Annotated in this window: 233 protein-coding genes, 2 tRNA genes, 4 pseudogenes and 2 riboswitches (1 of these 241 only partly in view); of the genes and pseudogenes, 144 read left to right on the forward strand and 95 right to left on the reverse strand. The window is 65.5% G+C overall.

Going from position 1 to position 220041, the window contains the following annotated elements:
* Nucleotides 1-175: 175 nt before the first annotated feature.
* Nucleotides 176-427 (reverse strand): annotated as a pseudogene (locus ACFFF7_RS13425) (hypothetical protein); the annotation flags it as partial.
* Nucleotides 428-948: 521 nt separating this feature from the next.
* Between ACFFF7_RS13425 and ACFFF7_RS13430 the strand changes: the two are divergent.
* From ACFFF7_RS13430 to ACFFF7_RS13440, 3 genes are read left to right on the forward strand one after another with little or no spacing between them, the layout of a single operon-like run.
* Entirely contained in the window at nucleotides 949-1281 is a 333-nt protein-coding gene (locus tag ACFFF7_RS13430) for a DUF3489 domain-containing protein (protein WP_379481872.1), read from the forward strand.
* Entirely contained in the window at nucleotides 1281-1712 is a 432-nt protein-coding gene (locus tag ACFFF7_RS13435) for a DUF2924 domain-containing protein (protein WP_379481873.1), read from the forward strand. Before ACFFF7_RS13430 ends, ACFFF7_RS13435 begins: the two co-directional genes overlap by 1 nt.
* A complete protein-coding gene (locus tag ACFFF7_RS13440) occupies nucleotides 1709-3349 on the forward strand; it encodes a recombinase family protein (RefSeq protein ID WP_379481874.1) in 1641 nt (546 codons plus the stop codon). The genes ACFFF7_RS13435 and ACFFF7_RS13440 overlap by 4 nt, the downstream gene beginning before the upstream one ends.
* Before the next feature lie 200 nt (nucleotides 3350-3549).
* Here ACFFF7_RS13440 and ACFFF7_RS13445 read toward each other — a convergent pair.
* The 3 genes and pseudogenes from ACFFF7_RS13445 to ACFFF7_RS13455 form a co-directional block, all read right to left on the reverse strand.
* Nucleotides 3550-3636: transfer RNA gene (locus ACFFF7_RS13445), tRNA-Leu, on the reverse strand.
* 114 nt (nucleotides 3637-3750) lie between these two features.
* On the reverse strand, nucleotides 3751-4440 hold the full coding sequence (locus tag ACFFF7_RS13450; RefSeq protein WP_379482379.1) for a thioredoxin: 690 nt from the start codon (nucleotides 4438-4440) through the stop codon (nucleotides 3751-3753).
* A gap of 156 nt (nucleotides 4441-4596) precedes the next feature.
* A pseudogene (locus tag ACFFF7_RS13455) lies at nucleotides 4597-4719 on the reverse strand (MJ0042-type zinc finger domain-containing protein); the annotation flags it as partial.
* A 72-nt stretch (nucleotides 4720-4791) separates the two neighbouring features.
* On the opposite strand from ACFFF7_RS13455, the gene ftsE reads away from it, so the two are divergent.
* Genes ftsE through ACFFF7_RS13480 form a run of 5 tightly spaced genes read left to right on the forward strand, consistent with a single transcriptional unit; the run spans nucleotide 4792 to nucleotide 8951 of the window.
* Complete coding sequence (gene ftsE / locus ACFFF7_RS13460) at nucleotides 4792-5529, forward strand: cell division ATP-binding protein FtsE (protein ID WP_379481875.1); 738 nt, start codon at nucleotides 4792-4794, stop codon at nucleotides 5527-5529.
* A gap of 4 nt (nucleotides 5530-5533) precedes the next feature.
* Entirely contained in the window at nucleotides 5534-6460 is a 927-nt protein-coding gene (locus ACFFF7_RS13465; RefSeq protein WP_379481876.1) for a cell division protein FtsX, read from the forward strand.
* A gap of 15 nt (nucleotides 6461-6475) precedes the next feature.
* Nucleotides 6476-7009 (forward strand): YdcF family protein, encoded by a 534-nt coding sequence (locus ACFFF7_RS13470; protein ID WP_379481877.1) that lies wholly within the window; start codon nucleotides 6476-6478, stop codon nucleotides 7007-7009.
* Between the two features lie 2 nt (nucleotides 7010-7011).
* Nucleotides 7012-7698, forward strand: a complete 687-nt coding sequence (locus tag ACFFF7_RS13475; protein ID WP_379481878.1) for a lysophospholipid acyltransferase family protein — start codon at nucleotides 7012-7014, stop codon at nucleotides 7696-7698.
* Nucleotides 7695-8951: an NRAMP family divalent metal transporter gene (locus ACFFF7_RS13480; RefSeq protein WP_379481879.1), complete on the forward strand. Its 1257-nt coding sequence runs from the start codon at nucleotides 7695-7697 to the stop codon at nucleotides 8949-8951. The genes ACFFF7_RS13475 and ACFFF7_RS13480 overlap by 4 nt, the downstream gene beginning before the upstream one ends.
* Here the strand turns inward: ACFFF7_RS13480 and ACFFF7_RS13485 are convergent.
* From ACFFF7_RS13485 to ACFFF7_RS13495, 3 genes are read right to left on the reverse strand one after another with little or no spacing between them, the layout of a single operon-like run.
* Nucleotides 8944-9741 carry a transglutaminase-like domain-containing protein gene (locus ACFFF7_RS13485; protein ID WP_379481880.1) on the reverse strand — a complete coding sequence of 266 codons (798 nt, stop codon included), beginning with the start codon at nucleotides 9739-9741 and terminating at the stop codon, nucleotides 8944-8946. The genes ACFFF7_RS13480 and ACFFF7_RS13485 overlap by 8 nt on opposite strands.
* Nucleotides 9738-10649, reverse strand: coding sequence for a prephenate/arogenate dehydrogenase family protein (locus ACFFF7_RS13490; RefSeq protein ID WP_379482356.1), 912 nt, complete (start codon nucleotides 10647-10649; stop codon nucleotides 9738-9740). The genes ACFFF7_RS13485 and ACFFF7_RS13490 overlap by 4 nt, the downstream gene beginning before the upstream one ends.
* Entirely contained in the window at nucleotides 10649-11746 is a 1098-nt protein-coding gene (locus ACFFF7_RS13495; protein ID WP_379481881.1) for a pyridoxal phosphate-dependent aminotransferase, read from the reverse strand. Before ACFFF7_RS13495 ends, ACFFF7_RS13490 begins: the two co-directional genes overlap by 1 nt.
* A gap of 66 nt (nucleotides 11747-11812) precedes the next feature.
* Between ACFFF7_RS13495 and metX the strand changes: the two genes are divergently transcribed.
* Nucleotides 11813-12919, forward strand: coding sequence for a homoserine O-acetyltransferase MetX (gene metX, locus ACFFF7_RS13500; RefSeq protein WP_379481882.1), 1107 nt, complete (start codon nucleotides 11813-11815; stop codon nucleotides 12917-12919).
* On the forward strand, nucleotides 12916-13506 hold the full coding sequence (gene metW, locus ACFFF7_RS13505; protein WP_379481883.1) for a methionine biosynthesis protein MetW: 591 nt from the start codon (nucleotides 12916-12918) through the stop codon (nucleotides 13504-13506). The genes metX and metW overlap by 4 nt, the downstream gene beginning before the upstream one ends.
* On the opposite strand, the gene fdhD is transcribed toward metW, so the two are convergent.
* Both fdhD and ACFFF7_RS13515 read right to left on the reverse strand, forming a co-directional pair.
* Nucleotides 13498-14211, reverse strand: coding sequence for a formate dehydrogenase accessory sulfurtransferase FdhD (gene fdhD / locus ACFFF7_RS13510; protein ID WP_379481884.1), 714 nt, complete (start codon nucleotides 14209-14211; stop codon nucleotides 13498-13500). The genes metW and fdhD overlap by 9 nt on opposite strands.
* A 62-nt stretch (nucleotides 14212-14273) precedes the next feature.
* Nucleotides 14274-14651, reverse strand: a complete 378-nt coding sequence (locus ACFFF7_RS13515) for a VOC family protein (protein ID WP_379481885.1) — start codon at nucleotides 14649-14651, stop codon at nucleotides 14274-14276.
* 125 nt (nucleotides 14652-14776) lie between these two features.
* Between ACFFF7_RS13515 and ACFFF7_RS13520 the strand changes: the two genes are divergently transcribed.
* The 4 genes from ACFFF7_RS13520 to ACFFF7_RS13535 all read left to right on the forward strand — a co-directional run bounded on the left by ACFFF7_RS13520 (nucleotide 14777) and on the right by ACFFF7_RS13535 (nucleotide 18075).
* Complete coding sequence (locus tag ACFFF7_RS13520) at nucleotides 14777-15169, forward strand: hypothetical protein (protein ID WP_379481886.1); 393 nt, start codon at nucleotides 14777-14779, stop codon at nucleotides 15167-15169.
* Nucleotides 15170-15276: 107 nt separating this feature from the next.
* Nucleotides 15277-15795 (forward strand): hypothetical protein, encoded by a 519-nt coding sequence (locus ACFFF7_RS13525; RefSeq protein WP_379481887.1) that lies wholly within the window; start codon nucleotides 15277-15279, stop codon nucleotides 15793-15795.
* 49 nt (nucleotides 15796-15844) lie between these two features.
* Nucleotides 15845-17311 (forward strand): Ppx/GppA family phosphatase, encoded by a 1467-nt coding sequence (locus ACFFF7_RS13530; RefSeq protein WP_379481888.1) that lies wholly within the window; start codon nucleotides 15845-15847, stop codon nucleotides 17309-17311.
* Nucleotides 17312-17403: 92 nt separating this feature from the next.
* Nucleotides 17404-18075: a glutathione S-transferase family protein gene (locus ACFFF7_RS13535; RefSeq protein WP_379481889.1), complete on the forward strand. Its 672-nt coding sequence runs from the start codon at nucleotides 17404-17406 to the stop codon at nucleotides 18073-18075.
* A gap of 12 nt (nucleotides 18076-18087) precedes the next feature.
* On the opposite strand, the gene ACFFF7_RS13540 is transcribed toward ACFFF7_RS13535, so the two are convergent.
* A complete protein-coding gene (locus ACFFF7_RS13540) occupies nucleotides 18088-19044 on the reverse strand; it encodes a complex I NDUFA9 subunit family protein (protein WP_379482357.1) in 957 nt (318 codons plus the stop codon).
* A gap of 212 nt (nucleotides 19045-19256) precedes the next feature.
* Between ACFFF7_RS13540 and ACFFF7_RS13545 the strand changes: the two genes are divergently transcribed.
* Both ACFFF7_RS13545 and ACFFF7_RS13550 read left to right on the forward strand, forming a co-directional pair.
* Nucleotides 19257-19343, forward strand: a tRNA-Leu gene (locus ACFFF7_RS13545).
* Nucleotides 19344-19455: 112 nt separating this feature from the next.
* On the forward strand, nucleotides 19456-20139 hold the full coding sequence (locus tag ACFFF7_RS13550) for a Crp/Fnr family transcriptional regulator (protein WP_379481890.1): 684 nt from the start codon (nucleotides 19456-19458) through the stop codon (nucleotides 20137-20139).
* Here the strand turns inward: ACFFF7_RS13550 and ACFFF7_RS13555 are convergent.
* From ACFFF7_RS13555 to ACFFF7_RS13565, 3 genes are read right to left on the reverse strand one after another with little or no spacing between them, the layout of a single operon-like run.
* Nucleotides 20133-21740, reverse strand: coding sequence for a tetratricopeptide repeat-containing protein (locus ACFFF7_RS13555; RefSeq protein WP_379481891.1), 1608 nt, complete (start codon nucleotides 21738-21740; stop codon nucleotides 20133-20135). The genes ACFFF7_RS13550 and ACFFF7_RS13555 overlap by 7 nt on opposite strands.
* Nucleotides 21740-22246, reverse strand: a complete 507-nt coding sequence (locus ACFFF7_RS13560) for a hypothetical protein (protein WP_379481892.1) — start codon at nucleotides 22244-22246, stop codon at nucleotides 21740-21742. Before ACFFF7_RS13560 ends, ACFFF7_RS13555 begins: the two co-directional genes overlap by 1 nt.
* 10 nt (nucleotides 22247-22256) lie before the next feature.
* Complete coding sequence (locus tag ACFFF7_RS13565) at nucleotides 22257-23807, reverse strand: toll/interleukin-1 receptor domain-containing protein (protein ID WP_379481893.1); 1551 nt, start codon at nucleotides 23805-23807, stop codon at nucleotides 22257-22259.
* Between the two features lie 277 nt (nucleotides 23808-24084).
* On the opposite strand from ACFFF7_RS13565, the gene ACFFF7_RS13570 reads away from it, so the two are divergent.
* Nucleotides 24085-27045, forward strand: a complete 2961-nt coding sequence (locus ACFFF7_RS13570; protein ID WP_379481894.1) for a TonB-dependent receptor — start codon at nucleotides 24085-24087, stop codon at nucleotides 27043-27045.
* Between the two features lie 102 nt (nucleotides 27046-27147).
* Complete coding sequence (locus tag ACFFF7_RS13575; RefSeq protein ID WP_379481895.1) at nucleotides 27148-27633, forward strand: hypothetical protein; 486 nt, start codon at nucleotides 27148-27150, stop codon at nucleotides 27631-27633.
* Nucleotides 27634-27736: 103 nt separating this feature from the next.
* Here the strand turns inward: ACFFF7_RS13575 and ACFFF7_RS13580 are convergent, their stop codons facing one another.
* The 5 genes and pseudogenes from ACFFF7_RS13580 to ACFFF7_RS13600 all read right to left on the reverse strand — a co-directional run.
* Entirely contained in the window at nucleotides 27737-28339 is a 603-nt protein-coding gene (locus ACFFF7_RS13580) for a response regulator transcription factor (protein ID WP_379481896.1), read from the reverse strand.
* A 166-nt stretch (nucleotides 28340-28505) separates the two neighbouring features.
* Complete coding sequence (locus tag ACFFF7_RS13585) at nucleotides 28506-28667, reverse strand: hypothetical protein (RefSeq protein WP_379481897.1); 162 nt, start codon at nucleotides 28665-28667, stop codon at nucleotides 28506-28508.
* 124 nt (nucleotides 28668-28791) lie between these two features.
* On the reverse strand, nucleotides 28792-31080 hold the full coding sequence (locus ACFFF7_RS13590) for an Ig-like domain-containing protein (RefSeq protein ID WP_379481898.1): 2289 nt from the start codon (nucleotides 31078-31080) through the stop codon (nucleotides 28792-28794).
* 236 nt (nucleotides 31081-31316) lie between these two features.
* Nucleotides 31317-32161 (reverse strand): annotated as a pseudogene (locus tag ACFFF7_RS13595) (flagellar motor protein MotB).
* 3 nt (nucleotides 32162-32164) lie between these two features.
* A pseudogene (locus ACFFF7_RS13600) lies at nucleotides 32165-32290 on the reverse strand (flagellar motor stator protein MotA); the annotation flags it as partial.
* Between ACFFF7_RS13600 and ACFFF7_RS13605 the strand changes: the two are divergent.
* The 4 genes from ACFFF7_RS13605 to ACFFF7_RS13620 all read left to right on the forward strand — a co-directional run bounded on the left by ACFFF7_RS13605 (nucleotide 32267) and on the right by ACFFF7_RS13620 (nucleotide 35538).
* Nucleotides 32267-32710, forward strand: a complete 444-nt coding sequence (locus ACFFF7_RS13605) for a sigma-70 family RNA polymerase sigma factor (protein ID WP_379482358.1) — start codon at nucleotides 32267-32269, stop codon at nucleotides 32708-32710. The pseudogene ACFFF7_RS13600 and the gene ACFFF7_RS13605 overlap by 24 nt on opposite strands.
* Before the next feature lie 247 nt (nucleotides 32711-32957).
* On the forward strand, nucleotides 32958-33176 hold the full coding sequence (locus ACFFF7_RS13610) for a hypothetical protein (RefSeq protein WP_379481899.1): 219 nt from the start codon (nucleotides 32958-32960) through the stop codon (nucleotides 33174-33176).
* 89 nt (nucleotides 33177-33265) lie between these two features.
* Nucleotides 33266-34021, forward strand: coding sequence for an SDR family NAD(P)-dependent oxidoreductase (locus ACFFF7_RS13615; protein ID WP_379481900.1), 756 nt, complete (start codon nucleotides 33266-33268; stop codon nucleotides 34019-34021).
* Nucleotides 34022-34026: 5 nt separating this feature from the next.
* Nucleotides 34027-35538: an acetyl-CoA acetyltransferase gene (locus tag ACFFF7_RS13620; RefSeq protein WP_379481901.1), complete on the forward strand. Its 1512-nt coding sequence runs from the start codon at nucleotides 34027-34029 to the stop codon at nucleotides 35536-35538.
* Here the strand turns inward: ACFFF7_RS13620 and ACFFF7_RS13625 are convergent.
* Nucleotides 35531-37516: a protein-disulfide reductase DsbD family protein gene (locus tag ACFFF7_RS13625; protein ID WP_379481902.1), complete on the reverse strand. Its 1986-nt coding sequence runs from the start codon at nucleotides 37514-37516 to the stop codon at nucleotides 35531-35533. The two genes, ACFFF7_RS13620 and ACFFF7_RS13625, sit on opposite strands and share 8 nt — an antisense overlap.
* Nucleotides 37517-37678: 162 nt before the next feature.
* Here ACFFF7_RS13625 and ACFFF7_RS13630 point away from each other — a divergent pair, with 162 nt between their 5' ends.
* Both ACFFF7_RS13630 and ACFFF7_RS13635 read left to right on the forward strand, forming a co-directional pair.
* The gene (locus ACFFF7_RS13630) at nucleotides 37679-39373 is read left to right on the forward strand and encodes an alkaline phosphatase family protein (protein WP_379481903.1); all 1695 of its coding nucleotides are present in this window, start codon (nucleotides 37679-37681) and stop codon (nucleotides 39371-39373) included.
* On the forward strand, nucleotides 39370-40584 hold the full coding sequence (locus ACFFF7_RS13635) for an FAD-dependent monooxygenase (protein ID WP_379481904.1): 1215 nt from the start codon (nucleotides 39370-39372) through the stop codon (nucleotides 40582-40584). Before ACFFF7_RS13630 ends, ACFFF7_RS13635 begins: the two co-directional genes overlap by 4 nt.
* On the opposite strand, the gene ACFFF7_RS13640 is transcribed toward ACFFF7_RS13635, so the two are convergent.
* From ACFFF7_RS13640 to hemC, 3 genes are read right to left on the reverse strand one after another with little or no spacing between them, the layout of a single operon-like run.
* Entirely contained in the window at nucleotides 40581-41507 is a 927-nt protein-coding gene (locus ACFFF7_RS13640; protein WP_379481905.1) for a hypothetical protein, read from the reverse strand. The genes ACFFF7_RS13635 and ACFFF7_RS13640 overlap by 4 nt on opposite strands.
* Nucleotides 41508-41528: 21 nt before the next feature.
* Entirely contained in the window at nucleotides 41529-42230 is a 702-nt protein-coding gene (locus ACFFF7_RS13645; protein WP_379481906.1) for a uroporphyrinogen-III synthase, read from the reverse strand.
* Nucleotides 42231-42233: 3 nt separating this feature from the next.
* Nucleotides 42234-43160 (reverse strand): hydroxymethylbilane synthase, encoded by a 927-nt coding sequence (gene hemC / locus ACFFF7_RS13650; protein WP_379481907.1) that lies wholly within the window; start codon nucleotides 43158-43160, stop codon nucleotides 42234-42236.
* Nucleotides 43161-43203: 43 nt separating this feature from the next.
* On the opposite strand from hemC, the gene tsaD reads away from it, so the two are divergent.
* The 6 genes from tsaD (at nucleotide 43204) to ACFFF7_RS13680 (ending at nucleotide 49540) form a co-directional block, all read left to right on the forward strand.
* The gene (tsaD, locus tag ACFFF7_RS13655; RefSeq protein WP_379481908.1) at nucleotides 43204-44244 is read left to right on the forward strand and encodes a tRNA (adenosine(37)-N6)-threonylcarbamoyltransferase complex transferase subunit TsaD; all 1041 of its coding nucleotides are present in this window, start codon (nucleotides 43204-43206) and stop codon (nucleotides 44242-44244) included.
* Nucleotides 44241-45239 carry an NAD(P)H-dependent glycerol-3-phosphate dehydrogenase gene (locus tag ACFFF7_RS13660; protein WP_379481909.1) on the forward strand — a complete coding sequence of 333 codons (999 nt, stop codon included), beginning with the start codon at nucleotides 44241-44243 and terminating at the stop codon, nucleotides 45237-45239. Before tsaD ends, ACFFF7_RS13660 begins: the two co-directional genes overlap by 4 nt.
* Nucleotides 45236-46726, forward strand: a complete 1491-nt coding sequence (locus tag ACFFF7_RS13665) for a lipopolysaccharide biosynthesis protein (protein ID WP_379481910.1) — start codon at nucleotides 45236-45238, stop codon at nucleotides 46724-46726. Before ACFFF7_RS13660 ends, ACFFF7_RS13665 begins: the two co-directional genes overlap by 4 nt.
* A gap of 21 nt (nucleotides 46727-46747) precedes the next feature.
* The gene (locus ACFFF7_RS13670) at nucleotides 46748-47287 is read left to right on the forward strand and encodes a helix-hairpin-helix domain-containing protein (RefSeq protein ID WP_379481911.1); all 540 of its coding nucleotides are present in this window, start codon (nucleotides 46748-46750) and stop codon (nucleotides 47285-47287) included.
* Between the two features lie 230 nt (nucleotides 47288-47517).
* Complete coding sequence (locus tag ACFFF7_RS13675) at nucleotides 47518-48429, forward strand: glutathione S-transferase family protein (RefSeq protein WP_379481912.1); 912 nt, start codon at nucleotides 47518-47520, stop codon at nucleotides 48427-48429.
* Nucleotides 48430-48841: 412 nt separating this feature from the next.
* Entirely contained in the window at nucleotides 48842-49540 is a 699-nt protein-coding gene (locus tag ACFFF7_RS13680; RefSeq protein ID WP_379481913.1) for a Crp/Fnr family transcriptional regulator, read from the forward strand.
* Nucleotides 49541-49569: 29 nt separating this feature from the next.
* Here the strand turns inward: ACFFF7_RS13680 and ACFFF7_RS13685 are convergent, their stop codons facing one another.
* On the reverse strand, nucleotides 49570-50247 hold the full coding sequence (locus ACFFF7_RS13685; RefSeq protein WP_379481914.1) for an OmpW/AlkL family protein: 678 nt from the start codon (nucleotides 50245-50247) through the stop codon (nucleotides 49570-49572).
* Between the two features lie 251 nt (nucleotides 50248-50498).
* Between ACFFF7_RS13685 and ccoN the strand changes: the two genes are divergently transcribed.
* The 10 genes from ccoN to hemN all read left to right on the forward strand — a co-directional run bounded on the left by ccoN (nucleotide 50499) and on the right by hemN (nucleotide 59807).
* Nucleotides 50499-52160 (forward strand): cytochrome-c oxidase, cbb3-type subunit I, encoded by a 1662-nt coding sequence (ccoN, locus tag ACFFF7_RS13690; RefSeq protein ID WP_379481915.1) that lies wholly within the window; start codon nucleotides 50499-50501, stop codon nucleotides 52158-52160.
* A 13-nt stretch (nucleotides 52161-52173) separates the two neighbouring features.
* Nucleotides 52174-52953, forward strand: a complete 780-nt coding sequence (gene ccoO / locus ACFFF7_RS13695) for a cytochrome-c oxidase, cbb3-type subunit II (RefSeq protein WP_379481916.1) — start codon at nucleotides 52174-52176, stop codon at nucleotides 52951-52953.
* Nucleotides 52950-53123 carry a cbb3-type cytochrome c oxidase subunit 3 gene (locus tag ACFFF7_RS13700; RefSeq protein WP_379481917.1) on the forward strand — a complete coding sequence of 58 codons (174 nt, stop codon included), beginning with the start codon at nucleotides 52950-52952 and terminating at the stop codon, nucleotides 53121-53123. The genes ccoO and ACFFF7_RS13700 overlap by 4 nt, the downstream gene beginning before the upstream one ends.
* The gene (gene ccoP / locus ACFFF7_RS13705; protein WP_379481918.1) at nucleotides 53113-54039 is read left to right on the forward strand and encodes a cytochrome-c oxidase, cbb3-type subunit III; all 927 of its coding nucleotides are present in this window, start codon (nucleotides 53113-53115) and stop codon (nucleotides 54037-54039) included. Before ACFFF7_RS13700 ends, ccoP begins: the two co-directional genes overlap by 11 nt.
* Nucleotides 54026-55498 carry a cytochrome c oxidase accessory protein CcoG gene (ccoG, locus tag ACFFF7_RS13710; protein ID WP_379481919.1) on the forward strand — a complete coding sequence of 491 codons (1473 nt, stop codon included), beginning with the start codon at nucleotides 54026-54028 and terminating at the stop codon, nucleotides 55496-55498. Before ccoP ends, ccoG begins: the two co-directional genes overlap by 14 nt.
* Nucleotides 55495-55953, forward strand: a complete 459-nt coding sequence (locus tag ACFFF7_RS13715; RefSeq protein ID WP_379481920.1) for a FixH family protein — start codon at nucleotides 55495-55497, stop codon at nucleotides 55951-55953. The genes ccoG and ACFFF7_RS13715 overlap by 4 nt, the downstream gene beginning before the upstream one ends.
* 62 nt (nucleotides 55954-56015) lie before the next feature.
* Nucleotides 56016-58073 (forward strand): heavy metal translocating P-type ATPase, encoded by a 2058-nt coding sequence (locus ACFFF7_RS13720; RefSeq protein ID WP_379482359.1) that lies wholly within the window; start codon nucleotides 56016-56018, stop codon nucleotides 58071-58073.
* Nucleotides 58070-58225 carry a cbb3-type cytochrome oxidase assembly protein CcoS gene (gene ccoS, locus ACFFF7_RS13725; RefSeq protein WP_379481921.1) on the forward strand — a complete coding sequence of 52 codons (156 nt, stop codon included), beginning with the start codon at nucleotides 58070-58072 and terminating at the stop codon, nucleotides 58223-58225. The genes ACFFF7_RS13720 and ccoS overlap by 4 nt, the downstream gene beginning before the upstream one ends.
* Nucleotides 58222-58461: a hypothetical protein gene (locus ACFFF7_RS13730; RefSeq protein ID WP_379481922.1), complete on the forward strand. Its 240-nt coding sequence runs from the start codon at nucleotides 58222-58224 to the stop codon at nucleotides 58459-58461. The genes ccoS and ACFFF7_RS13730 overlap by 4 nt, the downstream gene beginning before the upstream one ends.
* A 32-nt stretch (nucleotides 58462-58493) precedes the next feature.
* Nucleotides 58494-59807 (forward strand): oxygen-independent coproporphyrinogen III oxidase, encoded by a 1314-nt coding sequence (gene hemN / locus ACFFF7_RS13735; protein ID WP_379482360.1) that lies wholly within the window; start codon nucleotides 58494-58496, stop codon nucleotides 59805-59807.
* A 205-nt stretch (nucleotides 59808-60012) separates the two neighbouring features.
* Here the strand turns inward: hemN and galK are convergent, their stop codons facing one another.
* The 3 genes from galK to ACFFF7_RS13750 form a co-directional block, all read right to left on the reverse strand.
* The gene (gene galK / locus ACFFF7_RS13740) at nucleotides 60013-61170 is read right to left on the reverse strand and encodes a galactokinase (protein WP_379481923.1); all 1158 of its coding nucleotides are present in this window, start codon (nucleotides 61168-61170) and stop codon (nucleotides 60013-60015) included.
* Nucleotides 61167-62183 carry a UDP-glucose--hexose-1-phosphate uridylyltransferase gene (locus ACFFF7_RS13745; RefSeq protein ID WP_379481924.1) on the reverse strand — a complete coding sequence of 339 codons (1017 nt, stop codon included), beginning with the start codon at nucleotides 62181-62183 and terminating at the stop codon, nucleotides 61167-61169. Before ACFFF7_RS13745 ends, galK begins: the two co-directional genes overlap by 4 nt.
* Nucleotides 62184-62317: 134 nt before the next feature.
* Nucleotides 62318-64852 carry a TonB-dependent receptor gene (locus ACFFF7_RS13750; protein WP_379481925.1) on the reverse strand — a complete coding sequence of 845 codons (2535 nt, stop codon included), beginning with the start codon at nucleotides 64850-64852 and terminating at the stop codon, nucleotides 62318-62320.
* A 118-nt stretch (nucleotides 64853-64970) separates the two neighbouring features.
* Between ACFFF7_RS13750 and ACFFF7_RS13755 the strand changes: the two genes are divergently transcribed.
* From ACFFF7_RS13755 to msrA, 8 genes are all read left to right on the forward strand, one after another.
* Nucleotides 64971-65642, forward strand: coding sequence for a GntR family transcriptional regulator (locus ACFFF7_RS13755; protein ID WP_379481926.1), 672 nt, complete (start codon nucleotides 64971-64973; stop codon nucleotides 65640-65642).
* Entirely contained in the window at nucleotides 65639-66556 is a 918-nt protein-coding gene (locus ACFFF7_RS13760) for a hydroxymethylglutaryl-CoA lyase (protein ID WP_379481927.1), read from the forward strand. Before ACFFF7_RS13755 ends, ACFFF7_RS13760 begins: the two co-directional genes overlap by 4 nt.
* A 12-nt stretch (nucleotides 66557-66568) precedes the next feature.
* On the forward strand, nucleotides 66569-68617 hold the full coding sequence (locus ACFFF7_RS13765; protein ID WP_379481928.1) for a hydantoinase/oxoprolinase family protein: 2049 nt from the start codon (nucleotides 66569-66571) through the stop codon (nucleotides 68615-68617).
* Nucleotides 68618-68633: 16 nt separating this feature from the next.
* Complete coding sequence (locus tag ACFFF7_RS13770) at nucleotides 68634-70520, forward strand: hydantoinase B/oxoprolinase family protein (RefSeq protein WP_379481929.1); 1887 nt, start codon at nucleotides 68634-68636, stop codon at nucleotides 70518-70520.
* A gap of 3 nt (nucleotides 70521-70523) precedes the next feature.
* Nucleotides 70524-71714, forward strand: a complete 1191-nt coding sequence (locus tag ACFFF7_RS13775) for a CaiB/BaiF CoA transferase family protein (RefSeq protein ID WP_379481930.1) — start codon at nucleotides 70524-70526, stop codon at nucleotides 71712-71714.
* A gap of 2 nt (nucleotides 71715-71716) precedes the next feature.
* Nucleotides 71717-72355, forward strand: coding sequence for an isochorismatase family protein (locus tag ACFFF7_RS13780; RefSeq protein WP_379481931.1), 639 nt, complete (start codon nucleotides 71717-71719; stop codon nucleotides 72353-72355).
* 131 nt (nucleotides 72356-72486) lie between these two features.
* Complete coding sequence (msrB, locus tag ACFFF7_RS13785) at nucleotides 72487-72984, forward strand: peptide-methionine (R)-S-oxide reductase MsrB (protein WP_379481932.1); 498 nt, start codon at nucleotides 72487-72489, stop codon at nucleotides 72982-72984.
* The gene (gene msrA / locus ACFFF7_RS13790; RefSeq protein WP_379481933.1) at nucleotides 72984-73652 is read left to right on the forward strand and encodes a peptide-methionine (S)-S-oxide reductase MsrA; all 669 of its coding nucleotides are present in this window, start codon (nucleotides 72984-72986) and stop codon (nucleotides 73650-73652) included. Before msrB ends, msrA begins: the two co-directional genes overlap by 1 nt.
* Here msrA and ACFFF7_RS13795 read toward each other — a convergent pair.
* On the reverse strand, nucleotides 73649-74176 hold the full coding sequence (locus ACFFF7_RS13795; RefSeq protein WP_379481934.1) for a TlpA family protein disulfide reductase: 528 nt from the start codon (nucleotides 74174-74176) through the stop codon (nucleotides 73649-73651). The two genes, msrA and ACFFF7_RS13795, sit on opposite strands and share 4 nt — an antisense overlap.
* A 70-nt stretch (nucleotides 74177-74246) precedes the next feature.
* On the opposite strand from ACFFF7_RS13795, the gene argH reads away from it, so the two are divergent.
* The 4 genes from argH to ACFFF7_RS13815 are packed head-to-tail and all read left to right on the forward strand — an operon-like array spanning nucleotide 74247 to nucleotide 77912.
* A complete protein-coding gene (gene argH / locus ACFFF7_RS13800; RefSeq protein ID WP_379482361.1) occupies nucleotides 74247-75620 on the forward strand; it encodes an argininosuccinate lyase in 1374 nt (457 codons plus the stop codon).
* Nucleotides 75621-75627: 7 nt separating this feature from the next.
* Nucleotides 75628-75873, forward strand: coding sequence for a hypothetical protein (locus ACFFF7_RS13805; protein ID WP_379481935.1), 246 nt, complete (start codon nucleotides 75628-75630; stop codon nucleotides 75871-75873).
* Between the two features lie 12 nt (nucleotides 75874-75885).
* Complete coding sequence (gene lysA / locus ACFFF7_RS13810) at nucleotides 75886-77151, forward strand: diaminopimelate decarboxylase (protein ID WP_379481936.1); 1266 nt, start codon at nucleotides 75886-75888, stop codon at nucleotides 77149-77151.
* Between the two features lie 5 nt (nucleotides 77152-77156).
* Complete coding sequence (locus tag ACFFF7_RS13815) at nucleotides 77157-77912, forward strand: precorrin-2 dehydrogenase/sirohydrochlorin ferrochelatase family protein (RefSeq protein ID WP_379481937.1); 756 nt, start codon at nucleotides 77157-77159, stop codon at nucleotides 77910-77912.
* Here ACFFF7_RS13815 and ACFFF7_RS13820 read toward each other — a convergent pair.
* Both ACFFF7_RS13820 and ACFFF7_RS13825 read right to left on the reverse strand, forming a co-directional pair.
* Nucleotides 77893-78306, reverse strand: a complete 414-nt coding sequence (locus ACFFF7_RS13820; protein ID WP_379481938.1) for a PaaI family thioesterase — start codon at nucleotides 78304-78306, stop codon at nucleotides 77893-77895. The two genes, ACFFF7_RS13815 and ACFFF7_RS13820, sit on opposite strands and share 20 nt — an antisense overlap.
* Nucleotides 78303-78779, reverse strand: coding sequence for a PaaI family thioesterase (locus tag ACFFF7_RS13825; protein ID WP_379481939.1), 477 nt, complete (start codon nucleotides 78777-78779; stop codon nucleotides 78303-78305). Before ACFFF7_RS13825 ends, ACFFF7_RS13820 begins: the two co-directional genes overlap by 4 nt.
* 119 nt (nucleotides 78780-78898) lie before the next feature.
* Between ACFFF7_RS13825 and ACFFF7_RS13830 the strand changes: the two genes are divergently transcribed.
* The 3 genes from ACFFF7_RS13830 to ACFFF7_RS13840 are packed head-to-tail and all read left to right on the forward strand — an operon-like array spanning nucleotide 78899 to nucleotide 80935.
* Nucleotides 78899-79051, forward strand: coding sequence for a hypothetical protein (locus ACFFF7_RS13830; protein ID WP_379481940.1), 153 nt, complete (start codon nucleotides 78899-78901; stop codon nucleotides 79049-79051).
* Between the two features lie 16 nt (nucleotides 79052-79067).
* Nucleotides 79068-80045, forward strand: coding sequence for a hypothetical protein (locus ACFFF7_RS13835; RefSeq protein ID WP_379481941.1), 978 nt, complete (start codon nucleotides 79068-79070; stop codon nucleotides 80043-80045).
* A complete protein-coding gene (locus ACFFF7_RS13840) occupies nucleotides 80033-80935 on the forward strand; it encodes a transposase (protein WP_379481942.1) in 903 nt (300 codons plus the stop codon). The genes ACFFF7_RS13835 and ACFFF7_RS13840 overlap by 13 nt, the downstream gene beginning before the upstream one ends.
* Here the strand turns inward: ACFFF7_RS13840 and ruvX are convergent.
* From ruvX to pyrE, 8 genes are all read right to left on the reverse strand, one after another.
* Entirely contained in the window at nucleotides 80932-81411 is a 480-nt protein-coding gene (gene ruvX / locus ACFFF7_RS13845; protein WP_379481943.1) for a Holliday junction resolvase RuvX, read from the reverse strand. The two genes, ACFFF7_RS13840 and ruvX, sit on opposite strands and share 4 nt — an antisense overlap.
* Nucleotides 81399-82412 carry a DUF3089 domain-containing protein gene (locus ACFFF7_RS13850; RefSeq protein WP_379481944.1) on the reverse strand — a complete coding sequence of 338 codons (1014 nt, stop codon included), beginning with the start codon at nucleotides 82410-82412 and terminating at the stop codon, nucleotides 81399-81401. Before ACFFF7_RS13850 ends, ruvX begins: the two co-directional genes overlap by 13 nt.
* A gap of 98 nt (nucleotides 82413-82510) precedes the next feature.
* On the reverse strand, nucleotides 82511-83617 hold the full coding sequence (locus tag ACFFF7_RS13855) for an AI-2E family transporter (protein ID WP_379481945.1): 1107 nt from the start codon (nucleotides 83615-83617) through the stop codon (nucleotides 82511-82513).
* Nucleotides 83617-84516, reverse strand: coding sequence for a signal peptidase I (lepB, locus tag ACFFF7_RS13860; protein WP_379481946.1), 900 nt, complete (start codon nucleotides 84514-84516; stop codon nucleotides 83617-83619). The genes ACFFF7_RS13855 and lepB overlap by 1 nt, the downstream gene beginning before the upstream one ends.
* Nucleotides 84513-84914 (reverse strand): holo-ACP synthase, encoded by a 402-nt coding sequence (gene acpS / locus ACFFF7_RS13865; protein WP_379481947.1) that lies wholly within the window; start codon nucleotides 84912-84914, stop codon nucleotides 84513-84515. The genes lepB and acpS overlap by 4 nt, the downstream gene beginning before the upstream one ends.
* Nucleotides 84911-85642: a pyridoxine 5'-phosphate synthase gene (locus ACFFF7_RS13870; protein ID WP_379481948.1), complete on the reverse strand. Its 732-nt coding sequence runs from the start codon at nucleotides 85640-85642 to the stop codon at nucleotides 84911-84913. The genes acpS and ACFFF7_RS13870 overlap by 4 nt, the downstream gene beginning before the upstream one ends.
* Nucleotides 85639-86826 (reverse strand): serine hydrolase domain-containing protein, encoded by a 1188-nt coding sequence (locus ACFFF7_RS13875; RefSeq protein WP_379481949.1) that lies wholly within the window; start codon nucleotides 86824-86826, stop codon nucleotides 85639-85641. The genes ACFFF7_RS13870 and ACFFF7_RS13875 overlap by 4 nt, the downstream gene beginning before the upstream one ends.
* Nucleotides 86823-87407 carry an orotate phosphoribosyltransferase gene (gene pyrE, locus ACFFF7_RS13880; RefSeq protein ID WP_379481950.1) on the reverse strand — a complete coding sequence of 195 codons (585 nt, stop codon included), beginning with the start codon at nucleotides 87405-87407 and terminating at the stop codon, nucleotides 86823-86825. The genes ACFFF7_RS13875 and pyrE overlap by 4 nt, the downstream gene beginning before the upstream one ends.
* A gap of 180 nt (nucleotides 87408-87587) precedes the next feature.
* Here pyrE and coxB point away from each other — a divergent pair, with 180 nt between their 5' ends.
* From coxB to ACFFF7_RS13960, 16 genes are all read left to right on the forward strand, one after another.
* A complete protein-coding gene (gene coxB / locus ACFFF7_RS13885) occupies nucleotides 87588-88673 on the forward strand; it encodes a cytochrome c oxidase subunit II (protein WP_379481951.1) in 1086 nt (361 codons plus the stop codon).
* Between the two features lie 30 nt (nucleotides 88674-88703).
* On the forward strand, nucleotides 88704-90395 hold the full coding sequence (gene ctaD, locus ACFFF7_RS13890; protein WP_379481952.1) for a cytochrome c oxidase subunit I: 1692 nt from the start codon (nucleotides 88704-88706) through the stop codon (nucleotides 90393-90395).
* Between the two features lie 73 nt (nucleotides 90396-90468).
* On the forward strand, nucleotides 90469-91428 hold the full coding sequence (locus tag ACFFF7_RS13895; protein ID WP_379481953.1) for an alpha/beta fold hydrolase: 960 nt from the start codon (nucleotides 90469-90471) through the stop codon (nucleotides 91426-91428).
* Nucleotides 91429-91453: 25 nt separating this feature from the next.
* Nucleotides 91454-92365, forward strand: a complete 912-nt coding sequence (locus ACFFF7_RS13900; RefSeq protein WP_379481954.1) for a heme o synthase — start codon at nucleotides 91454-91456, stop codon at nucleotides 92363-92365.
* 5 nt (nucleotides 92366-92370) lie between these two features.
* Nucleotides 92371-92502, forward strand: a complete 132-nt coding sequence (locus ACFFF7_RS13905; protein WP_379481955.1) for a cytochrome c oxidase system small membrane protein — start codon at nucleotides 92371-92373, stop codon at nucleotides 92500-92502.
* Between the two features lie 4 nt (nucleotides 92503-92506).
* On the forward strand, nucleotides 92507-93097 hold the full coding sequence (locus tag ACFFF7_RS13910; protein WP_379481956.1) for a cytochrome c oxidase assembly protein: 591 nt from the start codon (nucleotides 92507-92509) through the stop codon (nucleotides 93095-93097).
* A gap of 68 nt (nucleotides 93098-93165) precedes the next feature.
* Complete coding sequence (locus ACFFF7_RS13915; RefSeq protein ID WP_379481957.1) at nucleotides 93166-93987, forward strand: cytochrome c oxidase subunit 3; 822 nt, start codon at nucleotides 93166-93168, stop codon at nucleotides 93985-93987.
* Between the two features lie 2 nt (nucleotides 93988-93989).
* Nucleotides 93990-94385: a DUF983 domain-containing protein gene (locus tag ACFFF7_RS13920; protein ID WP_379481958.1), complete on the forward strand. Its 396-nt coding sequence runs from the start codon at nucleotides 93990-93992 to the stop codon at nucleotides 94383-94385.
* On the forward strand, nucleotides 94382-94981 hold the full coding sequence (locus tag ACFFF7_RS13925; RefSeq protein WP_379481959.1) for an SURF1 family protein: 600 nt from the start codon (nucleotides 94382-94384) through the stop codon (nucleotides 94979-94981). The genes ACFFF7_RS13920 and ACFFF7_RS13925 overlap by 4 nt, the downstream gene beginning before the upstream one ends.
* 12 nt (nucleotides 94982-94993) lie before the next feature.
* The gene (gene thrC, locus ACFFF7_RS13930) at nucleotides 94994-96394 is read left to right on the forward strand and encodes a threonine synthase (RefSeq protein WP_379481960.1); all 1401 of its coding nucleotides are present in this window, start codon (nucleotides 94994-94996) and stop codon (nucleotides 96392-96394) included.
* A 22-nt stretch (nucleotides 96395-96416) separates the two neighbouring features.
* Nucleotides 96417-97277, forward strand: coding sequence for a class I SAM-dependent methyltransferase (locus ACFFF7_RS13935; RefSeq protein ID WP_379482362.1), 861 nt, complete (start codon nucleotides 96417-96419; stop codon nucleotides 97275-97277).
* Between the two features lie 10 nt (nucleotides 97278-97287).
* Entirely contained in the window at nucleotides 97288-97659 is a 372-nt protein-coding gene (locus ACFFF7_RS13940; RefSeq protein WP_379481961.1) for a dihydroneopterin aldolase, read from the forward strand.
* Nucleotides 97659-97988, forward strand: coding sequence for a Rossmann fold domain-containing protein (locus ACFFF7_RS13945; protein ID WP_379481962.1), 330 nt, complete (start codon nucleotides 97659-97661; stop codon nucleotides 97986-97988). The genes ACFFF7_RS13940 and ACFFF7_RS13945 overlap by 1 nt, the downstream gene beginning before the upstream one ends.
* Entirely contained in the window at nucleotides 97985-98977 is a 993-nt protein-coding gene (gene moaA / locus ACFFF7_RS13950; protein ID WP_379481963.1) for a GTP 3',8-cyclase MoaA, read from the forward strand. The genes ACFFF7_RS13945 and moaA overlap by 4 nt, the downstream gene beginning before the upstream one ends.
* Before the next feature lie 3 nt (nucleotides 98978-98980).
* Entirely contained in the window at nucleotides 98981-99217 is a 237-nt protein-coding gene (locus ACFFF7_RS13955) for a MoaD/ThiS family protein (RefSeq protein ID WP_379481964.1), read from the forward strand.
* A 5-nt stretch (nucleotides 99218-99222) separates the two neighbouring features.
* Nucleotides 99223-99666, forward strand: coding sequence for a molybdenum cofactor biosynthesis protein MoaE (locus tag ACFFF7_RS13960; RefSeq protein ID WP_379481965.1), 444 nt, complete (start codon nucleotides 99223-99225; stop codon nucleotides 99664-99666).
* Here ACFFF7_RS13960 and ACFFF7_RS13965 read toward each other — a convergent pair.
* Nucleotides 99663-100160, reverse strand: a complete 498-nt coding sequence (locus ACFFF7_RS13965; protein ID WP_379481966.1) for a hypothetical protein — start codon at nucleotides 100158-100160, stop codon at nucleotides 99663-99665. The genes ACFFF7_RS13960 and ACFFF7_RS13965 overlap by 4 nt on opposite strands.
* Before the next feature lie 188 nt (nucleotides 100161-100348).
* On the opposite strand from ACFFF7_RS13965, the gene rplU reads away from it, so the two are divergent.
* The 3 genes from rplU to ACFFF7_RS13980 all read left to right on the forward strand — a co-directional run bounded on the left by rplU (nucleotide 100349) and on the right by ACFFF7_RS13980 (nucleotide 101852).
* On the forward strand, nucleotides 100349-100765 hold the full coding sequence (gene rplU, locus ACFFF7_RS13970) for a 50S ribosomal protein L21 (RefSeq protein ID WP_379481967.1): 417 nt from the start codon (nucleotides 100349-100351) through the stop codon (nucleotides 100763-100765).
* A gap of 19 nt (nucleotides 100766-100784) precedes the next feature.
* On the forward strand, nucleotides 100785-101051 hold the full coding sequence (gene rpmA, locus ACFFF7_RS13975; protein ID WP_379481968.1) for a 50S ribosomal protein L27: 267 nt from the start codon (nucleotides 100785-100787) through the stop codon (nucleotides 101049-101051).
* A 225-nt stretch (nucleotides 101052-101276) separates the two neighbouring features.
* The gene (locus ACFFF7_RS13980) at nucleotides 101277-101852 is read left to right on the forward strand and encodes a GNAT family N-acetyltransferase (protein ID WP_379481969.1); all 576 of its coding nucleotides are present in this window, start codon (nucleotides 101277-101279) and stop codon (nucleotides 101850-101852) included.
* 167 nt (nucleotides 101853-102019) lie between these two features.
* On the opposite strand, the gene ACFFF7_RS13985 is transcribed toward ACFFF7_RS13980, so the two are convergent.
* Nucleotides 102020-102919, reverse strand: a complete 900-nt coding sequence (locus ACFFF7_RS13985) for a metal-dependent hydrolase (RefSeq protein WP_379481970.1) — start codon at nucleotides 102917-102919, stop codon at nucleotides 102020-102022.
* 28 nt (nucleotides 102920-102947) lie between these two features.
* Here ACFFF7_RS13985 and ACFFF7_RS13990 point away from each other — a divergent pair, with 28 nt between their 5' ends.
* Nucleotides 102948-103535, forward strand: coding sequence for a TetR/AcrR family transcriptional regulator (locus tag ACFFF7_RS13990; RefSeq protein ID WP_379481971.1), 588 nt, complete (start codon nucleotides 102948-102950; stop codon nucleotides 103533-103535).
* Nucleotides 103536-103922: 387 nt separating this feature from the next.
* Here the strand turns inward: ACFFF7_RS13990 and ygfZ are convergent, their stop codons facing one another.
* A complete protein-coding gene (gene ygfZ / locus ACFFF7_RS13995; protein WP_379481972.1) occupies nucleotides 103923-104639 on the reverse strand; it encodes a CAF17-like 4Fe-4S cluster assembly/insertion protein YgfZ in 717 nt (238 codons plus the stop codon).
* A 38-nt stretch (nucleotides 104640-104677) separates the two neighbouring features.
* Between ygfZ and pyrC the strand changes: the two genes are divergently transcribed.
* The gene (gene pyrC, locus ACFFF7_RS14000) at nucleotides 104678-105715 is read left to right on the forward strand and encodes a dihydroorotase (protein ID WP_379481973.1); all 1038 of its coding nucleotides are present in this window, start codon (nucleotides 104678-104680) and stop codon (nucleotides 105713-105715) included.
* Here the strand turns inward: pyrC and rarD are convergent.
* Entirely contained in the window at nucleotides 105692-106603 is a 912-nt protein-coding gene (gene rarD, locus ACFFF7_RS14005) for an EamA family transporter RarD (protein WP_379481974.1), read from the reverse strand. The genes pyrC and rarD overlap by 24 nt on opposite strands.
* Nucleotides 106604-106898: 295 nt before the next feature.
* On the opposite strand from rarD, the gene ACFFF7_RS14010 reads away from it, so the two are divergent.
* Complete coding sequence (locus tag ACFFF7_RS14010; protein WP_379481975.1) at nucleotides 106899-107606, forward strand: hypothetical protein; 708 nt, start codon at nucleotides 106899-106901, stop codon at nucleotides 107604-107606.
* A 4-nt stretch (nucleotides 107607-107610) separates the two neighbouring features.
* On the opposite strand, the gene astD is transcribed toward ACFFF7_RS14010, so the two are convergent.
* The gene (astD, locus tag ACFFF7_RS14015; RefSeq protein WP_379481976.1) at nucleotides 107611-109029 is read right to left on the reverse strand and encodes a succinylglutamate-semialdehyde dehydrogenase; all 1419 of its coding nucleotides are present in this window, start codon (nucleotides 109027-109029) and stop codon (nucleotides 107611-107613) included.
* Nucleotides 109030-109085: 56 nt separating this feature from the next.
* The gene (locus tag ACFFF7_RS14020) at nucleotides 109086-110492 is read right to left on the reverse strand and encodes a protein adenylyltransferase SelO family protein (RefSeq protein WP_379481977.1); all 1407 of its coding nucleotides are present in this window, start codon (nucleotides 110490-110492) and stop codon (nucleotides 109086-109088) included.
* A gap of 65 nt (nucleotides 110493-110557) precedes the next feature.
* Here ACFFF7_RS14020 and ACFFF7_RS14025 point away from each other — a divergent pair, with 65 nt between their 5' ends.
* The 5 genes from ACFFF7_RS14025 to ACFFF7_RS14045 all read left to right on the forward strand — a co-directional run bounded on the left by ACFFF7_RS14025 (nucleotide 110558) and on the right by ACFFF7_RS14045 (nucleotide 116236).
* Complete coding sequence (locus ACFFF7_RS14025) at nucleotides 110558-111418, forward strand: alpha/beta fold hydrolase (RefSeq protein ID WP_379481978.1); 861 nt, start codon at nucleotides 110558-110560, stop codon at nucleotides 111416-111418.
* Entirely contained in the window at nucleotides 111415-112563 is a 1149-nt protein-coding gene (locus ACFFF7_RS14030) for a glycosyltransferase family 4 protein (protein ID WP_379481979.1), read from the forward strand. Before ACFFF7_RS14025 ends, ACFFF7_RS14030 begins: the two co-directional genes overlap by 4 nt.
* Before the next feature lie 118 nt (nucleotides 112564-112681).
* Nucleotides 112682-113446, forward strand: coding sequence for a tetratricopeptide repeat protein (locus tag ACFFF7_RS14035; RefSeq protein ID WP_379481980.1), 765 nt, complete (start codon nucleotides 112682-112684; stop codon nucleotides 113444-113446).
* A gap of 43 nt (nucleotides 113447-113489) precedes the next feature.
* The gene (locus tag ACFFF7_RS14040; protein ID WP_379481981.1) at nucleotides 113490-114833 is read left to right on the forward strand and encodes an outer membrane protein assembly factor BamB family protein; all 1344 of its coding nucleotides are present in this window, start codon (nucleotides 113490-113492) and stop codon (nucleotides 114831-114833) included.
* A 41-nt stretch (nucleotides 114834-114874) separates the two neighbouring features.
* Nucleotides 114875-116236 carry a methyltransferase family protein gene (locus ACFFF7_RS14045; RefSeq protein WP_379481982.1) on the forward strand — a complete coding sequence of 454 codons (1362 nt, stop codon included), beginning with the start codon at nucleotides 114875-114877 and terminating at the stop codon, nucleotides 116234-116236.
* A gap of 3 nt (nucleotides 116237-116239) precedes the next feature.
* Here ACFFF7_RS14045 and ACFFF7_RS14050 read toward each other — a convergent pair whose 3' ends face one another.
* Genes ACFFF7_RS14050 through ACFFF7_RS14060 form a run of 3 tightly spaced genes read right to left on the reverse strand, consistent with a single transcriptional unit; the run spans nucleotide 116240 to nucleotide 118709 of the window.
* Entirely contained in the window at nucleotides 116240-116542 is a 303-nt protein-coding gene (locus tag ACFFF7_RS14050) for a putative quinol monooxygenase (RefSeq protein WP_379481983.1), read from the reverse strand.
* On the reverse strand, nucleotides 116542-117912 hold the full coding sequence (locus tag ACFFF7_RS14055; RefSeq protein ID WP_379481984.1) for a glutamate--cysteine ligase: 1371 nt from the start codon (nucleotides 117910-117912) through the stop codon (nucleotides 116542-116544). The genes ACFFF7_RS14050 and ACFFF7_RS14055 overlap by 1 nt, the downstream gene beginning before the upstream one ends.
* A 41-nt stretch (nucleotides 117913-117953) precedes the next feature.
* On the reverse strand, nucleotides 117954-118709 hold the full coding sequence (locus tag ACFFF7_RS14060) for a 16S rRNA (uracil(1498)-N(3))-methyltransferase (protein ID WP_379481985.1): 756 nt from the start codon (nucleotides 118707-118709) through the stop codon (nucleotides 117954-117956).
* 44 nt (nucleotides 118710-118753) lie between these two features.
* Here ACFFF7_RS14060 and ubiA point away from each other — a divergent pair, with 44 nt between their 5' ends.
* From ubiA to ACFFF7_RS14075, 3 genes are read left to right on the forward strand one after another with little or no spacing between them, the layout of a single operon-like run.
* Nucleotides 118754-119656 carry a 4-hydroxybenzoate octaprenyltransferase gene (gene ubiA / locus ACFFF7_RS14065; RefSeq protein WP_379481986.1) on the forward strand — a complete coding sequence of 301 codons (903 nt, stop codon included), beginning with the start codon at nucleotides 118754-118756 and terminating at the stop codon, nucleotides 119654-119656.
* Nucleotides 119649-120170 carry a COG3650 family protein gene (locus ACFFF7_RS14070; protein WP_379481987.1) on the forward strand — a complete coding sequence of 174 codons (522 nt, stop codon included), beginning with the start codon at nucleotides 119649-119651 and terminating at the stop codon, nucleotides 120168-120170. The genes ubiA and ACFFF7_RS14070 overlap by 8 nt, the downstream gene beginning before the upstream one ends.
* The gene (locus ACFFF7_RS14075; protein ID WP_379481988.1) at nucleotides 120170-120796 is read left to right on the forward strand and encodes an SOS response-associated peptidase; all 627 of its coding nucleotides are present in this window, start codon (nucleotides 120170-120172) and stop codon (nucleotides 120794-120796) included. Before ACFFF7_RS14070 ends, ACFFF7_RS14075 begins: the two co-directional genes overlap by 1 nt.
* Here ACFFF7_RS14075 and ACFFF7_RS14080 read toward each other — a convergent pair.
* On the reverse strand, nucleotides 120793-121626 hold the full coding sequence (locus ACFFF7_RS14080) for an arylamine N-acetyltransferase family protein (protein WP_379481989.1): 834 nt from the start codon (nucleotides 121624-121626) through the stop codon (nucleotides 120793-120795). The genes ACFFF7_RS14075 and ACFFF7_RS14080 overlap by 4 nt on opposite strands.
* Nucleotides 121619-121993 carry a VOC family protein gene (locus ACFFF7_RS14085; protein ID WP_379481990.1) on the reverse strand — a complete coding sequence of 125 codons (375 nt, stop codon included), beginning with the start codon at nucleotides 121991-121993 and terminating at the stop codon, nucleotides 121619-121621. Before ACFFF7_RS14085 ends, ACFFF7_RS14080 begins: the two co-directional genes overlap by 8 nt.
* Nucleotides 121994-122099: 106 nt before the next feature.
* Here ACFFF7_RS14085 and soxR point away from each other — a divergent pair, with 106 nt between their 5' ends.
* Together soxR and ACFFF7_RS14095 are read left to right on the forward strand one after the other, a co-directional pair.
* Entirely contained in the window at nucleotides 122100-122540 is a 441-nt protein-coding gene (gene soxR / locus ACFFF7_RS14090; RefSeq protein ID WP_379481991.1) for a redox-sensitive transcriptional activator SoxR, read from the forward strand.
* A gap of 4 nt (nucleotides 122541-122544) precedes the next feature.
* Nucleotides 122545-123141 (forward strand): hypothetical protein, encoded by a 597-nt coding sequence (locus ACFFF7_RS14095; RefSeq protein WP_379481992.1) that lies wholly within the window; start codon nucleotides 122545-122547, stop codon nucleotides 123139-123141.
* On the opposite strand, the gene smc is transcribed toward ACFFF7_RS14095, so the two are convergent.
* The 4 genes from smc to ACFFF7_RS14115 all read right to left on the reverse strand — a co-directional run bounded on the left by smc (nucleotide 123142) and on the right by ACFFF7_RS14115 (nucleotide 128696).
* The gene (smc, locus tag ACFFF7_RS14100) at nucleotides 123142-126582 is read right to left on the reverse strand and encodes a chromosome segregation protein SMC (protein ID WP_379481993.1); all 3441 of its coding nucleotides are present in this window, start codon (nucleotides 126580-126582) and stop codon (nucleotides 123142-123144) included. It abuts the gene before it with no gap.
* Nucleotides 126583-126612: 30 nt separating this feature from the next.
* A complete protein-coding gene (locus ACFFF7_RS14105) occupies nucleotides 126613-127371 on the reverse strand; it encodes a thioredoxin domain-containing protein (RefSeq protein ID WP_379481994.1) in 759 nt (252 codons plus the stop codon).
* 120 nt (nucleotides 127372-127491) lie between these two features.
* A complete protein-coding gene (locus tag ACFFF7_RS14110; RefSeq protein ID WP_379481995.1) occupies nucleotides 127492-128169 on the reverse strand; it encodes a DsbA family protein in 678 nt (225 codons plus the stop codon).
* On the reverse strand, nucleotides 128166-128696 hold the full coding sequence (locus tag ACFFF7_RS14115) for a DUF721 domain-containing protein (RefSeq protein WP_379481996.1): 531 nt from the start codon (nucleotides 128694-128696) through the stop codon (nucleotides 128166-128168). Before ACFFF7_RS14115 ends, ACFFF7_RS14110 begins: the two co-directional genes overlap by 4 nt.
* 29 nt (nucleotides 128697-128725) lie before the next feature.
* On the opposite strand from ACFFF7_RS14115, the gene mutY reads away from it, so the two are divergent.
* The 5 genes from mutY to ACFFF7_RS14140 are packed head-to-tail and all read left to right on the forward strand — an operon-like array spanning nucleotide 128726 to nucleotide 133486.
* Nucleotides 128726-129781: an A/G-specific adenine glycosylase gene (gene mutY, locus ACFFF7_RS14120; protein ID WP_379481997.1), complete on the forward strand. Its 1056-nt coding sequence runs from the start codon at nucleotides 128726-128728 to the stop codon at nucleotides 129779-129781.
* Nucleotides 129782-129826: 45 nt separating this feature from the next.
* Entirely contained in the window at nucleotides 129827-131098 is a 1272-nt protein-coding gene (locus tag ACFFF7_RS14125) for a serine hydrolase domain-containing protein (protein WP_379482363.1), read from the forward strand.
* Nucleotides 131099-131106: 8 nt separating this feature from the next.
* The gene (gene nudC, locus ACFFF7_RS14130) at nucleotides 131107-131979 is read left to right on the forward strand and encodes an NAD(+) diphosphatase (protein WP_379481998.1); all 873 of its coding nucleotides are present in this window, start codon (nucleotides 131107-131109) and stop codon (nucleotides 131977-131979) included.
* Nucleotides 131976-132665 carry a DsbA family oxidoreductase gene (locus ACFFF7_RS14135; RefSeq protein ID WP_379481999.1) on the forward strand — a complete coding sequence of 230 codons (690 nt, stop codon included), beginning with the start codon at nucleotides 131976-131978 and terminating at the stop codon, nucleotides 132663-132665. Before nudC ends, ACFFF7_RS14135 begins: the two co-directional genes overlap by 4 nt.
* Nucleotides 132662-133486, forward strand: a complete 825-nt coding sequence (locus tag ACFFF7_RS14140) for an SDR family NAD(P)-dependent oxidoreductase (RefSeq protein WP_379482000.1) — start codon at nucleotides 132662-132664, stop codon at nucleotides 133484-133486. The genes ACFFF7_RS14135 and ACFFF7_RS14140 overlap by 4 nt, the downstream gene beginning before the upstream one ends.
* A 6-nt stretch (nucleotides 133487-133492) precedes the next feature.
* On the opposite strand, the gene ACFFF7_RS14145 is transcribed toward ACFFF7_RS14140, so the two are convergent.
* The 3 genes from ACFFF7_RS14145 to mgtE form a co-directional block, all read right to left on the reverse strand.
* Nucleotides 133493-134284 carry a sulfite exporter TauE/SafE family protein gene (locus ACFFF7_RS14145; protein WP_379482001.1) on the reverse strand — a complete coding sequence of 264 codons (792 nt, stop codon included), beginning with the start codon at nucleotides 134282-134284 and terminating at the stop codon, nucleotides 133493-133495.
* Nucleotides 134285-134407: 123 nt separating this feature from the next.
* Nucleotides 134408-134821 (reverse strand): DUF1489 family protein, encoded by a 414-nt coding sequence (locus ACFFF7_RS14150; RefSeq protein ID WP_379482002.1) that lies wholly within the window; start codon nucleotides 134819-134821, stop codon nucleotides 134408-134410.
* Nucleotide 134822: 1 nt separating this feature from the next.
* Nucleotides 134823-136253: a magnesium transporter gene (gene mgtE, locus ACFFF7_RS14155; RefSeq protein WP_379482003.1), complete on the reverse strand. Its 1431-nt coding sequence runs from the start codon at nucleotides 136251-136253 to the stop codon at nucleotides 134823-134825.
* A 102-nt stretch (nucleotides 136254-136355) separates the two neighbouring features.
* Between mgtE and ACFFF7_RS14160 the strand changes: the two genes are divergently transcribed.
* Together ACFFF7_RS14160 and ACFFF7_RS14165 are read left to right on the forward strand one after the other, a co-directional pair.
* A complete protein-coding gene (locus tag ACFFF7_RS14160; protein ID WP_379482004.1) occupies nucleotides 136356-136820 on the forward strand; it encodes a peptidylprolyl isomerase in 465 nt (154 codons plus the stop codon).
* Between the two features lie 12 nt (nucleotides 136821-136832).
* A complete protein-coding gene (locus ACFFF7_RS14165) occupies nucleotides 136833-137273 on the forward strand; it encodes a hypothetical protein (protein WP_379482005.1) in 441 nt (146 codons plus the stop codon).
* Here the strand turns inward: ACFFF7_RS14165 and ACFFF7_RS14170 are convergent.
* The 5 genes from ACFFF7_RS14170 to ACFFF7_RS14190 form a co-directional block, all read right to left on the reverse strand.
* The gene (locus tag ACFFF7_RS14170) at nucleotides 137270-137941 is read right to left on the reverse strand and encodes a peptidylprolyl isomerase (protein ID WP_379482006.1); all 672 of its coding nucleotides are present in this window, start codon (nucleotides 137939-137941) and stop codon (nucleotides 137270-137272) included. The genes ACFFF7_RS14165 and ACFFF7_RS14170 overlap by 4 nt on opposite strands.
* Before the next feature lie 29 nt (nucleotides 137942-137970).
* A complete protein-coding gene (locus tag ACFFF7_RS14175; RefSeq protein WP_379482007.1) occupies nucleotides 137971-138855 on the reverse strand; it encodes a LysR substrate-binding domain-containing protein in 885 nt (294 codons plus the stop codon).
* 7 nt (nucleotides 138856-138862) lie between these two features.
* A complete protein-coding gene (locus ACFFF7_RS14180; RefSeq protein WP_379482008.1) occupies nucleotides 138863-139768 on the reverse strand; it encodes a hemolysin family protein in 906 nt (301 codons plus the stop codon).
* A 19-nt stretch (nucleotides 139769-139787) separates the two neighbouring features.
* Nucleotides 139788-140282, reverse strand: coding sequence for an rRNA maturation RNase YbeY (ybeY, locus tag ACFFF7_RS14185; protein ID WP_379482009.1), 495 nt, complete (start codon nucleotides 140280-140282; stop codon nucleotides 139788-139790).
* 86 nt (nucleotides 140283-140368) lie between these two features.
* Nucleotides 140369-141385, reverse strand: a complete 1017-nt coding sequence (locus ACFFF7_RS14190) for a PhoH family protein (RefSeq protein ID WP_379482010.1) — start codon at nucleotides 141383-141385, stop codon at nucleotides 140369-140371.
* A gap of 267 nt (nucleotides 141386-141652) precedes the next feature.
* Between ACFFF7_RS14190 and ACFFF7_RS14195 the strand changes: the two genes are divergently transcribed.
* Complete coding sequence (locus ACFFF7_RS14195) at nucleotides 141653-142129, forward strand: RcnB family protein (RefSeq protein ID WP_379482011.1); 477 nt, start codon at nucleotides 141653-141655, stop codon at nucleotides 142127-142129.
* On the opposite strand, the gene miaB is transcribed toward ACFFF7_RS14195, so the two are convergent.
* From miaB to ACFFF7_RS14240, 9 genes are all read right to left on the reverse strand, one after another.
* Nucleotides 142123-143493, reverse strand: coding sequence for a tRNA (N6-isopentenyl adenosine(37)-C2)-methylthiotransferase MiaB (gene miaB / locus ACFFF7_RS14200; protein ID WP_379482012.1), 1371 nt, complete (start codon nucleotides 143491-143493; stop codon nucleotides 142123-142125). The two genes, ACFFF7_RS14195 and miaB, sit on opposite strands and share 7 nt — an antisense overlap.
* A 33-nt stretch (nucleotides 143494-143526) precedes the next feature.
* On the reverse strand, nucleotides 143527-144402 hold the full coding sequence (locus ACFFF7_RS14205) for a lysophospholipid acyltransferase family protein (RefSeq protein ID WP_379482013.1): 876 nt from the start codon (nucleotides 144400-144402) through the stop codon (nucleotides 143527-143529).
* Between the two features lie 12 nt (nucleotides 144403-144414).
* Nucleotides 144415-145176 carry a lysophospholipid acyltransferase family protein gene (locus ACFFF7_RS14210; RefSeq protein WP_379482014.1) on the reverse strand — a complete coding sequence of 254 codons (762 nt, stop codon included), beginning with the start codon at nucleotides 145174-145176 and terminating at the stop codon, nucleotides 144415-144417.
* A gap of 4 nt (nucleotides 145177-145180) precedes the next feature.
* On the reverse strand, nucleotides 145181-145609 hold the full coding sequence (locus ACFFF7_RS14215) for a Fur family transcriptional regulator (RefSeq protein ID WP_379482015.1): 429 nt from the start codon (nucleotides 145607-145609) through the stop codon (nucleotides 145181-145183).
* Nucleotides 145610-145702: 93 nt separating this feature from the next.
* Entirely contained in the window at nucleotides 145703-146143 is a 441-nt protein-coding gene (locus ACFFF7_RS14220) for a Ros/MucR family transcriptional regulator (protein WP_379482016.1), read from the reverse strand.
* 166 nt (nucleotides 146144-146309) lie between these two features.
* The gene (locus ACFFF7_RS14225) at nucleotides 146310-146738 is read right to left on the reverse strand and encodes a GNAT family N-acetyltransferase (protein WP_379482364.1); all 429 of its coding nucleotides are present in this window, start codon (nucleotides 146736-146738) and stop codon (nucleotides 146310-146312) included.
* Nucleotides 146739-146767: 29 nt separating this feature from the next.
* Nucleotides 146768-147388: a tRNA (adenosine(37)-N6)-threonylcarbamoyltransferase complex dimerization subunit type 1 TsaB gene (tsaB, locus tag ACFFF7_RS14230; protein ID WP_379482017.1), complete on the reverse strand. Its 621-nt coding sequence runs from the start codon at nucleotides 147386-147388 to the stop codon at nucleotides 146768-146770.
* Between the two features lie 18 nt (nucleotides 147389-147406).
* The gene (locus ACFFF7_RS14235) at nucleotides 147407-148000 is read right to left on the reverse strand and encodes a malonic semialdehyde reductase (RefSeq protein ID WP_379482018.1); all 594 of its coding nucleotides are present in this window, start codon (nucleotides 147998-148000) and stop codon (nucleotides 147407-147409) included.
* 40 nt (nucleotides 148001-148040) lie between these two features.
* A complete protein-coding gene (locus ACFFF7_RS14240; protein ID WP_379482019.1) occupies nucleotides 148041-148616 on the reverse strand; it encodes a NifU family protein in 576 nt (191 codons plus the stop codon).
* Nucleotides 148617-148638: 22 nt separating this feature from the next.
* Here ACFFF7_RS14240 and ACFFF7_RS14245 point away from each other — a divergent pair, with 22 nt between their 5' ends.
* The 4 genes from ACFFF7_RS14245 (at nucleotide 148639) to ACFFF7_RS14260 (ending at nucleotide 154391) form a co-directional block, all read left to right on the forward strand.
* Complete coding sequence (locus tag ACFFF7_RS14245) at nucleotides 148639-149232, forward strand: FKBP-type peptidyl-prolyl cis-trans isomerase (protein ID WP_379482020.1); 594 nt, start codon at nucleotides 148639-148641, stop codon at nucleotides 149230-149232.
* A gap of 49 nt (nucleotides 149233-149281) precedes the next feature.
* Nucleotides 149282-152218, forward strand: coding sequence for a M16 family metallopeptidase (locus ACFFF7_RS14250; RefSeq protein ID WP_379482021.1), 2937 nt, complete (start codon nucleotides 149282-149284; stop codon nucleotides 152216-152218).
* Between the two features lie 119 nt (nucleotides 152219-152337).
* On the forward strand, nucleotides 152338-153711 hold the full coding sequence (locus tag ACFFF7_RS14255; protein ID WP_379482022.1) for a class II 3-deoxy-7-phosphoheptulonate synthase: 1374 nt from the start codon (nucleotides 152338-152340) through the stop codon (nucleotides 153709-153711).
* The gene (locus tag ACFFF7_RS14260) at nucleotides 153708-154391 is read left to right on the forward strand and encodes a spermidine synthase (protein ID WP_379482023.1); all 684 of its coding nucleotides are present in this window, start codon (nucleotides 153708-153710) and stop codon (nucleotides 154389-154391) included. The genes ACFFF7_RS14255 and ACFFF7_RS14260 overlap by 4 nt, the downstream gene beginning before the upstream one ends.
* A 102-nt stretch (nucleotides 154392-154493) precedes the next feature.
* Here the strand turns inward: ACFFF7_RS14260 and ACFFF7_RS14265 are convergent, their stop codons facing one another.
* On the reverse strand, nucleotides 154494-154901 hold the full coding sequence (locus ACFFF7_RS14265) for a hypothetical protein (RefSeq protein ID WP_379482024.1): 408 nt from the start codon (nucleotides 154899-154901) through the stop codon (nucleotides 154494-154496).
* 201 nt (nucleotides 154902-155102) lie between these two features.
* A complete protein-coding gene (locus ACFFF7_RS14270) occupies nucleotides 155103-156077 on the reverse strand; it encodes a quinone oxidoreductase family protein (protein WP_379482025.1) in 975 nt (324 codons plus the stop codon).
* A 99-nt stretch (nucleotides 156078-156176) separates the two neighbouring features.
* On the opposite strand from ACFFF7_RS14270, the gene ACFFF7_RS14275 reads away from it, so the two are divergent.
* The 4 genes from ACFFF7_RS14275 (at nucleotide 156177) to ACFFF7_RS14290 (ending at nucleotide 160734) form a co-directional block, all read left to right on the forward strand.
* A complete protein-coding gene (locus ACFFF7_RS14275; RefSeq protein ID WP_379482026.1) occupies nucleotides 156177-158066 on the forward strand; it encodes a CocE/NonD family hydrolase in 1890 nt (629 codons plus the stop codon).
* Nucleotides 158067-158221: 155 nt separating this feature from the next.
* Nucleotides 158222-159823 carry a phosphoenolpyruvate carboxykinase gene (locus tag ACFFF7_RS14280; protein WP_379482027.1) on the forward strand — a complete coding sequence of 534 codons (1602 nt, stop codon included), beginning with the start codon at nucleotides 158222-158224 and terminating at the stop codon, nucleotides 159821-159823.
* A 51-nt stretch (nucleotides 159824-159874) separates the two neighbouring features.
* Entirely contained in the window at nucleotides 159875-160345 is a 471-nt protein-coding gene (locus ACFFF7_RS14285) for a hypothetical protein (protein WP_379482028.1), read from the forward strand.
* A 29-nt stretch (nucleotides 160346-160374) separates the two neighbouring features.
* Complete coding sequence (locus ACFFF7_RS14290; protein ID WP_379482029.1) at nucleotides 160375-160734, forward strand: hypothetical protein; 360 nt, start codon at nucleotides 160375-160377, stop codon at nucleotides 160732-160734.
* 75 nt (nucleotides 160735-160809) lie between these two features.
* Here the strand turns inward: ACFFF7_RS14290 and ACFFF7_RS14295 are convergent, their stop codons facing one another.
* Together ACFFF7_RS14295 and ACFFF7_RS14300 are read right to left on the reverse strand one after the other, a co-directional pair.
* Entirely contained in the window at nucleotides 160810-161187 is a 378-nt protein-coding gene (locus tag ACFFF7_RS14295) for a DUF3597 domain-containing protein (protein ID WP_379482030.1), read from the reverse strand.
* Between the two features lie 96 nt (nucleotides 161188-161283).
* Nucleotides 161284-163122 carry a DUF885 domain-containing protein gene (locus ACFFF7_RS14300; RefSeq protein ID WP_379482031.1) on the reverse strand — a complete coding sequence of 613 codons (1839 nt, stop codon included), beginning with the start codon at nucleotides 163120-163122 and terminating at the stop codon, nucleotides 161284-161286.
* A 203-nt stretch (nucleotides 163123-163325) separates the two neighbouring features.
* On the opposite strand from ACFFF7_RS14300, the gene ACFFF7_RS14305 reads away from it, so the two are divergent.
* Entirely contained in the window at nucleotides 163326-163898 is a 573-nt protein-coding gene (locus ACFFF7_RS14305; RefSeq protein WP_379482032.1) for a DUF937 domain-containing protein, read from the forward strand.
* Between the two features lie 7 nt (nucleotides 163899-163905).
* Nucleotides 163906-164103 carry a hypothetical protein gene (locus ACFFF7_RS14310; protein ID WP_379482033.1) on the forward strand — a complete coding sequence of 66 codons (198 nt, stop codon included), beginning with the start codon at nucleotides 163906-163908 and terminating at the stop codon, nucleotides 164101-164103.
* 4 nt (nucleotides 164104-164107) lie between these two features.
* Here ACFFF7_RS14310 and ACFFF7_RS14315 read toward each other — a convergent pair whose 3' ends face one another.
* Complete coding sequence (locus tag ACFFF7_RS14315) at nucleotides 164108-164764, reverse strand: alpha/beta hydrolase (RefSeq protein WP_379482034.1); 657 nt, start codon at nucleotides 164762-164764, stop codon at nucleotides 164108-164110.
* A 132-nt stretch (nucleotides 164765-164896) separates the two neighbouring features.
* On the opposite strand from ACFFF7_RS14315, the gene ACFFF7_RS14320 reads away from it, so the two are divergent.
* Both ACFFF7_RS14320 and ACFFF7_RS14325 read left to right on the forward strand, forming a co-directional pair.
* Complete coding sequence (locus tag ACFFF7_RS14320) at nucleotides 164897-165988, forward strand: cysteine desulfurase family protein (protein ID WP_379482035.1); 1092 nt, start codon at nucleotides 164897-164899, stop codon at nucleotides 165986-165988.
* Nucleotides 165988-166320 carry a 2Fe-2S iron-sulfur cluster-binding protein gene (locus ACFFF7_RS14325; protein ID WP_379482036.1) on the forward strand — a complete coding sequence of 111 codons (333 nt, stop codon included), beginning with the start codon at nucleotides 165988-165990 and terminating at the stop codon, nucleotides 166318-166320. The genes ACFFF7_RS14320 and ACFFF7_RS14325 overlap by 1 nt, the downstream gene beginning before the upstream one ends.
* Here the strand turns inward: ACFFF7_RS14325 and ACFFF7_RS14330 are convergent.
* Entirely contained in the window at nucleotides 166317-166847 is a 531-nt protein-coding gene (locus ACFFF7_RS14330) for a type 1 glutamine amidotransferase domain-containing protein (protein ID WP_379482037.1), read from the reverse strand. The two genes, ACFFF7_RS14325 and ACFFF7_RS14330, sit on opposite strands and share 4 nt — an antisense overlap.
* 104 nt (nucleotides 166848-166951) lie before the next feature.
* Between ACFFF7_RS14330 and parC the strand changes: the two genes are divergently transcribed.
* Nucleotides 166952-169237, forward strand: coding sequence for a DNA topoisomerase IV subunit A (gene parC, locus ACFFF7_RS14335; protein ID WP_379482038.1), 2286 nt, complete (start codon nucleotides 166952-166954; stop codon nucleotides 169235-169237).
* Here the strand turns inward: parC and ACFFF7_RS14340 are convergent.
* The 6 genes from ACFFF7_RS14340 to ACFFF7_RS14365 are packed head-to-tail and all read right to left on the reverse strand — an operon-like array spanning nucleotide 169234 to nucleotide 173926.
* The gene (locus tag ACFFF7_RS14340) at nucleotides 169234-169902 is read right to left on the reverse strand and encodes a retropepsin-like aspartic protease family protein (RefSeq protein ID WP_379482039.1); all 669 of its coding nucleotides are present in this window, start codon (nucleotides 169900-169902) and stop codon (nucleotides 169234-169236) included. The genes parC and ACFFF7_RS14340 overlap by 4 nt on opposite strands.
* Before the next feature lie 23 nt (nucleotides 169903-169925).
* Nucleotides 169926-171092 carry a CCA tRNA nucleotidyltransferase gene (locus tag ACFFF7_RS14345; protein ID WP_379482040.1) on the reverse strand — a complete coding sequence of 389 codons (1167 nt, stop codon included), beginning with the start codon at nucleotides 171090-171092 and terminating at the stop codon, nucleotides 169926-169928.
* Entirely contained in the window at nucleotides 171086-171670 is a 585-nt protein-coding gene (locus tag ACFFF7_RS14350; protein WP_379482041.1) for a CoA pyrophosphatase, read from the reverse strand. The genes ACFFF7_RS14345 and ACFFF7_RS14350 overlap by 7 nt, the downstream gene beginning before the upstream one ends.
* On the reverse strand, nucleotides 171667-172206 hold the full coding sequence (locus ACFFF7_RS14355) for a DUF1285 domain-containing protein (RefSeq protein ID WP_379482042.1): 540 nt from the start codon (nucleotides 172204-172206) through the stop codon (nucleotides 171667-171669). The genes ACFFF7_RS14350 and ACFFF7_RS14355 overlap by 4 nt, the downstream gene beginning before the upstream one ends.
* A 23-nt stretch (nucleotides 172207-172229) precedes the next feature.
* Nucleotides 172230-172748: a GNAT family N-acetyltransferase gene (locus ACFFF7_RS14360; RefSeq protein WP_379482043.1), complete on the reverse strand. Its 519-nt coding sequence runs from the start codon at nucleotides 172746-172748 to the stop codon at nucleotides 172230-172232.
* A gap of 35 nt (nucleotides 172749-172783) precedes the next feature.
* A complete protein-coding gene (locus ACFFF7_RS14365; protein ID WP_379482044.1) occupies nucleotides 172784-173926 on the reverse strand; it encodes a PQQ-dependent sugar dehydrogenase in 1143 nt (380 codons plus the stop codon).
* Here ACFFF7_RS14365 and rnhB point away from each other — a divergent pair.
* Entirely contained in the window at nucleotides 173925-174566 is a 642-nt protein-coding gene (gene rnhB / locus ACFFF7_RS14370; RefSeq protein ID WP_379482045.1) for a ribonuclease HII, read from the forward strand. The genes ACFFF7_RS14365 and rnhB overlap by 2 nt on opposite strands.
* Nucleotides 174567-174579: 13 nt before the next feature.
* Here the strand turns inward: rnhB and ACFFF7_RS14375 are convergent, their stop codons facing one another.
* Nucleotides 174580-175254: an RBBP9/YdeN family alpha/beta hydrolase gene (locus ACFFF7_RS14375; RefSeq protein WP_379482046.1), complete on the reverse strand. Its 675-nt coding sequence runs from the start codon at nucleotides 175252-175254 to the stop codon at nucleotides 174580-174582.
* Between the two features lie 326 nt (nucleotides 175255-175580).
* Here ACFFF7_RS14375 and ACFFF7_RS14380 point away from each other — a divergent pair, with 326 nt between their 5' ends.
* Entirely contained in the window at nucleotides 175581-176714 is a 1134-nt protein-coding gene (locus tag ACFFF7_RS14380) for a site-specific DNA-methyltransferase (RefSeq protein ID WP_379482047.1), read from the forward strand.
* A complete protein-coding gene (gene folP, locus ACFFF7_RS14385; protein WP_379482365.1) occupies nucleotides 176711-177811 on the forward strand; it encodes a dihydropteroate synthase in 1101 nt (366 codons plus the stop codon). The genes ACFFF7_RS14380 and folP overlap by 4 nt, the downstream gene beginning before the upstream one ends.
* Here the strand turns inward: folP and ACFFF7_RS14390 are convergent.
* Together ACFFF7_RS14390 and ACFFF7_RS14395 are read right to left on the reverse strand one after the other, a co-directional pair.
* The gene (locus ACFFF7_RS14390; RefSeq protein ID WP_379482048.1) at nucleotides 177800-178579 is read right to left on the reverse strand and encodes an SDR family oxidoreductase; all 780 of its coding nucleotides are present in this window, start codon (nucleotides 178577-178579) and stop codon (nucleotides 177800-177802) included. The genes folP and ACFFF7_RS14390 overlap by 12 nt on opposite strands.
* A 127-nt stretch (nucleotides 178580-178706) precedes the next feature.
* The gene (locus ACFFF7_RS14395) at nucleotides 178707-180125 is read right to left on the reverse strand and encodes a sigma-54-dependent transcriptional regulator (RefSeq protein ID WP_379482049.1); all 1419 of its coding nucleotides are present in this window, start codon (nucleotides 180123-180125) and stop codon (nucleotides 178707-178709) included.
* Nucleotides 180126-180291: 166 nt separating this feature from the next.
* Between ACFFF7_RS14395 and ACFFF7_RS14400 the strand changes: the two genes are divergently transcribed.
* The 16 genes from ACFFF7_RS14400 (at nucleotide 180292) to ACFFF7_RS14475 (ending at nucleotide 194573) form a co-directional block, all read left to right on the forward strand.
* Nucleotides 180292-180420: an aa3-type cytochrome c oxidase subunit IV gene (locus tag ACFFF7_RS14400; RefSeq protein ID WP_379482050.1), complete on the forward strand. Its 129-nt coding sequence runs from the start codon at nucleotides 180292-180294 to the stop codon at nucleotides 180418-180420.
* Between the two features lie 11 nt (nucleotides 180421-180431).
* Entirely contained in the window at nucleotides 180432-181559 is a 1128-nt protein-coding gene (locus tag ACFFF7_RS14405) for an NAD(P) transhydrogenase subunit alpha (RefSeq protein WP_379482051.1), read from the forward strand.
* The gene (locus ACFFF7_RS14410) at nucleotides 181559-181843 is read left to right on the forward strand and encodes an NAD(P) transhydrogenase subunit alpha part 2 (protein ID WP_379482052.1); all 285 of its coding nucleotides are present in this window, start codon (nucleotides 181559-181561) and stop codon (nucleotides 181841-181843) included. The genes ACFFF7_RS14405 and ACFFF7_RS14410 overlap by 1 nt, the downstream gene beginning before the upstream one ends.
* Nucleotides 181843-183303, forward strand: a complete 1461-nt coding sequence (locus ACFFF7_RS14415) for an NAD(P)(+) transhydrogenase (Re/Si-specific) subunit beta (protein WP_379482053.1) — start codon at nucleotides 181843-181845, stop codon at nucleotides 183301-183303. The genes ACFFF7_RS14410 and ACFFF7_RS14415 overlap by 1 nt, the downstream gene beginning before the upstream one ends.
* A 9-nt stretch (nucleotides 183304-183312) precedes the next feature.
* Complete coding sequence (locus ACFFF7_RS14420) at nucleotides 183313-184152, forward strand: class I SAM-dependent methyltransferase (RefSeq protein WP_379482054.1); 840 nt, start codon at nucleotides 183313-183315, stop codon at nucleotides 184150-184152.
* Nucleotides 184153-184157: 5 nt separating this feature from the next.
* Nucleotides 184158-184475: a hypothetical protein gene (locus ACFFF7_RS14425; protein WP_379482055.1), complete on the forward strand. Its 318-nt coding sequence runs from the start codon at nucleotides 184158-184160 to the stop codon at nucleotides 184473-184475.
* A 73-nt stretch (nucleotides 184476-184548) separates the two neighbouring features.
* Nucleotides 184549-185760: a parallel beta-helix domain-containing protein gene (locus ACFFF7_RS14430; RefSeq protein WP_379482056.1), complete on the forward strand. Its 1212-nt coding sequence runs from the start codon at nucleotides 184549-184551 to the stop codon at nucleotides 185758-185760.
* On the forward strand, nucleotides 185757-186743 hold the full coding sequence (locus tag ACFFF7_RS14435; RefSeq protein WP_379482057.1) for an SO2930 family diheme c-type cytochrome: 987 nt from the start codon (nucleotides 185757-185759) through the stop codon (nucleotides 186741-186743). The genes ACFFF7_RS14430 and ACFFF7_RS14435 overlap by 4 nt, the downstream gene beginning before the upstream one ends.
* A 73-nt stretch (nucleotides 186744-186816) precedes the next feature.
* The gene (locus ACFFF7_RS14440) at nucleotides 186817-187512 is read left to right on the forward strand and encodes an aspartate/glutamate racemase family protein (protein ID WP_379482058.1); all 696 of its coding nucleotides are present in this window, start codon (nucleotides 186817-186819) and stop codon (nucleotides 187510-187512) included.
* Complete coding sequence (locus ACFFF7_RS14445; RefSeq protein ID WP_379482059.1) at nucleotides 187491-188672, forward strand: deoxyguanosinetriphosphate triphosphohydrolase; 1182 nt, start codon at nucleotides 187491-187493, stop codon at nucleotides 188670-188672. The genes ACFFF7_RS14440 and ACFFF7_RS14445 overlap by 22 nt, the downstream gene beginning before the upstream one ends.
* A complete protein-coding gene (locus ACFFF7_RS14450) occupies nucleotides 188665-189342 on the forward strand; it encodes an NAD(P)H-binding protein (RefSeq protein ID WP_379482060.1) in 678 nt (225 codons plus the stop codon). The genes ACFFF7_RS14445 and ACFFF7_RS14450 overlap by 8 nt, the downstream gene beginning before the upstream one ends.
* A gap of 75 nt (nucleotides 189343-189417) precedes the next feature.
* Nucleotides 189418-189511: riboswitch (glycine riboswitch) on the forward strand.
* A riboswitch (glycine riboswitch) is annotated at nucleotides 189512-189618 on the forward strand. It abuts the riboswitch before it with no gap.
* A gap of 31 nt (nucleotides 189619-189649) precedes the next feature.
* Complete coding sequence (gcvT, locus tag ACFFF7_RS14455; protein ID WP_379482061.1) at nucleotides 189650-190786, forward strand: glycine cleavage system aminomethyltransferase GcvT; 1137 nt, start codon at nucleotides 189650-189652, stop codon at nucleotides 190784-190786.
* 11 nt (nucleotides 190787-190797) lie between these two features.
* Nucleotides 190798-191169, forward strand: a complete 372-nt coding sequence (gene gcvH, locus ACFFF7_RS14460) for a glycine cleavage system protein GcvH (RefSeq protein WP_379482062.1) — start codon at nucleotides 190798-190800, stop codon at nucleotides 191167-191169.
* 5 nt (nucleotides 191170-191174) lie between these two features.
* Nucleotides 191175-192533 carry an aminomethyl-transferring glycine dehydrogenase subunit GcvPA gene (gene gcvPA, locus ACFFF7_RS14465; protein WP_379482063.1) on the forward strand — a complete coding sequence of 453 codons (1359 nt, stop codon included), beginning with the start codon at nucleotides 191175-191177 and terminating at the stop codon, nucleotides 192531-192533.
* Entirely contained in the window at nucleotides 192530-194101 is a 1572-nt protein-coding gene (gcvPB, locus tag ACFFF7_RS14470) for an aminomethyl-transferring glycine dehydrogenase subunit GcvPB (protein ID WP_379482064.1), read from the forward strand. The genes gcvPA and gcvPB overlap by 4 nt, the downstream gene beginning before the upstream one ends.
* A 4-nt stretch (nucleotides 194102-194105) precedes the next feature.
* Nucleotides 194106-194573 (forward strand): ABA4-like family protein, encoded by a 468-nt coding sequence (locus ACFFF7_RS14475; RefSeq protein ID WP_379482065.1) that lies wholly within the window; start codon nucleotides 194106-194108, stop codon nucleotides 194571-194573.
* Between the two features lie 3 nt (nucleotides 194574-194576).
* Here ACFFF7_RS14475 and ACFFF7_RS14480 read toward each other — a convergent pair whose 3' ends face one another.
* Nucleotides 194577-194708, reverse strand: a complete 132-nt coding sequence (locus ACFFF7_RS14480) for an entericidin A/B family lipoprotein (RefSeq protein WP_379482066.1) — start codon at nucleotides 194706-194708, stop codon at nucleotides 194577-194579.
* A gap of 123 nt (nucleotides 194709-194831) precedes the next feature.
* On the reverse strand, nucleotides 194832-195737 hold the full coding sequence (locus ACFFF7_RS14485; protein ID WP_379482067.1) for a DMT family transporter: 906 nt from the start codon (nucleotides 195735-195737) through the stop codon (nucleotides 194832-194834).
* A gap of 22 nt (nucleotides 195738-195759) precedes the next feature.
* On the opposite strand from ACFFF7_RS14485, the gene ACFFF7_RS14490 reads away from it, so the two are divergent.
* Nucleotides 195760-195990 carry a hypothetical protein gene (locus tag ACFFF7_RS14490; protein ID WP_379482068.1) on the forward strand — a complete coding sequence of 77 codons (231 nt, stop codon included), beginning with the start codon at nucleotides 195760-195762 and terminating at the stop codon, nucleotides 195988-195990.
* On the opposite strand, the gene ACFFF7_RS14495 is transcribed toward ACFFF7_RS14490, so the two are convergent.
* Nucleotides 195987-197519 (reverse strand): TadA family conjugal transfer-associated ATPase, encoded by a 1533-nt coding sequence (locus tag ACFFF7_RS14495; RefSeq protein WP_379482069.1) that lies wholly within the window; start codon nucleotides 197517-197519, stop codon nucleotides 195987-195989. The genes ACFFF7_RS14490 and ACFFF7_RS14495 overlap by 4 nt on opposite strands.
* 226 nt (nucleotides 197520-197745) lie before the next feature.
* On the opposite strand from ACFFF7_RS14495, the gene ACFFF7_RS14500 reads away from it, so the two are divergent.
* From ACFFF7_RS14500 to ACFFF7_RS14510, 3 genes are all read left to right on the forward strand, one after another.
* Nucleotides 197746-198189, forward strand: coding sequence for a DUF6265 family protein (locus tag ACFFF7_RS14500; protein ID WP_379482070.1), 444 nt, complete (start codon nucleotides 197746-197748; stop codon nucleotides 198187-198189).
* Between the two features lie 5 nt (nucleotides 198190-198194).
* Complete coding sequence (locus ACFFF7_RS14505; RefSeq protein ID WP_379482071.1) at nucleotides 198195-199037, forward strand: PhzF family protein; 843 nt, start codon at nucleotides 198195-198197, stop codon at nucleotides 199035-199037.
* A 197-nt stretch (nucleotides 199038-199234) separates the two neighbouring features.
* Nucleotides 199235-199372: a hypothetical protein gene (locus ACFFF7_RS14510; RefSeq protein ID WP_379482072.1), complete on the forward strand. Its 138-nt coding sequence runs from the start codon at nucleotides 199235-199237 to the stop codon at nucleotides 199370-199372.
* A gap of 78 nt (nucleotides 199373-199450) precedes the next feature.
* Here ACFFF7_RS14510 and ACFFF7_RS14515 read toward each other — a convergent pair whose 3' ends face one another.
* The 5 genes from ACFFF7_RS14515 to ACFFF7_RS14535 are packed head-to-tail and all read right to left on the reverse strand — an operon-like array spanning nucleotide 199451 to nucleotide 204249.
* Nucleotides 199451-199708 (reverse strand): ATP synthase F1 subunit epsilon, encoded by a 258-nt coding sequence (locus ACFFF7_RS14515; protein WP_379482073.1) that lies wholly within the window; start codon nucleotides 199706-199708, stop codon nucleotides 199451-199453.
* Between the two features lie 5 nt (nucleotides 199709-199713).
* Nucleotides 199714-201201: a F0F1 ATP synthase subunit beta gene (atpD, locus tag ACFFF7_RS14520; protein WP_379482074.1), complete on the reverse strand. Its 1488-nt coding sequence runs from the start codon at nucleotides 201199-201201 to the stop codon at nucleotides 199714-199716.
* A gap of 24 nt (nucleotides 201202-201225) precedes the next feature.
* Nucleotides 201226-202104, reverse strand: a complete 879-nt coding sequence (locus ACFFF7_RS14525; protein WP_379482075.1) for a F0F1 ATP synthase subunit gamma — start codon at nucleotides 202102-202104, stop codon at nucleotides 201226-201228.
* Between the two features lie 22 nt (nucleotides 202105-202126).
* Nucleotides 202127-203656, reverse strand: a complete 1530-nt coding sequence (atpA, locus tag ACFFF7_RS14530; RefSeq protein ID WP_379482366.1) for a F0F1 ATP synthase subunit alpha — start codon at nucleotides 203654-203656, stop codon at nucleotides 202127-202129.
* A 38-nt stretch (nucleotides 203657-203694) separates the two neighbouring features.
* Nucleotides 203695-204249: a F0F1 ATP synthase subunit delta gene (locus ACFFF7_RS14535; RefSeq protein ID WP_379482076.1), complete on the reverse strand. Its 555-nt coding sequence runs from the start codon at nucleotides 204247-204249 to the stop codon at nucleotides 203695-203697.
* Nucleotides 204250-204370: 121 nt separating this feature from the next.
* Here ACFFF7_RS14535 and ACFFF7_RS14540 point away from each other — a divergent pair, with 121 nt between their 5' ends.
* From ACFFF7_RS14540 to ACFFF7_RS14565, 6 genes are all read left to right on the forward strand, one after another.
* Nucleotides 204371-205075, forward strand: coding sequence for a dienelactone hydrolase family protein (locus ACFFF7_RS14540; RefSeq protein WP_379482077.1), 705 nt, complete (start codon nucleotides 204371-204373; stop codon nucleotides 205073-205075).
* Nucleotide 205076: 1 nt separating this feature from the next.
* A complete protein-coding gene (locus tag ACFFF7_RS14545) occupies nucleotides 205077-205802 on the forward strand; it encodes a type 1 glutamine amidotransferase domain-containing protein (protein ID WP_379482078.1) in 726 nt (241 codons plus the stop codon).
* Between the two features lie 70 nt (nucleotides 205803-205872).
* On the forward strand, nucleotides 205873-206349 hold the full coding sequence (locus tag ACFFF7_RS14550; protein ID WP_379482079.1) for a DUF1203 domain-containing protein: 477 nt from the start codon (nucleotides 205873-205875) through the stop codon (nucleotides 206347-206349).
* Nucleotides 206346-207368 (forward strand): bifunctional transcriptional activator/DNA repair enzyme AdaA, encoded by a 1023-nt coding sequence (locus ACFFF7_RS14555; protein WP_379482080.1) that lies wholly within the window; start codon nucleotides 206346-206348, stop codon nucleotides 207366-207368. The genes ACFFF7_RS14550 and ACFFF7_RS14555 overlap by 4 nt, the downstream gene beginning before the upstream one ends.
* Nucleotides 207365-208129, forward strand: a complete 765-nt coding sequence (locus ACFFF7_RS14560) for an isocitrate lyase/PEP mutase family protein (protein ID WP_379482081.1) — start codon at nucleotides 207365-207367, stop codon at nucleotides 208127-208129. Before ACFFF7_RS14555 ends, ACFFF7_RS14560 begins: the two co-directional genes overlap by 4 nt.
* Nucleotides 208130-208248: 119 nt before the next feature.
* On the forward strand, nucleotides 208249-209043 hold the full coding sequence (locus ACFFF7_RS14565; protein WP_379482367.1) for a CPBP family intramembrane glutamic endopeptidase: 795 nt from the start codon (nucleotides 208249-208251) through the stop codon (nucleotides 209041-209043).
* A gap of 1 nt (nucleotide 209044) precedes the next feature.
* On the opposite strand, the gene ACFFF7_RS14570 is transcribed toward ACFFF7_RS14565, so the two are convergent.
* Together ACFFF7_RS14570 and ACFFF7_RS14575 are read right to left on the reverse strand one after the other, a co-directional pair.
* The gene (locus ACFFF7_RS14570) at nucleotides 209045-210604 is read right to left on the reverse strand and encodes a cryptochrome/photolyase family protein (RefSeq protein WP_379482082.1); all 1560 of its coding nucleotides are present in this window, start codon (nucleotides 210602-210604) and stop codon (nucleotides 209045-209047) included.
* A complete protein-coding gene (locus tag ACFFF7_RS14575; protein ID WP_379482083.1) occupies nucleotides 210601-212766 on the reverse strand; it encodes a primosomal protein N' in 2166 nt (721 codons plus the stop codon). Before ACFFF7_RS14575 ends, ACFFF7_RS14570 begins: the two co-directional genes overlap by 4 nt.
* 80 nt (nucleotides 212767-212846) lie before the next feature.
* Here ACFFF7_RS14575 and ACFFF7_RS14580 point away from each other — a divergent pair, with 80 nt between their 5' ends.
* The 7 genes from ACFFF7_RS14580 to ACFFF7_RS14610 all read left to right on the forward strand — a co-directional run bounded on the left by ACFFF7_RS14580 (nucleotide 212847) and on the right by ACFFF7_RS14610 (nucleotide 219690).
* Nucleotides 212847-213530: a DUF4197 domain-containing protein gene (locus tag ACFFF7_RS14580; RefSeq protein ID WP_379482084.1), complete on the forward strand. Its 684-nt coding sequence runs from the start codon at nucleotides 212847-212849 to the stop codon at nucleotides 213528-213530.
* A gap of 85 nt (nucleotides 213531-213615) precedes the next feature.
* Nucleotides 213616-214266 carry a fructose-6-phosphate aldolase gene (fsa, locus tag ACFFF7_RS14585; RefSeq protein WP_379482085.1) on the forward strand — a complete coding sequence of 217 codons (651 nt, stop codon included), beginning with the start codon at nucleotides 213616-213618 and terminating at the stop codon, nucleotides 214264-214266.
* A 13-nt stretch (nucleotides 214267-214279) separates the two neighbouring features.
* Nucleotides 214280-216100, forward strand: coding sequence for a cobaltochelatase subunit CobT (gene cobT, locus ACFFF7_RS14590; RefSeq protein ID WP_379482086.1), 1821 nt, complete (start codon nucleotides 214280-214282; stop codon nucleotides 216098-216100).
* A gap of 31 nt (nucleotides 216101-216131) precedes the next feature.
* Entirely contained in the window at nucleotides 216132-216815 is a 684-nt protein-coding gene (locus ACFFF7_RS14595) for a nitroreductase (RefSeq protein ID WP_379482087.1), read from the forward strand.
* A gap of 33 nt (nucleotides 216816-216848) precedes the next feature.
* Nucleotides 216849-218297: a cysteine--tRNA ligase gene (gene cysS / locus ACFFF7_RS14600; RefSeq protein WP_379482088.1), complete on the forward strand. Its 1449-nt coding sequence runs from the start codon at nucleotides 216849-216851 to the stop codon at nucleotides 218295-218297.
* Nucleotides 218294-218752, forward strand: coding sequence for an RES family NAD+ phosphorylase (locus ACFFF7_RS14605; protein ID WP_379482089.1), 459 nt, complete (start codon nucleotides 218294-218296; stop codon nucleotides 218750-218752). Before cysS ends, ACFFF7_RS14605 begins: the two co-directional genes overlap by 4 nt.
* Nucleotides 218749-219690 carry a D-2-hydroxyacid dehydrogenase gene (locus ACFFF7_RS14610; protein ID WP_379482090.1) on the forward strand — a complete coding sequence of 314 codons (942 nt, stop codon included), beginning with the start codon at nucleotides 218749-218751 and terminating at the stop codon, nucleotides 219688-219690. Before ACFFF7_RS14605 ends, ACFFF7_RS14610 begins: the two co-directional genes overlap by 4 nt.
* Here ACFFF7_RS14610 and ACFFF7_RS14615 read toward each other — a convergent pair.
* On the reverse strand, nucleotides 219687-220041 hold the 3' portion of the coding sequence (locus tag ACFFF7_RS14615; RefSeq protein ID WP_379482091.1) for a hypothetical protein. Its footprint extends 17 nt past the window's final position; 355 of the gene's 372 nt are visible here — the last part of the coding sequence; the start codon falls outside the window, past its right edge — the gene reads right to left on this strand; it ends in the stop codon at nucleotides 219687-219689. The two genes, ACFFF7_RS14610 and ACFFF7_RS14615, sit on opposite strands and share 4 nt — an antisense overlap.

Here is a 220041-nt window from a genome sequence, read left to right on the forward strand (position 1 = left end):
AAGGAGGATTGGGGCTTCATCTTCGTTCCTTCGTCACTACGACGAAGCCCCAATCCTCCTTAAATCACAACCTCAAATCTGCGCCATTGGTGCTGACGGGGGACAGTCTTTGTGCACATGGCTGATAAAGACGTTTTTCATGTCCGACATTCGACCCCCCCGAGATATGTTCGGACTATTTAACGTTGATCGATGAGGGAAGAAAGGCTTTTACGAAAGGGCGCAAGCATTGATTTATCGAAATTGGATCAATTGCCCGCCACCGCGGCGTGGACCGTCGCGGGCTCCTCTTGGCGCGTGAAGAATAGCGACCGGTGCGCCGAGCGGCCGGAGACAGCCGCATACAAGCGCCGCCGCTCAATCCGAACAGCGAAATGCGATCGCTGGGACGATAATTGTGGCACAAGAAGTGGTAGGTTGCGATGACGCGGTCATCGAGCCTTTAGCCCGCCCGAGGCGCGCCCAGCACAAGATAGGTTTTTGAAGTGGCCGAAGGTGGCGATCAGCTGCGGCGCTTTGAAGCGCCAGCGATCGTTGCCGGTCTCGGCGAGATCCCCCGGTGACGGGCGACGCGGTCAAGCAGCGCGGTGGTCGTCTTAGGGCCGCCGAACACAGACGGCCGGGCGGAAGCATCCTTCCCCTGGCATTAGATATCAGCTCTCAGGAAAACATCATGTGGCTGGCTACGACGTAGTTCGGGCGCGAAGCTGCCATGACAGCCACCCGTCCTGAACGTCTGCTATCCAACTGTGCGCTCTTGAAAGCCGCCGTTCCGGATCGTCCGACATACAAGCCGACATTCCATTGGACTTCCTGTGCACGCCAAGCATTGGTGCTGTCACTGAATCGCGGCCCTGGTGAGTGGCCGCAACCCTGACCGGCAAGACCGGCGGGGCCTTGGGTGGTGGAAGCAGCGAATGGCCGCTGCTTCGAACCGGAGTACCACCCATGACCGATTCGAGCGATGCGATTGCCCTGGCTACCAAGCCTCACACCAAACGGCCGCGCAAAATGGCCCGCGAACCGATGGATGCCGCAAGCGGGGGATATGCGGCGGCTGAGGCTACATCCACCCCGACCAAGCGCAAGAGCAAAGCCGACCAGGTGCTGAGCCTGCTCAAGCGCCCCGAAGGCGCGACCATCGACCAGCTGGTCGCAGCCACCGGCTGGCTGCCGCACACCACCCGCGCCGCGCTGACCGGACTCAAGAAGAAGGGACATGCGGTGACCAGCGAGAAGCTGCAAGGCCAGGGCCGGGTCTACCGCTTGAAGTCCGCCTGATGACCCGGCGGACCTACATGAACCTCGGGCGGCTGCTTGATCTGCCGCCCGAGGAACTCAAGGCAGAGTGGGCGCGCCGGTTCGGCGCGCCCACTCCGAGCCTGTCGCCGGACCTGCTGCGGCTGGGGGTCGGCTACAAGCTACAGGAACAGCGGCTCGGCGGGCTGAGTCGGGGCACGCGCTCGATGCTCCGGAAAATTTCAGCGCGGGCAGGGGAGGGCGCTGAGAAGAAGCCCATGCCCCGCAAGCTCACTCCCGGCACCCGGTTAGTTCGTGACTGGCACGGGGTGGGTCATACGGTCACCGTGCTTGCGGATGGCTTCGAGTACGATGGCAAGCACTGGAAGACGCTTACCGCCGTGGCCAAGGCGATCACTGGTGCGCACTGGAATGGCCCGCTGTTCTTCGGCCTTACGGAGCGCAGGAAGTGACAAAGCCGCTGCGCTGCGCGGTCTATACGCGCAAGTCGACCGAAGATGGGCTTGAACAGGAGTTCAACAGCCTCGATGCGCAGCGCGAGGCCTGCGAAGCCTATATCCTGTCCCAGCGTCACGAAGGCTGGGTGCTGGTTCCGGGGCGATATGACGATGGCGGGTTCTCAGGGGGCAACATGGAGCGGCCCGGGCTCAGAGCGATGCTGGCTGAAATCGATGCCGGGCTGGTCGATGTGATCGTGGTCTACAAGGTCGACCGGTTGACCCGCAGCCTCGCCGACTTTGCCAAGATCGTCGAACGGCTCGACGTAAGGCAGGCAAGCTTCGTTTCGGTGACCCAGGCGTTTAACACCACCACTTCCATGGGCCGGCTCACGCTCAACGTGCTGCTCTCCTTCGCCCAGTTCGAGCGCGAGGTCACCGGCGAGCGCATCCGCGACAAGATTGCCGCGTCCAAGAAGAAGGGCATCTGGATGGGCGGTCCGGTGCCGCTCGGCTACCAGGTGATCGAGCGCAAGCTTGTACCAGTGCCCGAGGAAGCCGAGCGGGTGCGCACGATCATGCGACGTTATCTTGAGATCTGGAATGTCCCCAGACTAATCGAGGTTCTCCGCGCCGAAGGCGTGGTCACCAAGGTCCAGCAGCGAGTCAGCGGCCCACACCGCGGCGGCATCCCGTTTGCGCGGGGCAGCCTGTTCCACCTGCTCAAGAACCCGGTGTACCGCGGCAAGATCGTCCATAAGGGCAAAGTCTACGAAGGCGAGCACGAGGCGATCGTAGGTGAGGTCCTGTGGCAGCAAGTGCAGCGGCAGCTCTCCGAGAAGGCACCGCCAAGGAAACGCTCCACCAACGATCCCCAGCAGGCCATGCTGCGCGGGCTGCTGTGCGATCCCCATGGACGGCCGATGGTTCCGACCTACGGCTCGAGCAAGTTCAAGCGCTATGCCTACTACGAGACCCGCAAGGACCTCGCCCGGCCCGGCGATCCGCCAGGCATCCGGTTCCAGCGAGGCATGCTTGAGCAGCACCTCGTCAGCGACATTGAACAGCTGCTCAACGATGAGCACGCCTTGCGGCGCCTGGCCGGGATCGAAGAAGCTGGGGCGCTGCGGACAATGTTCGCCACCGCCCACCTGTTGGCCTTGCAGCTCGGCGAGATTGGCACGTGCGAGCAGGCTTTCCGGAGCCTGATAGGTGGCATCTCCGTTCGCGATGATGGCATCGCAATCGAGATCAAGCCTGCTGCTCTGGGCATCGAACAGGACCGCAACTGGAACTGGACCATTCCGCTTCCCAAGCGGCGTCCCTTCCGTGAAGTGCGGATCACGATAGAAAGCCAAGCCAGCGAGGATGGCCGATCCAATAGTCTGATGAAGCTGGTTGCCGATGCCATGACTGTCCAGCAACTGGTCCTCAGTTCCCCCGATCTAAGCCTTGCGCAGTTGGCCAAGCGGGAAGGGCGATGCCGGACTCAGCTCATGCGTCTTTTTCGCATCTCGTTCCTGAGCCCCAGGATTGCTGAGGCGATAGCCGCTGGTACGCAGCCGAAAGGGCTGACCAGTCGCCTGCTCTTGTCCTGCGACATGCCGATCGACTGGGCAGACCAGGAGCGCCTGTTCGACCTTCCCGCCTGAGCCGAACACCCGCCGCCAAATGACGTGAAGCCGGGTTCTCGCCGACAGAGAATCCGGCATATTTTTGGCGGCAAAGAGGTAGCGCCGAGCGCTCTCTCGCTTCACCCCTGAGAACGGATGCGGGTAAACCCCGCGGAACTGCGCCGTTTTGCAGGCTCAGTGCGCCTACTGGCGAAAATCGGTTCCCTCGAAAGACTGATTGGTGCGGTCGAGAAGACTCGAACTTCCACGGGCTTTCGCCCACAACGACCTCAACGTTGCGCGTCTACCAATTCCGCCACGACCGCTAAATCATCGGGGCGAGCTGGTCGTCCCGGGGGGGTAGGAGCGCGCCCTTAGCAAAGGGGGTGCAGCGCCGCAAGCCGGTTAGGTAAGGAATCGTGGGCGCACCGCCCGCAAGCTCAGGATCCAGGCTTCCAGCCGAATTCCGCCTTGACCGCGGCCTTGGGCACCTGGACCAGTGCCTCGGTGATCGAGGCACTTTCGCCTGGGGCCAAAACCCGCTTGGGGCTTTGCACTTCCGCCGAATAGACGACGCGGCCCCGTGCATCGCGCAGGACGATAAGGACTGGCGGTACGCTGCGCGACTTCTGCGAGATATTGGTGACCGTTCCGCTGGCCTGGAAATACCAGGTACCATCCGGCAGCTGATGACGATCCTGCTGCTTGGCAGGGAAATCCAGCTTCAAGCCAGGCTGCGCCTCGGCAAACAGCGGATGGGCGAAAGGCATCCAGTCGGGCAGGCCCCACCACGCGGTGGCGCCGATCGCACCAAGCGAAACAGCGGCGAACAGCCCTGCCGCGATGGTCCACATCCGCGCTGGGTTACGCCGCGGACGGAACGGTGGTTCGTGCGCGAAAGACGACGCTGCGTATTCGTACCCACCTGGTTCTTCGGGCGCCGCCCAGGCCGGGGCGGCGTTCTCGTCCGCATAGCCGAGCGGCGGCGGCGCTGCCGGGGCGTCTTCGGTCTCGACTTCGGCTAAGGGCGTGGGAACCGGATCGGGCTCGGGTTCCGCAGCGGGCGGTTCGGCGCGTACCGGGGCCGGATCGGAATAAGCGGGCGGCGCTTCGGCTATGGGCTCTGTCACCTGGGCGGGAGACGGAGCCGGTTCCGGCATAGACGGCGGGCTCGGCGGCACGGCCGCAGCAGCCGCAACTGGCTCGTTCCGCGGCGCAAGGGCCGGACCGTCCTGGAACCAGCTGTGCCGACATTTGGCGCAGCGTACGGTGCGGCCGTCGGCACCGATGGCGCTGTCCGGTACGGCATAGCGCGTAGCGCAGGCAGGGCACGCGATGATCATAGCGGCAGGGTTAAACACGCCCCGCCGGTTTTGAGCAATGCCCAGCCTGTGAAAGGACCGGCGCATTGCCCTTTTTTCCACACTGAATGACCGCTATAGCCCCGGTTCCAATCCTGCCGTGGACCTGACCCGCCGATCATGAGCAATGCCCCCGATGCGGAAATCGTCCACTTCGACAACGTCGGGCTGCGCTATGGCACGGATCGCGAGGTGCTGAGCGACGTATCTTTCACGCTGTTTCCGGGCAGTTTCTACTTTCTCACCGGAGCCAGCGGCGCGGGCAAGACCTCGCTGCTGAAGCTGCTCTACCTGGCGCAGCGCCCGTCGCGCGGGATGATCCGGATGTTCGGGACCGACGCGATCACATTGCCGCGTGACCGGCTACCCGGTTTTCGCCGCCGCCTGGGGGTGGTGTTCCAGGACTTCCGCCTGGTCCAGCACCTGTCGGCCTATGACAATGTCGCGCTGCCGCTGCGGATTGCCGGAGTGGCCGAAAAGGATCTGACCAAGCCCGTTGCCGACATGCTTGACTGGGTCGGTCTGGCCGACCGCATGCATGCCCAGCCGGCCCAGCTGTCGGGCGGGGAACAGCAGCGCGTGGCGATTGCCCGGGCGGTGATCGGCCGGCCCGAACTGCTGGTGGCGGACGAACCGACCGGCAACGTCGATCCGGACATGGCGGTCAAGCTGCTGCGCCTGTTCGAAGCGCTCAACCGGCTGGGCACGACGGTGGTTGTCGCCACCCACGATGTCCACCTGCTGCGCAAGGTGCCGGATTCGCTGATCATGCGACTGGACAAGGGGCGGCTATCCGATCCCACCGGCGTGCTGCGCTATCCGCCGCGGCCCGGCGCATTCCAGCGCGGGGTGGAGTAGGGCCATGGCCTTGCCGCTTCCCGCCGCGCTCACCGATCGCCTCAATCGCGGCATGACCGGCGATGCCGAGCTGATCAGGCAGGCGCGGCTGTCGGGGCCGATGCCCTGGGTCATCGCCATCATGGTGGCGCTAACCGTGATTGCCGCCGCCGCCGGTCTTGCCCTGAGCAACACCGCGCGCTCGGCCTCGGACGAGCTGTCGGGCGGTGTGACGGTCCAGGTGGTCGAGGCCAACCCGGTCGCGCGCACGCGCCAGGCCAATGCCGCCGCCGCGCGGTTGCAAGCGACACCCGGCGTCCTCTCGGCACAGGTTGTCTCGCAGGATGAGGTCGAACGGCTGATCGAGCCGTGGCTGGGCGCGCGGGCCGGTGACGACCAGGAAATCCCGATTCCGGCACTGATCGATGTGCGGCTGCGCGATCGGATCGATGGCGAGACTCTGGGCGCGCTACGCCGGCTGGTGCGCGAGTCAGCGCCATCGGCGCGGGTCGATGCCCAGTCGACCTGGTTGAAGCCGGTGTTCGGTGCGATCGATTCGTTGCGCTGGCTGGCCCTGGCCCTGGTCGTGCTGCTGGGCTTTGCCTTGGCTGCGGCGGTGCTGTTGGCGGTGCGCAGCGCCCTGGGGACCAATCGCGACACGATCGAGATCGTGCATTTGCTGGGCGGGACCGACACCCAGGTGGCGCGGATCTTTCAGCGCTCGGTGGGGTTCGATGCGCTGGGCGGCGGCGTGCTCGGGCTGCTGGTCGGGCTGGTCGTGGTGCTGTTTTTCGGCAACCGGTTCTCTGATCTTGGTGCTGGGCTGGTCGGCGGCGGTGCGCTGCAGTGGTATGACTGGGTTACGCTGGCCCTCGTTCCCGCCGCGGGTGTGATGCTGGCAATGATTACGGCACGATACACGGTACTGCGCGCGCTGCAGCGGATGCTCTGATAAGGGCCGCAGGACATGATTCGCCGTTTGCTCTCGATTGCCCTGATTGCCTGGGCGCTTGGCTTTGTCCTGTTCGCCGTGACCCTGCCGCGCCCGGTTGGCAATGCCGGGACCGACGGGGTCGTTGTGCTGACTGGCGGAGCCGGGCGGATCGACCGCGGGCTTGAGGTCCTGCGTCAGGGCTGGGCCAGGCGGTTGCTTGTGTCCGGCGTCGGGCGCGAGGTCAAACCGGGTGAATTCGCTGCCGAATACAAGATTGGCGCCCCGCTGCTGTCGTGCTGTGTAACCCTGGGTTACCGGGCGGTGGACACGCGTTCGAATGGCACTGAAACCGCCGAATGGGTCCGCACCGGCAAGATCGCATCGCTGCGGCTGGTAACCAGCGATTGGCACATGCGCCGCGCCGCGCTGGAACTGCGCCGGTCGCTGCCGGCCAGCATCACCGTGGTTGAGGATGCGGTGCCGACCCAACCCAATCTCTGGATCCTGTTCCTTGAATATCACAAATGGCTGGCGCGCCTGGCCGCGCCGCTGTGGGACAGAAACTGAGCATGCGCGTATTGCGCAGCCTGGCGTTCTATCTGGCATTCTACGGCGCAACGCTGTTCATTGTCCTGGCATGCCTGATCGTGCTGCCGACCGGATCGGCGCGGCTGTTCCGCGCCACAGTGCATAGCTGGTCGGCGTGGCAGCGGATCTGCTGCAAGCATCTTCTGGGCATCACTGTGCGGGTCGAGGGTGCTTTTCCGCCCGGACCGGTGCTGGTCGCGCTGAAGCATGAGGCCGCCTTCGAAGCTATCGACCTGCCTCAGCTGATCGACAACCCGGGTGTTTTTACCAAAGTCGAACTGATGCGCATTCCGCTGTGGGGGCTGGCCGGGCGGCGCTATGGCCTGGTCTCGGTCGAGCGCGACCAGGGTGCCCGTGCGCTGCGTCACATGCTGGGCGAGGCCCGCGCGCTGATTGCACAGGGGCGGCCTCTGGCGATTTTTCCTGAAGGCACGCGCACGCCGCATGGTGAACGGCCGGAACTGAAATCGGGTTTTGCCGGACTCTACAAACTGCTGGGGCTGCCGGTCGTCGCGGTCGCGCTCGATTCCGGTCGGCTGTATCAGCGCTTCGTCAAGCAGCCCGGCGTAATCACCTACAAGCTGTCGGAGCCGATCCCGCCCGGGCTGCCCCGGGAAGAGGCCGAAGCGCGGGTCCACGCCGCGATCAACGCGCTCAATCCATCATGAGCGATGAGGCCGCTCGCCGATCCGCGCTCGACGTGCTGGGGCCGGGGCTAGTCACGGGCGCGGCTGACGACGATCCCAGCGGCATTGGTACCTACAGCCAGGTCGGCGCCCAATTCGGCTATGGCATGGCCTGGACCATGCTGTTTTCGTACCCCTTCCTGGTATCGATCCAGATGATCTGCGCGGAAATCGGCGCGGTCACGGGACACGGCATCGCCAGCAACATCCGCCGCCACTATCCGCGCGCGGTCCTGCTTGTCGCAGTGACGCTGCTGCTGGTTGCCAATACGATCAATCTTGGCGCCGATCTTGGCGCGATGGCGGCGGTGCTCAACCTGCTCCTGCCGGGTCCGATCCTGCTCTATGCCTTCCTGTTCGGCGTGGTTTCGGTGCTGCTTGAGGTGCTGGTCAGCTATGCCCGCTATGCCCGGGTGCTCAAGTGGACCTGCCTGTCGCTGCTCGCCTATATTGCAGTGCCGTTCGTGGCCGGGGTCGATGTCATGGATGTCCTGCGCGGGGTTGCTGTTCCGCGCATCGCTTTCGACAAGGCCACGACTATGGCACTGGTTGCCGTCATGGGTACGACAATCAGCCCATACCTGTTTTTCTGGCAATCGGGTCAAGAGGTTGAAGAGCAACACCGGCTTCACAGTCGGCCACTCGGCCTTACGCCGCGCAAGTCGCGTGCCGGGCTGCAGCGGATCAAGATCGATACGCTGGTCGGCATGGCCGTAACCCACATCACCGCCCTGGCGATCATCATCGCCACCGCCGCGACGCTGCATCGCCACGGCATTACGCAGATTACCTCTGCCGATCAGGCGGCAGAAGCCCTGCGTCCGATTGCCGGGGAGTTCACCTTTGCCTTGTTTGCCTTGGGGATCATCGGCATCGGACTACTGGCGGTGCCGGTGCTGGCCGGATCGGCTGCCTATGGCATCGCCGAAACCTTCGGCTGGAGCGAAGGTCTGGACCACAAGCCGAAAGAGGCGAAGGCCTTTTACGGGGTGATCGCGGTGGCGACGCTCGGCGGGTTCCTGCTCAATCTGCTCAAGATCGATTCGATGACCGCGCTGTACTGGGCGGCGGTAGCCAACGGGCTGCTTGCCCCGCCTCTGATGGTCATCACCATGCTGGTTGCCCGCAATCCGCATGCAATGGGCCGAATGATGATTTCGCGGCGCTTGCAGATCGGCGGCTGGCTGGCAACCTTGCTGATGTCGGCAGTGGGCGTGCTGTTCCTGCTCAGCTGAACCGCTCGACCGTGACGAACTGTTCGACAAAGGTCGCCTGGCCGAAACTGGACAGGAACGGAATGTCGGCTGCATCGCGGCCGACGCCGATCAGGGCGATGTCGGATGCATTGGCCATGCCCGTCGCATCGACCAGGTGCCAGGCGCCGTCGACGAACACTTCGGCCACGGCGTGGAAATCCGGTGGGGTGACATCGGGGGCATAGACGCTGGCATAGCGCGCCGGGATCGATGCGGCGCGAAGCAGCGAAATCAGCAGATGGGCATAATCGCGGCACACCCCCTGGCGCTGGACAAAGGTGTCGGTCGCGCAGGTTCCCGCGTGACTGACGCCCGGAACATAGGTCATGCTGCCCGCCACCCAGTCGCGCAGCGCGGCCACGCAGGCCCCGCCGGACAGATCGGCAAATTCGCTGCTGACGAATTCGACGAAGCGATCGGACGGACAGAATCGCGAAGGCATCAGATAGTCGATGACTTCGCCCGGCAGCAGCCGCGGATCGGTGCCGGGCAGGGCAGCCAGATCGATCGCCGGCCGAGTGATTGCCATTCTGGCCTTGTAATCCAGCGCCATGCGCCCTTCGGTCCGCAACCACACCCGCTCCCCCACTTCGTCGTGACCGGGCACGCGGGTGAAATGGGTTACCGGGGTCAGCCAAAGCTCTGGCGCGTGCGGCACCTGGTCGGCGCGATGCGCTGCCTCGACCTGGACCAGGATATCGGTAGGCTCGGCATAGTCGTAGACCAGATGGCTGTGGATCGACAGCGTGACTGTCGCGGCTGCGGTCATGATCCGTGATCGCTGCGCCCGAAGTCGGGTCGGGCATCGTCCTGCCCTTCCTCGATGATCGAGCGGCGGATGTCGCGCGTGCGGCTGAAGTGTTCGAACAGCTGCGCCCCGTCGCCGACGCGGATCGCGCGCTGCAGCGCAGTCAGGTCCTCGGTGAAGCGCTGCAGCATGTCGAGCACGGCTTCCTTGTTGGCCAGGAACACGTCGCGCCACATCGTCGGATCGCTGGCGGCAATCCGGGTAAAGTCACGGAAACCGCCGGCCGAATACTTGATCACTTCGCTCTGCGTCACGCCTTCCAAGTCGTCGGCGGTGCCGACGATGGTATAGGCGATCAGGTGCGGCAGGTGGCTGGTCACCGCCAGCACCATGTCATGATGGCGCGGATCCATGATCTCGACCCGCGAACCCAGGGCCTCCCAGAATGCAGAGAGCGCCGCAACTTTGGCCGGGTCGGCGTCCTGCGGCGGGGTGATGATGCACCAACGCTGCTGGAACAGGCTGGCAAAACCCGCGTCGGGGCCGGAGCGCTCGGTCCCCGCCACCGGGTGCGCCGGGATCACCGCGTTGTTCGGCAAGGCCGCAGCCAGCGCCGTGGCCACCGATTGCTTCGACGAGCCGACATCGCTGACCAGCGCGCTGGCGGGCAGGGCAGGGGCCAGCGCCTCTGCCGCCGCGCCCATCGCGCCGACCGGCACGCACAGGATCACCAGCTGGGCATCGCGCACCGCATCGGCGGCACTGTCGCAGACCTGGCTGACCAGGCCGCGCTGCGCGGCGCGGACCCGGGCGGCGGGATCGGCATCGAAGCCGGTAGTGACCGCGCCGGGCAAGTGCTCTGCCACTGCCAGCCCGATCGATCCGCCGAGCAGGCCGAGGCCGATGATCGCGATCCGTTCGAACACCATCACGCCGCTTCCGCCAGTTCGCGCAGGATCGCCGCGATCGCGTCCATCTGCTCACGCGTGCCCACGGTGATGCGCAGCGCGTGACCCAGCCCCTGACCGGGCAAGTGGCGGACGATATAACCGCGCGCGGCAAGGCCGTTCAAAGCGGTGACGGCGGATAGCGCCCCTTCGAACAGCACCAGCGCGAAGTTCGCCTCGCTCGGCACCGCGCGCAGGCCGTGATTGCCCAGCGCCTCGATCGCAGCAACGAACCGCGCGCGCTCGGCGGCGTTGTGCAGGCGCGAATGTTCGACAAAGGCCTGGTCGGTCAGTGCGGCGAGCGCGGTGGCCTGGGCCGAATTGCTGACGTTGAAGGCACCGCGGATGCGGTTGAGCACGCCGACCACGGCCTCCGATCCCGTGCCCCAGCCGACCCGCTCACCGGCCAGGCCATAGGCCTTGGAGAAGGTTCGGGTGACCAGCACGTTGGCGTGATGCGCGGCGAGGGCCAGCGATCCGTCGTCCTGTTCCGGAGCGACATATTCGGCATAGGCCTGGTCGAGCACCAGCAGGACATCGCCGGGCAGCCCGGCGTGCAGCCGCGCAATCTCGCTGGCGGGCAAGAAGGTGCCAGTGGGGTTGTTGGGGTTGGCCAGCAGCACCACCCGGGTGCGCGGCGTTACCGCGGCCAGCAGCGCGTCGACATCGTTGGCATAGTCACGCGCCGGCGCTTCGACCGGCTGGGCGCCGCAACGCCGCGCGACGATTTCATAAAGCGAGAAGGCATACTGCGAATAGAGCACCTCGTCGCCCGGACCGGCATAGGCCCCGGTGGCGGTGTGCAGCAGTTCGCCCGAACCGGTACCCATGACTATGCGCGCCGGATCGATCCCGTGCAGCTGCCCGATCGCTTCCCGCAAGGCTGTGCTGTCACCATCAGGGTAAAGCGAGGGCACCTGCGCCGCCGCGCGCGCTGCCAGCGCCTGCGGGCTGGAGCCGAGCGGGTTCTCGTTGGCCGAAAGCTTGACCAGCGGCCGGCCGTCATCGTCCCCGCTTTTGCCGGGGATATAGGCGTGGATCGCGTCGATCCAGGGCTTGGGATTGAGCGTGCTGGCCATTGCGGGCTGCCCTTAGCAGGCCCGCCGGCAATTGACAGCCCGCTTGTCGTCCCCCAATCGCGCAGCATGTCGTCCGCCGCGCTCAATCTGACCAGCCAGGTGCTGGATCTGGCCCAGGCACTGCCGCTTGATGGCGGGCAGCAGCTGGACGGGGTGCAGGTCGCCTATGAGACGGTCGGCCGGCTCAATCCCGACAAGTCCAATGCCATCCTGGTGTTCCATGCCCTGACCATGGACCAGCATATCGTCAGCCCGCATCCCAAGACCGGCAAGCCTGGCTGGTGGGCCAAGTCGGTCGGGCCGGGTAATGTCATCGATACCGACCGGTTCTTCGTGATCTGCGCCAACGTGCTGGGCGGTTGCATGGGGTCGACCGGTCCGGCCAGCCTGGCCAGCGACGGCCAGCCCTATGCCATGCGCTTTCCGGTGATCACCATCCGCGACATGGTCCGCGCGCAGGTGGCGCTGCTCGACGCGCTGGGGATCGATCAACTCCACGCCGTGGTCGGCGGTTCGATGGGCGGGATGCAGGCGCTGAGCTTTGCCGCCAACTGGCCGCAGCGCACCCGCGCCGTGCTGGTCATCGCCAGCACCGCGCGCCATTCGGCGCAGAACATCGCCTTTCACGAGGTTGGCCGCCAGGCGATCATGGCCGATCCCAAGTGGAGCGGCGGCGACTATTACGGCGGCAAGGGGCCGGACAACGGCCTGGCCGTGGCGCGGATGGCGGCGCACATTACCTATCTGTCCGAAGAGGGGATGCACGAAAAGTTCGGACGCAAGCTGCAGGACCGGTCAGCGAAGACTTTTGGCTTCGATGCCGATTTCCAGGTCGAAAGCTATCTGCGCCACCAGGGGCTCAGCTTTACCGACCGCTTCGACGCCAATTCGTACCTCTACATCACCCGGGCGATGGACTATTTCGACCTGGCCGAAGAACACGGCGGGCGCCTTGCCGCAGCCTTTGCCGGATGCACCGCGCGGTTCTGCCTGGTCAGTTTCGATACCGATTGGCTCTATCCCACGCCAGAAAGCCGGACCATCGCCCACGCGCTCAACGCCGCTGGCGCGCCGGTCAGCTTCGTCGAACTTTCGGCCCCGTTCGGGCACGACAGCTTCCTCCTCGATGTCCCCGCGCTCGACCGGGTGATTGCGGGATTCCTGGGGCAATGAGGGCGTTGCGCCCCGACCTGGCGGTGATCGCCGCCAATGTCGCGCCGGGCAGCCGGGTGCTCGACATCGGCTGCGGCGATGGCGCGCTGATGGCCGCCTTGCAGAGCGAGCGCCAGTGTGACGCGCGGGGCATGGAGCTCGATCCCGACAATGTCGCCGAATGCGTCGGCAAGGGCCTGTCGGTTATGCAGGGCGACGCCGACAGCGATCTGGCTGCCTATCCCGACGCGGCGTTCGATTATGCAATTCTCAGCCAGACGCTGCAGACCACCAAGCGCCCCGATCAGGTGCTGGACGAACTGATGCGGGTCGGGCGCAAGGCCTTCGTCAGCTTTCCCAACTTCGCGCACTGGAAAGTGCGGGCCAGCCTGCTGTGGAATGGGCGCATGCCGGTGACCCGCTTGTTGCCGATCGCGTGGTACGAGACGCCGAATATCCACCACGTCACGGTGCGCGATTTCCGCGAATTGGTCGCGGCCAAGGGGCTCAAGGTCGAAGGGGCGTGGTTCCTGTCGGGCGATGCCCGGATCGGCGATGCCGCCGCAGCGTGGCGCGCCGAACACGCGGTGTTCCTGCTGTCACGCTGAAGCGTCGTTGACCAGGGTCACGCTGTCGCCGCGGGCCAGGCACCACAAGCTTAGACCGGCGGCCGCCGCGCGTTCGACTGCCAGCGAAGTGGGCAACGAGACGGTGACCAGCGTGGTCGCCCCGCCGCGCACCGCTTTTTCGACAATCTCGTAACTGCACCGCGCGGTTGACAGGACGAAGCCCCCGGCCAGCGTCTGGCCAGACTTAGCCGCCGCGCCGACCAGTTTGTCCATGGCATTATGTCGACCCACATCCTCGCGCGCCAGAATGATCGTGCCGTCTGCGCTGACCAGCGCAGCGGCATGGGCGGCACCGGTTGCGCGGCCCAGCGGTTGATGTTCGCGTAATTCTGACCGGGCGCGGAAAATTGCCTGAGACGGGATCTGCGCGTGCACCGCGACGGCGGGCAGCGGACGGCTGACCGCGTCGAGGTTCTCGATCCCGCACAGGCCGCAGCTCGATTCGGCAACTCGGGTGCGGACCCGCTCGCTCAGCTTCTCGATGCCGAGACCGGTCAACGCGGTGCGGACTATCCAGCCCTTTTCGGTTTCAGCCACGGCAATGGCGCCGATCTCATTGACATCTTCGGCCAGACCTTCGCAGAGCGCGAAGCCGCGTGCGAAGTCCTCCAGATCGGTGGGTGTGGCCATCATCACGGCATAGGCCAGGCCGTTGTATTCCAGCGCGACCGGCGCCTCGGGCACCCAGCGGCGCGAAGCCGCGCGCCGGGTGCCGTCAGTCCAGATTTCTATCGACAGAGCGATGCCTACATCCGCTTGAGCGCGCAGAGCTTGTTCCCGTCGGGATCGCGCAGATAGGCTAGATAAAGGTCGCCCATTCCGCCCGAACGTACCCCCGGCGGATCTTCGATCGCGGTGCCGCCATTGGCCACGCCCGCCGCATGCCAGGCGTCGGCCTGCTCCGGGGAATCCATGGCGAAACCGATGGTGCAGCCATTGCCCGCCGTTGCCGGCTGGCCGTCGATCGGCGGCGTGACCAGGAAAATTCCGCCGTTGTGCATATAGATCAGGCGGCCCTTGTCGTCCTGGATCGCGGGGTTGCCGCCCAGCGCGGCAAAGGTCGCGTCGTAGAACTTCTTCGATTTCTCGATGTCGTTGCTGCCGACCATGTTGTGGCTATACATCCGCCTCTCCATTTTCCGTTGCGATTTGCTACGATTGCGCGCCGTGCCGCCGCCGTCAATCGTCTTGCGGCGTTGCGGCCGAGAAATGTTGGCTGCGGTTCAGCTTTGCTGCGATAGGGCAGGGCATGATCTGCCGAACCGCGCTCACGCTCTTTGCCCTTGCCGCTTTGCCCGCCAGTGGCCTGGCCCAACCCGCCGCGCCCCTGCCGGCGCTCAATCTTGAACAGGAAACCGCGGTGCGCTGCGGCGCCGCTTTCGCGATCGTTGCCAGCGAGCAGGCCCGCGGAACCCCCGTTGCCGCCAAGTGGCCCGCGCTGGGCACCCGTGGGCGTGAGTTTTTCGTGCGCACCGGGGCGCGGTTGATGGATGACACCGGGGCGACCCGGCCGCAGGTTCAGGCACTGTTTGCCCGCGCGGCGAGCTCGCTGCGCGCGGATCCAGGGGCGCTTCCGGCGCGGCTGGACAGTCTGCGGGTACCCTGCGTGTCGCTGCTCGACCTGGCGATCCCGGCGCGCTGAGCCGGCCCGTTGCGACACCATGTGCGCGGTCTCATTCAGCCGCGCGCAAGCGATCTTGGGCTATTGCCGCTCTCGCCCGAATCAGCGGGCGCTTGGAGTGTGCCGAAATGCCGCAGCCGCGTGTCACCGTTAAGCTGGTCTCCCTGACTGCCCTGGCTGCAGCCATGCTGGCCCCCGTGCCCGCGGCGGCAAGGGAACACGGCCGCGACGCCGAACGTGACCGCGCGCTGAGCGAGATGCAGGGCCGCCTGGGCAATCCTGAAACGCAGCGGGCAATCGGCGATGCCATGGCCGGGATGATGGCGGCGATGCTCGACATGAAGGCCGCGCCCTTCCTCAAGGCGATGGACCGCGTTGGCAAATCGACGGGCGAAGCGCCGCAGCACCGCGAAATTCCGGATAACGCCACGCTGGGCGACCTTGCCGGTCCCGAGGCACGGCGCATGCCTGAAGAAGTGGCGCGCAAGGCGCCGGCAATGATGGGCGCCGCCGGGGCGATGGTGGGTGCGATGGGTGAAATGCTGCCGCAGCTTGAAGAAGCGGGCAAGCGGATGGGCGAACAGATGCGCAAGACCATGGACCACGCCGCCGACCGCGCCGACGATGATCGCGATACCGCCGAATAACTTTGCCGCAGCGCTGGCAACGGCCGACCCGGCGGGCTAGGCCTGCCGGGTGAAAGACACCCAGCGTCATGCCATTGTCGATATCGGATCGAACTCGATTCGTCTGGTCGTTTTCGGCGGCGCGGCGCGTGCCCCTGCTACGCTGTTCAATGAAAAAATCACTGCGGGTCTGGGCCGCGGCGTTGTGCCTGGTGGCAAGCTCGATCCTGTTGCAACTGCCCAGGCGCTTAAAGGCCTGGCGCGCTTTGCCGCCCTGCTGCGCTTGATGGCGCCAGATTCGTTGCGGGTCGTGGCCACGGCGGCCGTGCGGAGCGCAGCGGATGGCCCGGCGTTCCTTTCGGCGGTGAAGGATCTGGGGCTTCCGGCGGAACTGCTCAGCGGCGATGATGAGGCGGTGGCATCCGGCTTTGGGGTGATTGCCGCCAATCCTTCGGCTTGCGGAATCGTCGCCGACATGGGCGGCGGCAGTCTTGAACTGGTGCGCATCGCGGGTGGGGCCGTGCACGAGCGCGTGTCGCTGCCTTTTGGCGTAATGCCTGTTGGCGCAATCCGCGCGGGCGGGCCGGGCCTGCTGCGCAAGGCCCTGCGCAAGGCAGTCAAGCCGCTCGCCTGGTTGAGGCCGGACAATGGCCAGGCCCTTTTCGTGGTTGGTGGTGGCTGGCGCGCCCTGGCCCGTTACCACATGCTCGAATGCGATTGGCCGCTGCCGGTGCTGGGCAGCTACAGTTTTCCCCCCGAGGATGCACGCTGGCTCAAGGAGAAAGTCCGCATCGCCGGGGCTGCAAACCTCGCAGCGCTGCCCGGGATCAGCACGACCCGCGCCGCGCAACTGGACGATGCCGCAGCGCTGCTTGTGGCATTGGTGCGTGAGCTTGAGCCGTCCCGGATCGAGGTCTCTACCTATGGCCTGCGCGAAGGTCTGCTGTTCCAGCGGCTGTCACCAAAGGTGCGCGCGCTCGACCCTCTGATCGAGGACGTCCGCCATACCGTTGGCGGGCAATTGCAGGTCGCCGACTATCCCGACGCCCTGCTTGCGTGGAGCGACGGCGCCTTTCCCGACGAGCCGGGCCACCTGCGCCGCCTGCGCCACGCTGCCTGCATGATTGCCGCGACGGGCTGGGCGGCGAACCCCGATTTCCGGGCAATTGCTGGCGAAGACATGGCGCTGCACGGGCACTGGATCGGCATCGACGCGGCAGGCCGGGCGATCATGGCGATGGCTTTGCACGTCGGCCTGGGCGGGGATCCCGATGCACCGCCTGCCTTGCTTGCACGGCTGGCGTCGCCGCAGGAGCTGGATCGCGCCCGAGCCTGGGGGCTGGCTTTTCGTCTTGCCCAGCGCATCGGCGGCGGGTCGTCGCAGGCGCTGGAAGAAGTGCCGATTGCCGTGGCGCCGGACGGCGATCTGGTCCTGCGCGTCCCACGATCGGATGCGGCGCTGATCGATTCGGTCTGCGAACGGCGCCTGACCCGTCTGGCACTGGCACTTGACCGCGCCGCCCGGATCGCGGTGTGATCGCAGTAAATCCGGTTTTCCACCTGAAATGCCGCTAATGCCGCCATGGCAAGGGTGGACGCGCGAATCGCGGCGGGCCATGACAGCAGGCCATGTGGCAACTCTACCAATATCCCCTGTGCCCCTTCAGCCGCAAGGTCCGCCTGCTCCTTAGCGAGAAGGGCATCGGCTATGAGCTGTGGCGCGAAAACCCGTGGGAAGGGCGCGACGATTTTCTTGCCCTCAACCCCGCCGGGCGCACGCCGGTGCTCCACGACCCGGCCAAGGCACTCACCCTGGTCGATAGCCGGGCGATCTGCGAATATTTCGAAGAAACGTCGGACAAGAACCCGATGATCAATGGCACCGCAGCGGGCCGGGCGGAAATCCGTCGGCTGGTGGCGCTGTTCGACGAGAATTTCTTTGCCGACGTGACCGAACCCCTGCTGCATGAACGGATGAAAAAGCGCCTGATCTATCGCCAGTCCCCCGACAGCCGGGCCCTGCGCGAAGCGATGAAGCTGGCGCACGAGCATCTCTATTACATCGATCACCTGATCGATCACCGGCCGTGGCTGGCCGGGGCGACGATGAGCCTGGCCGATCTTGCCGCAGCGGCGCAGATTTCCGTCGCGGACTATCTTGGCGGTCTCGACTGGACCGGCCACGATCAGGCGCGCGACTGGTATGCGGTGTTTAAAAGCCGCCCAAGCTTTCGGCCCTTGCTGGCCGAACGGATGGAAGTGATCCAGCCGCCCAGCCACTATGCCGACGTGAACGCCTGACGCGGCTGCCGCTTATGCCGCGGCACGGTCCGCAAAGCGGCCGTGCTTGCGAAAGCGTACCAGCCAGCGGTCCAGGAACAGTCCCATCGGGCGCGGCGTCACGCCCAGCGCCTCGATGCCCGGCAAGGTTCCCGAGACGACATTTCCGGCCTTGAGCAACGTCCACTGATCGGACGTGATCGGCGCACCCGGCAGCCAGCCGGTTGCTTTGGCGATAAAGCCGGACAGCGCATCGGGAAGCGGCAGGAGCACGGTCGATCGACCCGCCGCCGCGGCGATCCGCTGGTTGAGGGTCAGCATGGTCACTGCTTCAGGACCGGCCAGCTCGAAAGTCTTGCCGCCATGCGCTGCAGGATCGGCCAGCGCGGCGACGATCGCCTTGGCGCAGTCATCGACGAACAGCGGCTGCAGCTTGGCCGTGGGCGCAAAAACGGGCAGGGCGGGCAGCAGGGAAATCAGCCCGGCGAACCGGTTGATAAAGGTATCGTCGGCCCCGAACAGGATCGACGGGCGCAGGATCGTCGCCGTCGGAAACGCCGCCAGCACCGCCGCTTCGCCCGCGGCCTTGGCCCGGGCATAGCCCGTCGCGCCTTCGGCATCGGCGCCGATTGCCGACACGTGGACAAAGGATTGTACGCCGGCGGCCCGGGCCGCTGCGGCCAGGCGGCCCGCTCCGCTGCCCATCACCGCATCAAGATCGCCGGCGAAGGTGCCCGCCAGGTTGACCACCGCATCGGCACCGGCCGCCGCGCGGTCCAGACTGTCCGGCTTGGTCAGGTCGGCCCGCACCAACTGAACCTGGCCCAGGTTGCCTAGCGGCTTGATCGCGAAGGCACGTTCGACACTCCGGCTCGCAACGCGCAGCCGCGCCCCGCGGGCCAACAGCTCCTGCGCCACGTGTCGGCCAAGGAAGCCGGCTCCGCCGATCAGAACTACAAGTTTGCCACTCAGATCCTGCGCCATTGTCATCATGCCTCAAGCAAATCTCAGGCCGCGGGCCTTGGCATAGAATCCGGCCAACCCGCAACGGCCATTGTGTCCAAACGCCGCCAACGTTGCGCGCGGTTGCCTGGCTTGAAAAAAAGCCGTGCCTGCCCGCAACCATCGGTTGACAACCCCCAAGCCCCCCCGCTAGTGGCGCGCTCCTACCCCGCAGCAGGCACCTCGTTCTGCTGCACCGTGCCCAGATGGCGGAATTGGTAGACGCACCGTCTTCAGGTGGCGGCGCTGGAAACGGCGTGGAGGTTCGAGTCCTCTTCTGGGCACCATTTCTCTCCTGTAAACTCTGTTGTTTGGCGCGCGGCAGAGCGGGTCTTTGCCTGAACCGCCCATATGCAGCGTGCCCTTTTGCATGGTGCTGCAAGCTGTTATTCGGTTCCCATGATTTCGGGGGGCACCAAGGCTGCGGCTTCGGGCGGCGCGCAGGCGGCGATTGCAGAGGCGTTTGCCTGCGACGAGAGCCTGGCTGCAACGATTACGGCGCTTGCGCGTGAAGCGTCCCTGCCCAGGGGTGCCGTGCTGTGGCCTCTGCCCGATCGGGACGAGACAACCGTGATCGTGGCAGGACAGGCGCAGGAAGTTGCCTATGGTCAGGACGGCAGCATCCTGCAGCTTTCGGTCCTGGGCCGCGGCGATCTTTATGGCGCACTGATGAGCGGCAGCGATGGCGGTGTTGCCCAGACCGAAAGCCTGGTCGATGGCCGCGGTGCACACTTTGCCACGCCTGCGCTAGTCCGCCTGATGGACAGCTATGGTCCGGTGGCACGGGCAATCAATCGTCAGCTATCCGCGCGGCTCGAAGCGCTGCGCCGCCGGATGGTCGAGGCAACGCTGCTGTCGGTCGGCGGACGCATCTGTGCCGAGCTGCTGCGCCGGGTGGCTGTCAGCAACGACCGCACCATTCGTCCGATGCCGGTGATGTCGGAACTGGCGGTTAGCGTGCGATCGACCCGCGAGACCGTATCGCGGACAATCTCGCAGCTCGAGCGTCGCGGACTCGTGAAGCGGGTGGAGGGCGGGCTGTTGATCGTCGCGCCGCACCGGCTGGAAGAGCAGGTTTACTGAGATCCGGGCAGCAGGACGTGGACCGGACCGGCGCTGTCGTCATCGCCCGTATGATACAACTCGCTGCGCAGTCCTGACACGCGCCGCGCAGCCATCGTTACCGCCAGGGCATCGGTGATCAGTATCGTGCCGGACGGAGCCATTGCCATGAGCCGCCGTGCCAAGGTCATCCCCGGACCATAAGGCACCAGTGCGCCGCTGGCCGCATCGGAAACGAGGCTGGCGATGGCGATATGCGCACCGATTGCGGGCTGGGGCATGCCAGCGGCACGGCAATTGGCCTGGACGTCGAGCAGGGTCGCCAAACCTTCCGGTACATCGTCAAGAACGAGATCCCAGCGCCCGGGTGCCGCGCGTACACGGTGCGGAGACATGCGCGCCAGTGCGCGGGAGATCGGCAACACTTGCCGTTCGATAGACTGCGGATCGGATGGCACCTGGTGGGACAGCCCATCGAGTTCGATTGCGACGTGCACGGCAAGGGCGCGGTACGGATCGCTCCGCTCCGGCGGAAACAGAGCCTCGATCGCCGCGTCACGCGCGACCGTCAGATGGTGTTGCGGGCCCGCGCCGGCAGGCCACATTGCGGCCTGGCGGGCCGTGTTGCGGCCTCCGCCATCGGCGTCGGTGACTATCAACTGGCAACACGTCGAGGCAAGTTCGGACGCGTTGAGCAAGGTTGCCCCGATGGCCAGCTCGCCCGCGTGGGCCGTCGCGATCGGATCATGGACCGCGCCAGCGTCGGCGGCGGCGAGGCGCAGCGAGTTCGCCCTGGCCAGAACCGAGCGATAGCGGGCGCTCCATTGCTGACCGGCGGGGTGGACCGACTGACCTTCGAACGTGTCCGGCGCGCAAGGGAGAACCAGGTGCAGTTCGACCCCCGCGGCAAGCAGGCGTTCGGCTATGATGATGTCGGCGCCGGCGGCAAGTGCCCCCCAGGCAAAGCCGATCCGCTCGGCAGCGATAAGTGCGTCGACCTGCCGTGCCAGCTGCGCTTCCAGGTTTCCGCCGCTGGCAAGCCCCATGTGTCCGGCGAAATGAAGGCTGGCAGGCGGCGCAAAGCGGATCAGCCAGGTGGCATCATCGCCGCGCACCGCAGTGATTTCGCGTAGCTGCGCAATTGTTGTTGCACGGTCACGCCAGCCATCGGGATCGTGTGTCGCCGCCTGGTCCATTGCCGCTTCGGCGGCGTTCTGGTCACCCAGCAACAGAGCCGCCTCGGCCCGGGTGGCCGCCAGGTAATAAGGCGTGTCGGCAAGATTGCTGCCGCTGTCGAGCATCGCGATGACCTGGCGGGCACCCGTGCGCGCGGCGCTATCGTCCTGCGCCAGCAGAGACAGGGTCGCGGCATTGATCGCCAGATATGGCGCGGGATCGATCACGTTCGCTGCCGAATAGGCCCGCGCCGCTTCGGCAAACAGCTGCGCCTGCTCGCGCCCCTGTGTCAGCCGTGCCCGGGCCTTGAACAGGCGGCCGCGCACAGCCTCTGTCGCGGCATCGCCGCGCCGGTCAGCATGGCCTTCACCGACAAACAATTCCCAGGCGCGCTCCACGGCGCCAGCGCGAACCATCGCGGCGATTGCAGGTAGCGTTACGCGCATCAGGGGTCGCGCGGCGGATTGTTGGTGCCGGGATCGATGCGCAGCGCGATCGGGGTGCCGCTGTCCTGATCGAACAGGACGTAGATGTTGAAAAAGTCGCGCGCCATGCCCGTCGGCATATGTGGCCGGGCTTTTGCATAGATTTCCAGCCGTGTCGGCGAAACCCAAACGACCCGGTACAGCGGCGCATCGCCCCGTTTGAATGTGATCGGTTCGCCAACCGTGTTGGCGTTGCGATCGAATTGCCAACGCCAATTGGGACTGAGTTCGAAATCGAAGATCCGGTCCTGGCCGCGTTCGACCACGAGATAGGTATTGCCGTCCGTGTCCTTCATCACGGCGCGGCCATTGCTGCCCGGGGGCCACGGCGTCGTGTCGATCATCTTGAAGTTCAACGTGCCTCCGCGCGGTTCGAATTCGAACCGAACGCTGACCCGGTCCGGACTTTCCAGATCGCAGTCCAGTCCCGGCAGATATTCTATCGTGACGACTTCAGTAGTTTCCATTCCGGCCCCCTTAAGTGCTCAATTTCATCAGTTTCCTGCGCCAGTTGCTCCAGGATTTGTTGCTGGGATCACGGCGCTCCAGATCGTTCGCGAGAAGCAAGCCTTCCTTGGCCACTGTTGCAGCCTCATCGGCCTGTCCGATCGCGGCATAGGTCTGGGCCAGGCCCAGCATGACCTGCAAGTTGGCCTGCAGAGCCCGGGCGTCGCCAGGAAAACGGCCGGGAAGTTTACGCGCGATATCCCGCTGCTGCAGGCGGATCGTCAAGGCCTCCTGTCCGCGACCGGATTTCAGGGCCGCGTCGGCTTCCCAGCCCAGGGCATTGAGATAGTCGAACTGCGACTGAACCTTGTCGGGCTCGAATGCAGCGATAGCCTTGTTGGCGGTGACTGCGGCTGAGCAATGTTGTTTCGCACTATCGGGCTGAATGGGCTCAGCAAGGGCAAGGGCGCAGAGGTTGTTTTCGGCATAGCCCAGCTCGCGTTGCCAATCGATCTTTGCCGGCTCGATTGCAACCAGGCGCTGGGCAAGGGCCAGATAGGCTTGCCAGTGCTTCTGGGTAGCGGGCTTGTCCTGAATTTCGAACGAGACCGAGCCGACCCAATATTCGCTTTGCGCATGGTTGAAGATGCGATCGGTATTGCCGGGATCGCGCTTCAACAAGTCATCCGTTACGCGGTAGGCGGCCTGGAATTTCTCGAGTGCGGCGTCGCGCTTGCCCTGCTCCATGTCGTCTTCGCCCATGGCTGTCAGCAGGCGTGCGCGGCGTTGCAGCATGTCGTCGGGAAGGTCGCGCACATTATTGTCGGCCCGGTAATGCTCCATCGCCTTGCGGTTGACCGAATCCATGATCTCAAGCCGGCCAACGCCTTTCAGACGGTCGCGCAGGTCGGTCAGCATAAACTCCACCATTCCTTCGGCATCCGCGCGCTGGCGCTGGGCCTCGGCCCGTTCGCGCAGCGCGACGAACAGCATCGCCGCCAGGACTAGGCTCAGAACGACTGCTCCGGCTGTGATGACCATCACGCGGCGCTGCCGTGCGATCGCGTCGCGTTGTACCAACCGGTCCAGCGGCAAGGCCGTCAATCCGGCGATGACCTTGAGCAATCCCAGCCGGCGACCGTCGCCTTGCTTGCGAAAATCGGCGGCAAGCGGTTCGATTACCATGCCGGCATGGTGGGTCAGCGGCGCGGGGAAGGCGTCCGCAGGTTCTCCGGCAAGCAAGGCTGCCAGGATCGGTCGGTCCGGATGTAGTTGACGGAACAGTTCAATTTCCAGCGCAACCCAGCGGCTTTGCGCTGCCGCCGGACTGCAAACCACGATCAGCGCCGCCGATGCATCCAGCGCTGCTCTGACCTGTTGTGACAAATCGGTCCCGGCGGCCAATTCAGCCCGATCCAGGAAAATTGGCGAAAGCCGCTCTGCCGCCGTCTCAGGTCCGCGCGGCAAGACGTACCGCTCCAGCCTGCGATGCAGCCAGTGGGCAAAACCGTCATTGGCATGACTGTAGCTTATGAATGCGCGATAGCGCGGTGCGTCCGGCTCTGCCCCTGGCCGTCCCATATGTTCCCCGGCGAGTTACTCTGACATCGAAGGTGGCCGATTTTCAGAGATATGGCAATCGCCGCACTTGGCGCAGCGGCCTGGTTGCGAAATCCGGTGTCAGCCAGACGGTCTTTTCGAATGCCACGGGGAAACCGGCGGAGTGTGGCAGTTTTGCTGCGCCTGGGGACAGTTCTAACCGTTCGATTAAAACTTGTTGTCAAGCCGGTCAGAGAGTGATTTACTCCTCCTCGCAACCGCCCGGATAAGGGTCGGGCATAAAAAGGAGAGAGGGCTGATGAGGGGTAAACTGACTCTGCTTGCGGGCGTATGCGCCGGAGCAATTGCATTTCCTGCCTACGCACAGCAGGCCGACGATCAACCTGTTCCCGGCGAAATCGTCGTCACTGCACAGCGAACTGCGGAACGGCTGCAGGATGTCCCGATTGCGGTATCCGCATTCTCCAATGAATCTCTCGAGCAGCAGCAGATCAGCAATCCTCTGGAATTGCAGCTTGCTTTGCCCAACACGACACTGACTTACGGCAACTTTTCCGGCACGAACATCACCATTCGCGGAATCGGCTCGCCGGTTGTAGCGGCATCGGGCGATCAGGGCGTGGCGATCCACCTGAACGACATGCCGCTGATTGCCAGCCGCATTTTCGATTCAGAGTTCTATGACCTCGAACGGCTTGAGGTTCTGCGCGGTCCGCAAGGGACGCTGTTCGGTCGCAACGCCACGGCCGGCGTGTTCAACATAATCACCGCCAAGCCGGATCTTTCGGGATTCAAGGCTTCGGGAGAGGCCTCTTACGGCAATTACAACGCCCGCCAGATACAAGGCATGGTCAACGTGCCGATCGGCGAAACGCTCGGTGTCCGCCTCGCCGGTATCTACCTGAAGCGCGACGGCTACACCCGCAATCTCAACACGGGCAATCGTATTGATGGCCGCGACTACTATTCGCTGCGTGGATCGCTGAAGTTCGAGCCGACCGACTCAACGCGCCTGACCGTGACCGGCCAATACTTTCAGGAAGATAGCAACCGTTCGCGCGGACAAAAGCAGCTCTGCGCCAAGGACCTTACCGGGATCCTGGGTTGTCGTCCGGATCAAGAAGGGTTCGATGCCATCAATGGCGACGCCACAGCCACAGGGGTTTTGGCAAGCCAGGAGTTTCTGGCCATCGCGTTTGGCGGTCTGGGCCTGGGCGAGCTTGCCCAGTTCGGCCTCGGCAGCGTTTATGCCGATGACGGTGACAACTATAGCGGGGCTGTCGTTCCGAATGACGTACGCACCGTTGCTATCGACTTCGAACCGCTGTGGAAGTCCAAACAGACCACGATCCAGGCCGAACTGAAGCAGGATCTTGGCCCCAATATGACGCTGACCTTGAACGGCGGCTATTCGCACAGCAAATACAGTTCCAGCATCGACTATAACCTGACAACGACCCGCAGCATTCTGAACAATCCGGGGCTGGTCAACCTGCGCGACGCGGCTGCGGGGCTGGGGGTATACAGCCCGACTGCCCGCCTCTTCGCCACCAGGATGCTGGCTTCGGGCGCATTCCGGCCCGGCAGCAACCAGATTTGCACCTCGGCCTACGATCCGCTTCATGCGGGTTCGATCGGAGGACGCATCCAGGGCTGCACCGACAACTCGAACGAATTTGACTATTCGGCCGGCGAAAACACTCAATGGTCGCTTGAAGGTCGCATTGCGACGAACTTCGACGGGCCGGTCAATTTCCTGCTCGGTGGTCTTTATCTGGAGAATAAGGGCAAGAACATCACATACTCTGTGATAGCTTCGGGCTTTGACTACATGGCCGCGTTCCTTGGCATTCTCAATTCAGGATTCGGTGCCAGCACCTTGGGCCCACCGTTCTTCGACAGCGAGACGGCACGGGCCGAGCTCAAGACCTACGGCGTGTTCGGTGAAGTCTATTTCAAGATTGCCGATAACTTGAAACTGACCGGTGGCCTGCGCTATTCGAACGACAAGAAGTACATCGCCGCACGTCAGCCATTCCTGAACGCGCTTGTTCCAAATGGAACAACGAATGTGAACGCGGTGCTCAACACCCTCGACAACGACGCATCGATCGCCGGACAGCAGGCCTATGCGATCCAGTCGGGTACGTTCGATGCCGTGACCGGGCGCGTGGTGCTCGATTGGAAGCCCGAGCTCAGCTTCACGCAGGACACGCTGGTCTATGCCAGCTATACCAGAGGCAACAAGCCGGGTGGCTTCAACCCGCCTTACGATCCGAACCTGTTCCCGCCGATCCCGCTGACCTTCAAGGGCGAAACCATCGACGCCTTCGAAATCGGCACGAAAAACTCGTTCCTGGGTGGCGCACTGCAGCTTAACCTCACGGGATTCTATTATAAATACAAGGATTTCCAGGTCAGCCGTATCATCAACCGGACCTCGTTCAATGACAACACCAACGCGAACATCTATGGTGTCGAACTTGAATCGATCATTCGGCCAGAGCGCAATTTCACCATCAACGCCTCGCTTTCCTACCTTAAGACCAAGATCCTCAATTTCTCGGCAATTGACACCCGTGACCCATCCAATGGGCGGTCTGATGTCGTGATCATCAAGGATCTGCAAAGCGCCGCGAACTGCGTCGTTGCGCCAACGGTTCAAGGGAGCGTTCCGATTGCCACGACTCTGGCACTGGTTGATGGCTTCAACGCCGCTGCCGGCGGCGGGCTGATCCGTCCCGCAGTCCCGGTCCCAGGCACCAATTCACTCGGTGCCTACTCGCTGTGCGGTGCGCTGGGCAGCTTCTTGCAGTCCGCCGTGCCTGCCGGAACGTACCTGTTCGATGCCGGGGCAGGCGGCGGCCTGTTCCTGCCAGGCGGTGTTGCGCGCAACATCTCAGGCAACGAACTGGCGAACTCGCCGAACTGGAAGTTCTCGGTTGGTGCCCAGTACGACGCCAAGGTAGGCGGCGACTGGACGTTGTCGCCACGCGTTGACTTGCACATGACGGGCAATTCGTGGGGCAGCAACTTCAACACTGCCCGTGACAAGATTTCGGCATATGAAATCGTCAATGCGCAAATTATCCTTAGCGGCCCGGATAGCAAGTTCAGTGCTCGCGCCTTCGTATCCAATGTATTTGATTCACAGGCGATCACTGGCAAGTACATCACCGATCCGTCGTCGGCCCTGTTCACCAACATCTATACGCTCGATCCGCGGACCTACGGTGTCGCGGTAGGCTTCAAGTTCTGAGGTAACGAAAAAGCACTCCTGGGAGGGAATGCTGACGGGGTCCGGGCGCAAGTCCGGGCCCCGTTCTCGTGCGTCTTGCCCTGCCGCGGTACACGCGCGCGATTGACAGAAGACCTGCACCACGGGCAGGCTTGCGCGATTATGGACGAGCCGGGCGACAACCAGCGCGAGCAGCAGGCGGCGTTCCGCGATGCCCTGGCGGACCTTGCCTTTGGCTGCGCCTATGCCACGCCTGACGGTGGCTGCGACCAGATCGATGCGCTCGCCGCGCTGGTGCAGGCCCATCCGCACTGGAGCGCTATTTTTGACACGTCCGTTGTGACGCGGCTGGTTCAGACCGGCGCCGATGCCTCCGCTGCGCTGGCGCTGGTTGAGCAAGTCGGCGGGTACATGCTGTCACGCGCGCCGGGCGGGCGGCACCTGGCAACGGTCGTCCTCGCCGGGCAATCGCAAGAGGTCCATGCCGAAGGGGCAAGTGCTGCTCTGGCCCTGATCGGCGCACTGGCGACCGCACTGGCCGCTCCGGCCTCTGCCGCTTCGCCGCATGAGGGATCGCACAAATCTGGTCCCGAACTGCGTCTCAATTGAGCGGGCCGCAGAAAAGGGCCGGTCTTCGCGCCATGTTTGACGCAACGGCCGGCCAGCGCCCGGCCGGGAATTGGTCGCTCGGAAAGCCGGGCTCGGGATCGGCTCAGCTGACCAGCGCGGCCTCGATCGCGATGCGGATCGCTTCGGAGGTGTGGTTCGCGCCCATCTTGTTGAGCATGTTGGCGCGGTGAATTTCGACCGTGCGCGGACTGATCGCCAGGCGCTCGCCAATCAGCCGGTTGGACAGGCCGTCAGCCACGCCAACCAGAACTTCGCGTTCGCGCGGAGTAAGGCGCTGGATCCGGCTGCGGGCCATGCCTTCGCGCAGGCGGGCATTGCCCATGGCATCATGGCTTTCCTCTGCCACAGCCAGTGCCGCCCGCACCTCGGTTTCGCCGAAGGGCCATTCAAGATAGTCGATCGCCCCGTTCAGCACCGCCTGGACGACGCGGTTCGTGCCGGGCTCCACGCCGAACGCGATCAGCGGCAACCAGTTGGCGTCCTTGGTCATCCGGCCGATAAGGGTTGGCACGGCATGGCCATCGTCATGCGCCAGAATGACCCCGTTACGCGGCCAGCGCTGTACCAGTTCGGTCATGCTTTCGAACGGTTCGACATGGATGCCGCTGCTGGCCAGAAAATGGGAGATCGCCGCCCGGCGCCGGCCGTCGGCGTCGATCAGGATCAGGATGTCGGTATGCCGCATCGTCGCTTAACCCCCTACTGATTACTGCCTAGGCACTATCGCGGCGTGCGGCCACGCGCCCGCCGGGGTGCGACGAAAATGGACGTTCCACACAGGTTCCGGACGGTTGCGGCTTGGTTTTCGCGAAAAAATAAATCCATTTTCGAGCAATGAACGGCACAATGATTCATCCTCTGCCGAGGGCCTTGGCGATTTCGGCGAAGTCGCGGCGCAGGACGGCGATCTCTGCCGGATCAAAGGCCGGGACGCTGGCGAGCAGCGCGGCGCGCGCGGCGCGGTATAGCTGTGTCAGTGCGGGGGCCATCGCTGCGGCTGGGTCAATCCCCATCTGCAGCCGCAGAACGTGCTGTCGCTGCTGCGCTAAGCGCAACGGTCCACCGCCTGCCCCCTGCAGGCATGGCCCGGCGGTCTTGATGACCGCCGGGCCTTACCACTTCCGCGACCCGGATCGGTCAGGCGGCGAACAGGAACTGATGGTTCGCGTAAGCCAGATCGAAGGTGCTGTCATAGACACTGATGTCGGCCACCGGCACGACCGTGCCGAAGCTGGCAAGCGGTCCGATCGTGGTGCTGTCGCTGGCCACTTCGATGTCATAGCCGATTTCAACTGTCAGCAGTTCGATCAGCACGCCGACATTGAAGCCAAGGTCGGTGTTATTGTGCAGGGTCGAATCCGGCGCCAGGGTGAACGTGAAATCGACATGCCCGTCATTGTTGCCCGCGGCATCGATTGCCGACGCGTGCTCGATCTGCAGCGAGTCGCCAAATGTGAAGGCCTGCGACGAACCGTCTTCGAATTGCAGCACGCCCTCGACATTGCCCATCGACATTTCGAACTGTTGCAGGAAGTTGAGCCCGGCCGACAGTACGACGTTCAGCAGGTCGGCATCGGCATAGACCGGGCCGAAATCGATCCGCGGCGGATCGAGCGGGTTGGCTCCGCCGAACAGCAGTTGCGCCACCAGCTGATCGAGATCGAGATTGAGCTGGAGGAAGTTGTTGCTGGCCCCGCTGCTGTCGATGATGCTGCCACCCGCGGCACTGGTCGTCAGGTGCGGCCAGGCGAAATCGAGGCTGAAAGCATCGAGCGGTGGCGGCAATGTGACCGTTCCGCCCAGATCCTGACTGTTGATGTCGAGGATCGGAATGCTGCCCGGGCCGAATGACAGGTTGAGCAGATCGGCCTGCCCGCCAACGCTGCCCAGCGCACCCAGATCGATATCGACCCCGGCATAGGCGTGAAGTGCGACGTCATAGAGGAAAGCAAGCAGGTATGAACCTTCCGGACCGACCGTGCTGAACTGCGTTCCGGTCAGCAGCGCCGTGGTATCGATCAGCAGGGTGTCGACGGTCTTGTTGAAATTGGTTTCAACCGTCAGGTCATAGCCGGCCGTGGCGTCGATTTCGCCGCCGTTGAAGTGCAGCGTCGATTGCAGGCCCAGCTGGATGTGCCCGTCGACCCCGGCATAGAACGTGCTGCCGATGCTCTGGTTGAAATTGCCGGTATCGACCCCGATGAAGCGGTCATCGGTGAAGGTGAAGGCGGCGCCGCTCGACCAAATATTCTGATCGGTGGCGTCGAACACCGTGCTGGCGGTCGTCGAATTGTATTCGTAGACGATCGGCACGGTGTAGGTCGCCGTTTCGGTATCGCCGTTCGAAGTTTCCTGCGATTCTGCCGTGAAGGTCAGGTTGAAATTGGTGTCCTGATCGATCGGCAGGGTCAGCAGGAAGTCCTGGGCGATGTGATCCGGCTGACCGCCCGGGGCAACGCTGACCGGCGAGATCGTCACGCCAGCGGGCAGCGTGCTGGACAGGATGTGGGTCAGGTATTCCGAGCTGTCGGCGTCGGCCTGGTCGGCGGTGACGTGGAGCAGCACCTGGTTGACCACCCCGGTCGCCTCGGTCGTGACGTTGATAATCGGGCGGTCGGCGACCGCCTCGATGTTGAGCGTGACCATGGCATGGTCCTGCCCGCCGTGGCCGTCGGAAATGCAGTATTCGAAGCTGACCTGCCCGGCATAGTCGAGTTCGGGGGTGTAGATGATCGTCTTGCCGTCGGCGGCGATTGCCACGGTGCCGTGCAGCGGCTGTTCGTGGATAGAGGTGATGGTCAGCGGATCGCCGTCGCCATCGGTATCGTTGGCCAGGACGTTGAGGACCACGGTGTGCGGGGTCTTCGACGGATCGTTGAGGCCTGCGGCGCCGTCTTCGAACATCGCGATGGTATCGTCGCGTGCATCGGGGGCGGCAGGCGCAATGGTCATCAGCTTGGTCGCGCCGCCGTCGCGCGGGCCGGTGCCGCCGCCGACACCGTCGATCCGCACGCCGAAGCGCATGTGCGCGATATCGTCGAGAGTCAGGGAATGGTTCGCGTTGTCGAGCAGGAAGGTGCCTTCGCTGACCGCTTCACGGCCGCGCCCGGCAGTGCCGAAGCTGACCCCGACGTCGAAGCCGTCCTTGGTCTTGCCCTGCATGTTATTGCCGTTGCCCAGGTCGAGCACGCCATTGGTCCGCACCTGCGATCCCGAAACGCCGTCCTCGTTGGTGACGGTCACGCCGGCGGTCTTGTCGCCGCCCAGGTCGAAGAACAGGCCACGCAAGTCGGGGATCTTGTTGGTCGTGCCGTCAGCGACGACGTGGAATTCGATCGCGCCGTTCACTTCGGTCGCAGTGACCGTGACACCGGGGCTTCCGGGAATGGTGAAGGTGATCTGTCGCGGGCAAAATGGATCAGGCATGCTCTTCCTCCTTGGCAGGAGGTCCGGTCGATATAACCGGGCCCCAGGGATTGGTGCGACCCAAGGAGCGACCCTGATTATGCTTTGGCGTAGCGCGGCGAACGATTGCAAGCCGACTCGGTCTATGCTGACCGGGCCATTGTGTAAGAGCAAGGCTGCACTTTTGCTACAGAAATAAGTAATTAGAAATTAAGTATAAAGTTCTTCGGTTTAGCTAACCATCGGCGCACCGGTTCTTAGCGCATCAGCAGCAGCGAAATGCGCCGATTGCGGGGATCGGCGGGGTCGCTCTGGATCAGCGGTTCGCGGTCGGCAACGCCTTCGATCCGTCGAAAGCGGCCATCGACGATCCCCTGGCGGATCAGCGCCTGGCGAGTCGCTTCGGCGCGCCCGGCCGAAAGCGACCAGTTGTTTGCCCCGATGCCCCCGTTCCATGGCAGCGCATCGGTATGGCCGCGGATCGACAGCGCGCCGACTTCCCCCCGAGCATTGTGCCGATCGCATCGAGCAGCCTGCTGGCATCAGCGGTGAGCACGGTCGTGCCGAGCTGGAACATCGAGAAATCGGCATCATCGACTAGGTCGATGCGGATCCCCTCGGTGGTGTCGATCATCCGTACCTGCTTGGCCAGTCGGGCGATTTTCGGATCGGTGCGCAGCTTCGCCGATAGCCGTTGCTGCATCGCCTGCATCCGCTTGATCCGCTCGGCCCCTTCCTTGGGCCCGCCGGTTGTGTCGCGCGGGATGGTCATCGCCTTGGTTCCGGTCTGGCCGGCCCGGTTGGGATAGTTGTCGACATCGGTGATCGAGTTGCCGCCGAGCAGCCCGTTCGATCCGGCACTGCCCTCGCGCATTTTGACCAGCGTGGGCGTGAAGTAGTCGGCGATGCCCTTGCGCTGCTTCTCGGTGGTCGCGCCAAGCAGCCACAGTAGCAGGAAGAAGGCCATCATCGCGGTGACAAAGTCGGCATAGGCGACCTTCCACGCGCCGCCGTGATGTCCACCGGCAACCACGGTGACCTTCTTGACGATGATCGGCGGCAGGGGCTCGTTCTTGCCCTTTTTTGCCGGTGCGCTGGCCATGGCCTAGCGCCCGCGCAGGGCGTCGAGCAGTTCCGACAGGCCGGGGCGGAAATCGTGGCCCAGACCCGAGCGCGCGCTTTCGACCACCAGCGGCTGGGGCCAGCCGTGCAGGGAGGCGATGAGCAGCTGGCCTCTGCGGAAGGCACGCTGCGCCTGGAACTGGGCCGCGAACCCGGCGCCGAGGAACTGGCCGCCGCGCTTGGCATCGGGGCAGAGGAACTGGCACAGCTGCGCAGCAATGCCGCACCGCTGCAGTTCGAACCGATCGATGAGGCCTATAGCGACAGCGACATTGCCTTTGCCGACGAGCGGCCCGACAGCTTTACCCTGCTGGCCGATGCCGAACTGCGCGCACACCTGGCGGCCGCGATTGCCGAATTGCCCGAGCGGCTGCAAATAATCATGCAGCTCTATTTCGTCGAAGAGTTCAACCTGACCGAGATTGCCGCAGCGCTACAAGTTTCCGTACCAAGGATCCACCAACTCAAGGCCCAGGCGCTCGAGCGGTTGCGCGCGGCGCTGGGTGATTTTGTCATGCTGTTACCGTGAAATAAGATCGACGTAATTTTGTAACAATCCTATTGCTTGCAGGATTTTTGGATCTCGCTGAATGTATAAAAACAGTGCACAAGTGTGAATAGACGCAAATGTGCAACATTATTCATCGAGCAAATTTGTTCCGACATATTCAAAAAAATGTGCTATGGATGAAATCACAGTCCGAAAATCACGGCAAGTGGGCAACAGGGAACTGATCGAAACAACGGTCGACCCGCCACTTGATTGGAGCAAAGTCATGGCAAGATATCGAATTTTTCCCGCCTCTCCCGCCCTGACGCACCGGGAAATCGCCGCGGACAGCGCTGCCAATGTCATGGCGATTGTCGGGCGACTCGATTGCCGCGAAGCCGATGTGCTCGACGGTAACGACTACAGCTTTTCGCTGCGGCTGGAAGAAAGCGGCACCTGGTGCATCTTTCACCGCGCCGAGGTCCAATTGCTGGCCTGCGCCTGACGCGCCGCCACGCCTATCGCTGCCCTAAGCCTTGACCCTGAACGAGCCACGCTGTTAATCGCCTGATTAAAGGTGCGGAGAACAGGGTGATGAGCGGCAGACTCGAAGGGCGGATTGCACTAATTACCGGGGCGTCGTCCGGCTTCGGCGCGCATTTCGCGCGGCTTCTGGTGAACGAAGGCGCGCGCGTCGTGATCGGCGCGCGCCGGACTGACCGGATCGCCGCACTCGCGGCCGAACTTGGTGCGAGCGTGCATGCCGTGGCCATGGACGTCACCGACGAAGCGTCGATCATTGCCGCCTATGACGCGGCAGAGGAGCGGTTCGGAACGGTTGACTCGGTCATCGCCAATGCCGGTATCGCTGTGGCGGGACGCTCGGTCGATCTTCCGCTGGCCGATATCGCCAGCGTGGTGAACACCAATTTCGTCGGGCTCTACCTGACGGCGCGCGAGGGCGCGCGGCGGATGATCGCTGCCGGGTTCAAGGCCCACGGGCGCGGGCGGGTGGTGTTGATCGGCTCGATCACGGCCGAAATGACCGGGCAGGGCGATTCCGCTTATGCCGCCACCAAGGCCGGCGTAGCGCATTTGGGGCGGCAATTCGCGCGCGAGTGGGTCCGTCAGGGGATCAACGTCAACACGATCCAGCCTGGCTATATCCAGACCGAAGTGGCCGGTGACTGGTTCCAGACCGAAGGTGGCAAGGCGCAGATCGCAGCGTTCCATCGCAAGCGGATGTGCCCGATCGAAGCACTGGACGAACCGCTGCTGCTGTTCACGTCCGATGCCTCGGCGCATATCACCGGCTCCACGTTGACCGTTGACGACGGACAGGTGCTGTGATGGCGGTGTCTGACAGCACCCCGGTCATCATCGGTGTCGGGCAGGTGTCCGAGCGGGTCGGCGAGGCCGATTACGCCGAGCGTAGCCCGATGGATCTGGCGGGCGATGCCTTGAAGGCGGCGTTTGCCGATGCGCAGGCCAAGCGCAAGCTTGGACTTGCGCTGGACACGATTGCGGCGATCCGCCAGTTCGAGATTTCGGCAACGCGTTATTCCGCGCCGTTCGGCAATTCGAACAACACTCCGCGCTCGATCGCCAGGCGCGCCGGGGCCAATCCTGCCCGCGCGATCCTGGAAGTTGTCGGCGGGCAGGGGCCGCAGCGGCTGGTCGGCGAACTGGCGGCAGAGATCGCGGCGGGCCGTTCGAACATGGCGGCGATTGTCGGATCGGAAGCGATTTCGACAATGCGCGCATTGCTGGCGCGCGGCGAGAAGCGTGACTGGTCGGAACGGCGGCGCGGCACGCTGGAGGACCGCGGCACCGGCTATGACGGCGTGCTTGACAAGACGGCGCTGCGCCACGGCGTGGCTGCGCCGATCGCGGCCTACCCGCTGGCCGAGAATGTCCGGCGCGAGCGGCTGGGCCTGTCACTGAATGACTATCGCACCGAGATCGGCAAGCTGTTTGCGCCATTCACCGAGGTCGCCGCGCGCAATCCGCACAGCGCCGCGCCGACGATGCGCAGCGTGGAGGAACTGGCGACGCTGACCGAGCGCAACCGCCTGGTCGCCGAACCTTATGGCCGGCTGGTCGTGGCGCGCGATCAGGTCAACCAGGGCGCGGCGATCGTGCTGGCCAGCGTGGCCGAAGCACGGCGGCTCGGCGTGCCCGAGGACCGCTGGGTCTACATCCACGGCGTGGCCGATTGCGCCGAACCATCGATGCTGTCGCGCGCCGACCTGGAGAAGAGTCCGGCTGCCGTTGCTGCAATCTCAACTGCGCTTGAGGTTGCGGCATGCGACTGGGAAAAGCTAAGCCATATCGACTTTTATTCTTGCTTTGCGATCCCGGTTTTCAACTTGCTTGACGCCTTCGGTCTCGACCGCGAAGACCCGCGCGGCTGGACCTTGACCGGGGGGCTACCGTTCTTTGGCGGTGCCGGGAACAACTATTCTTCGCATGCCATTGCCGAGGCTGTTATGCGCTGTCGCGCCGCGCCTGGCAGCATCGCACTGGTCGGCGCCAACGGCGGCAACATGAGCAAATATGCGGCCGCGGTCTATTCCACCACGCCGGCGCAATGGTCAGAAAGTCGCTGGAAAAGCCTGCCCAAGATCAAGCCGGCCTTGACCGTGCTCGACAGCTACGACGGCGAGGCCGTGGCCGAGAGCTTCACCATCCAGCCGACCAAACAGGGCGAAGTCGCGACGCTGGTCGCGCGGGTCGGGGACTCGCGTGTGCTGGGCAACTCCAGCGATCCCGGCGTCATCGCCGCGCTGCGGCAAGGACCGGTCACCGGCCGCACCGCGCGGATCGAAAGCGACTTCGACGGCACCAATCGCTTCTGGTTTACCTGACCAGATCCGTCAGTGTTCCCACACTCAGCACTTGCGGCAATTGCTGCGGTGCGCCGCCTTCGGCTGGATACCACATATACAGCGGCACACCGGCCGCACCCTGCGTCGCCAGATAGCGGGTGATCGCAGGATCGCGCCGGGTCCAGTCGCCGCGCAGCACCACCACCCCTGCCTTTGTGAAGGCGGCCCGCGTCTCTTCGCGCTCGATCGCGGCGGCTTCGTTGACTTTGCAGGTCAGGCACCAGTCGGCGGTGAAGTAGAGGAACACCGGTTTGCCCTGCTCGCGCGCCTGGGCCAGTGCAGCTTCGCTGTAGGGCTGGCTGGACAGGATGCCCTGGGCTTCGCCAGCAGGAGCGCGGACCATGCCAGGCAGGCCAAGCGCGGCAAAGCCAAGCACTATTGCGACAACCAGCCACCAGCGCGCCCCTGCGCCAAGGCCGTGGCGCTGGCGCCGCCCGAGCAGCACCAGCGCCGCCAGCACGATCAGCGCGGTCAGAACGGCGGCAAGTGCAAAGGCGTTGCCGGCCACACGGCTGGCCAGCCAGACCAGCGCCAGTGCGGTCAGTCCCATCGGAACTGCCATCGCTTTGCGGAATCGCTCCATCCACGCCCCCGGGCGCGGCAAGGCGCGGCGCAGCACAGGGATGAAGGCCAGAGCCAGGAAGGGCAAGGCAAGGCCAAGACCCAGCGCAGCAAAGAGCGCAAGGGCTTGCGGCACAGGCAGAAGCAGCGCTGCCCCCATCGCCGCAGCCATGAACGGGCCGGTGCACGGCGTGGCAACGAAGGCGGCAAGCAGGCCGGTTGCGAAGGCCCCTTGGGGTGATCCGGACCGGGCAAATCCCGGTACGGCGAATTCGAACAGACCGGCCAGATTGGCCGTGATCGTCACGGCAACCAGCAATAGCGCCGCGACCACCAGCGGTTCCTGCAACTGGAACGCCCAGCCGACCTGCTCACCCGCGGCGCGCAAGGCGAGCAGCAGCACCCCCAGCGCCACGCAGGCCAGCACTACCCCTGCCGAATAGGCCAGCCCTTCGCTGCGGGCCTGGGCCGCGCTTTCGCCTGAGCGGACCAGGCTGAGCGCCTTGAGGCTGAGGATCGGGAAAACACAGGGCATCACGTTGAGCAGCAAGCCGCCAAGCAGGGCAGACAGCAGCAGGCTCCACAGCGGCGCCCCCGGCGCGCCGGCTTGCAGTGGCATGCCTCCGCTCGGAACATGTCCCGGGCTCGCCGTGATCGCCAGGCCGTCGCCCTGCGGGTTCATTCGCAAGACCGCGTTGATTGTGGTCGGAACCAATGGATCGAACTTGGCGCGGGGCAGTTCGATCAGCAGCAGGTCGCCCGCCCGGGAAAAAGTCTGCACCGCGGCATAGTCCACGCTGCGCTCGGTCGCGACGAACACGTGCGGATCGTCCAGTCTGACGCTCTGCGGCAGCGGGATGGCAAGGCGCAACCGGTCACTGCCAAGGGCAAACCGCGCCGGGCTGCCCAGCGGGGCCGGCTGCGCCGCGCGCCAGGCATCGAACCGCGGATCGCGCACGCCGGTTGCGCCGACTGTTACCGTGGTGGCCAGATCGCCGCTTTCGGGGACGCAGATCTTGTCGGTGCAGGCCAGCCAGCGGGCCTTGCCCTTGATCGGCAGCACCGTTCCGGGCCGCGCCGCTGCCGGAACAGTCAGATCCACCAGCACGGCATAGTCGTGTTCGAACACGTGGTTCATCAGCCCGGCGATCAGCAGCGTGTCGGGCACCGGATAGCGCAGCGCCCCGGCTTTGACGCCCGGTGGCAGGGACCAGTCGATTTCCATGCCAAGCCCGGCATCGCCCGGGTTCGCCCAATAGCCATGCCAGCCAGGTTCGGGCCGCATCAGCACGGCGATGGTCACGCTTTTGCCCGGCTCGACCGCGGATTCGGCAACGACTTCCGCGGCGATGTGATTGGGCGCGGCGCGGGCAATTGCCGGAGCCGATGCCAGCATCCCCGAAAGTGCCCAGAGCAGGGCCAGGACAAGGCAAAATTTGCCCTGCGCCCGCTTGCGGGACCGATGGGCGGGGGGCATAAGAGCGATCATCTAAGCCACGCCTATTGCCCACCCCTGGCCCATCCCGCAAGCGGGAGGGCGACGAGGACCGCACTTTCCATGCATCCCTTCTTCAAGCGCCACTTCGCCGCCCCCGTTGTCCTTGCCCTGATGGCCGCTTTGGCGGCCTGTGCGTCTGGCAGCGATTCCCCGCGCAGTGTGGGCATGGATCCGGCTCCCAAGGGGCCGCCCAAGCTGATCGTGGCGATCTCGGTCGATCAATTCTCTGCCGATCTGTTCGCGCAGTACCGGCCCCGTTTCACCGGCGGCCTGGCGCGGCTGGAGCAAGGCGCGGTTTTCCCCTCTGGCTTTCAGTCGCACGCCGCGACCGAAACCTGTCCCGGACACTCCACCTTGCTGACCGGCGTCCACCCGGCGCGCAGCGGGATTATCGCCAACAACTGGTTCGATCTTTCGACCCCCCGCGCCGAAAAGAAGATCTATTGCGCCGAAGATGAAAGCGACCCGGCCAGCAGCAGCCGCGAGCCGGTGGTTTCCGCCGTGCACCTCAAGGTTCCGACCCTTGGCGACCTGATGAAGGCGGCGAATCCCGCATCGCGCAACGTCGCCGTCTCGGCCAAGGACCGCGCCGTGATGATGATGGGCGGGCACAAGATCGACGCGGCCTATTGGTACCTGAAGGGCCAGTTCGTCACTTTGAAGGGCCGGGATATTTCCCCGGCCGCGGTTGCCCAGAACGCCGAACTGGCCGCGCTGATCAAGAAGGGCGCACCGGCGCTGGCGGCACCCGCCTGGTGCGCAGCCGCCGACCGCGCCGTGCCGGTGGGCAAGGGCCAAGTCGGCACCGGGCGCTTCGCGCTCGAGGCCGGAAAGCCCGATTCGCTGCGGATTTCGCCGCGCATGGATGCAGCCACGGTCGCGCTGGCGAACCGCCTGGTCGATGAACTTGACCTGGGCAAGGGCGCGGCGGCCGATGTGCTGTCGGTCAGCCTGTCGGCCACCGACTATGTCGGTCACGCGACCGGCACCGAAGGCATGGAAATGTGCATCCAGATGGCCGCGCTCGATCAGGCGATCGGTCAATTGCTGACCCATCTCGACGCCCGCGGGATCGACTATGCGGTGGTGCTTAGTGCCGATCACGGCGGGCTCGACATGCCCGAGCGCCAGCGCGAACAGGCGCTGCCCCGCGCCGTCCGTGCTGACGTCAACCTCTCGCCCCAGGCACTAGGCAAGGCGATTTCGGCGCGCACCGGGATTACGGCCGGCGACGGGCCGCTGCTCTATGCCGACGGACCGTTCGGCGATTTTTATGTCAGTCGCTCTGTGTCACCGGCGCAAAAGGGGCAGGTCGTCCAGGCGCTGGTCTCCCTTGCCCGCTCACACCCCCAGGTTGCCGCTGCCTTCACGGCGGAGGAGCTGGCGAAGACCCCGCCACCTTCGGGCAATCCGCAGGACTGGTCGCTGAAGGACCGGGCTCGCGCCTCGTTCGATCCGAACCGTTCGGGTGACGTGGTGATCCTGCTCGACCGTGCCGTCACTCCGATCCCGGAAGCTATTCCGGGGATGTATGTCGCCACCCACGGCAGCGCGTTCGACTATGACCGGCGGGTGCCGATGCTGTTCTGGCGGCGCGGTCTGCGCGGCTTCGAACAGCCGGCTCCGGTCGAAACCGTCGACATCGCTCCCAGCCTGGCCGCGCTTATCGGCCTGGCCGTGCCCGAAGGGACATTTGACGGGCGCTGCCTCGATCTGGATGGTGGCAGCGGCAACACCTGCGAGGCGCTGAAGTGAACGATACGCGCGATCTGATCATTCTGGGCGGCGGCCTCGTCGGGATGACCCTGGCGCTGGCGGCGGCACGGCAAGGGATCAGCAGCCACGTGGTCGACAAGGCCACGCCCCAACAGCTTACGGCGGAGGGCATGGATGCCCGCGCCTCGGCCATTTCCACGGCGAGCTGGAACCTGCTGTGCAACATCGGCCTGCACGAGCGGCTGGAGCCCTTGGGATGCCCGATCGAAGCGATTGCCGTTACCGACGGGATGAAGCCGGGGCGGATCGATTTCCAGCCGAAGCCCGATGAAGGTACGCTGGGCCGGATGTTCGCCAACCGCGACATCCGCATCGCGCTGTTCGAAGCGGCCCGGGCCGAACCGCTGATCGCCTGGCACAGCGGCAGCGAACCGGTCACGCGTGAACGCGGCGTGCATGGTGTAGCGGTTACGCTGAACGACAGCCGCACACTGCACGGCAACCTGCTGATCGGTGCGGAAGGACGGCAGTCGCCGACCCGTGCCGAAGCTGGCCTGGTCTCAGCCAAATGGGATTACAGCCATCGCGCGATCGTCACCGCGATTACCCACGAAAAGCCGCATGACGGGGTGGCCTGGGAAGTGTTCTATCCGGCAGGGCCGCTGGCGCTGCTGCCGCTGCTTGATCTGCCCGATGGCCGCCACCGCAGCGCCGTGGTCTGGACCTTCGACGAGAAGGACGCGAACGGCGTGATGGCGCTGCCCGATGCGGTTTTCACCGGCGAAATGGCGCAACGCCTGAAGGGTATTTTTGGCGCGATCGAACTGATTGCGCCGCGAATGGGCTATCCGCTGAACTTCCACCATGCCGGGCGGATTGTCGAACATCGTCTGGCCCTGGTCGGCGATGCGGCGCACGGAATGCATCCGATCGCCGGGCAGGGGCTCAATCTGGGCCTGCGCGATGTCGGGGTGCTGGTTGAATGCCTGGCCGAAGGCATGCGGCTGGGGCTTGAGCCGGGTGACGCCCAGGTGCTGGCTCGTTACGAACGCTGGCGCAGCGTCGACAGCCTGACGGTCATGGCGACGACCGACGCGATCGTCCGGCTGTTCGGCTTGCCCGGCAAGCTGCCCAGTGCCGTTCGGCGCGTGGGCATGGCTGCCGTGCAGCGCAGCGGCTGGCTGAAGAAGTTTTTCATGGACGAAGCCCGCGGCATGTCGGGCGACCTACCGGCCTTGCTGCGCGCCTAGAAGCTGGCTTCAGGTACTGGCAGCGGATTGGGGCCGGCGGGGCTTGGTTGCTGGACGCTTTGTCCGCTGGCTGTCTTGAGCTTGTCGGGATCGAGCAGCGCAGTGGTTTCGATCAGATCAAGCGCCTTCTGCGCTCCGGCATAGCGCCGGGCAAGACCGATCCAGTCATTTGCCTGGGCTGCACCGGGCAGGCGCGCCACTTCATCGGCAGCGGCATCGACCTGGCCCGTCCGCAGCATCAGCCGCGCCCGGTCCAGCCGGCTTTGCGGATTCGCCGATGGGGCATCATCGTGGCGGACCACGAACAGGCCCGACAATTCGCGGCGCAAGCGCTGCCAGCCGCCTTCTTCCTTTGGCGCGTTGGTCAGTTCGGCAGTCATTGCATCAAGCTGTCCGGCAAGCTGATCAAGCGTGACCGGCTGGGCCGCCGCATTAATCACCGTCTGGACGGCAGCGGGCTGGGCCGCGGAAAAGCGCAGCTTGAGCTGGTCGGCAAGATAGCCGAGCGGCGCCCCGCGCTCGACCGCGCGGCGCGCGGCAAAGGCGATCAGCAGGCCTTCAGCGCGGGCGGCATTGCCTTCGGCGGCGGCGGCCTGAAGATCGAGCCGGGCCAGGCGTTGCTCCAACGTTGCGATCCGCTGGTCGGCAGCGCCGGCGGGCAGGGCGGGAGCTGCCGTTGGTACTGAAGAAGGTGCGGCACTGGGAGAAGGTATCAGCGGGGCGGGACTGGCGCTGGGGCTGGGATCAGCGGACATGATGGCGAATCCATCGTCCTTGATCGTCACCTTGCCGTCCCATAGCAGATAACCGACCAGCGCGGCACCGCCGGCGAAAGCGAGGATTGTTGTGGCCAGCATGGCGCGCAGTGACGGGCCGCGACGCGGCGCAAGGGCAGGCTTTGTCGAATAGTAGTCTTCAGGCATGCGGGTGTCCGGCAGTTTCTGTCAGTCGCGACCTTTGGGGCCGGGGTCTTGGCACATCTGCAGGGCCAAGGCCAGCAGGGCCTTGTCGTTGGGCAGGGTGGTCACGGCCACTTCACCCCAGCCTTCTCCGGCCGCGCTGGCGATGCGCTGGCTCAGCGCGATAAGCCGCAGCAACGATCGGCGGATGCCGTGCGTGACGCATTGCGCCGCGACGTGGCGTGCCGCTTCGGCTGAGTGCAGCGCGATCATCGCCGGCTGGCGTAGCAGGGCCACCAAGTCCGGCGGCATCGGCCGTGGTACGTTGGCATAGACCACGCGCTCCTCCATGCTCACACCGCGCGGCAGGTTCAGCGGCACCCGCTCATCCCCGGCAATCCGCAGCAGGCGGCGGTGGTCTGCGTGCAGTTCGGCAAGCAGGCCCTGCATTCCGCCGTTGCCGATGGCGGCGATGGCAAAGCCGGCGTCGCGCGCGGCATGGGCAGTAGTCTCGCCCACGGCATAGACCGGCAATTCGCGCAGCGGCGCAAGCGCTCTGCCGCCGTGACGAAACGCATTGCCGCTGCCGCCCAGGATGGCGTCGAACTGGCCGGGCAGGGGGGCTTCCCAGCTTTTCGCGACAATTTCGAACAAGGGAAAGCCATGTGCCTCAAGCCGGACGGCGCGCGCCGCGGCCAGGCTGGCAGCGCAGCCGGGCTCGGGGCGGATCACGACCAGTGGCACCATCGTTCAGCCTCCTTCGGGCCCGGCGAAATGAAGACGGATCGCGGCGGACGCGCGGTTCAGCAGGTCCGCAGCCAGCGCGGCGGGTGCCGCGTGATCATCAGCGGCAAAGCGCAAGGTACCCTCGACCCGGTCGCGTCCATCCGGACTGTAGAGCGCGGCGCGCATTGTCAGGTCGCTGCCGTGGCGCTGGGTCAGCACGGCAATCGGGCTGTGGCAATTGCCCCCCAGCGCTGCCAGCAATGCCCGCTCGGCCATGACCGCCTGATGACTGGCGCAATCGTCGATCGCGGCCAGTACGGCGCGGGTCGCGGCATCATCGCGCCGGCATTCGATCGCAATCGCACCTTGGCCCGGCGCGGGCAGCCAGATGACGGGATCAAGCGGCGTGCCAACTGCCGACTGTCCCAGCCGGTTGAGTCCGGCCATCGCCAGCAGGGTGGCATCGGCCTCACCCGCGGCAAGCTTCGCCAGCCGGGTCTGGACATTGCCGCGAAAGGTCACGACCTCGCAATCGGGGCGGGCGTGCAATGCCTGCGCGGCGCGGCGCGGGGCGCTGGTGCCGATCCGCGCGCCTGGCGGCAGGTCTGCCAGCGAGGCGGCCCCGACCAGCACGTCCCGCACGTCCTCGCGTGGGAGGACAGCGGCGATGACGATCTCTTCGGGCCGATGGGTTTCAACGTCCTTGAGTGAATGGACAGCAAAGTCGATCTGCCCGTCCAGCAGCCAGGCATCAAGCTCCTTGGTCCACAATGCCTTGCCGCCGATCTCGGCCAGCGGACGGTCCAGCACCTTGTCGCCGCTGGCGGTGACCGGGACGATTTCTACCTTTGTACCGGGATGTGCCGTGATCAGCCGGTCGCGGGCCTCCTGAGCTTGGGCCATGGCAAGCGGGGAGCGGCGGGTGCCAAGCTTTAGGGGACGGTCGGTCATGCCAGCTTGTGCTAGCCCGCAATGGCACTAAGGAAAAGACACCATGGGGCTGGTTTTAGGCATTGAATCGTCCTGCGACGAAACGGCGGCGGCGCTGGTCGACGGTGACCGGCGTATCATTGCCCAGCGCATCGCCTCGCAGGACGATGCGCACCGACCCTATGGCGGGGTTGTTCCAGAAATCGCGGCGCGCGCCCATTCCGAACGGTTGACCCCGCTGATCGCTGCGACTCTGGCCGATGCCGGCCTGGCCTTGCGCGATGTCGATGCCGTGGCGGCAACTGCCGGACCGGGCCTGATCGGCGGGGTGATGGTCGGCCTGGTCACGGCCAAGGCACTGGCCATGGCCGCCGACAAGCCGCTGATCGCGATCAATCACCTGGAAGGCCACGCGCTTTCCCCGCGGTTGGCCGATCCGACATTGCGTTTTCCCTATCTGCTGCTGCTGGTGTCGGGGGGGCATTGCCAGATCTTGCGGGTCGACGGGGTCGGACGCTATCGCCGCCTGGCCACGACGATCGACGATGCCCTGGGCGAGGCCTTCGACAAGACGGCAAAGATCCTGGGTCTGGGCTTTCCTGGGGGCCCGGCGGTGGAACGGATTGCCGCCACCGGCGATGCCGCGAAGTTGAAGCTGCCCCGCCCGCTGCTGGGCAGCGCCGAGCCGCATTTTTCTTTCGCCGGCCTGAAAAGCGCCGTGCTGCGGGCCCACGACGCCAATATCCATGCGCCTGCCGATATTGCCGCATCCTTCCAGCAGGCCGCGATCGATTGCGTGATCGATCGTACCCACCGCGCGCTGGCAGATGCTGATGGCGTAATGGCACTGGTCGTGGCCGGCGGCGTTGCCGCAAACCGTTCGGTGCGGGCGGCGCTTGAAGCGCTGGCGGCACAGCACGGCTTGCCTTTCGTCGCCCCGCCGCTGGCGCTGTGCACCGATAACGCCGCGATGATCGCCTGGGCCGGGATCGAGCGGCTGGCATTGCCCGGTTTCGTTCCCGATCCGCTCGACCTTGCGGCGCGTCCGCGCTGGCCGCTCGATCCCGCTGCGGCTCCGGTGCGCGGCGCTGGGGTCAAGGCATGACAGGCCGCACGATTGGCGTGATCGGAGCCGGGGCCTGGGGCACGGCGCTGGCGCAAAGTCTGGCCAGCGACGGCACGGATCTCGTGCTGTGGGCGCGCGAGGCGGAGCTGGTCGAAGAGATCAATGCGCAGCGCACCAACGGCCTGTTCCTGCCCGGCGCAATTCTTGCCCCGACCATTCGCGCGACCGCCACGCTCGCCGATCTGGCCGAGCTGCCGGTCCTGCTGGTGGTCACTCCGGCGCAACACTTGGCCCGCGTCCTGGCCGACCTGCCCCCCGGTCAGCGCGATCTGGTGCTCTGCGCCAAAGGGATCGAGGCCGGGACCGGGCGACTGATGGCCGACGTCGCGGCTCAGGCCGCACCTGGCGCGAAGATCGCAGTACTTTCGGGACCAACCTTCGCGCATGAAGTCGCCGCGGGCCTTCCAACCGCGGTGACCCTGGCCTGCAGCGACGGCGAAACCCAGTGGGCGCGCCTCGCCCCGGCAATTTCCCGACCCGCGCTGCGCCCGTACTATTCCGACGACGTCATCGGTGCCGAAATCGGCGGCGCGGTGAAGAACGTCCTCGCTATCGCCTGCGGGGTAGTCGAGGGGCTGAGGCTGGGGCAGAACGCTCGCGCTGCCCTGATCGCGCGTGGTTTCGCAGAAATGACCCGGTTTGGCCTGGCCCGCGGAGCGCAGGCGGAAACTTTGGCGGGTCTGTGCGGTTTGGGTGATCTCGTGCTGACCTGCTCTTCCACTTCAAGCCGCAACTTCTCGCTGGGCAAGGCGCTGGGCGAAGGGATGAGTGCAGCCGAAGCACTGGCCGGGAAGAATAGCGTGGCCGAAGGCGCGCATACCGCCCCCGTCCTCGATGCCCTCGCGCATCGCGAAGGCGTCGCCATGCCGATTGTCGCCGCAGTGTGCCGCCTGCTAAAAGGTGAGGCGCCGGCGCAGGCCGTGGTCGCGCAGCTGCTGTCGCGGCCGCTCAAGGCCGAAGGGGAGGCGGTTTGAGCGAGGATCCCACCGCCACCGAACGCCAGCAGCAGGACATCCAGGCGCTGGCAAAGGGCGGCCGGACCAACTTCCTCGGCTTTCTGCTGCGGCTGGCGGCGCGGCTGCCGTTCCTGTTCATCGCGGGACGGCTCTATGGCGCGGAATCGCTGGGGCGTTTTGCCCTGGCGCTGGTGGTGGTCGAACTTTCTGCGCAGTTGTGCACACTGGGGCAGAAGCGCGGGCTGGCGATGCGGCTCAGCCAGGAGCGCGAACATCCGGCCAATGCCGTCGCCGATGCCATGCTGCTGGGCGGATCGCTGGCCGCGCTGGTCAGCGTGGTCATTTACCTGTTCCCCGACGTCATGTTCAACGGCGCCTATACCCAGGCCGAACGGCTGGTCGTGCTGTCGATCGTGCCGCTGACACTGACCGAAATCGCACTGGCCGCACAGGCTTACCGGTTCGACATCGCCACCTCGGTCCGGGCCCGCGCACTGGTTGAGCCGTGGACCCTGTCGATCATGTCGGGGTTGCTGTTTTTCGTCTATCGCCAGGCCGGTCTGCTGATTGCCTACAACCTGTCGGTGATCGCGGCGTCTGTCACGGCGCTGTGGCCAATGGTCCGAACCTATGGTCTGCCGCATCAGTGGAAACCGCGGCCGCTGCAGATCGGTCAGCTGGCGATTGCCAACCTGCCGCTGGCAGCCGCCGATGCGATCGAATGGGGGACGCGGCGTTTCGACATCTACATCCTGGGCTTCTTCGCCGGCGACAAGGCGGTGGGCGTTTACTACGTCGCCCAGCAGATCGCCTCGCTCCCGCAGAAGCTCAAGACCAGCTTTGAACCGATCCTCGGGCCGGTGATTACCCGCAACCTCAAGGAAAACAACTACGCCGCGATCGCCAGCCAGGTCTGTCAGGTGGGCTTCTGGATCACTGCCGCGCAGGCCGGGGTGGCGCTGGCGCTGGGCATCCCGGGCGAGGGCGTAATGGGTCTGGTCGGGCCGCTGTTCGTTGGCGGCACCGGGGCGCTGTGCTTCCTGCTGGCCGCAGAAGTTTCGGCGGCGACCGCGGTGGTCAGCGAAGCGGTGCTGATCTATGTCGCGCGGCTGCAAAATCTGTGGGTTTCGCTGGCCACGCTGGCGCTGCAGGCGGCGGCGACGATCGGGCTGATCAAGCTGGTCGAGGCCTTCGGGCTGAACGACAATTTCAAGGCGGCGATGGCCGGCGCCGGTCTGATGGTCGCGCTGGCGATGGCCAGCTGGGTCAAGTCGCGACTGCTGGCGCGGATACTGCAGCAGTCGGTCAACAACTGGCGCTGGCCGCTGGTCTGGGCCGCTGCCCCGGCCGTGGTGATCGGCTGGCTCGCCACCGAATTTCTGCCCGAATGGGCCGAGCTGGGCTTTGGCATCCCGGCGATCCTCTTGGCTTATGGCTGGGTCATCTGGCACAAGGGCTTTGGCCCCGAAGACCGCGTGCTGTTCCGCCGCAATGTCGGGGCGTGACGAACAAGTGGAGAGCACACGATGCTTGAGGTGATCCAAGCCAACTGGATGGTTCTGGCCGCGGTCCTGGTTGCAGCGCTGCTGATTGCCTGGTGGCTGTTCGGCCGCGCGACAAGTGCGCCGGCGCGGCGCGACCACAAGCCCGACGTGCTCGACGAAGGCGTGGGTCCGGCCCAGCGAAACCAGGCGCTGATCGACGCGCCCCCGGCAGCGCAGATCATCACGCCGCTGCCCGGCGCAGGGATCCTTGGCGGGATCGGCGAGGCTGTTGCCGTCGGCGCGCAGGACGTGGTCGAGGAGGCAGCGGCAGCGCAGGCGGTAGAAGTTGACGACCTCTCGCGGATCAAGGGCCTGGGGCCGAAGCTTCAGGCACTGCTTCCGACGCTGGGCATTACCACTTTCGCCCAGATCGCAGCGCTGGATGAGGCAGACCTGGCGGCGCTGGACGGCAAGTTGGGACCGTTTGCCGGGCGTCCTGCAAAGGACAACTGGGTTGAGCAGGCGCGCTTTCTGGCCGCGGGTGATGTAGCGGGCTTTGAAAGGCGATTCGGGAAAGTGTGAGGGCCTGCTTGCCCAACCACTTTGTGTCGTAGTCATGCCGATCGGGCTCGATGCTGTGTCGACGGTTGCAATCCATTTGGCTTCGCGCTCGTCGTGTATCGAGCGGGTTGGCAACTCTTTGCACGTCAAGTTGGTCAGGTGGACTGCTTTGCGTTGATGCCCTAGACCGCCCGATGCTGCCGTGCCGCACGTTTTGATCCGCCAGAACAACCAACAGGAGCCCGCATTCGATGCCAGAGGTCATTCTCCATCAGTATGATACCTCGCCGTTTTCCGAGAAGGTGCGGATATGCCTGGGCGTCAAGGACCTTGCCTGGAGTGCGGTCGACCAACCGGTCATCATGCCAAAGCCCGATCTGGTGCCGCTCACCGGCGGATATCGCCGAATTCCGGTGATGCAGATCGGTGCCGATATCTATTGCGATAGCCAGCTGATCGTCCGTGAGCTTGAGCGGCGCTATCCGCAGGGACCGCTCTACCCGGCAGGTAGCGAAGGCCTGGCTGCCGCGGTTGAGCAGTGGAGCGACAAAGTGCTGTTCCCGTCGACCGTGATGGCGATTTTCGGTTCGATTGGCGACAGTGTCGATCCGGCATTCATCAAGGACCGGGAAGCCTTGAGCGACCAGCAATTCAATGTCGCGGGGATGAAGGCCATGGCGCCGTTTGCCATTGCCCAGATCAAAGCGCATGCCGCCCTGCTGGCGCAGCAATTTGCCGATGGCCGCGCGTTTCTTGCTGGTGCTGAGCCGTGCCTTGCCGATGCTGCGGCCTATTACAATTTCTGGTTCGTGCGCAATTTTGCGCCCGGTCTGTCGGACCGCTTCGACGACCTGGCCGGTTTTGACGCCTGGTATGACCGCGTCACAGCGATAGGGCACGGCAGGCGGGAAGCGCTGACCCCGGTAGAAGCGCTTGAAATAGCGGCGAGCGCGCAACCTCAGGAAGTGGACACGCTCCCTGCCGATGCCGAGTTGCAAGGCAAGACCATCAGCCTGGCAGCAACCGATTACGGCCGCGATCCGATCACCGGAACCTTCGCCGGCTCGACCCAGTATAGCCTGACTGTCGCCCGTAATGTGCCAGAATTGGGCTTGGTCAACGTCCACGTCCCGCGGCTGGGATATTCGATTGCGTCGCTCTAGAATTTGCATCGCAACGACAGAAAGACCTCGCAGTGTTACTTTTGCTCATTCGGCATTCTCGAATGCCCACACTGACGGCGAAGGGTTCTGCTGCAGCATTGAAATGCGCCACGGTTCCTTAATCCCGTAAGCAGATTGGCTTCTGCCTATGCGGGATCGCAAGGGCTGTTTGACAGTTCTCAGGCAATTGAACCGTAAGCGGCCTGCATCGAACCGCAGGGCAATTTCCCAAAGGTGGTGGGCGGCTGGGCTCTGTCCCCGCCACCGCAACGCTGCCGGACTTGCGCCAGTGCTTGGGCGGCTCCCTGTTCGCGCGGATCCACCGAAGCCACCTGCCGGGCATTAGGACGGTCTGCTCGAATCCGGCATGGAGCCGTTTGCCCGGCGGCAGTTGCAGTGCTAGGACGTATGTGTGAGCGCCTGTGATACCTGCGTCGTGCGCAATCGCGCAATTTGTTCCGCTCTCGATTCGGAAGAGCTGGCGGCGCTGAATGCGATCGGCCGCCGGCGCAATCTTGAAGCGGGTGAATCGCTGATGTGGGAGGGTGAGGATTCGGTCCTTGTCGCCAATGTCGTCGAAGGCGTGCTCAAGCTGTCGACGGGCACCGAGGACGGGCGCGAGCAGATTGTCGGCGTGGTCTATCCGTCGGACTTCATCGGCCGCCCCTTTGGATCGACCACTGGCCACGGGGTTACCGCGCTGACCGACGCGCGGGTCTGCGTCTTTTCGCGCCGCGATTTCGATGCTTTTGCCCGCCAGCATCCTGCCCTTGAACACAAGCTGCTGCAGCGCACCCTGGCGGAACTTGACCGAACCCGTAACTGGATGCTGCTGCTGGGGCGTAAATCCGCTGGCGAAAAGGTCGCCAGCTTCCTGATCGACATGTCGCAGCGACTGGTCCAGCCCGGCTGCGCCACCCCGGAGGGTGATGCCGTTCAGCGCTTTACACTGCCCTTTTCCCGCCAGCAGATCGCCGATGTCCTGGGCTTGACGATCGAGACGGTCAGTCGCCAGTTCACGCGGCTCAAGTCCGACGGAACGATCGACCTGCCCTCGCGCCGCGAGGTTATCATCGTCAACCGTCAGGCGCTTGCCGCCGAAGCCGGCTGACCGGCCCCGGCGGCGCTCCCCTCCAGGAACTAGAAGCGGTAGGCGACCCCGCCGCTGATCACCCAGGGATCAAGCTTGTGCTTTGATTCAAGCACGTTGACCCCGGCGACATAGAATTTCGCTGTGGTTGAAATCCAGTATTTCTTGGCGTCGAGGCTGATCCCGAAGCCGCTGTCGCCCAGGGGCACGTCGACCCCGGCCTGAACCACTGCGCCGACGTTCGAGCTCATGTCGACATCGTCGACATTGAATGGCGCACCGGCGACGGTGGCGCCGGGCTTGGCATCAAGCATGATGAACATGGCGGGGCCGGCACCAACATAGGGTTTGATGGCGCCAAGCGGCAGGTGATATTTCAGAGTCAGCGTCGCGGGGATCAGCAGCACGTCGTTAACCAGATTGGCGCCGGACAGTGTGCCGGTACCGTTGACATGGTGCTTGGTAGTGCAGCAGATCGTTTCGACCGAGACGTTCGGCGTAAAGAAGTACTCCACTGCCAGAGTCGGGACGATGTTGTCGCTGACCACGGTGTCGGCACCGACGGTCAGGTCAAGAGGATCGTTATTCACTGCGGTGACCTTGCCATCAGGCAGCACGCCGGTGGCCAGCAGCTTGATCTGCAGCTTGCCGTCCTTGTCGCCGGCCTGCGCGGGCGTGGCGATCAGCGTTGCAGCGGCCAGGGCGGCCGCGATCGTCAGCGTTTTCATGGGTTCCCTCATCGTGCGCTGCAGTGGTCGCACCGTGCGGCCCAGGTATTTGCAGCGTCGCCATCGTGTCTTCCGCGTTTTGCAGTTGCGAACATTGATCACGCGCAAAATTGCGGATTTTTTGGCCTGGCATGCTGCAATGCGGCCGAATTGATCGACATCAATGTCGCCGTCCGTCCCGCCGTCCAGAAGGTGCCCGATCGGCAGGACTCTGCCTGCCGGTGTAACCCGAGCACGAGGGGTAGGGGCTGATGGAATCCTTGGTTGGACGCGCTGGCTTATGGCTGGTGGCGCTCTTCACCGCCGTTATCTTTTTTGCGAACGCAGTCGACACTGGGTTTGCAATTCATATGGCGATCTTTGCCCTGGCGGCGCTGGCAGGCCTGGTCCTGGCGCTGACCAAAAGCGATTACCTGTCGCTGGCGACAGGGGTCAAACTGGCCGCGGATACGTCCCGCTACGATGACGATCTGGTCCGCGCCGGGGTGATCCTGACCACCTTCTGGGGCTGCGTCGGCTTTCTGGCCGGGCTGTACATCGCCTTGCAGCTGGCCTTCCCGGTGCTCAACCTGGGGATCGAGTACACCACCTTCGGACGGCTGCGGCCGCTCCACACCTCGGCGGTGATTTTCGCTTTTGGCGGCACCGCGCTGATTTCGACCAGCTTCTACATCGTCCAGCGCACCTGCCGCACCCGTCTGGCACTGCCCGGACTGGCCCGCTTCGTGTTCTGGGGTTACCAGCTGTTCATCGTCCTGGCGGCGACCGGCTACCTGATGGGAATCACCCAGGGCAAGGAATATGCCGAGCCGGAATGGTACGTCGACCTGTGGCTGACCGTGGTCTGGGTGGCCTATCTTGCGGTCTTCGTCGCCACGCTGATGCAGCGGCGCGAACCGCACATCTATGTCGCCAACTGGTTCTATCTGTCATTCATCATCACCGTGGCGCTGCTCCACCTGGTCAACAATGCGAACCTGCCGATCTCGATCTTCGGCAGCCGCAGCTATCCGCTGTGGGCCGGGGTCCAGGGCGCGCTGGTGCAGTGGTGGTACGGCCACAACGCGGTCGGCTTTTTCCTGACCGCCGGCTTCCTGGCGATGATGTACTACTTCGTGCCCAAGCAGGCCGAACGCCCGATCTTCAGCTATCGGTTGTCGATCATCCACTTCTGGTCGCTGATCTTCCTCTACATCTGGGCCGGGCCGCACCACCTGCATTACACCGCGCTGCCCGACTGGGCGCAGACCCTGGGCATGGTGTTCTCGCTGATGCTGTGGATGCCCAGCTGGGGCGGTATGATCAACGGCCTGATGACCCTGAACGGTGCCTGGGACAAGGTCCGCACCGATCCGATCATCCGCCTGATGGTGTTCAGCCTGGCGTTCTACGGGATGAGCACCTTCGAAGGGCCGGTGATGTCGATCAAGTCGGTCAACAGCCTGTCGCACTATACCGACTGGACCATCGGCCACGTCCATTCCGGCGCGCTGGGCTGGAACGGGATGATCACCTTCGCCGCGATCTATTACCTCGCGCCGCGCCTGTGGAACCGTGAGCGGATGTATTCGCTGCGGATGATCAACTGGCACTTCTGGCTCGCGACCATCGGCATCGTCTTCTACGCCTCGTCGATGTGGGTGGCGGGAATCACCCAGGGGCTGATGTGGCGCGAATACGGCGCCGACGGCTATCTGGTGAACAGCTTTGCCGAGACCGTCGCGGCGCTGCACCCGATGTTCCTGCTGCGTGCCTTCGGCGGGGTGCTTTACCTATCGGGTGCGCTGATCATGGCCTTCAACGTCTGGCAGACCATCGCCGGCAAGCAGCGCCAGGAAGAACCCCTGCGCCAGCCCGCCTATGACCCTGCTGCCGACCGCCCGCTGCCCGCCGCCGCCGTTCCGGCCGAATGAGGGATCCCAGACAATGACTTCCGAAACCACCATTCCCCACGCCGGCAAGGAACCCTGGGCCCGGCACAAGAAACTGGAACGCAACGTCGCGCTGCTGGGCATTGGCGCCTTCTTCGCGGTGATCGTCGGCGGCGTGGTCGAGATCGCCCCGCTGTTCTGGATCGACAACACGATTGAAAAGGTCGACGGCGTGCGCCCCTATACCCCGCTGGAGCAGGCCGGGCGCGACATCTACATCCGCGAAGGCTGCTATACCTGCCACAGCCAGATGATCCGCCCGTTCCGCGACGAGGTCGAACGCTATGGCCATTACAGTCTGGCGGCGGAATCGATGTACGATCATCCGTTCCAGTGGGGCTCGAAGCGGACCGGGCCGGACCTGGCCCGGGTCGGCGGCAAGTATTCCGACGAATGGCACGTCCAGCACCTCAGGGATCCGCGTTCGGTGGTGCCGGAATCGGTCATGCCGCCCTATGCCTTCCTGGCCGCAAATGACCTTGATAGCGGGGACATGAAGGCCGAACTGACGGCGCTGTACCGGGTCGGCGTGCCCTATTCGAAGACCGACGTCGAAAAGGCCAACGAAGACCTGAAGAACCAGGCCGATCCCGCTGCCGACAACGCCGATCTGGTCAAGCGCTATCCCAAGGCCCAGGCCCGCGATTTCGACGGCGATCCCGCCCGCCTGACCGAGATGGACGCGCTGATCGCCTATCTGCAGGTGCTGGGCACCATGGTCGACGTCAACGGTGCCAAGGCGCAGGAAGTGCTGAACAAGGAGAAGGGCCGGTGAACGGGACTTCGACTTACGACGCGCTGCGGCATTTTGCCGACAGCTGGGGCCTGGCGGCGATGATGGTCGTCTTCGTGGTGCTGGTCGCCTGGCCGTTCCGGCCCGGTGCGAAGCGAATCAACGACCAGGCCGCGAACATGATCTTCAGGGGTGACGACGATGGCGAATAAGAAGATCGACGACGCGACCGGGATCGAAACGGTCGGTCACGAATGGGACGGGATCGAGGAACTCAACAACCCCCTGCCGCGCTGGTGGGTGATCGTGTTCGCGCTGACCGTGGTGTTCTCGCTGGGCTATGTCGTGGTCTATCCCGCGATCCCGCTGGCCAATGCCGGCACGCAGGGGATCTGGGGCTGGACCAGCCGCGGCCAGCTGGATGCCGAGATGGCGGCCGCCAAGGCCTCGCGCGCCGCCAGTGATGCACAGATTGCCGCACTGCCGCTGGACCAGATCGCCGCCAACAAGGACCTGCTGGGCAAGGCGCTGGCCGGCGGCCATGCCGCGTTCCAGCAGAACTGCGTCCAGTGCCACGGCACCGGGGCGGCGGGCAGCCTGGGCTATCCCAATCTCAACGACGACGACTGGTTGTGGGGCGGCAACCTGGCCGAAATCCACCAGACACTGCTGCACGGCATCCGTCAGCCCGGCGACGGTGAAACCCGCACCAGCCTGATGCCGTCCTTCGGCAAGGATGCGATCCTGACCCCGGCGCAGGTCGGCAATGTTGCCGACTATGTCCTGACCCTGTCGGGCTCGGGGCCGGTCAATAGTTCCAGCCAGGCCGGCGCTGCGCTGTTCGCGGCCAACTGCGTCGCGTGCCACGGCCCCGCGGGCAAGGGGATGCGCCAGTTCGGTGCGCCCAACCTGACCGACAAGATCTGGCTCTATGGCGGGTCCAAGACGCAGGTCGCTGCCAGCGTGACCAATGCCCATGCCGGGGTCATGCCGGCCTGGGGCGGGCGGCTCGATCCGGTGACGGTCAAGATGCTGGCGCTCTATGTCCACTCACTTGGCGGCGGCGAGGATTTCGCCGCGACGCCGGCTGCGCCTGCCGCAGCGGAAAGCGGAAATGCGCAACCCTGAACCGGTCCCGCCACGGACCAGCCTCTACGAAAAGCGCCAGGTCGTCTATCCCAAGGCGGTCGACGGCAAGTTCCGCCGGTTCAAGTGGCTGGTCATGGCGGTCACCCTGGCGATCTATTACGTGACGCCGTGGCTGCGCTGGGACCGGGGGCCTTATGCCCCGGACCAGGCGGTGCTGGTCGATATGGCCCACCGCCGCTTCTACATGTTCAGTATCGAGATCTGGCCGCAGGAATTCTACTTCGTCGCCGGCTTGCTGATCATGGCCGGGATCGGCCTGTTCCTTGTGACCAGCGCGGTCGGCCGGGCATGGTGCGGCTATGCCTGCCCGCAGACCGTCTGGACCGACCTGTTCCAGCACGTCGACCGGCTGATCGACGGCGATCGCAATGCGCAGATGCGGCTTGCCGCGGCGCCGTGGGGCCCGGCCAAGATCGCCCGGCGCGGTTTCAAGTGGACGATCTACCTGTTCATCAGCTTCTGGACCGGCGGCGCCTGGATCATGTATTTCGCCGATGCGCCGACATTGACCCGCGACTTCTGGAGCGGCTCGGCCGCCCCGGTCGCCTATGCCACGGTGGCGATCCTGACCGCGACAACCTTCGTGCTCGGCGGGTTCTTTCGCGAACAGATCTGCATCTACATGTGCCCGTGGCCGCGCATCCAGACTGCGATGCTCGATGAAAAGAGCTTGATCGTCACCTACAAGGACTGGCGCGGCGAACCGCGCGGCAGCGTCAAGCAAGCGCTCAAGAACCCCGGCGAAGTGGGCGATTGCATCGATTGCAACGGCTGCGTCAATGTCTGCCCGACCGGTTACGATATCCGCAATGGCCCGGACGTGCGTTGCATCACCTGCGCGTTGTGCATCGACGAATGCGACAAGGTCATGGCCCAGATCGGGCGGCCGCGCGGGCTGATCGATTATGCCACGCTGGAAGACTGCGCCAACGAACGCGCCGGGGGTCAGCCGCGGCCGATCATCAAGTCGCTGCTGCACGTCCGCACGCTGGTCTACCTGGGCGTGTGGGGTGCGCTCGGGGCCGGCCTGCTGTTCGCGCTCGGTACGCGCCAGCACATCGATATCGCGGTGCAGAAGGACCGCAACCCGCCGTTCATGCGGCTGTCGAGCGGCGAAATCCGCAACGCCTACACGGTCAAGCTGCGCAACATGGAATCGCGCCCGCGGCCGATGGAAGTGACGCTGAGCGGATTGCCCGGCGGGGTGATGTGGACTGACGATAGCGCACGCAGTAGTGCCGCGCGGGTCTTGCGCCGCACCGTCGATGCCGATCAGGTCAAGCCGCTGCGGATCTATGTTGTCGCCCCTGATGGCACCGCGCCGCAGCACTTCAGCTTCGCCTTGCGCGCGATCGACAAGGAAGGCGGCAGCGATGTCAGCGAAGTGCGCTTCGATGCACCGGAAGCCGAGCATGACAACGAAGGAGACGAGCATTGAAGGCGCTCACTACGGGGCCGTTCACGGGCCGCCACGCCGCCGCGCTGCTAGTTGCTTTCTTTGCGGTGGTGATCGCGGTCAATGTGATCATGGCCCGCGATGCGATCGGCACCTTTGGCGGCGTCGTCGTCGAAAACAGCTATGTCGCCAGTCAGGAATACAATGGTTGGCTGCGCGAAGCCGCGAAAGAGCGCGCGCTGGGCTGGTCGGCCAAGGCCTCGCGGCGTAGCGACGGGCGGCTGGTCGTCATGCTTGCCGGTGCTCCGAAGGATGCCGTGCTGAGCGGCGACGCCTGGCATCCGCTGGGCCGACTGCCCGATCGCACCCTCAGCTTTACCCGCCAGGCCGATGGTCGGTTCGTATCCGACCAGGTGCTCCCGGCCGGCCGCTGGATCGCGCGGTTCGAGGCCAGATCGGGCAGCCAGCGTTGGCGCGGTCAGCAGGACGTGCTGTGACCGCCGCCGTCCGTCAGGTGGATCGGGTCCAGACGGAGACGACCGTGCTGGTCGTCCCGGCGATGCACTGCGCCGGATGCATGGCCAAGGTCGAACGCGGATTGACCGCGCTTCCCGGTGTCACGGCGGCGCGGGTCAACCTGACCGCGCGGCAAGTGCGGGTCGAGCACACCGATGCCGTGACGACCCCGGTTCTTGTCGAGGCGCTAAGCGCAGCCGGATTTGCCAGCCAGCCGCGCGGCGAGGAACTGGCGCCGCCGCCATCGGCGGTGCGCCCGCTGCTGGCGCCGCTGGCCGTCGCCGGCTTCGCTTGCATGAACGTCATGCTGCTGTCGGTCAGCGTGTGGTCGGGGGCCGACGGGGCGACCCGCGACCTGTTCCACTGGCTGTCTGCGGCCATCGGCGTGCCCGCGATCGTCTTTGCCGGGCAACCGTTCTTCCGTTCGGCGTGGAGCGCGCTGAAGCGCGGCAGCACCAACATGGACGTGCCGATCTCGATCGGGGTGACTCTCGCGACCGGCCTCAGCCTGTACGAAACCGCACGGCGCGGCCCCGAAGCCTGGTTCGACGGCACGCTGATGCTGCTGCTGTTCCTGCTCGCCGGACGCGCTCTCGATGCCGCGATGCGCGACCGTGCCCGCGCCGGGGTCGATGCCTTGCTTCGCCAGGCGGCGCCCGGCGCGATGGTGGTGGCGCGCGATGGCAGCATGGCCTGGCTGGCGGCGCAGGACCTGGTCGCCGGCATGATCATGCGGATCGCCGCGGGCGAACGTTTGGCCGCTGACGGCGAAATCGTGCGCGGCGAAAGCCGTTTCGACCAGTCGCTGCTGACCGGGGAAAGCGCACCGGTCGACTCCGGTATCGGCGATGCCGTCCTCGCCGGGACGCTCAATCTCGAAAGTCCGGTCGATGTGCGGGTCAGCGCCGCCGGCCAGGGCACCACCCTGGCCGAAATCGCGCGGCTGATGGAGGCGGATGGGCAAAGCCGTTCGGCCTATGTGCGCGTGGCCGATCGCGCCTCGCGGCTTTATGCACCGGCGGTCCACACGCTTGCCGCGCTGACTTTCGCCGGCTGGTTGCTGGCCGGGGCCGGGATCCATCAGTCGCTGGTCTATGCCATCGCCGTGCTGATCATCACCTGCCCCTGTGCGCTCGGCCTCGCGGTCCCGGTGGCACAGGTAATTGCTTCGGGCGCGCTGATGCGGCGCGGGATCATGGTCAAGGACGGGTCGGCGCTGGAACGCATGGCCACGATCGACCGGGTGCTGCTCGACAAGACCGGCACGCTGACGCTGGGCCGGCCGCTGCCCGATCCGGTCGTGCTCGATGCGCTGCCAGCCGATGCAGCGGGGGTCGCTCTGGCGCTTGCCTCGCACAGCCGGCATCCGCTGTCGCGCGCCTTGTCCGAAGCGCTGGGCGGGCGTGGCTTGCCGCTGGCTGAACTTGAACAGGTGCGCGAAGAAGCCGGGCGCGGGGTTTCCGCGATGTGGCAGGGCAGGTCGGTCGCGCTGCACCGGCCCGAGGCGGCCAGCGGCGTTTCGACCGCACTTGATATCGCCGGACAAGCGACATGGCTGATTCCCTTTGCCGATCGCCTGCGCCCCGATGCCACGGCTGCTCTGGCCGATCTTGCCGCGATGGAACTGGATCCCGCGATCCTGTCAGGCGACAATGCCGGTGCCGTGGCTGAAGTCAGCCGCGCTACCGGTCTGGCCGGTCAGGCGGCGGCCAGTCCGCAGGCCAAGCAGGCGGCGATTGCCGCGCTGCAGGCGCAGGGTCACAGGGTGTTGATGGTTGGCGACGGTTTGAACGACGGCCCGGCACTGGCCGCGGCCGATGCCTCGATCGCGCCGGGAACGGCCAGCGATGTCGGCCGGCAGACCGCAGACATGGTGTTTCTTGGCGATGACCTGGCCGCAGTCCCCCGCGCGATCCGTGCGGCGCGGCGGACCATGGCGGTGGTGCGGCAGAACTTTGTCCTGGCAATCGGCTACAATGTCCTGGCGGTTCCGCTCGCCATGGCCGGATATGTCACCCCGCTGATCGCGGCGGCGGCCATGTCGTCCAGCTCGCTGATCGTCATCGGCAACTCGCTCCGGCTGGTTAGGGCCGCCCGGTGACCGGGGTCGCGCTCCTGCTGCCCTTGGCGCTGATCATGGGCCTGGTCGGTCTTGGCGCGTTCTTCTGGGCGCTGAAGCGCGGGCAGTTCGAGGATCTGGACGGTGCCGCCGCACGGATCCTGATCGACGATGAAGAAGGGGATGCGCATTGAAGCCCGGCAAGGTGCTGGCCCTGATTGCGCTGCTACCAGCGGCGCTGAACGTCACGGCAGCAAGCGCAGCGCCGATGATCGCACTGTGCACCGGGGATGGACAGGTCCATCTGGTCCCCTTGCCGGTCGGCAAGTCGCGCTTGCCCGGCGGCGACGATGGCGTTTGCTGCATGAAGGGCTGTCATTCGGGCACATCCCGCAAAAAAGGTTTGCGGGAAATTGAGCCGTCGCAATGAACTGCGACGTGATATTGGACCATAAGCACCGCATGTGGCCTTACTATCCCGATCTGCTGGCAACTCCGGTGCCGCGCTACACCAGCTTTCCGACCGCTGCGGAGTTTTCGCCTGCGGTCGGCCCGGCGGATGCCGATGCCGCGCTGCGCGGCGCGCACGGCGATGTCTCGCTCTACGTCCATATCCCGTTTTGCGAGAAGATCTGCTGGTACTGCGGCTGCAACACCGGCGCGGCCAACAAGACGCGGCGGTTGCAATCCTATCTCGATGCCTTGCACCGCGAGATCGCGCTGGTCGGGGTACGCCTGCCGGGCGATGCCGCGGTGCGCCGGGTGGCCTTCGGCGGCGGCAGTCCGAACGCGCTGTCGCCGACCGATTTCGTCCGCCTGCTCGATGCCCTGACGCTGCATTTCCCGCTCGACCGGCCCGAATGGTCAATCGAACTCGATCCGCGCACCCTTACCGACGAATGGGGCGAAGTGCTGGGCTGGATCGGGCTGCGCTATGCCAGCCTGGGGGTGCAGACCTTCGATCCCGCACTGCAGGCGGCAATCGGGCGGATCCAGCCTGATGCGGCGATCGCCGCGGCCACCGCCCTGCTGCGCCGCGCCGGGGTCAGTTCGCTCAATTTCGATCTGATGTACGGCCTGCCCGGCCAGACCCTCGACCAGCTTGAAGCCACACTTGAGCGGACCGTTACCCTGGGTGCCGACCGGATCGCCCTGTTCGGCTATGCCCATGTGCCCCATATGCTGCCGCGCCAGCGCCGCATCGATGCCAGCGCCTTGCCCGATCAGGCCGCGCGCTTTGCCATGGCCGATTTCGGCTACCGCTATCTGACCGCTGCCGGTTACGTCCCGGTCGGCTTCGATCACTTTGCCTTGCCGCACGATCCGATGGCCATGGCAGCGCTGGACGGAACCCTGCGCCGCAACTTCCAGGGATTCACCGACGACCGTGCCGTCAACCTGATCGGCTTGGGGGCATCGTCGATCAGCTGTTTCGAATACGTGCTGGTCCAGAACGAAAAGAACCCGGGCCGCTACCGGATGCTGATCTCGCAGGATCGTCTGCCCGCCGTTGGCGGCGTACAGCGCAGTGCCGATGACCGGACGCGCGGCGCAATCATCACCGCGCTGCTGTGCCACGGCAGTGCGGCCGTCGATTCCGCCTTGGCCAGTGAAGTCGAAGTCCGCTTGCGCCCGTTTATCGACCGGGGACTGGCCCAGCTGGATCGCGGCAGGTTGACCGTAGAGCCCGGCGGCTTGCCCTATGCCCGCACCATTGCGGCACTGTTCGATCCCTATCGCCAGCAATCGGCACGGCGCTTCAGCGCGGCCGTCTGACCCCATAAAAAGAGAGCGGCCTCCATTTGGAACGGCCGCCCGAGTTGGGGAGAATCAATCGCTCGGATCGAACGAGCAGGGCACCGCCCTGTTGAACGCACTCTGCGCGGCAGGCAGCGTGCTTGCCTTGATCGAGATCAAGCTGGGCTGTTGAAATTGCAGCACCGATTGCCCTGTGGGGCGACTGCGCTGTCCGGATTCGGCGCTATGCGTCGATAAGGTGCGCGCCCGCTGCGGGGACTTCGATCATTGTCTGCGGCGGCTCTCCTCGCGGAGTGCGATAGTCACGCGATACCTGCCGGGCAAGTTCGGCAATTGCGCTCTGGCGGCCCACGGCAATCACTGCGCCGCCGAACCCGCCGCCGGTCATTCGCGCGCCGCCCCGGCCCTGCAAGGCCGCGCCCATCTTTGCGGCGAGGGCGTCGATTTCCGGCGTGGTAATGGCGAAATCGTCGCGCATCGAAGCGTGGGAAGCCGCCATCAGATCGCCCAGCGTCGCCAGGTCGTCACGCTGCAAGGCCTCGGCAGCGGCCAGAGTTCGCGCGTTCTCGGTCACGACATGCCGCGCCCGGCGGAAGACGGTGTCGTCCAGAGCGCCGCGGTCCGCCTCAAGCCTTTCCAGATCGACATCGCGCAGCGCGGCATCGCTGAAATGGCGCGCGGCAATCTCGCACTGGCTGCGCCGGGTGTTGTATTCGCCGTCGACCAGGCCGCGACTGATGCCCGAATGGACGATCAGCACCGCGCAATCCTGCGGCATGGGCACGGCACGGCAGGCCAGGCTGCGGCAGTCGATCAGCACGGCATGGCCGGCCTCGGCACGGGCCGAGACCAGCTGGTCCATGATCCCGCAATTGCACCCGGCATAGTCATGCTCGGCCCGCTGTCCGGCCAGGGCCAGGGCCGTGCGATCGTGACCGGGATGGCCCGCCAATGCTGCCAGAGCCAGCCCCGTTGCCACTTCGAGCGAGGCCGAGGAGGACAGACCGGCACCTTGCGGAACCGCGCCGGTCACTGCCAGATCGGCACCGCCAAGAGCGATTCCCTGGGCGATCAGCGCCGCAGCGACACCGCGCGGATAATTGCTCCAGTCTCCTGGCGGCGCATGGGCGATCGGCGTTGCAATCGCGAAACTGGCGGTCTGGGCCAGATCCAGCGCGGCGATGTTGACCATGCCGTCGCTACGTGGCCGCGCGGCAACAATCGTGCCGACTCCGATCGCCATCGGCAGAACCCAGCCATCATTGTAGTCGGTGTGCTCGCCGATCAGGTTGACCCTGCCCGGAGCGGCAGCGAACATGCTGGGCGCCTGGCCAAAAGCCTGTTCGAACCCGGCGCGGACGCGGTCCTGCAGTGCCTTCATGGCGCTACCGCCCGCAGCCGCTGGGCGGCCTGTTCGGGGGTCAGGTCGCGCTGGGCCTCGGCCAGCATTTCGTATCCGACCATGAACTTGCGCACTTCGGCCGAGCGCAGCAGCGGCGGGTAGAAATGGGCGTGGAGCTGCCATTCGGGATGGTCCTCGCCATCGAAGGGTGCGCCGTGCCAGCCCATTGAATAGGGGAAGCTGACGTCGAACAGCGCGTCGTAGGCGCGGGTCACGCGGCCCACCGCTTCGGCCAGATCGCTGCGCTGGGCTGTATCCAGATCGGGCAGGCGCTGCACGGCAAAGCGCGGCAGCAGCAGCACTTCGAACGGCCATTTCGCCCAGTAGGGGACGATCCCCAGCCAGTCGCGCGTTTCGACCACGCAGCGCGGGCCGCCAGCCTCGCGCGCAGCCAGTTCCAGCAGCATCGGCTGGCCATGCTCCTGCAGCCAGGCCGTCTGGGTGTGGCACTCGGTTGCGGGCAATTGCGGGATCTGGTCGGTCGCCCAGATCTGCCCGTGGGGATGCGGGTTGGAACAACCCATCATCGCGCCCTTGTTCTCGAACACCTGGACCCAGCGCCAGCGCGCGCCAAGCTCAGCGGCCTGATCGCACCAGCCATCGACGACGGCGGCCAGCCCGGTCTGGTCGAGATCGGGCAAGGTCTTGGAATGGTCGGGCGAGAAGCACATCACCCGCGCTTCGCCGGTGGCGCGCGCCGTTCGGAACAGCGCATCGCCGCTCTCCGCCTGCTCCGGCACATCGGCCTGGAGCGCCGGGAAATCGTTGGCGAAGACATAGGGCCCGGCATAGTCGGGATTGCGCTCGCCCCCGACCCGCGCGTTGCCGGGGCATAGGTAGCACGCCGGATCGTGCGCGGGCTGCTCTACGCGGGGGGCATCGTCGCGCTCACCCAGCCACGGCCGCTGTGTGCGCTGGGGCGAAACGAGGATCCATTCATCGCCCAGCGGATCGAAACGGCGATGCGAATGGCGGTCTGGATCGAAGGTCATGGCACGTCCGGCGCTGGAGCGGTCGAAAGGCCGGTCGCAAGGACCGGCCATCAGCGCTTATTCGCCTGCAAAGCGCCAGGCAATGGTTCCAAGCCGGAACCATTGCCTGAATAGGTTTGCTATTGTCCGCGACCTCAGAACCGGGCCGAGGCTTCCACCCCGAACACCCGCCGCGCGCCCGGCGAGATGAACGATCCGCCGAACTCGATCGCCGGGATCACTTCGGCCAGATAGCGCCGGTCGAGCATGTTGTTGGCAAAGGCCGCGATCGAGAAGCGCTCGGTCTGGATCCCGGCGCGCAGGTTGAGCACGCCGAAGGCCTCGCGCTTGGCCTTGCAATAGCTGGCATCGCCGGTCGATGCGGGCAGGAAGCTGAGCGACGAGATCGGGATCAGCCCGGTGAACAGGGTCGGCCGGGTCTGACACTGCACCGAACTGAACCAGGTCGGGCCGGTGATGCGATAGTCGGCACGGACCAGCAGCTTGGTGCTGTCGCCGATCGGCGCGGCGATTTCCGTTCCCAGGTTGATCGTATAGTCGGCCGTGTAGGGAGACTTGTTGCCGACGGTATAGGGGCGCGCGCTGTTCTTCTTGATTTCGCTGTCGGTGACATTGCCCGAGGCGAAGAAGCGCCAGCCGTCGATCACCCGGACCCCGACATTGAGCTCGGCGCCCTTGATGTCGACCCTGTCGATGTTCGAAACCACCCGCAGCAGGCCGAAGCCGCCGACGAAGAATTCGAAGAACTGCATGTCGGTGACCTGGGTGTAATAACCGGCCAGATCGAAGGTAACCCGGTCATCGAGCAGGCTGCCCTTCATCCCCACTTCGAAGGCGCTCGACTTTTCCTTGCGGTACTGGTCGCTGATGTTGACCCCGGCGTTGATCGTGCCGGGGGTGACGCCATCGTTGAAATTCTGGTTAATCAGCGCCGAAGAGCCCTGATTGTTGAACCCGCCCGATTTGAACCCGATGCCCCAGTCGGCATAGAGGTTGAACCGGCTGGTCGGGTGCCAGCTGAGCGATACCTTGGGCTCAAGCTGGTTGAAGGTCTTGGCTTGCGGCAACAGCGGACCGAAGGCCTGGCCGGGATTGATCGGCCCGCCGGTGAACGGGTCGGTCGCGGTCGGGACCAGCGAGGCCGAGGTCCGGTGCTCGCTGTCATAACGCAGCGCCAGCCCCAGACTGACCTGGTCGGTCGGCTTCCAGTCGAGCGAACCGAAGGCCGCATAGACGTTGGTCTTGAACTTGTCCGCCAGCAGCAGCGAGGTCGGGTTGGTGGTGTTCGGGGCATTGTAGAGCTGCTTGATCACGCCCAGCCCTTCGTCGCCGCCCAGGCTGACCCCGACGGTACGGTCGATGTGCAGATAGTAAGCGCCCAGCTGCCAGCCGAGCGGCCCGTCGCCGGTCGAGGCGAGGCGCACTTCGCCGCTGTAATCGCGCTGGTTGCGGACCTGGTACTGGATCCCGTCGCAGGTCGTCGGGCTGTAGGGTCCGAAGGTCGATCCGGTCGTCGGTGCGAACAGGAAGGGTATCGGGGTCGGGCCGACGAAGCCGGGCTGGTTGACCGGGAATCCGGTGTTGGCCGCGGTCGTGGCGAAGCACGCGTCCACTGCCGGCTGTGCTGCCGGGTTGGCGGCGGAAATGTAGCGCCCGAAATCGGCGGAAGTGCCGTCGGCGACCAGATCCTGCTTGATGTCCGAATAGAGCGCCCAGGCGGTCAGCTTGACGCTGCCGAAGTCGTGCTCGAGCTTGGCCGAAACGTCGAAGCTGGTCTGGTCGTTCGTCGGGCGGACATTGCTGTAGAAATTGAATGGGTGTCGATTGACGTCTTCGTAGAAGGCCGGGTTGAACGGCGCGAAATTGGGCAGGGCGAAAGCGGCATTGAACGGCAGCGAAGCGCCGTGGAACTCGGCATAGCGGGCCTTGAGATCCACCGTGGTGTCGCTGTTCATGCCGAACATGACCCGGCCATCGACCGACCACGAGCGATGATCGTCAACCACGCTGCGGTTGTTCAGGAAGATGTTCTTGTAGAACCCATCGCTGCGCTCATAGCCGCCAGACAGGACGAAACCGGCGCCATCGCCGATCGGCCCGGCAATATGCGCAGCAGTGCTCCAGGTGTTGTGTTCGCCGTAAGAGCCCTTGATCCCGCCGGTCAGCGTCTCGGTCGGCTTGAGCGTCTGGATCACGATCGCCCCGGCGGCGGCGTTGCGGCCATAGATCGCGCCTTGCGGGCCCTTGAGGATTTCGACCTGCTGCAGCGTGCCCTGGTCCTGGTTGAGCTGGGCGGTGTTGGTCTTGAGGATTCCGTCGACGACCAGCGCGACCGAGCTTTCCGCGTCGCGCGCGCCGTTCATCCCGCGAATGTTGATCTGGGTGTCGCCGGCTTCGGCCGTGCCGGTGACGATGGTCACCCCGGGGGTCAGCTGGACGAAATCGTCTGCGGTGGTCGCCCCGGTGCGTTCCAGCGCGGCGGCGGTCAGCACCGCGACCGATGCGGGCACGTCCTGCAGGCGCTCGTTCTGGCGCCGCGCGGTGACGATGATCGCGCCTTCGTCTTCATCCGCCGTGGGAGCCGTTGCGGCGTCCTGGGCCAGGGCCGGGGTGGAAGCGAGTGCAAGACCGGCAATCGAGGCTGAAAGCAGCCAGTGGGTGACACGCATTGGAAGACTCCCTGTTTTGGCCGCCGCGAAAAAATCGTGCCCTCACAGCTATCGCGGCTTGCTAGGAGTGAAGCTTATTGTATACAAATGCACTTGGTCAAGCAGTTTGGGAGTTTTCATGTCGCGCGCCAGTGATCGCGCCTATGCCGGGATCCGCAGCATGATCCTGTCGGGCGAACTGCCCGCGGGATCGCAGCTGGGCGAGGAAGCCCTGGCCGAACGCTGCGGCGTGTCACGTACCCCGGTGCGCGATGCCCTCCGTCGGTTGGAAAGCGAGTTGCTGGTCAAGCGCAACGAAGCGCAACGCAGCTTCGTTGCCGACTGGTCGCTGGGCGATGTCGCCGACGCGTTCGAGCTGCGCGCGATGCTGGAAAGCCACGCTGCCCGCCGCGCGGCCGAGCGTATGGACGACGTCACGCTGCAGCAGCTTCGCCTCTGCAATCAGGCGATCCTGCGCGCGGTCCAGCAGGATCCGCCCGATGTGAACGGCTTTCTGGAGGCCAACCGCGACTTCCACGCGCTTATCCTTGAATCGGCGCAGTCGCGGCGCTTGGCTTCGCTGCTGGCGACACTGATTGAGCAGCCGGTGGTGTGGCGTACCGCGCACCAGTATGGCCGCGACGCGCTGCGTCGTTCGCACGGTGAGCATGAGGAATTGCTCGCGGCCTTCGCGCGGCGCGACGGCGCCTGGGCCGAAGCGGTGATGGCGGCGCATATCCGCCGCGCCTTCCACGCCTATGCCGATGCCCACCAGGGGCTGACGACCATCGACGCGGCACGTACGGCATGACGGCTTTGTATACAGATCGCATCGAAATGGTCGAAGTCGCACCACGCGACGGCTTGCAGAACGTGGCAGAGAGCGTGTCAACCCAGACCAAGCTGGGTCTGATCGAACGCGCCATCGCGGCGGGATCGCGGCGGATCGAGGTGACCAGCTTCGTCAACCCGCGCGCGGTGCCGCAGATGGCCGATGCCGAGGCGGTGTGCGAGGGCCTGCCCGAACGCGGCGACGTCACCTACATCGGCCTGGTGATGAACCTGCGCGGCGCCGAACGAGCGCTGGCAACGGGACGGATCGACCAGCTTGGCGCGGTGGCGGTGGCGACCGATACTTTCGCCATGGCCAACCAGGGCCAGACCAGCGACGGCTCGGTCGAAGCGAGCAAGGCGATTATCTCTGCTGCCCGCGCCGCCGGACGCACTGGCCAGGCGACCATCGCCGCCAGCTTCGGCTGTCCGTTCGAAGGCGAGGTATCCGAGGACCGGGTGGTCGCGATGGCGGTTGCGATTGCCGCGGCCGGCCCGGTCGAGATCGCGCTCGCTGACACCATCGGCGTCGGCAATCCGGCGCAGGTTGCGCGGCTGGTGGCGCGCGTGCGCGAAGCGATCGCCCCGCTGCCGGTGCGGGTCCATTTCCACAACACCCGCGGCACGGGTCTCGCCAATGTCTGGGCGGCAATCGGGGCGGGGGCCAGCGTGGTCGATGCTTCGATCGGCGGTCTGGGCGGCTGCCCCTTCGCTCCCGGCGCGGCGGGCAACGTCGCGACCGAGGACGTCACCTACATGCTGGAGCGCGCCGGGATCGCCACCGGGCTCGATCTGGCCGCATTGATCGAAACCAACCACTGGCTTGCCAGTGAAATGCAACGCACACTGCCCGGAATGGTCGCGCACACGCCGCCGTTTCCCAAGGTCGCTTAGGAGAACATAAGCATGGGTTATCGCCTTGGCGTCGATGTCGGCGGCACCTTTACCGATCTGTTGCTGCTCGATGGCAGCAGCGGCGCGTTCTGGCGGCACAAGACCCCGTCGACCCCGCACGACAGTTCCGAAGGGATCCTGACCGGGGTCACCGCGATCTGCGCCGCGGCGGGAATCGCGCCGAGTGCGATCGAGACCTTTCTCCACGGCACCACCGTGGCGACCAATGCCGTGCTCGAAGGCAAGGGCGCGCGGGTCGGGCTGGTGACGACCGAGGGTTATCGCCACATCATGCAGATCGCGCGCAGCTTCGTCCCCGGCGGGCTGGCGGCGTGGATCATCTGGCCCAAACCGACGCCGCTGGCGGCGCTGGAAGATACGGTTACGATCAAGGGCCGGATCAATTCGGACGGCAACGAAGTCCGCCCGCTCGATGAAAACGACGTGCGCGCCCAGCTCGGTCTCCTCAAGGCCCAGGGGGTAGAGGCGGTGACCGTCAGCCTGATCAACGCCTATGCCAGCGGCGCGCACGAAGCGCGGGTCGGCCAGGTCGCGGCCGAAGTGCTGCCCGGGGTGCCGGTCTCGCTCAGCCACGAAGTCCTGCCCGAAATGCAGGAGTACGAGCGCACGCTGACCACCGTCGCCAACGCCGCGGTGCGCCCGGTGGTTGGCAAGTACGTGTCCAACTTGCGCGCACGGCTGGCTGACGCGGGAATGGCCGGCAAGCTCTCCCTGCTGCGCAGCGACGGCGGGCTGATGAGCGCGCTCAAGGCCGAAGAGCACCCGGTCAGCATCCTGATGTCCGGCCCGGCAGGCGGTGTTACGGGTGCGCTGTGGGTCGGCAGGAACGCCGGCATCCGCAACATCCTGACGCTCGACGTCGGCGGGACCAGCACCGACGTGGCGCTGATCGAGAATCTCGAGCCGCGGCGCCAGCGCACCACCGAGGTCGGCCACCTGTCGGTCCGAGCATCGGCGCTTGACGTCAAGACGGTCGGCGCGGGGGGCGGCTCGATCGCCTATGTCCCCGACCTGACAAGGGCGCTGCGGGTGGGGCCGCAATCGGCCGGCGCGGTGCCGGGCCCAGTCGCCTATGGCAAGGGCGGCGAGGCGCCGACCGTTACCGATGCCAACGTGGTACTGGGCTACCTGCCCGAAAACCTGCTCGGCGGCAGTTTCAAGCTTGACCGTGAAGGCGCCAAGAAGGCGGTCCAGACCATCGCGGACGCGCTGGGGATCGATCTGATGGCGGCGGCGCGCGGGATCATCGACATCGTCAACGAGAACATGTTCGGCGCGCTGCGGATGATCTCGGTCCAGCAGGGCTATGACCCGCGCCACTTTGCACTGATGGGCTTTGGCGGGGCCGGGCCGCTCCACGTCAATGCGGTGGCGCGGCTGATGGGATCGTGGCCGGCGGTCAGCCCGGTCAGCCCCGGCGTGCTCTGCGCGCTGGGTGATGCGACTACGCGGATGCGAACCGAAACCGCGCGCAGCTTCTCGCGGCTGGCGACGCAGACCGGAGCGGAGGAGCTGATCGCCATCCTCGACGAGATGGCGGCGCAGACCCGCGCCGAGCTGGCTTCCGACGGGGTGCCTGAGAGCGAGATCACCAGCGAGTTCGAAGTCGATGTCCGCTATGCCGGGCAAGCCTTTGAAGTTCCCCTGACAATCACCGCCGACGTACTGCGCGCCGACGGGGTGGACGGCATCCTCAAGCGCTTCGACGAGGAGCACCACCGCCTGTTCACCTTCAACATGGACACCCCGCATGAAATCGTGAACCTGCGCGCGGTCGCGCTGGGCCGGGCGCTCGATCTGCCTGCGGCAGAGCTGCCCAAGGGCGATGGCAATCCGGCTGCCGCCAAGATGCGCGACCACACGCTGTGGATGGACGGGCGCGAGCAGGCGGCGGTGATCTATGACCGGTCGAAGCTGCGACAGGGCGATGTCATCCCCGGACCGGCGATCGTGGTCGAAATGGATTCGACCACGCTGATCGAAAGCGGCTGCATCGCCACGGTCGACGCGGTCGGCAACATCCTGATCAATCTGGCCTGAGGGGGAGACGAACACCATGCCCGCCACCATCGTCGAAACCAACCCGACTCCCTTTGCCAAGGTCGCGATCGATCCGGTCACGCTGGACATCATCGAGAACGCACTGCGCAACGCGCGGATCGAGATGGACGCCACCCTGGTCCGCACCGCGATGTCGCCCGGCATTCGCGAACAGGGCGATGCCTTTCCGCTGATTGCCGATCACACCGGCAAGATGATCGTCGGCCAGTTCGGCAGCTTCATCGGCGGCTTCCTGCAAAGCTTCAATGGCACGCTCGAAGACGGCGACATGATCTTCCTGTCCGATCCCTATTCCTGCGAAGGCGCGATCAGCCATTCCAACGACTGGCTGGTGCTGCTGCCGGTGTTCAAGGATGGGCGGCTGCTGGCCTATACCGCAATGTTCGGCCACCAGAGCGACATCGGCGGCAAGGTCGTCGGATCGATGCCGATCAACGCCCGCTCGATCTTCGAGGAAGGGGTGCGCATTCCCCCGGTCAAGATCTGGAAAAAGGGCGAATACAACGCCGACCTGATGAAGCTGGTGATGCACCAGACCCGCAAGCCCGACTGGTGCCAGGCCGATCTCAACGCGCTGATCGCTTCGTGCCGGGTCGCGGCGCGCCGGGTGGTTGAAATGGCCGACCGGTTCGGCGACGACGTCTACGTCTCGGCCACGCAGGAGCTGCTGGCGCGCAACCACCGCGCCATGGCGGCGCTGATCGGACTGGCCATTGCCGAGGAACCGGTCAGCTTCGAGGATTACATCTGCGACGACGGCGTCGGTTACGGCCCTTACAAGATCCGCTGCACGATGTGGCGGGAGCAGGGCAAGGTCGTGCTCGACTTCGCCGGGACCGACCCGCAAAGCGCCGCATCGATCAATTTCTATCTCAACGAGAACATGTTCAAGATGTTCTTCGGCATCTACATGATCATGGTCTTCGATCCGCAGATCCTGTTCAACGACGGGTTCTATGACCTGATCGACGTGCGTATCCCCGAAGGCAGCCTGCTCAAGCCGAAGTTCCCCGCCGCGCTGTCGGGGCGCACGCATGCGCTGGGACGGATCTTCGATATCTTGGGCGGCCTGCTTGGCCAGAAGACCCCCGAGTTTCTCAACGCTGCCGGGTTCAGTTCCAGCCCACACCTGTTCTATTCGGGCAATGATACGCGCCCCGGCAAGGGCGGGGAATGGTTCCAGCTGTTCCAGATCGGCTTTGGTGGAATTCCGGGGCGGCCACTTGGCGATGGACCGGACGGGCACTCGCTGTGGCCGGGCTTCACCAATGTCCCCAACGAGTTTCTCGAACGCTATTTCCCGATGCTGATCGAACGTTATGAGACCGAGCCGGACAGTGGCGGGGCGGGACTGCACCGTGGCGGCAATGGCATTCACATGACCTATCGCTTCCTCGCCCCGGGCACGATCTCGATCCACGACGATCGCTGGTTCGTGCCGCCGTGGGGGGTCAACGGCGGAATGCCCGGTCAGCGCGCCCGCAAGATTCTGGAAAAAGCCGATGGTACGCAGATAATTGTCGGCAACAAGGTCGAGGACGTCGACGTGGAAGTCGATGACCAGTTGCACTTCATCACTTGGGGCGGGGGCGGCTGGGGCGATCCACTTGAGCGCGATCCGGCGCTGGTCGGCAAGGAAATCACCCAGGGGCTGGTCACGCCGATGGGCGCGCTGGCCTATGGCGTCGTTGCCAACGAGCGCGGTGAAATCGATGCGTCGGCAACCCGCGCTCTGCGCACGCAGCAGCGTAACGCCCGCGGTGAGCTCAAGCTGTTCGACTATGGCCCGGGGATCGACGCCTTGCGCGCGCGCAGCATGGCGGAGACCGGCCTGCCCGCGCCGATCCAGCCGGTCTGGACCCTGGCCGAGGCGGCGGAGTAGCCGATGCAAAACGCCGGGGCACTTGCGGGAATCCGTGTGGTCGAGCTGGGCCAGCTGCTGGCCGGGCCGTTTTGCGGCCAGCTGCTGGGCGACATGGGCGCCGACGTGATCAAGGTCGAACCGCCGGGCGCGGGCGACCCGATGCGCGAATGGGGCCAGGGCGCGGTCAAGGTCCAGTGGGAAGTGATCGCGCGCAACAAGCGCTCGGTTTCAGCCAACATGCGCGTGCCCGAGGGCCAGGCGCTGGTCCGCGAACTGATCCGCCATGCCGACGTGCTGGTGGAGAACTTCAAGCCCGGCACGATGGAGAAATGGGGGCTCGACCCGGCGCGCTTGCTGGCAGAGCAGCCCGGACTGATCGTGGCGCGGATGAGCGGCTATGGCCAGACCGGCCCCTATGCCAGCCGCGCCGGCTTCGGCGGGATCGGCGAGGCGATGGGCGGCTGGCGCTATATCGTGGGTGAGCCCGACCGCGCACCAAGCCGTATGGGGGTGTCGATCGGTGATACGCTTACGGCGACCTATGGCTGCATGGGGGTGCTGGCCGCACTGCATTACCGTGACTGCACCGGGCAGGGCCAGGTGATCGACGCCGCACTCTATGAAAGCGTGCTGCAGGTGATGGAGGGGCTGGTCCCCGAATATGACTACAACGGCACGATCCGCGAACGTTCGGGCTCGATCCTGCCGGGCATCGCCCCGTCCAACGTCTATCGCTGCAAGGACGGCGAATACATGATCGGGGCCAACAAGGATTCGCTGTGGAAGCGGCTGGCTGAGGCGATGGGCCGACCCGAACTGGGCGACGATCCACGCTATGCCACGCATCTGGCGCGCGGTGAGAACCAGCTGGAACTTGACGACCTGATCAATGCCTGGACTGCCGGACTGACGGTCGAGCAGGTCGACGCACTTATGATCGAATATTCGATCCCCGCCGGAAAGGTCTATCGCGCGCCCGAAATGCTCGCCGATCCGCACTTCCAGGCGCGTCAGGCGATAATCGAGGTAGAAACCGAGCGCTTCGGGCCGCTCAAGATGCAGGGCGCGTTCCCGCGCCTGTCTGCCACGCCGAGCACCGTGCGACGCCCGGCGCCGGCCCGCGTCGGCCAGCACAATGCCGAGGTCTATGGAGAACTGCTTGGGCTGGATCAGGCCGCACTCGACCAGCTGGCGGCAGCGGGCACGATCTGACCATGGCGGACGATCTCGCCGCCAATTACCTTGGGGCCTTCGATGGCTCCCTGCCCATGCCGCGACGCCCGGCATTGCTGATCGTCGACGTGGTCATGGCCTATCTCGATCCGGCATCCCCGCTCTTCGGCGGGTTTGAAGCCGCGCTGGCAAGCTGCGAACGGCTGGTCAGTGCTGCGCGCGAGGCCGGCGTGCCGGTGGTTTTCACCAACGTCGAATACGAACCCGGCGGTGCCGACGGCGGGGTATTCTACCGCAAGGTGCCTGCGCTCAAGGCGTTCGACCGCGGCTCGCCGCTCGGCGCCTTCCCGCCAAGCTTGCAGCCGCAACCTGGCGAGCTGGTCGTTACCAAGCAGTATGCTTCGGCCTTTTTCGGCACCGGCCTGGCCGATGCCTTGCACGCTCAGAATATCGACGGTGTGCTGATCGGCGGTTTCTCGACGTCGGGATGCGTGCGGGCCACTGCGCTCGACGCTTGCCAGAACCGGTTCATTCCCGTCGTGGTTAGCGATGCTTGCGGCGATCGCCATCCCGGTCCGCATGCGGCCAACCTGTTCGATCTCCAGGCCAAATATGCCGAGGTTGTGGGCGAACCGAAGGCGCTGGAAGTGCTGCGCGCCGCGTCCCCTAGGCAACTGTAACCGGACACCCCATTTGTGCGAACAGGGCGATGTGCTCTGTCCAATGGTGAAGTGACGCTTCGCGCGCGCTTCATGCTGGGCTAATCTGCACTACGGCAGGGACGCTGCCTGCCATCAGAGAGGTTACGCCGATGCAGAACGCCGTTTCAACCCGTCGCTGGATCATCGGGGCCGCCCTGGGCGGTGTCGGCGCATTGGCATTGTCGCAGCACCTGACCGCCGGACGGCCCAGCGCACCGTTCAAACTGACCGACGCACAGTGGCGCAAGAAGCTCTCGCCGGCCGCCTACAAGGTGCTGCGCCAGGCCGATACCGAATATCCCGGGACCAGCCCCTTGCTGAAGGAACATCGCCCCGGCCGGTTCAACTGCGCCGGCTGCGACTGGCCGCTCTATGATGCCAAGACCAAGTACGACAGCGGCACCGGCTGGCCCAGCTTCTGGCAGCCGCTGCCCAATGCCATTGCAACCTCGACCGATCTGGAGACCGGCTACCCGCGCACCGAAGTGCATTGCAAGAACTGCGGTGGGCATCTGGGCCATGTTTTCAACGACGGGCCCAAGCCGACTGGCAAGCGCTATTGCATGAACGGACTGGCATTGACGTTCCATCCGGCGGGGAAGGCGTGATGCGCGCGGCCCCCTGGATTGTCGTCGGCGGCGCACTGGCGCTGGGCACTGCACTGTTCGCCGCACGGCCCGCGCCAGCGCCGATCGCCGCCGTACGGATTGCCCCGCCTGCCGCCCCGGCCGAGAAGGGTCCGCAGGTCGCCGTGTTTGCCGGTGGCTGCTTCTGGGGCATGGAAGGCGTGTTCGAACATGTGAAGGGCGTGACCGGGGTGGTCAGCGGCTTTGCCGGCGGCAGCCGCGATACCGCGACCTATGACCAGGTTTCGACCGAGCGTACCGGCCATGCCGAAGCAATCCGCGTCACCTACGATCCGGCGCGGATCAGCTATAGCCAGCTGCTGCAAATCTACTTCTACGCGGCGCACGATCCGACCCAGGTCAACGGGCAGTACCCCGACAGCGGCCCCAGCTATCGCTCGGCGCTGTTCCCGCAAAACCCGCAGCAGCGTGCGTTGGCCGCCGCCTATATCGCCGCGCTGAACAAGGCCCGCGCCTTCGGCAAGCCGCTGGCGACAAGGATCGAGACGGGCGCGTTCTATCCCGCCGAGCGCTATCACCAGGACTTCATGCGCCGGAACCCGAACCACCCCTATATCCAGGCCTGGGACGTGGAGCGGGTCGCTAAGCTGAAGGCGGCGTTTCCAGGGATCTACGCAGCGACCTACTAAACCGTCTCCACCAGCAGCGCTGCGGCCTTGGCGTTGTCCCATTCGCGCGGGCCGATATAGCGCCACACCTCGCGCCCTTGGGCGTCGTAATAGATCGATGTCGGCAGGATCGTGGTGTCGAAGAAAGTGGTCAGCTCGCCCTCGGGATCGAGCCAGGGCTGCAGCCGCGGAGCCTTGCCCGCCAGGAACGGCGCGACCGTTTCCAGCTTGGCCATGTCCTGGCTGACGGTGACGATCTGCAGCGCGCCGCCGCGCTGTTCGGCCAGCCGGTTGAGCGCGGGCAGCTCGGCCACGCAGGGCGCACACCAGGTCGCCCAGAGGTTGATCAGCACCGGCTTGCCCTTGAGGCTGGACAGCTTCAGCTCCTTGCCGGCGGCATCCTTGATCAGGAAATCGGGCATTGCGCTGCCGCGGTGGGCGCGGTTGACCACCCCGTCGAGCGACGCGGCATCGGCACTTGCGGACGCTTGCGGTTGCGCCTCCCCACCGCTTTGCCTATCGCACCCGGCGACGAGCAGGGCCAAGCCAAGGATTGTAGCAGTGAGCGAGCGGGACGAGACCAAGAGCGGCTCCAATGCCCAAGCGGGCAACAAGATGTGGGGCGGACGCTTTGCCGAGGGGCCCAGCGCGATCATGCGCGAGATAAACGCCTCGATCCCCTTCGACAAGGCGCTGTGGCGTCAGGACGTGCGCGCCAGCAAGGCCCACGTCGCGATGCTGGCGGCGCAGGGGATCGTTTCGGCTGACGATGCGGCGGCGATTTCGGGCGGGCTCGATCAGGTCGCGGCGGAATACGAGGCCAGTGGCGTCCCCGAAAACTGGGATCTTGAAGACATCCACATGACCACCGAAAGCCGGCTGGCCGAACTGATCGGCCCGGCGGCGGGGCGGCTCCACACAGCGCGCAGCCGCAACGACCAGGTCGCGACCGATTTCAAGCTGTGGGTGCGCGAGGCCTGCCAGCATGCCGATGCCGCGCTGGGCGCGCTGCAGGTTGCACTGGTCACCCGCGCCGCCGAACATGCCGAGAGCATCATGCCCGGCTTCACCCATCTGCAGACCGCGCAGCCGGTGACGCTGGGCCACCACCTGATGGCCTATTACGAGATGATCGCCCGTGATCGCTCGCGCTTTGTCGATGCGCACCGCCGCGCCAGCCAGTGCCCGCTGGGCAGCGCCGCGCTGGCCGGAACCGGTTTTCCGATCAACCGCGACGCGACCGCGGCGGCGCTGGGTTTTGCCATGCCGACGAAGAACAGCCTCGATGCCGTATCCGACCGAGATTTCGCGCTCGATTATCTGATGGCCGCCACCCAGTGCGCGCTGCACCTGTCGCGGTTGGCCGAGGAGATGATCATCTGGGCCAGCCAGCCGTTCGGCTTCATCGTCCTGCCCGACAGCCTCTCGACCGGCAGCTCGATCATGCCGCAGAAGAAGAACCCCGACGCGGCCGAGCTGGTGCGCGGCCATTCGGGCCGCATTGCCGGGTACCTGACCGGGCTGATGATGACGATGAAGGGCCTGCCGCTGGCTTATTCGAAGGACATGCAGGACGACAAGCCGCCGGTGTTCGAAGCCGCCGGGCTGCTCACCCTGTGCCTTGCCGCGATGACCGGCATGGTCGATGGCGCAACATTCCGGACCGAGCGGATGCGCAGCGCGGCCGAGCTGGGCTATGCAACCGCGACCGATCTGGCGGACTGGCTGGTGCGCCAGGCGGATATCCCGTTCCGCGAGGCGCACCACATTACCGGCGCCGCAGTCAAGCTGGCCGAGAGCCGGGGCGTGGCGCTCGATGCCTTGCCGCTGACAGACCTGCAGGCGATCGACGCGCGCATCGACCAACGGGTCTTCGCCGCACTGTCGGTCGATGCCTCGGTCGCCTCGCGCGCCAGCTATGGCGGAACCGCGCCCGAACAGGTAAGGGCTCGAATCGCCGAGGCCCGCCGTGACCTTGGCCTGGAGTGATCGCTCGATGCGCCGTGCCGTAACCCTTGCCCTGGCCCTTTCGCTTGCCGCTTGCGGGCAGAACGCGCCATTGAAGCCGGCTGCGGGCAAGACCCTGCCGGTCGCGGCCTATGGCGCCGATGCCCAGGCCGATGCCGAAGCGTTGCTCAAAACCACCCCCCAGGCTGCGCCGGAACGCAGTGTCGAGCTTCGAAAACGGTCCGAGGACCGTGCCGAAGATCCGTTCGATCTGCCCCCTCCGGAAGACAAGTAAGAGCCTGCACCCATGAACCATTTCGAATACCGCGACGGCGTGCTTCACGCCGAGGACCTGCCGCTGAGCGTGATTGCCGATGCTGTCGGCACCCCGGTCTATGTCTATTCGCGCGCCACGCTGGAGCGCCACGCCCGCGTTTTCCGCGATGCCCTGGCGATCCTGCCGCGGGTCCACATCGCCTTCGCGATCAAGGCCAATCCCAACCTGGCCGTGCTGAATGTCATGCAGCGCGAAGGGCTGGGCGCCGACGTGGTTTCGGGCGGCGAGCTGGCCCGCGCGCTGGCGGCGGGAATGCCGGCGCAGGACATCGTCTTTTCAGGCGTGGGCAAGCAGCACCACGAGATGATCCTCGGCCTCGACGCCGGGATCGGCCAGTTCAACCTCGAGAGCGAGGAAGAGGGGATCGAGCTTGCCGCGCTGGCGGCCGCGCGCGGGCTGACCGCCAACTGTGCGCTGCGGGTCAATCCCGATGTCGATGCCCGCACCCACGCCAAGATCTCCACCGGCAAGGCCGAGAACAAGTTCGGCGTGCCGATCGATCGCGGCTGCGCGATCTATGCCAACCTGGCCAGGCTGTCCGGGCTCAACATGCGCGGAGTCGCGGTCCACATCGGCAGCCAGCTGAGCGAGCTGGAACCGTTCGAGGAAGCCTTTGCCAAGGTTGGCGCGCTGATCGCTGAGCTGCGCAGTGCCGGGCAAAGCGTAACCCATGCCGATCTCGGCGGCGGGCTGGGCGTGCCTTACCGTGCGGGCGAGGTATTCCCGACGCCGGAAGCCTATGCGGCGATGGTTGCGCGGGTCACTGCCGATTGGGACGTCACCCTGATGTTCGAACCCGGCCGGGTGATCTGCGGCAATGCCGGGGTGCTGCTGACCAGAGTGATCCGGGTTAAGCGCAGTTCCAACCAGACCCCGTTCCTGGTGGTCGACGCGGCGATGAACGATCTCGCCCGCCCCGCCATGTACGGCGCGTGGCACGATTTCGATGCGGTCGAGCCCAGCGGCGAGCGGATGACCGCGCATATCGTCGGGCCGATCTGCGAAACCGGCGATACCTTTGCCATGGACCGCGAAATCGACGCGCTCGAAGCCGGTGACCTTGCCGTGTTCCGCACCGCTGGGGCTTACGGCGCGACGATGGCCAGTTCGTACAACAGCCGCGGTTTCGTGGCTGAAGTAATGGTCGATGGCGACAAGTGGGCCGTAGTGGCCGACCGCATCGTCCCCGAGGCGATCAGCGCGGCGGAACGTGTCCCCGATTTTCTGAAGGACTAGGCGCGATGCACAGCCTGCCCTTGTTCCATCGCATCGCCGGCCAGCCGGTGATCGTTCTGGGCGAGGGTGAGATGGCTGCGGCCAAGGCACGGCTGGTCGAACGTGCCGGTGGCAGAGTAGTTGGCGCCGATGACATTGAGGCGCGATTGGCCTTAATCGCGCTCGACGCACCAGAGGATGCCGCTGCTGCACTCAAGGCCCGCGGCGTTCTCGTCAATGTCGCCGACCGGCCCGAGTTGTGCGATTTCACCCTGCCGTCGCTGCTTGACCGTGATCCGGTGCTGATCGCAGTGAGCACTGGCGGGGCGTCGGCCGGCCTCGCCAAGGTCCTGCGGTTACGACTGGAGCAGTTTCTTCCGGCCTCACTGGGCGCCCTGGCCACTGGGCTGGCGGCGGCGCGGGCGACAATGCGCGCGCGCTGGCCCGATGGTGCCGAGCGCCGCCATGCGCTCGATGCCGCGCTGGCGGCGGGTGGGGCGCTCGATCCGCTCGACGAGGCATCGCCGGACCGGATCGCAAAATGGCTCGAAAAAGGCGCGGCAGTCGATTCGCAAATCGTCGAAATTGTCCTTGCCAGCGACGATCCCGATGACCTGACCTTGCGTCAGGCGCGCTGGCTGGGCAGTGCCGATGCGGTATTGCACGATGCCGCGATTGCCCCCGCCATCCTCGCCCGCAGCCGCGCCGATGCAGTGCGTTTGCCGCGCGACGCCGCGCCGCCCGCGGGCGCGCGGCTGACCGTCATTCTGCGGCGGGGCTGAGCAGGATCTTCATCTGCGCCAGGGCGATCGGCTTGGTCCGGTCGTCCTGCCAGCATTCGGCATTGACCAGCGCAACCCGCCGACCGGCGCGGGTGACCGTGCCCATGGCATAGGTGCGCTGCTCGGTTCCGCCGCGCATGAATTCGACCTGGACGTTGACCGGCTTCAGCTTCATCGCCTCGCCGCGGCGCTCAAGCTCGGCGCGCAGCGCGGCGATCGCCGCCATCTCCATCAACCCACTCATCGCCCCGCCATGCAGGAAGCCGGGCCGGCCGAGGATCCGGTCGGAAAAGTCGACCGAAAGTACTGGCAAGCCATCCTCGTCGTGGTCGATGGCGATGCCCAGCGCGCGGGCATAGGGGGGCAGGTCGGCGCCACTCACAGGTCCGGTCACAGGTAGGGTCCGTGGGTGGCCATGAAGGTGCCGATGACGTGGGCGACCGGATCTTCGGGATCGCCGTCATGGGCAATGCCGCGGATGAAAGCGATGGTCCGGGTCAGCTTGTAGCATTCGCCGTGGCCGATCACGCTGCGCCCCGGCACCGCCGCGCGCATGTAATCGACCCGCAGGTCGAGCGTGGCGTGGGGGACGAATTTGCCGGTCAGGGTCCACACCGACATCGACGTGGCATTGTCCATCAGGCTGATGATCGGGCCGGAGGCGAGCACCCCGGTTTCCGCCACCCCGACCAGCTCCTCGCGCCAGGGCAGTTCCAGTTCGAACCAGCCTTGGCCGTGGCCGTGGTAAGTCAGGCCAAGCCAGCCGCCATGGCCGTGCCGCGTCATCATTTTCGCCGCGCGCGCCGGATCGAAGACGAAATCGGGCGGCGTATCGTAAAGGGTCCGGGGCTCGTCGGGCATGGTCATTGCAGTGCTGATGTGCTGGTTGGCTGGGCCGATTACAATCTTTTAATTTCAGCCTGGGCCGCCTTGGCGCGATCACTTCCGGGCGGGGCGCTGGGCCCCGTCAATAAAAGGGATACGCCATGAACCTGCCCAAGATCGATCTTTCCGCCTTGCCCGACCTCGATACGCTGACCGGCGTGTTCGGCAGCCTGGCGCGGCCGGCCCAGGCCTTGGCTCAGGATGATTCGATCATCCTGGCGATGGTCTTCGTTTTCGAATGCACGCACCCCTGATCCGGGACCGGTCGGCGTGCTGATCCGCCCCGAACTTGCGGCGCTGCGCAGCGATGATGCTCCGCAGCGCCGCGCCCAGGCCGCTATGGGCGCAGCACTGGAGCACTGGCAAGGTTCGGCGCCCGTGGTCAGTCTGGCTGACGAATTGGGCCGGTGGGACACGGGTGCGGCAATCGACGGACTGCCATTGCTGGCTGCGCTGTTTACCGCCGGCGATGACACGGCGCAGCACTTCTGCGCCGAGGTCATGGCAGTTTTCCTGCGCGAACTGCAGCGCGAACCGCTGGGTCAGACGCCGCTTCGTCATTACCTCGACGATACGGTGGCTTCACTCACCTTGCTGCGCCGGGGCATGACGGTCCTGTCGCTGCAGATGATCGACGGCACCGCCCTCTCGCGTTTGCCACCTGCCGAGACCGCACGGTTCGTGCCATGCGAAACCTGGGACCATATCCTTGCCGGAACCGCGCAAGGTGACCGCGTGCGCATAGCCGGCACAGTGCCGGAGGGGGTCTGTCTGGCGCGCGCGGCGGTCATGCTCGGCCCCGGTGATGTGCAGCACCGGCTCGGCTGCGAAGCGGCACTGTGCCTGAGCAAGGTCGATGGCGCCCTGGTCACCTTGCGCTTGCAGCGCCGCGCCGGATGCAATGATGTAACCCGCGAATATGCGCTGTCCGATGGCAGCCTGTTGCACCAGGCCGCAGGCAGCCCGCGCGACAGCCGGCTGGAACTGACCGCAGCCCTGCTTGGCCGGATGGGGCGGCGCGATGCGTCACCCCTGCTGGGAGCCATGGCGGAAGAGCAGGGAGCAAGCGGACTGCGCTGGCAGGTTCTGCGCGAATGTCTGGCGCTCGACACGGCACAGGGCTTTTCCACGCTAGCCCGGATCGCAGTGAATGCTGCCGATCCGCTGGCTGCGTCCGCCGGTGCCCTGCACGCGCAGCTGATCGAAACATACCCGCAACTGAACGGAATTGCCCCATGCCCCGCGTGATCGCGATCGAAGACAGCCAGTACGTCGGGCTGGACGATTGCACCGCCGCTATCGCCGCAGCAGGGTTCGATCCGCGTGATGAGGATAGCCTGGTCCATGCCGCGCTGTGGCTCCGCCGCCTGGGCAACAACCACACCTTTCTGGGCGATCTGTTGATCGAGGAACTGGCCTCGCGCCACCGCCAGGACGTGCTCGGCAGCGCCTATGGTCCACAAGTCATCATGCTCGCGCCACCAAATGGCCAGTTCTTCATTCGCGCCAACCTGTGGCCCTCGCTCGACGAGCATATGGTCCGCGCCTCGGGCGGTGCGTCGTTCGTCTATGGCCTGCCGCACGATCACAACTTCGACTTCCTGACCCTGGGCTATTTCGGGCCGGGTTACTGGAGCGACTATTATGAAGTCGACTACACGGCGATAACCGGCTGGCGGGGCGAGCCGGTGCCATCGCTGCGCTTTATCGAGCGCAGCCGGCTGGAACTAGGCAAGATCCTGCATTACCGCGCCCATCTTGACGTCCACGCCCAGCATCCGGCCGACAGCCTGTCGGTCTCGCTCAACGTGATGCACACCAGCGGCGCGCAGGGCTGGCTCGATCAGTATCGCTACGATGTCGATCGCGGAGAATTAGGAGCGATCCTGACGCCCGGGCCGACCGAGGCCTTCCTCAAGGTCGCGATCGGGCTGGGCAGCGATGAAGCGCTCGATCTCGGTCACCGCTTCGCCCTGCGCCACCCCAGCGACCGCCTGCGGCTGAACGCCTGGGATGCGCTGGCTGCGCGCGAGACCGATGTTGCCGCCAAGGACGCGCTGTGGCGCGAGGCCGAGGGCTGCGGAAGCCGGCTGGTTGAAGTGGAAGCGCGGACAAGGCGCGCGGAACTGGTCGGCTAATCGAACCCGCCAACCAGCGCATCGATCGCGGCCTGCAGGATCACCGCGGCGGCGTGCGAATCGATCCGTTCCGCACGCTTGGCGCGGCTCATGTCCTGGGCGATCAGCGCGCCTTCCGCGCTGGCGGTGGACCAGCGCTCGTCCCACAGCAGGACCGGCAGCGTCAGCGCGACCGAGAGGTTGCGGGCATAGGCCCGGCTCGACTGGCAGCGCGGTCCCTCGCTGCCGTCCATGTTGATTGGCAGGCCGATGACCAGTCCGGTTACGCCGCGTTCGGCCACCAGTGCGGCAAGCGCCACGCGATCCGCACCGAACTTGCCGCGTTTCAGCGTCTTGCCGGGCGAGGCGAAGCGCCAGCCGGCGTCGCAGAACGCAGTGCCAATGGTCTGAGTACCGAGATCGAGCCCGAGCAGCGCGCCGCCGCCCGGCAGCGCGGCGCGGAACGCCGCGGCTTCGGTGGTGATCAAGGCTTCCATGCGCTGGCCCGGCGGCGGAAATCAGCCCGCAGGTTGTTCCAGAACAGCAGGTAGTCATAGACGTGATAGTTGCCGCCCGGCAGCACGTAAGGCCCCATGTCCGGACCCTTGCCGATGCGCAGCGTGCCGTCGGCCGCGCAGGCCGCGCCCACCAGGCCTGGGGTCAGCCTGGCCTTGGTCATCTGCTGATCGGGCACTGCCGCGCCAAGGTTGGCGCTGGCCGGCGCCGATCCGCCCACACCGCCGGTCAAGGGGTTGGAGCACAGCACGCCGGCCGCATCGCTCTTGTCAGCGGCCACTCCGGAAAGCCGTGCATAGGCGCGCCGCATCATCGCGGTGTCGGCATCGTCGGCAAAGCTGAGATAGCTGATCACGCAGCCGGTCTGGTCGGGCTTCTCGCAGGCGGGCAGGCCCATCGCCGGCAGATCGCGGGCCGGATCGACAATCCAGCCGATGGCGTAGACCGCGAGGACTTGCCGGGCGAGGGGCGTGTCCTTGATCCGCTCGGCCATCAGGCGCTTGATGTGATAGCTGCCCTGGCTATGCCCGGCGATCACGAAGGGCTGTCCGGGCTGGAGCTGCGCGGCGAAATGCGCGAAGGCTTCGGCAACGTCGCCAAAGGCCAGATCGACCGCCTGGCGTGCCTCGCCCTGATCGGTGACAAAGGCACCGGCCGTCGCCTGGCGATAGCGCGGCGCCCAGATCGCGGTCGACCGGTTGAACACGCTGGCCTCGCCGCGGACCATCGTTTCGGCAATTTGGCGCGATTGGGCATCGTCCAGCGGGGCGTTCCAGTGGGCCTTGTTGATATAACTGGTCGGGTGGACGAAGAACACCGGAACGGTCAGTGCGTCACCGTCCTCGGTCAACCCGTCGGGCACCCATTGCGCCGGGTTGGAACCGGTCATCCCAGGGCGCGCAATCCACATTCCGGGATCGTCATAGGCGCTGGCGGCAAGAACGGGCTGCGGCTCGAACCGGATCGAAGGGGTAAAGCTCATCCGGCTGAGCTGTTCCGGATAGAACTGCAGTGCGACGCGTCCACCGAAGTATACGACGATACAGAAAGCAAATAAATACAGGAATTTGCGAACCACAGCTAAGCCGAGGCCTCTGCTTCATTGCGAGCCGAGCGGTGTTCAAGCAGGATCTTGATCATCGCCACCAGCGGATCGGCCAGGGCCAGGCCCAGGATTCCGAACAGCGCGCCCATGATCAGCTGCGCCCCCAGCACCAGCGCCGGGGCCAGGTCGGCGGTCTTTTTGGCGATCATCGGGACGATGATGTTGCCGTCGACCGTCTGCACCACGAAATAGACCACGATACAGTAGATACCCATGCTGGTTCCGCCGGAAAAGCCGACCATGACCATCAGCAGTCCTGATATCGGCGCGCCGATATTGGGCAGGAAGGCCAGCAGTCCGGTCAGCAGGCCGAGCAGCGCCGCCATCGGCACGCCATAGGCCGCCAGCATGATCCAGGTCGCCACGCCTTCGACCGCCATGCCGAGCAGGCGTCCGGCCAGCAGGCGGCGCAGGGTCTTGCCCATGGTCTGGGCGATGTGGGCAAAGCGCCCGCGTTCCGCCGCCGGCAGTAGCCACGATACGCCGCGGCGATAGAGGTCGGGCTCCAGCGCGAAGTAGATGCCCAGCACAGCGATGAGGAAGGCCGTCGTGAATCCGCCAAGCACGCCGCCCAGCGCCGAGGTCAGCTGGCCGATGCCGCCAAAGGCCTTCTCGATCAGTCCCTGGACCGAATTGACGTCCAGGGTAAAGCCATGCACCGCCAGCCATTCGAGCGCGCGGGCGGCCTGATCCTTGATCACCGCGGGCAATTGCGCCGCCTGGGCGGCGATCTGCGATCCGGCGAACAGCGCGAGCCAGACGAAGAAGGCCACTGTCAGCAGCAGTACCATGCCGACCCGGTAGCCGCGCGGGATCTTGAGCACCCGGCCGAGCAGCCGCGCACCGCCGTCGATCATCGCGGCAAAGACGATCCCGCCGAAGATCACCAGCAAGGCCTGGGCCTGATAGATGCACAAGCCGACCAGCGCGATCATCCCGATCCACACCGCGGCGCGCTTTACTTCCTGGCGAACGAACGGATCGGAAATGTCCGCAGGGCTGGCACTTTGCGGCTCAGCCTCTGCCAAAGCGGGAGCCTTTCGCGTGCGGCGGCGCGGGCGGGTCGGTGCGGTGTCGGCCATTATCTGCCCCCAGGAACGTGAACCGGGCGCAGGCTGGTCCAACTCCGCCCGGGGCGCAAGGCCGACCAGAAGCTAAACGGGTTCCAGGTCTGGCTGCCATCGAGAGAAAAGGTGACGAATTCCGCGCGCCCGCCGACATCGGACAACGGCACCGGTCCGCCCAGTCCGTCGCGCCAGGCGGCAACCCGGCTGTCGGCCGAATGGTTGCGGTTGTCGCCCATCAGGAAGACGTGGCCGGCCGGGACGATCTGCTCGGCCACCTCGTCGACCTCAGGGTCATAGGCATCCTTGATCACCAGATAGCTGGCGCCGCCCGGCATGGTTTCTTGCAGTGTCGGCAGTTCGATCACATCCCGGCCCGAAGGCAGGCGGACGCGGAACTTGTCGAAGTCCTGATAGCAGTAATAGGGCACCGACCGGTCGGTGCACATCAGCTGCTGATCGGCAGCCAGCTGCACCGGCGGTACCGCCAGCTGCGGCACTGGCTTGCCGTTGAGCACGATCTGGCCATGGACCACTGCGATCCGGTCACCGGGCAGGGCGACCACGCGCTTGATCAGGTCGTCGGTGCGACCCTTCGGCACAACGATGACGATATCGCCGTACTTGGGCGTGCCGGGCAGGAGGCGTTTGTCGCTGCGCGGAAAGACATGAAAGCTGGCCGAGGCCCAGTTCCAGCCATAGGGAAATTTGGACACCACCAGCCGGTCGCCGACCAGCAGATTGGGCATCATCGAAATCGACGGGATGTAGAACGGCTTGGCGACCAGGCTGTGGAAAGCCAGCACCGCCAGCAGCATCCAGGCCAGGCCGCGAATCTCGGCGAACCAGTCGACCTTGCTCTTCGCTTCGGAAACATCGGCCGCGGTGCTGTCCGGCGGCGTCACGGTATCGGTCATAACGGCCTTGCTTCGATGACGACAAAGGCCTGGGCCCAGGGATGGTCGTCGGTCAGGGTAAGATGGACCACGGCCTGGTGACCGGCCGGGATCAGTGATTGAAGACGCACCGCCGCCCCGCCGGTCAGCGCCAGGGTCGGCGCGCCGGAGCGGGCATTGACCACGCCGATATCCTTCATGAACACGCCGGCCTTGAACCCTGTTCCGACCGCCTTGGAAAACGCCTCTTTGGCGGCAAAGCGCTTGGCCAGCGTTCCGGCCTTGGTGAACGGGCGCCGCGCCGCCTTGGCGCGTTCGACCTCGGTAAACACGCGTTGCTCGAAGCGTTCACCGAACCGATCCAGAGAGTTCTGGATTCGCTCGATATTGCAAAGGTCGGAACCGATGGCGAGGATCACCGCGCCGCATCCATCAGTTCGCGCATGCGCAGCACCGCCGGCTCCAGCCCGGTGAAGATCGCCTCGCCGATCAGATAATGTCCGATGTTGAGCTCGGCCAGCTGCGGGATCGCGGCAATCGGCTGGACATTGTCATAGGTCAGGCCGTGCCCGGCATGGGGTTCGATCCCGTTCTTGGCGGCGAGCGCGGCCATGTCGGTCAGGCGGCGCAGTTCCGCTGCCACCTGTTCACCCTGGGCATGGGCATATTCCCCGGTGTGCAGCTCGACAACCGGCGCGCCGAGCCGCATCGCCGCCTCGATCTGGCGCTCCTCTGGCGCGATGAACAGGCTGACACGGATCCCCGCATCGGACAGGCGCGCCACGATCGGTGCCAGGCGGTTGTGCTGCCCGGCAGCGTCGAGCCCGCCTTCGGTGGTGCGTTCCTCGCGCCGTTCGGGGACGATGCAGGCGGCGTGCGGCTTGTGGCGCAAGGCGATGGCGAGCATTTCCTCGGTCGCGGCCATTTCCAGATTGAGCGGCAGACTGGTCGCCGCCTGGATACGGGCAAGATCCTCATCGCGAATATGGCGGCGGTCTTCGCGCAGATGCGCGGTGATCCCGTCGCCGCCGCAGGCCGCCACGATCTCTGCGGCACGGACCGGATCGGGATGATCCCCGCCGCGCGCGTTGCGGATCGTCGCGACGTGATCGATATTGACGCCAAGACGCAGTCGGGACGGGGTCATTTGCTCTCCTGCGGACAGGCAGCGAGGCTGAGCATGTCGTAGGACAGGCCCTTGCCTTGCCAGATTTCGCCGAAGTCGAAGTCGCCGTTGTCGGAAAACAGGGCCACGGCAACCTCTTGGTCGGGCAATATGAAGTTGCGCACCTGAACCCCGCCAATCGCACCGCGACGCTCCACCACGCGGACCGGCGCCGCGCAGCCCTTGAGCGGCGCTTCGAACACCCACTGTCCCAGCGCAATAAAGCCAAGGTCGGCCTGCCCGTCCCACAGCTGGGCCCGCCGCTGCCGATCGAGCAACTTGCCGTTTGCCAAGGCGAGATCGAATTTGAGCATGTCCGACATCGAGCCGAAAAGGGATGCCGCCGCGCCATAGCGGGCCAGGTCGCGCGGTGCTTCAGGCTTGCCCTCGTTCACCCCGGACTGTGTAGGCAGGCCGGTAGGGTAGGCGGCTAGCGTGGAAAGCGCGAGCGGCACGGCAATCCGATCGGCAACCAGCTTCTGCCAGGTCTTGCCGGTTACTTTCTCAAGCAACGCTCCTGCGACGATGTAATCGCAGTTGTTATAGTCCCATTTGCCGCCCGGGTTGCCCTTGGGCGGTCCGGCGCAATAGGCAAGTGGTTCGCCAGCGGCGGTCTGATAGAAAGATGGAACGCCATCGGGTCCGGGCATGCTGTCGTCGGGATTGGGCAGGCCGCTCTGGTGGCGCAGTAACTGGCGTACGGTGATCTTGGCCGCATTGGGCGCGGCAAAATCCGGCAGGTAGCGCGTGATCGGCTGATCGAGAGCCATCTTTCCGGCCTGAACTTCCTGCAGCACCAGCACGGCAACAACCTGCTTTGTGACGGAGGCCCAGCGCCATAGTCCGTTTGCCTTGCGCGACGTGCCGTCGGCGTTCTGCGCTGCAACGGCGAGCGCCGGGGTGGCCGGTGCCGCTGTTCGTTGAGACATGTAAGCCATGCCGAACTCACCGCTAAAGCCGGCGGCCTTTGCGGTCTCGCGAGAGCTGGCCATGAACGCGGCGAAACGCTCACCGCCCTGGCGGCTACGTTCGATCTTGGCCTTGGCCTCTGCACTTACCGGCGGAGCCTTGGCAGCGGCCGGAGGCGGCGGGGCGGCGGGCTGCGCGGCGGCGCCTGTCGCCGCGGCCAGCATCGCTGGTACGCTCAGGATCGCCCGCAGAGTCACGACTTGGCGCGGCTCCCCGGCTTGACCGCTTCGCTGGCAGCCAGTTCGGGTGGCACTTCATCCGCCGCATAAGTGGGAAAATTGAGTGCGATCAGCGGGAAGAAGGGAACGCCAAGGTCGATGCTGCCACCCGACCGGTCGACCAGTGCGGCGGCGGCGATGACTTCGCCCCCGGCGTCATTGATTGCAGCAATCGCCTCGCGGCTGGATAGTCCGGTGGTGACAACGTCTTCAACCATCAGCACCTTGTCACCGGGTTCCAGCGCAAAGCCGCGGCGTAGTTCGAAGGTGCCGGTCGGACGCTCGACGAACATCGCCTCGACTCCAAGCGCCCGGCCCATTTCGTGACCGATGATGACCCCGCCCATGGCTGGGGAAACCACCTTGGCGATGTCCTTGCGCAGATCTCGCGGCAGCTTCGCGGCAAGCGCCGCGGCAAGCCGGGACGCGCGCATCGGATCCATCAGCACGCGGGCACATTGCAGGTAATGCGCGCTGTGACGACCCGAACTGAGCAGAAAATGGCCTTCCAGCAATGCCTTGCTGGCGCGGAACTCGGCCAGGACCTCTTCATCCTGCATGGTATGGTGACCCTTGATTGCATTGTTCGCCGGGGTCTTTCCGGCTCTGTCAAATTTTCCCCTAGAGGCGCTTGAGGTGCCCTGCAAGCGCGCGTATAGGCCCAGTCAAATTGTCACCCATGGGGGCGGGTCAAGACAAGCTGGTCTGTGCCCGCGTTGAAAGTGAAAGCACGAGGAACGATGAATTTCGGCCACTTTACCCGCGTTGCGGGTCACGCGATCAAGGGACTGGGACTCGCACTGGCATTGTGCGCCGCTCCGCACGTCGCAAGCGCCGCGGCGCCCGCCGCTGCCGCATCTGCCGCCCCCGTAACGGCGGCTCCGGCTGAAAAGGCTGCCGTGCCTGCCGCCGATGCCAAGGCTGCTGCTGCGCCGGCCGTTGCTGCGGCTCCCGCGATCGATCCCAACGATCCGCACTTCAAGGTGGCACCGGGCGGCTATACCCCGATGAAGCCGACCGAGGGCAAGGGCATGCCGATTCCCGGCGCGATCAACATCCAGAAGCAGTATTCGCCCAACGGCAATGTCGCCGTTGGCCTGCACGACTGGCTGGTGATCGTCATGGCGGTGATCACGGTGTTCGTCCTTGCGCTGCTGCTGATCGTCATCCTGCGTTTCAACAAGCGTGCCAATCCGCAGCCGTCCAAGACCAGCCACAACACCATGCTTGAAGTGGCCTGGACCGCGATCCCGGTGCTGATCCTGGTGGTCATCGCAGTGCCCTCGCTGCGCCTGCTGGCCAAGCAGTACACCCCGGCGCCGGACAAGGCTGTTACCGTCAAGGCCACCGGCAACCAGTGGTTCTGGACCTATTCCTATCCCGACAACGGCGGGATCGAGGTTATATCGAACATGCTGCCCGATGCCGACGCGATCAAGAACGGCGAACCGCCGCAGCTGGCCGCCGACAACCGCATGGTCGTGCCGGTGGGTGAACCGATCCGCCTGCAGGCGACCGGGGCCGACGTGATCCACTCGTTCGCGGTGCCCTCGCTGTGGTTCAAGATCGACGCCGTTCCCGGCCGGATCAACGAACGCGTGATGGTGATCAACGAACCGGGCGTATACTACGGCCAGTGTTCGGAGCTGTGCGGCGCGCGCCACGGCTACATGCCGATCGTGGTCGAAGCCCTGCCGCGCGACAAGTTCAACGCCTGGGTGATCGCCCAGGGCGGCAAGATCGACGGTGCGCCTGAAGCGCCCGCCGCTCCGGCTGCACCCGCAGCTGCCGCCGCCGCGGCGCCCGCCGCCAAGCCGGCTGCCTGAGCCAGATTTCAGAAGGATTAGGGTTCCACCATGGCTACCACCGCCGAACACTTCCAGGCTCATGACGATCATGGCCACGCGCATCACGATGCGGATCACAAGCCGGCGTTCTTCGCCCGCTGGTTCATGTCGACCAACCACAAGGACATCGGGACGCTGTACCTGATCTTCGCGATTTTCGCCGGCATCGTCGGCGGCGCGATCTCGGGGATCATGCGGCTCGAGCTGGCCCATCCGGGAATCCAGTACCTCAGCGCGATCGCCACGTGGATGGACGGCAAGCCTGCCGAGATGAACGATGCGCTGCACCTGTGGAACGTGCTCATCACCGCCCACGGGCTGATCATGGTGTTCTTCATGGTCATGCCGGCGATCATCGGCGGGTTCGGCAACTGGTTCGTGCCGCTGATGATCGGCGCGCCGGACATGGCCTTCCCGCGGATGAACAACGTTTCGTTCTGGCTGACCGTGGCGGGCTTCTGCAGCCTGATGACCTCGGCCTTCGTGCCCGGCGATGCCACCGGCAATGGCGCCGGGATCGGCTGGACCGCCTATGCCCCGCTGTCGACCTATGGTTCGAACGGGCCGGCGACCGACTTCGCGATCTTTTCGCTCCACCTGGCCGGCGCAGGCTCGATCATGGGGGCGATCAACTTCATCACCACCATCTTCAACATGCGCGCGCCGGGGATGACCCTGCACAAGATGCCACTGTTCGTGTGGTCGGTGCTGGTCACCGCCTTCCTGCTGCTGCTGGCGCTGCCGGTGCTCGCCGCGGCGATCACCATGCTGCTGACCGACCGTAACTTCGGTACCACCTTCTTCGACCCTTCGGGCGGCGGCGATCCGGTGCTGTACCAGCACTTGTTCTGGTTCTTCGGCCACCCCGAAGTCTATATCATGATTCTGCCGGCCTTCGGCATCGTCAGCCAGATCGTCTCGACCTTCTCGAAGAAGCCGGTGTTCGGCTATCTCGGCATGGCCTATGCCATGGTCGCGATCGGTGTGGTCGGGTTCATCGTGTGGGCGCACCACATGTACACCACCGGCCTCAGCCTCAACACCAAGATGTACTTCACCGCGGCGACAATGGTGATCGCGGTGCCGACCGGCATCAAGATCTTCAGCTGGATCGCGACGATGTGGGGCGGCTCGATCGAGTTCAAGAGCCCGATGGTCTGGGCGATCGGCTTCATCTTCCTGTTCGTGGTCGGCGGCGTGACCGGCGTCTATCTGGCCAACGGCGGAATCGACGACGTGGTCCACGACACCTACTTCGTGGTGGCGCACTTCCACTACGTGCTGTCGCTGGGCGCGGTGACGGGCCTGTTCGCCGGCTTCTACTACTGGTTCCCGAAGATGAGCGGGAAGATGCATTCGGAATTCCTCGCCCACGTGCACTTCTGGATCTTCTTCGTCGGCGTGAACCTGATCTTCTTCCCGCAGCACTTCCTGGGCCTGCAGGGCATGCCGCGCCGCTATCCGGACTATGCCCCGGCCTATGAATACTGGAACAGCCTGTCGACGCTGGGCTACAAGATCATGGCGGCGTCGATGATCGTGTTCTTCGTCAACATCATCTACGCTTTCGTCGCCGGCAAGAAGGCGCCTGACAACTATTGGGGCGAAGGTGCGACGACGCTGGAATGGACCCTGTCCAGCCCGCCGCCGTTCCATCAGTTCGAAACCCTGCCGGTGATCGACGACAAGGATCATCACTGATCCACCGCCGTCCAGACTGGACAGAACGCGCCCCGGCCTTCACGGTCGGGGCGTTTTCGTTGGGAGAGAGACAATGCCCGATTTCCGCCTGATCGACACCGGAGAGGTTACGCTGCGCTGCGCGATCGAAGGCAGCGGCCCGCTGGCGATCATGGTCCACGGCTTTCCTGAAAGCTGGTACTCGTGGCGCCACCAGATTGGCCCCGTTGCCGCAGCCGGGTTCACCGCCTGCGCGATCGACGTGCGCGGCTATGGCGGCTCGGACAAGCCGCCTCGCGTTGAAGACTACACGCTGGAAAAGATCGCCGCCGACCTGGTCGGCCTGGGTGAGGCGCTGGCGCCGGGCGAGCAGGTGGTGCTGATCGGGCACGACTGGGGCGCGCCGATCGTGTGGAACACCGCCTTCACCCGGCCCGACCGAATTCGCGCCGTGGCGGGGCTCTCGGTGCCGTTCGCCGGCGCGCCCATGCGGCCCTTTACCGAGGTGTTCCGCGAACATTTCACCAGCCAGGGCCGGTTCTTCTACCAGGAATACTTCCAGCAGCCCGGCGTGGCCGAGGCCGAGGCCGAGGCGAACCCCCGCGATTTCGTGGCGCGGATGATGTATTCGATTTCGGGCGACGTGCCGCCGGGTGACTATTGGACCAAGCCCGCTGGCGCGACCTTCCTCGAAGGCCTGCCCGATCCTAAGCCGGTGCCGTGGCTGAGCGAGGCCGACCTCAATTACTACGAGGGCGAGTTCACCGCCTCGGGCTTTCGCGGGCCGCTCAACCGCTATCGCAATCACGAGGCCGACTATGCCTGGCTCAAGGCCTGGCAGGGCAAGCAGCTGGAGCAGCCATGCCTGTTCATCGGCGGCGACCGCGATCCGGCGACCACGCTGTTCGGCGCGGTGGCCGATCCTGTGGCGATGATGCGGATGTTCGCGCCGAAGGTCGAAGGCCACGTCCTGCCCGGCGTCGGCCACTGGACCCAGCAGGAGCGACCCGAAGAAGTGAACGCCTTGCTGATCGATTGGTTGAAGCGACTCTAAGGCGCGCCTATAGGCCCCCAGACTCATGACCGCTTCAGCCACCCCTGCCGTCCCGCTGCCTGCCGATTGGCGCGATTTCCTGTCGCTGACCAAGCCGCGGGTGATGAGCCTGGTGATCTTCACCGGGCTGTGCGGCTTGCTGGCCGCGCCGGTGCAAATCGATCCGATCCTGGGCTTTACCGCGATCCTGTGCATTGCCGTGGGGGCGGGCGGATCGGCCGCGCTCAACCAGTGGTGGGAAACCGACCTCGACGCCAAGATGAAGCGCACTGCGCAGCGCCCGCTGCCGGCGGGGCGGATGGACCGTACCGTGGCGCGCGACTTCGGCATCGGCCTTTCAGTCGCATCGGTGCTGGTGATGGGGCTGGCGATCGGCTGGCTGGCGGCGGCGATCCTGGCGATTTCGATCGTCTACTATGCCGTGGTCTATACCATCTGGCTCAAGCCGCGGACCCCGCAAAACATCGTCATTGGCGGCGGCGCCGGAGCCTTCCCGCCGATGATCGGGTGGATCGCGGCGACCGGCGAAGTCAGCCTGATGCCGGTGCTGCTGTTCGCGATCATCTTCTTCTGGACCCCGCCGCACTTCTGGGCGCTCGCCCTGTTTGTCGAGACCGACTATGCCAAGGCCGGGATTCCGATGATGCCGGTGGTTGCCGGCCATACCAGCACGCGCCGCCAGATCCTGGCCTATGCCGTGCTGCTGCTGCCGCTCAGCCTGGCGCCGTTCTGGCTGCATGTCGCGGGCTGGCTCTACGGTGCCAGCGCGCTGATCCTGTCGGCGCTGTTCCTGCTGTTGTCGCTGCGCGTCGCAGTGTTCCGCGGCAGCGCCGCGGATGGCGACATGCGCCCGGAGAAGCGCCTGTTCGGCTATTCGGTGTTCTACCTTTTTGCCCTTTTCGCCATGCTGGTGGCGGACCGTTTCCTGCTAGGATAAGCGCCATGGAACTGCCCCCGACCCCCGAACAGGAACGCAAGCGGATCATCGCCGGGCGCAATCGTGTGCTCGCCCTGGTGCTGGTCGCCTTTGCGGTGCTGTTCTTCTTCATCACCATCGCCAAGATGCAGCACTGATCCGATGACCGCCGCCGCCCCCGCCAGCAACCGCAACCTGCGCACCGCCCTGATCATGGCCGCCGTGGCTGCCGCGATGCTGGGGCTGGGTTTCGCCGCCGTGCCGCTCTACCGGATCTTCTGCCAGGTTACCGGCTTTGGCGGGACAACCATGCGGGTGAGCGAGGCCAAGGCCGCGCAGGTCAAGGTCGCCGACGGGCACATTTCGGTGCGCTTCGATGCCAATGTCGACCGCGGCATGGGCTGGCAGTTCAAGCCGCAGCAGGTCACCCAGGACATGCGCATCGGCCAGCGCAAGCAAGCGTTCTACTGGGCAGAAAACACCAGTTCCGAACCGATCACCGGGGTCGCCAGCTTCAACGTCGAGCCGGAGATGGCGGGCAAGTATTTCAACAAGATTCAGTGCTTCTGCTTCAACCAGCAGACCCTGCAGCCGGGGCAGAAGGTCGACATGCCGGTGATCTATTACGTCGATCCGGCGATTGCCCAGGATCCGGAAACCAAAGACATCACCCAGATCACCCTCAGCTACACTTTCCACAGGGCCGCGAATGGCGGCGCAAAGACACTGGACCGGGCCGATCCGGCGCGATAAGGGCGTCTGGCATTGACCGGCGGACCCATGCCGCCGGAACCATGGATTCACACGGGGACTGCAGCATCATGGCTGGTACGAAGAACCACGATTACCACATCCTTCCGCCCGACATCGTCCCGCTGCTGACCACGCTTGGCGCGCTGACTTTCACCAGCGGCATGGTGCTGTTCATGCACGAACTGCCCGGCGGCAAGTTCGTGCCGTGGATGGGCATGGCGCTGCTGCTCGCCTCGATGTTCGCCTGGTTCGGCAAGATCGTGAACGAAGCCCACGCCGGCGATCACACCCCGGTGGTGCAGCTGCACCAGCGGTACGGGATGATCCTGTTCATCGCGTCCGAAGTGATGTTCTTCGTGGGGTGGTTCTGGGCGTTCTTCGACTTCTCGCTGTTCCCTTCGACGATTGCCGAAGCGGTTGGCGGGCAGTGGCCGCCCAAGGCGATCGAAGCGGTGATGGATCCCTTCAACCTGCCGCTGCTCAACACGCTGATCCTGCTGTGCAGCGGCACCACAGTGACCTGGGCGCACCACAGCCTGATCCATGGCGATCGTGACGGCCTGAAGAAGGGCCTGTGGGCGACGATCCTGCTCGGCCTGGTCTTCACGAGCATCCAGGCCTACGAATACATGCACGCGCCGTTCGGTTTCGGCGGCAACACCTATGGCTCGGCCTTCTACATGGCGACGGGCTTTCACGGCTTCCACGTCATCGTCGGCACGATCATGCTGATCGTCTGCCTTGTCCGCGCCTATCGCGGCCATTTCACCCCGCGCCAGCACTTCGGCTTCGAAGCGGCGGCCTGGTATTGGCATTTCGTCGACGTGGTCTGGCTGTTCCTGTTCGTCGCCATCTATATCTGGGGTGGATGGGGCTATCCCGTTCACTGATCATGGCTGACGACAGCGTCACTTCGAAGGGGCAGCCCGGCCTAGGCCAGGCTGCCCTTTTCGGTCTGTGCCCCCAGTGCGGGGGCAAGACCCTGTTCGACGGCGTGGCGCGCTTTGCCCCGCGCTGCCGCGCCTGCGGGCTCGATTTCGCGGCGTTCAACGTCGGCGACGGCCCGGCGGCGTTCCTGACCATGGTGATCGGGGCGATCGTGGTGGTGCTGGCCGTGGTGGTCGAATTCACCTTCGATCCGCCGTGGTGGGTCCATGTGGTGCTGTGGGCACCGCTGATCACCGGGGCGACACTGTGGGGCCTGCGCGTGACCAAGGCCGCGCTGCTGGTCACCGAATACCAGCGCAAGGCACGCGAGGCGACCGGCCAGGACGTGCGGGAGCCATGACGTTGCGGCGCATCCCGATCCTGCCGACGCTGATGGTGCTGATCGTGGTAGGGATGATGATCCGGCTGGGCTTCTGGCAGCTTGACCGCCTGCACCAGAAGGAAGCGCTGACCGAGCTGTACACGCGCAATGCCGCGATGTCGTCGGAAGTGGCTCTGGCCGCCAGCAAGGATGCACGCGAGAAAACCTGGTTCCGTCACACCACCTTCGAATGCCGGGCCGATGGCGATACCAGGCCGATGGCGGGACACAACCTGAAGGGCGACACCGGCTGGGCGCAGTGGGGGCAATGCCTTTCGGCCGAGGGGCGACCAGTCGCGGAAGTCAACCTGGGCTGGAGCCAAGCCCCTTCGGCATTCCACTTTGCCGGCGGGACGATCAGCGGGGTGATCGCGCCCGACGGGACGATTGGCGCGCGGGTGGTTGCCGCCCAGCCGCTGGCGGGACTGGAGCCCAGCGCCCCGCCCGATCCGGGCACCATCCCCAACAACCACCTGTCCTATGCGGTGCAGTGGTTCCTGTTCGCCGCGACCGCGCTGGTGATCTACGCGCTGGCGCTGCGCAAGCGGCTTGCGGCGGGGGCTTCCGGGGGCTAACGGCCCCGCTTGATGGAATACGTTTCGACCCGTGGCAGCGCTCCGGCGCTCGATTTCGCAGGGGCCACGCTGGCCGGCCTCGCCAGCGACGGCGGGCTTTACGTGCCGCGCGAATGGCCGCGCTTCTCGGCAGATGAAATCGCCGCCATGGCGGGCTTGCCCTATGCCGAACTGGCCGCGCGGATCATGCAGCCGTTTGTCGGGGACAGCTTGACCCCGCAGCGGCTGCTGGAACTGACCACTCAGGCCTATGGCCGCTTCGCCCACAAAGCGGTGACCCCGCTGCGCCAGCTCGACCAGCAGCAGTGGCTGCTCGAACTGTTCCATGGTCCGACCCTGGCGTTCAAGGATGTCGCGCTGCAGCTGCTTGGCCTGCTGTTCGAAGAATTTCTCGGTCGCGGCGGCGATCCCCTGACCATTGTCGGTGCAACCAGCGGCGACACCGGATCGGCGGCGATCGATGCCGTGGCCGGCCGCGCCCGGGTCGACATCTTCATGCTTCATCCCAAAGGCCGGGTCAGCGATGTCCAGCGCCGCCAGATGACCACGGTGCTGGCGCCCAACGTCCACAACGTGGCCATCGAGGGCACCTTCGACGATGCCCAGGCGATGGTGAAGCGGATGTTCAACGATCCGGCGATGACCGGGCGCTTTGCCATCGGTGCGGTCAATTCGATCAACTGGGCACGGCTGATGGCGCAGGTGGTCTATTACTTCGCCGCCGCGCTGCAGCTGGGCGCGCCGCAGCGCAAGGTCGCCTTTGCGGTGCCGACCGGCAATTTCGGCGACGTCTTTGCCGGTTATGTCGCGGCGCAGATGGGCCTGCCGGTGGAGCGGCTGATCGTCGCCACCAATGTCAACGACATCCTCCACCGCGCGCTGACCAGCGGCGACTATTCGCAAGGGACCGTCACGCCCACGGCGGCACCGTCGATGGACATCCAGGTCTCGTCCAATTTCGAACGGCTGCTGTTCGACCTCAATGGCCGCGACGGCGCGGCGCTGGCAGCGCAGATGGCCGGGTTCGAGAAGACCAGGGCGATGCAGCTGACCAATGCCCAGCGCGAAGGCGCTGCCGCGCTGTTCAGCAGCGCCCGGGTCGAGCCCGAGGAGATGGCCCAGGCGATCCGCTGGGCCTTCGACGCCAGCGGCGAACTGCTCGATCCGCATACCGCGATCGGCCTTCACGCCGCGCGCGGCGCCGGGATCGACCCGGCAGTGCCGGTGGTCACGCTAGCCACCGCGCATCCGGCCAAGTTCCGCGACGCGGTCGAGCGCGCCACCGGGCAGCGCCCGAGCCTGCCGGCGCGGATCGGCGACCTGTTCGAACGCGAGGAACGGATGATCGAGTTGCCGGGCGACTATGACGCTATCGCCCACTACGTCGCCAAGCACGCGGTGCCGCGTGGCTGAACTGATCGTCCCGCCGGTCGTCATGGCTGGCGCGGCCTGGGCCGATTACGGGCTGATCGATTCGGGCGACGGGCGCAAGCTGGAGCGCTATGGCCCGCACCGCTTCATCCGCCCCGATACCCAGGCGCTGTGGCATCCCAAGCTGGAACGCTGGGCCTCTGACGGCGAATTCGTCCCCGGTTCGGACGAGGACGGCGGCGGGCGCTGGCAGTTCGCCAATCCGGTGCCGCAGGACGGCTGGCCGCTGCACTGGAACGACGTGCGCTTCACCGCGCAGTGCACCCCGTTCCGCCACCTTGGCTTCTTCCCCGACATGGCTCCGGTGTGGGACTGGATGGGGGAACAGCTGGCCGGGCGCAGCGACGCCGCGACAATGAACCTGTTCGGCTATACCGGGGTCGGCACGCTGGCTCTGTCGCACTACGGCCCGGTCACCCATGTCGACGCCAGCAAGAAGTCGGTTGCCCAGGCCCGCGCCAATGCCGAACTGGCCGGGATGGCCGATCGCCCGCTGCGTTGGATCGTCGACGATGCCGCAAAGTTCACCGCCCGCGAGGTGCGCCGGGGCAAGCGCTATGACGGCATCATCCTCGATCCGCCCAAGTTCGGCCGCGGGCCGGAGGGTGAGGTATGGCGATTGGAAGAGCACCTGCCCGGCCTGATCGAGGATTGCCGCGCACTGCTCGACGCGGAAAGCCGCTTCCTGTTCCTGACCGTATATGCCGTGCGGATGAGCAGCCTGGCGCTGGCCGGCCTGCTCGACGATGTCTTCGCCGACCTGCCCGGCACGATCGAGCACGGCGACCTGGCGATGCGCGAGGAGCAGGAGGGCGGGCGCCTGCTCCCCACCGCGATCTTCGCGCGCTGGTCGAATCCGGGCTAAAGGCGCGTTCATGGCCGATTCGCTGATCCTCGAAGTTGCCGATTTCGAACACGATGTCCTGACCGGCATCTATTCGGAGGAAACCGGCCGTCCCCAACCGCTGCGGATCACGATCCAGGTGCAGCTGAAGCCGATCGACCGATACGAGCCGGATACCCCGCTGGCGGCCAGCAAGAACTACATGGACCTCAAGTTCGCGGCGTCCGACGCGCTGCCGCAGGGGGTCCATTTCAAGCTGATCGAGGCAGTCGCCGACCACATCTGCGAAACGCTGTTCCTGCAGGACGCGCGGGTAACCGCAGTCACGGTCAAGATCGTCAAACTGGCAATCAGCGAGAACGGCGAAAAGATCGGCATGACCCTGACGCGCGAGCGGCGCTGATGGACCGACTGGACATCACCGGCCTCCCCGAAGATCCGCTGGCTGCGGCGGCTCATTTCTACAGCAAGGTGATGCCAGGGATCGGCGCGGAGGGTGACTTGACGCTGGTCTTCCCCGCTGCCGACCATACCCACCGGGCCTGGCGGCTGGCCGCAATCGAAGGATTGGCGCGCGCGCGGGTGCCGGGGCGGATCAATGCGGTCAGCGGCGGCAATTCTGCAACTATCGCGGCGGCGCTGGCCTATCTGGCCGCGGCGCCGGGGGTTACCGGGCAATACCTGCCTTTGGATGACAGCGGGGCAGGCGGCGTGATACCCTCCTCGCCATGACCCTTGTCGACCAGTTCCAGCGGCGGATCAGCTATCTACGGCTGTCGGTCACCGACCGTTGCGATCTGCGCTGCACCTATTGCATGCCAGAGCGGCAGACCTTCCTGCCGCGCAGCGAAGTGCTGAGCCTGGAGGAGCTGCACCAACTCGCCTTGGGCTTCATCGCGCGGGGGATTACCCGGATCCGCCTGACCGGGGGCGAGCCGCTGGTCCGCCGCGACATGATCGAGCTGGTCCGGGCGCTGGGCCGCAAGCTGGGGGACGGGCTGGACGAGCTGACCATGACCACCAATGGCATGGCCCTGGCGCGGTTCGCGGACGATCTGGCTGCGGCCGGGGTGCGGCGGATCAACGTCTCGCTCGACACGCTCGACCGGGATCGCTTCACGGCGCTGGCCCGGCGCGACGGGCTGGCGCAGGTGATCGAAGGAATCGCCGCGGCGCGTGCGGCCGGGCTGACGGTCAAGCTCAACACCGTCGCGCTCAAGGGCGTCAACCAGGACGAAATTCCCGCGCTGATGGAATGGGCGCATGGTCAGGCCATGGACCTGACCCTGATCGAGGTGATGCCGCTGGGCGAGGTCGAGGCCGACCGCTTCGACCAGTACCTCCCGCTGACCGCGGTGCGCGCGGATCTGGACGCGCGTTACACCCTGACCCCAAGCGATCACCGCACCGGCGGCCCGGCGCGCTATTTCGACGTTGCCGAAACCGGTGGACGACTCGGTCTGATCACCCCGCTGACCGGCAATTTCTGCGATGGCTGCAACCGGGTGCGGGTGACCACCACCGGGCAGCTTCACCCCTGTCTGGGCGGGCACGAGATGGTCGACCTGCGCGCCGCGCTGCGCTCGGCCGATCCCGATACCGCGCTTTCGTCCGCGCTGGACCGGGCCATGGCGATCAAGCCGCTGCGCCATCACTTCGCGATTGGCGCCGAGGGCGAGGTGCCGGTGCTGGCCCGGCATATGTCGGTCACCGGGGGCTAGGCATTGGCCACGCTGGTGTTTCTGGGCCGGCTGGCCGACGTCGCCGGCGCGACGCAGCTGGAGGCCGCGCCCGGGCTGCTTGCCAACGTGCTGGCGCGACTGCCGGGCGAACTGGCGATTGCCCTGCTCGATGAACGGGTGCGCATCGCTCACAACGGCGTGCTGGTCAGCGAATCCGAAGCGCTGATCGTCGCAGCGGGAGACGAAGTGGCCTTCCTGCCCCCGGTCAGCGGAGGATAGGCGGCGTGATCGACGTGCGCCTGCTGACCCAGCCGTTCAATCCCGGCCAGTTCGTCGGGCCGTTCACTAATGCGCATCCCGGGCTGGGGGGCGTCTGCACGTTCGTTGGCGAAGTGCGCGGCGGCGACGGCGTGGAAGCTCTGGAGCTGAGCCACTACGAGCCGCTGACCCTGCCGGGGATGACTGCCCTTGCAGAACGCGCTGTCGCCCGGTTCGCCCTGTTGGGCGTCATGATCCTGCACCGCAGCGGGGTGATGCTGCCGGGTGAGCCGATCGTCTGCGTCTCCGCCGCGGCAAGCCATCGCCGCGCCGCCTTCGACGCGGTCGATTTCGCCATGGATCACCTCAAGAGCGATTCGTGGTTCTGGAAGCGCGAGAAAAAGGCAGGGGTGTGGAGCTGGATCGAACCGCGCGTGAGCGATCACACCGACCTGGCCCGCTGGGACTAGCTGCGCATCCGGCCCTTGAGGGCGTTGAGCGAATCGTCCTCACCAGCGACGATCGCGATCACCTGATCGCGTGCTGCAGCGATCGCGGTGGTGTCAGACTGCTTGATCCCTTCCGCAGCGTACAGCGCATCGAGATCGGCCAGGGCAATCATCGCCTGGCTGCGCTGCGATTCGAGATCGGCCAGCGCCACCGTCGCAACCGACCACGATTCGCTGGCCACCGCCGCCCCCGCCGCTGCCCCGACCAGGGCCTGCGCGCGCGGCAGGGCGGCGCGGAATTTCGCATCGGCGGCGCGGGCCTTGGCGACCAGTCCGTCAAGCTGTCCGGTCACTTCGGCGGGCGGCTGGGGCGCTTCGGGCGGCGGGGTGACGACCGGCGCCGTCCCGCTGATCCGTTCGGCGGGGCGCCGGGCCAGGGAGGGATATTCACCCTGGTCCCTGGCGCAGGCGGAAAGGGCCAGTGAAGCGGCGGCAAGCGGTAGTAGGAAGCGCATGGCAATGCCATAGCATGGTGCGCGGCGCTTGCCAGTGGCTGTCATTTTCAGCCAAACCACCGTTGACAGACAGGGGCCGTTCGACTAGGCGCGGCGCTTCTTATCGGACCCCTTCCTTCAGGTGGGGGCCGGTACGCTGTCGGCACTGTGGCTGGGCAGTTGTGGAAAAACGAACGGATAATAGCACCATGTTCGCAGTTGTGCGCACGGGCGGCAAGCAATACCGGGTTGCCGCCGGAGACAAGATCGCGGTTGAAAAGCTGGCTGGTGAAGCCGGTGACAAGATCACCCTGGGTGACGTCCTGCTGGCCGGTGACGGCGGCGAGATCAAGGACGCTGCCGGCGTGCTCGTCTCGGCGGAAATCATCGCCCAGGCGAAGTCGGAAAAGGTGATCGTTTTCAAGAAGCGTCGCCGCCACAACTATCGCCGCCGCAACGGCCATCGCCAGCAGATGACCCTGCTGCGCATCCTGGCCGTCGGTGGCGAGGAAAAGAAGGCTGCCAAGAAGGACGCCGCGCCCAAGGCTGAAAAGCTCGAAGCCGCTGAAGCGCCCGCCAAGAAGGCACCGGCCAAGAAGGCCGCCGCTGCCAAGACCGCTGAATAAGAATCCGGAGTAGTTCGAGATGGCACACAAGAAAGCAGGCGGTTCGTCGCGTAACGGTCGTGATTCGGCCGGTCGTCGCCTTGGCGTGAAGAAGTTCGGCGGTCAGGAAGTGATCGGCGGCAACATCATCATCCGTCAGCGCGGGACCAAGGTGTACCCGGGTGCCAACGTCGGCATTGGCAAGGATCACACCCTGTTCGCCCTGACCGGTGGCCGCGTGCGATTCCACGATGGCAAGCTCGGCCGCAAGTACGTCTCGGTCGATATGGCAGTCGCCGCCGAATAACCGGATGACCAATAAAGGGTCATCCTGACAGGATGGCCCCCCGCCGGACTCAAGCAGTCCGGCAAAACGAGGGAGAGGGGCCAACCCGTCTCCCTCTTTTCGTCTCTCCCTCAGAACGGTTTCGCGGATGCATCCCGTGGCGGGCCCATCCGGACGCAAGCCGTAATGGCATTGTCACGCATCGTGCCTAGATCGCGAGCGGGGCGAAGATTGGGAGTACGAAGCGTGTTCATTCGCAGCGAAAGGCTGTTCCTCCGGCCCGGCTGGCCCGAGGACTGGCAGGAACTTCTCAGCCGGATCGCCGATGAATCGGTGGTCCGCAACCTGGCCAAGGCGCCGTGGCCCTATACGGCCGACGATGCACGCTGGTTCGCCAGCCAGCCGCAGGACGCGCGCCTGCCGCACTTCTTCGTGACCTTGCCGACCAGCGCGGCCCCGGCCGAGCTGATCGGCTGTGTCGGGCTGGGCGAGGTCGATGGCGAGGTCGAGCTGGGTTACTGGTTTGCGCGTCCGCACTGGAACAAGGGCTATGCCACCGAGGCCGCGCGCGCGGTTCTGCGGCTGGCCAAGGTGCTTGGTCACCGCAAGCTCGTTGCCGGCCACTTCATCGACAATCCGGCATCGGGGGCCGTGCTGCGCAAGGTGGGCTTCGTCCCGACCGGGCGCGTGCGCCAGCGTTATAGCCTGGCGCGCGGGTACGAGACGCAGTCGATCGAACACCGCATCGACCTGGGCCGCTCAAGCGACTGCGATGGCGGCGACGATGGCGGTACCCCGGTACCCGCGATGCGCGCGGCGTAATCGTAAGCAGATCCTCTCCATTTTTGGCGAATGCCACAAATGGGGAGGTGGCATTTGCGCCAGCAAATGACGGAGGGGCTCTGCCCTCGTGTCATTACCCCTCCGTCAGCCCTGCGGGCTGCCACCTCCCCAGATGTGCTGCGCAAATCTGGAGAGGATCAGGACGGTTACGCCATCACCGCGTCGGGAAATTCGCTTTCGGCCTTGCCGATCAGCGCGCGGTCATCGTGGTTCCAGGGGTGGAAGCCGGGCAGGAAGTAGGCGCACCAGCTCGGGAAGATCCGGCGCAGGATGCCGGGATTGCCCAGCAGATACCAGGCCAGCTGCAGCTTGACCTTGGGCCCGGTGATGCCGTCCTGGGCGAGCAGGTCGAGCGTGTCGTTCCAGCGGTTGGCGATGAAGTTCTTGGTGACGATCGCCATCATGATCGACTTGAGCTTCCAGCGCTTCCACCGGCTCCAGTGCCGCGTGGCGAAGCGGTAGGTGTCATAGGCGACGCCCTTGTGTTCGATTTCCTCCATCGCGTGCCAGCGCCACATCGCTGCCGTTTCCGGCTCGGCATGGGCAAAGTGCTTCGGATTGGCGAGGAAATCGTTGGCCATCATCGCGGTGTAGTGTTCCAGCGCAATGGTCACCGCCAGGTTGATGATCGCCGGGCGGTCCTTGGTCAGGGCAAGGTTTTCTTCCAGCCGGCGGTCGATCTTGTCGAGATCATAGCCCGCGTCGACCGCAGCCTTGTTGAACACCAGATGCTCGCGCGTGTGGTTGATTTCTTGCTTCACGAAGGCGCGGATCTCGGCCTCAAGCTTGGGTGGTACGCCGTCCCGGTGGGCCTTCACCGCCTCGATGAACATCGCCTCGCCGCGCGGGAAGGTCGCGGACAGGGCGTTGTGCCAGGCGGTGGCGATGGGATCACCAGCCAGCCACCAGCGACCGGGCTTCTGCGTGCGGCCAAAGCGGCGGTCGCGGATCACGATGTCGAGGTCGGCCGGGGTCGGAACCGCTGCCAGCTTGCCTGCAAGCGCGGTCGGTTCTACGTCGAAGGGGAATGTGGTTGGCGCGTTCATGCCACCCTAGATAGAGTAACTGACACTGATGTCAATAAGGAAGCGCCTCAGCCAGGAAGAAAGCCGCACCGTCGCGCTGGAAGCGGCGCGTTCGCTGCTGATCGAGCTCGGTCCGCAGGCGGTGACGCTGAAAGCCGTGGCGGCGCGAATCGGGCGGACCCATGCCAACCTGCTGCATCACTTCGGCTCGGCCGCGGGGCTGCAAAAGGCGCTCGCCCGGCATCTGGCTGAAACGATCTGCGCCTCGATCGAGGACGCGGTGCTGGCCAGCCGCGCCGGTTCGGGCAGTCCGCGCGACGTGGTCGACCTGACCTTCGACGCCTTTGACAAGGAAGGCGGCGGCGCGCTTGCCACCTGGATGCTGGCCAGCGGCAACGACGACGCGCTCGATCCGATCATCGACGTGATCCACGATCTGGTCGACGATCTTGATGGGATCGCCTCGGGCAAGATGCATTCGGTCACCCACGCGCTGGTGCTGATGGCGCTGGGCGATGCGCTGATGGGCGGGCCCTTGGCCCAGTCGCTGCAACTGCCCCGAACCAGCGCGCGTGATCTGGCGGAGACGATGCTGATCGATGCCGCGCTGAAGGCGGGGCTGGTGGGGTCGGTTTAGTCCTGATGGTTGCGGCGCGGACTTGGGCACGGATTGGTGTTGTACTTTCAGCTCTTGTGGGATTGCCGCTTTACTGGGCGCTCAATCCGCCGCTGGTTGCAATCGGCCTCGCGAACGGAACCTATAGCAATCCCTGCTGTGAAGCGATGACGCTCCATAATGGTGAGATGCGATTTTCCGGAACGAACCGCGCCGAGTATCGTGTCGAGGAAGACAAATGGGGTCCTTATCTTATCACGAAGCGATATTTGGCAGTGTCAGGGGGCAAGGTCTTTGCCGATGGGATGCGCGGAGGTTTGATGACTCGGCTCGATATCAACGGCACCTGCAAAGTCTTACACCTGACCAGGGGCAGCGGAACAATCCCGTTTTCTACCTGCCAGGTATCTAGTCTGCCCCCGCAGTCATCCAGCTAGGCTTCATTTCCGCCCCAATATCCTCCACCCGCCGGTGATCCACCGCCAGTCCCAACGCCGGATAGGCCGCCCGCTGCCGCGCCGGGTCGCTCTGGGCCAGCGGCACCACCACCAGGCGGCGGTTGACCTTGGCACGCCAGTTCATCCGCGCGGTGTTTTCCTGGCCGACGTAGCAGCCCTTGGTGAAGCTCACCCCGTTCAGCTCGGCGGCGTTGCATTCCAGCCAGAGCAGGTCGTGCAGTTCGGCCTGGCCTTCACAGACGCCGCGCGCAAGGCGGTGAGCAAGCCATTGATCGTCGGCGCTTTGATCGCCCATCCTTTCGAGCCAGCGCTGGCCCAGCGCAGCCAGACGCGGGTCGGGCGAGGGGCCGTCGCCGGCCCGCCAGTGCACGCTCAGCGCCGCGTCACGGGCGATGCCGATCTTGCGGCGGAGGCGGTACATCGACAGCCGCTTGACCAGCGCGTCGGCCTGCTCGGCCTCGCAATCGAGCAACAGATCGCTGCCGTCTGCCCAGACCAGGAAATCGAACAGCACCTTGCCTTGCGGGGTCAGCAGCGCGGCCCAGACCGGCAGCGACCCGGTGACATCGTTGGTCACCAGTCCTTGCAGGAACGCGGCGACATCTTCACCGGGCTCGAGCGGGGAGAGGCGGATTACGGCGCGGCTTGCCAGCTGTGTTGCAGTCATGGGTGACAGATAGGGTGGACCATGACTAAGGGGAAGCCATGGTCGATTCCATAACCATCCGCCGCCCCGATGACTGGCACGTCCACCTGCGCGACGGCGAAGTGCTGAAAGGCGTGTTGCCCTTTACCGCGCGGCAGTTCGCCCGGGCGATCGTCATGCCCAATCTTGCGCCGCCGATCAGCACGGTCGCGGCGGGGGCGGCCTATCGCGAGCGGATTTTGGCGGCATTGCCGGCGGGAATGGACTTCGCCCCGCTGATGGTCGCCTATCTGACCGATCATATCGATCCCGAGGAATTGGCCCGCGGCCACGAACAGGGCGTGTTCACCGCGGCCAAGCTCTATCCCGCCCACGCCACCACCGGATCGGCCCACGGGGTGACCGACGTGGCCAATATCCGCTCGGCGCTGGAGCGGATGGCGCAGATCGGCATGCCATTACTGGTCCACGGCGAGGTAACCGACCACGATGTCGATGTGTTCGACCGCGAGGCGGTGTTCATCGAGCGCGTGCTGGCGCCGCTGGTCCGCGACCTGCCCGAGCTGAAAGTGGTGTTCGAGCACATCACCACCGAAGAGGCCGCGCAGTTCGTGGCTGGGAGCGGGCCCAATGTGGCCGCGACGATCACCCCGCAGCACCTCCACATAAACCGCAACGCCATGCTGGTCGGGGGGATCCGTCCTCATGCCTATTGCCTGCCCGTCGCCAAGCGCGAGAAGCACCGGCTGGCGCTGCGCAAGGCGGCAACGTCTGGCTCGGCCAAGTTCTTCCTCGGCACCGATACCGCGCCGCACGCCAAGCACCTGAAGGAAGCCGCTTGCGGCTGCGCCGGGATCTTCAACGCGCCCTATGCGCTGGAAAGCTATCTGACAGTGTTCGAGGAAGAGGCCGCGCTGGACCACTTCGAAGGCTTTGCCAGCCTGCACGGCCCGGCGTTTTACGGCCTGCCGGTCAATGACGCCACGGTGACGCTGGAGCGCGCGGAAACCACCGTGCCCGAGGTGATCGACGCCAATGGCACGGCCATCGTGCCGTTCCATGCCGGTGAGACGCTAGGCTGGCGCTTTGCCGGATAAGCGCCGGCGCTGGGCCAGTAGGTCCCAGACAAACAGGGCGATCGCGGTCCAGATCACCACGAAGCAGGTCAGCTGCACCGGGCGCAGCGGCTCGTGGAACACGGTCAGGCCGATGACGAAGCTGATCGTCGGAGACATGAACTGGATCATTCCCAGCATCGAATAGTCCATTCGCTTGGCCGCGCCTGAAAACAGCAGCAGCGGCGTGCCGGTCAGGACACCGCCCAGCGCAACCAGCAAAGACAACTGCGGCGACTGCGCCATGCCCGACCCGCCAGGACCAGTCGCATACCATGCCGTGACGGCCATAGCCGGAAGGAGCAGCAACAGCGATTCGATCGTCAGTCCGGGCAACGGGCCGACCGGGGTCAGCTTGCGCACCAGGCCATAGGCGCTGAAGCTGACCGCCAGGGTCAGGCTGATGTAGAGCATGTCGAGCGCCCCAAAAGCGAGCAGCGACACACCCAGCGCGGCGAGGATCACTGCGGTCCATTGTCGGCGATTCAGCTTCTCGCCCAGGAACAGGGTGCCGAAGAAGACATTGACCAGCGGGTTGATGTAATAACCCAGGCTGGCGGCAAACAGATGATCGTGCTGTACCGCCAGCGTGAAGACGACCCAGTTCACGCCTATCAAACCGGCGCTGAATGCCAGGCGACGCAAAATTGCCCAGTCGGCCAGTGCGCCGCGCAGCTCGCTCCAGTTCCGCCGCACCGCGAAGACGGCCAGGCAGAATGGCAGCGTCCAGATGATCCGCCAGGCGACAAATTCCAGCGCCGGCACGGCGCGGACGAATAGCAGATAGAGCGGCAACAGTCCCCAGATCAGATAGGCACCGATCGCCATCGGGACGCCGCCAGGCTGCGTGCGGGGAAGGGGGGAATGCATGACGCCCTGCCGCTAGACGGCGCGCTAGGGCGGCGCAAGCCAAGCCTTCATTAACCTTACAACATCGTTGCGGGCCATTCAGATCGCTGCTGCTAGTCGCGCGCCAACACCGGTTCCGGGTCCGGCAGCGCCGCTCTGGCCTGCCATCCATGTGTCGAGGGGTGACCTCTGCATGGACGACCCAACCGAACCGCAGCCGCGGGTCGCACTCGGTGCGCTGCGGGAAACGCCCTCGGCTTTCGGGCCGGGGGCGTTTCTTTACGTGGCGCAAACTTCCCGGCATTAGGAAGGCATCATGCGACGTGCCTTGCTGCCTTGCCTGCTCCTGCTTTCGGCCTGCGATGCACAAAGCGGCGATGCTCCTGATACGGACGATCGCGATCCCGTTGCGGCGGCGGCGGTGAACGATCCGCTGATGTCCGACCCCGATCTGGCCGGACAGAACCAGGGCGGTGCCGCGCTGATCGGGGGCGGCCCGGCCAGTGCCGAGATCCCGCCCGACAAGTCATCCAAGGACGAGATCGACGCGGCCAAGGCCGCCGCCCTGCAGATTGCCGGCGGATCGCTGGCTGCTGCACCTTTGCCCGAGGCGAGCAGTGGGACTTCGCCGCTCGACACAGCGGTCACCGCGCCGGCGATTGCCACGGCGTTGAAGATCGGCAGCCCGGCCTGCGCCGCGCAGCTCGATTACACGGCGCTTTGGGCGGCAAAGCTCTCCGCTCCGTTCGAAGTCTATCCGCGCGGCCATGTCGGCCAGTCGGCCGGCAGCGACGCGAAGGGCTGCCGTCTGCGCGTGATCGGTTTCGTCACCCCGGTTGCGGTGGAGGACGTGATCGCCTTTTACGCCGCGCGCGGCAAGGCTGCGGGCTTTACCGCTATGCGCAGCAAGGCCGGCGACGACGATCTGTTGCAGGGCACCAGGGGCGCGGCAAGCTATGCCGTGGCGGCGCGGCTGCGCGATGACAGGATGAGTGAAGTCACGCTGGCAACCAGCGGAATTTGAACGCTTATTTCTCTTCGCGCAGGCCCACGCCGAACATTGCCCTGGGCTGTTCCATCTCGGTCGAGGCGACCGGATAGGCGCAATAATCGGCGGCGTAATAGGCGCTGGGGCGGTGGTTGCCCGACAAGCCGACGCCGCCGAACGGCGCGGCGGACGAGGCGCCATTGGTCGGGCGGTTCCAGTTGATCACCCCGGCGCGGATATTGGCCCAGAAGCGGTTGTATTCCGCCGGCGTCCCGCCAACCAGCGAAGCCGACAGGCCGAAGCGGGTGTTGTTGGCCTCGGCAATGGCCTCGTCGAAATCGTCGACCTTGATGACCTGCAGCAGCGGCCCGAACAGCTCGACATCGGGGCGGTCCTTGACCCCAGTGACGTCGATGATCGCCGGCGAGAGGAACGGCAGGTCGTCACGCGGGCGGGTCATGTGCTTGATCGCCTTGCCGCCATGGCTGAGCAGGTAGAGGAAGCTCTCGGTAAGGCCGTCTGCCGCCTGGTTGTCGATAACCGGCCCCATGAACGGCGCGGGTTCGTCAAACGGGGCGCCAACGATCATCCGGTCGGCCAGGCGCTTCACTTCGGCGATAACGGCATCGTACATCGACGCCTTAATGATCAGGCGCCGTCCGGCGGTGCAGCGCTGTCCGGCGCTGGTGAAGGCCGACTGGATGACAAGCGCCGCGGCATCGGTGGTCTTTGGAGTATCCCACAGCACGATCGGGTTGTTGCCGCCCATCTCCAGCGCCAGGATCTTGTCGGGCCGCGCTGCCAGCTTGCGATTGATCGCGATCCCGGCATTGGCCGATCCGGTGAACAGGACCCCGTCGATCCCTTCGTGCGCGACCAGCGCCTGGCCTTCCTCGGGTCCGCCGATGACCAGCTGCACCAGCGCCGCCGAAATGCCGGCACGGTGAAAGCACTGGACCAGCGCTTCACCCACCGCGGGGGTCTTTTCGCTGGGCTTGAAGACGATCGCATTGCCCGCGATCAGGGCCGGAACGATGTGGCCGTTGGGCAGGTGCGCGGGGAAATTGTACGGCCCCAGCACGGCCATGATCCCGTGCGGCTTGTGGCGCAGCGACGCCGTGCCTTGCATGGCGTTGTCCAGCTTGCGTTGAGAGGTCCGCTCGGCATAGGCGCGGATCGAAATTTCCACCTTGTTGACGACGCTTTCAACCTCGGTGCGGGCTTCCCACATCGGCTTGCCGGTTTCGCGTGCAATCAGGGTCGCGAGCTTTTCCGCGTCCTTGCGGACTTCGTTGGCAAAGCGGCGGACCATTTCCATGCGGGTCGACAGTGGCTGCGCGGCCCAGGCCGGCCAGGCGCGGCGCGCCCGCGCGACGACTTCGTCGACGTTGCTACGTCGCCCGCGCCACAGCTCTTCCCCAGTCGCCGGTTCGTAGGAAATGATTTGCGAAGTGCTCAATGAACTGCCCCGTCCCCGTTTCGGCGCCGGATGTGACCCGGCGTATTTACAGTGCCTTAACCGCCGTGGTCCGGATTTGGAAGCCTTGGCGGCGGGCCTAGCGCAGCACCGAGCCGCCGGATGTTCGCCACGGTCGCGTCAAGCCCGGTCCAGTCGTCGCGCCCGGCGATATCGGACCAGATCGCCTCGACGTGTTCGATCAGCAGCGACGGCGGGGCGTCTTCGTCCCAGATGCCGCCTGCCGCGCCTTCCGGCTCGTATGCCGCGGCCGCTTCGGCCAGCACGCCGTCCAGCGCGCGGCCGTGATGATGGCGGTGGAAGAACAGGTCCGGACTCTCGCCGCTTTCGGCCATGGCCCGTTCGGCGGCGGCGACCAGCGCGGCGTCGCTGTCGAAGCCGCGCGATCGCAGGCCCAGCCGCCAGACGAACTGACGGGCCAGCGCCTGCTGATACAGCGGCCCGAACCGTTCCAGCGCGGCGATCAGCGGTTCGGCTTCAACCAGCGTTCGCAGCGCCACGGCCAGTTGTCCGCAGTTCCAGTGCAGCGCCTCGGCCTGGCGGCCGAAGGCATAGAGTCCGTTCTGATCGAAATAGGCCGCGGTGAAGGCCGGGTCCCAACGCGGCAGCCAGCGCCACGGGCCATAGTCGAAACTCTCGCCCGATATGTTCATGTTGTCGGTGTTGAGCACGCCGTGGACGAACCCGGCGACTGCCCACTGCGCGGCCAGCCCGGCCAGCCGCTCGACCACCTGGTGCAGCAGGATCACCGCCGGTTCGTCCCGTACGGGCGCCTCGGCAGGCGGCGCATCGCCGGGAAACTGGGCCAGGCAATAGTCGATCAGCGCGGCCATGTGCTCACGCTCTTCCAGGTAGGCCAGCCGCTGGAACGTGCCGATGCGGATGTGGCCGTGGCTGAGCCGGACCATCACTGCGCCGCGCGCTGGCGACGGTTCATCCTGGCGGAACAGCTCCTCGCCGGTTTCGATTACCGAGAAGGTCTTGCTGGTGTTTACCCCCAGGGCTTCGAGCATTTCTGTGGCAAGAATTTCGCGCACGGCGCCTTTCAGCGTCAGTCGCCCGTCGGCGCTGCGGCTCCACGGGGTCTGGCCGGACCCCTTGGTGCCCAGATCAAGCAGGCGGCCGGCCCCGTCGCGCAGCTGCGCGAACAGAAAACCGCGCCCGTCGCCCAGGTCGGGGTTGTAAACCCGGAACTGATGCCCGTGATAGCGCAGCGCCAGGGGCTGGGGCAGATTGCCGGGCAAAGGCTCGAATCGTGCAAAGTGGCGGACCCAGTCGGCATCGCTCAACCCCTCCAGTCCAACCGCGCCCTGCCAGCGGGAATTGCGGAAGCGCAGCGTGGTCTGCGGGAAGCCCGCCGGCACGACCGGGTCGGCCAGCCATGGCGCCATGGACAGGATCGGGACATCGGCCCGATAGGCGGCAGCTTGCGGTTCGGCGCGCATCGGGCAATAGTGGAGACGAACACATGGTCGCACAAGCCGCAGCCCACAGGACTTTTCCCCAACCGATGACCGCCTTTGCCGATCGCTTCTGGACAAGCCGCGACGGGCTGAAACTGCACTTCCGCGACTATGCCGGGCGCAGTGACCGCCCGCCGGTGCTGTGCCTGCCCGGCCTGACCCGCAATGCGCGTGATTTCTCGGATCTCGCTGCGCGGCTGGCGGGCGACTGGCGCGTCCTCTGCGTCGATCTGCGCGGGCGCGGGGAAAGCGCCTATGCGCGCGATGCCGCCAGCTACAACCCGATGCAATATGCCGATGATCTGGCCGCTCTGTTTGAGCAGGAAGGGCTTGAGCGGGCAGTTTTTGTCGGCACCTCGCTGGGCGGGCTGATCACCATGATCACCGCAATGATGGCGCCGCAGCGTATGGCCGGGGTGCTGCTCAACGACGTCGGGCCGGAGATTGACCCCGCCGGGCTTGAACGGATCCGCACCTATGTCGGGCAGGGGCGCAGCTTCGCCACCTGGATGCACGCGGCGCGCGCCCTGGAAGAGGCGCAGGGCGACGTTTTCCCGGACTATGACCTGCCCAAGTGGCTGGCCATGGCCAAGCGTTGCATGGCGGTAGGCGGCAATGGCCGGATCCACTTCGATTATGACATGAAGATCGCCGAGCCGATCGTCGATGCCCCGCTCGATCAGCCTGCCGTCGACATGTGGCCGGCGATTGCCGCACTGAAGGACGTGCCGACCTTGCTGCTTCGCGGGGAGCGGTCGGATGTGCTGGCACCGTCGGTGCATCAGCGCATGGCCGGCCTGCTCGATCGCGGCGAAGCCGTGACCGTGCCTGGGGTCGGCCATGCCCCGATGCTGGAAGAACCCGAGGCCATGGCGGCGATCGACCGCCTGCTCGCGCGGGTGCAATGACTGAAAAGTCCCAACGGTTGCGCCTGCTCCACCTTCACTCCAGCTTTGCGGCGGGGGGCAAGGAACTGCGCGCTGCCAAGCTGATGAACGCCTTCGACCCGCGCATCGATCACACCGTGATCTCTGCCGTGCCAGGCGAGATCGGCGCCGCAGCTGCGGTCGATCGCGGCATTGCCGTGTCCTATCCCGACGATTTTCCGGCGCTTTCGGGGCGTCCCTTCCCCCGTCGCTTGCTGGGGGTGGCCAGGGCCATGCTGGGGCACGACCTGGTGCTGACGTACAACTGGGGGGCAATGGACGCGGTCATGGCGCACACCCTGTTCGCCGAGGCGCTGAGCCTGCCGCCGCTGATCCATCACGAAGACGGGTTCAACCAGGACGAGGCGCACAAGCTGAAGGCCTCGCGCAACGTGTATCGCCGGCTTGCCCTGGCGCGCGCCCAGGGGCTGGTTGTGCCATCGCAGCGGCTTGAGGAAATTGCCCGGACCGAATGGCATCAGCCGCGCCGCATGGTCCACCGCGTTGCCAATGGCATTCCGGTTTCTGCCTATGGCGGCAAGCCGCGCCCCGATGCCTTGCCGCGCCTGATCAAGCGCGATGGCGAAGCCTGGCTGGGCACGCTGGCCGGGCTGCGCGCTATCAAGAACCTGCCGCGACTGGTCCGCGCCTTTGCCGGCCTGCCAACGCACTGGCAGCTGGTCATCCTGGGCGAAGGGCCCGAACGCGACGCGATCCGGGCGGAGGCGGACCGGCTGGGCGTGGCAGACAGAGTCCACTTGCCCGGATTCGTCGGCGATCCGGCCAAGGCGCTGGGGCTGTTCGACCTGTTCGCGCTGTCGTCCGACAGCGAGCAATTTCCGATCTCGGTGGTCGAAGCCATGGCGTCGCGGCTGGCCGTGGTCAGTCCCCGCGTTGGCGATGTCGCCGCGATGGTTGCCGCCGAAAACGCGCCCTTCATTACCCCAGCGGGGGATGAGACTGCGCTGGCCGATGCGCTGAGCCGGCTGGCCGCGGATCCGGCCGCGCGACAGGCCATCGGCAAGGCCAACCGCGCCCGGGCCGAAGCCGAATATGACGAAGCCGCCATGGTTGCGGCCTATCGCCGGATCTATGGCGGAGCGCTGGGCCGCGCGACTTTCCCCTGATTGCAGCCGTTCACCCTGGCTTCACCGGGGAATACGCAGAGATCAGGCGTTGAAAAGGCGCGCTCATCCGCTAAACAGCCCGGCAACGCATTAACCAGCCAGTGAAGGCACGAAAAACTTGGCCCTGCCTCCCGACAGTCCGAAGAAGTCCCCGCTCGATGACCGCCTCGCCGCCCAGCAGGACGGTTTCCTGCGCGAAGTCGACGAAGCGCTGCGCGAAGACCAGATGGTCGGCGCGTTCAAGCGCTATGGCCGCACCGTCGGTACCGCGATTGCGGTGGGTTTGCTTGGCCTTGCCGGTTATCTCTATTGGGATCACAGCCAGAAGCAGGCCGCGGCAGAACGTAGCGAACGGATGATCCTGGCCCTCGAAAAGGCCCAGGCCGGGCCATCGTCGGCGCAGGCTGCGCTGGGTGATTTCGATGCCCTGGCCAAGGACGGAAGCACCGGCAGCAAGGCCGCGGCAGCGCTGACTGCCGCCGCAATCCGCCAACAGCAGGGCAAAACCGATGAAGCGGCCAAGGCCTATGCTGCGATTGCCGCCGATAACAGCGCGCCGCAGCCCTATCGCGATCTGGCCACGCTGCGCGACGTGGCCATGCGCTTTGACGCGATGCCGCCGCAGCAGGTGGTCGACCGGCTCAAGGCGCTGGCCGTTCCTGGCAATGCCTGGTTCGGCAGCGCCGGCGAACTGTCGGGTCTCGCCTATCTGAAGCTGAACAAGCCCGACCAGGCCGGCCCGCTGTTCGCGGCGATCGCCAAGGACAAGACCGTCCCGCAATCGCTGCGCGCCCGCGCCAGCCTGCTGGCCGGTCAGCTGGGCTTCGAAGCGCCTGAAGCACCCACTCCGGCGGCGGCAAGTGCCGCGCCCCAAGCCAATTAGGACGGTGTTCGCGCCGACCACGCAAACCAAGGATTTCTGCCCGATGCCCGCTTCGCCCATGCCCCTGAAGATCGCCGCCCCGCTTGCCCTAGCCCTGGTCCTGGGCCTGTCCGGCTGCGGCGTGTTTGGCGGCAAGGGCAAGCCTTCGACGCCGACCGTGGGCAACCGCGTGGCGATCCTCAGCCGGGTCGAATCCGGGGCCAAGGTCGATCCCGCCCTAGCCGACGTCGCGGTTATCGTGCCGCCTGCCGCGGCCAACGCTGACTGGCCCCAGGCTGGCGGCAATGCCGGGAAGAGCTATGGCAACCTGGCGCTGGCCGCAGCACCCGCGCGGTCGTGGACCGGGGCGATTGCCGGATCGGGCAAGAAGCAGCGCCTGGCGGCATCGCCGGTGGTCGGCGGCGGGCAGCTGTTCGCGATGGGCACCGACGGCCTGGTCAGCGCCTTCGACGCGGCAACCGGGGGCAAGCGCTGGAGCCAGAGCTTCTCGGTCAAGGGGGATGCTTCGAACAGCGTCTATGGCGGCGGCGTCAGCTTTGCCGACGACAAGGTCTATGTCACCACCGGGGTCGGCGAAGTCGCCGCGCTCGATGCCAAGGACGGCAAGCAGCTTTGGAAGGTCAAGCCGGCCGGCCCGCTGCGCGGATCGCCGACCATCGCTTTCGGGTCGGTCTATGTCATGACCATCGACAACCAGATCCTCTCGCTCAATGCCGCCGACGGGACCCAGCAGTGGAACGAGGTTGCCGCCACCGGGCAGACCGGGGTGTTCGGCGTTGCCGCCCCGGCCGCCGGCCAGGGCACGGTCATCGCCGGCTATTCGACCGGCGAGCTGGTCGCCTACCGCTATGAAAACGGCCGTCAGCTGTGGGCCGATGCGCTGGCGCGGACCTCGCTGTCGACCTCGGTCGGGGTGCTGACCGACATCGACGCCGATCCGATCATCGACCGCGGCCGCGTCTTCGCGCTGGGCCAGGGCGGGCGCATGGCGGCCTATGAGCTCGTATCCGGGCAGCGCATCTGGGAACTCAACCTGGCGGGGATTTCGACCCCGGCGATCGCCGGCGACTGGATTTTCACGCTGACCGACGATGCCAAGCTGCTGTGCATCGCGCGCAGCAATGGCAAGGTCCGCTGGGTCACCCAGCTGACTCGCTTCCATAACCCGGAAAAGAAGTCGGGCCCGGTCTATTGGACCGGTCCGGTGCTTGCCGGGGACCGGCTGTGGTTCGCCAATTCTGATGGCGAAGTGCAATCGGCGTCGGTGGCCGATGGGGTGGCCACGCCGTTCACAAAGCTGGGTGCACCGATCACCCTCTCGCCGATCGTGGCGGGCAGCACACTCTATGTGCTGGATGATGGCGGCAAGATCACCGCGTTTCGGTGATGTTACCCGCGCCTTAACCCTTTTCAGTTAGGGCGGGCGCGATGAACGCGCGTGCTTCCATCGGCCCGAACCGGCCGTCCAGCGACGTTTCGGCGGCCGTGGGGCTGTCCGGGATCGCCGGGTTGACGCTGTGGATCGTGGTCTGTCACTTCTGGCCGCAGATTGGCGCGGTGCTTGACCTGCCCGGGCCGCGCGAGCGCCTAACCGGGCCCTATGCCGCGCTTGCCGGGCTGCTGTTCGCGGCGCTGCCGATGGTGCTGTGGTCGCTAATCGTCGACAAGGTCCACCGCCGTGCCTCGACCGGGATCGACTGGAGTAAGCCGCGCGGGCCGGCCGACGTGGCCGAAGTGTCGGTCACCAAGCTGGCCGGTCTGTGGGCGACCTGGGCAATCATCGCCGCGCTGTTCTGCCTGGGGAGGTGGTACTGGCAGGGCCAGTACCTGATCGCGATGCAGGTGCTGGGCAGCCTGGCGGTGCCGCTGTTCCTGCTGTCGATCCCTTATGTCCTGTGGCTCGACCGCGTGCTGGTCCAGCCGCGCGATGCCTGCTGGCATTTCGGCGCGCTGCTGATCGGGCGCGAACCGCACGACGCCGAGCAGGTTCGCATTCATTTGCGTGCCTGGGCGGTGAAGGGCTTCTTCACCGCCTTCATGATCTCGATCGTCCCCGGTGGGTTCGCCAACCTGGTCGCGCCCGACTGGTCGGCGATGCTGGCCACCCCGGTCGGGCTGGCCGGCCTGCTGATCACGCTGATGTTCGTGCTCGACGAGCAGATCGGCACGGTCGGCTATGTCCTGACGATGAAGCCACTCGACGCGCAGATCCGTTCGGCCAATCCGTACCTCGCCGGGTGGCTGGCGGCGCTGCTGTGCTATCCGCCGTTCCAGATGATGGGCCAGGACCGGCCGATCTGGTACCTGGCCGGGACCGACGGCGACAACAACTGGATGCGCGTGCTGAGCGGGCATGACGTGCTGATGTGGGTTTGGGCTGCGTTGCTGGTGTTCCTGACCGGGATCTATGCCTGGGCTACGGTTGCCTTCGGTATCCGCTTTTCCAACCTGACCTATCGGGGCGTTCTGACCAACGGCCCTTATGCCTTCAGCCGCCACCCGGCCTACCTGTCGAAGAACCTGTTCTGGTGGTGCGCATCGATGCCGTTCTTCGTTACCAACGATTCACTGACTGATATGGTGCGCAACACGTTCTTTCTCGGCTGCGTCAGCGCGATCTATTTCTGGCGGGCGAAGACCGAGGAACGGCACCTGCTGGCCGAAGACCCCAAGTACGCCGCCTATTGGCAGTGGATGGAGCAGCACGGGCTGGTAACCGCGGCCTTCGCGCGGCTGGGCCGGGCTCTCAAGGCGCGGCGGCCGCAGGTGCAGGCGCAGCCGGCGGAGTAGCCGTCAGAGCGTTTCGGCAGCGCCCAGTTCGTAAGCGGCGATGACCCGATCGGTCATGCCCAGAGCGGCGCGCTCTTCCTGCCAGCGCGCCATGTGCGGCGCCGTGAAATGCGCGGCAAGGTGCGCGCGGCTGGCCCACATTTCGCTGACCCGGATCAGGCCGGGATCGAGCATGTCTTCGGCGTAGCTATAGGCCAGGCACCCGTCTTCGGCGCGGGTCGCTTCGACCACGCGGGCCATGGCCGCACGGGCTTCGTCGATCCGCTCCGGCGGTAACCGGAATTGGCCGATCACCGCCACCGGCATCAGAAGCTCATCTCATAGACGCGCGAAATATCGCCGCCCCATTCGCCGTGGAACTTGTCGAGCAGCTTTTGCGCCGGAACCTTGCCGGTGCGGACGATCTCGTCGAGCGGATTGAGGAACCCGGCCTCGGTATCACCCATCGAATTCAGCCGGTTGCGGGCGTTCAAGCCGGCGCGGCTGATCGCCAGCACCTCAGCCGCGATGTCCCGCAGAGTGCCGCCGCCCGGTATCGGTGCATCGAGTCCCAGCTTCGGCACGGCCGCACGAAGCACCTCGCGCCCGTCCATGTCCCAGTCCTTGACCAGGTCCCACGCCGCATCGAGCGCAGTCTGGTCATAGAGCAGGCCGACCCAGAATGCGGGTAGGGCGCAGATCTTGTTCCACGGCCCGCCATCGGCGCCGCGCATTTCGAGGAAGGACTTGAGCCGCACCTCGGGGAAGGCGGTCGACAGGTGATCGACCCAGTCGCTTTGCGTGGGCAATTCGCCGGGCAGGATCGCCAGCTTGCCCTTGAGGAAATCGCGGAACGACAGCCCGGCAGCATCGAGGTACTTGCCGTCGCGGAAGACGAAATACATCGGCACGTCGAGCATGTATTCGACATAGCGGTCGTAGCCGAAGCCGTCCTCGAACACGAAACCCAGCATCCCGGTGCGGTGCGGATCGGTGTCGGTCCAGATATGGCTTCGGTACGAAAGGAAGCCGTTTGGCTTGCCCTCGGTAAAGGGCGAATTGGCGAACAGTGCGGTGGCCAGTGGCTGCAGCGCCAGGCTGGTGCGGAACTTCTGCACCATGTCGGCCTCGCTCGAATAGTCGAGGTTGACCTGGATCGTGCAGGTCCGCAGCATCATGTCGAGGCCCAGATTGCCGACCCTTGGCATGTGCCGCAGCATGATTGCATAACGGCCCTTGGGCATGATCGGCAATTCGTCGCGACGCTTGTCGGGCCACATCCCCAGGCCGAGGAATCCCTTGCCGGTCTTGCTGCCGATCGCCTTGACCTGGTCGAGATGGCGGCCGGTTTCGGCGCAGGTCTGGTGCAGCGTCTCCAGCGGCGCGCCCGACAGCTCCAGCTGTCCGGCCGGCTCCAGGCTGACCGCACCGTCGCTGCCCGACAGCGCGATGATGTTGCCGCCCTCGATGACCGGTTCCCAGCCATAATCCTGCAGCGCGACGAGCAGGTCGCGGATTCCGCCCTTTTCGTCATAGCTGGGGGCGTGATGATCGGTGGCGCAATAGACCAGCTTCTCGTGCTCGGTGCCGATCCGCCAGCGTTCGCGCGGCTTTTCGCCCTTGATCATCGGGGCAACCAGCTGGTCGCGGCTCTCGATCACCGGATCGTTGCGATCTGAAACCTGTCTTGTGCTCATGGCGGGGAGTTAGTGCCTTGTTTGATGCGGCGCTAGCCCAATTATGTTACAGTCCGCCAATCGCCGCAGGTCCCCATCCATAGCGCCGTGGCGGCGATCACCGCGGTCTCGCCGCGCAGCACGCGCGGGCCCAGCGTGATCGCGTGGGCGGCGGGTAAAGCGCGCACCGCGGCGCGCTCGGCCTCGTCGAAGCCGCCTTCGGGACCGGTCAGCACGGCAGCCGGGCCGGGGGCGGCGGCGAATGTCGCAGCAGCCGGTTCGCCGCCGTTTTCGTCGGCGAAGAACAGCGTGCGGGTGTTGGGCCAGTCCCTAAGCAGCGCATCGAGTTTGACCGGCGCATGAAGCACCGGCAGCGCGGTGCGAGCGCATTGCTCGGCCGCTTCGACCAGGATCACCCGGGCGCGTTCCAGATTGAGCTTGTCGGCCACGCAGCGCCGGGTCAGCACCGGCTGGATCGCCGCCACACCCAGTTCGCAGGCCTTTTCCAGCACCAGATCGAAGCGGTCCTTCTTGAGCAGCGCGGCGCACAGCGTGAAGTCGGGCACCGCCTCGCGCGGACGGAGCAGCGCCTCGGCTGTCAGAACGACGGTACGCTTGCCTGCTTCGGCGACGCGCGCCGCCCATTCGCCGGTCTGGTCATCGCACAGGATCACCGCATCGCCCGCGGCCACGCGCATCACCCGCGACAGGTAGTGCGCCTGCGGTCCGTCCAGGGCAACGATGGCGCCCACGCTCAGCGGTCCGTCGACAAACAGGCGCGGGGCAGATTTCGGCGGCCAGGCAGGCGTGGCGGGCATGGCAAGGCTCTAGCGCATTTCACCCGATTGGCTACAGCGCGAATATGACCGCCGACGTCGTTCCCGATAGTCAGCACCGCGGCCTGGTCGCCGCGCTGCCGCAGCCCTTGCGCGACTATGCGCAGCTGGCGCGGTTCGACCGGCCGATCGGCTGGTGGCTGCTCTACTGGCCCTGCGCCTGGGGGTTGCTACTGGCCGGGGGGCAGGCACGCTGGGACCTGCTTCTATGGCTGCTGCTCGGCGCGATCGCGATGCGCGGGGCGGGGTGCGTCTACAACGACATTGTTGACGCCGATCTTGACCGGCAGGTGGCGCGCACCGCGCTGCGTCCGGTGGCCAGCGGGCGGGTCACTAAGCGGGCGGCGTGGCTCTGGCTGATAGCTCTGTGCCTGGTCGGGCTGACCGTGCTGCTGCAACTGCGCTGGCAAGCGCAGGCGGTGGCGCTGGGCAGCCTGGCGCTGGTCGCGGCCTATCCCTTCATGAAGCGGATCACCGGCTTTCCGCAGGCCTGGCTTGGTCTGGTCTTCACCTGGGGGGTGCCGGTGGGGTGGATCGCCCTGCGCCAAGACGCGCTGCCGGTGATGCTGGCGCTCTACGCCGGGGCCTGGGCTTGGTGCGTCGGTTATGACACGATTTATGCCTGCCAGGACCGCGAGGATGACGCCGCGATCGGCATTGGGTCTTCGGCGCTGACCCTGGGCGGTCATGTCAAAGCCGGGGTATCGCTGTTCTATTTGCTTGCCGCAGCGATGTGGACGCTTGCATTCTGGCTGCTGCGACCCGATTGGGTGGCCTTGCTTGCTCTCGCACCCGCAGCATTGCACCTTGGCTGGCAAGCCCTGACGCTGGAACCCGACGATGCCGACAATGCCCTTGCCCGATTCCGCTCCAACCGCACCGCCGGATTGCTCGTCGCGCTCGCCTGCTGGGTCGTGGGCAATGCGTAGCGCGGCGCTGCTCGGCTTGCTGGCGCTTGCCGGGTGCGGTCAGCCCAAGCCCGATTCAGCCGAGCCGCGGCCGGCGCCCAGCCAGGAGGCGACAGCGACGGCTCCGTCAGCACCGGCCGTGAAGCCCAGCCCGACGCCGACACCGACGCCGACCCCCAAGGTCGTCGCGGCGCCCAAGCCTGCCCCAAGCCCCACGGCAACGCCCGCTGCCAAGCCCAAGCCGGAAAAGCGTCTGCAGGCGATCGGTACCGAACCGTTCTGGTCGGTCGACGTCATGCCCAAGGGGCGGCTGAAATATGTCACGCCGGACATGGTCAACGGGGTGATGGTTTCGGCGATCGAGCGGCGCAAGGGGGAACGGATCACTTTCACCGCGCGGTTCAATGGCAAGCCGTTCACGCTCGATCTGGTTCCGGCAAAGTGCAGCGACGGGATGTCGGACGTGGTCTATCCCTGGACCGTGACCTTCGTCCACAGCGGCCGCACCGATCACGGCTGCGCCCGGATGCGCTGATGTGCAACCTCTACCGCATGACCAAGGGCACCCAGGAAGTCGCCCGGCTGTTCGCGGTAGAGCCTGACCTGGCCGCGAACTATGCCGCCGAGGTCTATCCCGGCTATCCCGGGCTGGTGGTGGCAGAGGGCCGCGCCCGGGCGATGACCTGGGGCTTTCCGCAGGTGCTGAAAGGCAAGCAGGGCCAGCCCTTGAAGCCCAAGCCGGTCACCAACGCGCGCGAGGACAAGCTGACCACGCCGTTCTGGCGCGACAGCCTGGTGCACCGCCGCTGCCTGGTCCCGGTCAGCCAGTGGGCCGAGGCCGAGGGCGCGAAAGGCCGGATGACCCGCACCTGGTACGGCCTGCCGGATGAGGAGGTTCTGGCCGTTGCCGGGCTGTGGCGGCCCAGCGCCGAATGGGGCCACGTCTACACCATGGTCATGGTCGACGGGCACCCGCAGATGGCCGATGTGCACGACCGGATGCCGCTGATCCTCAGCCACGCGGCCCAGCGCTATTGGCTCGACGGCTCGCCCGAAGACGCGCTGGCGCTGTGCGCGACCTGGGACGGGGACCTCACCGTCGAGCGGACGGAGCAGCGCTGGGCCGGAGGCGGGGCGCCCAGCGCCGGCCCGCTGCTCTAGGCCGTTGCGCCGAACAGCGCTGCGTGGCGTTCCTCGATCTTGGGCCACAGCGCCGCAGCCTCGGGCGTGTCGAGTCCGAAGACATCGCGAAGCGTCACGGTCAGGTCGGCGGCGGAAGCCAGTTCGCGGGTGACGGTGCCGCCCGGCGCGGTTTCGGTCAGGACCTTGCCGCGCAGCATCGCGTGGCCCTCGGGGCGGCGCAGCTGCACCGCGAGGTTCTGGACAAAGATCGATTCGGAATCGGTCGCCTGCCAGGCGCACAAATCCTGCAGGCGCTGCTCATCAGCCGGCGCATCGCGGAAGCCGAACGACAGTGGCATCGGCCCATTGACGATTGCCATCCGCCAATAGCCGTCGTCGGTCTGCTCGATCGCCCCGTCCATCGGCGCCGCCTGCCAGCGCCCTTCGGAGAGCGGGAGCGGCTCGAGCTGGGTTGCGCCGAAACCGACATCGGCCAACCACGGCTGTCCGTCGATCACGACCTTGAGCGCGAGATGCGATCCGACGAAGGCCTCTCCGGTGACTTCGCGCATGACCCCGCCGGCCAGCCGCGTCACCGCAAATCCCAGCGTCGCCAGCGCCCGGCCGAACAGGCCGTTCTGTTCATAGCACCAGCCGCCCCGCCGTCCCGCTACCAGCTTGTCGAACACGGCATTGGGCTGCATCGACGGGATTTCGCCGAGCTGGACCGTCAGGTTCTCGAACGGAATGGTCAGCACGTGCGCGCGGTGCAGCGCCCGCAAGGTGGCGAGATCGGGGCCAATCGGGCCGGCATGGCCAATCCGCTGCAGATAGGCGTCGAGCGCCTGCGCTGAAAGTTTCTCAGTCATAGCTCACCATCTCGAATTCGATCCCGTCCCAGTCGAAGAAATAGAACCGTCGTCCGGGCTCATAATCCATGTGGTTGAATGGGACCAGTCCCGCTTCTTCGACGATCCTTTCGGCGGCGTCGAGATCGTCGACGACCAATCCGACGTGGTTGAGCGGTGCGCCCTTGGCGAAGCGCTCTCCGACCGGCGCGCCGGTGGTGTAGACCGCCAGGTAATCGCGCTCATTGCCGACGTGGATGGTCCACCCGCCCAGCTGCGACGGCCCGCGCCAGCGCTCGTGCCAGCCGCACAGCTTTTGAAGCAGGGCAGAGGAACGATCGGGATCGCTGACGGTGATATTGGCGTGTTCAAGAAATCCGGTTGGCATGGTGTTCGTCCTGTTTTCGACTCGTTCTGTCGCAGCGGCGAATCGCCGCGCTTGCTGCTTGTGCAACCTCAAGCTAACTTGAGATCAAGCAAAAAAGGGGGCGGCGATGGACAAGAACGACCTTTTGCCGATCGGCGAACTGGCCAGGCGCACCGGGCTCGCGGTCTCGGCCATCCGCTTCTATGAAGACAAGGGCCTGATCGCCGCCTATCGCACCATGGGCAACCAGCGCCGCTTCCTGCGCAGCGATATCCGCCGGCTGAGCTTCATACTGATCGCGCAGAAACTGGGGCTGGGTCTCGCCGAGATCGAGACCGAACTGTCCAAGCTGCCGATGGGCCGCACCCCATCGCTCAGCGACTGGCAGAAGATCAGCCGCTCGATGCGCACCGCCATCGACGAAAAGATCGCGCTGCTCTCGCTGACCCGGCGCAAGCTCGACGAATGCATCGGCTGCGGCTGCCTCAGCTTGCAACGCTGCCAGCTCTACAACCGCGACGATAGGGCGGGAACGCGCGGGGCCGGGCCGCGGTTCGTGCTGGATTGACTGTGTGGGCTACCAACTTTCAGGCAATCCAGCTGCAAGGCGCCTTAGGATAGCGATTGTCGCAGGTGTCTCTGTCTGCTTTCTCGAGGCAATGAGTCATGGCAACGAATTGGTCTATCCTTTGCCATCCCCTTGGCGCGCCATTCTCTTGCTGATTGGCTTTCTTTCCGGGTTCCCCTTCGCGATGGCAGTCGCAAGACGACCTTTGTCCGACAGGAAATTGGGAAAGTTCGTCGCCGTCGTTTCACTCCCATTCTTGAGTATGGCGATCACGTCATACTATGCCCGCAGAGCAGTAGAGGCTTATGCATTCGCGAACTTTTTGCCCCAGGAGGAGAAGGTCTTCGCTCCGATCGTGAGCATGAATGTAGGGCGTGGGCCGGATAGCGCTACCGTTGTCACGGATGAAGCAGCTCGCGAGATAACGGTCTATGTTTCGGACAAGCTCTTATTACGGATGGACGCATTCCGATACCCGGGCCGAGATTGTCTGATCTTGCCGCAGCAAACTGGTCGGAACGGCATAAAGCGGTTGGTGCTTCCGGGCTATTTCCAGCAAGAGATCGACACAGCCGCCTTCAGGCGCTGCTCGGCAAAGTAATTACTCCGCCGCCAACAGTTCTTCCGCGCCTTCCAGGTCGACGCTCACCAACCGCGAAACCCCGCGTTCGACCATCGTCACGCCGAACAGGCGGTGCATGCGGCTCATCGTCACGGCGTTGTGGGTGACGATCAGGTAGCGGGTGTCGGTTTCGCCCACCATCGCGTCGAGCAGGTCGCAGAAGCGTTCGATATTGGCATCGTCGAGCGGCGCGTCGACTTCGTCGAGCACGCAGATCGGGGCCGGGTTGGTCAGGAACAGCGCGAAGATCAGCGCCACTGCGGTCAGCGCCTGTTCGCCGCCCGAGAGCAGGGTCAGCGATTGCAGCCGCTTGCCCGGCGGCTGGGCATAGATTTCGAGGCCCGCTTCGAGCGGATCATCGCTGTCGACCAGCGCGAGATGGGCCTGGCCGCCTTCGAACAGGCGGGTGAACAGGCGGCGGAAATGCTGGTCGACCGCTTCGAAGGCCGCGCGCAGCCGTTCGCGGCCCTCGCGGTTGAGATTGCCGATCGAGCCGCGCAGGCGGTTGACCGCCTCGCCCAGTTCGGCCTGTTCGGCGATCGATGCGCCGTGGCGCTCTTCGGCGGATGCCAGCTCCTCCGCAGCGACGAGGTTGACCGGGCCGAGCCGCTCGCGGTCGGCCACCAGTTTGTCGTGCTCGGCGCTTTCCTCGCCCGAATGCCCGACGGCGGTGCTGTCGAAAGCGAAACGTTCGGGCAGCAGCGGCGGCGGGCACTGGAAGCGCTCGCCCGAGATACCGGCCATTTCCTGACGGCGCGCTTCCTCGTTCTCGGCCCGGGCGGCGGCCCCGGCGCGGGCTTCGCGGGCCGAGGCCAGCGCCTCGTTGGCCTCGTTGAACTGGCCTTCGATCCGCCGCGCCGCCTCGGTCACTTCGCTCACCCGGGCTTCGGCGGTGGCAAGCTCGGCGGTTATGCGGGTGCGGGTCGCGTCGCCTTCCTCGATCTCGCGCAGCAGTCCGGCGGGCTTGGCGGCGATCACCGCGCGCTCTTCCTCCAGCTCCTCGGCGCGGCGGGCCATCTGCGCCAGGCGCGTGGCGGCGTCACCGGCGCGGGCCTGCCATGACTTGATGTCGGCGCGCAGGGTGTTGGTGCGTTCGCGCGCCACGGCCAGCGCCTGATCGTGCGCGGCGAGCGCGGCGGTGGCAGATTGCAGGCCCTGCCGGGCCTCATCGTGACGGGTCCGCGCTGCGGCAAGCTGGGCGCGGCCGCTTTCGGGATCGGGCAGGGCATTGCGGCGATCTTCTGCAGTCGAACGCTCGGTCTCGGCCTGACGAACCTGCTCGGCCAGATCGGTGGCAGCGGCAGCCAGTTCGCTGCGCCGCGCTTCGAGCCGGGCCTTGGCCGCCTCGGCCTGATCGACGCCGCGCAATGCAGCGCGCTCTGCCTCGCTCGCCTGGGTCACCGCGCGCTCGCTGGCGATCAGCGCGGTTTGCAAGGCTGACAGTTCGGTCTGGACCGCGTTGACGCTTTGCTCGGCGCCCGCAGCAGCAGCGCGCAGTGCCGGCAGTTCGGTCTCCAGCGCCGCAAGCCGGTTCTCCGCCTCGAGCCGGGCGGCCTCTGCGGCGCCTTCGCCGCGCGCGACGAAGCCGTCCCAGCGGCGGATGCGCCCGGATTTGGTCACCAGCCATTCGCCGGGGGCCAGCGCGCGGCCATCGTCGGCATCGGCGACGTGGACCAACGCCAGCCGCGCTGCCAGTTCGTGCGGACACTGGGTGACGTGGGCGGCCAGGCTGTCCGCCACGGCGCGCGGCGGTTCGGCCCCGGTCCAGAAACGGCCGTCCTCGTCCGCCGGAGCCGGCGCAATCGGCGCCTTGGCATCGCGGCCCAGCACAGCGGCGAGGGCGCGTTCGTAGCCCGGGGCGGCGCGAACCTGGTCGAGCGCGGCGGGGCCGTGCTTGCCCGCGCCCTGCCTGGCGCGGGCCTGGCGGTCACGGTCGAGCGCCTGCCATTCGCGCTCGATCCCGGCAAGATCGGCGCGGGCCGATGCCAGCGCCGATCCGGCGGTGTCGCGGGCGGCTTGAAGCTCGGCCTTGCGCGCCTGTCCGGCTTCGAGCGCGGTGCGCGCCTCGCCCAGCGCCGTGGCCGCAGCTTCGCGCGCCGCTTCGGCCTGCGCCAGCGCGGCAGCGGGATCGCCTTCGCGGGCCAGCGCATCGCGCAGATCCTGCTGGCGGCGCGCTTCGCCGTCGAGCCGGGCCAGGCGCTGCTGCGCGGCGGCAAGTTCGGCCTCGGCAACGCGCCATTCGGCCTCGACCCCGGCTTGCTGCGCGGTGGCATTGGCAAGCGCCAGTTCGGCCTGGCGCAGGTTGCGGTCGGCGTCATCGAGCGCGGCGGCGACCAGCGGGCGGCGCTTTTCGTCGAGCGCCAGCGCCTCATCGCCCGCAGCGAGTTCGCGCTCGATCCGGCCCTGCGCCTCGGCCGCATCGCGGGTCAGCCGGTCGGCATCGCCGCGGTCCTCTTCCAGCCGCTGCTGCTGGCGGGCGAGGTCCTTGAGCCGTTCCTCGACCGCTTCGAGCTGGCTGGTCAGCTGGGCCATGCGGTGGCCGTGGGCCGTGGCGTCGTCGCGGCGGTCGGCCAGCTCGTCGCGCGCTTCGGCGAGCGCTTCGGCGCTGGCGTGCTGGGCCTGCTGCGCCGCCTTCATCGCCGTCTGGGCTGCGCTCACGCGCGCATCGGCCGCCTGGGCTTCACCGCGCGCAGCCTCGGCCGCGGCGGCGGCGTCGCGCCAGCGGGCAAAGACCAGCCGCGCCTCGGCCACCCGGATCCGCTCCGACAGCGCCTTGTAGCGTTCGGCAGCGCGGGCCTGGCGGCGCAGGCTGCCGATCTGCTGATCGAGCTGGCTCATCAGGTCTTCGAGCCGGGCGAGGTTGGCCTCGGTCGCGCGCAGCTTCTGCTCGGCGTCCTTGCGCCGCACGTGCAGGCCGGCGATCCCCGCCGCTTCTTCCAGCATCATCCGCCGTTCGGCCGGCTTGGCGGCGATCACCGCGGCGATCTTGCCCTGGCTGACCAGCGCGGGGGAGTGCGCCCCGGTCGCGGCGTCGGCAAAGACCAGCGCGACGTCCTTGGCCCGCACATCGCGGCCATTGACGCGGTAGGCGCTGCCCGCGCCGCGCTCGATCCGGCGGACCACTTCCAGCTCGCTGTCGTTGTCGCCGCCGTGGAGGCCGGCGGCTTCGGCCAGCAGCACGACCTCAGCAAAATCGCGCGGTGGGCGCGTGGTGGTACCGGCGAAGATGACGTCTTCCATCCCGCCGCTGCGCATCGACTTGGGCGAGCTTTCGCCCATCACCCAGCGGATCGCTTCGAGCAGGTTGGACTTGCCGCAGCCGTTGGGGCCGACAACCCCGGTCAGTCCCGGTTCGATGCGCAGTTCAGCCGGCTCGACAAAGCTCTTGAATCCGGTGAGCTTGAGCCGCTTGATGCGCATCGGACCGTGCTTCCCCCCCGTGGTTCCGGCCTAGCGGGCGCCGGCCTTTTCAAGCATCGGCTTGACGTCTTCCCACAGGTTGGTGTCGAGCTTCTTGCCATTGAGCAGGAAGGTCGGGGTGCCGGTGATCTGGTACTGATCCGACTGCTTGGTGACGTTGGCAGCCATCGCCTCGGCCTTGGCGGCGTCGGCCAGGCACATGTTGGCCTGATCCTTGGCAATGCCCCGCGCCGCGAAGAAGTCGGTCAATCCGGTCAGCTGGCCGATTGCCGGGCCACGCTTGGCCGGTTCTTGCTGAAAGGCGGCATCCTGGGCCGGCTTGCCGGCTTTTTCGGCAGCATCGAAGAAGGACTTCTGATTGGCAAAGACCTGGTCGGTCAGGGCAAAGAAGCTTTCCGGACTGCCGCAATGGGTCAGCTGGGTCGCGGTCAGGTCGATCGCGTCGCGGATGAAGTTGCGGAATTCAAAGCTGACACGGCCGCTGGCGACGAAGTTGTCGCGGATTTCCGCGCTGCTCTTCTCGGCAAATTCGGCGCAGTGCGGGCAGGTCAGCGAGCCATATTCGACCAGCTTGATCGGTGCCTGGGGATTGCCCATCATATAGCCGCCTTCGGGCGTGACGGTAACGACGTCGCTCCACGCCTTGCCTGCTGGCGGGGCGATCTTGGCGATCGGCGCGCCGCTGGGCGCGGCGGCATCCGTCGCGTCCTTGTTGCAGGCAGCAAGGCCCAGGGCGAGCGGCGCCAATGCGGCGGCAAAAGCAAGGCGGCGGAATGCGGTGGTGGTCATGGCAAGTCCTGCGTTGGGCTGGCGGGGCAGTCTGCCGAAGCTAGACCACTGCCAGCGGGGTTTCAAAGCGGGTTTGGCGGCGAATCCCGCGATATTCCACAGGAATCCGCTGAAACAGGGTTAAAGTGCGAGGTCGATCTGCGGCTTCAGCACCGACCATTCGTTGGTCCCGGCCAGAAGCGCGCCATTGATCGCGAAGCTGGGGGTGCTTTGCACGCCCAGATCGCTGGCGGCCTGGGCCTGCTTCGAGAGGCGTTCGGCCATGGCCTTGTCGGCCAAACAGCGGTCGACGCTGATGCGGTCATATCCGCGGGTTGCCATCATCTCGTAGAAGTGAAAATCCGCCGCGATTGCCCGGTTGCGCGCGCCCAGATCGCCGCTGGTCCAGCGTGTGCGCTGAGCGCTGCTGGCGGTCATCATCGGCTTGATCCAGGTCGCCTGGCTGCGCATGAACATGCCGTGGTTGAGGAAGAACTTGTCCTTGCTGCCGCAGTTGGTCAGCATCGCGGCGGTCAGGTCGATCGGATCGCGCAGCATGTGCCGCACTTCGACCGAGACCTTGCCCGGACGGACATAGCCCAGGCGCAGCGTGGCATCGGCCTCGCTTTCGAAATGGGCGCAATGGGGGCAGGTATAGCTGACGAATTCGGTCAGCTTGACCTTGGCTGCCGGGTTGCCCAGCACGTGGCTGCCCGTGGGGGTCAGTGCCACGGCGACATTCCAGTTCGCGGCGGGCCCTGCGGCGATCGACAGGGTGGAAGCGGCAGCAATGGCCAGGATCTTGATCAGGCGGTTCACTCTGCTTTGTCCTCTTGCGATTGGCCCAGGTTGCGGGCGAGCGATTCAAGCACGGCGCGCAGTTCGGGATCGCCGATGTCGCGCAGGCTTTCGCCCAGTTCCAGCGGGATCGGCCGCAGCGATGGCGGCGCGGTCGGCGCTTCCTTTGCGCGTGGCGGATTAACCGGGCCTTGCCGCAGCTTGACCCGCGACACGGCGGCATAGCCGAAGAAGCGGTTCACCCGCTCGATGATTTCGGGAATGACGTGGCTGATGATCGGGGCATGGGCCGGAACGACCACCAGCTGCAGGATCCCGTCGCGCTTTTCGCCGGGGGCGAAGCGGATCGATTCGGGGGCGCAGACGCGGGCGTGGCGCTCACCCACGATCTCGGGCCAGCGGGTCACCACGCTGGATTGGACGAAGCCGAACTTGCGGAAGGCAGTGCGGCCCACTTCGGGCATCAGCTCGGCAATCGGGCGCACCCCCATGCCGCGCGGACGCTCATAGCGCTTCGGCCCATTTGGTTTGTTGCGATCCCGTTCCATTGCGCGCCGGGCAATGCCATAGCGCGACCATGGATGCCAGCGCCGAGACGATCCGATCCGCACTGCTGACCTGGTACGACAGCCACGCGCGCAGCCTGCCATGGCGCAGCCCGCCCGGCACGCCGCCGCCGGAGCCGTACCGGGTGTGGCTGTCGGAAGTGATGTTGCAGCAGACCACCACGGTGGCGGTCGCGCCATATTTCGCGCGGTTCCTGGAACGCTGGCCCACCGTCGAGGATCTCGCGGCCGCAGACGACGGCGACGTCATGGCGGCATGGGCCGGGCTCGGTTACTATGCCCGAGCGCGCAATCTGCTGGCCTGCGCCCGCGCGGTGGCCGCGCAGGGCGGAGCCTTTCCCCGGACCGAGGCCGACCTACGCGCCCTGCCCGGGCTGGGTGCCTATACGGCGGCGGCAGTGGCAGCGATTGCCTTCGATCAGTCCGCAACCGTGGTCGATGCCAATGTCGAGCGGGTGGTGGCGCGGCTCTTCGCGATAAATCAGCCGTTGCCTGCCGCGCGCAAGACGATCCGCGCCCACACCGAGGCGCTTACTCCAGTTGAGCGGCCCGGCGATTTCGCCCAGGCGATGATGGACCTGGGGGCAACGATCTGCACCCCGCGCGCCCCGCGCTGCCTGCTGTGTCCGCTGGCCGCAATGTGCGCCGGGCGCCGGGCGGGGCCGGAGCAGTTCCCGGTTAAGGCGGCGAAAAAGGCCAAGCCGGTGCGCCAGGGGCGGGCGTTCTGGATCGAGCGGGACGGCGCGGTGTGGCTGATGACGCGGCCCGGCCAGGGCCTGCTGGGCGGGATGCGCGCCTTGCCCGACGATGCCTGGAACGCGCGCCGCGATGGCGCCGCCGCGCCGCCGCTGCCCGGTCCGTGGCGCTCTGCCGGGACGGTGCGCCACGGCTTCACGCATTTCGATCTCGAATTGCAATTGATGCTTTATTCGGGAAGCGATTGCTCTAGTCTTGACGGTGCAGGCACGTGGTGGCCGCTTGGCCGTATCGACACGGCCGGGCTGCCCACCGTATTTGCCAAGGCTGCCCGGCTGGCGCTGGCGCAGACCGAATATCAGGGAGAATGATGCGTGCTTGAAGTGACCCGCTCGAACTTGTCCCGTCGTGCCCTGATGCAGGTCAGCGCGATGCTTGGTGCAGGCACCGCGTTGCCGCTGGGGATGGGCCGGGCCTTTGCTGCCGATGCCGATGTTGCGGCAAAATGGCCCGCGGTGACGGCCATGCTCGACAAATATGTGGCGGAGCGAAAGGTCGCGGGGATGTCCGCCGCTATCGGCTGGGGTACCCAGGAACCCGGGTTCATCGCGCGGGGCAAGGAAGCGCTGGGTGATCCCGATGCCACCGGGCCCGACAGCTTGTTCCGGATCTATTCGATGACCAAGCCGATCACCGGCATGGCTGCGATGATCCTGATCGATGAAGGCAAACTGGGACTGGACCAGCCATTGTCCGACCTGCTGCCGAAGTTCGCCAAGATGCAGGTCCAGGTGACGCCTGATGGGTCGATTACCGAGCTGCGACCGGCCAAGACACCGATCACGATCCGCCACTTGCTGACGCATACCGCAGGGCTTGCCTATTCGATCATCCAGAAGGGACCGATCAAGGCCGCCTATGAAGCCGCCGGACTGATCCCGGGGCAGGTGACAAAGCTTCCCCTGCCTGGGCTGGACCGCGGCAAGCCAGTGAACAGCCTGAAATTGTTCGCCGACCGTCTGGCCGAAATGCCGCTGGTCTATGAACCCGGCACCCAGTGGTCCTATTCGGTCGCGCTCGACCTGATGGGCCGGGTAATCGAGATTGCGTCGGGCCAGCCGTTCGACGCGTTCCTGCAGGACCGCATTTTCGGCCCCGCCGGCATGACGTCGACCTGGTTCACCGTGCCGAAAAGCGAAGTGCACCGCCTGACCGGCAACTATTCGCCGCAGATGGGGATGCTGATTCCGATCGATCCGGCGCCCAGCTCCGTCTATCTCGACAAGCCGGCCTTCCCGTTTGGCGGGGCCGGGCTGGTCAGCAGTCCGCGCGACTATGACCGCTTTCTGGAAATGCTTGCCGGCTATGGCAAGATCGGCGGCAAGCGCGTGATGAGCGAGCTGGCCGTGCGGGTTGGCACCTCCAACCTCTTGCCCGAGGGCGCCAAGACCGCCGGGACCTTTGCCAATGGCGCGGGATTCGGCGCTGGTGGACGGGTCGGCCTGGGTGGCGATGCGGGCACTTATGGCTGGGGCGGCGCGGCCGGGACCGTGGCGTTCGTCAACCTCAAATACGGCCTGCGCGCATCGCTTTACACCCAGTACATGCCGTCCGAGGCCTACCCGGTACACACCGAATTCCCGCAGGCGGTCCAGACCGATCTGGCCAAAATGCGCGGACAGGGCTGAGCGCCGCAATGCAGATCGCCTTTGCCGGATCGCACCTGGATCGCGCCGATCATATCCGCGCGGATGCTGCGGCGCTGACGGCATTGATGGACTGGCGGGCACGGGTGCTTCTGCTCGACGGGCTCGATCCGGTGATCACGCCCGAAGGCACGCTAAGCTGGGGAACCCTGGCCGATACCCAGGCGGACAGCGAACTGGTGTTCCTGGGTCTGGCCGACGGGCGCGGCCATTTTGCCGAGGTTTCGCCCGCGATGATCGGCTCGGTCGCCCCGGCGAATCCGCGGCTGTGGGCGGCTATGGCCAGCCTCAGCCACGACGAACTGGCGACCTATGGCGCGGCGCGCAGCCTGGTCGATTGGCATGCCCGGCACCGCTTCTGCGCGCGTTGCGGCAGCGCGACGGTGCTGGCCAAAGGCGGGTGGCAGCGCAGCTGCACCAGCGACACCTGCACGGGCGAGCATTTTCCCCGGGTCGATCCCGTGACGATCATGCTGGTCGAGCATCAGGGCAATCTGCTGCTGGGCCGCCAGCCGCGCTTTCCGCCGCGCCGCCTGTCGACCCTGGCCGGGTTCGTCGAGCCGGGTGAAAGCATCGAGGAAGCGGTGGCACGCGAAGTGTTCGAGGAGGTCGGGGTGCGGGTCCATTCCGTGCGCTATGTCGCCAGCCAGCCGTGGCCGTTTCCGTCCAATCTGATGGTTGGCTGTCATGCCATTGCCGAAAGCACCGAACTGACGATCGATCACAACGAGCTGGAAGAGGCCGACTGGTTTACCCGGGCCGAGGTGGAAGCGGCGATGCGCGGTGATGAAGACGCGCGCTTCATCGCCCCGCCGCCCCAGGCGATAGCCCATCATCTGATCAAATGGTGGCTTGAACGATGACCGCGCCCGCCCGCCTGACCATCGACATCTGGTCCGACGTGATGTGCCCGTGGTGCATCATCGGCTACAGCCAGCTGCAAAAGGCGCTGGCCGGGCTGGAGGGTGAGATCGAAGCCGAAGTGCGCTGGCTACCCTTCGAACTCAATCCCGACATGCCGCCCGAAGGCGAAGACAGCGCTGCCCATGTGGCGCGCAAATACGGCCGTACTGCGGACCAGGTCGCCGATGGCCGCAGCCAGATGCAGGCGATCGGGCAGCGTGCCGGCTATTCCTTCGCCTATAGCGGCACGGGCGAAGCGCCGCCGGCGATGATGTGGAACACCTTTGCTGCGCACAAGCTGCTCAAGTGGGCGCTGATCGAGGCCGGGGCAGAGGCGCAGAACCGGCTCAAGCTGGCGCTGTTTGACGCGCATTTCCAGCAGCGCCGCAATGTGTCCGATCCTGACGTGCTGGTCGATATCGCGCAGGGCATCGGTCTCGACCCGGTCGGTGCCCGCGCGGCGCTGGTTGACGCGGCCTTGGGCAGCATCGTCCGCGCCGAAGAGGCGCAGGCCTGGGACATGAACATCAGCGGGGTTCCGGCGATGGTGATCCAGGGCAAGTACCTGATTCCCGGTGCGCAGGAGCCCGAAGCCTATGCCAACGCGCTACGGCGGATCTCGGTGAAAGAGGGTTTGGCGGCGTGACGGTGCTCGCCGTTGGTGCTGCAGTCATTACCGGCGGGGTCAGCGGTATCGGGCTGGCCGTTGCCGGGGAACTTGGCAGACGCGGTGCGAAAGTCCTCCTTGCCGATCTCCCGGGCGAGCGCCTGGAGGCAGCGGTAAGCGCACTGACCGACGAAGGAATCAATGCCTGCGGCCAGGCCTGCGATGTCAGCGATCTGGCTCAGGTAGAAGCCTTGGCCCAGGCCGCCTTCGCGCGCTTCGGCGATGTGGGTCTCGTCTTCAACAACGCCGGTGTCAGCGGCCCGCGCGGCAAGCTGTGGGAAATCGATCCAGCGGCAGCGAAGGCGCACTTCGACATCAATTTCTGGGGTGTATGGAACGGCTGCCGCGCCTTCGCGCCGCGTCTGGCCGCGCAGGCCAGTCCCAGCGCAATCTACAACACGGGATCGGAAAATTCGCTGTTCTGTGCATTACCGCACACGGCGGCCTATATCGCTGCCAAGCATGCGGTGCTGGGCATGACCGAAAGCCTGCGCGGCGATCTGCCATCCCATGTCCACGCCGGGCTGGTGATCCCGGGCTGGGTGCACACCGCCATCGGACCCGATGCCGTGATGCGCAATGGCATGGACGTTGCGCGCTTTGCCGAAATCATCGTGCCGCAGATGCTGGCGCGTCAGCGCTTTGTGGTGGCCCACGCCTATAACGTGGTGCGCATGCACGAGCGGATTGACGCGCTCGATACAGCCTATGCGGCCCATGCACCGCGCTATGACGGCGATGAGGAGTATGACGTGCTGACCACGATTGCCCGGCTGCGGGCGGCGCGGGAAGCCGGCTGACGCAAGTCAGTGCGTCAGCAGCTTGATTCCCGATAGCACCAGTACAAAGGCCAGGGCCGGGCGCAGCAGGCCGTCGGGTGCGCGGCTGGCCAGCAGGCTGCCGACGATCACCCCGGGAATCGAACCCATCAGCAGATTAAGCAGCAGCGTGCTGTCCACCCCGCCGATGATCCAGTGGCCGAACCCGGCGACGAAGGCCAGCGGCACCGCGTGGGCAATATCCGATCCGATCAGCCGCAGCACCGGCAGTCGGCGATAGAGCATCAGCAGCACGGTCATCCCGATCGCTCCCGCCCCGATCGACGACATGGTCACCAGCACGCCCAGCACTGCGCCCAGGACGATCGTCGGGACCAGGGCATGATCGGACAGCACCGGGGGGTGGTGGGTTGCGCCATAGGCCAGCAGGCGGCGCTGGAACAGGATGCCGATCGCGGTCAGGATCAGCATCGCGCCCAGCACGACCATGATCAGGTGGTTGGCATCCTTGCCGACCCTGAGGAAGGTGTTGAGCGCGATCAAGGTGACGACCGCGGCTGGCAGGCTGCCGGTGGCGAGGCGGCGGACGATCTTCCAGTCGACCGTTTCCTTGACCCCGTGAACCGCGCTGCCGACGGTCTTGGTGATCGCGGCATAGAGCAGATCGGTGCCGACCGCCGTGGCCGGGCTGACCCCGAAGACCAGTACTAGCAGCGGGGTCATTAGCGATCCGCCGCCAACCCCGGTCAGCCCCACCAGGAAGCCGACCAGCAGCCCGGCCACGGCATGGGGCAGGTCGAAAGCGGCGACATTCGGCATCTGCGGCGTTTACCCCAATTGCGGCCTTGTGCCGACGATCCGGCCTATCGCATCCTGCGCGCGCCGCGCGAAGAGAGCAATCCCGTCGCTGCCAAAAGCAAATCTACGCCGCCGGCTGGTGGATCAAACAAGCCCCAGCCGCGCCAGGTCGCTGGCGAGGCGCCCGGGCATGGCATCGCCGGCGCTTTCGCCCGCAGCCAGATCGCGCGGGGCGTCGCTGGCGTCCAGGTAACGCCAGCCCTGGTGCGCGCGTTTGGGCACGGGCATGACGTCGATCAGTTTCGCAGCGATGACGATGTTGGTCCTGCCGCCCTCGGCCGCTTCGAAGCGCAGGATCGGGCTGCGCATGACCAGCTGATGCTTGAAGATCCAGAACAGCGAGCCGCCCTCCGACCCACCGGCCGGCACGATCTCCGCGTGGCGCTTCGGCAGGTAGCGGGTGGTCAGGAACGCCTCCTCCCCGCGAGTGGCGAACCAGCTGCGCAGCTCGTCAAGGCTCTGCGCGCCATAGGCAACCTTGGTCAGGTGCAGCGCCACGTCAGGCCAGCCCGGTCAGCACGGCCAGGCCAAGGAAGCTGAAGAATCCGGTGGTATCGGTCATGGTCGTCACGAATACCGCGGAAGAGACCGCCGGATCGACCTTGAGCCGGTCGAGCGTGACCGGCACCAGAATTCCGGCCAGCCCGGCCATCAGGTTGTTGATCAGCATCGCCGCGGCGATGACCATGCCAAGGTGGGCGTTGCCGAAGACCAGCCCGACGCCCAGGCCGATCAGTACGCCCAGCGCCAGTCCATTGGCCATGGCGATGCGAAACTCGCGCCCGATCATCCGCCAGGTGTTGGAACTCGTCAGCTGGTTGGTCGCCAGCGCGCGGACCACCACCGCCAGAGTCTGGGTCCCGGCATTGCCGCCCATGCCCGAAACGATCGGCATCAGCACGGCAAGCAGCGCAAAGCGGCCGATCGCGCCCTGGAAGAGCCCGACCACGCTGGACGCAAGAATGGCCGTACCCAGATTGACCACCAGCCAGGCCAAGCGGGTCCGGATGGTCATGCGGATCGGCTCGTTGATGTCACCATCACCAGCACCGGACAGCAGCAGGACGTCCTCGCCGGCTTCTTCCTGGATGATGTGAACCACGTCGTCGACGGTGATCTGGCCGACCAGACGACCGTCGCCGTCAACCACCGCGGCCGAGATCAGCGCGTATTTCTGAAAGCGCAGCGCGACCTCTTCCTGATCCATGTCGACCGGGATCAGCGTCTGGTCGCGCTTCATCACGTCGGTCAGGGCAATGCTGCGCGGGCAGCGCAGGATCCAGCTGAGCTGGCAAGTGCCCAGAGGATGATGCCGTGCATCGACGATGAACACTTCCCAGAACTCGTTGGCCAGATCGCTGCCTTCGCGCAGGAAATCGATCAGGTCGCCGACGGTCATGTGTTCGGGCACCGCGACGAAATCGCGGCTCATCAGGCGCCCGGCGCTCTCCTCCGGATAGGACAGCGCGGTTTCGATCGCGGCGCGATCTTCCGGCTCCATCTCGGCCAGGACGGCCTGCTGGTCCTCGTGATCGAGGTCTTCGAGCATCGCCACCGCGTCGTCGGTGTCGAGCTGTTCGGCAATGTCGGCAACTTCGCCGGCGGGCAGCGATTCGACTAGCAGTTCGCGGACGTGATCGTTAAGCTCGGCAAAGACCTCGCTGCCCATCAGGTCGGTGATCGCCTCGGCCAGCAGGGGGCGTTCGTCGGCGTCGAGCAGCTCGAACAGGTCGGCGATGTCGGCCGGGTGCAGCGGCTCGACCAGGTCATAAACCTGATCGTCCTCGCCCGCGTCGAGCAGGGCACGCACCTTGCGGACGAAGTCGCGCTTCAGCGTGTTCTCCTCGTCCAGGCTGTCGCTGGCGCGCGCGGTTTCGGCCGCGGCGGCGGCTTCTTCCAGCACGTCGGGGGCGAAGTCCTCGGGAGTCATCGGCGTCGGTCTAGGCCGCTCTTTCGCAAAAGCAACCTGCCAAGAGGTGACTTTGCCCGCCGCCGCCCTATATCGGCGTGCAAATCAAACGGAGACTATCCAATGGCCGACGAATTCCTGACCCTGACGCTCGACACCGGCAACGGTGAAGGCGGCGACGTAAAGATCAAGCTGCGCCCCGATCTGGCCCCCGGCCACGTCGAACGGATCAAGGAGCTGGTCGGCGAAGGGTTCTATGACGGGGTCAAGTTCCACCGCGTGATCCCCGGCTTCATGGCCCAGGGCGGCTGCCCCCAGGGCACCGGCATGGGCGGATCGGACAAGCCCGACCTCAAGGCCGAATTCAACAACGAACCCCACGTTCGCGGGGCCTGCTCGATGGCCCGGACCAGCGCGCCGCATTCGGCCAACAGCCAGTTCTTCATCGTGTTCGACGACGCCACCTTCCTTGACCGCCAGTACACCGTCTGGGGCAACGTGGTCGAAGGCATGGAGCATGTCGACGCGCTGCCCAAGGGCGAACCCCCGCGCGAGCCGGGCAAGATCGTCAAGGCGGTTGTGAGCTAAGAGCAAACTCGAATGTCAGGGCAGTTGAGCCTCGGTTATCTCTACGACAGCAGCTTCGATGATCCGAAAAAGCCGCGAGATGACTTTGGCTCGCTGCGCCTGTCAGTCCAATCTGCGGATTTTTTCGGCCGAACCGCGTTCTGGGTGCAGTGGCAGGATGTCCGGGAATTTGCCGATGACTTGGTTGCCTATACCGCGTCATCCGTTGCCGTGTTTTCGCGGCAGTGGGGATACAATCTGCACGAAGGCGACGATCTGATCATTCGCCTTCAATTTGATCGTCTCGCGAAAGACGAATACATTTTGACTGCCGAACTTGCTGATGGCCACCAGCCCGAAGACCGCGTTCTCACGCGTTTTAAGACCAATTCTCAAGCAGTTCTCTGGTTTGTGAGAGACGTGAAAAAGGTCATGGATCGTGACTTGGCAGAAGCCATACTTTTGGGCGTCTAGTTCTGTGCTGTTGCCACCCGCCGCACAGTCAGCACCTTGATCGGGGGTTCGAGCATCTGGCCCTTGAGCGGCCCTTCGCCCTTGGTCGGCGAAAGCGGCGCGTCCCAGATCTTCTTCACGACATCCATGCCCGACACCACGTGGCCGAAGGCGGCAAAGCCGGCCTGGGTTTCGGGGTTGGTCGACTTCGGGTCGGCGTCGAGGCTGGGCAGGTCCGACAGCAGGATCGAAAAATCGGCCATCGCCGTGCCCGGGGCATAGCGCGCCATCGAGATCGCCCCGGCCTTGTGCAGGATCCCGGTCTGGCTGGTCGGCTCGTGCGCGATCGGCTTGAACACCTTGAGCGGATTGGCCTGCAGCCCGGCCTGGATCAGGCCGTTGGGCTGGGTCCCCCAATTGAGCCGCATCGCCCGGTAGAACGGCATCCCGTCGAACTTCCTGGCATCGACATAACGGACGAAATTCTCGACCGTGATCGGCGCGCGCTTGTGATCGAGATCAAGCTCGATCGTCCCCAGCGCGGTGACCATCGCCACGCGGACCGTGTCGGGCAAAGGTGCCGGCGCAGCGGGCGCGGGCCTGGCCTTGGCCCGCGGTTTGGCCGCGTCGGCGGCAGTCGCGGTGAGGACAAATGCGGCGAGGGCGAGCAAGGCGAATCGGCGGTTCATCGGCGCATCCTAGCGCGCGAACCTGAACGCTAAAGCCCTGCCTTGACCAGCCAGTCGTGGAAAATCCGCACCGATCGCACGTCGAGCGCGTGGGGGCGGCAGACGAACCAGTAGGAATAGGGGCTTTCCACCTCGATATCGAGCAGCTTGGCCAGGCGGCTGTCGTGGCTGCGGTGGAAATGATCGTCGTGCATGATCGCGATGCCCAGGCCGTTGGCGGCGGCTTCGAGGATCAGCTGGCCCGAATCGTAATGGTCGATCGCCACCGGTTCGAGCCCGGGCATCCCGGTGGCCGCTTTCCACGCTGTGAAGCTGTCGGGCAGCTCGTTGTGGATCAGGAAGGTCTGACGCGACAGTGCCGCTTCGTCCGGCGCCGCGCCAATTTCGGCGACCAGCGCTTTCGACGTGAAAGCATAGACGCGGTTGTGATCGAGCCGCACGGCGTGGAACGACGGATCGGGCTGCTTCGAAAGGATGATCGCCGCGTCCAGCGTGTCACCGACCCGCGTCAGCAGGTGCGGGCTGGTGTCAATATCGATGTGCAGCCGCGGATGGGCCTTGCGCAGTTCGGGCAGGCGCGGGAACAGTCGCTGGGTGCCGAACAGGGGCAATACGCCCAGGTGCAGGCGCAGCACCTTGCTGTCTTCCACCTGACCCTCGACCGCGGTGGCCAGCTCGTCGAACTTGGGGCTTACCGCGTCGTAAAACGCCTGACCGTCGTCGGTAAGCTTCATCGCCTGATGCTGGCGGGTGAACAGCCGCTTGCCGATAAACTCTTCCAGCGCGGTGACGCGGCGCGACAGCGCCGAGGGGCTCAGGCCCAGCTCGTCGGCCGCGGCGCGCGCGCTGCCCAGCCGGACGATCCGGACGAAGGCTTCGATCGCGCGCAAGGGAGGAAGTCGGCGGATGGCCACGTCGCGCTTACTCTTCCGGTTCGTCCGCCACGGGCGGGGGCGGGTGCAGGCGCAGACGGGTAACGTGTTTTTCGTTGCCCGCAACCACTTCGAGCTTCCAGCCGCTGTCATGATCGAGCACCGCGCCCTTCTGCGGCACCAGCCCGGCCAGCAGGAAAGCCAGCCCGCCGATCGTGTCGACGTCTTCCTCGACGTCGCCCAACCGTGCGTCGATCCGCTCGCCCACTTCTTCCAGCTCGGCGCGGGCATCGACGTCCCACATCCCGCCGGGCAGCGCGTGCAGCAGGTCGGTCGGTGCGTCGTCGTGCTCGTCCTCGATCTCGCCGACGATTTCCTCGACCAGATCCTCGAACGTAATGATCCCGTCGGTGCCCGAATATTCGTCGATCACCACGGCCAGGTGGACGCGGCTGGCGCGCATGTCGTTGAGCACGTCGAGCGCGTTGCGCGCCTGCGGCACGAACAGCGGCTGACGCAGCAGCGTGGTCCAGTCCTTGGGCGGCTTGCCGCTGGCCAGGAACGGAAAGATATCCTTGATCAGGACCATGCCGATCACTTCGTCGAGCGTTTCGCCATAGACCGGCAGGCGCGAATGGCCGTGTTCGGCAAAGGCGGCGACAACCTCGTCCCAGGTGGCGCTGGCCGGAATGGCAATGATTTCGCCGCGTGGAATCGCGACATCGTCGGCGTCGTGCTCGCTGAAATGGAGCAGGTTGCGGACCATCTCGCGCTCCAGCGGGGTCAGGTCGCCGTTGCCGCCCTTGTCCGCCGTGCCGGCATCCTCATGCTCGTCGATCGCTTCCTCAAGCTGGGCGCGCAGCGAGGTATCGGCTTCGGTTCCGTCGAAAAAGCGGCGGATGATCCGCCACATCGATCGTCTACTGTCCGCCTCCGGTGAATGACTGTCGGCCATCGGCCTGCTTTAATCCCTGTTACGCGTCGTGGTCGCCATATGGGTCGGCAATGCCCAGCAGCGCAAGCGCCTTTATCTCCAATTGTTCCATCGCACGGGCGTCTTCGGCGGAGATTTCGTGGTCATGGCCGGCCAGGTGGAGCAGGCCGTGGACGATCAGGTGCACGGCGTGGTGTTCCAGGCTGATCCCTTTTTCAGCCGCTTCGCGCGTGCAGGTTTCAAGCGCCAGGGCGATGTCGCCGAGTAGCTCAGGCGGGCCTTCGGTGTTTAGAGCGAGCAGCTCTTCGCGCTCAAGCATCGGGAATGACAGCACGTTGGTCGGCTTGTCCTTTCCGCGCCATTCGCGGTTCAGCGCGTGAACCTCGGCATCATCGGCGAAAAGCAGCGAGGCCGTCAGGCGCGGGTTGGCGAGCTCGGGCGCGACCTGTGCCAGCGCCGCAGCCGCGCGCTCCGCCAGCTCCTCCCAATCGGGCGGAGAAGGCCATGCGGCTTCGATGGAGATGTCCAGGTCCATTCCAAACCATAGCCGTTCGTGTCGAGCGAAGTCGAGACACGTTGCGCGGCGTGTCTCGACTTCGCTCGACACGAACGGAGTCAGGGTTAGCTGTCCTTGCCCTCATAGGCGTCGACGATCCGTCCGACGATCGGGTGGCGCACGACGTCGGCGCTGGTGAAGCGCGACATTGCGATCCCCTCGATCCCCTCAAGCCGGGCGACCGCATCGTTGAGGCCGCTCATTGCCGGGCCGCCGGGGATGTCGGTCTGGTTGGGGTCGCCGCAGATCACCATGCGGCTGTTCTGGCCGAACCGGGTGAGGAACATCTTCATCTGCGCCGGGGTGGTATTCTGCGCCTCGTCGAGGATGACGAAGGCATCGGCCAGGGTGCGGCCGCGCATGAAGGCGATCGGAGCAATCTCGATCTCGCCGCTGGCAATGCGCCGCTCCACCTGTTCGGGCGGCATGCAATCATACAGCGCGTCGTAGATCGGGCGCAGATAAGGATCGACCTTTTCCTTCATGTCTCCGGGCAGGAAGCCAAGCCGCTCACCGGCTTCGACGGCCGGGCGGCTGAGGATCAGGCGCTGGACCGAACCGGTGATCAGCTGGCTGACCGCCTGAGCCACCGCGACATAGGTCTTGCCAGTACCCGCCGGGCCCAGCGCAAAGATCATCTCCTTGCTGGCCAGCGCGCGCATATATTCGATCTGCATTGCCGAGCGCGGAACGATGGTTTTCTTGCGGGTGCGAATGATGATCGGCGGGGCGCCTTCGTCGCCGCTGACGATCCCTTCCAGCGTCGGTTCGGCTGACATCACGATGATCGATTCGACCGCACCGGGATCAAGCTCCTGGCCCTGCATCAGGCGCTGGTGCATGGTCTTGAGGACATCGCGGGCACGTGCGACGCTGTCTTCGGGTCCTTCGATCACAACCCGGTTGCCGCGGGCGGAAATGAACACGCCCAGCCGGTTCTCGATCAGCACCAGATTGGCATCGAACTGCCCGAACAGCGCACCCAGCATGGTGGCTTCTTCGAATTCGAGTTCCGCGCGGGCCTTGGTGGGGGCGGAACGGGTCGGCGCCTCGTGCCAGGCGCGGGCAGGTTTGCGAGCCATAGGGGCTTTGCAGGCACTCCTTTCGATGCGGGGCCGGAGGCGGCTCCGATTCGGGAGGATAAGCCCAGCGCGCAGCCATGCAAGCGATCCTCGCCGCACCGACGGTGGATAACGCGCGGGACGGCCCGGCACGTGCGACAGGTTGCGAAACATTGCGACCGAAGTGGCGTTTTCCTGACTGTCCCGTTCCCGCCGAGTTCACCGCGCGGGGCCCAGATGCGGAACAGCGAACGGGCTGCACGGTCCGATCGAACAAGGAGAATACCCATGAAGAAGATCATCGCTGCGGCGCTTGCCGCCTCGGTTCTCGTCCCCGCCGCCGCCAGCGCGCAAAGTGCGCAGGAAGTGCGTAATGGCCAGCGCGAAGTGCGGCACGATCGCGCCGAAGTGCAGCGCCACGCCCGCAATGGCGATTACCGCAACGCCAATGCCGCACGACAGGAACTGCGCGAAGACCAGCGCGAACTGCGTGAGGATTGGCGCGACTATCGCCGCTCGAACCAGCAGGCGTTCCGTCAGGGCCGCTATGAAGCTCCGCGCGGCTATCGCTATGCTCCGGTTCGGTTTGGCGTAAACCTGCGTTCGGGCTTCTACAGCAGCCGTTACTGGATTGCCGATCCCTATCGCTATCGCCTGCCCAATGCCCAGGCCGGCACGCGCTGGGTGCGCTATGGCAACGACGTGTTGTTGGTCAACGTGCGCAGCGGACGGGTCCTGCGCGTTTACAGCAACTTCTTCTATTGAACCGCGGCCATGCCCCGGTCGGAGCGATCAGGCCGGGGCGACCCGCCCAGCAGCCGCCCGGCGAGCGAATTGGCCCCGGCCTCGATCAGTTCGACCTCGACCAGATCGCCGATTGCGGCATCGCCGGAAAAATGCACCGATTGCAGCCACGGCGACTTGCCCAGCCACTGCCCCGCATGCTTGCCATGGCGCTCGACCAGCACCTGGCAGCGCTTGCCGACTGACGCCTGGTTGAACGCCAGCTGGCCGGCATTGAGGGCTGCCTGCAAGCGCTGCAGCCGTTCGTCCATCACTTCGGGCACGATCTGATCGGCCATGGTCGCCGCCGGGGTGCCGGGGCGGGGCGAATACTTGAAACTGAAGCATTGGGCATAGCCGACCTGTTCGACCAGCCGGATCGTGTCGTCGAATTCGGCGTTGGTTTCACCAGGGAAGCCGACGATGAAATCGCCTGACAGCGCAATGTCGGGCCGCGCGGCGCGGACCCGGTCAAGAATGCGCAGATAGCTGTCGACCGTATGGCTGCGGTTCATCGCGCGCAGCACGCGGTCGTTACCAGCCTGGACCGGCAGATGCAGGAACGGCATCAATTTTTCGATATCGCGGTGTGCCGCGATCAGCCCGTCGGTCATGTCGTTGGGATGGCTGGTGGTATAGCGGATCCGCGCCAGGGCATCGATTGCCGCCAGTTCCTCAACCAGTTTCTCAAGTCCGCGCCCGTCCGCATCCCGCCAGGCATTGACGTTCTGCCCCAGCAGCGTGATCTCGCGCGCGCCGGCATCGACCAGTTTCTTCGCTTCATCCACCAGATCGCTGAACCGGCGCGATATTTCCGCGCCGCGCGTATAGGGCACCACGCAATAGGTGCAGAACTTGTCGCAACCTTCCTGCACCGTCAGGAAAGCGCTGGGTCCAACCTTGCGCCGCGCGGGCAGGGTATCGAACTTGGTTTCGGCCGGCATGTCGGTATCGACCGAGCGGCGGCCTTCGGCGGCTTCGGCGATCATGGACGGCAGCCGGTGATAGGCCTGCGGGCCGACCACCATCGACACCGCCGGCGCGCGCGCCATGATTTCCTCGCCTTCGGCCTGGGCGACGCAGCCGGCCACCGCGATCATCGGCGCCGAGCCGTCCGCGCGGCGTCCGTCCTTCACCAGCCGCCCGATGTCCGAATAGACCTTTTCCGCCGCCTTCTCGCGGATATGGCAGGTGTTGAGCACGACCAGGTCTGCCGCTTCGCCCTCTGCCGCCGGGGCAATGCCCTGCTGGGCCAGCAATTCCGCCATCCGCTCGCCGTCATAGACGTTCATCTGACAGCCGAAGCTTTTGACGCGGTAGGTGCGGGGAGGCTGTACGGGGGGCATGGGCTGGCGCCTATAGCGCCGTTTGTCCGCGATTCAAACCTCGGCCTTGGGGGCGACGTAACCGATCATCGGGATGTCGAACCGGAAGGGGCGCAGCGGCTTGCCCAGCAGTTCGACCAGGCGCTGCTCGATCTGTCGGCGTGCCTCGCTGGCGATCGCCTTGCGCCCGGGAAAATCGTGCGGATCGAACGGGTCGAGGAAGTGCAGGTTGACCGTGAATGTGCCGCGTCGGGCGAAAATGCGCCGCGCGTTGGCCAGTCCCGTTTCTTCGCCCATCCAGGCGATCCATTCAGCCAGCGGGCCATAGTCGATCACGACCGGCTGGACCAGCATGCCCGGCGGCGGCGGTTCAAGCACGCTGAGCATCGAGGTCTTGAAGGGCAGCAGGGAATGCCCGTCGGTGACCGAGCCTTCGGGAAAGATCACCACCGACCACGTGTCGGCAACGGCTTCGCGCAGCGCATTGATCTGTTCGGCGATACCCATGCGCGCCTGGCGCCGGGTGAACACGGTGCGGTTTAGTCGCGCCATCCAGCCCAGAATGCGGAATTCGCCGATCTCTGCGCGGGCGACAAAGGCCGAACCGGTGACACCGCCAATCACCGGAATGTCGAACCACGAGACATGGTTCGGCATGAAGAAAACGTCGCGCCGCAAGGGCACGCCATGAACCCGCAGACGCGCCCCCATCATCCGGGTGGCAAGCCGCAGGAACCACATCGGCAGGGGCGAGCCATAGCGGACCAGGCGGAACAGGTAGTGCAGCGGCACCAGGATCAGCAGCGCCGCAACAAGCATGGCAGCGCGCGCAATGATCCTTGCTTCGCCTGCCAGACCCAGCGGCACCGGATTGCCGGAGGCGGCGCGGCGGATCGCTTCGGCCTGATCGATTTGGGTGGCGTCGGACATTCGCTCAGCGGATCAGCGGGCCAGAGCCTGCAGGATTGCCTCACGCGCGGCCTGTGCCATGGTCTTGCGGTTGGTCAGCTGCGCTCCGCGCAATTGCGGAAGGAAGTGGATGGTCACCTCAACAGCGCGGCGCCGGGCAAGGATGCGCAGGAAATTGTCGAGGCCGTGCTCTTCGCCCACCCAGGCGATTTGCGCGGCGTCCGGTCCATAGTCGAGGAGGACCGGCTGGACGCAAATACCCGCTGGCAGCGGCTCGAACGCCGACAACAGCGAGCTCTTGAACGGCAGAAGGCCGGTTCCGTCGCTGGTGGTGCCTTCGGGAAAAATCGTCAGAGCATGGGTGTCTGTCATGGCATGGCGCACCTGTTCAACCTGATCGGCAACGCTGGTGCGGTCATGCCGGGCGACAAAGACCGTGTCGTTCATCCTGCACAGCCACTTGAGCACGGGCATCGATGCAAGTCCGTCATGCCCGACGAAGGCCGATCCAGTGATACGGCTCAGCGCCGGGATGTCGATCCAGCTGACATGATTGGCCAACATGAAGGTCGGCCCCCTGGGTTTGACCCCGGCGGTCTTGATTTCGACCCCGGCAATCGTTGCCACGCCGCCAAGGAATATGCGCGGCCAGGGATTGGTCATGCGCAAGATGGCCCAGGCGTAGTAAAACGGGATACAAACCAGCAGTAGTGCGGCCATCGCGGCAAGTCGCAGCGTCACCCGTGCCCAGGCGCGCAGTGACAGCTGGCGCGGCATGGCAAACGCGGTGGCCATCGCGCTAGGACTGTCCCTCGCGGCCCAGGCGCACTCCGTAGAGTTCCATGCGATGGTCGACCAGGCGATAGCCAAGCTTTTCGGCAATCTGGCGCTGCAAGGCCTCAAGCTCGGGATCGACGAATTCTATCACCTTGCCGCTTTCGACATCGATCAGGTGATCGTGATGCGCCTCGGGTGCTGCCTCATAGCGCGAGCGGCCGTCGCCGAAATCGTGCCGGTCAAGAATCCCCGCCTCTTCGAACAGGCGCACTGTCCGATAGACGGTGGCGATCGAGATCTTCGGATCGATTGCCGAGGCGCGTTCGTGCAGCGCTTCCACGTCGGGATGGTCGGTCGCTTCCGACAGCACCTTGGCAATCACGCGGCGCTGTTCGGTGATGCGCAGGCCGCGCTGGGCGCAAATCGCTTCGATGTCGATGGCCTGATGCAAGGGAAACTCCGCGTTGGGCAATGAAAAATCCCGCCGATCATAGAACGGCGGGATTTTTCTTCAATGGTCGGGCTCTGGATAAACCCGCCGGCTTCATGCGGCCTTTGGCTTGCGTCCGCGCTTCTGCCCCGGCTTGCGTCCCAGACCGATCTTCTTGGCCAGATCGCGGCGCTTTTCAGCATAGCTGGGGGCAACCATCGGATAGTCGGCGGGCAGGTTCCAGCGCGCGCGATACTGTTCCGGGGTCAGATTGTAATGAGTCATCAAGTGACGCTTGAGCATTTTCAGCTTCTTGCCGTCCTCAAGACACACAATGTAATCCGGTTTGATCGAAGCGCGGATTGAAACGGCTGGTTCAGGCATCTTTTCGACCACCGGAACGACTTCGCCAAGTCCAGCCAGCGCGCCATAGACGTTGCTGATCAGAACGGGCAGGTCGTCAACCGCCACACTGTTGTTGCTGACATGCGCGGCCACAATGTCCGACGTCAGCGTGATGAGCATTTCCTTCGTATCGGCCTGGCTATCTTCCATGACCAAATCCCTTCCTTGGTTTCTACCGGTCGTATTTTTTATTAGCCCGTCGGGTCGCAATCCATTGGGCCAATCCCGGATAGGGAAATGAACGCATATGAACAAGAGTTAAGGGAGTCGCGTTCATAAAAAACCTCGGAAACTGTACGATACCTGTCGATTTAGGTCAGATTTTGGCAAAAGTGATTGCGTCTATCCGGTCACCCGAAGGTGTCCGATAATAGTTAGGTCGCTGACCAATCGGCAAGAAGCCGAAGTTGCGATATAGTAATTCGGCGGGATTGCCACGTCGCATTTCGAGCAAAAGGCGCCTCGCACCCCGTGCGAAGGCCGCTTCTGCGAACTCATTAAGTAGTGTGCGGCCAAACCCGCGCTGCCGATATCGCGGATCCACAGCCAGTAGCAGCAGTTCCTCTTCTTCAAAGCCGGTGCGGGCCAGAAAGAACCCGGCAGTCTCGACATCACCGGATCCGGGTTGCCCTCTGCTGTCGACCAGACCGTAATGGCAATTGCCGATCAGCAATGCATCTTCGACCTGACGGCGATTCCAGGCCTCTCCGAATTGCGGATCGAAGGCGGCGTGCATCACGGCCATGATCCGGTCGATATCGTCCGCGGGCAGTGTCACGCCGCACCAGATGGCAGGCGGGCATCGGGTGCCCGGCCATAGAGCGGGTTCACCGCTTCGGTCAGCGCTTCCCCGGGGAGCGCCGCGAACGCGCGCGCGTCGGGCCACAGTGCCAGAGCCTGGCCATGTCCGCGCGCGGCGATCACCGCTTCGGCCTGACTGCCCGCAACAAGGTCAACGCTGACGGTCTGGGCAGCGGCTTCAGGTGTCAGCGATTCGAGCGGTGCCACGGCGCGGCCGGCGGCATCGAATTGCTGGACGAACCATTCGCCGTGGCCGCCGGTGGTCGCAACGGCTACGCCTTGCGCCCCAGCTTCGGCCCGGGCCATTGCGGCAATTAGCGCAAGGGTGGGATAACCGACCAGGTGGGCGTTCCATGCAAAGGCGAGCGCGCGGGCCGCAGCCAGGCCGAGACGCACGCCGGTAAAACTCCCCGGGCCCAATGCGACGGCAATACGGTCCGCCTGGCCGCCGCCCGGCAAGGCGGCAATCATCGGGACAAGGGCCTCGGCATGGCCGCGCCCCAGCTGGCGGCAATCCCCGGCCAGCAGGGTAGTGCCGTTAAACAGGGCGACCGAACAGGCCTCGGTCGCGCAATCGATTACCAGAGTGCGCACAGCGTTGATGCTAACGCGTCAGGCGATGCGATTGAAGACCTCGAAATCGGGGCGCGGGCTGCGCTCGAAAATAGTCGAAGGATCGCCATAGCCCAGCGTCGAGATGAAGTTGGACTTGATGTTGGGGGTGTCGCCGAAAAACAGGTCGTCGACCTTGTCCTGATCGAAGCCAGACATCGGCCCGGTATCGAGCCCCAGCGCGCGCGCCGCCATGATGAAATAGGCGCCCTGCAGGCTGGAATTTCGGAACGCGGTCATCTGGCGCAGCTCGGCATTGCCTGCAAACCAGCTCTTCGCGTCGGTATGCGGAAACAGCCACGGCAGGTTTTCGTGAAATTCGAGATCCATGCCGATGATGACCGCAGCCGGTGCGGCGCGGATCTTGTCAGGATTGGCCCCGCCAGCGCACGAGGCGAGCTGATCCCTGGATTTCTGACTGACGCACCAGATCAGCCGGGCCGGCAGACAATTGGCACTGGTCGGGCCCATCTTCATCAGATCCCAGATCGCCATCAGCTGATCGTTGCCAACCGGCTTGTCGAGAAAGCCGTTAAAGGTTCGCGCGGTGCGGAACAGCTGGTCAAGGGCGGTATCGTCAAGCGGTTCGGACATGGATTTCCTTCGGGTGAGGGGAGCAGGCGGGCAGGCCCGATCAGGCCGCGCGGACTTCGATGACTTCGGGGACGTAGTGCTTGAGCAGGCTCTCGATCCCGTGCTTGAGCGTCGCCGTCGACGACGGGCAGCCCGAACAGGCACCCTGCATGGCAAGGTACACCACGCCTTCGCGAAAGCCCTTGTAGACGATGTCGCCGCCATCGTTGGCCACGGCCGGACGAACGCGGGTTTCGATCAGCTCGCGAATCTGCGCGACCACGTCGGCATCGGCAGGATCGTCGCCCACATCCTCGTCCTCACCGGGGACGACGATTCCGGCGGCACTGCCGGGATTGAACAACGGCGCCGCGGTAATGAAGTGATCGAGCAGCAAGGCCACCACCTGCGGCTTCAGTGCTGACCAGTCGGTGCCCTGCGCCGCAGTGACCGAGATGAAATCGCGCCCGAAAAACACCCCGGTGACATCGCCCAGATCGAACAGGGCCGAGGCCAGCGGCGACGCGGCGGCTTCCTCTTCATCGCGGAATTCGCGCGTGCCCGCTGCCATCACCTCCTCGCCAGGAAGGAACTTCAGAGTGGCCGGATTGGGCGTGGTTTCGGTTTCAATGAACATGATCCATCGCATGTAGGCGCGCATGGGGGCGGGTCAAGGGCCGACGGGCGGCATTCCGATGCTGGTCAGCGCCATCAGGCCGTCCTATAGGGCAGCGATGATCGCGCGCTCTGCTTCCGTTCGCCTGTCCCTGACCGTTGCCGGCCTGACCGCCATGGCGCTGACCGCCCCGCTGCTGGCCAAGCCGGTGCGTCCGGCTCCGCGCGCGACGGTGGCGCCGCAGATCATCGCGCTGCCGCTCAAGCAGATCATACCAGCACCGCAGCGGCAGTGCGCGGCGAAGACGGCGTCGGGCCTGGGTTTCCGCGTGCTGCGTCCGTCGGGCGGGCCGCGGCCGTCCGGCGATGCGACGGTCACGGTCAACTATATCGGCTATCTGGCCGCCAATGGCGAAGTGTTCGACCAGGGCATGGAATCCTCGTTTCCGATGCAGCGCGTTATCGCGGGCTTTTCCGAAGGGCTGGCGCTGATGCCTGCGGGATCGATCTACCGGCTCTGCATTCCGGCCAGGCTTGGCTATGGTGACAAGTCGACCGGACCCATTCCGCCGAATGCCGATCTGGTCTTTCAGGTGGAACTGATCCCCAACCTGACGAGCCCGGCGAAGGCGAATTAACCGCCGCTATTCACTGGCCCTTCAGCTTGGCGCTACCTATAGCATAGGCATGCGTCCCCTGTTCCGCACTGCGTGCTCGCTCGTTTCGCTGGTCTCTGCCGCCCTGCTGGTCGTCCAGCCGGTCACGGCAAAGCCCGCACCCGCCCCAACTGCCGAGGCTGGTTCAGCAGATCCCTGGCTCTACCGCGGCAGCGACGTGCCGCGTGACAAGGAATGGACCTTTGGCGAGCTGCCTAACGGGCTGCGCTATGCCGTCCGCAAGAATGGCGTGCCCCCGGGCCAGGTGTCGATCCGGGTCCGCATTGATGCCGGTTCGCTGTACGAGAACGATAACGAGCGCGGCTTTGCCCACTTGCTTGAGCATATGGTGTTCCGCCAGTCGCGCTATCTGGCCGACGGCGCGGCGATCCCAGCGTTTCAGCGGCTAGGCGCGACCTTCGGCAGCGACACCAATGCCGAAACCAGCCCGGTCAGCACCACCTTCAAGCTTGACCTGCCCAATGCGACAGCGGCGTCGCTAGATGAGTCCTTCAAGCTGGTGTCCGGCATGATGATCGCCCCGACGCTGAGCGAGGCCAATGTCCGCACCGACGTGCCGATCGTCCTGGCGGAAAAGCGCGAACGCGGCGGCTTGGCCGAACGGCTGGCCGATGCGACGCAGCAGACCCTGTTCGCCGGGCAACGCATGGCCGTGCGTCCGGTGATCGGCACGACGGAAACGCTGGAAGCGGCCAACCAGGCTTCGGTCCGCGCCTTCCATGCGCGCTGGTACCGTCCCGACAATGCCGTGATCATTGCCGTGGGCGATGCCGATCCGGCGCAGCTGGCGGCGTTGATCGAGAAGTATTTCGGCGAGTGGAAGGCCGTCGGCAAGCTTACCCCGGCACCATCCTTTGGCGATCCCGTGGCCACCGCCGGTAGCAGCGCCGGCCATGTCGGCGAAACCCGTGTCGTTGTCGAACCCGACGTGCCGCGCGGCCTGACCTATGCCGTGATGCGGCCGTGGCGCAAGGTCGACGATACGATCGTCTACAACCAGGGGATCATGGTCGATGCCCTGGCCCAGGCAATTATCAATCGCCGGCTTGAGGCGCGCGCGCGCGGCGGTGGCAGCTATCTGGTGGCCCAGGTCAACCAGGAAAAGGTCAGCCGCAGCGCCGACGCGACTTTCGTTTCCGTAACGCCGCTGGGTGAGAACTGGAAGACCGCTCTTGACGATGTCCGCGCGGTGATTGCCGATGCCATGGCCGCCGCGCCGACCCAGGAAGAGATCGACCGCGAAGTCGCGGAAATGAACGTGGCTTTCGAAAGCAGCGTCGAGCAGCGGCGCCTTCAGCCTGGCTCGCGGCTGGCCGACGACATCGTCACCGCACTCGACATACGCGAAACCGTAGCGTCGCCGGAGACTGTCCTGCAGATCTTCAACCAGTCGCGTCCGCTGTTCACGCCGCAGGCCGTGCTCGACCACACCCGCGCGCTGTTTCAGGGCACGGTGACCCGCGGAGTCTATGTTACCCCCAAGGCAGGTGAGGGCGATGCGGCCAGTCTGAAAATGGCGCTCGCGGCCCCGGTCAAGGCCGACAGCAAGGCGCGGCTGGACAGCAAGCCAATCTCCTTTGCCGAGCTGCCGCCGATCGGGACGCCGGGCAAGGTTGTGACCTCCAGCCCGACCTCGGTGTTGGAAATCGAACAGGTCGAACTTTCGAACGGCACCAAGGTGCTGTTGTGGCCGACTACCGACGAACCCGGCAGGGTCACGGTCAAGGTCCGCTGGGGCGCGGGCTACCGTGCCTTCCAAGCGGGCGATGCGGCCTATATCGCGCTGGGGGATACCGCGCTGGTCGGCTCGGGCGTCGGCACGCTCGGCCAGGAAGAGCTCGACCGGATCTCGACCGGGCGCAAGATGGGCTTCGATTTCGCGATCGAGGACGCCGCGTTCCAGCTGTCTGCCAACACCCGCAATGCCGATCTGGCCGATCAGCTCTACCTGTTCGCCGCCAAACTCTCGATGCCGCGCTGGGACGTCAATCCGGTGCTGCGGGCCAAGGCCGCGGCCAAGCTGCAATATGAAAGCTTCGCCACGTCGCCCCAGGGGGTGATGCAGCGTGACCTCGCCTTCCTGCAGCACGGGCGCGACGCGCGTTTCCGCACGCCGACGCCGCAGGACATCGATGCGGCAACGCCGGACGGCTTCCGCAAGGTGTGGGAACCGGTGTTGCGCGAGGGGCCGATCGAAGTGCAGCTGTTCGGCGATTTCAACCGCGCCGATGCGATTGCCGCTCTGGAAAAGACGTTCGGTGCCCTGCCGCGCCGGGCCCCGCTGCCCCAGGCACTGCTCAGGTCGAGCTTTGCCGATCTTGCGCCGACCGCGCAGCCGATCGTCCTGGAACATCGCGGCGATCCCGGTCAGGCGGCGGCTGTAATCAACTGGCCGACCGCCGGTGGCATTGCCCAGATAACCGAGGGGCGTCAGCTCGAGATTCTCTCGCAGCTGTTCTCCAACCGCCTGCTTGATGCGATGCGCGAAAAGCTGGGCGCAAGCTATTCGCCCTATGTCGCCAATTCCTGGCCGCAGGATCTCGACAAGGGTGGGGCGATCTTTGCCCTGGCCCAGCTCCAGCCCAAGGCCGTGCCGGTGTTCTTCGCCACGGCGGACGAAATCGCCGCAGAGCTGATCGCAGCGCCGCCCAGCGCCGACGAATTGTCCCGGGTGACCGAGCCGCTCAAGCAGCAGCTGACCCGCGCCTATACCTCCAGCGCGTTCTTCATGAACCAGCTGGAAGGGGCGAGCGACGATCCGCGCAAGTTCGCGGCGCTGCGCTCGCTGCTGCCGGACATGACGCAAACGACACCGGCGGCGATGCAGGCCCTGGCGGCGAAGTATCTCAAGCCCGGCAACAGCTGGCGCGTGGCGGTGATTCCGGCGGGGCAGAAGCTGGCGACGGACCTGCCCAAGGGGATGACAATGCCGGGGGCCGGGCGCTGAATCGCGGATCGTTGCATTTGTAACAATATTGCGCGATTTCGCTGATCGCCTTTTCGCTCTTTGCAATCGCGCGGCCAGCGGGCTATGGCGCGCGGCCTGAATTTGTTGGAGCCAATGACGTGAGCGGAACGTGGACACCGGATAGCTGGACAGCACGCGAGGCGCGGCATCTGCCGTCGTACCCCGATGCTGCGGCCCTGGCCAAGGTGACGGACACGCTGACCAGCTTTCCCCCGCTCGTTTTCGCGGGCGAAGCGCGCGCGCTGAAAGCCGATCTGGCCGAAGTGGCGGCGGGCAGGGGCTTCCTGCTGCAGGGCGGGGACTGCGCCGAGAGTTTCGCCGAGTTCCACCCCAACAACATCCGCGATACCTTCCGCGTGCTGCTGCAGATGGCGGTGGTGCTGACCTTTGCCAGCAAGCAGCCGGTGATCAAGGTCGGTCGGATGGCGGGTCAGTTCGCCAAGCCGCGCTCTTCCCCGGTCGAAACGATCGGCGGGGTCGAACTGCCGAGCTACCTGGGTGACAACATCAACGGGATCGATTTCACGCCGGAAGCGCGCATCCCCGATCCGCAGCGGCTGCTGCAGGGCTATTCGCAGTCGGCGGCGACGCTCAACCTGCTGCGCGCCTTCTCGACCGGGGGCTATGCCAACCTGCGCCAGGTCCACCAGTGGACGCTTGATTTCATGGGCCGCAGCCCGTGGGCGGCGAAGTTCGAGGAAGTGTCCAGCCGGATCGGCGAGGCGCTGGACTTCATGCAGGCCTGCGGGATCGATCCGCAGACTGTGCCGCAGCTCCAAGGCACCAGCTTCTACACCAGCCACGAGGCGCTGCACCTGCCCTATGAGCAGGCAATGACCCGGCAGGATTCGCTGACCGGCGACTGGTACGATTGCTCCGCCCACATGCTCTGGATCGGCGACCGTACCCGCTTCGAAGGATCGGCCCATGTCGAATTCCTGCGCGGGGTCGGCAATCCGATCGGCTTCAAGTGCGGGCCCAGTCTGGCTCCGGACGAACTGCTGCGCCAGCTCGACGTGCTCAACCCGGCCCGCGAAGCCGGGCGGATCACCTTGATCAGCCGCTTCGGCGACGACAAGGTCGAAGCCGGCCTCGCCCCGCTGGTCCGTGCGGTGAAGCGCGAAGGCCATCCGGTGGTATGGTCCTGCGATCCGATGCACGGCAACGTGATCAAGGCCGACAGCGGCTACAAGACCCGGCCGTTCGACCGCATCCTGCGCGAAGTTCGCGGCTTTTTCGCGGTCCACCGCGCCGAGGGCACGCATGCGGGCGGCATTCATATCGAGATGACCGGGCAGGACGTGACCGAATGCGTCGGCGGCGCCGTGGCGATTTCGGATGCGGCGCTGGCCGATCGCTATCACACCCACTGCGACCCGCGTTTGAACGCCGCGCAGTCTATCGAGCTCGCCTTCCTGCTCGCCGACATGCTCAATGCCGAGGCCGTCGACCGCGCCCAGCGCGCAGCGTGATCGCCCGCCAGCTTCTCGGCACGGCGCAGGTTCCCGGCGGCGAGGAGTTGAAGTTCTACGCCCACGACCGCGATTTCATGATCGTGCTGGGCAGCAACGAGCTGATGAGCACCCGCCAGCGCGGCTCGGAAGAGGCGCTGGCCAACCTGACGCTCGACCGGCTGCCGGGGGTGCGCGCGCCGCACCTGCTGATCGGCGGATACGGCATGGGCTTCACCCTGCGCGCCGCGCTGAAGCGGCTGGGCAAGGACGGCCGCGCCACCGTGGCCGAACTGGTCCCCGAAATCATCCAGTGGGCGCGTGGGCCGATGGCCGGGGTGGCCGAGGGTTGCCTCGACGATCCGCGCGTCATGCTCAAGATGGGTGACGTGGCCGAAGTGATGCTGCTCGCCCCGACGCCTTACGATGCGATCCTGCTCGACGTCGACAACGGCCCCGACGGCCTGGTCCGCGCCGACAACAACCAGCTCTACCGCAAGGCCGGCCTCCACAACGCCCGCCGCGCGCTCGCTCCGGGCGGCGTGCTGGCGATCTGGTCGGCCTATCCCGACCACGCCTTCACCCGCAGGCTGGAAAGCGTCGGCTTCGACGTCGAAGTGGTCGAAGTGCGCGCCCGCGTCGGCAAGGACGGGAAGGGCAAGGGCCCCCGCCACACGATCTGGTTTGCGCGTCCGCAGTAACCGCATTGCGACAAAGGGTGACGCGGGCCTGGCATCGAGCCCTTTCTCCGGCCTTCTGACGGCGCCGGCGCAAGTTCGCCGGCACCGCCAAAACGGCAACAATCAACCGACGCGTTCGACCGTAGAGACTTCACCCTTGGCGTTGGTGGTGGTCCACTTGCCGGCTTCGACCTTCTCGACGTTGCACTCCTGCTTCGCGTCCTTGGCGTCCTTGGTGAAGCAGAAGGTGCCGGGATCTTTCTGTTCCCACTTGCCGGTATCGACGACTTTGCCGTCCAGAGTGGTGACGTAGGTCCCGTCGGCCTTGTCTTCTTCCATGTAGACCTTGCCGTCGTGCGAGCTGATCTTGAACTTGCCGGCCGAAGACTTGCCGTCGGCAGCAGTATTTTCAGTAGTGGAAGGTGCAGGCGTTGCGGACGCAGCTTCGGTGGCCGCTTCGGTTGGCGCTGGGGCGGGTTTCGAACATGCGGTCACGCTCGCCAAAGCGGCGAAGATCATAAGCTTTTTCATTGCTGATACCCCGTGCGTTCGAGCAGCAGATCATTCTGCGAACTCGATTCGCGACCCAAGCTGGCGATACTAGGCTCCTTGATTGGGCGAGTCCAATTGCGCTGTCGGTAGCTTAGATCTGTGGTTGGCATCGCGTTCAGGTCGATTCAGGAACTGGCCTTTTAAGCGACGAAGCGGTTGCCTTGGCCATGATCGACCCAGTCACGGCAGCAATAGCGTCGACCCTGTCGTCTGCCGCGCCTCCAGATCGCGGTGCGCCTGCGCTGCGTCCAGCAGCGGGTAGGTCTGCCCCACGGTCACCTTGAGCTTGCCGCAGTCGACCATGTCCCACAGCTTCGCCGCGCCGGCCATCGCCTCGGCCGGTTCGCGGTAATAGTCGAACAGGGTCATGCGGGTGACGAAAAGCGAGCCGTGCTGCGCCAGCACGCCCAGGTTCACGCCGGTCACCGGCCCGCTGGCATTGCCGAAGCTGACCACCGTTCCGCGCCGCCGCACCGACTTCAGTGACGCGTCCCACGTCGCCGCGCCGACGCCGTCGTAGCTGGCGGCAACGCCGACGCCCTGCGTGGTCTCGCGTACCTTGGCGGCAAGGTCGGCATCGCCGGAGAGGAACACCGTTTCGGCGCCCGCTTCCCTGGCCAGTGCCATCTTGGCCTCGCTGCCGACGGTGCCGATCACCCGCACCCCGCGCGCGGTCAGCCATTGCACCAGCAATTGCCCGACCCCGCCCGCCGCCGCCGGGACCAGCGCCCATTCGCCTGCGGCCAATGGCGCGCAGCGTTCGGCGAGTGCCTCGACCGTGGCACCTTTCAGGAACACCGCCGCCGCGGTCTGCGCGTCCACGCCCTCGGGCACCGGGAAGTACTGCAGCGCCGGGGCGATCCGCGCGGTCGAATAGGCCCCCAGCGCGCCGAATGTCGCGACCCGCTGGCCGACCTTGAGGTGGCTGACGCCGTCGCCCACCGCCTCGACGATCCCCGCCGCTTCCATGCCGATGCCGCTGGGCAGGGCGGCGGGATAGAGCCCGCTGCGGAAATAGGTGTCGATGTAGTTGAGGCCCACCGCCTCGTGCCGGACCAGGATCTCGCCCGCGCCGGGGGCCGGCAGATCGACCTCGCGCCACTGGATCACCTCGGGTCCGCCGGTCGCTTCGAAATAGGCCTGGGTCGCACGCATCGATTGTCTCCTGTCGTTCGCAGAATAGCCGCGCGCCTGCCCTTAACAAGCGTAACAAAGCTGCTAGCGTGCGAACCAATCGTTTCATGGGAGTTTTCGATGCGTCCGACCCTGCTTGCCGGTCTTGCCCTGTCCGTTGTCCTTGCCGCCCCGCTTGCCGCGCAAAACGCCGCAACGCTCGATCCGATGACCAACGACAAGGTCGCCAGCTATGACTGGGTCCGGCCCGAGGCCGACTATGTCCGGCGCGAGGTGATGATCCCGATGCGCGACGGCAAGAAGCTGTTCACCGTGATCGTGTTCCGCAAGGGCACCACCGACGGGCCGATGCTGCTCAGCCGCAGCCCCTACAACGCGACCGGCCACACCAGCCGCAACCGCAGCCAGAAGATCGAGGAAGTGCTGGCGGTGATGGACGCGCCCTTCGTCAACGATGGCTATATCCGGGTCTATCAGGATGTCCGCGGGCTGGCGAAGTCGGAAGGCGACTATGTGATGACCCGGCCGCTGCGCGGGCCGCTCAACAAAACCAAGGTCGATCACGCAACCGACGCCTATGACACGATCGACTGGCTGGTGAAGAACGTCAAGGAAAGCAACGGCAAGGTCGGGATCATCGGCTCAAGCTATCTTGGCTTCACCTCGCTGATGGCGCTGATCGATCCGCATCCGGCGCTGAAGGCGGCAGTGCCGCAGTCGCCGATGGTCGATGGCTGGATCGGCGACGACTGGTTCCACAACGGCGCCTTCCGCACTTTCGGCTTCGACTACGATCTGGGCCAGACGGTGGAGAAGGGCGGCGGCGAAGTGCCCAAGGGGACGGGCGATGAATACACCGCCTACTTGGGCGGCGGTTCCGCCGGGGAGTTCGCCAAGCGCTGGGGGATCGACCAGCTGCCGTCGGTGCGCAAGCCGCTGGAGCACCCGGCCTATGACAGCTTCTGGCAGGGTCAGGCGGTCGACAAACTGCTGGCGGCGCGCAAGCTGACCGTGCCGACGCTGGTCATGCTGGGGCAGTGGGATCAGGAAGACAGCTATGGCGCGCCGGCGGTGTTCAAGGCGGTCAAGGCCGCCCAGCCCGATGCGCCGATAACGCTGGGTATCGGGCCGTGGCGCCATTCGGGGGCGAATTACGAAGGATCGTCGCTTGGCCCGCTCAAGTTCGAGGGGGATACTGCGCTCCAGTTCCGGCTCAACTGGATCAAGCCGTTCCTCGATTGCCGGGTGAAGAGCAACCCGCAGCCGTGCCAGCCGATGCCCGCGGCAGTGACCTATGCCACCGGCACCAACCGCTGGGAAACCGATGCCAAGTGGCCGGCAGGGAGCGAAATGCCGCTCTATCTGGCCGGAAATGGCGGGCTCAGCTGGGCCAAGCCGGCAGCTGGCAGCGATGACTATGTCTCCGATCCGGCCAAGCCGGTGCCGTTCCTGCCGCGTCCGGTCAACATGGGCGGCGATGCCTGGCGCACGTGGCTGGTGCAGGACCAGCGCTTTGTCGACGGGCGGCCCGACGTGCTGAGCTATACCAGCGACGTCCTGACCAAGCCGGTCCACATCAAGGGCGCGCCGCGGGTCGATCTGCGCGCGGCGACCACCGGGCAGGACAGCGACTGGGTGGTCAAGCTGATCGACGTCTATCCCGAAGAGAACAGCGCGAACGCCACCATGGCCGGTTACGAACTGGGTATCGGGATCGAGATCTTCCGCGGCCGCTATGTCCACGGTTTCTCCACGCCCGCGCCGCTGGAGCCAGGCAAGACCTACAGCTTTGGCTGGTCGCTGCCCAATGTGAACCACGTCTTCCTGCCCGGGCACAAGATCATGGTCCAGGTCCAGTCGAGCTTGTTCCCGCTCTATGACCGCAACCCGCAGACCTGGGTGCCCTCGATCATGTGGGCCAAGCCGGGGGACTACAAGAAGGCCACCCAGACAGTGCGCTGGGGCGGCAGCGAGGCGAGCGCAGTGTATCTGCCGGTTGTTGCCAACTGAGCGGGTACAAAGGCTGCCTGGCACGGTATCATCCAGCACACCATTTGACGGAATCGACGGGCTGCATTATGCGCCGGTTCGACTCTCTGCATAGGTATGCAGGCCACACCCGCCGGACGCATTGTGCGGCGGGGCAAACGCTTACGGAGAAGACCTTGACCGCATCGCTTTCCTACCCGCTGGACAAGCAGGGCATTGCCACTAGCGCCACGATCCATGCCAATCTTGGCACCCCGGCGCTGGTCGAGCATGCGATCGAACGCGGCGAGGGCAAGCTGACCCGCCACGGCGCGCTGCTGGTCGATACCGGCAAGTTCACCGGGCGCAGCGTCAAGGACAAGTACATTGTCCGCGATGCGGTGACCGAAGGCACGATCAACTGGGGCGCGATCAACCAGCCGATGGCCGGAGAGCACTGGGCCAATCTCAAGGCCGATTTCATGGCCGCGCTGACCGGCCAGCAGGAACTTTATGTGGCCGACCTGTTCGGCGGATCGCAGGCGGAATACCGGGTCAACGTGCGGGTCATCACCCAGATGGCGTGGCACAGCCTGTTCGTCCGGACCCTGCTGGTGCGCCCCACGGCGGACGAGCTGGCTGGCTTCGCTCCCGAATACACGATCATCAACCTGCCCGGGTTCAAGGCCGATCCGGTCCGTCACGGCTGCCGCAGCGATACGGTGATCGCGGTCAACTTCACCGAAAAGCTGATCCTGATCGGCAACACCGAATATTCGGGCGAGATGAAGAAGGGCGTGTTCGGCCTGCTCAACTTCCTGCTCCCGGCGCAGGGCGTGATGCCGATGCATTGCAGCGCCAATGTGGGCAAGGATGGCAAGAGCGCGATCTTCTTCGGTCTGTCGGGCACCGGCAAGACCACGCTGTCGGCCGATGCCAGCCGCACCCTGATTGGCGACGATGAACATGGCTGGTCGGACCAGGCGGTGTTCAATTTCGAAGGCGGCTGCTACGCCAAGATGATCAACCTCTCGGCCGAGGGTGAGCCCGAAATCTACGCCACGACGCAGATGTTCGGCACGATCCTTGAGAACGTGGCAATGGACGAAGCGACGCGCGAGCTGGACTTCACCGATGCCAGCAAGACCGAGAACACCCGCGGTGCCTATCCGATCGAATACATTCCGAACGTGTCGGAAAAGAACCTTGGTCCGGCACCGTCGAACGTGATCATGCTGACCGCCGATGCCTTTGGCGTGCTGCCCCCGATCGCGCGGCTGACGCCGGATCAGGCGATGTATTATTTCCTCTCGGGATACACCGCCAAGGTTGCTGGCACCGAAATCGGCGTGACCGAACCCGAAGCGACCTTCAGCACCTGCTTCGGCGCCGCCTTCATGCCGCGCCACCCCAGCGTTTACGGCAACTTGCTGAAAGAACGGATTGCCAAGGGCGGGGCGCAGTGCTGGCTGGTCAACACCGGCTGGTCGGGCGGCAAAGCCACCCAGCCGGGGATCAAGCGGATGCCGATCAAGGCGACCCGCGCGCTGCTCAACGCCGCGCTCGACGGCAGCCTGAACGATGCCGAATTCCGCAAGGATCCGAATTTCGGCTTCGATGTGCCGGTCAGCGTGCCCGGCGTCGATGCGCAATTGCTCGATCCGCGCGCGACCTGGGCCGATCCGCAAGACTACGATGCGACGGCGCAAGAGCTCGTCGGCAAGTTCATTGCGAATTTCGCGCAATTTGCCGACTACGTCGATGAAGGCGTCCGCCAGGCGGCTCCAACCGCCGCGTAACCCGGCCCGGGACGTACCTCGGGTCTGACCAGACTTTCCGAGGACCTACCGATGACCGACCATACGATCCGCCCCTTTGCGTCTGACGCGGCCGTGCGCCGCGTAGGCGAGGGGCTGCTTGCCCGGACCCTGCCCAAGGCCGAGTGGACGCACGAGGCGCACCTTGCCGCCTGCGCCTGGCTGCTGCTGGAGCGGCCCGATTTTCTGCCCGAACACGACTTGCCCGGCACCATCCGCGCCTACAACCTGGCCTGCGGCGGGGTGAACGACGACACCCAGGGCTATCACGAGACGCTGACCCAGCTCTACATCCGCGGCGTGCGGCAATTTCTGGTCAGGCGTGAACCCGCATCGCTGGTTGATACGGTCAACGCCCTGCTGGCCAGCGAGATCGCCCCGCGCGACTGGCCGCTGCGCCACTACAGCCGCGATTGCCTGTTCAGTGTCGCGGCGCGGCGCGGCTGGGTCGAGCCCGACTTGGCGCCACTTTGTCATGGCGCGGTCACGGGCAAAGGCGCATAAACCTCACTCGTTTCGAAGGAGTCGCAACCATGGGTATTTTCGACAGCATTCTGGGACAGGTCGGGCAGCACGCCGATGTCGGCAACCTGGCCGCCAAGCTGGGCATTCCCGCCGAAGTCGCTGAAAAGGCGATCGCGGCGTTGGGGCAGTCGCACGGCGAAGCCGGCGATACGATCGAGGGCGCTGCCGCCAAGACCGGGCTCGATGCCGGAATCCTTGGTCAGATCGTCGAGCAGATCGGCGGCGAGGGATCCTTGGGTCAGTATGCCCAGGAACTGCAGAGCAATCCGCAGGCCGCGGGCATCCTTAGCATGCTGGACCGCGACGGTGACGGCAATCCGCTAAACGACGTGCTCGGCATGGCCAAGGGGCTGTTCGGCAAGACGTGAACTTTGCGCTGCGGTGCACGGAAAAGGGCAGCGCGGCCGCGGCCCCGCTGCCCTTTTTCCTGAGCAAGGCCGCAATCAGTCGAGCAGTTCTGCCGGAACCTTGCCGCCATTGTCGGCCAGCGCCTTCATCACCTGCTTGTGCAGCGTGATATTGTCTTCGGCTGAACCCGAATAGTCCGCATTGCCCAGCTCGTGGGCCAGGTCCTTGCGGTTTTCATAGCTGGCGTCGATGCCCACCAGCTTCATCAGATCGACGATCGAAGTGCGCCAGTTGAGCCCGTCAGAGCCGGGCATGGCGCCCAGGTTGGCTGCGATGTCGACCGGTTCGGCCATGGTCGAGGCGGGCTGCGGTGCGGCTTCCATCGGGATTGCCGAAGCTTCCGGAGCGGGTGCCGGTGCAGCTTCCGCCTTGTGACCGAAAATCGCGTCCTTGATCTTGCTGAAAATCGACATGCTCTGAAACTCCTGCTGTGGCGGCGAATCGCCCCGATCCGCCGGGTACCCCTGCGCCCGCTGGGGTAGCATCTTTTTTCACGCAAGCGCAGCGCTTTAGCGTGCAGGCGGTGCCGCAATATAGCGCGAGACGTTCTGCGCCAGCACGTCGAGCGGGACGTTGCCGCCGCCGACCACGGCATCGTTGAAATCGCGCAGGTCGAAGCGCGCGCCTAGCGCAGTTCGCGCCCGCTCGCGCTGGGCCAGGATCTCGCTGTGGCCCATCTTGTAGCCGCAGGCCTGGCCCGGCCACGAACAATAGCGATCGACCTCGGGCGCCACTTCGGCCACGCTTGAACCGTTGGTCTTCGAAAACCAGTCGACCGCCTGTTCGCGGGTCCAGCGTTTGGCATGCAGGCCGGTATCGACCACCAGGCGGCAGGCGCGGAAGGCAATCGACTGCAAATAGCCCAGCTGACCAACCGGATCGCCGTCATAGGCGCCAAGTTCGTCGCCCAGCGTTTCGGCATAGAGCGCCCAGCCTTCGGAATAGGCATTGAACGCCAGCAGCGTGCGGATCAGCGGCAACCTGTTGGCGTATTCGCCCTGCCAGACGTGGCCCGGGATGCCTTCATGGAAGGCAAGGGTGGGTAGACTGTAGCGGCTGTGCAGATCGGTGGATCCCAGATTGATCCAGATCTTGCCCGGGACGGTGCCGTCGATTGATCCCGCCCCGCCATAGGCCCCCGGCGCGCCCGGTTCTTCGGCAGCAGGCAGGCGGCGGATTTCCAGATTGCCGCGCACCAGCGTGCGGAAGGCCTGGGGCAGCTTGCCGCGGATGAAATCGATCTTCGCTTGCATCAGCGCGATGATCTCGGCGCGACCCTTGTCATCGTTGCTGAAGTGAAAGCGCTTGTCCGTGCCCAGCGCGGTCATGCGTTCCCCGACCGTGCCGCTGGTATAGCCCAGCTTGCGCAGGATCGGATCCATCCGGGCATGAAGCTGGGCCAGCTGATCCAGCCCGATCTGGTGGACCTCGTCGGGTGAACGGCGCGTGGTGGTGCTGGCGCGCAGGCCCCAGGCGTACCATTCCTCTCCGCGTGGACGGGCCCAGATCCCGGCGTCATCGCTGGCCCGGGCGCGCTGGGCCTTGAGCTCATCCAGCTGGCGCGCGAGGGCGGCAGCAACCGGACCGGTGACCGTGGCCGTGGCGCGGCGTGCCCAGTCTCCCGGGATGGTCGTGGTTCGCCGCACCAGCGATTGCACCAGATCGCCGCCTGCGGCCGCATCGGCCTGGGTCTGGGTCATCTGGCGGATCGCCTTGTCGAGCAGGAACGAGGGTGCGATTGCGCCCATCCGTCCCGCCGCCTTGAGCCGGACAAGTTCGCCGTCAAGCTGGGCCGGGAAGACGGCCAGCCGAGCGAGGTAGGCTTCGGCATCGGCCGCATCATGCACCGGGTGATCGCCATCGAGGAAGCGCGGCGTGTCGAGATAGCCGCCGACATTCTGGATCACGACATAGGGCGTGTTGCGCCACCCCCCGACGGCAACATCGCCATAGGGCAGGGCAAAACCATCAAGCGCCGTAGAAAAGGCGCTTTCGACCACGGCCAGGCTTGTCCGGGTCTCGGCCGATAGTGGCGCGGTGTCGAAGCGTCGTGCCGCTTGCAAAGCCTCGCGCAGCACGGAAGCGACCTGTGCTTGTCCCCGTGGGGAACGATCACCAAGGCGGCTGCGCAAGGCGGCGTGGGCACCGGTATCCACGCCGAGCGATGTCGCCCCTTCCGGACTGAGTTCGAGCAGCCGCCAGGCGACCGAATCGAGAAAGGCGTCGACCCCGCTCGCCGTAAAGTCGTGCCGCAATCCGCTTGTCGTGCAGGACGGAAGCAGGAATGCGGCCGAGCCGAGGCCGGCCATGCGAAGCAGGTCGCGGCGCGAAAAATCCAATGATGTCATGACGGTTTTGTGCGCGGCCTGAAAGCGCGAGTCAATTTATCCGCAGCCTTGTTTGCAGACACCGATTTTGCGCTGGCATCCGTGTCATTTTGTGTCTTAATCAAACAACTAATGGGTCGCGCCGGGTCGCACGGTGGAGAGCCCGGAATATGGCCGGTATTGAAATGATGGATTTGTTGCGCCGCTCCGGCGGCATTGAAGCTGTGTCAAAGCAGCTTGGCATCTCGCCGGCGATTGCCGCTGCGGGTGCCGAAGCACTCTTGCCCGCAATTCTGGGTGGATTTCGCAAGCACGCCGACAGCGCGGGGGGCGGCGAAACCGGCCTTGGCAGCCTGATCGGGATGCTTGGCACACTGGGCGGCGGCGCACTTGCCGCGAATGTTCTGGGGCCGGATTCGACCGATGTCGATCAGGGCAATGGCATTCTTGGCCAGATCTTCGGAACAAAGGACGTCAGCCGCTCGGTTGCGGCCGATGCCGCTACGCGCACCGGTATCGATCCCGAACTGCTGAAGCGGATGCTGCCGCTGCTGGCGATGCTGGTCGGGGGCTATCTTTCCGCGCGTGCCGGCGGCAGCGGGCCCCTGGGCAGCGGCGGGCTGGGTGGGCTAGGGTCGATCCTCGAAGGTCTTGGTTCAGAGGCTGGCTCGGTGCCCGCGCCGCAGCCCGAACCGTCTGGCGGCATCCTTGGCGGGCTGGGCAAGATCCTCGACATGAACGGCGACGGCAACCCGCTCGACGATATTATTGGAATGGCGGGCAAACTGCGCCAATGATCGCAGCGTGAGCGATACGATCCTCTCGATTCTGGTCCTGGCCGCGATCGCCATGGTACTGGGCGCCATCGCCTGGTGGCGGCGCGGCATGCGCAAACAGGCCGCACTGATGCTGGTCCTGGCGCTGGTCATCGCCGGAAACGTGGCAATCTGGGTGCTGCCGGACGAAAGCGGCAAGGTGCCCGTCAACGCCGCCATTCGCTAGGCGCTCAGCGGATCGGGCAATCCGGCGCGAGGCGGAAGTCGAGGTAGTTGTCGACCGACCGCATCAGATCATCCATCTCGGTTTCGAAGAAGTGGTTCGCCCGGGGGATTTCCTCGTGGTGAATGGTGATGTGCTTTTGCGTGCGCAGCTTGTCGACCAGCTTCTGCACCGCGTTCGGCGTTACCACCGTGTCCGATGCGCCCTGGATGATGATACCCGAAGCCGGGCACGGGGCCAGGAAGCTGAAATCGTACATGTTGGCCGGCGGTGCGACCGAGATGAAGCCGCGGATTTCCGGGCGACGCATCAAGAGCTGCATGCCGATCAGCGCGCCGAAGGAATAGCCCGCGATCCAGGTGGTGCTGGCTTCCGGGTGGATCGACTGGACCCAGTCGAGCGCGGCGGCGGCATCGCTCAATTCGCCGATGCCGTTGTCGAAGCTGCCCTGGCTGCGCCCCACGCCGCGGAAATTGAAACGCAGCGTGGCAAACCCGCGCGCCTGGAAGGTCTTGTACAGCGCCATGGTAATCCGGTCGTTCATCGTCCCGCCCGCCTGGGGGTGGGGATGAAGGATCATGGCGACCGGCGCGCGGGGGCGCGATGCGGGCTGGAAACGGCCTTCGAGACGGCCTTCGGGCCCGGGAAAAATGACGGATGGCATATCTTGCACCTGTTTCTGGGCTGGGCCCTGTCCGCGGCGTCCGTCTAAATCGGCGTGCCGGCCCGGATGGGGCTATCTTGAAGAAGCGTGCGCTATATAGAAACGCAGGTCCGAAAAGCAACGATTGCGAACATGCCCGCCGATTTCATCTATCTCGACCATCAGGCAACCACCCCGCTGGCCCCCGAGGCGCGCGAGGCGATGCTGCCGTGGTTGTCCGGACCGGAGTCCATTGGCTTTGCCAATCCGCATTCGATGCACAAGGCGGGACGGGCTGCCGCCGCCGCGGTGGAAGTCGCGCGCGAGCAGGTTGCGGCACTGCTGCCCAAGGGCGGCCGGGTGATCTTCACCAGTGGCGCGACCGAAGCTTTGAACCAGGCGATCCGCTCGGTTCCGCGCGGAGCCATCGCCTATTCCGCGATTGAGCATTCTGCTGTGGTCAACGCTGCGCTGGCCACCGGTGCAGCGGTGCAGGAACTGCCCGTCAGCGCTCAGGGTCTGGTCGATCCCGACGTCGCGATTGCGGAAGGCACCGGGCTGGTCGCGGTCATGCAGGTCAATAACGAGATCGGCACGATCCAGCCGGTTGCCGCACTGGCGCAGCGGGCGCATGATTTGGGTGCCCTCTTCTTGTGCGATGCGGTCCAGGGCGCGGGCAAGATCGCCCCGCCGGAGGACGCCGACCTGATCGCGATCACCGCGCACAAGCTTTATGGTCCAAAGGGGATCGGTGCCCTGTGGGTGCGCGACGGGGTGAAGATCGCCGCGCTGATCGAAGGCGGCGGGCAGGAAGGCGGGCTGCGATCGGGCACGCTCAGCCCGGCGCTGTGTGCCGGGTTTGGAGCAGCGGCCAAGCTGGCGCGGGAGCGGATGGAAGCGGATTTCCAGCACTTGTCCGGACTGGCCGCACTGGCCCGTTCGATCCTCGCGCGCTGGACGGTCAACGGCAGCGAGACCGCACGTTGGCCGGGCAATCTCAGCCTGCGGCTGGACGGGCTGAACTTTCCGCGCTTGTTGATGGACTGCCGTCAGATCGCGTTCTCTGCCGGCTCGGCCTGCGGCAGCGGGACCGGCGCGCCGAGCCGGGTGCTCACTGCGATCGGGCTGGATGCGGCGCAGGCGCGCAACGCAATCCGCCTTGGCTTTGGCCGCTACACGACCCGCGACGAGGTCGAGATTGCCTGCCGCGCGCTCGATGCCGCAGCGCAGGCCCAGGGGGTGTGATGGTCAGGGTTGTTTTCGTTGGCGCGCATGGCGACCGCATCGAAGCCGAAGGGCGACCCGGCGACGTGCTGCTGAAGATCGCGCAAGGTGCCGATATGCCGCTGGAGGGGACCTGCGAAGGACAGATGGCCTGCTCGACCTGCCACGTCGTCGTCGCGCCGGACTGGTTCGACAAGCTGCCCCGCGCGAGCGAAGACGAAGAGGACATGCTCGATCTTGCCGCAGGGGTGACCCGCACCAGCCGCTTGTCGTGCCAGATCCTGCTGAGCGATGCGCTCGACGGGCTGGAGGTGCGGATTCCGGGGGAAAGCCGGGACATGCAGCGGCGTTAATCGGCCGCGTTCAGGGCATCGATCAGCGTCTGCGAAAATGCCGGAATGTCATCGGGCATGCGGCTGGTGATAAGGTTGCCATCGACGGCGACTTCCTGATCGACAACATTGGCGCCGGCATTGGCCAGATCGGTGCGCAGCGACGGCCATGAAGTGACAGTCCGACCTTCGATGACATCGGCTTCGACCAACAGCCACGGCCCGTGGCAGATCGCGGCGATCGGCTTGCCCGCGGCGGCAAAGTCCTCGACCAGATCGATCGCGTCATCGTTCATCCGCAGGATATCCGGGTTCATCTGCCCGCCGGGAAGGAGCAGGGCATCGAAATCGGCTTCGCTGACATTCTCGATCAGCGCATCGACGGCGACGCTGTCGCCCCAATTCTTGTCCTTCCAGCCCTTGATCATACCCGCTTCGGGGCTTGCCACCACGGTCGTGAACCCGGCCTGCTCCAATGCGGCCTTGGGATCCATCAGCTCGGACTGCTCGAAACCGTGGGTGGCGAGGATGAGGATGCGCTTGGTCATGGCAGGTCTCCGTGTGCTTGGGGTTTCGCACCCACAACCAACGGCGGAAAACACTGTTCCCCCCGGTTACCTTCACCCTGCCGCGTTGCTAGGGCGGTCGGGCAATGACCATTGACCTGACCGAACCCGATCCCTTTGACGCCATCGTCGACGCGCCGTTCGATAGCGCGCTGTCGGAACGCTACCTCGTCTATGCCCTGTCGACGATCACCGCGCGCTCGCTGCCCGACCTGCGCGACGGATTGAAGCCGGTCCACCGCCGCCTGCTATGGGCGATGCGGCAGCTCAAGCTCAGCCCGAGCGAGGCCTTCAAGAAATCGGCCCGCGTCGTCGGCGACGTGATCGGCAAGTATCACCCGCACGGCGACCAGTCGGTCTATGACGCGATGGTCCGGCTCGCCCAGGATTTCAGCCTGCGCTATCCGCTGGTCGACGGGCAGGGCAATTTCGGCAACATCGACGGCGATAACGCCGCCGCCTACCGCTACACCGAAGCCCGCCTGACCAAGACCGCAATCCAGCTGATGGCCGGCCTCGACGAAGGCACGGTCAATTTCATCCCGACCTACAACGGCGAGGAGGAAGAGCCCGAGATCTTCCCCGGGCTGTTCCCCAACCTGCTCGCCAACGGATCGACCGGGATCGCTGTGGGCATGGCAACCTCGATCCCCAGCCACAACGTCGCCGAAGTAATCGACGCGACCATGCTGCTGATCGACAACCCCCACGTCGAACACGCCCAGCTGATGGAGGTGTTCAAGGGGCCGGACTTCGCCACCGGCGGGGTGGTGGTCGACAGCGCGGCGGCGATCTCTGCCGCTTACGAAACCGGCAAGGGCGCGTTCCGCGTGCGCGGTCGCTTCTCGACCGGGCGCAAAGATGACGGCACCTGGGAAGAGAGCGGGATCGAAAAGCTCAGCGGCGGGCAATGGCAGCTGGTGATCAGCGAGATCCCCTACATGCTGCCCAAGGGCAAGCTGATCGAGCAGGTTGCCCAGGCGATTGCCGACAAGAAACTGCCGATCCTTGAAGACGTGCGCGACGAAAGCGATACCCAGGTGCGGATCGTCTTCGTGCCCAAGAGCCGCAACGTCGATCCCGAACTGCTCAAGGAATCGCTCTACAAGCTGACCGATCTGGAAAGCCGTTTCAGCCTCAACCTGAACGTCCTCGACGCCAGCCGCACCCCGGGGGTGATGGGTCTGAAGCTGCTGCTGCAGGAATGGGTCATCGCCCAGATCGACATCCTGCTGCGCCGCACCCAGCACCGGCTCGACAAGATCGCCTCGCGGCTCGAACTGCTCGAAGGCTATATTATCGCCTTCCTCAACCTCGACCGGATCATCGAGATTATCCGCACCGAGGATGAGCCCAAAGTGCTGATGATGGCGGAGTTCGAGCTCAACGACCGCCAGGCCGAAGCGATCCTCAACATGCGGCTGCGCAGCTTGCGCCGGCTCGAGGAAATGGAGCTGCGCAAGGAGCACGCCGAGCTGCTGCTCGAGCGGGACGAGCTGCAGAAGCTGCTCGACAGCCCGGCGCGCCAGCGCACGCGATTGAAGCGCGATCTGACCAACCTGCGCAAGGACTATGCCGAGGACACCGCGCTCGGCCGTCGCCGCACCACGATTGCCGAAGCCGCGCCGACGATCGAGTTTTCGATGGACGCGATGATCGAGAAGGCGCCAGTGACGGTGATCCTCTCGGCCAAGGGCTGGATCCGCGGCGCTTCTGGCCACGAGCCGCTGGACCGCGAATTCAAGTTCAAGGAAGGCGACGGCCCGGCTTTCGCGCTCCACGCCCAGACCACTGACAAGCTGCTGATCGCCTGCGACAACGGCCGGTTCTATACCCTGGGCTGCGACAAGCTGCCCAGCGCGCGCGGATTTGGCGAGCCGATCCGAACGATGATCGACATCGATGCCGAGGCGGCAATCGTAGCGCTGCTGGTCCACCGGCCCAAGGCACAGCTGCTGTTGGCCAGCAACCAGGGCCGCGGATTTGCGGCCGAGGCCGACGAACTGCTCGCGGAAACCCGCAAGGGCCGCGGCGTGATGAACACCAAGCCGGGGGTCAAATTGGCCGTGGTGCGCGAAATTCCCGCCGAGCACGATCATGTTGCCGTGGTTGGCGACAACCGCAAACTGGTGCTGTTCAGCCTGGAAGAGCTGCCAGTCCTGGCCAAGGGGCAGGGCGTTACCCTGCAGCGCTATCGAGACGGCGGACTGGCCGATGCGGTGACGCTCAAGCTCGACGAGGGATTGAGCTGGAAGATGGGCGGCGACAGCGGCCGTACTCGCACCGAGAGCGACATGCGGCTGTGGAAGGTTGCGCGCGGCGCGGCCGGTCGCTTGCCGCCCAATGGCTTCCCGCGGGACAACAAGTTCTAGCGCATGTCGGTCTGCTGCGGATTCCTCGGCAGCAGAATCAACGTACGGCCCTCGACCCGCCAGCTGGCGAGCCGGGTCAGCAGGTTCATGCCGATCACATTGGTTTCACCCAGACCCGGTGCGACCACGGCGTCGAGATCGCGGGCAACGACATTGCCGAAACGCAGTTCGCCGATCGTGCCCAACCGGGCTGGGGTCGGTCCGTTGGCAGTCTGCAGGACCACGTTGCGGGGCAGGGCGCCAGTTTCCATCGCCGCCGCTTCCGCCGTGCCCGGCGAAATGGCCGTCAGGGTCGCGCCGGTGTCGATCAGGAAGCGTCGTTCGATGCCGTTGACCTGGGCGCGGACCCAGAAATGTCCGTCGAGCCCCATCGGCACCCGCGTTTCGCCGCCGGCAACGGTTTGCTGCTTGAGCCCGGCGATGGCCAACGACATGTCGCTGCCGCTGGACAAGCGTGCCGCCTGGGCGATGGTCAGCAGCAGCACCGCGACGATGCCCAGCGTGCCCATGCCGCGCAGGAACTGGCCGAACCCCGGCACTGCGCGGATCACCAGCGAACCCAGGACCGACATCAGTATTGCCGCCATGGCCAGTGCCAACAGGGGCTGCTGCAGCAGGAATGCGGCCAGATCGTCGAGCGCCATGGCGGCTGGATAGCACGCCAATGCTTGCGCTGCGATGAGCGCCTTCAGGCCAGCAATAATTCGTCGAGGATGCGGCGCACACGGGCGGCATCGGGAAAGCCCTCGGCGATCCACTGGGTTTCGACGGCCTGTAGCGTGCGGGCCACCTGCGGTCCGGCCGTAACCCCGCGCGCAACGATGTCGCCGCCCTTGAGCGGGAAGGTCGGGATCGTCCAGCCATCGAGCGGGGCAATGCTTTGGCCGGTGAGGAGCAGGCGATCGAGCGCACTTTCGTGGCCGAGGCGATAGGCAAGGGCGCGGGCGTTAGAAACGAAGCCCTCACGCCCTGCCGCGAGTGCCAGCCGCTTCTTCTGTGCGCCCGACAGGCGGAACCGGCTTGCCACGGCCTCAGCCAAAGGAACCTCGGCGGGGAGCAGCGCGGCGAGGCGGCGCAAGGCATCGGGGGTGACTTCCTGCAGCCGTTCCTGTTCGATGAGCGCGGCGAGGGCGGCAACGTCAGCCTCAGGCAGGACGACATCGAGCACGCCCAGCTGCGCCATTCGCGCCACCGTGGGTGCCGGATCGGGCAGGCCGAGCAGGTTCATCATCTCCATGCCAACCCGTTCGCGTGACAGGCCCTTGAGCGTCGCGGCCAGTTCGGCGCAGGCCTGCTCCGCCGCCGGATCGGCCGGCTGCGAGCCGAACCGCGCCTGGAAGCGGAAGTAACGCAGGATGCGCAAGTGATCCTCGCGGATGCGCTGGCGCGGATCGCCGATGAAACGCAGCCGCCGCGCGGCGAGGTCTTCGCGGCCGCCAAAATAGTCGAGAATCTCGCCGCTCGCCGGATCGGCGTAAAGCGCGTTGATAGTGAAATCGCGCCGCGCGGCGTCGTCCTGCCAGTCGCTCGCGAAAGCCACGGTGGCGCGGCGACCATCGGTGCTGACGTCATGGCGCAGCGTGGTGATCTCGACCGCGCCGCTGGGCAGGACGGCGGTGATCGTGCCGTGCTCGATCCCGGTCGGGACCGGCTGGAAACCCGCCTCGCGCACTTTGGCCATGACTGTCTTGGGATCGAGCGGCGTGGCAAGATCGATGTCCTTGACCGCCAGCCCCAGCAAGGTGTCGCGCACCGCCCCGCCGACATAGCGCGCCTGGCCTGGGCCGAGCGCAGCCACCAGCGCCGCCAGATCGGCGCGCCCAGTCCAGTCTGCGGCGGGCAGGCGATCTACCACGCGATGCGCTTGGCCAGATTGGCGATGATCGCTGCGGTCACCCCCCAGATGCGGTGTTCCTGCCACATGATCTCAATGTAGCGCCTTTCCGCGCCCTGCCAAAACGCCGATTGGCTTTTCTGGTTGGCGGCATCGAATACAAAGTCGACCGGGGCTTCGAACCATTTGGCAACTTCGGTGGGGTTGGGGCACAGCACCAGGTCGGGCGGCACCACCGCGATCACCGGGGTCACGGCATAGCCGGTTCCGGTGCGGTATTCGTCGCTGGCCCCGATCACGGTGACATCGCCGGGATCGATCCCCAGTTCCTCGTTGGCTTCGCGCAGCGCGGCTTCGATCGGTGTTTCTCCGGGATCGATCTTGCCGCCGGGAAAGGCCACCTGCCCGGGGTGCGAGCGCATGTTGGAGGGGCGGTGGATCAGCAGAAAGCCCGGCCGTTCGCGCTCGGTGATTGCGGCCAGAACGGCCGCGGGACGCAGCGTGTCGGGCAGGTCGCGGTGATCCTGGTGAAGCCCCTCGATCGGCGCTGCATGACCCTCGGCATGGAGGTGGCGCAGGCGCGCGACAAGTTCGCTCATGCCGGTACCAGCGAGAAACGCGCGCCGCGACTGTTCACGCTCAGGTCGGTCTCGGCCAGGTCGACCAGCTGCAGCCAGGTGCTGCGGTTGAGCCGCGCTTCGGTGCCGTGGCGCACGGCCAGATACAGCGCCGGGGTGTCGCCATCGCCGCGTGCGACCAGGGGATGACCGGCATCGGCAATCACCGTGTCATCGCTATTGAGGCGGAACACCAGCGCGTCACCGATGCGGCTGACATCGGTGGCGATGAACGCAGCATCCTCTACCGCTATGGCCTGCTTTTCGGCCGGGGTGACCAACCAGTGCTGGCCATCGGTGTCGCGCCGAAGCAGTCCGGCAAAGGCGCGGATCATTGCCGGCCGCCTGATTTCGCCGCCGTCGTGGAACCAGCGGCCGTCGCCTTTGATGACCATCCTGCTGTCAGAGACTGCCTGCGGCGTCCACTGATCGACTGGCGGCAATTTGCGCGCGGCGACCAGTTCGGCCAGCGCCACTAGCGACAGTTCAGCAATTTCAGGAGGCGGTTCGTACGGCATTGACGCTGCGATGCCAGATTGGTCTAGCTGCGCCAAGGCCCCAGCGTGCCTTCGCGGGGCAGGACGGCGGGATTGCTGGTGCGGACCAGCAACCGGTGCGGTTCCCACGGGCCGGGCAGGGTCCAGCCGCGGGTCGGTTCGGCGGTGAAACCCCAGAAGCGGCCGTAGTATTCGGGATCGCCGATCATCACCTGCGGCAGCGGCGCGCGCGGATCGAGTGCGCCCAGCGCCGCGGTCATCAGCGCCTTGCCGTAACCCAGGCCCTGCGCCTCGGGCGCAACCGCAACCGGGCCGACCAGGATCAGCGGGTGCGCGCGGCCGGAAGGATCGGTCAGCGCCACCGGCCAGCACTGGATCGTGCCGACCAGATACTCCTCGCCGTCGATCGCTGCGAAGCTCAGTCCGGGCAGCCAGTCGACGCCCTCGCGCAGCTTGTAGGCGGTACGCTGCCGCCGCTCCGGCTCGAACGCGCGGTCGAGGAGCGCTTCAACCAGCGCGGGATCGACATTGTCGAGCGGGATCAGGGTCAGGGCCTCGGTCATCGAGGCGCGCCGATAGGGGCTGGGGGCGCCCGTGTCTACTTGCGCGTCAGGCGCAGCAGGCGGCCGCCTTCTCCATCCTCAAGGAGCAGAAGCGCGCCATCGGGTGCTTCGCGGATCTCGCGGATACGTGCCCCCAGCGGATAGCGCGCCTCTTCAATGCCCTTTTCGCCATCGATCCGCACCCGGACCAGCCCCTCGCTGCCCAGCGCGGCGATCAGCGCGTGGCCCTTCCATTCGGGCCACATCCTGCCGCTGTAGAAGATGAAATCGCCCGGCGCGATCACCGGGTTCCAGCTGATCGCGGGCTGGGCCAGATCGGGGCGGGTCTTGTTGCGCGGGATCGCCTTGCCGTCGTAGTGATCGCCGTCCGAAACCAGCGGCCAGCCATAGTTCTGTCCTGGCTTGACCAGATTGAGTTCGTCACCACCGGCGGGGCCGTGTTCGAGGTCCCATAGTTGTCCGGCAGCATCGAATTGCAGGCCGAGCAGGTTGCGGTGGCCGTAGGACCAGATTTCGCGCGCGGTGCCGCCCCTGGCTTCGAAGGGATTGCCCGCCGCCGGCGTGCCATCGCGGTTAAGGCGCAGCACTTTGCCGAGGTTGTTGGAAAGGTCCTGCGCCGGCGTGAACTTCTGCCGCTCGCCCGAGGACAGGAACAGAAACTTGCCATCGGGAGAGAAAGCGATGCGGTGCGAAAAGTGGCCGCGCCCGGTAACCTTGGGGCTTTGCCGCCAGATCATTGTCAGGCCTTCAAGCCCGGGTTGCGGCGCCGCGGGATCGAGGGTGGCCCGGCCCAAAACCGCGCCGCGGGTGTCGCGCGGGCCGGCTTCGACCCAGGTCAGATAGATCACCTTGCTGGTCGCGAAATCGGGTGCCAGTGCCACATCCCCCAGACCGCCTTGCCCGCCATAGTCCACCGTTGGCGCGCCGCCCACCGGCACCTTCGCGCCATTGATCAGGTCGACCAGCCAGATCTTGCCGGCCTTTTCGGTAATCAGCGCCGAGGTCCCGCCGGGCAGCAAGGCCATCGCCCACGGCTCGTCGAGCGTTGCGAGTGATTTGACCGCAAAGGCTTGGCCCACCGACGGAGCGGGCGCGCTGCTATCCCCTGCTGCCGTCGCGTGGCAACTTGCGGCGAGCAGGGCGAGTGGCGATAAGGCGGCGAAGAGCTTTGTTTTCATGCCGGATACCATCGCCCAGCCTGTCTTGCTTGCCAAGTCCCCCGCCGACCGGCTGGTGATTGGTGTCGACGAAGCAGGGCGTGGGCCGCTGGCGGGTCCCGTCGTGGCGGCGGCCTGTGTGCTGGGGGCCGCTCCACCTGCCGGGCTCGACGATTCCAAGAAGCTGTCAGCCAGGCGCCGCGCGGTGCTTGAGCCTTTGATCCAGCAGTCGTGCCACTGGGCGCTGGGCGTGGTCGAGGCTGACGAGATCGACCGGATCAACATCTTCGCGGCGACCATGCTGGCGATGACCCGCGCGGTCGCTGCGCTGGTGGCCGAACTTGGCTTCGACCCCGACCAGGTGCTGATCGACGGCAACAAGACCCCGGCCGGGTGCGTGGCGGAATGGCGCTGGCCGGCACGTGCGATCATTGGCGGGGACGCGCTGGAGCCTTGCATCTCCGCCGCCTCGATCCTCGCCAAGGAACACCGCGACCGGGTGATGCGCGCCCACGCCGAAATGCATCCACATTATGGGTGGGCACGCAACATGGGCTATGGCACCGCCGAACACCTCGCGGCGCTTCGCCGCCACGGTCCGACGCCGCTGCATCGCCGCAGCTTTGCTCCAGTCGCGCAGTGCGATTTGCCGCTCGGCTGAGCGGAACGGGCGATCACAGCGACAGCCGGTCCGCATCGGTGGAGTGTTCGAACCCCTGATTCACGTCCCTTGTGGTGGGCGCCTCAGCCCGTTGTCCCCGAACCTCCGGTCCGGTCCTACGCAGCAGAATCCCCAGCATGAATTGTCCAAACGGCCAATCACCGATGTCCGAATCCGCATTGATGTGCCCGACCTTGCCGGCATCGGCAAAGTTGCTGCCCCAGACCCTCGCCAGGCGCCGCGAGGTGCGAAAGCCCATGTAGGGATCGTCGTGGCTGGCGATCAGGATCGAAGGAAACGGCAGCCGGATCGACGGCGTTGGCGCAAAGCTGGCAATCCGTTCGTCGCGGGGGAAGAAGTCGACCTCGGGCGGGGCGACTAGCAGGGCGCCGCGGATCGGGCTGTCCGGTCCCGGCTGTTCCAGCTGGGCCCACCACGCCACCGCCAGGCAGCCGAGGCTGTGCGCGACCAGGATGACCGGACAATTGGCCTCGCGGATCGCCAGGTTCAGCTTGTTGACCCAGGTGTTGCGGTGGGGCTTGCTCCACATCCCCAGATCGACCCGCTGGCAATCGCCGCGCTGCCGCTCCCACCGGGTCTGCCAGTGGTCCGGACCGCTGTTGTCGAGTCCGGGGACGGTCAGGATCAAGGGGGCGTGGTTGCTTTGCCCCGGGATGATGGTGCTCATGTTCGGTCTCCGTGGAGTGGGGGAGGCCGGTCGACTTGGAATACGTCCCGACGCGTTCCGATTTAACTCAACTGAATTGATAGACAATAGGCCTTACGGTTCTGACGATCGAAATTTTTCTTTCAGAGTCGTCTGCGCCACACCCACTACATCTTGAGTCCCGCCTGAATCCGCGGACTCAACATCGTGTGCCGGACTCGTTCCGTTCCGCTTTTGGTAACCCTTCGCTAACCATGAATCGCTAGGATTCCCGCGGAGTCGCCGCTTGACGGGGGCCTGTGGATAACTCACCCTGAGGGTTCGCGAAGGGGGATCGAACGAAAATCATGGGCCAGACTGCCGAAAAGACCAGGGCGCGACTGCGCGCCGCCAGCGAGGCTGTGCGCGGGGAACTGCCGCTCGGGCGGATCCTCGATGGCGACTGCATCGAAGCGATGCGGACCATCCCCGATGCATCGGTCGACATGATCTTTGCCGATCCGCCCTATAACCTGCAGCTGGGCGGCGATCTTTCGCGGCCCGATGGCAGCCATGTCGATGCGGTGACCGATCACTGGGACCAGTTCGACAGCTTTGCCGCCTATGACAAGTTCAGCCGCGAATGGCTGACCGAGGCGCGCCGCGTGCTGCGGCCCAACGGCTCGCTGTGGGTGATCGGCAGCTATCACAACATCTTCCGGCTTGGCGCGATGCTCCAGGACATGGGGTTCTGGATCCTCAACGACGTGGTCTGGCGCAAGGCCAACCCGATGCCCAATTTCAAGGGTACCCGCTTCACCAATGCCCATGAAACGCTGATCTGGTGCTCGATGGGGGAGAAGGCCAAGTACACCTTCAATTACCGCGCAATGAAGACCCTCAACGACGAATTGCAGATGCGTTCGGACTGGGTTCTGCCGATCTGCGGCGGGCAGGAACGGCTCAAGAAGGGCGGCCACAAGGTCCATCCGACGCAAAAGCCCGAAGCGCTGCTCTACCGGGTGATGCTGGCGACAACCAACAAGGGCGACGTCGTGCTCGATCCGTTCTTCGGCACCGGCACGACCGGGGCGGTGGCCAAGCGGCTGGGCCGCGAATGGATCGGCTGCGAGCGTGAAAGCCTGTACCGCGAAGCCGCCTTGGAGCGGATCGAACTGGCCCTGCCGCTTGATGAGAGCGCGGTGACGACGATGCAGAGCCCCCGGGCCGCGACCCGCGTTGCCTTCGGCGCGCTGGTCGAAACCGGCTGGATTGCCCCAGGCACGGTCATCAGCGACAAGAAGCGCAAGGTCCAGGCCACGGTTCGCGCCGATGGCTCGCTGGTCTGCGGCGCCGACAGCGGCTCGATCCACGGCCTTGGTGCGAAACTGCAAGGCGCGCCAAGCTGCAACGGCTGGTCCTATTGGCACGTCGAGCATGAAGGTGAGATCAAGCCGCTCGACGCCATCCGCCAGCTCTATCTGCTCGCGACCGAGGACTGACCCTGCGCCATTACCTTCGCCCGATTGCCCTCGCCGAATCCCCGCAAAGCGAGGAGGGCGAGGCGCTGCGCCTGGCCGGCGGGCTGGTCTATGCCAGCCGCTTTGCCCTGATCGCGCGGGTCGGCGCCAAGGTCACCGCCCGCACGCGCTATTCGCTGCCCGAATTGCGCGCCGCGCTGGGCGACCTGCCAGAGGCAGTGCGCGAGCAGTTCGACAATCTGCAGCGCCTGCATCCCCCGCTTCAATGCGGCACGCGAACGATCCGGCTCGACCAGCCGCAAGTCATGGGCATTCTCAATGTCACGCCGGACAGCATGTCTGACGGCGGGCAGTTCATGGACAATCCCGACGTCGCCAATGCCCACGCCGCTGCCATGCTCGAGGCCGGGGCGGCGATCATCGATGTGGGCGGGGAAAGCACCCGCCCGGGCGCTGCAGCGGTGTGGGAGGGCGACGAGCTCAAGCGCGTCATCCCGGCGATCGAGCGCCTCGCAAAATCCGGTGCGGCGATCAGCATCGACAGCCGCCGTCCGGGTGTGATGGAAGCGGCGCTGGCCGCCGGCGCACACGTCCTCAACGACGTGTCCGCGCTGCGACACGATCCGCGCAGCCTGGAATTTGCGGCGCGATCCGGTGCGCCGGTGGTGCTGATGCACGCGCCGGGCGAGGGCGACGATCTGCACGCCGATGCGCGCTACACCGACGTCGTGCTCGACGTGTTCGACTGGCTTGTCGCCCGGCGCGATGCGGCGATTGCCGCCGGTATCGCGCGTGACAAGATCGTGCTCGATCCGGGCATCGGCTTCGGCAAGGACGTAGCGCAGAACCTGGCCCTGATAAACGCCCTGCCGCTGTTCCACGCGCTGGGCCAGCCGCTGCTGCTCGGCGCCAGCCGCAAACGGATGATCGGCGCCTTGTCGAACGAAGCCGCGGCGCACCAGCGCCTCGGCGGCAGCGTGGCGCTGGCGCTCAAGGGCATGGACGCCGGGGTGCAGTTGCTGCGGGTCCACGACGTCCCCGAAACGGTCCAGGCGCTGCGCGTCTGGCGCGGGCTCAGGGACGCCGCATTGACCGATTTCAGCCAGCTAGCCGGGTGACGCCGCCGAGCCGGCGAGCAGACCCCCGTCGACGTTGAATTCCGCCCCGGTGACATAAGCAGCTTCGTCCGAGGCGAGCATGACCGCGACAGCGGCCACTTCCGCAACCGTTCCGAAGCGCCGCAAGGGGGTATCGGCGACGAAGGCCGCCATGCGTTCGGCCCGGTCTGGGCCATCACCCAGCATCGCATCCCACATTTCGGTCAGGATCGCCGCGGGATGGAGCGAGTTGCAGCGGATCGCCCAGCCGTTCTGGGCACAGTACAGCGCCACCGACTTGGTGTGATTGCGCACTGCCGCCTTGGAACTGGCATAGGCTGCCGCGCCGGGGATGCCGACCAGTCCGGACCGTGACGAGACGTTGATTATCGAGCCGGTACCCTTGGCCTTCATCGCCCCGATTGCATAGCGGCAGCCCAGGAATGTCCCATCGAGGTTGGTGGCGTGGACCGCGCGCCAGTCGGCCAAGCTGGCGTGTTCAGGGTCGTGGGGACCGGTGGCGCTTTCGAAGCCGGTTATCCCGGCATTGTTGACCAGCACGTCGCAGGCCGGGACCTGTTTGGCCAGCGCGGCCCAGTCCGCTTCCGCGCGCACGTCGAGCGGCATGAAGCGGCAGCCGAGCGCGTCGGCACTGTGCTGACCTGCTTCGCGGTCGATATCGGTCAGGATGACAGTCGCGCCTTCATTGCTGAAGGCCTGACAAAGGGCGCGGCCAATGCCGCGGGAGCCGCCGGTGACGACGCACAGTTTTCCCTGAAGTCGGGGCATGAGAGTTCCTTTTGAATGCAATTGGTCGTTGGCGGCATCGCAGCCGCCTTTCGGGATCAATCCGCCGGGGCGGTGTCACTGGACCAATTGAGGAACTCCTGCATTTGCAGGCCCCGTAATAGCGCGGTCAGGCCGCGTCGCCAATCCCCAGCTCGCTGAGCTTGCGGTACAGTGTGGAGCGGCCGATGCCGAGGCGGCGGGCAACTTCGGTCATGCGGCCGCGGTAGTGGCCGATGGCAAGGCGGATCACGTCGGCTTCGATCTCTTCGAGCGGGCGCAGGTTGCCGTCGGTGGTGTAGAGCATCACCCCGACGCCCTCCTGTACCGGCGGCTGCGAACCGGGTGCACAGCCGATCAGGCTGGACAGCTGCGGGAAATCGTCGGCAGTCAGCGCATCGCCGTCGCAGAACACCGCAGCGCGGAAAAGTACGGCCTGCAACTGGCGGACGTTGCCCGGCCAGTCATAGGCAGCCAGCAAGGACAGTGCGCCGTCGGTGATGCCCAGCGCGCGCAGCCCCGGCTGCTCGCCGATCCGGGCCAGGAAGTGGCGCGCCAGTGCGGCAATGTCCCCGGTCCGTTCCCGCAGCGGCGGCAGATAGACCACCGCGCCCGACAGCGCGGTCAGCAGTTCGGGCAGGAAGTGACCGCCATCGACCATTTCCTTGAGCGGCAGGTTGCTTGCCGCAAGCAGCCGCACGTCGACCCGGAACGAATGGCGCGCCCCGATCGGACGAACGTCGCCGCGCTGGATCGATTCGAGCAGGCGCTGCTGAACGTGGACCGGCAGGCGGTCGATCTCGTCGAGCGCAAGCGTGCCGCCATCGGCATGCTGCAGTGCGCCGATGTGGCGATCGAACGCGCCAGGGAAGGCACCCTTTTCATGTCCGAACAACGCGGATTCGACCGAATTGGCGGGAATTCCGCCGATATTGAGCAGGCGGAACGGCAGCTTGGCGCGCGGGCTGGCGGCCTGCATCGCGCGGATCAGCATTTCCTTGCCGCTGCCGCTTTCGCCTTCGATCAGCACCGGGCTGTGGCCGCGCGCCGCCTTCGCGGCGATCGCCAGGGCGGTGCGGAAGGTTGGCGCAGCACCGATCATCGCGTCGAAGTCGGGGCTTGACGGCATCTTTTCCGTCATCGGTTGCAGTTCGTCGCGTGGTGCCTCGCGGGTGGTCGCCATGCGCAGTGCCAGCATCAGCCGGTCGGGGGCGACCGGCTTGATCAGATAGTCGGTGGCTCCGGCGCGCATCGCTTCGACCGCGAGCAGCGGCGAGGCGCTGGTGGTCAGCATCAGGATCGGCAGGGCCGGGCGGCGCGCCTTGAGTTCGGCAATCAGTTCGCAGGCATCATCGCCGGGAACCCATTGATCGAGCACGATGGCGTTGAGCTGCATCCCCTGGCGGGTGCCGAGCATGGCGATCGCGGTTTCCGAATCGCGCACCACCAGCACGCGCCAGCCCTCGCGCCCGGCAAGCGCGGTGATCAGCCGGCTTTGCGCCGGTTCATCGTCGATCAGCATCAAGGTGCGCTGTTCGAAATCCGCCATTGTCTTGCCGTAGGCCCCTCTGGTCTCGCCGCGGGGATAGCGCCGACGGGTAAAGAGGCGATTAAGGCTGCGAATTAGGTTCGATTTCGGGCCACTTGGGCCTTGAGGTGCCGCTGTCGTCCGGTTAGACGAACCCCAAGGCCGCGCGGCGGCGAAGATCTGGGGAATGGACATGGCCTCTGGCAACGACATCAAGGCGCACACTTCGACCTATTCGGGCTTCCTTGGCCTGGTGAAGTGGGGGATCGTGATTACGGCGCTGATCACCGCGCTTGTTGTCTTCCTGATCTCCTGAGCATCGCTGCCATGCGCATCGCGGTGCTGAAAGAACGCGCCGCCGGCGAAAGCCGCGTTGCCGCGACACCGGAAACCGTCAAGAAATTCATTGCTTTGGGTGCGGCAGTTGCCGTTGAATCCAAGGCTGGTCAAGGTGCCTCGATTGCCGATGCGGACTATGCCGCAGCCGGGGCCGAGATTGTTCACGCTGATGGCGCGGTCAAGGGCGCGGATATCGTGCTGGGCGTGCAGGGACCCGATCCGGCGCTGCTCAAAGGCGCCAATGCCGGGGCGTGGATCGTCGCGGGGCTCGATCCGTTCGGGCAGCGCGCGCGGATCGATGACTATGCCAATGGCGGGTTCGAAGCCCTGGCGATGGAATTCATGCCGCGCATCACCCGCGCACAGAGCATGGACATTCTTTCCAGCCAGTCGAACCTTGCCGGGTACAAGGCGGTGATCGAGGCGGCCGGGCAATATGGCCGGGCCTTTCCGATGATGATGACCGCAGCGGGCACGATCAGCGCCGCCAAGTGCTTCGTCATGGGCGTGGGTGTTGCCGGCCTTCAGGCGATCGCCACCGCGCGGCGGCTGGGCGCGCAGGTTTCTGCCACTGACGTCCGCTCGGCGACGAAGGAACAGATCCAGTCGCTTGGCGCCAAGGCGGTGTTTGTCGAAAGCGTTGCCGGTATCGAAGGCGAAGGCGCGGGGGGCTATGCCACGGAAATGAGCGAGGAGTATCAGAAGGCGCAGGCCGAACTGGTAAGCAGCCATATCGCCAAGCAGGATATCGTCATCACCACCGCGCTGATCCCGGGCCGCGCGGCGCCGCGCCTGATCACCGACGCCCAGATCGCGTCGATGAAGCCGGGCAGCGTGATCTTCGATCTGGCAGTGGCCCAGGGCGGGAACGTCGAAGGCAGCGTGGCCGATCAGGTCGTAGTCAAGCACGGCGTCAAGATCATCGGCTTTTCCAACACCGCGACGCACCTTGCGGCCGACGCCTCCGCGCTGTTCGCGCGCAACCTGTTCAATTTCCTTAGCGCGTTCTGGGACAAGGATGCGGGGCGGCCCGTGCTGGATGAAGAAATCGGCAATGCCGTGCGACTGACGCAGGACGGCAAGGTCGTCAACGAACGACTGCTGGGGGCGCAATAATGGACTTCATCTCGATCCTCTCGATCTTCGTCATGGCCTGCTTCGTGGGCTATTACGTGGTGTGGAGCGTCACCCCGGCGCTGCATACGCCGCTGATGGCGGTGACCAACGCGATCTCCTCGGTGATCATTGTCGGCGCACTGATCGCTTCCGCGGCAGCGGGGAGCGCTTCGTCGAAGTGGCTGGGGCTGCTGGCGGTGGTGCTGGCCAGCGTCAACATCTTCGGCGGTTTTGCCGTGACCGCGCGGATGCTGGCAATGTACAAGAAGAAGGAGAAGAAGTGATGGAGCACGCCGTCACTCCTTCCTGGGCATCGCTGGCATATCTCGCTTCGGGCGTCCTGTTCATTCTGGCGCTGCGCGGCCTGTCGAGCCCAAGCACCAGCCGCACCGGCAACCGCTTTGGCATGATCGGGATGCTGATTGCGGTGGTGACGACGCTTGTGGTTCACGAGCCGACCAAGCAGCAGCTACTCTCCAGTGGAGTCATCTTTGTTTTCACTGATTTCGCGGCTTATGCCCAAATCCTCGCCGCCATCGCCATTGGCGGCGCGATCGGCTGGATCACCGCGCGCAAGATCAAGATGACCGACATGCCGCAGCTCGTTGCAGCGTTTCACAGCCTCGTCGGCATGGCCGCGGTGCTGGTCGGTTGGGCCGCCTACCTTAACCCCGAAGCCTTCGGGATCGCCGCCTCGGCCGGGTTCATCATGCCGCAGAGCCGGCTCGAAATGGGACTTGGCATCGCCATCGGCGCAATCACCTTTTCTGGCTCGGTGATCGCCTTCCTCAAGCTCGCGGGCAAGATGAGCGGCGCGCCGATCATGCTGCCCGGACGCCACGTAATCAACCTCGCCACGCTCGCCGCGATCCTGGGTCTGACCGCCTATTTCATGACCGACCAGTCGCTGTGGGTGATCGCAACTGTCACCGCACTGGCCTTCATCATCGGCTTCCTGCTGATCATCCCGATCGGCGGGGCGGACATGCCGGTGGTGGTGTCGATGCTCAACTCTTACTCGGGCTGGGCGGCGGCGGCGATGGGCTTTACCCTCCACAACACCGCGATGATCATCACCGGGGCGCTGGTCGGCAGCTCGGGTGCGATCCTGTCCTACATCATGTGCAAGGCGATGAACCGCAGCTTCATCTCGGTGATCGCCGGCGGCTTCGGAGCCGAGGCCGGTCCGGCGGGCGAGGCCAAGGAGCAGCGCCCGTGGAAGCGCGGCAGCGCCGAGGACGCGGCCTACATGCTGGGCGAAGCCGAGAAGGTCATCATCATCCCCGGCTACGGCATGGCGGTCAGCCAGGCCCAGCACGCGCTGCGCGAAATGGGCGATCTGCTCAAGGCCAAGGGGGTCGAGGTCAAATATGCGATCCACCCGGTCGCGGGCCGGATGCCCGGGCACATGAACGTGCTGCTGGCCGAAGCCAACGTGCCGTATGACGAAGTGTTCGAGCTGGAAGACATCAATTCGGAATTCGCCACAGCCGACGTCGCCTTCATCATCGGCGCCAATGACGTGGTCAATCCGGCGGCGAAGACGGACAAGGCATCGCCGATCTATGGCATGCCGGTGTTCGATGTCGACAAGGCCAAGCAGGTGTTCTTCATCAAGCGTTCGATGGGCGGGGTCGGCTATGCCGGGGTCGACAACGACGTGTTCTACATGCCGCAGACCACCATGCTGCTGGCCGACGCAAAGAAGATGGTCGAGGACATCAACAAGGGCCTGGCGCACTAGACTGCAGCCATGAATGCCCCGCTGACCCGTTTTGGATTGCCGCAGCCAACGCCCGACGAGTTGGAAGGCCGCGCGCTCTATGGCGATGCCTTCACGCCTGAAGAGATGGCCCGGTGGTTCGCCAACGAGGAAGCGGGTTATCATGCCCTGGCGACGACGATCTATCAGTCTGGGGCCGACGATCCTTTTGAAAGCCTGCACAGCGACGCCTTCCATTTCTATCGCCATCTGAAGGGCAGGACCTGGCCCACCTGCCTGGCCTTTGGCTGCGCCGATGCCCGGGACGTCGAGGTTCTGGCGCCGCGGGTCGATCAGTTTATCGCGATCGAACCGGCCCGGGCCTGGTGGCGCGAGACAATTGGCGGGAAGCCCGCCCGGTTCATGGCGCCGCGCAGCGACGGCAAGATCGACCTGCCCGATGGCAGCGTCGATCTGGTCACGGTCTATTCCGTGCTGCATCACATTCCCAACGTCAGCACCGTGGTTGGCGAACTGGCGCGGGTGCTGCGCAGCGGCGGGCAGATGCTGCTGCGCGAACCGGCGGTGTCGATGGGCGATTTCACCCAGCCGCGGGTCGGGCTGACCGCGCACGAACGCGGCATTCCCCCGCGCCTGCTCGAACGCATGTTCGCGGCCAATGGCCTGACGATCGTGCGCCGCGCGCCGATGCGGGTCGGGGCTTTCTCAAAGGTGCTGGGCAAGTTGGGCCTGAACGCCAATTCGGCCACGGCGGTGCGCGCCGATGCCGTGCTGAGCCGCGTGCTGGGCTTCAATATGCGCTATTGGCGGCGCAACGTCCGCGACAGGCTGGGTCCGGCGACCATGGCCTACATCCTCGAAAAGGGCTGACCCGCGTGCTCAGAACCACCTTTGCCTTTGCCCTTATCGTCCTTGCCGCTGCCTGTGCGCCCAGCAAGCTGGCCTATGGCCAGGTCAAGAGCGCGATGATCGACGCCGGGCTGAGTGAGCCCAACGCCGCTTGCATGGCCACCCGGATGACCGACCGGCTGAGCCTGGGCCAGCTGCAAAAGCTCAAGCGGCTCAAAGGCGAGAAGAAGTCGCTGTGGGACTATGTGGCGGCTGTGCGCCGGGTTGGCGATGCCGAAGCGGTGTCGGTCACGGCCAGCTCCGCCGCGCTCTGCGCCAGCGGCTTGGCGACGGAGAAGAAGTAGGCGTTTCGCGCGGACCATTTTCTTGGTTCGAGTCCGGTTGACTTACACGCCTGTCAGTTCGAAACTCGCCGCCATGAGGATGCCCGCACTGATGATCGCTGCGGCCACGGCGCTTGCCCTGGCTGCCCCGCTCCACGCCAAGACGATCGAGGTCGCTGCCGGAGATGGCGCGCAGGCCCGCTTGCAGGAAGCGCTGATCCTGGCCCAGCCGGGCGACGTGGTGCAGCTGGGCGCGGGGCGCTTCGCCATGAGCGACGGGCTCTCGCTCGATGCCAAGGGGGTCACCGTACGCGGCATGGGCATGGACTCGACCGTGCTCGACTTTACCGGACAGAAGGGCGCGGGCGAGGGGCTGCTGGTCACTTCGGACGAGGTCACCCTGCGCGACTTCGCAGTCGAGAATGCCCATGGCGACGGGATCAAGTCGAAAGGCGCCGACAATATCGCCTACTACCGCGTCCGCGTGACCTGGACCGGCGGGCCCAAGGAAACCAATGGCGCCTATGGCATTTACCCGGTGCAGAGCACGGGCGTGCTGATCGATGGCTGCAAGGTGTCGGGCGCGTCCGACGCCGGGATCTATGTCGGCCAGTCCAGGGCGATCACCGTCCGTTACAACTATGTCGAGAACAACGTCGCCGGGATCGAGATCGAGAACAGCCGCGACGCGCTGGTCAGCGGCAATCTTGTGACGCGCAACACCGGGGGCATCCTGGTATTCGATCTGCCCGCGCTGCCGGTCATGGGCGGGGGCAATACCCTGATCGAGGGCAATACGGTCGTCGCCAACGATACGCCCAACTTTGCGCCCAAGGGCAATATCGTCGCCGGTGTGCCGCGCGGCACTGGTATCATGGTCATGGCCAACGAAATGGTCGCGGTTTCGGGCAACGTTCTGGTCGACAATCCGACCGCGCAAATCATGGTTGTGGCCTATCCCAATGCCTACCAGGACCCGCGCTATAACCCCTTGCCGCGGCGCATAGTGATTGGCGACAATCGAATCGTCGGCGGCGGCAACGAACCGCAGTTTCCCGGCGGCGATGCACTCAAGGCCCTGTTCGGCGGCAGTCTGCCGCCGCTGGTCTGGGACGGGCTTGGCGGCAAGGACGCGCTGATCGTCGGCACCAAGCTGTCCGGCCTGTCGCTCAACTTGCCCAAGCAGGGCGCTTCGCCCACCGAAGCAAAGCCAGAAGGGCTGGCCTTTGCCCCGATGGCGGCGGTTCTTCCGATGCCCGCCCCGGTCGGCGCGCCCACCGCGCTTGAGGCGCGGCTCAAGCGATGAAGCTGCTCGCCGCTGCCGTTCTGGTTGCTGCGCTGTCGGTTGCGGCACAGGCGGTGCCCTCGGTTGGCGTTTCCGCCACAGCGGTGACCGCGGAGGGCTATCCGGCCAATTTGTCCGAGTATGGCTTCTTTGCCGATGGCGCAAAGCAGGTGCCGGCAGCAGGCGTCACGCCCTATCGCATCCAGACGCCGCTGTGGTCGGACGGTGCGGAAAAGCTGCGCTTCGTCTTCGTTCCGCCCGGGCAGAAGGCGCATGCGCAAGGCGATGGCCTGCTTGATCTGCCGGTCGGATCGGCGCTGATCAAGACCTTCAAGATGCAAGGCCGGCTGATCGAAACCCGCGTCCTGCTGCACCGCGCCGACGGCTGGATCGGGCTGCCCTATCTGTGGAATGCCGAGCAGACCGAAGCGCGGCTGGCGCTGGCCGGGGCGCGGCTGGCGCTGACCACGCCGGCGGGACAGGCGATCGACTATGCCGTACCCAACAAGAACCAGTGTAAGGAATGCCATGCCGCCGGGGACGCCTTCACCCCGATCGGACCCAAGGCGCGCAACCTCTCCGCCGCCTGGCTGGCCGACTTTGCCAAGGCGGGCAGGCTCGACAAGGTGCCCGCGGTAAGCCGCCGCGTCCCCCTGTGGGAAGACCGGGCGAAAGTGCCGGTGGCGGATGCGGCGCGCGGCTGGCTCGATGCCAATTGCGCGCATTGCCACAAGCCGGATGGCGCGGCTTCGAACTCCGGTCTTTACCTCGGCTGGGACGTCACTGACCGCGCCGCGCTGGGCATCAACAAACGGCCGGTCGCCGCCGGTCGCGGATCGGGCACCTTTCTGTTCGACGTGGTTCCGGGCGATCCCGACCATTCGATCCTGGCCTATCGCCTTGCCAGCCTGGAAGGCGGCGTTGCCATGCCCGAACTCGGCCGTGCCAGCGTCGATCCCGCCGGTCTGGCGATAGTCCGCGCGTGGATAACGATGATGCGGTGAAGCCGCCGCTGGACCTGCTTGCTGCACTTGCGTAATGGGGCGCACGAAACAGGGCTGTCCCGGGAGTTATCTTTTGCGCAAATTCGGCCTGATCGGCGGCATGTCCTGGCTGTCGACCCGTACCTACTACGATCACATCAACAAGCTGGTCCAGGCCCGCGCCGGCTTTCCGTCGAGCGCGCCGCTGGTGATCGAAAGCCTTGACTTCGCGCCGCTTGCCCGGCTGTCGAGCGCCGAAGAGTGGGACCGCGCCGCAGAGGTGCTGGCTGACGCTGCCAGGCGGCTGGAACAGTCCGGCGCAACCGCGATGCTGATCGGTGCCAATTCGATGCACAAGGTCTATGACCAGGTCGCCGCTGCGGTGTCAGTTCCGGTGATCCACATCGCCGAATGCGTGGCCGAGCGAATGGCGGTGGCCAAGGTGCGCAAGGCCGCGCTGATCGGCACGCGCAACGTCATGCTGGAAAGCTTCTACCGGCAGAAGCTGATCGCCCGCGACATCGAACTGCTGCCGCCCGAGATGGCCTTCGTCGATACGCTTGACCGGATCATCTATGACGAACTGCTCAAGGGCCGGGTCACCCGTCAGGCCGAACGTGAACTCAAGACGATCATCACCAACGTCGCCCAGGACGGGGCCCAGGCAGTGGTGCTGGGCTGCACGGAACTGGAGATGATCGTCGACGTCGATGCCAACGTCCTGCCGATCTACGACTGCACCCGGATCCACGCCGAAGCCGCGGTGGAATGGATCATGGGCGAGGGGTGAACGCGCGCGCGCCATACGCTTCGGACCCGGCGCACAGCCGCGGGCGCGAGTTTCCGCTTGAGGCGGCATTGGCGCGCGGGCCGCGCAGTGCCTTTCAGCGCGACCGCGACCGGATCGTCCATTCGATCAGCTTCCGCCGGCTGCGCCACAAGACCCAGGTGTTCATAGCCCCGGACGGCGATCATTACCGCGTCCGCCTGACCCACAGCCTGGAAGTGGCGCAGATCGGCCGGGTGATCGCCCGCGCCCTGGGGCTGGACGAGGACCTGACCGAAGCGCTGTGCTTGGCGCACGATATCGGCCATCCGCCCTTCGGCCATGCCGGGGAAGATGCGCTGGACGCGGCGCTTGCCGCGCGCGGCGGGTTCGATCACAACGCCCATGCACTGCGCACGCTGATGCGTCTCGACAGCCCCTATATCGAACACGACGGGCTTAACCTGTCGTGGGAAGTGCTGGAAGGCCTGGCCAAGCACAACGGCCCGCTGGGCATGGTCAACTGGGCGCTGGAAGAGCTTGACGCGGCCTTTCCCCTGGCGCTGACCAGCTGGCCGTCGCTCGAGGCGCAGGTCGCGGCGCTGGCCGATGATATCGCCTATGACAACCACGACATCGACGATGGCCTGCGCGCCGGGTTCCTGACGCTCGACGAATTGATGAGCCAGCCCTTCGTGGCTGAGCAGTGGCACGCAATCGAACGCAAGTTTCCCCACGCCCCCAAGGATCGCAAGCTGCGCGAACTGGTCCGCAGTCAGATCGGACTAATGGTCAATGACGTGATCGGCGAGACCGCGGCGCGGGCGCAGGGCATGGCCTCGCCTGCCGACGTGCGCGGGTCAGGGCGCGCCACTGCTGCCTTTTCCGCCGCACTCGCCGAGGAGGAACGCGGCCTCAAGCGTTTCATGTATGACCGGCTCTATCACCATCCGCAGCAGCTTCAGACGGCGGAGCGGGCGCGCCTGGTTACTGCCGGACTGTTCGCCGCCTATTCGCAGCAGCCCGAGCTAATGGCGGAAAGCTGGGAATGCTGCCTGCCCGAGCATGAGCCGCAGACCAGCCGCCATATCGCCGATTACATCGCCGGCATGACTGACCGCTTCGCCATTTCCGAATATGCCCGAATCTTCGGCAAGACGCCTGAGGGACTGAGCAATGTCTGACCCGATCCGCATCGCCCTGGTCGGGGCGACCGGTATGATCGGACAGAGCTTGATCCGCCTGGCAGTTGGCCGCAGCGATCTTCGCCTTGTTGCCGTGGCGCGCCGCGAAGTGCCGCTGCCGCCGGGCGCGCGGATGGAAGTGCTGGTCGCCGAACCGGACAACTGGGCCGACGCCATCGCCGCGACCAATGCCGATGTGCTGGTCTGCGCGCTGGGCACCACGATCAGGAAGGTCGGCGGCGATCAGGCTGCGTTCCGCGCCGTCGATCAGGATCTGGTCCTGGCCGTCGCCCGCGCAGCCAAGGCCGCGGGCGTGCGCCAGACGATCGTCGTTTCGTCAATCGGGGCCGATATGGCGGCCAAGAACTTTTACCTTCGGGTCAAGGGTGAGGTCGAGCAGGCGTTGGGCAAGATCGGGCTGACCCGGCTCGATATCCTCCGTCCCGGTCTGCTGCGGGGCGCGCGGGGTGAAACGCGGGTGGCCGAGCGCATGGCGATGATCGCCAGCCCGCTGACCGATCTGTTGCTCCACGGCTCGCTGCGCAAGTATCGCTCGGTTCGGGCCGATACGGTGGCGCGGGCGATCATCGGCCTTTCGAAAGAGAAGGCCGCCGGGCGGTTCGTTTTCGAACATGACGCGATCCTTCGCGCGGCGCGGCGCGGGGACTAGTATTTTTTCCGATTGGGGAAAGAATTTTTGCTAATGATTGACTTGGCGCACCGCTCTGGGCATCGCGCCACTGTCGCTGATCGCGCGGGAGAGCTTCGTTGATTCGTCAACGGACGCCGAAGGAGCAACCGCCCCGGAATCTCTCAGGCTAACGGACCGCGTGGATCGATAGCGACGCTCTGGAAAGTGTTCCTGGTTCGCCAGGGGCCGCCGAAGGGGTAACCCGGTCGCAGCGATCGGGGAAAGCTCTCAGGTTTCCGTGACAGAGGGGGCACGTGGCATTTTGTCCTGTGCGGAGCTCTGTCCTGTGTCCGAAGACGATCAATACGTAGAACCCGACGTGCAGACCCTGCCTCTCGACGCGTGGCACCGCGCGCTAGGCGGGCGCATGGTCGAATTCGCCGGCTACTGGATGCCGGTGCAGTACGATGGCGAAGGCGGGGGCATCCTGACCGAACACCTGTGGACTCGCGAAAGCGCCGGGCTGTTCGATGTCAGCCACATGGGCCAGCTCTACATCTCCGGCGACGGGGTCGAGGCAGCGCTCGAGGCCGTGCTGCCGATCGATCTGGCCACGCTCAAGCCCTATGCCCCGCGCTACTCGCTGCTGCTGGACGAAAATGGTGGGATCCTTGACGACCTGATGGTCACCCGCTGGGAAACCGGGTTCTACCTGGTGGTCAACGGTGCGACCAAGTGGGACGACATCGCCCACCTGCGCGAAAGCCTGCCCGACGAAGTCAATATCATGCACCTCGATGACAGCGCCTTGCTGGCGCTGCAGGGCCCCAAGGCGGTCGACGCCTTGGCGCGCATCGCCAAAGGGGAGATGCCGCTGACAGCGCTGACCTTCATGAAGGGCGGCACCTTCAAGATTGCCGGGATCGATGCCTGGATCAGCCGCTCGGGCTATACCGGCGAGGACGGCTTCGAGATTTCGATACCGGCGGAGAACGCCGCGCAGATCGCCGAACTGATCGCCCAGCAGCCCGAAGTGCACCCGATTGGCCTTGGCGCGCGTGACAGCCTGCGGCTGGAAGCGGGCCTGCCGCTCTACGGCCATGACCTTAGCCCCGAAACCAGCCCGATCGAAGCCGATCTGCTGTTCGCCATCAACAAGCGCCGCCGCAGCGAAGGCGGTTTCCCCGGCGCCGGACGGATCCTGCCGCAAATCGCCGGCGGTGCCCCGCGTAAGCGGGTCGGGCTGGCGCTCGACGGCCGACAAGCCGCGCGTGAGGGGGCAGAGGTCTATGCTGGAAATCAGAAAGTTGGAGTTCTGACTTCGGGTGGATTCTCGCCAAGCCTCGGTCACCCGATCGCCATGGCCTATGTCGATGCCGCCCATGCCGCACCTGACACGACCCTTGATATCGACGTGCGCGGCAAGCGTCTGCCAGCGCGCGTCGTGCCCATGCCCTTTGTCCCCCACCGCTATAATCGCTGAGGAGCCGCAAAATGCCCCGCTATTTCACCCAGGACCACGAATGGATCGACGTTGACGGCGACACCGGCACCATCGGTATCACTGATTATGCGCAAGGCCAGTTGGGCGACATCACCTATGTCGACCTTCCCGCCGCCGGAGCCGCAGTAAAGAAGGGCGATGCCCCCTGTGTGGTCGACAGCGTCAAGGCCGCCAGCGATGTCTACTCGCCGGTGTCCGGCACGGTTAGCGAAAGCAACGCCGCGTTGGAAGGCGAACCCGAGCTGGTCAACACCGATCCTGAACAGGGCGGCTGGCTGTTCCGCGTGACGCTGAGCGACGCCGGCGAGCTGGGCGGCCTGATGGACCGGGCGGCATACGACGCCTACGTCGCGGAGCTCTAAAGCCGATGCGCTACCTTCCCCTGACGCCTGCCGACCGCAGCGAAATGCTCGGCGTCATCGGCGTCGCGACGGTCGATGACCTGTTCGCCGACGTGCCCACGGAAGCGCGGCTCGCCGGGCCGATTGCCGGTCTGCCGATGCATGCCAGCGAAATGGCGGTAGAGCGTCACATGGGCGCTCTGGCGGCGAAGAACCTCAGCGCCGGGGCGGCGCCGTTCTTTCTGGGGGCGGGGGCCTATCGCCATCACATTCCGGCCTCGGTCGATCACCTGATCCAACGCGGCGAGTTCCTGACCGCTTATACGCCCTATCAGCCCGAAATCGCCCAGGGTACCCTGCAAGTGCTGTTCGAATTCCAGACGCAGGTTGCCCGGCTGTTCGGCGTGGATGTCGCCAATGCGTCGATGTACGACGGTTCGACCGCGTGCTGGGAAGCGGTGGCGATGGCCGGGCGCATCACCAAGCGCAAGAAGGCGGTGATCGACCGCGGGCTGCACCCGCACTACGTCGCTACGGCGCGAACCATGGCCAAGTTCACGGGCGACATCATCGACTACAAGGCACCCAAGCTTGAGGCCGAGCCGGATACGGCCGGGGTGATCGCGGCGATCGACGGTGAGACCAGCTGCGTCGTGGTGCAATATCCCGATCTGCTTGGCCGCGTGCCCGATCTGGCCGCGATTGCTGAGGCGGCACACGCCGCGGGCGCGCTGCTGGTCGCGGTGGTGACCGAGCCGGTCGCGCTTGGCCTGCTCGAAGCGCCGGGGCACCTGGGTGCCGATATCGTCGTCGGCGAAGGCCAGGCGATCGGCGTGGGCTTGCAGTTCGGCGGACCCTACCTTGGCCTGTTCGGCTGCCGCGAGAAGTTCATGCGGCAAATGCCCGGACGGCTGTGCGGCGAAACCGTTGACGCCGAGGGCAAGCGCGGCTTCGTCCTCACCCTCTCGACCCGCGAGCAGCACATCCGGCGCGAGAAGGCGACGAGCAATATCTGCACCAATGCAGGACTTTGTGCGCTGGCCTTCAGCATTCACATGACATTGCTGGGCGGGGAAGGGCTGGAGCAACTGGCCCTGGTCAACCACGCCCGTGCGCAGGATCTGGCTGAGCGATTGGACCGGGTGCCTGGGGTTACCGTGCTAAGCGGTGCCTACTTCAACGAATTCACCGTGGTCCTGCCGAGCGACGCCCGTGACGTCGTCCGCGCTCTTGCCGATCGTCAGGTTCTCGGCGGGGTCTCGCTCGGCCGCCTCTATCCTGACGAGCAAAGTCTGGCCCACGGCCTGCTTGTCACCGCAACCGAATGCACCACGGCCGAGGATATCGAAGCCCTGGCCACTGCCCTGGAAGGAGTTCTGGCATGAGCGCCGTAAACGCCGCCGGATGGCGTCCCGAAATGGGTCCGGCGCAGCATCCCGATCACGAGGCGTCGGCCCTCGTCACAGCCAGCGGTGACCGCGGACTTATGCTGGAAGAGCCGCTGATCTTCGAACTGGGCCGGCCCGGCTCGACCGGCGTAGATATCGATCCGGCCAGTCGCGCGCCGTCGTCAGCGCTGGCGAAATTCCGGCGCAAGGCCGCACCGGCGTTGCCTGGCCTGACCGAGCCCGAAACCGTGCGGCACTACACGCGTCTGTCGCGCCAGAATTATGGCATCGATCTCGGCCCGTTTCCGCTGGGTTCGTGCACGATGAAGCACAACCCGCGGCTGAACGAGAAGGTCGCGCGGATGCCAGGCTTTGCCGATCTTCACCCGCTGGCCCCGCAGCAGACGGTGCGTGGCGCACTGGAAGTGATCAATGAGCTGGCCCACTGGCTGATCGAGCTGACCGGCATGCACGGCGTGGCGATGACGCCCAAGGCCGGCGCCCATGGCGAGCTCTGCGGGGTGCTGTGCATCAAGGCGGCGCTGCAGGCCCGGGGCGAGGACCGCAGGGTCATGCTGGTACCCGAAAGCGCCCACGGCACCAATCCCGCCACCGCGGCCTTTGCCGGTTTTGCGATCGAGAACATCCCCGCCACTGCGGAAGGCCGTGTCGATCTCGCCGCACTGAAAGCCCGACTGGGGCCGGACGTGGCCGGGGTGATGATCACAAATCCAAATACTTGCGGCCTGTTCGAACGCGATCTTAAAGTGATTTCCGAAGCGGTGCACGCCGCCGGCGGCTATGTCTATTGCGATGGAGCGAACTTCAACGCGATCGTCGGCAAGGTCCGTCCCGGCGACCTTGGCGTGGATGCGATGCACATCAACCTGCACAAGACCTTCTCCACGCCGCATGGCGGCGGCGGTCCGGGATCGGGGCCGGTGGTGCTGTCCGAAGCGCTCAGCCCCTATGGCCCGCTGCCCTATACCGCGCGCACCGCCGACGGTATCGTGCACCTGGTCGAGGAAGAGGATGCAGCGGCCATGGGTCATGCCGAATCGTTCGGGCGGATGGCGGCGTTCCACGGCCAGATGGGCATGTTCACCCGCGCGCTGACCTATATCCTCAGCCATGGGGCCGACGGTCTGCGCCAGGTGGCCGAGGATGCCGTGCTCAATGCCAACTATGTCCTGCGCAGTCTGGACAATGTGCTCGACGCGCCGTTCGGGGCCAGCGGGCCGTGCATGCACGAAGCGCTGTTCAGCGACGACAACCTGCCCGAAGGGTTTTCCACGCTCGACATCGCCAAGGGCCTGATCGACGAGGGGTTCCACCCGATGACGGTCTATTTCCCCCTGGTGGTTCACGGCGCGATGCTGATCGAGCCGACCGAAACCGAGAGCAAGGCCGGGCTTGACCGCTTTATCGGTTCGATGCGCAGGCTGGCCGAACGGGCCAAGGCCAGCGACGCCAGCCTCAAGACCGCACCGCATTTCGCACCGCGGCGGCGGCTGGACGAGACCCAGGCTGCGCGTAAGCCCGTGCTGAGCTGGCAAGGTGCCTGATGCGATGTGGCAAACGCTGTTCTCGCTGACCAACGTCGTCGCGGTGCTGGGCTGGACCGCCTTGCTGGTCCTGCCCCGCGCAGCACTGGTGCGCAGTGCGATCATGTTCGCCGGCGTCGGCCTGCTATGCCTGGTCTATGTGGTGCTGTTTGCCTTGCTGATCAGCGGATCGGTCGATCCCGCTGCCGTCGCCGGGAGTGACGGAGGCATGAAAAGCTACTCTATCGCGGGGATCAGAGGCCTGTTCCTGTCAGACGGCGGGATTGTGTTGGGCTGGACCCACTATCTGGCTTTCGATCTGTTTACCGGGCTGTGGATCGCGTCAGACGCCGATAACAAGGGTTATAGCCGATTTACGCAGGCCCCCTTTCTGGTCGCTACCTTCCTGGCGGGACCGATCGGTCTGTTCTTCTGGCTACTCATTCGCGAACGCCGCGCCCGCGCCGTGGCGCGGGCCGCGGGCGGACGCTGAGACTTAGTTGATCGCCTTGTCGCCGGCCTGACCAACCGATTCGATATCGCGACCAACGCCCTTGACGGTGTTGCAGGCGGTAGCGGTAAGGGCGATGCCGGCGGCGCCGAGGATAAGAACAAATTTGCGGATCATGCTTGGTTCCTTCGATCTGTTTCGGCCGGAATGGTACTCCGGTCGTCGCGCGGTGCAATAGCGACGCGTTCCATCGTCGAAAACGTCTGAAGGCACCCTCAGGTTCCCGATTGCGGCAGAACGCTACTCATTCGCGACGGATGCGAGTGGTGAGGGGATGCGCGAAAGATGATGTTCGCGCCAGGCGATCAGAACGCCGGCCCCGATGATCAAGGGCGCTCCCAGCCAGGTCGTGGCTGGCGGGATCTGGTCCCACACCAGCCAGCCGTAAAGCGTTGCCCAGATCAGCGAAGAATAGTCCATCACGATGACGCTGGCGACCTGGCCAAAGCGCAAGGCCGCGGTCAGCAACAGTTGGGCAATGCAGCCCAGAACGCCGATCGTGATCAGCAGCAGCCACTGGAACGGGCTGTGCGCGGTGCTGAAAAATGGCAGGCCCAAGACAAAGACCACGCTCGACAGGGCAGAGAACCAGAAGACGATGGCAATGGGCTCTTCGGTGCGCGACAGGTCGCGAATCTGGATGGAGATCAAGGCGACCATGAAGGCTGCGCCAAGTCCCACGGCTGTGCCGAACGGGGGCATGTGGGCATGGCCGGGCTGGGCGATGATGACAATTCCGGCAAAGCCCGCGGCGACAGCGCTCCAGCGCCACGGCCCGATCCGTTCGGACAGGATAAGCGCCGACAGAACGACCGCGAACAGCGGAGTCGTAAAGCTGAGCGTGGTCGATTCCGCCAGCGGCAGCAGCAGCGGTGCGCCGAAGGTCATGACCATGCCGATCATCCCCAGCACTGCCCGGCGGACATGGGCGGACATCCGCCTTGACCGCAATCGGGCCAACTGGCCCTGCGCGGCAAGCCATAGCGCCAGGATCGGCACCGTCGGCGCGGCGCGCCAGAACAGGATTTCGCCAAAGCGGACCCCGGTGCCGGCCGTATACTTGACCAGCATGATCAGCGTCGCCAGCGCGAAGGCCGCGGCCAGGCGCAGCATCAGGGCAAGGGCAGGACGCTGGACGACGGGCACGCCGATGCTCTAGCGGGCTGCGATGGACTGGCAAGCGCTGATGGATGAGGACTGGTTCTGGTATTTCGCGATGCCGGGCCTTTGTGCGGCAATCATCGCCGTGGCTGCCTGGCGCGCCGACAGACGGCGGATGCGCCGCTCAGACCCGGACGCGGTCGGCTTGTTGCCGTGGCGGGACGTGGCGTTCTGGTCGACCTTTTTCGCCGCGATCCTGCTGGGCGCGGCGCTGCGGGCGTGGCTGCGCTCGGCTTAGAGGCAGGCCTCGAGATAGGCCTGGTCGAAGCCGAACTGGCGGGCCTTTTCCAGGGTGTAGGGGCGCAGGCCACTGGGGCGGAATTCGCCGATGATCTTGCCGTCGTCGGTTTCGTCCAGATATTCGAACTTGAAAAGTTCCTGGGTGACGATGACATCGCCTTCCATCCCGATCACCTCGGTGATGTTGGTGGTGCGGCGCGAACCGTCGCGCAGGCGCTTGACCTGGACGATGATGTCGACCGATTCGGCGATCTGGCGGCTGATAGCTTCCTTGGGGATCTTGATGTCGCCCATCAGGATCATGTTTTCCATACGGCCCAGGCATTCGCGCGGGCTGTTGGCGTGCAGCGTACACATCGATCCGTCGTGACCGGTGTTCATTGCGGCGAGCAGGTCGAAGCACTCCGCGCCGCGGATTTCGCCCAGGATGATCCGGTCAGGACGCATACGCAGGGCGTTCTTGACGAGATCGCCGATGGTGATCGCGCCCTGGCCTTCCAGGTTCGGGGGGCGGGTTTCCAGTGGCAGCCAGTGCGGCTGCTGCAAGCGCAGTTCGGCGGCGTCTTCGATGGTCAGCACACGCTCGCCCGGGTCGATCATCTTCGACAGGGCGTTGAGCATGGTCGTTTTACCCGAACCGGTACCGCCCGAAATGACGATGTTCATGCGGCAAGCGCCGGCAATCTTCAGCGCGGTTGCCATCTTGTCGCTCATCGACCCGAAGTCGCGCAGCATGTCGATGGTGATCGGCTTTTCGGAAAACTTACGAATCGAGATCGCGGTGCCGCGCAGCGACAGCGGCGGGACGATGACGTTGACGCGGCTGCCGTCCTTGAGACGGGCGTCGGCCAGCGGCGTGGTCTGGTCGACGCGGCGGCCGACCTGGTTGACGATGCGCTGGGCGATCTGGAACAGGTGGCTTTCGTCGCGGAAGCGAATCGGGGCGAGCGTCAGCTTGCCCTTCTTTTCGATGTAGGTCTGGTCCGGGCCGTTGACCATGATGTCCGATACGTCGGGATCGTTGAGCAGTTCTTCCAGCGGACCGAAGCCCAGCAGCTCGTCGATCAGCACCTTTTCCAGCGCGAACTGTTCGCGGCGGTTGAGGGTAACCTTCAGCTCGGCCAGCACTTCCAGGATGATCGGGCGGAATTCTTCCGAGAGCTCGTCCTTGGTCAGGGTAGCCGCCGCTTCGGGATCGACGCGTTCGAGCAGGCGCGGCAGCACCTGTTCCTTGATCTTGTGGACCGATGCTTCGAAGCCTTCGGCGTTATAGGTATTTTCGTGGACGCCGTTGACCCGGTCGGCCAGCCGGGTCATCGCATCGACGTTCTTGTTGTTGCTGTTATCGCCGGCCGGAAGCGCCATTTCCTCGCCGGGCAGCGGCGGGAACTGGTCGCCGCCGAAAGGCGCCGGCACATTGGGCTTGGCCCCTTCGGAGCCGCCTTTCATCGGGCGCGCGACGCCGAATTGCGGGCGAGCCGAAGGGCCCATGCCACTTGCGCCGTTGCGTCGGCCGAATGCGCTCATCTTGCCTACACCCTCGAATTCAAGCCACCAGCACTAAGTCCGGCATGGCTACTGTGTGCCTTACGGGTTTGGTGAATAAACCGGAAACTTTGAAGATTTCCTAAAGCGGCGAACCAAACCTGCTGACTGCAAGCAGCCTTTGCGCATCGTCTCACCCGCGCTACAGCGTCCCCCTACGAATTATCGCAGAGTTGTTTCGATGACCTTTCGCTCATTTTCCTGTGCCATGGCCCTGTTGATAGCCGCGACGCCGCTAGCCGCCGGCCCGGCTGAGGACGCGTTGCCCGGCTTCATGGCCGGGACGTGGATGATGGAAGATGGTCCATCCTGGAGCGACGAATTGTGGTCCGACGCCAAGGGCGGCCTGATGCTGGGCGTATCGCGAACCGGGTTCGGCAAGGACGTGCGTATCTGGGAAATGGCGCGGATAGAGCGAAAGGTGGACGGTTCAGTCAGCTTTTACGCCCAGCCGCGCGGACGCACCGAAACCGAATTCAGGCAGGTACTGCGCAGCACCGATGCGGTTGAGTTCGCCAATCCGGCGAACGATTATCCGCAGCGCATCCGCTATTGGCGGCAGGGCCAACTCCTGATGGCAGAGATTTCGAAGCTCGACGGCAGCGATGCGATGCGCTGGAACTATCGCCCTGTCGTGGCTCCGGCGGAGTAGCGCCAATGACCCGTCAGCGTGCCTTCATGCAGGTCGATGTCTTCACTGCGGTGCCCTACAAAGGCAATCCGGTTGCAGTGGTGCTCGATGGCGCGGGACTGAGCGATGCCGAAATGCAGGCCTTCGCCAACTGGACCAACCTGTCCGAAACAACCTTTGTGCTGCCTGCCACCGATGCCGCAGCCGATTACCGCCTGCGCATCTTCACCCCCAAGGACGAGCTGCCCTTTGCCGGACATCCGACACTGGGCAGCGCCCATGCCGTGGTCGCCGCCGGGCTTGCCACGCCGCGCGCTGGCCGGCTGGTGCAGCAGTGCGAAGTCGGTCTGGTCGAGCTTGCGGTCGATGGCGATGCGTTGTCGTTTCGTCTACCGCGCTATGCCCTGGAACCGCTTGACGATCCGGAGGCAACGGCCTGGCTGGGCCAGGGCGTGCAGGTGCTGGGCAAACCGCACGCGGTCAATGTCGGGCCGACCTGGCTGATCGTGGAGCTTGCCGACCTGGCTACACTGGATCAATTGAGTCACGATCCGGCGCGGCTGACCCGCTATTACCACGCGACCGGAATGACCGGGGCGACAGTCTATGCCGTTGCGGGGGGCCGGGTAATGGTCCGCAGCTTCGCGCCGGGCGACGGTATTCCGGAAGATCCCGTCTGCGGCAGCGGCAACGCGGCCGTGGCAGCCTATCGCCTGGCCATGGGCCAAGTGACGGCGGGCGATGCCTATATCGCCAGTCAGGGCACCCAGCTGGGGCGCGACGGCAAGGTTTCGATCCGCGTCGACGGCAATGACATCCACGTCGGCGGAAACTGCGTTATCTGTGTGTCAGGGCAGGTGACGCTTTAGCCAAGGCTGAATTTGAGCAACCGAAGGCTCTTTGGCTCGGCGTAACTATTTGTCGATGCGGGATAATATTGCACCTGATCGAGGAGCCCAGGAAAAGTCGCTTTCCTACAATACCATTCCCGAAATGGGACGTACGTATTGTCACAATAAAAGCAGATAAAGGTCGCCGCGTCGATTACTCAACCGGAGGACTATTCGTGCCCAAATTGCCCAGCGACGCCCCGCAGTTCGATCCGCTGTACAAGCTGATACTCGTCAGTCTGCTGGTCTTCATGTTCGGTTTGTTCGTAACCAACGAGCAGGCCCGGCTGGTCTTCCTCCACCCGTTTTCTTGACGGCTTGTCCGAAGCTTCAACGGCAAAGGGCGGCCTGTGGGGCCGCCCTTCGTGTTTCTGCAGACCCTTTCGGGCGGTTCAGCCTGCGACGTGCTCCGCCAGAACGGTCAGGCCGTTCTCGCCGACTTCGGCAAAGCCGCCCTGGACCAGGATTTCCTCGGGCTGGGCGCCCTCGCTCTTGTAGACCTTGAGCGTGCCGTCGCGGACGGTCGACATGAAGGGTGCGTGGCCTTCAAGCACGCCAAACTCGCCTTCGGTTCCCGGAACGACGACCATGTAGACGTCGTCCGAACGGACCAGGCGCGCAGGCGTGACGAGTTCGAAGTGCAGGGCCATCAGCCTTACGCCTCGTCCGCCATCTTCTTGGCCTTGGCGACTGCTTCGTCGATCCCGCCGACCATGTAGAAGGCGGCTTCGGGCAGGTGATCGTATTCACCATCGACCACGGCCTTGAACGACTTCACGGTGTCTTCAACCTGGACGAACTTGCCCGGGATGTTGGTGAAGACTTCGGCGACGTGGAACGGCTGGCTGAGGAAGCGCTGAATCTTGCGGGCGCGGGCCACGGTCAGCTTATCTTCTTCGCTCAGTTCGTCCATGCCGAGAATGGCGATGATGTCCTGCAGCGACTTGTACTTCTGCAGGGTTTCCTGGACGCGGCGGGCAACGTCGTAGTGCTCCTGGCCGACGACGGCCGGGGTCAGCACGCGCGACGTCGAGTCGAGCGGGTCGACCGCCGGGTAGATGCCCAGCTCCGAAATCGCGCGGTTGAGCGTGGTCGTCGCGTCCAAGTGGGCGAACGAGGTGGCCGGCGCGGGGTCGGTAAGATCGTCCGCGGGCACGTAGATCGCCTGGACCGAGGTGATCGAGCCCTTGTTGGTCGAGGTGATGCGTTCCTGCAGCGCGCCCATGTCGGTCGCCAGGGTCGGCTGATAGCCCACCGCCGAAGGAATACGACCGAGCAGCGCCGACACTTCCGAACCCGCCTGGGTGAAGCGGAAGATGTTGTCGACGAAGAACAGCACGTCCTGGCCTTCCTCGTCGCGGAAGTATTCGGCCATGGTCAGGCCCGACAGGGCGACGCGGGCACGCGCGCCCGGGGGCTCGTTCATCTGGCCGAACACGAGGGCGACCTTCGAGCCTTCGGGGGTCGGGTTGCCATCGGCATCCTTCATAATGACCTTGGCGTCGAGGAATTCGTGGTAGAGATCGTTGCCTTCGCGGGTTCGTTCACCCACGCCCGCGAAGACCGAGACGCCGCCGTGGCCCTTGGCGATGTTGTTGATCAGTTCCTGGATCAGCACGGTCTTGCCCACGCCGGCGCCGCCGAACAGGCCGATCTTGCCGCCGCGCGCATAGGGGGCGAGCAGATCGATCACCTTGATGCCGGTGACGAGAATGGCCGCTTCGGTCGACTGGTCGACGAATTCGGGGGCCTTGGCGTGGATCGGATTCTTCTTTGCAGCGCCGATGGGGCCCTGTTCGTCAATCGGCTCACCGATCACGTTCATGATCCGGCCCAGCGTCATCGGGCCGACCGGGACCGAGATCTGCGCGCCCGTTGCAGTCACCGGCTGGCCGCGGGTCAAGCCGTCGGTCGCGTCCATGGCGATGGTGCGTACGGTGTTCTCACCCAGGTGCTGCGCCACTTCGAGCACCAGGCGGTTGCCGTTGTTGTCGGTTTCGAGCGCCGAGAGGATCGCCGGCAGCTCGCCGTCGAAGGCGACGTCGACGACGGCGCCGATGACCTGGCTGATGCGTCCGCCAGCGGTGTTCGCGGCAGCGGCCGTGGTGGCCTTCTTGCGGGTCTTGGGAGCGGCAGTAGCCATTTTCTGTTCCTTGCCTTTGATCTCTTAGAGCGCTTCGGCGCCAGCGATGATTTCAATGAGTTCGGTGGTGATCGCGGCCTGTCGGCTGCGGTTGTACTGGATGGTCAGCTTGCCGATCAGGTCGCCGGCGTTGCGCGTGGCATTGTCCATCGCGGTCATCGACGCGCCCTGTTCCGACGCCATGTTCTCGAGCAGCGCGCCGAACAGCTGGGTCTTGAGGTAACGCGGCAGCAGCGCGGCGAGGATTTCCTCCTCGTCGGGCTCGTATTCCACCGCGGCGCTGCCGGCGGCGGTCTCGACGACCTTGGGCGCAGGCACGGGGATGATCTGCTGCTCGGTCGGTTCCTGGACCAGTGCGGAGCGGAACTTCGAATAGAACAGGTGGGCGACGTCGAACTTGCCCGCCTCGTAGAGCGCGACCAGTTCGGCGGCGATCTTCTCGGCTTCGGTGTAGCCGGGTTCGCGCACCTCGGTGGTGTCGAACATCGCCAGCACGTCCTTGGGATACTCGCGGCGGATCACCGCGCGGCCCTTGCGTCCGACGAGGTAGAACAGCACCGTCTTGCCCTCGGCCTTGAGGCGGCGAGCGGCGACCAGCGCGGCCTTGACGATGTTCGAGTTGAACGCGCCCGCCAGGCCCTTGTCGCTGTTGGCGACGACCAGCAGGTGGACCTGGTCCTTGCCGGTGCCGGCAAGCAGCTTCGGGCTGTTTTCGCTGACCACGACCTTGCTTGCGATCGAGCCCATCACCGTGGCCAATCGCGCGGCATAGGGACGCGCGGCTTCGGCCGCGGCCTGCGCCTTGCGCAGCTTGGCGGCGGCGACCATCTGCTTGGCCTTGGTGATCTTCTGGGTCGACTTGACCGAGTTGATCCGCCCTTTGAGTTCCTTAAGCGAGGCCATGAAGCCTTACCCCTTCAGTGGATCAGGCGAACTGCTTCGCGAAAGCGTCGAGTGCGGCAACGGTCTGCTTCTTCGCATCGTCGCCGAAATCGCGGGTGTCGCGGATCAACTTGAGCGTATCGGCATGGCTGTCGCGCATGAAGCTGAGCATTTCGGCTTCGTACTCGGTAACCTTGTTGACCGGAATCGCATCGAGATAGCCGTTGGTACCGGCGAAGATCGAGACGGTCTGCTCTTCGAACGACAGCGGGCTGAACTGGGCCTGCTTGAGCAGCTCGGTCAGGCGCGAACCGCGGTTGAGCAGCTTCTGGGTCGAAGCGTCGAGGTCCGAACCGAACTGGGCGAATGCCGCCATTTCGCGGTACTGCGCCAGCTCCAGCTTGATCGAGCCCGAAACCTTCTTCATCGCCTTGGTCTGGGCAGCGCCGCCGACGCGGCTGACCGACAGGCCGACGTTGATCGCCGGCCGCACGCCCTGATAGAACAGGCCGGTTTCGAGGAAGATCTGGCCATCGGTGATCGAGATCACGTTGGTCGGGATGTAGGCCGAAACGTCACCCGCCTGGGTTTCGATGATCGGCAGCGCGGTGAGGCTGCCGCCGCCCTGGCTGTCGTTCATCTTGGCCGCGCGTTCGAGCAGACGTGAGTGCAGATAGAACACGTCGCCCGGATAGGCTTCGCGGCCCGGCGGGCGGCGCAGCAGCAGCGACATCTGGCGATAGGCCACGGCCTGTTTGGAAAGGTCGTCATAGACGATCACGGCGTGCATGCCGTTGTCGCGGAAGAATTCGCCCATGGTCGCGCCGGTGTAGGGCGCCAGGTACTGCAGCGGGGCCGGTTCCGACGCGGTCGCGGCGACGACGATCGAATATTCCATCGCGCCGTTTTCTTCGAGCTGGCGGACGATCTGCGCCACGGTCGAGCGCTTCTGGCCGACGGCGACATAGATGCAGTACAGCTTCTTCTTCTCGTCGGTGCCGGCGTTGGCCTCCTTCTGGTTGATGAAGGTGTCGATCGCCACGGCGGTCTTGCCGGTCTGGCGGTCACCGATGATCAGTTCGCGCTGGCCGCGGCCGACGGGGACGAGGGCGTCGATCGCCTTGAGCCCGGTCTGGACCGGTTCGTTGACCGACTGGCGCGGAATGATGCCCGGTGCCTTGACTTCGACGCGCTGACGGGTGGCGCCTTCGATCGGACCCTTGCCGTCGATCGGGTTGCCCAGCGCGTCGACCACGCGGCCGAGCAGGCCCTTGCCGACGGGTACGTCAACGATCGTACCGGTGCGCTTGACGACATCGCCTTCCTTGATCTCGGCGTCCGAGCCGAAAATCACGACGCCGACGTTGTCGGCTTCGAGGTTGAGCGCCATGCCCTGCACGCCGTTGGCGAAGGCGACCATTTCACCGGCCTGGACGTTGTCGAGTCCGTGGATGCGGGCGATACCGTCACCGACCGACAGCACCGAACCGACTTCCGAGACCTGGGCCTCGGTGCCGAAGTTGGCGATCTGGTCCTTGATGACCTTCGAGATTTCAGCGGCGCGGATATCCATCATTCAGCCTTTCATCGAATTCTTGCAGTAAGGGCCGTTCAGCCCTTCATCGCCGAAGCGAGCGTGTTCAAACGGGTGCGGATCGAGCTGTCGATCTGGGTCGAGCCGATCCGGACGACGAGGCCGCCGAGAATCTCGGGATCGACCTTCGCGGTAATCTTGACGTCCTTGCCTTCGCGCGCTTTCAGGCGTTCGGACAGCTGCTTGAGCTGTGCGGCGCTGAGCGGGTGGGCGCTGGTGACTTCGGCGCTGGCTTCGCCGCGGGCGGCGGCAGCGATGGTGACGAAGGCGCGGACGACCTCGGGCAGCTTGCCGAGACGACGGTTGGCCGCCAGCACACCGAGGAAATTCTTCGTCAGCGGCGACAGGCCAAGCACCCCGGCAACAGCGTCGATCGCCCGTGCTGCAGCATCGCGGCCGATCTGCGGGTTGCGAATCAACGCGGCAAGATCCTGTGAGCCGAGAATCGCCTGCGCCAGCTTTTCCAGGTCGGATTCGACCGCGCTGACGGCGGCCTGCTCACTCGCCAAATCATAAAGGGCAGAGGCATATCGCCCTTGCAGACTGGCCGTAATGCCGCCGGAATTCTCCACGCGCTCAGGTTCCTTGCATCGGGTGCGTTGGCAGGGCAGAACCGGCACCGGACGTGCCTTTTGCCCCTTGGACGGGGGCGCGCATAGCGGCGATTTTGCTGCGATGCAAGGTGGCAAGGCCGTGAAGTTTTCCGGGGAGGTTGCATTGGCGGAGTGGATCACGCTGACGATGGGCGATGGCCATGCCATGCCTTGCTATCACGCCATGCCCGAGGGCGCGCAGCGGGGCGGGCTGATCCTGGTTCAGGAAATCTTCGGGGTGACCGAGCACATCCGCGAACTGTGCGATGAATATGCCGCCGATGGCTATGAAGTGCTGAGCCCCGGGCTGTTCGACCGACAACAGCCGGGCTGCGCCCTCGGTTATTCCGGCGCCGACTGGGAGCGTGCGGTCCAGATCGCCCGGCAAGAGCACGACTGGGACCAGGGTATCGACGATACCGCGCGCTGCGTGGCGTGGATGAAAGAGAAGGGCGGGCCGGTCTTCATGGTCGGCTATTGCTTTGGCGGATCGGTATCATGGCGCATGGCCCAGCTGTCCGACGATCTCGATGCGGCGAGCTGCTATTACGGCGGCTACATCGCCACCCGCTTTGCCGACGATGCGCCCAAATGCGCGACGATCACCCATTTCGGGCGCTACGATTCGATGGTGCCGATCGAGCCGGTCGAAAAGCTGATCGAGAAGGCGCACCCCACCGCGCAGCACTTCATCTACGAGGCTGGACACGGTTTCAATTCCGACCGGCGCAAGGATTACCACCCGGAAAGCGCCGAACTGGCCAAAGAGCGCACCTTGATGCTGTTCAAGGCCTTGGGCGGCTGACATGGCGCGGATCCTGATCGTCCTGCCGCAAAGCGATTTCGATCCAACCGAAGTGGCGTTTCCGTGGAAGGTGTGGACCGAAGCAGGCCATAGCGTCAACTTCGCCACCGAAACCGGCCAGCCCGGCACCTGCGATCCGATCACCTTGACCGGAGAGGGCCTGCCTGGGTTGGCCAAGTCGCTCCGCGCCCGGCCCGCGGCGCGCGCGGCCTATGCCGCGATGATCGCCGATCCCGACTATCGCCGCCCGATCACCTGGGCTGCAGCCCGCGCCAGCGACTTTGCCGCGCTGCACTTTCCTGGCGGCCATGCCCCGGGGATGAAACGCTATTGCGAATCGGGCGAGGTGCACCGCCTTGCGCGCGAGGCCTTTGCTGCCAGCCAGCCGGTCAGCGCGATCTGCCACGGGGTGCTGCCTGTGGCGCGCTCGGGCGCACTGTCGGGGCGGCGCACGACCGCGTTGACCGCCGTGCAGGAAGGCATTTCGGTGGCGCTGACCCAGCGCGCACTGCCCGGCCATTACCGCACCTATGGTGAAAGCGTCGAGGCCGAGGTAATCCGCCTGATCGGCCCTGGCGGCGGCTTCGAGCGCGGCCCGCTGATCCTGCGCTATGCCGATAGCACGGCCCCGCACGTCGGCTTCGTGGTGCAGGACCTGCGCTATCTCTCGGCGCGCTGGCCCGGCGATGCCTGGACCCTGGCCGAGCGGCTGCTCGATCTGCTTTGAACGCAAGGCGCGGGACGCAACATTCGTAAGGGCGCGGTAGTTGCGAGTCTCCATCGCAAGGAGCCCGACCATGACCTATCGCATTACCGGACTTGAGCCCGACGCGTTCGCGCCGCTGTTCGCGCTGTCCGACGCCGACCTGGTCGCGCGCAATGCCCGCCGCGTCACCGCCGCGGCATCGCGCGGCTATCCGTGCCGTATCTCGCTGGAAGATGCGGGTGAGGGCGAAGAATTGATCCTGCTTCATCACACCAGCCACGATGTCGCCACGCCCTATTGCAGCGCCTACGCCATCTACGTGCGCAAGGAGGTTGCGACCGCCGACTACGTCGACGCGGTCCCGCCGGTGTTCGAAGGCCGTCCGCTCGGCCTGCGCGGCTTCGATGAAGGCGGCATCTTGCGCGATGCCCGGCTCGCTTTGCCGGGTCAGGCCGACGACAGGATCAGGGACCTTCTCGACAATCCCGCCGTTGCCTATATCCATGCCCACAACGCCGCGCACGGCTGCTTTGCCGCGCGGATCGACCGCCATGGAGACGTGTCGTGATTCTCGACGCCGACGAATGCTGGACCGCCGCGCTGGCCCGCGACCGCAGCTATGACGGGCGGTTCGTCTCGGGCGTACTCTCGACCGGAATCTATTGCCGCCCGTCGTGCCCGGCGCGCCACCCCAAGCGCGAGAACGTGCGCTTCTTCACCGATGGGGCCGCAGCGCGCGAGGCAGGGTTGCGCCCGTGCCTGCGCTGCAGCCCCGACGATGTCAGCCGCGACGAACGCGCGGTGCTCGCCGCGATCACCGCGATCAAGGCGGCGGGGCAGCCGCTGGCTCTGGCTGAGCTTGCAGGCGAGGCGGGCTATTCTGCGGCGCATTTCCAGCGGGTGTTCAAGCGCCACACCGGCCTGTCGCCCGCTGCCTTTGCCCGTGCGCTAATGGCGGAGCGCGCCGCAGACGCCCTGACCGAAGAAGGTTCGGTTACAGACGCAATCTATGCCGCAGGCTATTCCGCGCCATCGCGGTTCTATGAAGGCACGCAAGGGAGACTGGGGATGACACCATCAGCCTGGGCCAATGGCGGCAAGGGCGCGACGATCCACTGGGCGGTGGTGGATACTTCGCTGGGCCGGATGCTGGTGGCCGCAACTGCCAAAGGCGTGTGCCGCCTGTCCTTCAACGAAGGGCGCGAGGCGCTGGAGCAGCGCTTCCCGCAGGCTGAACTTGTCGAAGGCGGGGCCGCGTTCTCGGCGCTGCTGGATGAAGTCATTGCCGCTGTCGAAACGCCCGGCGATTTTGGCCATATCCCGATCGACGTCAAAGGGACTGCCTTTCAGGAAGCGGTATGGCGCGAACTGCGCAAAATTCCTCTGGGTGAAACCCGGACCTATGCGGAACTTGCGGCCGCAGTGGGCAAGCCCAAGGCGGTGCGCGCCGCCGGCAGCGCCAATGGATCGAACCACGTATCGGTGCTGATCCCCTGCCACCGGGTAATCCGCACAGGGGGCGGGCTGGGCGGCTATGCCTGGGGCCTCGATATCAAGCGCAAGCTGCTGGAGAAGGAATCGAAATGAACGCAAAGGTCGAAGCATTCCGCGCGCTTCACGTGCCGGGTGATCCGCTGGTCCTGTTCAACATCTGGGACGCAGGGAGCGCCAAGGCGGTCGCCGATGCGGGGGCGAAGGCGATCGCCACCGGCAGCTACGGCGTGGCCGAGGCGCAGGGGTTCAAGGACGGCGAAACCTTCCCGCTCGACCGTGCGCTCGATGTCGTCGCCGGGGTGCTGCGTGTGACCGACCTGCCGGTGACCTTCGACATGGAATCGGGCTATGGCGACACGCCCGAAGCGGTCGGCCGCTCGGTCGCGCGGGCTCTGGAAGCGGGCGCTGCGGGAATAAACATGGAAGACCGGATGCCTAGTGAGACGGCGCTGGTCCCGCTTGCCGAGCAGGCCGCGCGGCTGAAGGCGGCAGCGGAGACCGGCATTTTCGTCAATGCCCGCTGCGACCTGTTCCGCGGCCAGCCGCCGGAAAGCCACGGGGCGCTGGTCAGCGCCGTGCTCGAACGGGCGCGGGCCTATGCCGATGCCGGGGCGAGCGGACTGTTCGTCCCGTTCACCACCGACCTGTCGGCGCTGGGCGCGATCTGTGACGGCTCGCCGCTGCCGGTCAACATCATCTGGAACCCCGCCTTCCGCGACCGTGCCCAACTGGCCGAACTCGGCGCGGCGCGGATCAGTCACGGTCACCGTCCCTGGGCGGCGGCGATGGACTGGGTCGGGGCCATGGCCAAGGTAGTGCTGACCGGGGGCAAGCCACCTTACGATGCGAGTTGACGACAGGGTGACCCTGTGTATTATATGAATAATACAGAAATGGGGGAATAGTCGTGAACCAGATCAAGCCAGCCGACCCGGCATTGCCACTGCGGATATTGCGATTCCCCTTGACCGCGATGATCATCGGCTTCGTGGTCTTTTCCTTCGCGTATGGCCTTTCCGCACAGCCTGCCAGCCGCGCGATGCCGTGGCATGGCACACCCCTGCAGGCCCTGGCCGCCCTTGCTGGTGCTGCACTGGGGATCGGCTTGTACAAGCTGTTCCGACGTTACGTTGAAGGCGGCCTTGATACCGAATTTCCCCTTGCCGTGGCTACACGCGAACTCGGAACCGGCCTGCTGTTCGGGTTTCTGCTGTTTTCGGCCATGACCGGGGTGGTCTGGCTGCTCGGCGGGATCCAGTTTCAGGGGGTGCGCGGCATGGGCAACCTGTGGGGCATGATCGCGCTGGGGATCATTTCGGGCACCTTCGAGGAAATCCTCTTTCGCGGCATCCTGTTCCGCCAGTTCGAAGCGATGCTCGGCACCTGGGCGGCGTTGGCGATCACCTCGATCCTGTTCGGCGCGGGCCATATCTTCAACCCCGGCGCGACCTGGTTCAGTTCCTTCGCGATCGCGGTCGAGGCCGGGATTCTGCTTGGCGCGGCCTACATGGTCACGCGGCGCCTGTGGTTCCCGATCGCCATCCATGCCGCCTGGAACTTTACCCAGGGCTGGGTCTTCAGCGTGCCGGTCTCGGGCGGCGACGCGCCGCAGGGCTTGCTGATTACCACTCGTAACGGCCCGGAGTGGTTGACCGGCGGTGCCTTCGGGCTTGAGGCCAGCGTCGTGGCCTTGGTCGTGGCCACGCTGGCCGGGGTGTTTCTGCTGCTCCGCGCGATCAAGCGCGACGGCACGCGGCCGCCGATGTGACTCAGGCCGGCCGTGCCCAGCCCGGCCGTGCCGGTTCCAGCGTCTCCAGAAAGTCTTCCGCCGACCTGAGGTATTCACTGCGCTTGTCGGCGTCCATGCGTTTCCACGTCGCATAGGGATTGGCAAGCCGGCGGTTGCCTTTGAGCGTGTCGGCATTGCGCGCCAGGAAGTGCCAGTACAGCGCGTTGAACGGGCAGGCATCAGGACCGGTCTTGTGCTTCACGTTATAGCGGCACGACCCGCAGTAATTGCTCATCCGGTCGATATAGGCGCCGCTGGCTGCATAAGGCTTTGACGCCAGCCTGCCGCCATCGGCGTAGAGGGCCATCCCGGCCACGTTGGGCAGTTCCACCCAGTCGAAGGCGTCGGCATAGACGACCAGAAACCAGTCGGCGACGTCCTGCGGCCTGACCCCGGTGAGCAGGGCGAAATTGCCCAATACCATCAGGCGCTGGATATGATGGGCATAGGCGTTGTCGCGGGTGGTCCGCACGCAGTCCGCCAGGCAGGCCATGTCGGTCTCGCCGGTCCAATAGAAGGCCGGCAACGGGCGCTTGGCGTTCAGCGCATTGGCCGCGGCCAGATCTGGCATGGTCTGCCAGTAGACCCCGCGGACGTATTCGCGCCAACCGATGATCTGGCGGATAAAACCCTCTGCGGCGGCCAGTGGAACCCTGCCCCTGCGGTATTCGGCCTCGACGCGGCGACACAGGTCCAGCGGATCGATCAGCCCGAGGTTGATCGCCGGCGACAGGACAGCGTGAAACAGGAAGTCTTCGCCAGCGACCATCGCGTCCTGCCACTGACCGAATGTGGGCAGCCGGTGCGCCAGGAAGTCTGCCACCGCCCGTTCAGCTTCGGCCGCTGTGATCGGCCAGCCGAATGCGTCCAGCGACCCGAAGTGATCCTTGAAGCGCGACTCGGCCAGACCAATGACCGCGAGGGTCGTGGCATCGGGCGGAAACCGCAGCGGTGCGGGCGCAGTCAGGCCCTTGGGCGGGCCGGAGCGGTTCTCCGCGTCGTAATTCCATTTGCCGCATTCGGGATGCTCGCCCTCCATCAGCAAGCCGGTCTTGCGCCGCATTTCGCGGTAGAAGAATTCCATGCGCCATTCGCGCCGACCCTTCGTCCAATGGGCAAATTCCGCCCTGGTGCACAGAAAGCGGTCGTCCTCGATCAGTTCCACCGGCAGCTTGAGCCGTGCGGACCATGTCTCGCAGTCGTTGAGGACTCGCCATTCGCTCGGCTCGACCATCCGCACTACGTCGGGCCGGTGGCGTTCGGCCGCGCGCTTCACTTCGCCGAAAAACGACTGGGTGTTGGCCGGGTCGTCCAGCGTCACATAGTCGACGTTCCAGCCCGCCGCGCGCAGCTCTTCGGCGAAGTGGCGCATGGCCGAAAGGATCAGGACGATCTTGGCCTTGTGGTGTCTGATGAAAGTTGCCTCCTCGGCGACCTCCATCATCAGGACCACGCTATCCGCTTGGCGACTTTGCGCCAGGCTGGCCAGCGCGTGGCTCAGCTGGTCGCCCAGCACCGGGATAAGGACCGGCCCGGTCATACGAAACTGTAGGGATCGATATCCACGGCTACCCTTACGCCTTGCGGGAAGTCCAGCTTGCCCAGCCAGTCCCGGATCACGTCCTGCACCTGCGCGGTGCGCCGGGCATTGATCAGCAGACGATAACGATAGCGGCCGCGCAACAGGGCCAAAGGGGCAGGGGCCGGGCCCAGCACCATGACGTCGGGCAGGTTGGGGCGCGCCCCGCCAATTGCCCGGGCAGCTTCGCGCGCCTCGGCCTCGGTCTCGCTCGACACGATGATTGCTGCCCAGCGCCCGAACGGGGGGGCGCCCGCGTCCTTGCGCGCTTCGGCTTCGGCGGCGTAGAACGCGTCGCGGTCCCCGGCGGCGAGCGCGGCGATCACCGCGGCTTCGGGATGGCGGGTCTGGATCAGCACCGCGCCGGGCTTTTCGCCGCGACCGGCGCGCCCGGCGACCTGGGCGATCTGCTGGTACGTGCGTTCGCCCGCGCGCAGGTCGCCGCCTTCAAGGCCGAGGTCGGCATCGACCACCCCCACCAATGTCAGTTCGGGGAAGTGATAGCCCTTGGTCACCAGCTGGGTGCCGATGATCACGTCGATCGCCCCACCTTCGGCCGCGGCAACGAAAGCGCCGATCTTTTCGGGCGTGTTGAGCGTGTCCGACGTCACCAGCGCCAGCCGTGCCTCTGGCAGCAGTTCCGCCACTTCGTCGGCGATGCGCTCCACGCCGGGGCCGCAGGCAACCAGACAATCGCCGGTATGGCACTCGGGGCATTCCTCCGGCACCGGCGTTTCGTGTCCGCAATGATGGCAGGCAAGGCGGCGTGACAGACGATGTTCGACCAGCCAGGCGCTGCAATTGGGGCACTGAAAGCGATAGCCGCAGTGCCGGCACAGCGTCAGCGGGGCATAGCCGCGGCGGTTGAGGAACAGCAGCGACTGCTCGCCGCGTTCCAGCCGCGCGCGCATTTCCGCAACCAGTCGGGGCGCCAGCCAATGCCCGCGCTCGGGCACTTCGCTGCGCAGGTCGACGATGTCGATGGCCGGCAATTCCGCGCCGCCAAAACGCGCGGGCAGGTCGATCTTCTCGTAAACCCCGGCCTCGGCCAGCTGCAGTGATTCGAGCGCCGGGGTGGCACTCGCCAGGATCACCGGGATCTTCTCGAAGCGGGCTCGGATCACCGCGACGTCGCGGGCGTTATAGCGCACCCCGTCGTCCTGCTTGAACGAGACCTCGTGCGCCTCGTCGACCACGATCAGGCCGAGCTGGCGGTACGGCATGAAAAGTGCCGAGCGCGCCCCGACCACCACCTGCGCCTCACCGGACACGATCGCCCGCCAGGCGCGGCGGCGCTCGCTTTGCTTGAGGCTGGAATGCCACAGCACCGGCGGCGTGCCGAAGCGCGCTTCGAAGCGGCGCAGGAAGTTCTGGGTCAGGGCGATTTCGGGGAGCAGGACCAGCACCTGGCGGTTCTGCCGGATCGCTTCGGCGACGGCTTCGAAATAGCATTCGGTCTTGCCCGAACCGGTCACCCCGTCGAGCAGGAACGGGGCAAAGGCCGCGTCCTGCACCGCGACGACGAAGCGGTCGGCCGCCGCCTGCTGATCCTCCGACAGATCGGGCGCGGCGTGATCGGGCCGGGCGCGGGGATAGGGCCGGTCAAGATCGACCGTCACCGGTTCGAGCAGCCCCGCACCCAGCATCCCGCGCAGCACCCCATCGGAGACGCTGGCCAGCTCGGCCAGTTCGCGAATGCTCGCCTGTTCGCCGTGCAGCGCGTCGAGGGCCGCGGCGCGCTGCGGGGTCATCCGCTTGGGTTCAAGCCCGGACAGGCGGTACTCGGTGGTCGATCCGCCGCCGCGCAGCGCTGCCATCGATCCCAGCGCCATTCGCGCCACTCCGTTCATTGGAGCGCAGTAGTAATCGGCGGTCCATTCGATCAGGCGGCGCAGCGGGGCCGGGAAAGGCGGCACCGGCAGCACTTCCAGGATGGGACGCAGTTTGGCATCGGGAACTTCGGCGCCGGGCAGCCGTTCCGCTTCCCAGACAATGCCCAGTACCTGGCGCGGACCCAGTGGTGCAAGCACGACAGAGCCGATTTCTGTCGTCATTCCAGCGGGAAGACGATAGTCAAGGACGCTGAGCGCGGGATTGAAGACAAGGAGTCGGAGGCGGGTCATCGGTGACGCTTCTATGCAGCCAACCAGGCAGCGTAGTCACCCCCGCCGGGTCATTCTTTCGGTAAAGGGAACACGGGACAATGCAGACCAATCCGCAAATGGCCGTCGCGCGTCGTGGTTTCATCCTTGGCGCCGGCGCGACGGCGACTCTTGCGGTCACCGGTTGCACTGGGCTTGGCGGTTTTTCGATGACCGAGGCGCTGAAGCGGCTGCTGACCCTGTCGTCGCAGAATGCCTTTGCCAAGCTGACCGCACCCGGCGGGTTCTGGGACAGCGCTGTCGCGCGGTTCGACGTGCCCGAACTGTTCGCTGGCAGCGGCGGCCTGATCAAGACGCTGCTGTCTTCGGGCGTGTTCCGCCAGCAGTTGCAGCGCCAGCTTAACGTGGTGGCAGAAAAGGGCGCCGAACGGGCCGCGCCGATCGTGCTCGACACGGTGCGCAACATCTCGATCCCCGATGCCATCGGCCTGGTTCGCGGCGGACCGACCGCGGCGACGACCTGGCTGCGCGGACAGATGGGTTCGGCATTAATCAATGCCATGGTCCCCGGCCTGTCCGACGCGATCCGGATCAGCGGCGATCCGGTGCTGGGCAAGGCCATCGCGGCGCTGTCGGGGGTCGACATCGGCTCGGTCGCGCAAGCGGTCGCCAACCGGGCCGACAATTCGATCTGGTCGCAGATCGGCGTGGAGGAAAGCGCGATCCGCGCCAATCCGCAAAGCACCAACGATCCGCTGCTGATCGCTATGCTGAAAGTGCTTTAAGGGACAAGGGGCGGGCGCGGGGCTTGGTCCAGCGCCGGTTTGGTGTCTATAGCACCGGGTGACTCGCGATCAGGAGCGCAGACCCGTGAAATTCTTTGCCGACACCGCCGAAATCGCCGACATCAAGGAACTGGCCGCCACCGGCCTGCTCGACGGCGTCACCACCAACCCCAGCCTGATCATGAAATCGGGGCGCGACTTCCTGGAAGTGACCAAGGAAATCTGCGGCATCGTCGACGGTCCGGTCAGCGCCGAAGTGGTCGCGCTGGACTATGACGGGATGATGCGCGAGGCGGCAATCCTGCGCAAGATCGCCGACAACGTGTGCATCAAGGTGCCGATGACGCTCGATGGCCTCAAAACCTGCAAGGCGCTGACCGACGACGGATCGATGGTCAACGTCACGCTGTGCTTCAGCGCCAACCAGGCGCTGCTCGCGGCCAAGGCCGGGGCAACTTTCGTCTCGCCCTTCGTCGGCCGCCACGACGACAACGGCTTCGACGGGATGGAGCTGATCAGCGACATCCGCCTGATCTATGACAACTATGATTTCGCCACCGAGATCCTCGTCGCTTCGGTGCGCCACGGGATCCACGTGCTCGAAGCCGCCAAGATCGGCGCCGACGTGATGACCGCGCCGCCCGCGGTGATCAAGGGGCTGGTCAAGCACGTCCTGACCGACAAGGGCATCGAAGGCTTCCTGGCCGACTGGGCCAAGACCGGGCAGACGATCTGACAACTCTGCGCTGATGTCCGACGAATCCCCCCTCGACCGGTTCAAATCCGTCCTCGCCGGCACGGCGCGCGCGGTGGCGCACGAGCCGGAGATCGAGGTGGCGTGGACCGCCGACAATCCGGTCGCCAATGGCAAGAACCTGCGCCTGCCGATGCCCGGCCGCGGCCTGCCGCGCGACCAGGCGATGGAGGCGCGCGGCTTTGCCGACAGCTTCGCCTTGCGCCTGCGCCACCACGACGAAGCGCTGCACGGCCGCCATGCCCCGGCCGAGCCGACCGCGCGCGCGGCCTTCGACGCGGTCGAGGCGGTACGTTACGAGGCGCTGGGCGCGCAGGCCTATCCCGGGATGCGCGGCAATCTCGACGCGGCGCAGCAGGTCCGCACACAGGGCGATCCGATCGCCCGCGCGACCCGTTCGGACGAAGTCCCGCTGCCCGCCGCGCTGGCGCTGATGCTGCGCGAACATCTGACCGGCCAGCCGGTGCCCGAAGCCGCCCAGGCCGGGGTCGCGCTGGTGCGCGGCTGGATCGAAGGCAAGGTCGGCAGCGATTTCGATGCGCTGGCCAACAGCCTCGACGATCAGCAGGCGTTCCAGAAGCTGTCGCTCGACATGCTCCAGCATCTCGAACTGACCCGCGCCGACCAGCTCGAGCCCGACACCGAAGACGCCGACAACGACGATGCCGAGGACGACGGCGAGGAACAGCCCGACGACAGCGAGGGGTCCGACGAACAGAACCCCGCCGATGCCGCCGCCGAACCCAGCGAAGGCGACGAGGACGGCGACAGCGAGGCTGAGCGCCAGACCGATGACGACAGCGCCGAGGCGGAGGAAGGCGACGAGGGCGAGGAGGGCATGCTCCCGGTCCGGCCCAACCGCCCGTGGACCGACATTCCCGCCAATTTCGACTACAAGGCCTATACCCAAAGCTTCGACGAAGTGATTGCCGCGCCCGAACTGTGCGACGAAGACGAATTGACCCGGCTGCGCGCCTATCTCGACGCGCAGCTGAAGGGCCTGCAGGGGGTGGTGACCAAGCTGGCCAACCGGCTGCAGCGACGCCTGATGGCGCAGCAGAACCGCAGCTGGGACTTCGACCAGGAAGAAGGCCTGCTCGATGCGGCGCGGCTGGCCCGCGTGGTGATCTCGCCCGGCCAGTCGCTGTCGTACAAGATTGAGCGCGACGTTGAGTTCAAGGACACCATCGTCACTCTGCTGATCGACAATTCGGGATCGATGCGCGGGCGGCCGATCTCGATCGCGGCGATCAGCGCCGATGTCATGGCGCGCACGCTGGAACGCTGCGGGGTCAAGACCGAGATCCTGGGCTTCACCACCCGCGCGTGGAAAGGCGGGCAGAGCCGCGAGGCGTGGCTGGCCGGGGGCAAGCCGCCGCTGCCGGGCCGGCTCAACGACCTGCGCCATATCGTCTACAAGAAGGCCGACGAACCCTATCGCCACGCCCGCAAGAACCTGGGCCTGATGATGCGCGAGGGCCTGCTGAAAGAGAACATCGACGGCGAGGCGCTGCTCTGGGCCCATTCCCGGATGCTGGCCCGGCCCGAGGACCGCCGCATCCTGATGGTGATCAGTGACGGCGCGCCGGTCGATGACAGCACGCTCAGTGTCAACAATGCCGGCTACCTCGAACAGCACCTGCGCCGGGTGATCGACTGGATCGAAAAGCAGTCGCCGGTGCAACTGGTGGCGATCGGCATTGGCCACGACGTGACCCGCTATTACCGCCGCGCGGTGACGATCATGGATGTCGAGCAACTGGGCGGAACGATGATCGAGCAGCTGGCCAGCCTGTTCGAGGACGAACGGACTTGACCAATCTGTTTAATCGCTCGATTAAACGGCCATGACCCAAGCCAAGACCGTTTCTGAAGCCGTTGCCAGCCGCCGTTCGATCCGTGCCTATCTCGACAAGCCTGTCGACGCCGCCGTGCTTCGCCGGGTGATGGAAAAGGCGCAGGCCGCCCCGTCGGGCGGAAACACCCAGCCGTGGAACGCGGTGATGCTGACCGGGGAACCGCTTGCAAAGCTGTTCGCTCTGGTGGCCGAGACGATTCCGCAAGGGCTGGCAGCCTATTCGGCCGAATACCCTATCTATCCGCCCGAGCTGGAAGGGCGCTATTCTGACAGCCGCTTTGGCGTTGGCGAAGCGATGTACAAGGCGCTCGACATTCCGCGCGAGGACAAGGCGCAGCGGCTCGACGTGTTCCGCAACAATTTCCGCGCCTTTGGTGCGCCGGTGCTGATGCTGGTCCACACTCCGCGCTATATGGGGCTGCCGCAGTGGAGCGACATCGGCATGTGGCTGCAGACCGTGCTTCTGCTGCTGCGCGAGGAAGGCCTCGACAGCTGCGCACAGGAAGCCTGGGCGGTCTACCAGAAGCAGATCCGCGAAGTGGTCGATATCCCCGAGGATCACATCTTCTTCTGCGGCTGCGCGATCGGCTGGGGCGACCGCGAAGCGGCGGTCAACAGCTTCCCGGTGCCGCGGGTGGATCTGGACCAGGCAGTGCGCTGGGAAGGGTTCTAGTCAAACGCATCGTCACAACTTATGGCCCACGCCATGACTGACTTGCGCCTGTTCAACAGCCTGACCCGCCAGCTGGAAACCTTCACGCCCGTTCACCCTGGCGAAGCGCGGGTCTATACCTGCGGGCCGACGGTCTACAATTACCCCCACATCGGCAACATGCGCGCCTATGTCTTTGCCGACGTGCTGGGCCGCACGCTCAGCTTCAAGGGCTACACGCTGACCCACGTCATCAACATCACCGATGTCGGTCACCTGACCGACGACGCCGACGCGGGCGAGGACAAGATGGAACGGATGGCGGCGGAAAAGGCCCAGTCGATCTGGGATATCGCGCGCCACTATACCGAGGCTTACTGGGCCGACATCAAGGCGCTGAACATCCGCCAGCCGGCCAAGTGGACGATCGCTACCGATTATATCGAGCAGATGATCCAGTTCGCTAAGGATATCGCGGACAAGCACTGCTATCAGCTCGACAGCGGGCTTTACTTTGATGTCGCTACGGTGGCCGATTATGGCCGCCTCGCCCGTGCGGTGACCGAAGATGGCGAGGGCCGCATCGACGAGGTTGCCGGCAAGCGCAACGCCGCCGACTTCGCGATCTGGCGCACGACCCCGCCGGGCGAAACACGGCAGATGGAGTGGGATTCGCCCTGGGGCCGCGGCGCGCCTGGCTGGCACCTGGAATGCTCGGTGATGAGCGGCGCCGTGCTCGGTTTCCCGTTCGACATTCACACCGGCGGGATCGATCACCGCGAAATCCACCATCCCAACGAGATTGCGCAGAACCAGGCGCATTGCTGCACCAATGGCCTCGACGTGGCGGCCAATTCTGGCGCCAACGTGTGGATGCACAACAATTTTCTGGTCGAACGCAGCGGCAAGATGAGCAAGTCGTCGGGCGAGTTCCTGCGGCTGCAACTGCTGATCGACAAGGGCTATCACCCGCTGGCCTACCGGATGCTGTGCCTGCAGGCGCATTACCGCAGCGAGCTTGAGTTCAGCTGGGATGGGCTGGGCGCGGCGCTGACACGGCTCAAGCGGCTGGCCATGGCGACGGCCGCGCTGCGGGCGCAGGCCGAACCGGCGGAGGCAGCGGGAGCACGCTTTGCCGAGCACCTTGCGCGGTTTGATGCTGCGGTATCAGACGATCTCAACACGGCAGTCGCCCTGACGGTGATGGAAGAGGTCGCCGCGATGAAGAAGGTCGATGCCGGAGAGAAGCTGGCCGCGTTCGCGACGATGGATGCGGTGCTGGGCCTTGGCCTGCTGACGCTCGATCGCACCGAACTGCGCCTTCGCCCCAAGGCAGCGACGATGGCCGAGGCGGAGATCAATGCGATCCTTGCCCAGCGCAAGGAGGCCCGCGCCGCCAGGGACTTCGCCACCTCCGACCGCCTGCGTGACGAACTCGCGGCCCAGGGCGTCGATGCCATGGACGGCGATCCGCTTGGCTGGGACTGGAAGCTCGACACATGAAACTCTGGCGCCTGACCCGCGCGCCGTTCGTGGCGCTCGACGGGAAGGGCGCGGAATTGCACGGTGCGCGCTATGCCCCACCGGGCCATCCGGTGGTCAGCCTGGCAAGCGAGGCCGGCCTCGCGGTGCTGGTGGCGCTGCGTTATCAACCGCGCGATCTTGCGGGCATTGCGGACGATTTCGTGCTCGGCTGGACCGAGGTCGAGGCCATGCCCCTGCGCGTGCCCGATCCCGATGAGGACACGGTCCGCGCCTTCGTCGGTGACTGGCTTGAAACCCGCGCATCGCTGACCTGCGCCATCCGTTCGCGGGTTCTTCCCGAAGCGGATGTGATCTATTTGAACCCGCGCCATCCCGATGCCGCGGGCGTTCCGCCGCTTACCACCCGCCCGTTCTATTTCGCCCAGTGCCTGCATCGCCCGCCGATGCTCGACGCCTTCAAGGACCGGACATGACCGTCATCGTTCTCAACGCCGTGCTCAAACCCCTGATCGCGGCGCGCCTGCCGGCCTGGGCCGACGTCCGCTGGTACGCCAGCAAGGAGGAGGCATTTGCTCTCGCGCCCGAGGCCGAAATCGGCTGGTTTGACATGCATTCGAAAGAGGACATGGCGCAGGTGTTCGACCTAGCGACGCAGCTGAAATGGCTCAATTCGGTCTATGCCGGGGTCGAGAGCTTTCCGCTTGATCTGCTGCGCCAGCGCGGCGTCACGCTGACCAACGGAGCGGGGATCAACGCCGTGCCGATCGCCGAATATGTGGTGATGCTGATGCTCGGCCACGCCAAGAATTATCGCGAAGTTTTCCGTGCCCAGGAAAGGCACGAGTGGCTGAAGGGCATGCCTGGCGTGCGCGAGCTTCACGGCAGCGAAGCACTCATTCTGGGCTATGGCGAGATCGGCCAGGCGGTCGAGCAACGCCTGCTGCCCTTCGGGGTCACGGTAACCAAGGTCCGCCGCAGCCCGGGGGCGGGCGTGCTCGGCCCCGATGAATGGCGCGCCGCGCTGGGCCGGTTCGACTGGATCATCATCGCCGTGCCAGCAACGGCCGAGACCGAGGACATGATCGGCATCGCTGAGCTGGCGGCGATGAAGCCCGGCGCCGTGCTGGTCAATGTCGCGCGCGGCAGCGTGATCGATCAGGACGCGCTGGTCGCGGCGCTTAACGAAAGCCGCATCGGCGGGGCGCTGCTTGACGTGACTACGCCCGAACCGCTGCCCGAGGACCACCCGCTGTGGACGCTCGACAATGTCCAGGTGTCGATGCACCTGTCGGGTCGCGGGCCGATGGACCGGATGTTTGCGCGCGCAGCGGAACGGTTCCTGGTCAACCTGGAGCGCTGGCACGGCGGGGAACCGGTGGCGCCGCAGGTCGACCTCGCGCGCGGCTACTAGACCTCGTCGAGCAGCAGCAGTTCGACCTCGACCTCCAGCCGGGGTTCGGGCAAGGCGCTGTGAGTAACCGCGACAACCGCGGCGTCGGCGACAAGCTGGCGCGGTATGGCAAATTCATGCTCGGGCAGGGCATCGATCAGCGCTTCGCCCGCGGCAACCGCCTCGGCCCCGCAGAAGGCCAGTCGCACCGTGTGGCGTGTGCCGGAGAATGTCACGCTGGCCCAGGCGCGCTCGGCATGGCTGAGCAGTTCGGCCTTGCCCTGGCCAAGCGCAAGCAGCGCCGACAGCAAGGGTAGCCACGGCCGCCCGCGCGGGGGCCGGCAAGCGGCACGAAGCATCGACTGGCTGGCG

The organism is Novosphingobium aquiterrae, assembly GCF_042434435.1.
GTDB classification, from domain to species: domain Bacteria; phylum Pseudomonadota; class Alphaproteobacteria; order Sphingomonadales; family Sphingomonadaceae; genus Novosphingobium; species Novosphingobium aquiterrae.

Coding starts and splice junctions, on each gene's coding strand:
- rarD (WP_379481974.1), bottom strand. CDS start 106,603: ATGCATTCCCCCCTTCCCCGCACGCAGCCTGGCGGCGTCCCGATGGCG.
- ccoO (WP_379481916.1), top strand. CDS start 52,174: ATGACTTCCGAAACCACCATTCCCCACGCCGGCAAGGAACCCTGGGCC.
- ACFFF7_RS13485 (WP_379481880.1), bottom strand. CDS start 9,741: ATGACCGCAGCCGCGACAGTCACGCTGTCGATCCACAGCCATCTGGTC.
- ACFFF7_RS14500 (WP_379482070.1), top strand. CDS start 197,746: ATGGCCCTGTTGATAGCCGCGACGCCGCTAGCCGCCGGCCCGGCTGAG.
- ACFFF7_RS13840 (WP_379481942.1), top strand. CDS start 80,033: ATGCCCCGCGTGATCGCGATCGAAGACAGCCAGTACGTCGGGCTGGAC.
- ACFFF7_RS13685 (WP_379481914.1), bottom strand. CDS start 50,247: ATGAAAACGCTGACGATCGCGGCCGCCCTGGCCGCTGCAACGCTGATC.
- ACFFF7_RS14580 (WP_379482084.1), top strand. CDS start 212,847: ATGCAGACCAATCCGCAAATGGCCGTCGCGCGTCGTGGTTTCATCCTT.
- soxR (WP_379481991.1), top strand. CDS start 122,100: ATGGACAAGAACGACCTTTTGCCGATCGGCGAACTGGCCAGGCGCACC.
- ACFFF7_RS14205 (WP_379482013.1), bottom strand. CDS start 144,402: ATGTCCGACGCCACCCAAATCGATCAGGCCGAAGCGATCCGCCGCGCC.
- ACFFF7_RS14330 (WP_379482037.1), bottom strand. CDS start 166,847: ATGACCAAGCGCATCCTCATCCTCGCCACCCACGGTTTCGAGCAGTCC.
- ACFFF7_RS13525 (WP_379481887.1), top strand. CDS start 15,277: ATGCCGCAGCCGCGTGTCACCGTTAAGCTGGTCTCCCTGACTGCCCTG.
- ACFFF7_RS14565 (WP_379482367.1), top strand. CDS start 208,249: ATGATCATCGGCTTCGTGGTCTTTTCCTTCGCGTATGGCCTTTCCGCA.
- nudC (WP_379481998.1), top strand. CDS start 131,107: ATGCAGATCGCCTTTGCCGGATCGCACCTGGATCGCGCCGATCATATC.
- ACFFF7_RS14105 (WP_379481994.1), bottom strand. CDS start 127,371: ATGACCACCACCGCATTCCGCCGCCTTGCTTTTGCCGCCGCATTGGCG.
- rplU (WP_379481967.1), top strand. CDS start 100,349: ATGTTCGCAGTTGTGCGCACGGGCGGCAAGCAATACCGGGTTGCCGCC.
- lepB (WP_379481946.1), bottom strand. CDS start 84,516: ATGACCGATACCGTGACGCCGCCGGACAGCACCGCGGCCGATGTTTCC.
- ACFFF7_RS14505 (WP_379482071.1), top strand. CDS start 198,195: ATGACCCGTCAGCGTGCCTTCATGCAGGTCGATGTCTTCACTGCGGTG.
- ccoP (WP_379481918.1), top strand. CDS start 53,113: ATGGCGAATAAGAAGATCGACGACGCGACCGGGATCGAAACGGTCGGT.
- ACFFF7_RS13475 (WP_379481878.1), top strand. CDS start 7,012: ATGCGCGTATTGCGCAGCCTGGCGTTCTATCTGGCATTCTACGGCGCA.
- ACFFF7_RS13630 (WP_379481903.1), top strand. CDS start 37,679: ATGCATCCCTTCTTCAAGCGCCACTTCGCCGCCCCCGTTGTCCTTGCC.
- ACFFF7_RS14030 (WP_379481979.1), top strand. CDS start 111,415: ATGACTGAAAAGTCCCAACGGTTGCGCCTGCTCCACCTTCACTCCAGC.
- ACFFF7_RS14135 (WP_379481999.1), top strand. CDS start 131,976: ATGACCGCGCCCGCCCGCCTGACCATCGACATCTGGTCCGACGTGATG.
- ACFFF7_RS13910 (WP_379481956.1), top strand. CDS start 92,507: ATGACCGCCGCCGCCCCCGCCAGCAACCGCAACCTGCGCACCGCCCTG.
- ACFFF7_RS13435 (WP_379481873.1), top strand. CDS start 1,281: ATGACCCGGCGGACCTACATGAACCTCGGGCGGCTGCTTGATCTGCCG.
- hemC (WP_379481907.1), bottom strand. CDS start 43,160: ATGACCGACCGTCCCCTAAAGCTTGGCACCCGCCGCTCCCCGCTTGCC.
- atpA (WP_379482366.1), bottom strand. CDS start 203,656: ATGGATATCCGCGCCGCTGAAATCTCGAAGGTCATCAAGGACCAGATC.
- ACFFF7_RS14390 (WP_379482048.1), bottom strand. CDS start 178,579: ATGCCCCGACTTCAGGGAAAACTGTGCGTCGTCACCGGCGGCTCCCGC.
- ACFFF7_RS13815 (WP_379481937.1), top strand. CDS start 77,157: ATGCACAGCCTGCCCTTGTTCCATCGCATCGCCGGCCAGCCGGTGATC.
- ACFFF7_RS13625 (WP_379481902.1), bottom strand. CDS start 37,516: ATGCTGGCATCGGCTCCGGCAATTGCCCGCGCCGCGCCCAATCACATC.
- cobT (WP_379482086.1), top strand. CDS start 214,280: ATGTCCGACGAATCCCCCCTCGACCGGTTCAAATCCGTCCTCGCCGGC.
- ACFFF7_RS14210 (WP_379482014.1), bottom strand. CDS start 145,176: ATGGCCACCGCGTTTGCCATGCCGCGCCAGCTGTCACTGCGCGCCTGG.
- ACFFF7_RS14420 (WP_379482054.1), top strand. CDS start 183,313: ATGAATGCCCCGCTGACCCGTTTTGGATTGCCGCAGCCAACGCCCGAC.
- thrC (WP_379481960.1), top strand. CDS start 94,994: ATGGAATACGTTTCGACCCGTGGCAGCGCTCCGGCGCTCGATTTCGCA.
- ACFFF7_RS14475 (WP_379482065.1), top strand. CDS start 194,106: ATGTGGCAAACGCTGTTCTCGCTGACCAACGTCGTCGCGGTGCTGGGC.
- ACFFF7_RS14570 (WP_379482082.1), bottom strand. CDS start 210,604: ATGACCGGGCCGGTCCTTATCCCGGTGCTGGGCGACCAGCTGAGCCAC.
- ACFFF7_RS14435 (WP_379482057.1), top strand. CDS start 185,757: ATGAAGCTGCTCGCCGCTGCCGTTCTGGTTGCTGCGCTGTCGGTTGCG.
- ACFFF7_RS14300 (WP_379482031.1), bottom strand. CDS start 163,122: ATGACATCATTGGATTTTTCGCGCCGCGACCTGCTTCGCATGGCCGGC.
- ACFFF7_RS14415 (WP_379482053.1), top strand. CDS start 181,843: ATGGAGCACGCCGTCACTCCTTCCTGGGCATCGCTGGCATATCTCGCT.
- hemN (WP_379482360.1), top strand. CDS start 58,494: ATGTGGCCTTACTATCCCGATCTGCTGGCAACTCCGGTGCCGCGCTAC.
- ACFFF7_RS14410 (WP_379482052.1), top strand. CDS start 181,559: ATGGACTTCATCTCGATCCTCTCGATCTTCGTCATGGCCTGCTTCGTG.
- ACFFF7_RS13480 (WP_379481879.1), top strand. CDS start 7,695: ATGAGCGATGAGGCCGCTCGCCGATCCGCGCTCGACGTGCTGGGGCCG.
- ACFFF7_RS14025 (WP_379481978.1), top strand. CDS start 110,558: ATGACCGCCTTTGCCGATCGCTTCTGGACAAGCCGCGACGGGCTGAAA.
- atpD (WP_379482074.1), bottom strand. CDS start 201,201: ATGGCTACTGCCGCTCCCAAGACCCGCAAGAAGGCCACCACGGCCGCT.
- ACFFF7_RS13430 (WP_379481872.1), top strand. CDS start 949: ATGACCGATTCGAGCGATGCGATTGCCCTGGCTACCAAGCCTCACACC.
- ACFFF7_RS13765 (WP_379481928.1), top strand. CDS start 66,569: ATGGGTTATCGCCTTGGCGTCGATGTCGGCGGCACCTTTACCGATCTG.
- ACFFF7_RS13640 (WP_379481905.1), bottom strand. CDS start 41,507: ATGCCTGAAGACTACTATTCGACAAAGCCTGCCCTTGCGCCGCGTCGC.
- ACFFF7_RS14080 (WP_379481989.1), bottom strand. CDS start 121,626: ATGACTGAGAAACTTTCAGCGCAGGCGCTCGACGCCTATCTGCAGCGG.
- ctaD (WP_379481952.1), top strand. CDS start 88,704: ATGGCTACCACCGCCGAACACTTCCAGGCTCATGACGATCATGGCCAC.
- ACFFF7_RS13985 (WP_379481970.1), bottom strand. CDS start 102,919: ATGAACGCGCCAACCACATTCCCCTTCGACGTAGAACCGACCGCGCTT.
- ACFFF7_RS13990 (WP_379481971.1), top strand. CDS start 102,948: ATGTCAATAAGGAAGCGCCTCAGCCAGGAAGAAAGCCGCACCGTCGCG.
- ACFFF7_RS13580 (WP_379481896.1), bottom strand. CDS start 28,339: ATGCGGCATACCGACATCCTGATCCTGATCGACGCCGACGGCCGGCGC.
- ACFFF7_RS13540 (WP_379482357.1), bottom strand. CDS start 19,044: ATGACAATGGCGCAGGATCTGAGTGGCAAACTTGTAGTTCTGATCGGC.
- ccoN (WP_379481915.1), top strand. CDS start 50,499: ATGGAATCCTTGGTTGGACGCGCTGGCTTATGGCTGGTGGCGCTCTTC.
- ACFFF7_RS14170 (WP_379482006.1), bottom strand. CDS start 137,941: ATGAACCGCCGATTCGCCTTGCTCGCCCTCGCCGCATTTGTCCTCACC.
- ACFFF7_RS14295 (WP_379482030.1), bottom strand. CDS start 161,187: ATGTCGATTTTCAGCAAGATCAAGGACGCGATTTTCGGTCACAAGGCG.
- ACFFF7_RS14010 (WP_379481975.1), top strand. CDS start 106,899: ATGCGACGTGCCTTGCTGCCTTGCCTGCTCCTGCTTTCGGCCTGCGAT.
- ybeY (WP_379482009.1), bottom strand. CDS start 140,282: ATGGACCTGGACATCTCCATCGAAGCCGCATGGCCTTCTCCGCCCGAT.
- ACFFF7_RS13555 (WP_379481891.1), bottom strand. CDS start 21,740: ATGCGCGTAACGCTACCTGCAATCGCCGCGATGGTTCGCGCTGGCGCC.
- cysS (WP_379482088.1), top strand. CDS start 216,849: ATGACTGACTTGCGCCTGTTCAACAGCCTGACCCGCCAGCTGGAAACC.
- ACFFF7_RS13825 (WP_379481939.1), bottom strand. CDS start 78,779: ATGACCATGCCCGACGAGCCCCGGACCCTTTACGATACGCCGCCCGAT.
- ACFFF7_RS14060 (WP_379481985.1), bottom strand. CDS start 118,709: ATGCCCGCCACGCCTGCCTGGCCGCCGAAATCTGCCCCGCGCCTGTTT.
- ACFFF7_RS13610 (WP_379481899.1), top strand. CDS start 32,958: ATGGCAAGATATCGAATTTTTCCCGCCTCTCCCGCCCTGACGCACCGG.
- ACFFF7_RS14270 (WP_379482025.1), bottom strand. CDS start 156,077: ATGCGTGCGACCCAGGCCTATTTCGAAGCGACCGGCGGACCCGAGGTG.
- ACFFF7_RS14250 (WP_379482021.1), top strand. CDS start 149,282: ATGCGTCCCCTGTTCCGCACTGCGTGCTCGCTCGTTTCGCTGGTCTCT.
- ACFFF7_RS13495 (WP_379481881.1), bottom strand. CDS start 11,746: ATGGCCAGCACGCTCAATCCCAAGCCCTGGATCGACGCGATCCACGCC.
- ACFFF7_RS14380 (WP_379482047.1), top strand. CDS start 175,581: ATGGGCCAGACTGCCGAAAAGACCAGGGCGCGACTGCGCGCCGCCAGC.
- ACFFF7_RS13775 (WP_379481930.1), top strand. CDS start 70,524: ATGCAAAACGCCGGGGCACTTGCGGGAATCCGTGTGGTCGAGCTGGGC.
- coxB (WP_379481951.1), top strand. CDS start 87,588: ATGAATTTCGGCCACTTTACCCGCGTTGCGGGTCACGCGATCAAGGGA.
- ACFFF7_RS14245 (WP_379482020.1), top strand. CDS start 148,639: ATGGGGGCGGGTCAAGGGCCGACGGGCGGCATTCCGATGCTGGTCAGC.
- ACFFF7_RS14240 (WP_379482019.1), bottom strand. CDS start 148,616: ATGTTCATTGAAACCGAAACCACGCCCAATCCGGCCACTCTGAAGTTC.
- ACFFF7_RS14550 (WP_379482079.1), top strand. CDS start 205,873: ATGACCTATCGCATTACCGGACTTGAGCCCGACGCGTTCGCGCCGCTG.
- ACFFF7_RS14180 (WP_379482008.1), bottom strand. CDS start 139,768: ATGGCCGACAGTCATTCACCGGAGGCGGACAGTAGACGATCGATGTGG.
- metW (WP_379481883.1), top strand. CDS start 12,916: ATGAGGGCGTTGCGCCCCGACCTGGCGGTGATCGCCGCCAATGTCGCG.
- ACFFF7_RS13935 (WP_379482362.1), top strand. CDS start 96,417: ATGGCTGGCGCGGCCTGGGCCGATTACGGGCTGATCGATTCGGGCGAC.
- ACFFF7_RS13850 (WP_379481944.1), bottom strand. CDS start 82,412: ATGAGCTTTACCCCTTCGATCCGGTTCGAGCCGCAGCCCGTTCTTGCC.
- rnhB (WP_379482045.1), top strand. CDS start 173,925: ATGCCGGATACCATCGCCCAGCCTGTCTTGCTTGCCAAGTCCCCCGCC.
- ACFFF7_RS14320 (WP_379482035.1), top strand. CDS start 164,897: ATGCCCGCCGATTTCATCTATCTCGACCATCAGGCAACCACCCCGCTG.
- ACFFF7_RS14165 (WP_379482005.1), top strand. CDS start 136,833: ATGTCAGGGCAGTTGAGCCTCGGTTATCTCTACGACAGCAGCTTCGAT.
- gcvH (WP_379482062.1), top strand. CDS start 190,798: ATGCCCCGCTATTTCACCCAGGACCACGAATGGATCGACGTTGACGGC.
- msrB (WP_379481932.1), top strand. CDS start 72,487: ATGCAGAACGCCGTTTCAACCCGTCGCTGGATCATCGGGGCCGCCCTG.
- ACFFF7_RS14545 (WP_379482078.1), top strand. CDS start 205,077: ATGGCGCGGATCCTGATCGTCCTGCCGCAAAGCGATTTCGATCCAACC.
- ftsE (WP_379481875.1), top strand. CDS start 4,792: ATGAGCAATGCCCCCGATGCGGAAATCGTCCACTTCGACAACGTCGGG.
- ccoG (WP_379481919.1), top strand. CDS start 54,026: ATGCGCAACCCTGAACCGGTCCCGCCACGGACCAGCCTCTACGAAAAG.
- ACFFF7_RS14055 (WP_379481984.1), bottom strand. CDS start 117,912: ATGAGCACAAGACAGGTTTCAGATCGCAACGATCCGGTGATCGAGAGC.
- ACFFF7_RS13925 (WP_379481959.1), top strand. CDS start 94,382: ATGACGTTGCGGCGCATCCCGATCCTGCCGACGCTGATGGTGCTGATC.
- gcvPB (WP_379482064.1), top strand. CDS start 192,530: ATGAGCGCCGTAAACGCCGCCGGATGGCGTCCCGAAATGGGTCCGGCG.
- ACFFF7_RS14575 (WP_379482083.1), bottom strand. CDS start 212,766: ATGACCCGCCTCCGACTCCTTGTCTTCAATCCCGCGCTCAGCGTCCTT.
- ruvX (WP_379481943.1), bottom strand. CDS start 81,411: ATGGAAGCCTTGATCACCACCGAAGCCGCGGCGTTCCGCGCCGCGCTG.
- ACFFF7_RS14070 (WP_379481987.1), top strand. CDS start 119,649: ATGCGTAGCGCGGCGCTGCTCGGCTTGCTGGCGCTTGCCGGGTGCGGT.
- gcvPA (WP_379482063.1), top strand. CDS start 191,175: ATGCGCTACCTTCCCCTGACGCCTGCCGACCGCAGCGAAATGCTCGGC.
- ACFFF7_RS14290 (WP_379482029.1), top strand. CDS start 160,375: ATGGGTATTTTCGACAGCATTCTGGGACAGGTCGGGCAGCACGCCGAT.
- ACFFF7_RS13515 (WP_379481885.1), bottom strand. CDS start 14,651: ATGTATAGCCACAACATGGTCGGCAGCAACGACATCGAGAAATCGAAG.
- ACFFF7_RS13855 (WP_379481945.1), bottom strand. CDS start 83,617: ATGGCCGACACCGCACCGACCCGCCCGCGCCGCCGCACGCGAAAGGCT.
- ACFFF7_RS13770 (WP_379481929.1), top strand. CDS start 68,634: ATGCCCGCCACCATCGTCGAAACCAACCCGACTCCCTTTGCCAAGGTC.
- ACFFF7_RS14050 (WP_379481983.1), bottom strand. CDS start 116,542: ATGCCGGTGGCGGTGATCGGCCAATTCCGGTTACCGCCGGAGCGGATC.
- ACFFF7_RS13965 (WP_379481966.1), bottom strand. CDS start 100,160: ATGCGCTTCCTACTACCGCTTGCCGCCGCTTCACTGGCCCTTTCCGCC.
- ACFFF7_RS14560 (WP_379482081.1), top strand. CDS start 207,365: ATGAACGCAAAGGTCGAAGCATTCCGCGCGCTTCACGTGCCGGGTGAT.
- ACFFF7_RS14490 (WP_379482068.1), top strand. CDS start 195,760: ATGGACTGGCAAGCGCTGATGGATGAGGACTGGTTCTGGTATTTCGCG.
- ACFFF7_RS14515 (WP_379482073.1), bottom strand. CDS start 199,708: ATGGCCCTGCACTTCGAACTCGTCACGCCTGCGCGCCTGGTCCGTTCG.
- ACFFF7_RS13565 (WP_379481893.1), bottom strand. CDS start 23,807: ATGGGACGGCCAGGGGCAGAGCCGGACGCACCGCGCTATCGCGCATTC.
- ACFFF7_RS14405 (WP_379482051.1), top strand. CDS start 180,432: ATGCGCATCGCGGTGCTGAAAGAACGCGCCGCCGGCGAAAGCCGCGTT.
- ACFFF7_RS14145 (WP_379482001.1), bottom strand. CDS start 134,284: ATGCCGAATGTCGCCGCTTTCGACCTGCCCCATGCCGTGGCCGGGCTG.
- ACFFF7_RS14265 (WP_379482024.1), bottom strand. CDS start 154,901: ATGAAAAAGCTTATGATCTTCGCCGCTTTGGCGAGCGTGACCGCATGT.
- ACFFF7_RS14430 (WP_379482056.1), top strand. CDS start 184,549: ATGAGGATGCCCGCACTGATGATCGCTGCGGCCACGGCGCTTGCCCTG.
- mutY (WP_379481997.1), top strand. CDS start 128,726: ATGGATGCCAGCGCCGAGACGATCCGATCCGCACTGCTGACCTGGTAC.
- ACFFF7_RS13940 (WP_379481961.1), top strand. CDS start 97,288: ATGGCCGATTCGCTGATCCTCGAAGTTGCCGATTTCGAACACGATGTC.
- ACFFF7_RS14225 (WP_379482364.1), bottom strand. CDS start 146,738: ATGGCCGTGATGCACGCCGCCTTCGATCCGCAATTCGGAGAGGCCTGG.
- ACFFF7_RS14075 (WP_379481988.1), top strand. CDS start 120,170: ATGTGCAACCTCTACCGCATGACCAAGGGCACCCAGGAAGTCGCCCGG.
- ACFFF7_RS13750 (WP_379481925.1), bottom strand. CDS start 64,852: ATGCGTGTCACCCACTGGCTGCTTTCAGCCTCGATTGCCGGTCTTGCA.
- ACFFF7_RS13755 (WP_379481926.1), top strand. CDS start 64,971: ATGTCGCGCGCCAGTGATCGCGCCTATGCCGGGATCCGCAGCATGATC.
- ACFFF7_RS13760 (WP_379481927.1), top strand. CDS start 65,639: ATGACGGCTTTGTATACAGATCGCATCGAAATGGTCGAAGTCGCACCA.
- ACFFF7_RS14525 (WP_379482075.1), bottom strand. CDS start 202,104: ATGGCCTCGCTTAAGGAACTCAAAGGGCGGATCAACTCGGTCAAGTCG.
- ACFFF7_RS14115 (WP_379481996.1), bottom strand. CDS start 128,696: ATGGAACGGGATCGCAACAAACCAAATGGGCCGAAGCGCTATGAGCGT.
- ACFFF7_RS14125 (WP_379482363.1), top strand. CDS start 129,827: ATGCAGGTCAGCGCGATGCTTGGTGCAGGCACCGCGTTGCCGCTGGGG.
- ACFFF7_RS14085 (WP_379481990.1), bottom strand. CDS start 121,993: ATGCCAACCGGATTTCTTGAACACGCCAATATCACCGTCAGCGATCCC.
- ACFFF7_RS14375 (WP_379482046.1), bottom strand. CDS start 175,254: ATGAGCACCATCATCCCGGGGCAAAGCAACCACGCCCCCTTGATCCTG.
- ACFFF7_RS13920 (WP_379481958.1), top strand. CDS start 93,990: ATGGCTGACGACAGCGTCACTTCGAAGGGGCAGCCCGGCCTAGGCCAG.
- ACFFF7_RS14285 (WP_379482028.1), top strand. CDS start 159,875: ATGACCGACCATACGATCCGCCCCTTTGCGTCTGACGCGGCCGTGCGC.
- ACFFF7_RS13945 (WP_379481962.1), top strand. CDS start 97,659: ATGGACCGACTGGACATCACCGGCCTCCCCGAAGATCCGCTGGCTGCG.
- ACFFF7_RS14445 (WP_379482059.1), top strand. CDS start 187,491: ATGGATCATGGGCGAGGGGTGAACGCGCGCGCGCCATACGCTTCGGAC.
- ACFFF7_RS14160 (WP_379482004.1), top strand. CDS start 136,356: ATGGCCGACGAATTCCTGACCCTGACGCTCGACACCGGCAACGGTGAA.
- ACFFF7_RS13900 (WP_379481954.1), top strand. CDS start 91,454: ATGACCGCTTCAGCCACCCCTGCCGTCCCGCTGCCTGCCGATTGGCGC.
- ACFFF7_RS14040 (WP_379481981.1), top strand. CDS start 113,490: ATGCCCGCTTCGCCCATGCCCCTGAAGATCGCCGCCCCGCTTGCCCTA.
- miaB (WP_379482012.1), bottom strand. CDS start 143,493: ATGCCCCCCGTACAGCCTCCCCGCACCTACCGCGTCAAAAGCTTCGGC.
- galK (WP_379481923.1), bottom strand. CDS start 61,170: ATGAAGGCACTGCAGGACCGCGTCCGCGCCGGGTTCGAACAGGCTTTT.
- ACFFF7_RS13870 (WP_379481948.1), bottom strand. CDS start 85,642: ATGACCCCGTCCCGACTGCGTCTTGGCGTCAATATCGATCACGTCGCG.
- pyrE (WP_379481950.1), bottom strand. CDS start 87,407: ATGCAGGATGAAGAGGTCCTGGCCGAGTTCCGCGCCAGCAAGGCATTG.
- ACFFF7_RS14045 (WP_379481982.1), top strand. CDS start 114,875: ATGAACGCGCGTGCTTCCATCGGCCCGAACCGGCCGTCCAGCGACGTT.
- ACFFF7_RS13470 (WP_379481877.1), top strand. CDS start 6,476: ATGATTCGCCGTTTGCTCTCGATTGCCCTGATTGCCTGGGCGCTTGGC.
- ACFFF7_RS13585 (WP_379481897.1), bottom strand. CDS start 28,667: ATGGGGATTGACCCAGCCGCAGCGATGGCCCCCGCACTGACACAGCTA.
- ACFFF7_RS13645 (WP_379481906.1), bottom strand. CDS start 42,230: ATGGTGCCACTGGTCGTGATCCGCCCCGAGCCCGGCTGCGCTGCCAGC.
- ACFFF7_RS14365 (WP_379482044.1), bottom strand. CDS start 173,926: ATGAAAACAAAGCTCTTCGCCGCCTTATCGCCACTCGCCCTGCTCGCC.
- ACFFF7_RS13560 (WP_379481892.1), bottom strand. CDS start 22,246: ATGGAAACTACTGAAGTCGTCACGATAGAATATCTGCCGGGACTGGAC.
- ACFFF7_RS13590 (WP_379481898.1), bottom strand. CDS start 31,080: ATGCCTGATCCATTTTGCCCGCGACAGATCACCTTCACCATTCCCGGA.
- ACFFF7_RS14355 (WP_379482042.1), bottom strand. CDS start 172,206: ATGCCGTACGAACCGCCTCCTGAAATTGCTGAACTGTCGCTAGTGGCG.
- ACFFF7_RS14235 (WP_379482018.1), bottom strand. CDS start 148,000: ATGTCCGAACCGCTTGACGATACCGCCCTTGACCAGCTGTTCCGCACC.
- ACFFF7_RS13830 (WP_379481940.1), top strand. CDS start 78,899: ATGAACCTGCCCAAGATCGATCTTTCCGCCTTGCCCGACCTCGATACG.
- ACFFF7_RS14020 (WP_379481977.1), bottom strand. CDS start 110,492: ATGCGCGCCGAACCGCAAGCTGCCGCCTATCGGGCCGATGTCCCGATC.
- smc (WP_379481993.1), bottom strand. CDS start 126,582: ATGCGCATCAAGCGGCTCAAGCTCACCGGATTCAAGAGCTTTGTCGAG.
- ACFFF7_RS13550 (WP_379481890.1), top strand. CDS start 19,456: ATGATTTCGGGGGGCACCAAGGCTGCGGCTTCGGGCGGCGCGCAGGCG.
- ACFFF7_RS14480 (WP_379482066.1), bottom strand. CDS start 194,708: ATGATCCGCAAATTTGTTCTTATCCTCGGCGCCGCCGGCATCGCCCTT.
- msrA (WP_379481933.1), top strand. CDS start 72,984: ATGCGCGCGGCCCCCTGGATTGTCGTCGGCGGCGCACTGGCGCTGGGC.
- ACFFF7_RS14395 (WP_379482049.1), bottom strand. CDS start 180,125: ATGGCGGATTTCGAACAGCGCACCTTGATGCTGATCGACGATGAACCG.
- ACFFF7_RS14595 (WP_379482087.1), top strand. CDS start 216,132: ATGACCCAAGCCAAGACCGTTTCTGAAGCCGTTGCCAGCCGCCGTTCG.
- ACFFF7_RS14495 (WP_379482069.1), bottom strand. CDS start 197,519: ATGAGCGCATTCGGCCGACGCAACGGCGCAAGTGGCATGGGCCCTTCG.
- argH (WP_379482361.1), top strand. CDS start 74,247: ATGTGGGGCGGACGCTTTGCCGAGGGGCCCAGCGCGATCATGCGCGAG.
- ACFFF7_RS13615 (WP_379481900.1), top strand. CDS start 33,266: ATGAGCGGCAGACTCGAAGGGCGGATTGCACTAATTACCGGGGCGTCG.
- parC (WP_379482038.1), top strand. CDS start 166,952: ATGACCATTGACCTGACCGAACCCGATCCCTTTGACGCCATCGTCGAC.
- lysA (WP_379481936.1), top strand. CDS start 75,886: ATGAACCATTTCGAATACCGCGACGGCGTGCTTCACGCCGAGGACCTG.
- pyrC (WP_379481973.1), top strand. CDS start 104,678: ATGGTCGATTCCATAACCATCCGCCGCCCCGATGACTGGCACGTCCAC.
- ACFFF7_RS13570 (WP_379481894.1), top strand. CDS start 24,085: ATGAGGGGTAAACTGACTCTGCTTGCGGGCGTATGCGCCGGAGCAATT.
- ACFFF7_RS13535 (WP_379481889.1), top strand. CDS start 17,404: ATGTGGCAACTCTACCAATATCCCCTGTGCCCCTTCAGCCGCAAGGTC.
- ubiA (WP_379481986.1), top strand. CDS start 118,754: ATGACCGCCGACGTCGTTCCCGATAGTCAGCACCGCGGCCTGGTCGCC.
- ACFFF7_RS14315 (WP_379482034.1), bottom strand. CDS start 164,764: ATGCCATCCGTCATTTTTCCCGGGCCCGAAGGCCGTCTCGAAGGCCGT.
- rpmA (WP_379481968.1), top strand. CDS start 100,785: ATGGCACACAAGAAAGCAGGCGGTTCGTCGCGTAACGGTCGTGATTCG.
- ACFFF7_RS14350 (WP_379482041.1), bottom strand. CDS start 171,670: ATGAGCGAACTTGTCGCGCGCCTGCGCCACCTCCATGCCGAGGGTCAT.
- metX (WP_379481882.1), top strand. CDS start 11,813: ATGTCGTCCGCCGCGCTCAATCTGACCAGCCAGGTGCTGGATCTGGCC.
- ACFFF7_RS13520 (WP_379481886.1), top strand. CDS start 14,777: ATGATCTGCCGAACCGCGCTCACGCTCTTTGCCCTTGCCGCTTTGCCC.
- ACFFF7_RS13660 (WP_379481909.1), top strand. CDS start 44,241: ATGACAGGCCGCACGATTGGCGTGATCGGAGCCGGGGCCTGGGGCACG.
- ACFFF7_RS14275 (WP_379482026.1), top strand. CDS start 156,177: ATGCGTCCGACCCTGCTTGCCGGTCTTGCCCTGTCCGTTGTCCTTGCC.
- ACFFF7_RS13915 (WP_379481957.1), top strand. CDS start 93,166: ATGGCTGGTACGAAGAACCACGATTACCACATCCTTCCGCCCGACATC.
- ACFFF7_RS14325 (WP_379482036.1), top strand. CDS start 165,988: ATGGTCAGGGTTGTTTTCGTTGGCGCGCATGGCGACCGCATCGAAGCC.
- ACFFF7_RS13490 (WP_379482356.1), bottom strand. CDS start 10,649: ATGGTGTTCGAACGGATCGCGATCATCGGCCTCGGCCTGCTCGGCGGA.
- ACFFF7_RS14400 (WP_379482050.1), top strand. CDS start 180,292: ATGGACATGGCCTCTGGCAACGACATCAAGGCGCACACTTCGACCTAT.
- ACFFF7_RS13670 (WP_379481911.1), top strand. CDS start 46,748: ATGCTTGAGGTGATCCAAGCCAACTGGATGGTTCTGGCCGCGGTCCTG.
- ACFFF7_RS13895 (WP_379481953.1), top strand. CDS start 90,469: ATGCCCGATTTCCGCCTGATCGACACCGGAGAGGTTACGCTGCGCTGC.
- ACFFF7_RS13465 (WP_379481876.1), top strand. CDS start 5,534: ATGGCCTTGCCGCTTCCCGCCGCGCTCACCGATCGCCTCAATCGCGGC.
- ACFFF7_RS13780 (WP_379481931.1), top strand. CDS start 71,717: ATGGCGGACGATCTCGCCGCCAATTACCTTGGGGCCTTCGATGGCTCC.
- ACFFF7_RS13905 (WP_379481955.1), top strand. CDS start 92,371: ATGGAACTGCCCCCGACCCCCGAACAGGAACGCAAGCGGATCATCGCC.
- ACFFF7_RS14610 (WP_379482090.1), top strand. CDS start 218,749: ATGACCGTCATCGTTCTCAACGCCGTGCTCAAACCCCTGATCGCGGCG.
- ACFFF7_RS13745 (WP_379481924.1), bottom strand. CDS start 62,183: ATGACCTTCGATCCAGACCGCCATTCGCATCGCCGTTTCGATCCGCTG.
- ACFFF7_RS13675 (WP_379481912.1), top strand. CDS start 47,518: ATGCCAGAGGTCATTCTCCATCAGTATGATACCTCGCCGTTTTCCGAG.
- ACFFF7_RS14220 (WP_379482016.1), bottom strand. CDS start 146,143: ATGGAAGATAGCCAGGCCGATACGAAGGAAATGCTCATCACGCTGACG.
- ygfZ (WP_379481972.1), bottom strand. CDS start 104,639: ATGACTGCAACACAGCTGGCAAGCCGCGCCGTAATCCGCCTCTCCCCG.
- ACFFF7_RS14450 (WP_379482060.1), top strand. CDS start 188,665: ATGTCTGACCCGATCCGCATCGCCCTGGTCGGGGCGACCGGTATGATC.
- moaA (WP_379481963.1), top strand. CDS start 97,985: ATGACCCTTGTCGACCAGTTCCAGCGGCGGATCAGCTATCTACGGCTG.
- ACFFF7_RS14190 (WP_379482010.1), bottom strand. CDS start 141,385: ATGGCTCGCAAACCTGCCCGCGCCTGGCACGAGGCGCCGACCCGTTCC.
- mgtE (WP_379482003.1), bottom strand. CDS start 136,253: ATGACTCCCGAGGACTTCGCCCCCGACGTGCTGGAAGAAGCCGCCGCC.
- tsaD (WP_379481908.1), top strand. CDS start 43,204: ATGGGGCTGGTTTTAGGCATTGAATCGTCCTGCGACGAAACGGCGGCG.
- ACFFF7_RS14360 (WP_379482043.1), bottom strand. CDS start 172,748: ATGACCGAGGCCCTGACCCTGATCCCGCTCGACAATGTCGATCCCGCG.
- ACFFF7_RS13720 (WP_379482359.1), top strand. CDS start 56,016: ATGCACTGCGCCGGATGCATGGCCAAGGTCGAACGCGGATTGACCGCG.
- ACFFF7_RS13805 (WP_379481935.1), top strand. CDS start 75,628: ATGCGCCGTGCCGTAACCCTTGCCCTGGCCCTTTCGCTTGCCGCTTGC.
- ACFFF7_RS14195 (WP_379482011.1), top strand. CDS start 141,653: ATGAAGAAGATCATCGCTGCGGCGCTTGCCGCCTCGGTTCTCGTCCCC.
- ACFFF7_RS14605 (WP_379482089.1), top strand. CDS start 218,294: ATGAAACTCTGGCGCCTGACCCGCGCGCCGTTCGTGGCGCTCGACGGG.